Annotated in this window: 206 protein-coding genes, 2 tRNA genes, 2 pseudogenes and 1 riboswitch (1 of these 211 running past the window's edge); of the genes and pseudogenes, 111 read left to right on the top strand and 99 right to left on the bottom strand. The window is 63.5% G+C overall.

Features of this window, described 5'->3' with window-relative positions:
- The 4 genes from FJ954_RS21550 to FJ954_RS21535 form a co-directional block, all read right to left on the bottom strand.
- Positions 1 to 369: HTH domain-containing protein (locus FJ954_RS21550; protein WP_140509693.1), on the bottom strand; the 369-nt coding region annotated here is incomplete at its 3' end.
- A gap of 72 nt (positions 370 to 441) precedes the next feature.
- The gene (locus tag FJ954_RS21545; RefSeq protein WP_140663011.1) at positions 442 to 849 is read right to left on the bottom strand and encodes a hypothetical protein; all 408 of its coding nucleotides are present in this window, start codon (positions 847 to 849) and stop codon (positions 442 to 444) included.
- 64 nt (positions 850 to 913) lie between these two features.
- Positions 914 to 1,504 (bottom strand): DJ-1/PfpI family protein, encoded by a 591-nt coding sequence (locus FJ954_RS21540; protein ID WP_140663009.1) that lies wholly within the window; start codon positions 1,502 to 1,504, stop codon positions 914 to 916.
- 84 nt (positions 1,505 to 1,588) lie between these two features.
- Positions 1,589 to 1,756, bottom strand: a complete 168-nt coding sequence (locus FJ954_RS21535; RefSeq protein WP_015315361.1) for a hypothetical protein — start codon at positions 1,754 to 1,756, stop codon at positions 1,589 to 1,591.
- Positions 1,757 to 2,021: 265 nt separating this feature from the next.
- Here FJ954_RS21535 and FJ954_RS21530 point away from each other — a divergent pair, with 265 nt between their 5' ends.
- Both FJ954_RS21530 and FJ954_RS21525 read left to right on the top strand, forming a co-directional pair.
- Positions 2,022 to 2,975, top strand: a complete 954-nt coding sequence (locus FJ954_RS21530) for a ring-cleaving dioxygenase (RefSeq protein ID WP_140663007.1) — start codon at positions 2,022 to 2,024, stop codon at positions 2,973 to 2,975.
- 116 nt (positions 2,976 to 3,091) lie between these two features.
- A complete protein-coding gene (locus FJ954_RS21525; protein WP_015315363.1) occupies positions 3,092 to 3,253 on the top strand; it encodes a hypothetical protein in 162 nt (53 codons plus the stop codon).
- A 25-nt stretch (positions 3,254 to 3,278) separates the two neighbouring features.
- On the opposite strand, the gene FJ954_RS21520 is transcribed toward FJ954_RS21525, so the two are convergent.
- From FJ954_RS21520 to tkt, 7 genes are all read right to left on the bottom strand, one after another.
- Positions 3,279 to 3,995, bottom strand: a complete 717-nt coding sequence (locus FJ954_RS21520; protein WP_140663005.1) for an SGNH/GDSL hydrolase family protein — start codon at positions 3,993 to 3,995, stop codon at positions 3,279 to 3,281.
- A 97-nt stretch (positions 3,996 to 4,092) separates the two neighbouring features.
- Complete coding sequence (locus FJ954_RS21515) at positions 4,093 to 4,866, bottom strand: thioredoxin family protein (protein ID WP_140663003.1); 774 nt, start codon at positions 4,864 to 4,866, stop codon at positions 4,093 to 4,095.
- A gap of 173 nt (positions 4,867 to 5,039) precedes the next feature.
- On the bottom strand, positions 5,040 to 6,065 hold the full coding sequence (locus FJ954_RS21510; protein ID WP_140663001.1) for a class I fructose-bisphosphate aldolase: 1,026 nt from the start codon (positions 6,063 to 6,065) through the stop codon (positions 5,040 to 5,042).
- A 144-nt stretch (positions 6,066 to 6,209) separates the two neighbouring features.
- Entirely contained in the window at positions 6,210 to 7,406 is a 1,197-nt protein-coding gene (locus FJ954_RS21505; RefSeq protein WP_140662999.1) for a phosphoglycerate kinase, read from the bottom strand.
- 154 nt (positions 7,407 to 7,560) lie between these two features.
- Positions 7,561 to 9,441 (bottom strand): potassium/proton antiporter, encoded by a 1,881-nt coding sequence (locus tag FJ954_RS21500; RefSeq protein ID WP_140662997.1) that lies wholly within the window; start codon positions 9,439 to 9,441, stop codon positions 7,561 to 7,563.
- Between the two features lie 186 nt (positions 9,442 to 9,627).
- Complete coding sequence (gene gap, locus FJ954_RS21495) at positions 9,628 to 10,638, bottom strand: type I glyceraldehyde-3-phosphate dehydrogenase (protein WP_015315369.1); 1,011 nt, start codon at positions 10,636 to 10,638, stop codon at positions 9,628 to 9,630.
- 213 nt (positions 10,639 to 10,851) lie between these two features.
- Entirely contained in the window at positions 10,852 to 12,843 is a 1,992-nt protein-coding gene (gene tkt, locus FJ954_RS21490; RefSeq protein ID WP_140662995.1) for a transketolase, read from the bottom strand.
- Positions 12,844 to 13,104: 261 nt separating this feature from the next.
- Here tkt and FJ954_RS21485 point away from each other — a divergent pair, with 261 nt between their 5' ends.
- The 4 genes from FJ954_RS21485 to FJ954_RS21470 all read left to right on the top strand — a co-directional run bounded on the left by FJ954_RS21485 (position 13,105) and on the right by FJ954_RS21470 (position 15,640).
- Positions 13,105 to 13,377: a DUF4164 domain-containing protein gene (locus tag FJ954_RS21485; protein WP_015315371.1), complete on the top strand. Its 273-nt coding sequence runs from the start codon at positions 13,105 to 13,107 to the stop codon at positions 13,375 to 13,377.
- Between the two features lie 11 nt (positions 13,378 to 13,388).
- Positions 13,389 to 13,754, top strand: a complete 366-nt coding sequence (locus tag FJ954_RS21480) for a cell division protein ZapA (protein ID WP_015315372.1) — start codon at positions 13,389 to 13,391, stop codon at positions 13,752 to 13,754.
- Positions 13,755 to 13,962: 208 nt separating this feature from the next.
- On the top strand, positions 13,963 to 14,622 hold the full coding sequence (locus FJ954_RS21475; RefSeq protein WP_015315373.1) for a peroxiredoxin: 660 nt from the start codon (positions 13,963 to 13,965) through the stop codon (positions 14,620 to 14,622).
- Between the two features lie 145 nt (positions 14,623 to 14,767).
- Entirely contained in the window at positions 14,768 to 15,640 is an 873-nt protein-coding gene (locus FJ954_RS21470; RefSeq protein ID WP_140616705.1) for an MBL fold metallo-hydrolase, read from the top strand.
- 86 nt (positions 15,641 to 15,726) lie between these two features.
- Here FJ954_RS21470 and rpoH read toward each other — a convergent pair whose 3' ends face one another.
- Both rpoH and FJ954_RS21460 read right to left on the bottom strand, forming a co-directional pair.
- A complete protein-coding gene (rpoH, locus tag FJ954_RS21465; RefSeq protein ID WP_015315375.1) occupies positions 15,727 to 16,638 on the bottom strand; it encodes an RNA polymerase sigma factor RpoH in 912 nt (303 codons plus the stop codon).
- A gap of 190 nt (positions 16,639 to 16,828) precedes the next feature.
- A complete protein-coding gene (locus FJ954_RS21460) occupies positions 16,829 to 17,884 on the bottom strand; it encodes an RluA family pseudouridine synthase (protein WP_015315376.1) in 1,056 nt (351 codons plus the stop codon).
- 26 nt (positions 17,885 to 17,910) lie between these two features.
- On the opposite strand from FJ954_RS21460, the gene FJ954_RS21455 reads away from it, so the two are divergent.
- The 4 genes from FJ954_RS21455 (at position 17,911) to FJ954_RS21440 (ending at position 20,065) form a co-directional block, all read left to right on the top strand.
- A complete protein-coding gene (locus FJ954_RS21455; protein WP_140662994.1) occupies positions 17,911 to 18,294 on the top strand; it encodes a fimbrial protein in 384 nt (127 codons plus the stop codon).
- Positions 18,295 to 18,330: 36 nt separating this feature from the next.
- Positions 18,331 to 18,738, top strand: coding sequence for a VOC family protein (locus FJ954_RS21450; RefSeq protein WP_015315378.1), 408 nt, complete (start codon positions 18,331 to 18,333; stop codon positions 18,736 to 18,738).
- Between the two features lie 90 nt (positions 18,739 to 18,828).
- Positions 18,829 to 18,903, top strand: a tRNA-Glu gene (locus FJ954_RS21445).
- Positions 18,904 to 19,699: 796 nt separating this feature from the next.
- Complete coding sequence (locus tag FJ954_RS21440; protein WP_140662992.1) at positions 19,700 to 20,065, top strand: hypothetical protein; 366 nt, start codon at positions 19,700 to 19,702, stop codon at positions 20,063 to 20,065.
- A 103-nt stretch (positions 20,066 to 20,168) separates the two neighbouring features.
- Here the strand turns inward: FJ954_RS21440 and FJ954_RS21435 are convergent, their stop codons facing one another.
- Positions 20,169 to 20,384 (bottom strand): hypothetical protein, encoded by a 216-nt coding sequence (locus FJ954_RS21435; protein ID WP_140616727.1) that lies wholly within the window; start codon positions 20,382 to 20,384, stop codon positions 20,169 to 20,171.
- 274 nt (positions 20,385 to 20,658) lie between these two features.
- On the opposite strand from FJ954_RS21435, the gene FJ954_RS21430 reads away from it, so the two are divergent.
- From FJ954_RS21430 to phoB, 8 genes are all read left to right on the top strand, one after another.
- The gene (locus tag FJ954_RS21430) at positions 20,659 to 20,895 is read left to right on the top strand and encodes a hypothetical protein (protein ID WP_015315381.1); all 237 of its coding nucleotides are present in this window, start codon (positions 20,659 to 20,661) and stop codon (positions 20,893 to 20,895) included.
- 605 nt (positions 20,896 to 21,500) lie between these two features.
- Entirely contained in the window at positions 21,501 to 26,051 is a 4,551-nt protein-coding gene (locus FJ954_RS21420) for a PAS domain-containing protein (protein ID WP_181177884.1), read from the top strand.
- Between the two features lie 531 nt (positions 26,052 to 26,582).
- Positions 26,583 to 27,638 (top strand): phosphate ABC transporter substrate-binding protein PstS, encoded by a 1,056-nt coding sequence (gene pstS / locus FJ954_RS21415; RefSeq protein WP_140662988.1) that lies wholly within the window; start codon positions 26,583 to 26,585, stop codon positions 27,636 to 27,638.
- A gap of 66 nt (positions 27,639 to 27,704) precedes the next feature.
- Positions 27,705 to 28,688, top strand: a complete 984-nt coding sequence (gene pstC, locus FJ954_RS21410; RefSeq protein ID WP_140662986.1) for a phosphate ABC transporter permease subunit PstC — start codon at positions 27,705 to 27,707, stop codon at positions 28,686 to 28,688.
- 3 nt (positions 28,689 to 28,691) lie between these two features.
- Positions 28,692 to 29,543, top strand: a complete 852-nt coding sequence (gene pstA, locus FJ954_RS21405) for a phosphate ABC transporter permease PstA (protein ID WP_140662985.1) — start codon at positions 28,692 to 28,694, stop codon at positions 29,541 to 29,543.
- Positions 29,540 to 30,343 (top strand): phosphate ABC transporter ATP-binding protein PstB, encoded by an 804-nt coding sequence (gene pstB, locus FJ954_RS21400; RefSeq protein ID WP_140509733.1) that lies wholly within the window; start codon positions 29,540 to 29,542, stop codon positions 30,341 to 30,343. Before pstA ends, pstB begins: the two co-directional genes overlap by 4 nt.
- 25 nt (positions 30,344 to 30,368) lie before the next feature.
- Positions 30,369 to 31,076, top strand: a complete 708-nt coding sequence (gene phoU / locus FJ954_RS21395; protein ID WP_140662983.1) for a phosphate signaling complex protein PhoU — start codon at positions 30,369 to 30,371, stop codon at positions 31,074 to 31,076.
- Between the two features lie 19 nt (positions 31,077 to 31,095).
- Positions 31,096 to 31,785 (top strand): phosphate regulon transcriptional regulator PhoB, encoded by a 690-nt coding sequence (phoB, locus tag FJ954_RS21390; RefSeq protein ID WP_010911896.1) that lies wholly within the window; start codon positions 31,096 to 31,098, stop codon positions 31,783 to 31,785.
- A gap of 2 nt (positions 31,786 to 31,787) precedes the next feature.
- Here phoB and FJ954_RS21385 read toward each other — a convergent pair whose 3' ends face one another.
- Entirely contained in the window at positions 31,788 to 33,023 is a 1,236-nt protein-coding gene (locus FJ954_RS21385; RefSeq protein ID WP_140662981.1) for an ROK family protein, read from the bottom strand.
- A gap of 266 nt (positions 33,024 to 33,289) precedes the next feature.
- Here FJ954_RS21385 and xylF point away from each other — a divergent pair, with 266 nt between their 5' ends.
- The 4 genes from xylF (at position 33,290) to FJ954_RS21365 (ending at position 38,519) form a co-directional block, all read left to right on the top strand.
- On the top strand, positions 33,290 to 34,330 hold the full coding sequence (gene xylF / locus FJ954_RS21380; protein WP_140662979.1) for a D-xylose ABC transporter substrate-binding protein: 1,041 nt from the start codon (positions 33,290 to 33,292) through the stop codon (positions 34,328 to 34,330).
- A 238-nt stretch (positions 34,331 to 34,568) separates the two neighbouring features.
- The gene (locus FJ954_RS21375; RefSeq protein WP_140662977.1) at positions 34,569 to 35,921 is read left to right on the top strand and encodes a sugar ABC transporter permease; all 1,353 of its coding nucleotides are present in this window, start codon (positions 34,569 to 34,571) and stop codon (positions 35,919 to 35,921) included.
- 10 nt (positions 35,922 to 35,931) lie between these two features.
- The gene (locus tag FJ954_RS21370) at positions 35,932 to 36,756 is read left to right on the top strand and encodes an ATP-binding cassette domain-containing protein (RefSeq protein WP_015315391.1); all 825 of its coding nucleotides are present in this window, start codon (positions 35,932 to 35,934) and stop codon (positions 36,754 to 36,756) included.
- 140 nt (positions 36,757 to 36,896) lie between these two features.
- On the top strand, positions 36,897 to 38,519 hold the full coding sequence (locus FJ954_RS21365) for a CHASE domain-containing protein (protein ID WP_140662975.1): 1,623 nt from the start codon (positions 36,897 to 36,899) through the stop codon (positions 38,517 to 38,519).
- 91 nt (positions 38,520 to 38,610) lie between these two features.
- Here FJ954_RS21365 and FJ954_RS21360 read toward each other — a convergent pair whose 3' ends face one another.
- The 6 genes from FJ954_RS21360 to FJ954_RS21340 form a co-directional block, all read right to left on the bottom strand.
- Positions 38,611 to 38,856 carry a YMGG-like glycine zipper-containing protein gene (locus FJ954_RS21360; RefSeq protein WP_015315393.1) on the bottom strand — a complete coding sequence of 82 codons (246 nt, stop codon included), beginning with the start codon at positions 38,854 to 38,856 and terminating at the stop codon, positions 38,611 to 38,613.
- 82 nt (positions 38,857 to 38,938) lie between these two features.
- Positions 38,939 to 39,265 (bottom strand): hypothetical protein, encoded by a 327-nt coding sequence (locus tag FJ954_RS21355; RefSeq protein WP_015315394.1) that lies wholly within the window; start codon positions 39,263 to 39,265, stop codon positions 38,939 to 38,941.
- 164 nt (positions 39,266 to 39,429) lie between these two features.
- Entirely contained in the window at positions 39,430 to 39,606 is a 177-nt protein-coding gene (locus FJ954_RS31660) for a hypothetical protein (protein ID WP_181171156.1), read from the bottom strand.
- A 133-nt stretch (positions 39,607 to 39,739) separates the two neighbouring features.
- Positions 39,740 to 40,774 carry a sensor histidine kinase gene (locus tag FJ954_RS21350; RefSeq protein WP_140662973.1) on the bottom strand — a complete coding sequence of 345 codons (1,035 nt, stop codon included), beginning with the start codon at positions 40,772 to 40,774 and terminating at the stop codon, positions 39,740 to 39,742.
- A 187-nt stretch (positions 40,775 to 40,961) separates the two neighbouring features.
- The gene (locus tag FJ954_RS21345; protein ID WP_010911886.1) at positions 40,962 to 41,126 is read right to left on the bottom strand and encodes a DUF1328 domain-containing protein; all 165 of its coding nucleotides are present in this window, start codon (positions 41,124 to 41,126) and stop codon (positions 40,962 to 40,964) included.
- A 206-nt stretch (positions 41,127 to 41,332) separates the two neighbouring features.
- A complete protein-coding gene (locus FJ954_RS21340; RefSeq protein WP_015315397.1) occupies positions 41,333 to 42,127 on the bottom strand; it encodes a response regulator in 795 nt (264 codons plus the stop codon).
- A 217-nt stretch (positions 42,128 to 42,344) separates the two neighbouring features.
- Between FJ954_RS21340 and FJ954_RS21335 the strand changes: the two genes are divergently transcribed.
- Positions 42,345 to 42,548, top strand: a complete 204-nt coding sequence (locus FJ954_RS21335; RefSeq protein ID WP_140616734.1) for a NepR family anti-sigma factor — start codon at positions 42,345 to 42,347, stop codon at positions 42,546 to 42,548.
- Positions 42,549 to 42,552: 4 nt separating this feature from the next.
- Positions 42,553 to 43,104 (top strand): RNA polymerase sigma factor, encoded by a 552-nt coding sequence (locus FJ954_RS21330; protein WP_010911883.1) that lies wholly within the window; start codon positions 42,553 to 42,555, stop codon positions 43,102 to 43,104.
- Between the two features lie 45 nt (positions 43,105 to 43,149).
- Here FJ954_RS21330 and FJ954_RS21325 read toward each other — a convergent pair whose 3' ends face one another.
- The gene (locus FJ954_RS21325) at positions 43,150 to 43,530 is read right to left on the bottom strand and encodes a response regulator (RefSeq protein WP_167331110.1); all 381 of its coding nucleotides are present in this window, start codon (positions 43,528 to 43,530) and stop codon (positions 43,150 to 43,152) included.
- Positions 43,531 to 43,670: 140 nt separating this feature from the next.
- Here FJ954_RS21325 and FJ954_RS21320 point away from each other — a divergent pair, with 140 nt between their 5' ends.
- The 3 genes from FJ954_RS21320 to FJ954_RS21310 all read left to right on the top strand — a co-directional run bounded on the left by FJ954_RS21320 (position 43,671) and on the right by FJ954_RS21310 (position 45,367).
- Positions 43,671 to 44,432: a Crp/Fnr family transcriptional regulator gene (locus tag FJ954_RS21320; protein ID WP_140662971.1), complete on the top strand. Its 762-nt coding sequence runs from the start codon at positions 43,671 to 43,673 to the stop codon at positions 44,430 to 44,432.
- 121 nt (positions 44,433 to 44,553) lie between these two features.
- The gene (locus FJ954_RS21315) at positions 44,554 to 44,880 is read left to right on the top strand and encodes a DUF883 family protein (protein ID WP_015315401.1); all 327 of its coding nucleotides are present in this window, start codon (positions 44,554 to 44,556) and stop codon (positions 44,878 to 44,880) included.
- 10 nt (positions 44,881 to 44,890) lie between these two features.
- Positions 44,891 to 45,367, top strand: a complete 477-nt coding sequence (locus tag FJ954_RS21310) for a hypothetical protein (RefSeq protein ID WP_140662969.1) — start codon at positions 44,891 to 44,893, stop codon at positions 45,365 to 45,367.
- 23 nt (positions 45,368 to 45,390) lie between these two features.
- Here the strand turns inward: FJ954_RS21310 and FJ954_RS21305 are convergent.
- Positions 45,391 to 46,923, bottom strand: a pseudogene (locus FJ954_RS21305) (HWE histidine kinase domain-containing protein).
- 145 nt (positions 46,924 to 47,068) lie between these two features.
- On the opposite strand from FJ954_RS21305, the gene FJ954_RS21300 reads away from it, so the two are divergent.
- Positions 47,069 to 47,269 (top strand): hypothetical protein, encoded by a 201-nt coding sequence (locus FJ954_RS21300; protein WP_023774118.1) that lies wholly within the window; start codon positions 47,069 to 47,071, stop codon positions 47,267 to 47,269.
- A 29-nt stretch (positions 47,270 to 47,298) separates the two neighbouring features.
- Here FJ954_RS21300 and FJ954_RS21295 read toward each other — a convergent pair whose 3' ends face one another.
- A complete protein-coding gene (locus tag FJ954_RS21295) occupies positions 47,299 to 48,219 on the bottom strand; it encodes a diacylglycerol kinase family protein (protein WP_140662967.1) in 921 nt (306 codons plus the stop codon).
- 288 nt (positions 48,220 to 48,507) lie between these two features.
- Between FJ954_RS21295 and FJ954_RS21290 the strand changes: the two genes are divergently transcribed.
- Positions 48,508 to 49,812, top strand: a complete 1,305-nt coding sequence (locus FJ954_RS21290; protein WP_140662965.1) for a PRC-barrel domain-containing protein — start codon at positions 48,508 to 48,510, stop codon at positions 49,810 to 49,812.
- 60 nt (positions 49,813 to 49,872) lie between these two features.
- Here FJ954_RS21290 and FJ954_RS21285 read toward each other — a convergent pair whose 3' ends face one another.
- Entirely contained in the window at positions 49,873 to 51,432 is a 1,560-nt protein-coding gene (locus FJ954_RS21285; RefSeq protein WP_140662963.1) for an alkaline phosphatase family protein, read from the bottom strand.
- 226 nt (positions 51,433 to 51,658) lie between these two features.
- On the opposite strand from FJ954_RS21285, the gene FJ954_RS21280 reads away from it, so the two are divergent.
- From FJ954_RS21280 to FJ954_RS21265, 4 genes are all read left to right on the top strand, one after another.
- On the top strand, positions 51,659 to 52,591 hold the full coding sequence (locus tag FJ954_RS21280; RefSeq protein WP_140662961.1) for a VOC family protein: 933 nt from the start codon (positions 51,659 to 51,661) through the stop codon (positions 52,589 to 52,591).
- Between the two features lie 4 nt (positions 52,592 to 52,595).
- On the top strand, positions 52,596 to 53,216 hold the full coding sequence (locus tag FJ954_RS21275) for an alpha/beta hydrolase (protein WP_140662959.1): 621 nt from the start codon (positions 52,596 to 52,598) through the stop codon (positions 53,214 to 53,216).
- 2 nt (positions 53,217 to 53,218) lie between these two features.
- Entirely contained in the window at positions 53,219 to 53,518 is a 300-nt protein-coding gene (locus tag FJ954_RS21270) for a GNAT family N-acetyltransferase (RefSeq protein WP_015315410.1), read from the top strand.
- A gap of 147 nt (positions 53,519 to 53,665) precedes the next feature.
- Positions 53,666 to 54,724 (top strand): dipeptidase, encoded by a 1,059-nt coding sequence (locus tag FJ954_RS21265; RefSeq protein ID WP_140616741.1) that lies wholly within the window; start codon positions 53,666 to 53,668, stop codon positions 54,722 to 54,724.
- A gap of 6 nt (positions 54,725 to 54,730) precedes the next feature.
- Here FJ954_RS21265 and FJ954_RS21260 read toward each other — a convergent pair whose 3' ends face one another.
- Genes FJ954_RS21260 through FJ954_RS21245 form a run of 4 tightly spaced genes read right to left on the bottom strand, consistent with a single transcriptional unit; the run spans position 54,731 to position 59,441 of the window.
- On the bottom strand, positions 54,731 to 54,991 hold the full coding sequence (locus tag FJ954_RS21260) for a hypothetical protein (protein ID WP_140616742.1): 261 nt from the start codon (positions 54,989 to 54,991) through the stop codon (positions 54,731 to 54,733).
- A 2-nt stretch (positions 54,992 to 54,993) separates the two neighbouring features.
- Entirely contained in the window at positions 54,994 to 56,226 is a 1,233-nt protein-coding gene (locus FJ954_RS21255) for an aminomethyltransferase family protein (protein ID WP_140616894.1), read from the bottom strand.
- Between the two features lie 43 nt (positions 56,227 to 56,269).
- A complete protein-coding gene (locus FJ954_RS21250; protein ID WP_140662957.1) occupies positions 56,270 to 57,835 on the bottom strand; it encodes an NAD(P)/FAD-dependent oxidoreductase in 1,566 nt (521 codons plus the stop codon).
- Positions 57,822 to 59,441, bottom strand: coding sequence for an NAD(P)/FAD-dependent oxidoreductase (locus FJ954_RS21245; RefSeq protein WP_140662955.1), 1,620 nt, complete (start codon positions 59,439 to 59,441; stop codon positions 57,822 to 57,824). The genes FJ954_RS21250 and FJ954_RS21245 overlap by 14 nt, the downstream gene beginning before the upstream one ends.
- Before the next feature lie 342 nt (positions 59,442 to 59,783).
- On the opposite strand from FJ954_RS21245, the gene betI reads away from it, so the two are divergent.
- Genes betI through FJ954_RS21230 form a run of 3 tightly spaced genes read left to right on the top strand, consistent with a single transcriptional unit; the run spans position 59,784 to position 62,928 of the window.
- A complete protein-coding gene (betI, locus tag FJ954_RS21240) occupies positions 59,784 to 60,497 on the top strand; it encodes a transcriptional regulator BetI (protein ID WP_140662953.1) in 714 nt (237 codons plus the stop codon).
- Positions 60,498 to 60,538: 41 nt separating this feature from the next.
- Positions 60,539 to 61,621: an ABC transporter substrate-binding protein gene (locus FJ954_RS21235; protein WP_140616746.1), complete on the top strand. Its 1,083-nt coding sequence runs from the start codon at positions 60,539 to 60,541 to the stop codon at positions 61,619 to 61,621.
- Complete coding sequence (locus FJ954_RS21230) at positions 61,618 to 62,928, top strand: flavin monoamine oxidase family protein (RefSeq protein ID WP_140662951.1); 1,311 nt, start codon at positions 61,618 to 61,620, stop codon at positions 62,926 to 62,928. Before FJ954_RS21235 ends, FJ954_RS21230 begins: the two co-directional genes overlap by 4 nt.
- Here FJ954_RS21230 and FJ954_RS21225 read toward each other — a convergent pair.
- The 3 genes from FJ954_RS21225 to FJ954_RS21215 are packed head-to-tail and all read right to left on the bottom strand — an operon-like array spanning position 62,892 to position 65,753.
- On the bottom strand, positions 62,892 to 63,965 hold the full coding sequence (locus FJ954_RS21225) for an ABC transporter ATP-binding protein (RefSeq protein WP_041163306.1): 1,074 nt from the start codon (positions 63,963 to 63,965) through the stop codon (positions 62,892 to 62,894). The two genes, FJ954_RS21230 and FJ954_RS21225, sit on opposite strands and share 37 nt — an antisense overlap.
- Positions 63,966 to 64,017: 52 nt before the next feature.
- Positions 64,018 to 64,839, bottom strand: coding sequence for an ABC transporter permease (locus FJ954_RS21220; RefSeq protein WP_140662949.1), 822 nt, complete (start codon positions 64,837 to 64,839; stop codon positions 64,018 to 64,020).
- Positions 64,836 to 65,753, bottom strand: coding sequence for an ABC transporter permease (locus FJ954_RS21215; RefSeq protein ID WP_140662948.1), 918 nt, complete (start codon positions 65,751 to 65,753; stop codon positions 64,836 to 64,838). Before FJ954_RS21215 ends, FJ954_RS21220 begins: the two co-directional genes overlap by 4 nt.
- A gap of 268 nt (positions 65,754 to 66,021) precedes the next feature.
- On the opposite strand from FJ954_RS21215, the gene FJ954_RS21210 reads away from it, so the two are divergent.
- Positions 66,022 to 67,440 (top strand): aminotransferase, encoded by a 1,419-nt coding sequence (locus FJ954_RS21210; RefSeq protein ID WP_140663030.1) that lies wholly within the window; start codon positions 66,022 to 66,024, stop codon positions 67,438 to 67,440.
- A gap of 92 nt (positions 67,441 to 67,532) precedes the next feature.
- Here the strand turns inward: FJ954_RS21210 and FJ954_RS21205 are convergent, their stop codons facing one another.
- Positions 67,533 to 68,735 carry an aromatic ring-hydroxylating dioxygenase subunit alpha gene (locus FJ954_RS21205; protein ID WP_140662947.1) on the bottom strand — a complete coding sequence of 401 codons (1,203 nt, stop codon included), beginning with the start codon at positions 68,733 to 68,735 and terminating at the stop codon, positions 67,533 to 67,535.
- A 414-nt stretch (positions 68,736 to 69,149) separates the two neighbouring features.
- On the opposite strand from FJ954_RS21205, the gene FJ954_RS21200 reads away from it, so the two are divergent.
- Complete coding sequence (locus FJ954_RS21200; RefSeq protein WP_140616753.1) at positions 69,150 to 69,557, top strand: hypothetical protein; 408 nt, start codon at positions 69,150 to 69,152, stop codon at positions 69,555 to 69,557.
- A gap of 130 nt (positions 69,558 to 69,687) precedes the next feature.
- Here the strand turns inward: FJ954_RS21200 and FJ954_RS21195 are convergent, their stop codons facing one another.
- On the bottom strand, positions 69,688 to 71,775 hold the full coding sequence (locus tag FJ954_RS21195; RefSeq protein WP_181171236.1) for a PAS domain S-box protein: 2,088 nt from the start codon (positions 71,773 to 71,775) through the stop codon (positions 69,688 to 69,690).
- Positions 71,776 to 71,851: 76 nt separating this feature from the next.
- Positions 71,852 to 72,625: a response regulator transcription factor gene (locus FJ954_RS21190; RefSeq protein WP_181171238.1), complete on the bottom strand. Its 774-nt coding sequence runs from the start codon at positions 72,623 to 72,625 to the stop codon at positions 71,852 to 71,854.
- A gap of 45 nt (positions 72,626 to 72,670) precedes the next feature.
- On the opposite strand from FJ954_RS21190, the gene FJ954_RS21185 reads away from it, so the two are divergent.
- Positions 72,671 to 73,372 (top strand): response regulator transcription factor, encoded by a 702-nt coding sequence (locus FJ954_RS21185; RefSeq protein WP_140662945.1) that lies wholly within the window; start codon positions 72,671 to 72,673, stop codon positions 73,370 to 73,372.
- A gap of 73 nt (positions 73,373 to 73,445) precedes the next feature.
- Here the strand turns inward: FJ954_RS21185 and FJ954_RS21180 are convergent, their stop codons facing one another.
- A complete protein-coding gene (locus tag FJ954_RS21180) occupies positions 73,446 to 73,613 on the bottom strand; it encodes a hypothetical protein (RefSeq protein ID WP_015315429.1) in 168 nt (55 codons plus the stop codon).
- Between the two features lie 257 nt (positions 73,614 to 73,870).
- Entirely contained in the window at positions 73,871 to 74,011 is a 141-nt protein-coding gene (locus FJ954_RS32100) for a hypothetical protein (protein ID WP_246681117.1), read from the bottom strand.
- 314 nt (positions 74,012 to 74,325) lie between these two features.
- Here FJ954_RS32100 and FJ954_RS21170 point away from each other — a divergent pair, with 314 nt between their 5' ends.
- The gene (locus tag FJ954_RS21170; RefSeq protein WP_015315431.1) at positions 74,326 to 74,781 is read left to right on the top strand and encodes a L,D-transpeptidase; all 456 of its coding nucleotides are present in this window, start codon (positions 74,326 to 74,328) and stop codon (positions 74,779 to 74,781) included.
- Positions 74,782 to 74,884: 103 nt separating this feature from the next.
- On the opposite strand, the gene FJ954_RS21165 is transcribed toward FJ954_RS21170, so the two are convergent.
- Entirely contained in the window at positions 74,885 to 77,968 is a 3,084-nt protein-coding gene (locus FJ954_RS21165) for an efflux RND transporter permease subunit (protein WP_140662943.1), read from the bottom strand.
- Positions 77,965 to 79,344, bottom strand: coding sequence for an efflux RND transporter periplasmic adaptor subunit (locus FJ954_RS21160; RefSeq protein WP_140662941.1), 1,380 nt, complete (start codon positions 79,342 to 79,344; stop codon positions 77,965 to 77,967). Before FJ954_RS21160 ends, FJ954_RS21165 begins: the two co-directional genes overlap by 4 nt.
- A 147-nt stretch (positions 79,345 to 79,491) precedes the next feature.
- Between FJ954_RS21160 and FJ954_RS21155 the strand changes: the two genes are divergently transcribed.
- Positions 79,492 to 80,025 (top strand): TetR/AcrR family transcriptional regulator, encoded by a 534-nt coding sequence (locus tag FJ954_RS21155; RefSeq protein ID WP_015315434.1) that lies wholly within the window; start codon positions 79,492 to 79,494, stop codon positions 80,023 to 80,025.
- Between the two features lie 54 nt (positions 80,026 to 80,079).
- Here the strand turns inward: FJ954_RS21155 and ugpC are convergent, their stop codons facing one another.
- The 6 genes from ugpC to FJ954_RS21125 form a co-directional block, all read right to left on the bottom strand.
- Positions 80,080 to 81,156 carry a sn-glycerol-3-phosphate ABC transporter ATP-binding protein UgpC gene (gene ugpC, locus FJ954_RS21150; protein WP_140662940.1) on the bottom strand — a complete coding sequence of 359 codons (1,077 nt, stop codon included), beginning with the start codon at positions 81,154 to 81,156 and terminating at the stop codon, positions 80,080 to 80,082.
- On the bottom strand, positions 81,143 to 82,081 hold the full coding sequence (locus FJ954_RS21145; RefSeq protein WP_140662939.1) for a PfkB family carbohydrate kinase: 939 nt from the start codon (positions 82,079 to 82,081) through the stop codon (positions 81,143 to 81,145). The genes ugpC and FJ954_RS21145 overlap by 14 nt, the downstream gene beginning before the upstream one ends.
- Positions 82,081 to 83,103 (bottom strand): SIS domain-containing protein, encoded by a 1,023-nt coding sequence (locus FJ954_RS21140; RefSeq protein WP_140662937.1) that lies wholly within the window; start codon positions 83,101 to 83,103, stop codon positions 82,081 to 82,083. Before FJ954_RS21140 ends, FJ954_RS21145 begins: the two co-directional genes overlap by 1 nt.
- A complete protein-coding gene (locus FJ954_RS21135; protein ID WP_140662936.1) occupies positions 83,100 to 83,945 on the bottom strand; it encodes a carbohydrate ABC transporter permease in 846 nt (281 codons plus the stop codon). Before FJ954_RS21135 ends, FJ954_RS21140 begins: the two co-directional genes overlap by 4 nt.
- The gene (locus tag FJ954_RS21130; RefSeq protein WP_140662934.1) at positions 83,945 to 84,829 is read right to left on the bottom strand and encodes a sugar ABC transporter permease; all 885 of its coding nucleotides are present in this window, start codon (positions 84,827 to 84,829) and stop codon (positions 83,945 to 83,947) included. Before FJ954_RS21130 ends, FJ954_RS21135 begins: the two co-directional genes overlap by 1 nt.
- Positions 84,830 to 85,016: 187 nt before the next feature.
- Positions 85,017 to 86,255 carry an extracellular solute-binding protein gene (locus tag FJ954_RS21125; RefSeq protein WP_140662932.1) on the bottom strand — a complete coding sequence of 413 codons (1,239 nt, stop codon included), beginning with the start codon at positions 86,253 to 86,255 and terminating at the stop codon, positions 85,017 to 85,019.
- Positions 86,256 to 86,471: 216 nt separating this feature from the next.
- Here FJ954_RS21125 and FJ954_RS21120 point away from each other — a divergent pair, with 216 nt between their 5' ends.
- From FJ954_RS21120 to FJ954_RS21110, 3 genes are all read left to right on the top strand, one after another.
- Positions 86,472 to 87,686: an ROK family transcriptional regulator gene (locus FJ954_RS21120; RefSeq protein ID WP_140662930.1), complete on the top strand. Its 1,215-nt coding sequence runs from the start codon at positions 86,472 to 86,474 to the stop codon at positions 87,684 to 87,686.
- A 105-nt stretch (positions 87,687 to 87,791) separates the two neighbouring features.
- Positions 87,792 to 89,402 (top strand): inorganic phosphate transporter, encoded by a 1,611-nt coding sequence (locus FJ954_RS21115; RefSeq protein ID WP_140662928.1) that lies wholly within the window; start codon positions 87,792 to 87,794, stop codon positions 89,400 to 89,402.
- Positions 89,403 to 89,491: 89 nt separating this feature from the next.
- The gene (locus FJ954_RS21110) at positions 89,492 to 90,514 is read left to right on the top strand and encodes a transporter (RefSeq protein ID WP_181177883.1); all 1,023 of its coding nucleotides are present in this window, start codon (positions 89,492 to 89,494) and stop codon (positions 90,512 to 90,514) included.
- 59 nt (positions 90,515 to 90,573) lie between these two features.
- Here FJ954_RS21110 and FJ954_RS21105 read toward each other — a convergent pair whose 3' ends face one another.
- Together FJ954_RS21105 and FJ954_RS21100 are read right to left on the bottom strand one after the other, a co-directional pair.
- Positions 90,574 to 91,734 carry a patatin-like phospholipase family protein gene (locus FJ954_RS21105; protein WP_015315444.1) on the bottom strand — a complete coding sequence of 387 codons (1,161 nt, stop codon included), beginning with the start codon at positions 91,732 to 91,734 and terminating at the stop codon, positions 90,574 to 90,576.
- Entirely contained in the window at positions 91,727 to 92,515 is a 789-nt protein-coding gene (locus FJ954_RS21100) for an acetoacetate decarboxylase (RefSeq protein WP_140616765.1), read from the bottom strand. The genes FJ954_RS21105 and FJ954_RS21100 overlap by 8 nt, the downstream gene beginning before the upstream one ends.
- 244 nt (positions 92,516 to 92,759) lie before the next feature.
- On the opposite strand from FJ954_RS21100, the gene FJ954_RS21095 reads away from it, so the two are divergent.
- Together FJ954_RS21095 and FJ954_RS21090 are read left to right on the top strand one after the other, a co-directional pair.
- Positions 92,760 to 93,548 carry a 3-hydroxybutyrate dehydrogenase gene (locus FJ954_RS21095; RefSeq protein ID WP_140662924.1) on the top strand — a complete coding sequence of 263 codons (789 nt, stop codon included), beginning with the start codon at positions 92,760 to 92,762 and terminating at the stop codon, positions 93,546 to 93,548.
- 66 nt (positions 93,549 to 93,614) lie between these two features.
- On the top strand, positions 93,615 to 94,394 hold the full coding sequence (locus tag FJ954_RS21090; RefSeq protein WP_140662922.1) for a phosphodiesterase: 780 nt from the start codon (positions 93,615 to 93,617) through the stop codon (positions 94,392 to 94,394).
- Here the strand turns inward: FJ954_RS21090 and FJ954_RS21085 are convergent.
- The gene (locus tag FJ954_RS21085; RefSeq protein WP_246681116.1) at positions 94,381 to 95,400 is read right to left on the bottom strand and encodes a hypothetical protein; all 1,020 of its coding nucleotides are present in this window, start codon (positions 95,398 to 95,400) and stop codon (positions 94,381 to 94,383) included. The two genes, FJ954_RS21090 and FJ954_RS21085, sit on opposite strands and share 14 nt — an antisense overlap.
- Positions 95,401 to 95,488: 88 nt before the next feature.
- Here FJ954_RS21085 and FJ954_RS21080 point away from each other — a divergent pair, with 88 nt between their 5' ends.
- Together FJ954_RS21080 and FJ954_RS21075 are read left to right on the top strand one after the other, a co-directional pair.
- Positions 95,489 to 96,484: a hypothetical protein gene (locus tag FJ954_RS21080; protein ID WP_140662921.1), complete on the top strand. Its 996-nt coding sequence runs from the start codon at positions 95,489 to 95,491 to the stop codon at positions 96,482 to 96,484.
- A 20-nt stretch (positions 96,485 to 96,504) separates the two neighbouring features.
- Positions 96,505 to 98,478 carry a tripartite tricarboxylate transporter permease gene (locus FJ954_RS21075; protein ID WP_140662919.1) on the top strand — a complete coding sequence of 658 codons (1,974 nt, stop codon included), beginning with the start codon at positions 96,505 to 96,507 and terminating at the stop codon, positions 98,476 to 98,478.
- Here the strand turns inward: FJ954_RS21075 and FJ954_RS32285 are convergent.
- The 3 genes and pseudogenes from FJ954_RS32285 to FJ954_RS21065 form a co-directional block, all read right to left on the bottom strand.
- Positions 98,475 to 99,389, bottom strand: coding sequence for a fatty acid--CoA ligase family protein (locus FJ954_RS32285; RefSeq protein ID WP_281407732.1), 915 nt, complete (start codon positions 99,387 to 99,389; stop codon positions 98,475 to 98,477). The two genes, FJ954_RS21075 and FJ954_RS32285, sit on opposite strands and share 4 nt — an antisense overlap.
- Positions 99,390 to 99,495: 106 nt before the next feature.
- Positions 99,496 to 99,891: pseudogene (locus FJ954_RS32280) on the bottom strand (class I adenylate-forming enzyme family protein); the annotation flags it as partial.
- A gap of 53 nt (positions 99,892 to 99,944) precedes the next feature.
- Positions 99,945 to 101,000, bottom strand: a complete 1,056-nt coding sequence (locus tag FJ954_RS21065; RefSeq protein WP_140616771.1) for an acyl carrier protein — start codon at positions 100,998 to 101,000, stop codon at positions 99,945 to 99,947.
- A gap of 283 nt (positions 101,001 to 101,283) precedes the next feature.
- Here FJ954_RS21065 and FJ954_RS21060 point away from each other — a divergent pair, with 283 nt between their 5' ends.
- The 5 genes from FJ954_RS21060 to FJ954_RS21040 all read left to right on the top strand — a co-directional run bounded on the left by FJ954_RS21060 (position 101,284) and on the right by FJ954_RS21040 (position 106,527).
- Entirely contained in the window at positions 101,284 to 102,612 is a 1,329-nt protein-coding gene (locus tag FJ954_RS21060) for an NAD(P)H-dependent oxidoreductase (RefSeq protein ID WP_140662917.1), read from the top strand.
- Positions 102,613 to 102,614: 2 nt separating this feature from the next.
- Positions 102,615 to 103,643: a thiamine pyrophosphate-dependent dehydrogenase E1 component subunit alpha gene (locus FJ954_RS21055; RefSeq protein ID WP_140616772.1), complete on the top strand. Its 1,029-nt coding sequence runs from the start codon at positions 102,615 to 102,617 to the stop codon at positions 103,641 to 103,643.
- A complete protein-coding gene (locus tag FJ954_RS21050; RefSeq protein ID WP_015315455.1) occupies positions 103,643 to 104,641 on the top strand; it encodes an alpha-ketoacid dehydrogenase subunit beta in 999 nt (332 codons plus the stop codon). Before FJ954_RS21055 ends, FJ954_RS21050 begins: the two co-directional genes overlap by 1 nt.
- Before the next feature lie 3 nt (positions 104,642 to 104,644).
- Positions 104,645 to 106,048 (top strand): pyruvate dehydrogenase complex dihydrolipoamide acetyltransferase, encoded by a 1,404-nt coding sequence (locus FJ954_RS21045; protein WP_140662915.1) that lies wholly within the window; start codon positions 104,645 to 104,647, stop codon positions 106,046 to 106,048.
- 110 nt (positions 106,049 to 106,158) lie between these two features.
- Positions 106,159 to 106,527, top strand: coding sequence for a hypothetical protein (locus tag FJ954_RS21040; protein WP_015315457.1), 369 nt, complete (start codon positions 106,159 to 106,161; stop codon positions 106,525 to 106,527).
- Between the two features lie 11 nt (positions 106,528 to 106,538).
- On the opposite strand, the gene FJ954_RS21035 is transcribed toward FJ954_RS21040, so the two are convergent.
- On the bottom strand, positions 106,539 to 107,510 hold the full coding sequence (locus FJ954_RS21035; protein ID WP_140662913.1) for a sugar-binding domain-containing protein: 972 nt from the start codon (positions 107,508 to 107,510) through the stop codon (positions 106,539 to 106,541).
- 260 nt (positions 107,511 to 107,770) lie between these two features.
- On the opposite strand from FJ954_RS21035, the gene FJ954_RS21030 reads away from it, so the two are divergent.
- The 6 genes from FJ954_RS21030 (at position 107,771) to FJ954_RS21005 (ending at position 114,781) form a co-directional block, all read left to right on the top strand.
- Positions 107,771 to 108,757, top strand: coding sequence for an ABC transporter substrate-binding protein (locus tag FJ954_RS21030; RefSeq protein ID WP_015315459.1), 987 nt, complete (start codon positions 107,771 to 107,773; stop codon positions 108,755 to 108,757).
- A gap of 92 nt (positions 108,758 to 108,849) precedes the next feature.
- A complete protein-coding gene (locus FJ954_RS21025) occupies positions 108,850 to 110,553 on the top strand; it encodes an iron ABC transporter permease (RefSeq protein ID WP_140662911.1) in 1,704 nt (567 codons plus the stop codon).
- A complete protein-coding gene (locus tag FJ954_RS21020) occupies positions 110,541 to 111,620 on the top strand; it encodes an ABC transporter ATP-binding protein (protein WP_140662909.1) in 1,080 nt (359 codons plus the stop codon). The genes FJ954_RS21025 and FJ954_RS21020 overlap by 13 nt, the downstream gene beginning before the upstream one ends.
- Positions 111,620 to 112,786, top strand: coding sequence for an MBL fold metallo-hydrolase (locus tag FJ954_RS21015; RefSeq protein ID WP_140663022.1), 1,167 nt, complete (start codon positions 111,620 to 111,622; stop codon positions 112,784 to 112,786). Before FJ954_RS21020 ends, FJ954_RS21015 begins: the two co-directional genes overlap by 1 nt.
- Positions 112,783 to 113,538, top strand: coding sequence for a 5'/3'-nucleotidase SurE (locus FJ954_RS21010; protein WP_140662908.1), 756 nt, complete (start codon positions 112,783 to 112,785; stop codon positions 113,536 to 113,538). Before FJ954_RS21015 ends, FJ954_RS21010 begins: the two co-directional genes overlap by 4 nt.
- Positions 113,539 to 113,647: 109 nt before the next feature.
- The gene (locus FJ954_RS21005) at positions 113,648 to 114,781 is read left to right on the top strand and encodes a DUF930 domain-containing protein (RefSeq protein WP_140662906.1); all 1,134 of its coding nucleotides are present in this window, start codon (positions 113,648 to 113,650) and stop codon (positions 114,779 to 114,781) included.
- Between the two features lie 10 nt (positions 114,782 to 114,791).
- On the opposite strand, the gene FJ954_RS21000 is transcribed toward FJ954_RS21005, so the two are convergent.
- Positions 114,792 to 115,466 carry an HAD family phosphatase gene (locus FJ954_RS21000; RefSeq protein ID WP_140616779.1) on the bottom strand — a complete coding sequence of 225 codons (675 nt, stop codon included), beginning with the start codon at positions 115,464 to 115,466 and terminating at the stop codon, positions 114,792 to 114,794.
- 108 nt (positions 115,467 to 115,574) lie between these two features.
- Positions 115,575 to 116,216 carry a hypothetical protein gene (locus tag FJ954_RS20995; RefSeq protein WP_140616780.1) on the bottom strand — a complete coding sequence of 214 codons (642 nt, stop codon included), beginning with the start codon at positions 116,214 to 116,216 and terminating at the stop codon, positions 115,575 to 115,577.
- Between the two features lie 191 nt (positions 116,217 to 116,407).
- Here FJ954_RS20995 and FJ954_RS20990 point away from each other — a divergent pair, with 191 nt between their 5' ends.
- From FJ954_RS20990 to ptsP, 5 genes are read left to right on the top strand one after another with little or no spacing between them, the layout of a single operon-like run.
- Entirely contained in the window at positions 116,408 to 116,845 is a 438-nt protein-coding gene (locus FJ954_RS20990) for a transcriptional regulator GutM (RefSeq protein WP_140662905.1), read from the top strand.
- Between the two features lie 53 nt (positions 116,846 to 116,898).
- The gene (locus tag FJ954_RS20985) at positions 116,899 to 117,666 is read left to right on the top strand and encodes a PTS glucitol/sorbitol transporter subunit IIC (protein ID WP_140616781.1); all 768 of its coding nucleotides are present in this window, start codon (positions 116,899 to 116,901) and stop codon (positions 117,664 to 117,666) included.
- A 16-nt stretch (positions 117,667 to 117,682) separates the two neighbouring features.
- A complete protein-coding gene (locus FJ954_RS20980) occupies positions 117,683 to 118,681 on the top strand; it encodes a PTS glucitol/sorbitol transporter subunit IIB (RefSeq protein ID WP_015315469.1) in 999 nt (332 codons plus the stop codon).
- 26 nt (positions 118,682 to 118,707) lie between these two features.
- Entirely contained in the window at positions 118,708 to 119,088 is a 381-nt protein-coding gene (locus FJ954_RS20975) for a PTS glucitol/sorbitol transporter subunit IIA (RefSeq protein WP_140662903.1), read from the top strand.
- Between the two features lie 56 nt (positions 119,089 to 119,144).
- Positions 119,145 to 121,130: a phosphoenolpyruvate--protein phosphotransferase gene (gene ptsP, locus FJ954_RS20970; protein ID WP_140662901.1), complete on the top strand. Its 1,986-nt coding sequence runs from the start codon at positions 119,145 to 119,147 to the stop codon at positions 121,128 to 121,130.
- Between the two features lie 22 nt (positions 121,131 to 121,152).
- Here the strand turns inward: ptsP and FJ954_RS20965 are convergent, their stop codons facing one another.
- A complete protein-coding gene (locus FJ954_RS20965) occupies positions 121,153 to 121,953 on the bottom strand; it encodes a hypothetical protein (protein WP_140662899.1) in 801 nt (266 codons plus the stop codon).
- 172 nt (positions 121,954 to 122,125) lie between these two features.
- On the opposite strand from FJ954_RS20965, the gene FJ954_RS20960 reads away from it, so the two are divergent.
- Positions 122,126 to 123,145, top strand: coding sequence for a sugar-binding transcriptional regulator (locus FJ954_RS20960; protein ID WP_051041246.1), 1,020 nt, complete (start codon positions 122,126 to 122,128; stop codon positions 123,143 to 123,145).
- Here the strand turns inward: FJ954_RS20960 and FJ954_RS20955 are convergent.
- The 3 genes from FJ954_RS20955 to FJ954_RS20945 are packed head-to-tail and all read right to left on the bottom strand — an operon-like array spanning position 123,132 to position 126,310.
- The gene (locus FJ954_RS20955; RefSeq protein WP_015315474.1) at positions 123,132 to 123,983 is read right to left on the bottom strand and encodes a TIGR01459 family HAD-type hydrolase; all 852 of its coding nucleotides are present in this window, start codon (positions 123,981 to 123,983) and stop codon (positions 123,132 to 123,134) included. The genes FJ954_RS20960 and FJ954_RS20955 overlap by 14 nt on opposite strands.
- Positions 123,980 to 125,254 carry an FGGY-family carbohydrate kinase gene (locus FJ954_RS20950; protein ID WP_140662897.1) on the bottom strand — a complete coding sequence of 425 codons (1,275 nt, stop codon included), beginning with the start codon at positions 125,252 to 125,254 and terminating at the stop codon, positions 123,980 to 123,982. Before FJ954_RS20950 ends, FJ954_RS20955 begins: the two co-directional genes overlap by 4 nt.
- 15 nt (positions 125,255 to 125,269) lie before the next feature.
- The gene (locus tag FJ954_RS20945) at positions 125,270 to 126,310 is read right to left on the bottom strand and encodes a class II aldolase/adducin family protein (RefSeq protein ID WP_015315476.1); all 1,041 of its coding nucleotides are present in this window, start codon (positions 126,308 to 126,310) and stop codon (positions 125,270 to 125,272) included.
- Between the two features lie 179 nt (positions 126,311 to 126,489).
- Here FJ954_RS20945 and FJ954_RS20940 point away from each other — a divergent pair, with 179 nt between their 5' ends.
- From FJ954_RS20940 to FJ954_RS20900, 9 genes are all read left to right on the top strand, one after another.
- Positions 126,490 to 127,272 (top strand): DeoR/GlpR family DNA-binding transcription regulator, encoded by a 783-nt coding sequence (locus FJ954_RS20940; RefSeq protein ID WP_015315477.1) that lies wholly within the window; start codon positions 126,490 to 126,492, stop codon positions 127,270 to 127,272.
- On the top strand, positions 127,269 to 128,648 hold the full coding sequence (locus FJ954_RS20935; protein WP_140662895.1) for a carbohydrate kinase: 1,380 nt from the start codon (positions 127,269 to 127,271) through the stop codon (positions 128,646 to 128,648). The genes FJ954_RS20940 and FJ954_RS20935 overlap by 4 nt, the downstream gene beginning before the upstream one ends.
- The gene (locus FJ954_RS20930; RefSeq protein ID WP_140616788.1) at positions 128,645 to 130,189 is read left to right on the top strand and encodes a sugar ABC transporter ATP-binding protein; all 1,545 of its coding nucleotides are present in this window, start codon (positions 128,645 to 128,647) and stop codon (positions 130,187 to 130,189) included. Before FJ954_RS20935 ends, FJ954_RS20930 begins: the two co-directional genes overlap by 4 nt.
- Positions 130,186 to 131,184 carry a ribose ABC transporter permease gene (locus FJ954_RS20925; protein ID WP_140662893.1) on the top strand — a complete coding sequence of 333 codons (999 nt, stop codon included), beginning with the start codon at positions 130,186 to 130,188 and terminating at the stop codon, positions 131,182 to 131,184. The genes FJ954_RS20930 and FJ954_RS20925 overlap by 4 nt, the downstream gene beginning before the upstream one ends.
- Before the next feature lie 80 nt (positions 131,185 to 131,264).
- Positions 131,265 to 132,203 (top strand): ABC transporter substrate-binding protein, encoded by a 939-nt coding sequence (locus tag FJ954_RS20920; RefSeq protein WP_015315481.1) that lies wholly within the window; start codon positions 131,265 to 131,267, stop codon positions 132,201 to 132,203.
- Positions 132,204 to 132,336: 133 nt separating this feature from the next.
- Positions 132,337 to 133,230, top strand: coding sequence for a sugar phosphate isomerase/epimerase (locus tag FJ954_RS20915; protein ID WP_140662891.1), 894 nt, complete (start codon positions 132,337 to 132,339; stop codon positions 133,228 to 133,230).
- A 126-nt stretch (positions 133,231 to 133,356) separates the two neighbouring features.
- Entirely contained in the window at positions 133,357 to 133,710 is a 354-nt protein-coding gene (locus tag FJ954_RS20910; RefSeq protein WP_015315483.1) for a cupin domain-containing protein, read from the top strand.
- Positions 133,711 to 133,977: 267 nt separating this feature from the next.
- Positions 133,978 to 134,448 (top strand): DUF2231 domain-containing protein, encoded by a 471-nt coding sequence (locus tag FJ954_RS20905; protein ID WP_140662889.1) that lies wholly within the window; start codon positions 133,978 to 133,980, stop codon positions 134,446 to 134,448.
- 209 nt (positions 134,449 to 134,657) lie between these two features.
- Entirely contained in the window at positions 134,658 to 135,542 is an 885-nt protein-coding gene (locus FJ954_RS20900) for an MBL fold metallo-hydrolase (protein WP_140662888.1), read from the top strand.
- A gap of 59 nt (positions 135,543 to 135,601) precedes the next feature.
- Here the strand turns inward: FJ954_RS20900 and FJ954_RS20895 are convergent, their stop codons facing one another.
- Positions 135,602 to 136,471: an NmrA/HSCARG family protein gene (locus tag FJ954_RS20895; RefSeq protein WP_140663020.1), complete on the bottom strand. Its 870-nt coding sequence runs from the start codon at positions 136,469 to 136,471 to the stop codon at positions 135,602 to 135,604.
- Between the two features lie 103 nt (positions 136,472 to 136,574).
- Between FJ954_RS20895 and FJ954_RS20890 the strand changes: the two genes are divergently transcribed.
- Positions 136,575 to 137,465 carry a LysR family transcriptional regulator gene (locus FJ954_RS20890; RefSeq protein ID WP_140662886.1) on the top strand — a complete coding sequence of 297 codons (891 nt, stop codon included), beginning with the start codon at positions 136,575 to 136,577 and terminating at the stop codon, positions 137,463 to 137,465.
- Positions 137,466 to 137,529: 64 nt separating this feature from the next.
- Here the strand turns inward: FJ954_RS20890 and FJ954_RS20885 are convergent.
- Positions 137,530 to 137,606 (bottom strand) — tRNA-Arg (locus FJ954_RS20885).
- An 86-nt stretch (positions 137,607 to 137,692) separates the two neighbouring features.
- Positions 137,693 to 138,856: a M20 aminoacylase family protein gene (locus FJ954_RS20880; protein ID WP_015315488.1), complete on the bottom strand. Its 1,164-nt coding sequence runs from the start codon at positions 138,854 to 138,856 to the stop codon at positions 137,693 to 137,695.
- 237 nt (positions 138,857 to 139,093) lie between these two features.
- On the opposite strand from FJ954_RS20880, the gene FJ954_RS20875 reads away from it, so the two are divergent.
- On the top strand, positions 139,094 to 140,260 hold the full coding sequence (locus FJ954_RS20875) for a D-alanyl-D-alanine carboxypeptidase family protein (protein ID WP_015315489.1): 1,167 nt from the start codon (positions 139,094 to 139,096) through the stop codon (positions 140,258 to 140,260).
- A 67-nt stretch (positions 140,261 to 140,327) separates the two neighbouring features.
- Entirely contained in the window at positions 140,328 to 141,422 is a 1,095-nt protein-coding gene (locus tag FJ954_RS20870; protein ID WP_015315490.1) for a GTP-binding protein, read from the top strand.
- Between the two features lie 4 nt (positions 141,423 to 141,426).
- On the opposite strand, the gene FJ954_RS20865 is transcribed toward FJ954_RS20870, so the two are convergent.
- The 5 genes from FJ954_RS20865 to FJ954_RS20845 all read right to left on the bottom strand — a co-directional run bounded on the left by FJ954_RS20865 (position 141,427) and on the right by FJ954_RS20845 (position 145,410).
- Positions 141,427 to 141,669 carry a sulfurtransferase TusA family protein gene (locus FJ954_RS20865; protein ID WP_015315491.1) on the bottom strand — a complete coding sequence of 81 codons (243 nt, stop codon included), beginning with the start codon at positions 141,667 to 141,669 and terminating at the stop codon, positions 141,427 to 141,429.
- Between the two features lie 10 nt (positions 141,670 to 141,679).
- Positions 141,680 to 143,011 carry a murein L,D-transpeptidase family protein gene (locus FJ954_RS20860; protein WP_015315492.1) on the bottom strand — a complete coding sequence of 444 codons (1,332 nt, stop codon included), beginning with the start codon at positions 143,009 to 143,011 and terminating at the stop codon, positions 141,680 to 141,682.
- A 243-nt stretch (positions 143,012 to 143,254) separates the two neighbouring features.
- A complete protein-coding gene (locus FJ954_RS20855; protein WP_015315493.1) occupies positions 143,255 to 144,205 on the bottom strand; it encodes an acetyl-CoA carboxylase carboxyltransferase subunit alpha in 951 nt (316 codons plus the stop codon).
- Between the two features lie 98 nt (positions 144,206 to 144,303).
- The gene (locus tag FJ954_RS20850; RefSeq protein WP_140662884.1) at positions 144,304 to 145,221 is read right to left on the bottom strand and encodes a site-specific tyrosine recombinase XerD; all 918 of its coding nucleotides are present in this window, start codon (positions 145,219 to 145,221) and stop codon (positions 144,304 to 144,306) included.
- Positions 145,222 to 145,257: 36 nt separating this feature from the next.
- Positions 145,258 to 145,410, bottom strand: a complete 153-nt coding sequence (locus FJ954_RS20845; RefSeq protein WP_015315495.1) for a hypothetical protein — start codon at positions 145,408 to 145,410, stop codon at positions 145,258 to 145,260.
- 211 nt (positions 145,411 to 145,621) lie between these two features.
- Here FJ954_RS20845 and FJ954_RS20840 point away from each other — a divergent pair, with 211 nt between their 5' ends.
- The 4 genes from FJ954_RS20840 (at position 145,622) to FJ954_RS20825 (ending at position 149,223) form a co-directional block, all read left to right on the top strand.
- Complete coding sequence (locus FJ954_RS20840; RefSeq protein WP_140662882.1) at positions 145,622 to 146,233, top strand: shikimate kinase; 612 nt, start codon at positions 145,622 to 145,624, stop codon at positions 146,231 to 146,233.
- Positions 146,230 to 147,366, top strand: coding sequence for a 3-dehydroquinate synthase (gene aroB, locus FJ954_RS20835; RefSeq protein ID WP_140662880.1), 1,137 nt, complete (start codon positions 146,230 to 146,232; stop codon positions 147,364 to 147,366). The genes FJ954_RS20840 and aroB overlap by 4 nt, the downstream gene beginning before the upstream one ends.
- 1 nt (position 147,367) lies before the next feature.
- Complete coding sequence (locus FJ954_RS20830; protein WP_140662878.1) at positions 147,368 to 148,258, top strand: HlyC/CorC family transporter; 891 nt, start codon at positions 147,368 to 147,370, stop codon at positions 148,256 to 148,258.
- A 161-nt stretch (positions 148,259 to 148,419) separates the two neighbouring features.
- Positions 148,420 to 149,223: an alpha/beta hydrolase gene (locus FJ954_RS20825; RefSeq protein WP_140662876.1), complete on the top strand. Its 804-nt coding sequence runs from the start codon at positions 148,420 to 148,422 to the stop codon at positions 149,221 to 149,223.
- Between the two features lie 68 nt (positions 149,224 to 149,291).
- Here the strand turns inward: FJ954_RS20825 and FJ954_RS20820 are convergent, their stop codons facing one another.
- Genes FJ954_RS20820 through FJ954_RS20810 form a run of 3 tightly spaced genes read right to left on the bottom strand, consistent with a single transcriptional unit; the run spans position 149,292 to position 154,128 of the window.
- Positions 149,292 to 150,836, bottom strand: a complete 1,545-nt coding sequence (locus FJ954_RS20820) for a SpoVR family protein (protein ID WP_140662874.1) — start codon at positions 150,834 to 150,836, stop codon at positions 149,292 to 149,294.
- A 9-nt stretch (positions 150,837 to 150,845) separates the two neighbouring features.
- Complete coding sequence (locus FJ954_RS20815) at positions 150,846 to 152,159, bottom strand: YeaH/YhbH family protein (protein ID WP_140662872.1); 1,314 nt, start codon at positions 152,157 to 152,159, stop codon at positions 150,846 to 150,848.
- A 19-nt stretch (positions 152,160 to 152,178) separates the two neighbouring features.
- Positions 152,179 to 154,128, bottom strand: a complete 1,950-nt coding sequence (locus tag FJ954_RS20810; RefSeq protein WP_140616802.1) for a PrkA family serine protein kinase — start codon at positions 154,126 to 154,128, stop codon at positions 152,179 to 152,181.
- A gap of 288 nt (positions 154,129 to 154,416) precedes the next feature.
- On the opposite strand from FJ954_RS20810, the gene FJ954_RS20805 reads away from it, so the two are divergent.
- Positions 154,417 to 155,970 carry an acetolactate synthase large subunit gene (locus tag FJ954_RS20805; RefSeq protein ID WP_140662870.1) on the top strand — a complete coding sequence of 518 codons (1,554 nt, stop codon included), beginning with the start codon at positions 154,417 to 154,419 and terminating at the stop codon, positions 155,968 to 155,970.
- A gap of 41 nt (positions 155,971 to 156,011) precedes the next feature.
- Here FJ954_RS20805 and FJ954_RS20800 read toward each other — a convergent pair whose 3' ends face one another.
- Complete coding sequence (locus FJ954_RS20800; RefSeq protein WP_015315504.1) at positions 156,012 to 156,314, bottom strand: BolA family protein; 303 nt, start codon at positions 156,312 to 156,314, stop codon at positions 156,012 to 156,014.
- Between the two features lie 179 nt (positions 156,315 to 156,493).
- Between FJ954_RS20800 and FJ954_RS20795 the strand changes: the two genes are divergently transcribed.
- From FJ954_RS20795 to FJ954_RS20780, 4 genes are all read left to right on the top strand, one after another.
- A complete protein-coding gene (locus FJ954_RS20795; RefSeq protein ID WP_140662868.1) occupies positions 156,494 to 157,123 on the top strand; it encodes a J domain-containing protein in 630 nt (209 codons plus the stop codon).
- A gap of 123 nt (positions 157,124 to 157,246) precedes the next feature.
- Positions 157,247 to 158,233: a cobaltochelatase subunit CobS gene (cobS, locus tag FJ954_RS20790; RefSeq protein ID WP_140616804.1), complete on the top strand. Its 987-nt coding sequence runs from the start codon at positions 157,247 to 157,249 to the stop codon at positions 158,231 to 158,233.
- Positions 158,234 to 158,244: 11 nt separating this feature from the next.
- Positions 158,245 to 160,143, top strand: coding sequence for a cobaltochelatase subunit CobT (gene cobT / locus FJ954_RS20785; protein WP_140616805.1), 1,899 nt, complete (start codon positions 158,245 to 158,247; stop codon positions 160,141 to 160,143).
- A complete protein-coding gene (locus tag FJ954_RS20780) occupies positions 160,140 to 161,162 on the top strand; it encodes an esterase-like activity of phytase family protein (RefSeq protein ID WP_140662866.1) in 1,023 nt (340 codons plus the stop codon). The genes cobT and FJ954_RS20780 overlap by 4 nt, the downstream gene beginning before the upstream one ends.
- A 147-nt stretch (positions 161,163 to 161,309) precedes the next feature.
- On the opposite strand, the gene FJ954_RS20775 is transcribed toward FJ954_RS20780, so the two are convergent.
- The 3 genes from FJ954_RS20775 to rpmB form a co-directional block, all read right to left on the bottom strand.
- Complete coding sequence (locus tag FJ954_RS20775; protein WP_140662864.1) at positions 161,310 to 161,981, bottom strand: hypothetical protein; 672 nt, start codon at positions 161,979 to 161,981, stop codon at positions 161,310 to 161,312.
- Positions 161,982 to 161,984: 3 nt separating this feature from the next.
- Positions 161,985 to 162,668, bottom strand: a complete 684-nt coding sequence (locus tag FJ954_RS20770) for a queuosine precursor transporter (protein ID WP_140662862.1) — start codon at positions 162,666 to 162,668, stop codon at positions 161,985 to 161,987.
- 157 nt (positions 162,669 to 162,825) lie between these two features.
- Positions 162,826 to 163,122: a 50S ribosomal protein L28 gene (gene rpmB, locus FJ954_RS20765; protein WP_010911765.1), complete on the bottom strand. Its 297-nt coding sequence runs from the start codon at positions 163,120 to 163,122 to the stop codon at positions 162,826 to 162,828.
- A 257-nt stretch (positions 163,123 to 163,379) separates the two neighbouring features.
- Here rpmB and FJ954_RS20760 point away from each other — a divergent pair, with 257 nt between their 5' ends.
- From FJ954_RS20760 to FJ954_RS20750, 3 genes are read left to right on the top strand one after another with little or no spacing between them, the layout of a single operon-like run.
- Complete coding sequence (locus FJ954_RS20760; RefSeq protein WP_015315511.1) at positions 163,380 to 164,168, top strand: DUF3108 domain-containing protein; 789 nt, start codon at positions 163,380 to 163,382, stop codon at positions 164,166 to 164,168.
- Positions 164,169 to 164,211: 43 nt separating this feature from the next.
- Positions 164,212 to 165,144: an EamA family transporter gene (locus FJ954_RS20755; RefSeq protein WP_140662860.1), complete on the top strand. Its 933-nt coding sequence runs from the start codon at positions 164,212 to 164,214 to the stop codon at positions 165,142 to 165,144.
- Positions 165,141 to 165,815, top strand: a complete 675-nt coding sequence (locus FJ954_RS20750) for a lysoplasmalogenase family protein (RefSeq protein WP_140662859.1) — start codon at positions 165,141 to 165,143, stop codon at positions 165,813 to 165,815. The genes FJ954_RS20755 and FJ954_RS20750 overlap by 4 nt, the downstream gene beginning before the upstream one ends.
- Here the strand turns inward: FJ954_RS20750 and FJ954_RS20745 are convergent.
- On the bottom strand, positions 165,812 to 166,240 hold the full coding sequence (locus tag FJ954_RS20745; RefSeq protein WP_140662858.1) for a cupin domain-containing protein: 429 nt from the start codon (positions 166,238 to 166,240) through the stop codon (positions 165,812 to 165,814). The genes FJ954_RS20750 and FJ954_RS20745 overlap by 4 nt on opposite strands.
- A 21-nt stretch (positions 166,241 to 166,261) precedes the next feature.
- Complete coding sequence (gloB, locus tag FJ954_RS20740) at positions 166,262 to 167,029, bottom strand: hydroxyacylglutathione hydrolase (protein ID WP_140662856.1); 768 nt, start codon at positions 167,027 to 167,029, stop codon at positions 166,262 to 166,264.
- Between the two features lie 189 nt (positions 167,030 to 167,218).
- On the opposite strand from gloB, the gene FJ954_RS20735 reads away from it, so the two are divergent.
- Both FJ954_RS20735 and FJ954_RS20730 read left to right on the top strand, forming a co-directional pair.
- The gene (locus FJ954_RS20735; RefSeq protein ID WP_015315516.1) at positions 167,219 to 168,004 is read left to right on the top strand and encodes a methyltransferase domain-containing protein; all 786 of its coding nucleotides are present in this window, start codon (positions 167,219 to 167,221) and stop codon (positions 168,002 to 168,004) included.
- A 137-nt stretch (positions 168,005 to 168,141) separates the two neighbouring features.
- Positions 168,142 to 169,965, top strand: a complete 1,824-nt coding sequence (locus tag FJ954_RS20730; protein ID WP_140662855.1) for an ABC transporter ATP-binding protein/permease — start codon at positions 168,142 to 168,144, stop codon at positions 169,963 to 169,965.
- A gap of 123 nt (positions 169,966 to 170,088) precedes the next feature.
- Here FJ954_RS20730 and FJ954_RS20725 read toward each other — a convergent pair whose 3' ends face one another.
- From FJ954_RS20725 to FJ954_RS20715, 3 genes are all read right to left on the bottom strand, one after another.
- Positions 170,089 to 171,024 carry a glycosyltransferase family A protein gene (locus tag FJ954_RS20725; protein ID WP_140616813.1) on the bottom strand — a complete coding sequence of 312 codons (936 nt, stop codon included), beginning with the start codon at positions 171,022 to 171,024 and terminating at the stop codon, positions 170,089 to 170,091.
- A gap of 283 nt (positions 171,025 to 171,307) precedes the next feature.
- Positions 171,308 to 171,922, bottom strand: coding sequence for a methionine biosynthesis protein MetW (gene metW, locus FJ954_RS20720; protein WP_015315519.1), 615 nt, complete (start codon positions 171,920 to 171,922; stop codon positions 171,308 to 171,310).
- 121 nt (positions 171,923 to 172,043) lie between these two features.
- Entirely contained in the window at positions 172,044 to 173,213 is a 1,170-nt protein-coding gene (locus tag FJ954_RS20715) for a homoserine O-acetyltransferase (protein ID WP_015315520.1), read from the bottom strand.
- Between the two features lie 117 nt (positions 173,214 to 173,330).
- Positions 173,331 to 173,408: riboswitch (SAM riboswitch) on the bottom strand.
- Positions 173,409 to 173,546: 138 nt separating this feature from the next.
- Between FJ954_RS20715 and hisC the strand changes: the two genes are divergently transcribed.
- Complete coding sequence (gene hisC / locus FJ954_RS20710) at positions 173,547 to 174,656, top strand: histidinol-phosphate transaminase (protein ID WP_015315521.1); 1,110 nt, start codon at positions 173,547 to 173,549, stop codon at positions 174,654 to 174,656.
- Positions 174,657 to 174,679: 23 nt separating this feature from the next.
- Positions 174,680 to 175,615 carry a prephenate/arogenate dehydrogenase family protein gene (locus FJ954_RS20705; protein WP_015315522.1) on the top strand — a complete coding sequence of 312 codons (936 nt, stop codon included), beginning with the start codon at positions 174,680 to 174,682 and terminating at the stop codon, positions 175,613 to 175,615.
- On the opposite strand, the gene FJ954_RS20700 is transcribed toward FJ954_RS20705, so the two are convergent.
- Positions 175,612 to 176,544, bottom strand: coding sequence for a sugar kinase (locus FJ954_RS20700; protein WP_015315523.1), 933 nt, complete (start codon positions 176,542 to 176,544; stop codon positions 175,612 to 175,614). The two genes, FJ954_RS20705 and FJ954_RS20700, sit on opposite strands and share 4 nt — an antisense overlap.
- Before the next feature lie 3 nt (positions 176,545 to 176,547).
- Positions 176,548 to 177,546, bottom strand: a complete 999-nt coding sequence (locus FJ954_RS20695) for a DUF2125 domain-containing protein (RefSeq protein ID WP_140662853.1) — start codon at positions 177,544 to 177,546, stop codon at positions 176,548 to 176,550.
- Positions 177,547 to 177,681: 135 nt separating this feature from the next.
- Here FJ954_RS20695 and FJ954_RS20690 point away from each other — a divergent pair, with 135 nt between their 5' ends.
- Both FJ954_RS20690 and FJ954_RS20685 read left to right on the top strand, forming a co-directional pair.
- Positions 177,682 to 178,203 carry a gamma-glutamylcyclotransferase gene (locus tag FJ954_RS20690; protein WP_015315525.1) on the top strand — a complete coding sequence of 174 codons (522 nt, stop codon included), beginning with the start codon at positions 177,682 to 177,684 and terminating at the stop codon, positions 178,201 to 178,203.
- A gap of 123 nt (positions 178,204 to 178,326) precedes the next feature.
- Positions 178,327 to 179,274, top strand: coding sequence for an aldo/keto reductase (locus tag FJ954_RS20685; protein ID WP_140662851.1), 948 nt, complete (start codon positions 178,327 to 178,329; stop codon positions 179,272 to 179,274).
- A 66-nt stretch (positions 179,275 to 179,340) separates the two neighbouring features.
- Here the strand turns inward: FJ954_RS20685 and FJ954_RS20680 are convergent, their stop codons facing one another.
- Entirely contained in the window at positions 179,341 to 180,129 is a 789-nt protein-coding gene (locus tag FJ954_RS20680) for a 1-acyl-sn-glycerol-3-phosphate acyltransferase (RefSeq protein ID WP_015315527.1), read from the bottom strand.
- 77 nt (positions 180,130 to 180,206) lie between these two features.
- On the bottom strand, positions 180,207 to 181,112 hold the full coding sequence (locus FJ954_RS20675) for a LysR family transcriptional regulator (protein WP_015315528.1): 906 nt from the start codon (positions 181,110 to 181,112) through the stop codon (positions 180,207 to 180,209).
- 103 nt (positions 181,113 to 181,215) lie between these two features.
- Here FJ954_RS20675 and FJ954_RS20670 point away from each other — a divergent pair, with 103 nt between their 5' ends.
- Genes FJ954_RS20670 through FJ954_RS20660 form a run of 3 tightly spaced genes read left to right on the top strand, consistent with a single transcriptional unit; the run spans position 181,216 to position 182,953 of the window.
- The gene (locus FJ954_RS20670) at positions 181,216 to 181,767 is read left to right on the top strand and encodes a carboxymuconolactone decarboxylase family protein (RefSeq protein WP_140662849.1); all 552 of its coding nucleotides are present in this window, start codon (positions 181,216 to 181,218) and stop codon (positions 181,765 to 181,767) included.
- A gap of 58 nt (positions 181,768 to 181,825) precedes the next feature.
- Positions 181,826 to 182,296, top strand: coding sequence for a DUF1348 family protein (locus FJ954_RS20665; RefSeq protein ID WP_015315530.1), 471 nt, complete (start codon positions 181,826 to 181,828; stop codon positions 182,294 to 182,296).
- Positions 182,297 to 182,320: 24 nt separating this feature from the next.
- Positions 182,321 to 182,953, top strand: coding sequence for a pyridoxamine 5'-phosphate oxidase family protein (locus tag FJ954_RS20660; protein ID WP_015315531.1), 633 nt, complete (start codon positions 182,321 to 182,323; stop codon positions 182,951 to 182,953).
- Positions 182,954 to 182,959: 6 nt separating this feature from the next.
- Here FJ954_RS20660 and FJ954_RS20655 read toward each other — a convergent pair whose 3' ends face one another.
- The 3 genes from FJ954_RS20655 to ftsE all read right to left on the bottom strand — a co-directional run bounded on the left by FJ954_RS20655 (position 182,960) and on the right by ftsE (position 185,439).
- A complete protein-coding gene (locus tag FJ954_RS20655; RefSeq protein ID WP_140662847.1) occupies positions 182,960 to 183,685 on the bottom strand; it encodes a YdcF family protein in 726 nt (241 codons plus the stop codon).
- 109 nt (positions 183,686 to 183,794) lie between these two features.
- Positions 183,795 to 184,787 (bottom strand): ABC transporter permease, encoded by a 993-nt coding sequence (locus tag FJ954_RS20650; protein WP_140662845.1) that lies wholly within the window; start codon positions 184,785 to 184,787, stop codon positions 183,795 to 183,797.
- The gene (gene ftsE / locus FJ954_RS20645) at positions 184,780 to 185,439 is read right to left on the bottom strand and encodes a cell division ATP-binding protein FtsE (protein ID WP_010911739.1); all 660 of its coding nucleotides are present in this window, start codon (positions 185,437 to 185,439) and stop codon (positions 184,780 to 184,782) included. Before ftsE ends, FJ954_RS20650 begins: the two co-directional genes overlap by 8 nt.
- Positions 185,440 to 185,628: 189 nt before the next feature.
- Between ftsE and FJ954_RS20640 the strand changes: the two genes are divergently transcribed.
- The 3 genes from FJ954_RS20640 to FJ954_RS20630 all read left to right on the top strand — a co-directional run bounded on the left by FJ954_RS20640 (position 185,629) and on the right by FJ954_RS20630 (position 187,482).
- A complete protein-coding gene (locus tag FJ954_RS20640; protein ID WP_140616825.1) occupies positions 185,629 to 186,273 on the top strand; it encodes a cadherin-like beta sandwich domain-containing protein in 645 nt (214 codons plus the stop codon).
- A 175-nt stretch (positions 186,274 to 186,448) separates the two neighbouring features.
- A complete protein-coding gene (gene hpt / locus FJ954_RS20635; RefSeq protein ID WP_140662843.1) occupies positions 186,449 to 186,991 on the top strand; it encodes a hypoxanthine phosphoribosyltransferase in 543 nt (180 codons plus the stop codon).
- Positions 186,992 to 187,110: 119 nt separating this feature from the next.
- Positions 187,111 to 187,482, top strand: coding sequence for a response regulator (locus FJ954_RS20630; protein ID WP_181166417.1), 372 nt, complete (start codon positions 187,111 to 187,113; stop codon positions 187,480 to 187,482).
- Here FJ954_RS20630 and FJ954_RS20625 read toward each other — a convergent pair whose 3' ends face one another.
- Positions 187,483 to 188,430 carry a DMT family transporter gene (locus FJ954_RS20625; protein ID WP_140662840.1) on the bottom strand — a complete coding sequence of 316 codons (948 nt, stop codon included), beginning with the start codon at positions 188,428 to 188,430 and terminating at the stop codon, positions 187,483 to 187,485.
- A 219-nt stretch (positions 188,431 to 188,649) separates the two neighbouring features.
- On the opposite strand from FJ954_RS20625, the gene FJ954_RS20620 reads away from it, so the two are divergent.
- Positions 188,650 to 189,507: a LysR substrate-binding domain-containing protein gene (locus tag FJ954_RS20620; RefSeq protein WP_140662838.1), complete on the top strand. Its 858-nt coding sequence runs from the start codon at positions 188,650 to 188,652 to the stop codon at positions 189,505 to 189,507.
- A gap of 40 nt (positions 189,508 to 189,547) precedes the next feature.
- Here the strand turns inward: FJ954_RS20620 and FJ954_RS20615 are convergent, their stop codons facing one another.
- Positions 189,548 to 192,145 carry a TIGR02302 family protein gene (locus tag FJ954_RS20615; RefSeq protein ID WP_140662837.1) on the bottom strand — a complete coding sequence of 866 codons (2,598 nt, stop codon included), beginning with the start codon at positions 192,143 to 192,145 and terminating at the stop codon, positions 189,548 to 189,550.
- Positions 192,146 to 192,356: 211 nt separating this feature from the next.
- A complete protein-coding gene (locus FJ954_RS20610; RefSeq protein WP_140662836.1) occupies positions 192,357 to 193,298 on the bottom strand; it encodes a threonine/serine dehydratase in 942 nt (313 codons plus the stop codon).
- Positions 193,299 to 193,348: 50 nt separating this feature from the next.
- On the opposite strand from FJ954_RS20610, the gene FJ954_RS20605 reads away from it, so the two are divergent.
- On the top strand, positions 193,349 to 193,651 hold the full coding sequence (locus FJ954_RS20605; RefSeq protein ID WP_015315541.1) for a metalloregulator ArsR/SmtB family transcription factor: 303 nt from the start codon (positions 193,349 to 193,351) through the stop codon (positions 193,649 to 193,651).
- Positions 193,652 to 193,685: 34 nt separating this feature from the next.
- Here FJ954_RS20605 and lysA read toward each other — a convergent pair whose 3' ends face one another.
- The 3 genes from lysA to argH all read right to left on the bottom strand — a co-directional run bounded on the left by lysA (position 193,686) and on the right by argH (position 196,726).
- Complete coding sequence (gene lysA, locus FJ954_RS20600; protein WP_140662834.1) at positions 193,686 to 194,954, bottom strand: diaminopimelate decarboxylase; 1,269 nt, start codon at positions 194,952 to 194,954, stop codon at positions 193,686 to 193,688.
- Positions 194,955 to 195,024: 70 nt separating this feature from the next.
- Positions 195,025 to 195,231, bottom strand: a complete 207-nt coding sequence (locus FJ954_RS20595; protein WP_023770782.1) for a lipoprotein — start codon at positions 195,229 to 195,231, stop codon at positions 195,025 to 195,027.
- Positions 195,232 to 195,325: 94 nt separating this feature from the next.
- Entirely contained in the window at positions 195,326 to 196,726 is a 1,401-nt protein-coding gene (gene argH / locus FJ954_RS20590) for an argininosuccinate lyase (protein WP_140662832.1), read from the bottom strand.
- Positions 196,727 to 196,760: 34 nt separating this feature from the next.
- Here argH and FJ954_RS20585 point away from each other — a divergent pair, with 34 nt between their 5' ends.
- Positions 196,761 to 197,441 (top strand): TlpA disulfide reductase family protein, encoded by a 681-nt coding sequence (locus tag FJ954_RS20585; protein ID WP_140616834.1) that lies wholly within the window; start codon positions 196,761 to 196,763, stop codon positions 197,439 to 197,441.
- A gap of 66 nt (positions 197,442 to 197,507) precedes the next feature.
- On the opposite strand, the gene FJ954_RS20580 is transcribed toward FJ954_RS20585, so the two are convergent.
- Together FJ954_RS20580 and FJ954_RS20575 are read right to left on the bottom strand one after the other, a co-directional pair.
- Positions 197,508 to 199,961, bottom strand: coding sequence for an EAL domain-containing protein (locus FJ954_RS20580; protein ID WP_140662831.1), 2,454 nt, complete (start codon positions 199,959 to 199,961; stop codon positions 197,508 to 197,510).
- A 162-nt stretch (positions 199,962 to 200,123) separates the two neighbouring features.
- Positions 200,124 to 201,158 (bottom strand): endonuclease/exonuclease/phosphatase family protein, encoded by a 1,035-nt coding sequence (locus FJ954_RS20575; RefSeq protein ID WP_140662829.1) that lies wholly within the window; start codon positions 201,156 to 201,158, stop codon positions 200,124 to 200,126.
- A 236-nt stretch (positions 201,159 to 201,394) separates the two neighbouring features.
- Between FJ954_RS20575 and FJ954_RS20570 the strand changes: the two genes are divergently transcribed.
- The 5 genes from FJ954_RS20570 (at position 201,395) to FJ954_RS20550 (ending at position 206,666) form a co-directional block, all read left to right on the top strand.
- Positions 201,395 to 202,747 carry an extracellular solute-binding protein gene (locus tag FJ954_RS20570; RefSeq protein ID WP_140662828.1) on the top strand — a complete coding sequence of 451 codons (1,353 nt, stop codon included), beginning with the start codon at positions 201,395 to 201,397 and terminating at the stop codon, positions 202,745 to 202,747.
- A gap of 155 nt (positions 202,748 to 202,902) precedes the next feature.
- Positions 202,903 to 203,787 (top strand): sugar ABC transporter permease, encoded by an 885-nt coding sequence (locus FJ954_RS20565; RefSeq protein WP_015315549.1) that lies wholly within the window; start codon positions 202,903 to 202,905, stop codon positions 203,785 to 203,787.
- Positions 203,788 to 203,794: 7 nt separating this feature from the next.
- On the top strand, positions 203,795 to 204,709 hold the full coding sequence (locus FJ954_RS20560; RefSeq protein WP_140662826.1) for an ABC transporter permease subunit: 915 nt from the start codon (positions 203,795 to 203,797) through the stop codon (positions 204,707 to 204,709).
- Between the two features lie 14 nt (positions 204,710 to 204,723).
- Complete coding sequence (locus FJ954_RS20555; RefSeq protein WP_140662825.1) at positions 204,724 to 205,824, top strand: sn-glycerol-3-phosphate import ATP-binding protein UgpC; 1,101 nt, start codon at positions 204,724 to 204,726, stop codon at positions 205,822 to 205,824.
- 32 nt (positions 205,825 to 205,856) lie between these two features.
- Entirely contained in the window at positions 205,857 to 206,666 is an 810-nt protein-coding gene (locus FJ954_RS20550) for a phosphodiesterase (RefSeq protein WP_140662824.1), read from the top strand.
- Between the two features lie 43 nt (positions 206,667 to 206,709).
- Here FJ954_RS20550 and FJ954_RS20545 read toward each other — a convergent pair whose 3' ends face one another.
- The 6 genes from FJ954_RS20545 to FJ954_RS31655 form a co-directional block, all read right to left on the bottom strand.
- On the bottom strand, positions 206,710 to 207,792 hold the full coding sequence (locus tag FJ954_RS20545; RefSeq protein WP_140662822.1) for an ABC transporter ATP-binding protein: 1,083 nt from the start codon (positions 207,790 to 207,792) through the stop codon (positions 206,710 to 206,712).
- Positions 207,789 to 209,324, bottom strand: a complete 1,536-nt coding sequence (locus FJ954_RS20540) for an iron ABC transporter permease (RefSeq protein WP_246677747.1) — start codon at positions 209,322 to 209,324, stop codon at positions 207,789 to 207,791. Before FJ954_RS20540 ends, FJ954_RS20545 begins: the two co-directional genes overlap by 4 nt.
- A gap of 216 nt (positions 209,325 to 209,540) precedes the next feature.
- Positions 209,541 to 210,548: an iron ABC transporter substrate-binding protein gene (locus FJ954_RS20535; RefSeq protein ID WP_140662818.1), complete on the bottom strand. Its 1,008-nt coding sequence runs from the start codon at positions 210,546 to 210,548 to the stop codon at positions 209,541 to 209,543.
- Between the two features lie 121 nt (positions 210,549 to 210,669).
- Complete coding sequence (locus FJ954_RS20530) at positions 210,670 to 212,022, bottom strand: hypothetical protein (RefSeq protein WP_140662816.1); 1,353 nt, start codon at positions 212,020 to 212,022, stop codon at positions 210,670 to 210,672.
- A gap of 9 nt (positions 212,023 to 212,031) precedes the next feature.
- Positions 212,032 to 213,081 carry a hypothetical protein gene (locus FJ954_RS20525; protein WP_140662814.1) on the bottom strand — a complete coding sequence of 350 codons (1,050 nt, stop codon included), beginning with the start codon at positions 213,079 to 213,081 and terminating at the stop codon, positions 212,032 to 212,034.
- 75 nt (positions 213,082 to 213,156) lie between these two features.
- Positions 213,157 to 213,294, bottom strand: coding sequence for a hypothetical protein (locus FJ954_RS31655; protein ID WP_181166415.1), 138 nt, complete (start codon positions 213,292 to 213,294; stop codon positions 213,157 to 213,159).
- A 230-nt stretch (positions 213,295 to 213,524) separates the two neighbouring features.
- On the opposite strand from FJ954_RS31655, the gene FJ954_RS20520 reads away from it, so the two are divergent.
- Positions 213,525 to 214,076 (top strand): sigma-70 family RNA polymerase sigma factor, encoded by a 552-nt coding sequence (locus FJ954_RS20520; RefSeq protein ID WP_015315559.1) that lies wholly within the window; start codon positions 213,525 to 213,527, stop codon positions 214,074 to 214,076.
- Between the two features lies 1 nt (position 214,077).
- On the top strand, positions 214,078 to 214,471 hold the 5' portion of the coding sequence (locus FJ954_RS20515; RefSeq protein ID WP_140662812.1) for an NrsF family protein. Its footprint extends 245 nt past the window's final position; 394 of the gene's 639 nt are visible here — the first part of the coding sequence; the start codon lies at positions 214,078 to 214,080; the stop codon falls past the right edge of the window.

The raw sequence follows: 214,471 nt of genomic DNA, 5'->3' as shown, positions 1-214,471 counted from the left end.
GTGGATCTCGGTGCGGGCGATGCGGTCCTTCTCGGCATCGGGCAGCACGGCACCGATCTTGACCAGTGCCTCGTCGGCGGCCCGCGCCATGGCGGCGCCGCCAAAGGCGCGCACCATGCGGGCGCCGGCCACCAGCGCCACGATCTCGTCACGCGTGAACATCAGCGGCGGAAGGTCGAAACCCTCCCTCATCATGTAGCCAACGCCAGCCTCGCCGTCGATCGGGACCCCAGTCGACTGCAGGTCGGCTATGTCGCGGTAAATGGTTCGCTCGGAAACCTCGAGCCATGTGCCGAGCTTCTGAGCGGTGACAAGGCGGCCACCACGCAGATGCTGCACGATCTGAAAGAGCCTGTCGGCGCGGCGCATCGTTTGCTTCCCCAGTGTTTTTCCCATGCATGCCGTGGCTCCCTGACCGGATCCACTTCCACATGACATGCATTACGGCTTCAGCCCTTCGCGCTTGCGCTGCGCGGCGACGAATTCCGCGCCGAAGGACAGTTTCCTCGTTGTCGGCGTCTTCGCATCGAGAACGCGCCAGAAGGGAGCGACGTCGCTGAGCGTCATGCCGCGCTCGAGATCCTCCTTGGCAGCCTCGGCGACCGTACGCGGATGATAGCCCATGGTGACCGGGCATGTCACTTCGGCGCCATGCTCGATGGCAAGGGCCGTGCGCAGCGCGCGAACGTCCATATCGACGCCTTCGGGGATGGAGCGGATGAAATCGTCGACCTGGCGCGCGGTCGGCACCAGCATGGGCTGGCCTTCGATAACGTCCCCTACCGTGCGCGGCGTTGGCTTCACACCGTTGATGCCAGGCGCGTTCAGCCTGTCGTTCCAGTTTTGCATCGATCGTCCTCGGCCGGCCATACGCATTATTCCACCATCGCACGCACCTCCTGACAGCATGCTGTCAGGAGGCTTCAGCATACTCCTTGGCGAACAGCGTCCGCATCTGCGCGAGTTCGCTGCCTTTTTCCGGGTAGAGCGTCTGCAGGAAGGCAAGGGCGAAAGTGCCGGGCGCCGAACCTGGCGCGGACACGATTTTGCCGTCGGCCACGGCATGTGGCACATCCTGATAATTGCCGTCGCCGGCATAGCCGGACTCGTGACGGCTAATCCAGTCACGGCCATTGCTGGTATGTCTGGCGTTCTCGAACATGCCGGCTCGGGCCAGCGCCAGCGTTCCCGCACAGATGCCACCAACGATACCGCCGCGCGATGCGACAGCCATCAGCAGTTCGGCAGCATCCGGCGGCGCCGTGTCCGCCCAGTGGTCGGAACCGATGACCGCCACGGCATCGAGATCGGTATTCTCATTGATGCTGGCCGAGCGGTCTGGCGTCAGCTTAAAACCGCTGATTCCGGTCACCGGCTTGCCGTCGGGCGTCAGCGACACAGCGCGAGCGCCGAACCATTCGACCGCCGAGGCCGCCAGCAGCCCATATTCCCAGTCGGCAAAACCTTCGATGAACAGAAAGCCGATTGTCTTCTGATCGGGCATGAGCTCGCTCCATCCCTCGCGCGCCGGACTTGATATCTGGGTGCTGACGCGTGAGCATCCAACCGCTGCGTTGAAAATTTCGTCTCAATTGCCGTGATGGCGACGCTCGGCATACATGTCCGGCCAGCCGATATCCTTGCGAATGTCTGCGGGTAGCGCGTTCATGAACCGCTGGGTCCGGATCTCGTTGCGCATCGTGCGGATCTTGCCGACATAATGCTGCATGCCGCGCAGAATGGTAAAACCGTTCATGACCAATCTCCTCTCTCTAACTGGAGACACTATCGCACACCCCTCCTGACAGCAGTCTGTCAGGAGGATGGCAGGTCGTGTGGCGACTGTTCCGTTCTTGTCGTGACGGGTCACGCGAGCGCGGATTGTTCACTAAGGCAGGGCTAATCGAGGCAGTATTGTTCATAGCTTGGCGACGGACTGTCGGGATAGGCGGCCTTCAGCGAAGTGACCGGAGTTCTGATATGAAAGGAGAAAATTCTTCCCCAAAAACAGGGAGACCACCATGAGCTTGCAACTGACAGGAATTCACCACCTGACCGCCATCACCGCCAATGCGCCCGGCAATCTTCACTTCTACACGAAGGTGCTGGGGCTGCGGCTGGTCAAGAAAACAGTGAACCAGGACGATACCTCGGCCTACCACCTCTTTTATGCCGACGGCGAGGCAACGCCGGGTACCGACCTCACCTTCTTCGACTGGCCGATCGGCCGCGAACGGCGCGGCACACACAGCATCGCGCGGACCAGCCTCAGGGTCGGCAGCCAGGAGAGCCTTGGCTGGTGGAAGCAGCACCTTGCCAGCGAGGGCATCGTGACAGGAGAGATTGCCGATATCGGCGGCTACAAGTCACTGGATTTCGAGGACCCCGAAGGCCAGCGCCTGCGGCTCGTCAGCGATGGCGGCAAGGGCGGCAGCCATCCCTGGGCGCAAAGCCCGGTGCCGGCCGAGCATCAGATCCGCGGACTGGGGCCGATCGTTATCAGTGTTCCCGACATCACCAACACCGAGGCGGTGCTGGCCGGGGTGATGAACATGCGCAAGGTCCGCGACTATGCCTCGCCTGATGGCGAGGGCCAGGTCCACGTCTTCGAAATGGGCGCGGGCGGGCCGGCGGCGGAGCTTCATGTGGCCGTGCAGCCCGGGCTGGCACCCGCGAGGCAAGGCGCCGGTGCGGTTCACCATGTCGCCTTCAGGGCGCCGGACGAGGAGACGCTGCATCAGTGGACGGCGCGCCTGGCCGAATTCCGGCTGCCGTCAAGCGGCGAGGTCGAGCGCTACTACTTCCGCTCGCTCTATTTCCGTGAGCCGAACGGCATCCTGTTCGAGATTGCCACCGACGGGCCAGGGTTCACCGCCGACGAGCCGCTGGAGACGCTGGGCGAAAGCCTTGCCCTGCCCCCGTTCCTGGAGGCAAAACGCGCATCGATCGAGGCTGGCCTCAAGCCGCTGAAGTAGATTGCTGCGCGGTCAAGGCGTGCGTCGCGTTCCAGTTCGGGTTCGCGGCGCCTTTTCTTTCCCGGAGACCGAACGAACCGCTTTGACAGGCGCAAGCGTTGCTGGTCAAAGGCAGCATGACGAAGCTCCTCGCCCTTGTCATCGTCGGGTTCATGGTCATCCAGCTCATCAAGCCGCTCGGCTGGCCGGGGCTCAGGCGCCGCGGCGATTTCTGGAAATTGGCATTGCTCGCCATGGCGGCGATCTCACTGGCGGCCGTGCTCGGGCACTTGACATAGGCCTGGGGACAGCTGCGGTCGCTCTTCAGTCGGCAAGCACTGGGCCGACGAGATGTTCCGCCCAGGCCCGGTACCCGGCCTCCGAGGCATGAAACCCGTCGGAAGCAAAACCGGCCTCGGGGTTGGTGATCGGCAGGCGCGGCGCCGGCACCGCGCCGCGCTCCAGGCAGAGCCGTTCGCCCATCCGGTTCATCGCGGTAGCGCGGATCTCTAGGATCTTGCCGAGCAGCGATGGCATGGCCGGCGCACGTGTGAACTCCAGCACCGGCGACCATACCACGCGCGCCCCCGGCCATTTGGCGCGCAGCGCGTAGAGGAGGCCGCCGAACTCCTTCTTGAAGCGCGGCACGGAATGAAAATTCTTGGTGTCGTTGGTGCCGATGGCGAGCACGATATGCGTCCACGGATCAGCCGACAGATTGGGCAGGACATGGTCGCGGATCTGACCAGATGTCGCCGAATTGAAGCCGGCGGCACGCCAGCGCACAGCGCCGCCGGTGCGCTGCGCAATCATGACGGCAAGCTGCGCGGCAAGCCCGTTTTCGGAATTGCCGATGCCGACCGAAGCGGCGGAGGAATCGCCCAGCACCAACAGCGAGATCGCCGGAGCCTCGCCCGAGATCTCGTGCATGACCGGTCCTTGCGCCGGCAGCATGCGCGAGGTGCGGCGGCGGACACCCAATCCCTGCCAGACATAGATCGGGAAGGCGAGCCAGGTGAGGAAGGTCGGAAAGCGTCGCATCGCTGGTCCATTGAACTGGTTTGCGACCAGCATTTAACGCATGTCGCGAGAGAGGTGAACGAGCATTTCCGGCGAAAACAGGATCGCCTCGAACGCTCTACCCCTTTACGCAATTCCGAAGGGGCTCTGAGCCATCGTGGCAATCGCGCTCCGCTTGCGGCTCGCCTGCATATTCGTCATGCAGCCGCACCCAATCCATCAGGTTGCGGTAGAGGCCGGTCTCATCGCGGCCCTTCGGCGTCAGGTCCAGATAGTGGTAGGCGCCGATCAGTTGTTCGCCGCCGCGGGCACGCGAAACGAAGGTCAGGAAAATGTCGCCGTTCTCGTCCCTGTAGAAAACGCTGGCGCCCGGAAGCTCCTTCGATGTCCGGGCTCGGGTCTCGAAATTGTATGTGGTGTCGCCAGCCGCGATCTGCCTGTCGGTGAAGGAAACCTGCATATCGAAGTTGAAATCAGACGCATAGGACGACACCCAGTCGAACTTCCAGCCCATGCGCTGCTTGTAGGCTACAAGCTCGTCCAGCGGCGCGCGCGAGATCACTACCAGCGATACGTCGTGGTGCATGAGGTGCTGGTTGGCACCGTCGATATGATCGGCAAGAAAGGAGCAGCCTTCGCAATGATTGACGCAGCCCGGCCCGAACATGAAATGGTAGACGATCAGCTGGCTGTTGGCGCCAAACAGATCGGCAAGTTTCTTCGGCCCCCGTTCGGTCTCGAAGACGTAGTCCTTGCGAATTTTCAACCAGGGCAGTTCGCGCCGCTCGGCCGCGACGCGCTCGCGAAGCCGCGTCAGTTCCTTCTCGCGGGCCAGATGTGCCTTATGAGCCTCGAACCATTCTTCGCGCGAAACGACCTTGTTGCGATGCATGAACTTCTCCCTGTCTGCACCCCAAGGACGTACGGGATGGGCTCGCCCCGACATCGCCGCTGTCAGGGATGCCCAGAGAAAATAAGAATTCGAATGCCTTGACCCAAGGCCGGTGCGCCAAAACAAAACCCGGGCATGTCGGCCCGGGTTCGAAGGGAGGGATAGCAGGGGCTTCAGGCAGCCTGTTCCAGGCTCGCCTTCCATTTCCCAAGTGCCGCCAGGTGGTTCATGTGGGCGCGGTGGGTGAAGGCGGCCTGGCCGGCGGCGATGTTCGAGGCCTTGCCGCTCCATGCCTTCTGCGGGGCGGCCTGCAGCGCGCGGCCATAGGAGAAGGTCAGCTTCCACGGATGCGGGCCGATGGCGTTGATGGCATTGAGGTTGGCGGTCGCCTCCTCGTCCTCCTGACCGCCGGAGAGGAAGGCAATGCCCGGCACCGCGGCCGGCACCGTCTCGCGGAACAGCTTTATCGTTTTCTCCGCGACTTGCTCAGGACTGTCCACCGTGCCCGACTTCTTGCCAGAAAGCACCATGTTGGGCTTCAGGATCGTGCCTTCGAGGACAACACCGGCAGCGTGGAGCTCGTCATAGAGTTTTATCAGCGTCGCCTTGGAGACCTCAAAACAAGTGTCGATGTCGTGAGCGCCGTCCATCAGCACTTCGGGCTCGACGATCGGCACTATGCCGGCCTCCTGGCAAAGTGCGGCATAGCGGGCAAGCGCATGGGTGTTCGAGTTGATCGAATTGACCGAAGGCACGCCCTTGCCGGTGTCGATGTCGATCACCGCGCGCCATTTGGCAAAACGGGCGCCGAGCTTGTAATAGTCGGCAAGCCGCTCGCGCAGGCCGTCGAGGCCTTCGGTGATGGTGTCGCCGGGAAAGCCGGCCAGCGGCTTGGCGCCGGCATCGACCTTGATGCCTGGAATGGCGCCCGCCGCCTTGATGATGTCGACCAGCGGCGTGCCGTCGGCGGCCTTCTGGCGAATGGTCTCGTCATAGAGGATAACGCCGGAAATGTATTTGGCCATCGCGTCCTTGGCGCGGAACATCATCTCGCGGTAGTCGCGGCGGCTGTCGGGGGTAGATTCGACGCCGATGACGTCGAAGCGCTTCTTGATCGTGCCGGAGCTTTCATCGGCGGCCAGCAGGCCCTTGCCGTTGGCCACAATCGCGGCGGCAATGTCTTCGAGACGTTCGCTCATCATGCTTCTCCTAACCGGTTGGTATCGGCCAGCAGGACACTACCGCCAAAGGAATGACGCCGGAAAGCTCGAATCGAGCGAAAGTGGCCGGCGCTGCCGCCAGCTCCCTTCGAGTTGATCGAATTGCCGGTGAGCCGTGTGCCCTCAGCGCTTCAGCACGTCCACGCCGGGCAATGGCTTGCCTTCCATCCATTCCAGGAAGGCGCCGCCGGCGGTCGAGACATAGGTGAAGTCGTCGGCGACACCGGCGTGGTTCAATGCAGCCACGGTATCGCCGCCGCCGGCGACCGAAACCAGCTTACCCGCCTTTGTGCGCGCCGCCGCATGCTTGGCCGCCGCCACCGTGGCGTGATCGAACGGCTCGATCTCGAAGGCGCCGAGCGGCCCGTTCCAGACCAGCGTCGCGGCGCGGTCGATCCACTCGCCGATCGTCGTCACGGTCTTGGCGCCGACATCGAGGATCATGCCATCGGCCGGCACGTCGGCGATGGCGATGGTCTCGCAGGCCGCACCCGCCCTGAATTCCTTGGCCACGACGCCGTCGACCGGCAGGATGATGGCGCAGCCGGCCTCCGCCGCTTCGATCATGATCTGCTTGGCGGTCGGAGCCAGGTCGTGCTCGCACAGCGACTTGCCGACGTCGGTGCCGCGCGCGGCGAGGAAGGTGTTGGCCATGCCGCCGCCGATGACGAGAGCATCGACCTTCTTCACCAGGTTCATCAACAGGTCGATCTTCGTCGAGACCTTGGCGCCGCCGACGATGGCAACGACCGGACGGACCGGGTTGCCCAGGCCCTTCTCCAGCGCCTCGAGTTCGGCCTGCATGGTGCGGCCGGCGAAGGAGGGCAAGAGGTGCGCCAGCCCTTCAGTCGACGAATGGGCGCGGTGGGCGGCGGAAAAGGCATCGTTGACGAAGATGTCGCCATTGGCGGCGAGCCGTTCGGTAAAAGCGGGATCGTTCTTCTCTTCGGCCTTGTAGAAGCGGGTGTTTTCCAGGAGCAGCACGTCGCCCTTGTCCATTGCGGCGACAGCGCTGCCTGCCGTGTCGCCGATGCAGTCGGAGGCGAATCCAACGGGACGGCCGAGCACCTCAGCCGTCGCCCTGGCGATCGGCTCCAGCGAGAATTCAGGCGAGGGACCATCCTTGGGCCGACCGAAATGGGCGAGCAGGATGACCTTGGCGCCCTTGCCGGACAATTCGGCGATGGTCGGCGCGATGCGTTCAATGCGGGTGGCGTCGGTGACCTTGCCCTCAGCGACGGGAACGTTGAGGTCGACGCGCACCAGCACGCGCTTGCCGCTGATGTTGCCGATATCGTCCAGTGTCTTGAAGACAGCCATGCCGGTTCCCTTTCGTCTGAAATCGCCGGGACCATACCTCGCATCAATGACGATGCAAGGCTTGGCTGGGGCCGGGTGCGAAATTTTGAGGCGGACGGGGACATAGTCCGTGAAGACCGCCCGGCCTATGTCAGGGGGCGAACGGTCGCCCGCGTCAGCTTTCGGCCGACGCTTTCTCGACCGGGGGCTCAGGGGTGTCATCCGCCTGTGTGGCCCCCCGCGCCTCAGCCGGCTTGCGCCAGCTGCGGATAAAGGCGGCGAGACGGTCGCCGATCTCGCCGGCGCTCAGGAAGACAGGTACGCGCGCCACCGGCGCGGTCGGCTCGAAGGACAGGCCGAGCCCGGTGATTTTGCCCTTGTCGTCGACGTCGCGCACAATCAGCTCGATCGGACCAAGCAGCACGCGGTCCGCATATTCGGCATGGCCGCCGAGCCGCGCCGTGACCAAGGCACCGACGGTCTGTTTCTGCTCGGCCTCGCTGAGACCGGGCGCATAGGCGGCTTCCAGTTCGGCGGCGGATCGCGCCGGATCGACGGCGAATGCGCCGAAGAAATCGGCATCTTCCGGATCGACGACGGCGCGGCTGGCGAACAGCTTGTCGAGCAGGGGGGGATAGCGATCGGGCACGAAGATGTAGACTTGATCGCCGGCGGCGAGCCGGCCCATGTCCTGGAAACGCATCGAGCGGCCGTCACGCAGCACCAGCGAGGGCCGCGCCCAGCGCGGGATGCGTTCGCCGCGCGCCACCGGACTGCCCGGCGCCACACGATAGGCAAGGAGTTCGTGATGCGCGGAGCCGGGCAGTTCCAGTTCGACCTTGTCCAGCGGTCCGAGCCGGGCCGGCACGATCAGGCCGAGGCGCCGCGCCAGCGGGCCGACGGTCCAGCCCTGTATGACCAGGGACACCAGAACGATGATGAAGGCGGCGTTGAAGATGGTGCGGCCGTTTTCCAGCCCGCCGAGCAGCGGTGTGATGGCGAGCAGGATGGACACGGCGCCGCGCAGGCCGACCCAGGAGACGAAGGCGACTTCGGGACGCGGCAGGCGGAACGGGACCAGGCAGAGCCAGACCGCGACAGGACGGGCGACGAACATCAGGAACAGGCCAAGCGCTATCGCAGGCACCATGATCGCCGGGAACTGCGAGGGCGTCGCGAACAGGCCGAGGATGAGGAACATGATGATCTGCGCCAGCCACGACATGCCGTCCTGGAAGCGCTTGAGGATGGTGACAGCGCGGATGTCGGAATTGCCGGCGATGAGCCCGGCGATATAGACCGCCAGGAAGCCGGAGCCGCCGATGGCACCGGCGGCGGCAAAGACCATCAAGGACAGGGTCAGCACGAAGATCGGCAGCAGGCCATGGTCGAGGTTGAGCCGGTCGACAAGGCGCACGATGGCGAGGCCGCCGAGCACGCCGACGATCGCGCCAAGCCCCATGTTGATGAGGAAGCCGAGGATGAGATTGGTGACCAGGACATTGGCTTCGGGGTTGGCGTGGGCGGCGATGATCTCGACCAGCGTGATGGTCAGGAAGATGGCGATCGGATCATTGGTGCCCGATTCCACCTCGAGCGTGGAGCGCACGCGCTCGCGCAAATTGATCTCGCCGGCGCGCAGCAGGAAGAACACCGCCGCCGCGTCGGTCGAGGCGACAGCTGCGCCGAGCAGGAAGGATTCCAGCCAGCTGAGGTCGAGCAGGTAGTAGGCGGCGGCGCCGAACAGGCCAGTGGTGAGAAGGACGCCGAAGGTCGCCAGCGACAGGGCTGGTCCTGCCGCCTGCCGCAGGGCGTTGAGTGGCGTGCCGAAACCGGAATCGAACAGGATGACGGCGAGCGCCAGTGAGCCGGCAAAATAAGCGATGCGGGCATTGTCGAACTGGATGCCGAGCCCGTCGGTCCCGGTGGCGAGCCCGATGCACAGAAACAGGAGCAGGAGCGGGGCGCCGAAGCGAAAGGCGATCAGGCTCGAAAACGCCGCGGCGACAACAAGCGCCGTGCCGACCAGCGTAACGAGATAGATCGCATGCTCCATCCGTGATTTGCCCCTCGAATTCCTCTGCCTCCTGGCTTCACGGCAGAGTGGGGCGAAGGCGTGACCAGTGCAAGGCGGGAGGGTGGTTTTTTGCCCGGCGCCGCCGATTTTCGCGTTGCTGCTCCGGCAAATGAAAACGCCCGGAAGAGGCCGGGCGTTTCGAGTGTCGGGAAGATCGATCTTCGATCAGGCGATGGTCTTGCCGAAAGCGACCGCGGTGTCGCCCATGCGGTTGGAAAAGCCCCATTCATTGTCGTACCAGGACAGCACCGAAACGAAGTTGCCGTCCATCACCTTGGTCTGGTCGAGCGCCATGATCGAGGAACGCGGATCGTGGTTGAAGTCGATCGACACGTTCGGGTGATGGGTGACGCCGAGGATGCCCTTCAGCTTGCCGTTGGAGGCGGCGATGACCGCCTCGTTGATTTCCTGCACCGTCGTCGAGCGCTTGGCGATGAACTTGAAGTCGACGACCGAAACGTTCGGCGTCGGCACGCGGATCGAGATGCCGTCGAGCTTGCCCTTGAGGTCGGGCAGGACGAGGCCGATCGCCTTGGCGGCACCGGTCGAGGTCGGGATCTGCGACAGGGCGGCGGCGCGGGCGCGGTAGAGATCCTTGTGCATGGTGTCCAGCGTCGGCTGGTCGCCCGTGTAGGAATGGATCGTCGTCATCATGCCCTTTTCGATGCCGACCGTCTCATGCAGGACGGCCGCCAGCGGCGCTAGGCAGTTGGTGGTGCAGGACGCATTCGAGATGACGATGTGGTCCTTGGTCAGCTTGTCGTGGTTGATGCCGTAGACGACGGTCAAGTCAGCGCCGTCGGCGGGCGCCGAGACCAGCACGCGCTTGGCGCCGGCGGTCAGGTGCGCGGCGGCCTTGTCGCGGGCGGTGAAGATGCCGGTGCATTCGAGCGCGATGTCGATGCCGAGTTCCTTCCACGGCAGCTGCGTCGGATCCTTGATCGCGGTGACCTTGAACTTCTCCTTGCCGACGCTGATCTGGTCGCCGTCGACCGACACTTCATGCGGAAAGCGGCCGTGCACGCTGTCAAAGCGCAGCAGGTGGGCGTTGGTCTCGACCGGACCGAGATCGTTGACGGCGACGACATCGATATCCTTGCGGCCGGACTCATGGATGGCGCGCAGGATGTTGCGGCCGATGCGGCCAAATCCGTTGATGGCAACTCTGACAGTCATTTTTCTCTCCCGGGGAGCTGGAGGGCAGACGATTGATCCGCAGCTTCATAGCGGCGGACGGGCAAAGAATCCAGCCGCAGCGGGCTGGATTTAAATCGATTAGGTTGGGCCAGCCTGGCAAAACCGCTTTTCACGCGATCTCGCCGGGTATTTTGTTTCGTGCATGTCGTTATCTCAAGACCGCGACACACTTTTGGGCGACATGCCGGGGCCTCACCTGCCGTGCAGGCGGGCTTCCGCCGCCTTGGCGGCCGCCTCGGCGGTGATGCCGAAATGCGGATAAAGCTGTTCGATCGTACCGCTCGCACCGAAGCCGGTCATGCCGATGAAGATGCCGTCCGAGCCAATGAGATGATCCCAGCCCTGGCGGATGCCGGCCTCGATCGCCATCTTGATCGGTGCGTCGCCGATCGTCTTCTTGCGATAGGCGTCGGTCTGCTTGTCGAACAGTTCGAAGCAAGGCACCGAAACGACACGGGTCGGATGGCCATGTTTTTCCAGAAGGTCGCGTGCGCCAAGCGCGATCTCGACCTCGGAACCGGTGGCGAAGATCGTCACGGCGGCCTCGCCGCTGGCGGCGGCGAGCTCATAGGCCCCTTGGCTGCTCAGGTTCTTTTCGGTGAACTCGGTGCGCACCGTCGGCAGGTTCTGGCGGGTCAGCGCCAGGGTCGACGGCGTCTTTTCGGATTCGAGCGCGATCTGCCAGCATTCGGCGGTTTCCACCGCGTCGGCCGGACGGAACACATTGTGGTTGGGAATGGCGCGCAGGGCCGCCATGTGCTCGACCGGCTGGTGGGTCGGCCCGTCTTCGCCCAGACCGATGGAATCATGGGTCATGACGAAGATCGAGCGGATGCCCATCAGCGAGGCAAGCCGCATCGAGGGGCGGGCGTAGTCGGAGAAGCACAGGAAGGTGCCGCCATAGGCGATAAGGCCGCCATGCAGCGTCAGGCCGTTGATCGCGGCAGCCATGCCGTGTTCGCGGATGCCGTAATGGACATAGCGCTGGCCGTAATCGTCCGGCGTGATGTTCTTGGTCTGGCTGGTCTTGGTGTTGTTGGAGCCGGTCAGGTCGGCCGAGCCGCCGATGGTTTCCGGCACCGCGCCATTGATGACTTCCAGCGCCATTTCCGACGATTTGCGGGTCGCGACCTTCGGCTTGTCGGCTGAAAGCTTCTTCTTGTAGTCGGCGATGACGGCGTCGAAATTCGCCGGCAGCTTGCCACTGGTGCGGCGCTCGAACTCGGCCTTCAGCTTCGGATCGGCCTTGGCCAGACGGCCTTCCCAATCCGTGCGCGCCTTGACGCCGGCCTTGCCGGCGGTGCGCCAGGCATCGAGAATGTCAGCCGGGATCTCGAAGGGCGGCGAGTCCCAGTTGAAGAACTTGCGCGCGCCAGCGATCTCGTCTGGGCCGAGCGGCGAGCCGTGCGCCTTGTTGGTGCCGGCCTTGGTCGGAGCACCGAAGCCGATGGTCGTCTTGCAGGCGATCATCGTCGGCTTGTCGGAATGGCGGGCGGCCTCGATGGCATAGGCGATCGCTTCCGGATCGGTGCCGTCGATGTGGCTGGCGTTCCAGCCGGAGGCCTGGAAGCGTGCGACCTGGTCGGTGTTGTCGGCGAGCGACACCGGACCGTCGATCGAGATGTTGTTGTTGTCCCAGAAGACAATCAGCTTGTTGAGCTTGAGGTGACCGGCAAGGGCGATGGCTTCCTGGGAAACACCTTCCATCAGGCAGCCGTCGCCGGCCAGCACATAGGTGTAGTGGTCGACAAGGTCGTTGCCGAACGCGGCGTTCATGATGCGCTCGCCGAGCGCGAAGCCGACCGAATTGGCGAGGCCCTGGCCCAGCGGGCCGGTCGTGGTCTCGATGCCGGTGGCGTGGCCATATTCGGGGTGGCCGGCGGTTTTCGAGCCCAACTGGCGGAAGTGCTTGATCTGGTCGACGGTCATGTCTTCGTAGCCGGTCAGGTGCAGCAACGAATAGAGCAGCATCGAACCATGGCCCGCCGACAGGATGAAGCGGTCACGGTCGGCCCAATGCGGGGCCTTGGGATCGTATTTCAGGAAGCGGGTGAACAGCACCGTGGCAATGTCGGCGCAGCCCATGGGCAGGCCGGGATGGCCGGAATTCGCCTTCTCGACGGCATCCATGGAGAGAAAACGGATCGCATTGGCCATCCGGTCATGTTGTTCACGCGACGTCATGGTACCTCCAGGGTGGGGGTTTGGGGGCTTGGGAGAGCCCTTGAAAAGGGTGCGCGACACATAGCAGGCGCGGGCTTTTAGTCAACAAATCGGGTGCAGATTTGCCGGTCTTGTGATGTCGGCGGTGGACCTACTTTAGCGTTAGCGGGGGACAGTCGCGAGAGCTTTATTGACGTTGCCTTCACCCGGTGCCTAATGTTTCCGGGATAACCCGTTCTGAACGCGAACGATTCGGTGATGGGCAGGGCACAGGACGAAGCCATGACCGGGGAAACCACGCTCAAGGAAGTGATCGCCAGGCTGAGCAAGGCCATCGAAGGGCTGGAAAACGCCGTCGCGGCCAAGCTCGAGCATGAACGCGACTATTCGGAAGCCGAGGCCGAAGTACAGCGGATGAATGCCGACCGCTCGCGGTTGGCGCAGGAACTCGACAATTCCGAAGCGCGCGCCGAACGGCTGGAAGACGCCAACAAGGAAGTGTCGCGACGGCTGGTGACCGCGATGGAAACCATCCGCGCCGTGTTGGACAGATAGGAGCTGGCCCGATGGCACAGGTCACGGTTTCAATCGACGGCAAGCAGTACCGCATGGCCTGCGACGAGGGCCAGGAAGAGCATCTGATTGATCTCGCCGAGCGTTTCGACCGCTATGTCTCGCACCTGAAGGATTCCTTCGGCGAGATCGGCGACCAGCGGCTGACCGTCATGGCCGGCATCATGGTGATGGACGAGCTTTCCGAGCTGCAGAAGCGCGTCAAGGGCATGGAAAGCGAAGTGCTGACCTTGCGCAAGACGCGCGACGAGGCGCTGACCAAGGCCGACAAGAGCGACAGCGTGCTGACCAGCGCGCTCGGCGCCCTGGCGCAGCGTATGGAAGATTTGTCGGCGACGCTGGCAATCAACAAGGCCTGAGGCGTCTTCGCTGATCCCTGCCGCTTGTCTCATGCCCGATACCACGACGTATTTTTGGCCTGATCCCGCGTGTGGGGAAAAATTTTTGCCCATCGAGTGAATGGCCGTCATCTCCAGCGTTTAATCAGTCGCGCTGCGGTGCTACGATCAGGTGCCGGGCGCCGGGCGGCGAAGATCCGGCCACATTCACAAGGGGTAGGGATAGGTCATGAGTCTTCGTATCAACGATATCGCGCCGGACTTCACCGCCGAGACCACGCAGGGAGCCATCAAATTCCATGACTGGATCGGCGACGGCTGGGCGATCCTGTTCAGCCATCCGAAGAATTTCACGCCGGTCTGCACGACCGAGCTTGGCACGATGGCCGGGCTCGAGGGTGAGTTCAAGAAGCGCAACGTCAAGATCATCGGCATTTCGGTCGACCCTGTCGAAAGCCATGGCAAATGGCAGGACGACATCAAGACTGCGACCGGCCATTCGGTGCATTATCCGCTGATCGGCGACAAGGACCTCAAGGTCGCCAAGCTTTATGACATGCTGCCAGGCGGCGCCGGCGAAACTTCGGAAGGCCGCACACCCGCCGACAACGCCACCGTGCGCTCGGTCTACGTCATCGGGCCGGACAAGAAGATCAAGCTGGTGCTTACCTACCCGATGACCACGGGGCGCAACTTCGACGAGATCCTGCGGGCGGTCGATTCCATGCAGCTCACCGCCAAGCATCAAGTGGCGACGCCGGCGAACTGGAAACAAGGTGAGGACGTCATCATCACCGCCGCCGTTTCCAACGAGGATGCGATCAAGCGCTTCGGCGCCTACGAGACCATCCTGCCCTATCTCAGGAAGACCAAGCAGCCCTCCGCCTGAGCCAGCACGCCGGAATGGTTTCCGGCGTTTTCCGCTCCTGCGAACCAAGTCATGCTTGACTGGTTCGTCGGGGCGGACAACCATGCTCACGGTGGGTTCCGGCGGAGAAAATCGTTCCTGCCGGCTAGGTCTGGGGAAGCCGGACGTGCAGATAACTTTGGCGAAGCCGCTGGTCAGCGGCTTTTATGACAAGCCGACCGGGGCCATCCAGTATGTCGTCGCTGACCTGGCGACGAAGCGATGCGCCATTATCGATCCAATCCTCGACTTCGATGAAAAATCCGGCGCGACGAGTACGATGAGCGCGGATAGCTTGCTCGATTTCATTGGGGAAAACGGGCTGGAGCTCGAGTGGATCCTCGATACCCATCCCCACGCCGACCATTTCTCGGCGGCGCATTACCTGAAACAGAGGACCGGCGCGCCGATGGCCATCGGCGACAGGGTCGTCGACGTCCAGGCACTGTGGAAGGTGATCTATAACTGGCCGGACCTTCCGGCTGACGGCTCACAATGGGACAGGCTGTTCGCCGAGGGCGAGACCTTCCGGATCGGAACCCTTCCGGTCAAGGTGCTGTTCTCGCCTGGACATACATTGGCATCGATCACCTATGTGATCGGTGACGCCGGCTTCATCCACGACACCCTGTTCATGCCCGACAGCGGCACGGCAAGAACGGATTTTCCCGGTGGAAGCGCCGCGCGGTTGTGGCGCTCGATCCAGGGCATCCTGGCCTTGCCGGAGGAAACCCGGCTGTTCGTCGGCCATGATTACCAGGCCGGCGGGCGCGAACCGATGTGGGAAAGCACGGTCGCGGCGCAGAAGGCGACCAACATCCATCTTGTCGCCGCGCGTACAGAGGCCGAGTTCGTCGCGCTACGCGAGGCGCGCGATCGCACATTGCCGATGCCGCGGCTGATCCTGCATGCGCTGCAGGTCAACATCAATGGGGGGCGGCTGCCGGAGCCGGAAGCCAATGGCCGGCGCTACCTCAAATTTCCGCTGGATTCGCTTTGAGGCAACCGTCGTCCCGGCTGCGGCGTACAAAAAAGGCGGCGCCAGTTTCCTGACGCCGCCCTGCTACTTCCTGCGCGAAGCCGGCTTTAAGCCGCCGGCTGTGCCTCGATGGTGCGCAGCGCCTGCATCTGGCGCTTGGCGGCGGCCTTGACCGCATCCTGCACCTTCTCGAAGGCGCGCACCTCGATCTGCCGCACGCGCTCGCGGCTGATGTCGAACTCGGCCGACAGTTCCTCGAGCGTCAGCGGCTCCTCGGCGAGGCGGCGCGCCTCGAAGATGCGCCGCTCGCGATCGTTGAGCACGGCCAGAGCGCCCGACAGCATGCCGCGCCGGTTTTCCAGCTCGTCCTGCTCGATCAGCATCTCTTCCTGGCTTTCGTGGTCGTCGACCAGCCAGTCCTGCCATTCGCCGGACTCGCCTTCCGTCGCCCGGATCGGCGCGTTGAGTGACGCGTCGCCGGACAGACGGCGGTTCATCGACACCACTTCGGCCTCGGAAACGTTCAGCCGCGTGGCGATCTCGGCGATCTGGTCGGGCTTGAGGTCGCCATCGTCCAGCGCCTGGATCTTGCCCTTCACCTTGCGGAGATTGAAGAACAGACGCTTCTGGTTGGCGGTCGTGCCCATCTTGACCAGGCTCCACGAGCGCAGGATGTATTCCTGGATCGAGGCCTTGATCCACCACATGGCGTAGGTGGCGAGACGGAAACCGCGCTCGGGTTCGAATTTCTTGACGGCCTGCATGAGGCCGACATTGCCTTCCGAGATCACTTCGCCGATCGGCAGGCCATAGCCGCGATAGCCCATGGCGATCTTGGCGACGAGCCTCAAATGGCTGGTGACGAGCTTGTGCGCGGCCGTGGTGTCTTCATGCTCGGCGTAACGCTTGGCGAGCATGTACTCTTCCTGCGGCTGAAGCATGGGAAAGCGGCGGATTTCTTCCAGATAGCGGCTGAGGCCGCCTTCACCGGAAACGATACTGGGTAATGACTGGGCCATGATAGCGCCCCCTCTCTATTGGAGTGATGCCCCCGAAACGCGGCAGGCATGTGACGCGAACACCAAAAGGCTCGCTCGCGACAACAGATCTTATACAGGAACAAAACCAGAAAAGACAGGCATTTGTTCAACACGAAACAGTGTGTCACGCTGAAGTGAACAATGCCACTCAGGTTTTTTGATGGCAGGTTCAGAGCTTGCGAAAGCCGCCGACGAGTTCCTCCATGTCCCCCGGTAACGGCGCCTCGAACCTCATCGTTAGATGGGTAGTCGGGTGCCGAAATGCAAGGAGCCATGCATGCAAAGCTTGCCGGGAAAATGCCTCGACCTGGCGTTTCAGCGGTTCGGGCAGCCGATTGGCCTTGGTGCGGAAGGCTAGCCCGTAGTCCGGGTCGCCAATCACGGGATGGCCGATATGGGCCATGTGGACGCGGATCTGGTGGGTGCGACCGGTTTCCAGCCGGCATTCGACGAGGCTAGCGGCAGCGAATTCCCGCTGGCCCTCGCCGAAACGCTCCTGCACGGCAAAACGGGTGACCGCGTGGCGTGCGTCGTCGCGGCCTTCCGGCACCACGGCGCGGCGAACCCGGTCGGAGGCGCGGCCAAGCGGTGCATCGATCGTTCCGGTCGGCCTCTGCGGTATGCCCCAGACCAGCGCCAGGTAGGCGCGCTCGAGATCGCCGGTCAGGCCGTGGTCGGCGAACGCCTCCGACAGAGCCTTGTGGGCACGGTCGGTCTTGGCGACCACCATGACGCCGCTGGTCTCCTTGTCGAGGCGATGGACGATGCCCGGGCGGCGCACCCCGCCAATGCCTGACAGGCTGTCGCCGCAATGATGAATCAGCGCATTGACCAGCGTGCCGGTCCAGTTGCCGGCGCCGGGGTGCACGACGAGCCCCGCCGGCTTGTTGATGACGATCAACTCGTCGTCTTCGTAGAGCACGTCGAGCGCAATGTTCTCGCCCTGCGGCTGCGCCGGCTCCGGTTCCGGCATGGCTACGGACACATTTTCGCCCGCGCGCATCTTGCGCTTGGTTTCGGCGACCGGCTTGCCGTCGATGACGACGGCGCCTTGCCTGATCAGCATCTGCACGCGACTGCGTGACATGTCCGGGCCAAGGGCTGCCGCCAGCCACTGATCGAGCCGTTGGCCGGCCGCATCCGCGCCGGCGACCAGCAAGGTGGGCGCGGCCTCTATCAACAGGTCCTCTATCAATTCGGGGGCCTCTTCGCTATGAGCGCTCATCGAAAAACCATTCCGGAATGTTTGCCATGGCCCGGCCCGATGCCGATGAAGAGCAGGAAAAGCCGCTCGCCCCCGAAGTCGACAAGCTGCGCGGCAAGCTCATCCGCTTCATGGCCATCAATCTCGGCCTGCTCTTTCTGGCTCTTATGGTGGTGATCGCGGCGATTGTCTACAAATCACGCAAAGCAACGCCGGTGAACCCGCCGCTGGCCGGCGACGTCCAGGTGCCCGCCGGCGAACCGCTCAGCGGGGACATCGTGCTGCCGGTTGGCGCCAGGGTGGTCGGTCAGTCACTGTCGGGCAGCCGCCTTTCGATCGACGCCGAGCTTGCCGACGGCAGCCGTGCGATCTTCGTCTACGATATCGCCGAGCGCCGCCTGATTGGCCGTTTTGCGATCCGCAACAAATAGGCAGGCGCCAATGCGGCAAACACATTTGCCACGGACATGACCGGCTTCGCCGAACATCGTCGTGTCGCGACAGTGGCGCTGGTCGTCGCCAGCTATGACGAGGCGATCGCCTGGTATGTCGAGCGGCTGGGTTTTACGCTGACGGAGGATATCGATCTCGGCGGCGGCAAGCGGTGGGTCACGGTCGCGCCGTCAGACGGGCAGGGCGCCAGGCTGCTGCTGGCCGAGGCGTCCGACGAGACGCAGAGGAAAAGCATCGGCAACCAGACCGGCGGCCGGGTTTTTCTCTTCCTCGAAACCGACGATTTTGCCGGCGACCATGCAGCGATGCTGGACAAGGGCGTCGAATTCCGCGAGGCGCCGCGTCACGAAGCCTATGGCACGGTGGCGGTTTTCGCCGATCTGCATGGCAATCTGTGGGACCTGATCCAGCCGAAACGGTAACGCGGGGGCGGCTTTTCATTCGATGCGGCAAAGCCGCCGAACCCCAGTTGCTTTTTCCCGGCCGTCAGCCTATATCGCCCCTTCTTGAGCGCGCCCATCGTCTAGCGGTCAGGACACCGCCCTCTCACGGCGGGAACAGGGGTTCGATTCCCCTTGGGCGTACCAGGCAACGGTCCTGTCGTTGACCTCCAGACAATCCTGCAGTTTCGGACCCGTCCCGCATGGGCTCTGCATACATCGAAAGAGCACGCAAAGCCTGCGAGAGCCCGGGCTTCCCATACCCCGAATCCACCCAATTTAAGTCAAGCCGCGACGCTTGAAAGCACTGCGATCCCTGATACTTGCGGTGCGGGAATAGCTTTCGCGGCAACGCGGGTTTCGGGTCGGGTAGAGTTTGGAATGGCCTCTGTTGGGACGACATGCACGCACTGCCATGGCGGTGGAAAGGTTTTCGACTGCTCGAGATGGCGTACCTCAAAAGGGTATTGCTGCCCGCACGGGACACATCAAAGCGGTTGCCCGGGAAAGACCATGATATGCGCGCAGTGTGCCGGGCTTGGAACGATACCAGAAACCGAGTTCAGGGCCGTCGCGTAGGCCGTCATATCGCGACAATCATGGAGTTCGCGGCCATCTATTCCTAGCCTTGCGGGTGGGGACGGCAGGCAGGTTAAGGTTTGGTTTACCAATGGCCTGTCTACTGGGGACAATTCGCTTTCAGCCTGCGACCACGGATGTACTGGCGCAGTTGTCGAGGCGGAAAGGAAAGGTCGGCTCCGTGCCGGCCTTTTTGCTTTTTCGGGCTACATGGCTCGCATCGGCCAGGCGCCAGGGCGGCTTCGCAGTCGGCTTTCTTCGAACAACTTTTTGGCAAGGGATATTGTCATTGCCCATGTCGGCTCTACCATCGATCACAGCAGTCCGGCGGGTTGCCGGACCGTCGTGACGATGAGGGCTTGCGATGAAACGTGCTGCAAAACTGGCGATTGCGGGTGTGATGTCGGCAGGTGTCGTATGCGCATCTGCCGCAACGCTCAACACCATGGACGATGTCGGGACCGCGATCCAGTCCTGCTGGACACCGCCTGCCGGTGCCGGAGATTCGACTGTAACCCTGAGTTTCAGTTTCAAGCGCGACGGTACTCTGATAGGGCCGCCGCGACCAACCGCCGCCAACGTGGCTGGCGACGACAAGGCACGTAAGGCGTTCATCGATGCGGCAATAGCGGCGGTGAAGAATTGCACGCCGCTGAGTTTATCGCCGGAGCTGTCGCAAGGGATTGCCGGCAACGTGTTCACGCAGCAATTCGTTTCGCCCAAGCAATAGCGGTAACGCCCAAAGAACGCCTGCCATGGAGCGGGCATCGGCACGGGTGGTTCGTCGAACCGGAGAACCGGGTCGGGTGTCGTTTTCCCCCGATCGCCGCAGATCAATGGCTCAGGCGCCGTGCTTCGGCATGCCGTGCCAGATCCGGGGTCTCGAAGACGTAGTCGCTCCAGGCCGACTCCGGAATCTGCCCGGCCAGATAGCACTCCAGCAACAGGTTTTGCTCGGGGTTGAGCGGCCGTGGGGCACGCCCGTGATCCAGCCCGAGGGAGTGAAAAAGGCTTCTTGTCAGCTCCGATACGGTGAAATGCATCGACATCCCGCGTTCTCCTTTGCGCCTCAACGCAGCAGCACGGGCAAAGGTTTCAGCGCCGGACACCGGTAACGCCTGATTGATCGCAGGCTCGACGCATCGGCCCGCCGACGGCCGCAACCAGCTCGAGTCGATCGAGGCCGGCCACCGGACCGTGCGTGTGGTCGGCCCCGCCTTTTTCCCGGCTGAATGACCCACGAGTGTTTCGCCGGAACGGCCGTCTTCGGAACAGGGGCTCGCTTCCCGGCGTTTTGGTCGATATCAGGCAGGGAGAAGCGCCATGGCCACGTTCAGGGAAATGCGGGTACTGGAGATCGTCGAAGACGGCTCCCTGACTACCGACCAGAAGATCGCCGAATTGCGCAAGATCGAGTCCGAGGCGCGCGGGCTGCAACGGGCGGCGTCGGAGAGCCCGATGGGCGACGATGACGGCTGGCAGGACGATCTGCGCCAGGTTCGGCTTGCGCTCGACAAGCTCGGCGCCAAGGAACCGAGGAAGGGCGCGGCAACGCTATAGAACCGAACTGTTCCAAAGCACGTCGCGTCAAAGCGGATTCAGGCGCCGCGCTTTAGATCTTTGTTTTATTAGTCGCAGACCATGCGAACTCTTTGGCCGGGAGCGCTTACGTTCCTGCATGCCAATTGTTTTTCTGGCCCCGATGACGGAGGAGAGGGCGGTGACGCCCTGGTCTGAGACCGTCTGTGAGGCGCAGGTTTAACGACTCTGCGCTCGTAAAACCGCCCGGGAGGCTGGGGTGGCCCCGGAAAGGCGCCGTTGTCGACCTGCGGCTGGTAGTCGACATTGGGCGGCGGCCGGTCCCAGATCCGCCTGGCGTCGAGCGGCCGCGGAATAACCACCGTGCCGTCATAGCTGCGAGAGCAGCCGCCGCCGAAAAGCAGCGCCACGCCCAGCAAGAAAGGCCCTATCCGTCCGTACATTAGCAACACCCCTGCGCATGCTTATAGCGCGGCCTTGCTCCGCGCCACAACCGGACGGAATAACGCAGCAGGAACAGGCCGGTTGCGCCGTTAAGGTTAGCGGATCGTTAATGCTTCTGCGGCACATTCCGCCGACGGACCGCGGAGGGAGGGTTCGGCCTTGATTTTCGGGGTGGGGACAGCATGGCGGAATCGGACGAAGCAATCGGCGTGCGCGGCAAGCGCAAGCCCGGCAAGGCAGCCGCGCATGGCGGCGATGGGCCATCCGGCGCCGACATGGATTGCGCCGACGCGCTGCGCCAACTCGTCGAAGCGGGCTCGGACTGGATTTGGGAAACCGACGCGGAATTGCGCTTTTCCTGGCTTTCCCAAGATTACCAGGCGGCGACCGGTATCGATCCGGCAATGGTGCTTGGCCGGTTCCGCTTCGATTTTCTCAACCAGGTCCTGAAGGGCAACCGCGGTGCGGCGGCGCATCTGGAGGATTTGCAGGCGCACCGGCCGTTCCGCGACTTCGTCTACGAACTGAAGGGAGGCCGCCCCGACTGCCGCTGGGTGCTAACGTCAGGCTTCCCGCGTTTCGACAGCGAAGGAAAATTCGTCGGCTATCGCGGCCTGGGCCGCAACGTCACCGCGCTGGCCAGCGCCTTCGAGGCCATGCAGCCGGCGGCTGGCGGCGATGCCGTCCAGCATCTCGCCGATCTCGAGCGGACGATGGATGCCATGCATATGGGCGTCGTGCTTCTGGACGCCAGGCTCGATACGCTCATCGTCAACAAGGCCTACCGCGATCTCTCCAGGATTCCGGACGGGGCCGTGACGGTAGGCGCGCCGTTCAGCCTGCTGATGGAACTCAATCGCCGCAACGGCATCTATGGCGACATCGACGAAGAGCAATGGCAGCGCTACCTCGCCACGCGCATCGAAGAGATCAAGGCCGGCACCGTCGCACCTCGGGAGTTTGCCCACACCGACGGGCGCACCATGATGTTCTCCGTCACGGCTCTGTCGGGAGGCAAACGCCTGCTGACCTACTATGAGGTCACTGAGGTCAAGCGGCGGGACGCCGAAATCGAGAATGCCAACGCCAAGATAGCCGAGACTTTCGCCAATCTCCGCACCATGGTCGATCAGATGCCGATCGGTGTTCTTGTCCTCGATGCCGACATGCGTGCCGAGGTCATCAACCGCGCCTTTTACGATTTCTGGCAGATCGACGCCCGGCGCGCCGAGACCGGCTGCAGCTTCCGCGATCTGATGGAAGCCAGCCGCGACATCGACCCGTATGGTTCGGACGACGCGACATGGCACCGGCATGTCGCCGAACGCGAGGCTGAAATCAGAGCCGGCACAGCTGGAGCGAGGCAGTTCCCGCGCAATGACGGCAGGACGCTGATCTCGTCGATGGCGCCGCTGGCCGGCGGCAAGCGGTTCATTTCCTATGTCGATGTCACCGACATGAAGGATCGCGAGGCCGAACTTGCCGAAGCGCTGGAAAAGGCGCGGCTGGCGGAAGCAGTAATCAACGGGGTCAAGGATCCGATCTTCGTCAAGGACGACAATCTGCGCTTCGTCTTCGTCAACGAGGCCTTCGCGGCGCTGTTCAAGCAGGCGCCGCAAGCCATGCTTGGCAGGCCGGGAAGCGATTTCCTCGGGCCGGACGAGGTCGCGCTGTTCGAAAGCAGCGAACGCGAGGTGCTGGCCGGCGGACAGCAATACGAAGTGGAAGAAAGCTTCGAGGCCGGCGGCGGCACCCGTTCGCGTATCGTCAGGAAGAACCGCGTCCGCATGGCAAGCGGCCGCGACTATGTCGCCGGCTTTCTGTTCGACATCTCCGACATGAAGCGGCGCGAGACCGAAGCCGAAGATGCGCGCAAGCATCTCGCCAGCGTGCTGGAATCGCTGCCGGCGGGGGTCATCATCTACGACCGCGACGACAAGTTCGTCTTCGCCAACCACAGGCTGCAGGATACGTTGCCGGCGCTGAAGCCTTTGTGGCAGCCCGGCCGCACCTTCCGCGAAGCGCTGGAGTTCGGCCATTCGGTGGGTTATTTCCGTTCGAGTGGCGATCCTGGGATCGACAGCCTGTACGAAGGCGATTCCGAACGCTGGCTTGACGGCATCCTGGCGCGTTACCGTCTGCCGAATTCCTCCTATGAGCGCCTCAATGCGGATGGCCGCTGGTACCAGGTCTACGATATGCGCACAGGCGACGGCACGTTCATCGGGGTGCGCGTCGACATCACCGACCTCAAGAGCCGCGAGGCGGCGCTTCATGACTCGATGCGCCAGATCGATCTCTTCCGCCATGTCATGGACGAGTTGCCGGTAGCCGCCTTCATCAAGGCGCAGGACCTGAGCATCGAATTCGTCAACAAGGCCTGGTGCGCGCTGACCGGTCTCGCCAAGGACGACGTCATCGGCCGGACCGACCGTCAGCTGTTCAACGGCGAGGAAGCGGAGGGCTTCAGCCAGGACGACACCGATGTCGTGACGAACGGCAATGTGCGCGAGGTCGAGGAGCCCGTCACTCATCGTGACGGAACGGTGCGGCAGTTGATGACGCGCAAGAGCCGCCTGGTGGCCACGGACGGATCGGTGCATCTGGTCGGATCCAGCACCGACATCACCGATGTCAAGGCGCGCGAGCAAGCTCTGGAAGAGAGCATGCGCGAGAACGAGGTGTTCCGCAGCCTGATCGACAACGTGCCGGTGTCGATCTACGCCAAGCGCTCTGACCTCAGGCAATTCTATGTCAACAAGGGCTGGTGCGATCTCACCGGCTTCAGCAAGCAGGAGGCGACCGGCAAGACCGACGTCGAGATCTTCGGGCCGGATGGCGAGGCCTTTGTGGCCAGCGATCTCGCCGTGCTGCGTACCGGCGAGACCCAGGAGATCGAGGAGACGGTGCGCCTTCCAGACGGCAGCGTCAGGCATCAGTTCGCCCGCAAGGGCGCAATGATCGCCTCCGACGGTTCGCTCTACCTGATCGGTTCGACCACCGATATCACGGAACTCAAGCAGCGCGAGGCGGAGCTCAGCGAGGCGCGCCGGCGCGCCGTGCTCGCCGACCGCGCCAAGTCGGAGTTCCTCGCCAATATGAGCCACGAGATCCGCACGCCGATGAACGGCGTACTGGGCATGGCTGAACTCCTGGCCAAATCCAATCTCGATCCCAAGCAGAAGACATTCACCGACATCATCGTCAAATCGGGCAACGCGCTCTTGACCATCATCAACGACATCCTGGATTTCTCCAAGATCGATGCCGGCCAGCTGGTGCTCGACCCGGCGCCCTTCAATCTCGCCGAGGCGATCGAGGACGTGGCGACGCTGGTATCGACACGGGCCAAGGAAAAGGATCTCGAGCTCATCGTGCGCATCGAGCCACGGCTCGAAAGCCTGTTCATCGGCGATGTCGGCCGCATCCGGCAAATCGTCACCAACCTGCTCGGCAATGCGGTGAAGTTCACCGATGAAGGCCACGTGCTGGTCGACGTGACCGGCGAACGGGTTCCGACGGGAACCAGGCTGACGATCTCGGTCACCGACACCGGCATAGGCATCCCCGAGGAAAAACTGAAACTGGTGTTCGAGAAATTCAGCCAGGTCGATACGTCCTCGACAAGGCGCCACGAGGGCACCGGGCTTGGCCTTGCCATCACCTCGCGGCTGGTCGACCTGATGGGCGGCGACATTGGCGTCGAGAGCGCCGAAGGCAAGGGGTCGACCTTCTGGTTCACCGTAACGTTGCCAGGGGCCGGGCAGCAGAGCGGGCAGCGCATCACGCCGGTGGACGTGACGGGCGCACGCGTGCTGATCGTCGATGACAACGCCGTCAACCGCGCCATCCTGACCGAGCAGATGACCTCGTGGACGTTCGATTCCTGCGCGGCCGAAAGCGGCGCCGAAGGTCTCAAGGTGCTGATCGCCGCGGCAGCTTATGGCGTGGCGGTCGACTGCGTCGTGCTCGACTACCAGATGCCTGAAATGAGCGGCGCCGAAATGGCGCGTATCGTGCGCAACACCGAGGGCCTCGCGGACACGCCGATCATCATGCTGACATCGGTCGACCAGTCGCTTGCCAACACCAGCTACCGCGATCTTGGCATCGACGCCCAGCTGATCAAGCCGGCGCGCTCCTCGGTGCTCCTGGAAACACTGGTCGCGACCATCCAGCGCCATCGCCACGCCACCAGCGGCCACGCCGTTCAACCGCTCGCGGGCGAGGCGTCCGAGGCTTCCCGGCCGCCGCCCCTTGCGCCATCCGAGCAGCGCGCGCAATTGCAGCTGCCACAGGTTCGCCCCAGGTTGCCTGCGACGGCCGGCGGGCACAGGCTGGATATACTGGTGGCCGAGGACAATGAGGTGAACCAGATGGTGTTCACGCAAATCCTCGGCGAGACCGGCTATGGTTTCGAGATCGTCGGCAATGGCCGCAAGGCGCTCGACGCCTTCGGCACGCTCAATCCGTGCATGATCCTGATGGATGTCTCGATGCCGGAGATGAGCGGTCTCGAAGCGACGGCCGCGATCCGCCTGCTGGAGCAGGAGACCGGCACGCATGTGCCGATCGTCGGCGTCACCGCGCATGCGCTCAAGGGCGACCGCGAGCGCTGCCTGGAGGCAGGCATGGACGACTATCTGCCCAAGCCGATCAGCCCCAGGGCCCTGCTCGAGAAGGTCGAGCGCTGGGTCGGCGCCGGCCGTCAGGTCCACCGCAACGCGGGATAGAGCCCGCGTCGCCTGGATTGCGGGTCCGGCGAGGCAATCAAGGAATCAGCAGGAGATTCGCTGCTACCGCTGCGTGCAATGACTATGGTGCGATCGCGCCATATCAAAGCCGGTGTCCAGCCGGAACAATAGCGAAATCGAATTCCGCTCTTCTCAGTTACGGGCGGGAGCAGCGACCGCCTGCAAGAAACAGTGTCACTCTACCCCAACGGACCTGTTTTTGGCGATGGCCCGGCCATGACACGCTCTGGCTGCGAGCAACGCGCTCCCGTCCGGATTTTCTTCATTTGGGAAAGCCTGGTCGAGTCCGGGGTGATCTCAGCCGGTCGGAGGGCTCAAGCCCCTGATTCCGGCGGTAAACTCGGACCGCGCCGCGAGCGCCCGAGACCGGCGTCTTTCGCGTTACCGGCAACGCGTTACCGGGCTGACATGAAACTGTCATGCGACTGTTATAATCGAAGGCTATTGGCCTCAGCGGGCGCCGGCAAGAAGTGGCGCCGAGAGACCATCTTCCGAACAGGAGCAGGCCACATGAGACATTTCATCCGCTCGGCGGCCGTTGCGATTGCAATGGCTGCGGCGTCCACCCTCACCCTTTCCGCAGCAATGGCAGCTGACCTTTCCGGCGCCGGCTCGACCTTCATCTATCCGGTGTTCGCCAAATGGGCCGACACCTACAAGAAGGACACCGGCATCGGCCTCAACTATCAGTCGATCGGCTCGGGCGGCGGCATCAAGCAGGTCATCGCCAAGACCGTGACCTTCGGCGCCACCGACAAGCCGATGTCCGACGCCGATCTCGAAAAGAACGGCCTCGTGCAGTTCCCGATGGTGATGGGCGGCATCGTGCCGATCGTCAACCTCACGGGCATCAAGCCGGGCGAACTCGTCCTCGACGGCAAGACGCTGGCCCAGATCTATCTCGGCGCGATCACCACCTGGGACGATGCCGCGATCAAGGCCCTGAACCCCTCGCTCACCCTGCCGTCGACCGCTATCGCCGTCGTTCATCGTTCGGACGGCTCGGGCACGACCTTCAACTTCACTGACTACCTCGTGAAGCTCTCGCCCGACTGGAAGGACAAGGTCGGCTCGGATACGGCCGTCGAATGGCCGACCGGCGTCGGCGCCAAGGGCAGCGAAGGCGTTGCCAACACCGTCAAGCAGACCGACGGCGGCATCGGCTATGTCGAATATGCCTATGCCAAGCAGAACAATCTCTCCTACTCCAAGATGCTGAACGCCGCCGGCAAGGTCGTCGAGCCGTCGCTCGAATCCTTCGGCGCGGCTGCTTCGAACGCCGACTTCAAGGGCGCCAAGAACTTCAACGTCATCATCACCAACGAGCCGGGCGACGCCACTTGGCCGATCGCTGCCTCGACCTGGGTGCTGATCCACAAGACCCCGGACGATGCCGCGGCCACCGGCGAAGCGCTCAAGTTCTTTGCCTGGGCCTACAAGGACGGCAAGGAAACCGCCAAGGCGCTCGACTATGTGTCGATCCCCGATAGCGTCGTCGACCTGATCAAGGCTTCGTGGAAGGCCGACATCAAGGCCGACGGCAAGCCCGTCTACGCCGGCGAGTAATATCTTTCTGGAGGAGCGCCGCCCCGCGGCGCTCCTTTTCAATCAACACAAAGAGCCGAGCTTGACATGAGCGCTGCCCACGAAGCCTTGCCAGCCATTCGAGGTTCACGCGACGCCACCGTCAGACGGTTCGCGTTGACCGATTCGATCTTCCATGGGCTGACCCGCGCCGCCGCCATTCTCGTGCTGGTGCTGCTCGGCGGCGTCGCTATCTCGCTGTTCGCCGGTTCCTGGCAGGCACTGTCGACCTTCGGCTTCTCCTTTCTGACCACCGAGAGCTGGAATCCCGTCACCGAGAAATTCGGCGCCCTGGCGCCGATCTATGGCACCATCATCACTTCGGCCATCGCCATTCTGATCGCTGTGCCGCTCGGTATCGGCATCGCCATTTTTCTCACCGAGCTTTGCCCGCGTCCGCTCCGGCGCCCGATCGGCATGGCCGTGGAACTGCTGGCCGGCATCCCCTCGATCATCTACGGCATCTGGGGCCTGTTCGTGCTGGCACCGTTCCTGCAGACGACAGTGCAACCTTTCATCATCAACGTGTTCCACGGCATTCCCGGCCTTAACAGCCTGTTTGCCGGGCCTCCTTATGGGATCGGCCTGCTGACCTCGGCGATGATCCTGGCCATCATGATCCTGCCTTTCATCACCTCGATCACCAAGGATGTGTTCGATACGGTGCCGCCGGTGCTGAAGGAGTCCGCCTACGGCATTGGCTGCACGACCTGGGAGGTAACACGCCGGGTCGTCGTCCCCTACACCCGCATCGGCATCATGGGCGGCGTCATGCTCGGCCTCGGCCGTGCACTCGGTGAAACCATGGCGGTCACCTTCGTCATCGGCAACGCCCACCGGATCAGCGCCTCGCTGTTCGCGCCGGCAACGACGATCTCGGCAACCATCGCCAACGAATTCACCGAAGCCGTCGGCGATCTCTACACTTCCTCGTTGGTGGCGCTCGGCCTGATCCTGTTCGTCATCACCTTCCTCATCCTTGCCATCGCCCGCTACATGCTGATGCGCATCGATGCCCGTACCGGAGTCTGACCGATGTCGACAGCCGCATCGCTTCACCAGAGCCGCAAGCGCAAGAACGGCGTGATGATGACGCTCTGCGTCGTCGCCGCCGGCATCGGCCTTGCCTGGCTGGCGCTGATCCTCGGCGCGCTGCTCTATAAGGGCCTGTCGGGCGTTTCGCTCTCAGTGTTCACGGAAATGACCCCGCCGCCCGGTGATGCCGGTGGCCTGCTCAACGCCATCTACGGCAGCATCGTGATGACTATTATCGGCATCGTCGTCGGCACGCCGATCGGCGTGCTGGCCGGCACCTACATGGCCGAATATGGCCGCTTTTCGAAGCTCACCACCGTGGTGCGCTTTATCAACGACATCCTGCTGTCGGCGCCCTCAATCATCATCGGCCTGTTCGTCTACGAATTGATGGTGCGGCCGATGGGACATTTCTCGGCCATCGCCGGTGCCGTGGCACTGGCCATCCTGGTCATTCCCGTCGTGGTGCGTACCACCGAGGACATGCTCAACCTTGTGCCGAACGCTTTGCGCGAGGCCGGCACGGCGATTGGCGCGCCGCGCTGGGTGGTGATTCGTTCGGTGGCCTACCGCGCGGCGATGTCCGGCATCGTCACCGGCATATTGCTGGCCATTGCCCGCATTTCCGGCGAGACGGCGCCACTTCTTTTCACGGCGCTCAACAACCAGTTCTGGTCGAGCAATCTCAATGCGCCGATGGCCAGCCTGCCGGTGACCATCTTCCAGTTCGCTCTCAGCCCTTACGAGGAATGGCAGCAACTGGCGTGGACCGGCGCACTCATAATCACATTGACGGTTCTCGCGCTCAGCATCTTTGCGCGCAGCCTGACCGGACGCAGAGAGGACAAATGAGCCAGATGTTGTCTCCAGACATGACGATTGCGACAGAGGCAGCCGCCAAGGCGAAGATCGAGGTCAAGAACCTCAATTTCTACTACGGCCAGTCGAAGGCGCTGAAGGACATCACCTTGTCGCTGCCCGAGCGCAGCGTGACGGCCTTCATCGGACCGTCGGGTTGCGGAAAGTCGACGCTGCTGCGCGTCTTCAACCGCATCTACGAGCTCTACCCCAAGCAGACCGCCGAGGGTCAGGTGCTGCTCGACGGCCAGAACGTTCTCGACCGCTCGCAGGACCTCAACCTGTTGCGCACCAAGATCGGCATGGTGTTCCAGAAGCCGACGCCGTTCCCGATGTCGATCTATGAGAATATCGCCTTCGGCGTCAGGCTCTATGAGAAGATCGGCAAGGCCGAGATGGACGGCCGTGTCGAGCAGGCGTTGAAACGCGCCGCGCTGTGGAACGAGGTCAAGGACAAGCTCAATGCCAGCGGCCTCAGCCTGTCGGGCGGCCAGCAGCAGCGGCTTTGCATCGCCCGCACCGTGGCGGTCAAGCCGGAGGTCATCCTGCTCGACGAACCGGCCTCGGCGCTCGACCCATTGTCGACCGCCAAGATCGAGGAATTGATCGACGAGTTGCAGGCCGACTACACGATCGTCATCGTCACCCACAACATGCAGCAGGCCGCGCGCGTCTCGAAGCAGACGGCTTTCATGTATCTGGGCGAGTTGGTCGAATTCGACAAGACCGAGAAGATCTTCACGTCGCCTCGCGAGAAGCGCACGCAGGACTACATCACCGGCCGCTTCGGCTGATCTCACGCATACGAGGACCAGGATCATGGCCGAACACACAGTCGCAGCCTTCGACGAGGATCTCGGACAGATCAGCAAGCTGATCAGCGACATGGGCGATCTCGCCGGCACGATGGTCGGCGGCGCCACCAAGGCGCTGCTGAATTCCGACAACGCGCTGGCACAGCGCGTCGTCTCCGACGACGCCATCATGGACGCGCGCCAGCGCGAACTCGATGATCGCGCCATCACCCTGATCGCCAAGCGCCAGCCGATGGCCGACGATCTGCGTCATGTCGTCGGCTCGATCCGCATGGCGGGCGATCTCGAACGCATCGGCGACCTTGCCAAGAACATCGCCAAGCGCGTCGGCTCGGTCGGCCTCACCGCCACGCCGCGCGACTTGTCGCATTCCATCGACTCCATGGCGCAGCTGGTGCTGATCCAGGTGCAGGGCGTCGTCGAGGAATATGCGGCCGGCGATGCCGCCGCCCTCGCCAAGCTCAGGAATGACGACGAACGCATCGACGTCAAATACACTTCGGTGTTCCGCGAACTCCTGACTTACATGATGGAGGATCCCCGCAACATCACGGCTTGCACGCATCTTTTGTTCTGCGCCAAGAATCTCGAACGCATCGGCGACCATGTGACCAACATCGCCGAGAATGCGTATTATGTGCTGACCGGCACGCAACTGCCCGCCAATCGTCCGAAGCAGGACGAGACGGCGATGTCGGTGCCGGCGGCTTGACGGCAGGGATGATCGATCGATGATCGCGCCACGCATCATGGTGGTGGAGGACGAGGAGCCGCTGGGCGTGCTCCTCCGCTACAACCTGGAGTCCGAGGGTTACCAGGTCGAGGTGGTGACACGCGGCGACGAAGCCGAGATACGCCTCCAGGAAAACGTGCCCGACCTGCTGGTGCTCGACTGGATGGTGCCGGCGGTTTCCGGCATCGAACTCTGTCGGCGCCTGCGCATGCGGCCCGAGACGGAGCGATTGCCGATCATCATGCTGACGGCGCGCGGCGAGGAGAGCGATCGCGTGCGCGGCCTCTCGACCGGCGCCGACGACTATCTGGTCAAGCCGTTCTCGACGCCGGAATTCATGGCCCGGGTCAAGGCGCTGCTGCGCCGCGCCAAACCGGAAGTGCTGTCCAGCGTGCTCAAGGTCGGCGACATCGTGCTCGACCGCGAATCGCACCGGGTCTATCGCAAGAAGAGCGAGATCCGGCTCGGACCGACCGAGTTCAGGCTGCTCGAATTCATGATGCGCCATCCCGGCCGCGTGTTCTCGCGCAGCCAGTTGCTCGACAATGTCTGGGGCGAGACGATCTACATCGACGAGCGCACCGTGGATGTGCATGTCGGCCGCCTGCGCAAGGCGGTCAACAATGGCCGCATGCCCGATGTGATACGCACCATCCGTGGCGCGGGCTACGCAATCCGCGAGGATTGAGATCAGGCCACGTTCTTGCCGGATCTCACCTGCACGCCCGGCGCGAAGATCTCCTGGTCGACGAAGGTGAGCGCGCGCATGGCGCAGCCCTCGCGGATCAGCGGCAATTCGTTCGGCTCTGTATCGAAGGAAATCGACGTCGAATGCTGGCCGCCGGCGGTCTGGGCGATGGCCTCACGCAAGGCCGGCTCGATCAGATCGAAGGCGGCGGCGCTGACGCCGACCATCGCAACCGGCGCCGGATCGATCAGCGCGAACAAGCTGCCAAGGCCATAGCCCAGCGCCTCGCCGGCCTTGCGATAGGCCTCGCGCTCCGGTCCGTCTCTTTCGCGCGCCGTGGCCGCCAATGCGCGCATGTCGGCGTCGCTGACGTCGACCGGTTTGGCGTCCTCACCCATCTGTCCTGCATTACGCCAGATGGCATAGTTGCCGGCATAGGCCTCGACGCAGCCGCGCCGCCCGCAGCGGCAGAGCGCGCCGCCGGGGCGATGGATCATGTGGCCGAACTCGCCGCCTGAGGAATGGGTGCCGGTGAACAGCTCGCCCTTCAGCACCAGGCCCATGCCGATGCCGTGCGAGAGCAGGATGGCGATGAAGTCGTCGCGGTAGCGCTCGGGGTCGCGCCAGCGCAGCGCCACAGCCATCATGTTGCAGTCGTTCTCCATGGTGGCGGGGATGCCGAATTCGGCTTCGAGTATATCGGCGAAGGCAATGTCCGTCTGCGGCGTGATCGGCGACCACAGCATGGCGCGCGCCTCGGTGTCGGTGATGCCCTGGATCGCCAGCGCGATGCGGGCAATGCTGGCGACATCGAGGTCGGGATCCTCGAGGCGGCGCCGGACGATGGCCACGCATTCGCCGATCAGCGCCTCGCGCGACATGGTCAGCGTGTCCAGCCGGCGCTGCTCCTCCGATATCACCTGGCCGGCGTAGTCGATGACGGCGACGGAGAGGAAATTCAGCGACAGCACCACGGTCATGACCGCCGCGGCCTCGGGGTTGAGACAAAGGCCCACCTGCGGCCGGCCGCGTTTCAGTGAGCCGGCCTCGTTCGGCTTGCCTTCGCTCAGGATACCTTCGCCGATCAGGTCGGCTGATATCGCCGATATGGTCGAGTGGCTCAGGGCGGTGGTGGCGGCGATCTCAGTGCGCGAGGGCTGGCCACCCCGGCGCACGGCTCCAATCACCATTGCGCGGTTGCGCCGGCGCAGATCGTCGTGGCGGATTCCGACCGACATGATTTCCCTCCCCGTCGCCGCGGTTCTTGACGCCCCCTCGAACACCTCCGGCAACGGGTCGAATACTGGCAGAAGCGGCTGGGGCTGTCATTTATTTATTGCGGGGCTCGAAAAAAGGATTCCGGCACCTCAAAATCCGTCAGAATCGATGTTGACAGTGTTCCGGCGATGGACCAGTGTTTTTTCGAGGCTCGAAAAAATTAGGGCCTTTGTGCCGGCCTTAGGGCCAGTTTGGTCGCGCCACACGCGGGCGCAGGGAGGATATCATGAAGAGATTCACAGTCGCCGTTCTGGCGGGTGTCGCCATGTCGCTGACGCTGGCGTCGGTCGCGCAGGCGAAGGGCAAGGTTATCGGCGTGTCGTGGTCCAACTTCCAGGAGGAGCGCTGGAAGACCGACGAGGCCGCCATGAAGAAGGCGATCGAGGCCGCGGGCGACAAGTACATTTCCGCCGATGCGCAGTCCAATCCTGGCAAGCAGCTGACCGATGTCGAGAGCCTGATTTCGCAGGGTGCCAATTCGCTGATCATCCTGGCGCAGGACGCGTCGGCCATCGGCCCGGCGGTACAGAAGGCGCTCGACGAGGGCATTCCGGTCGTCGGCTATGACCGCCTGATCGAGAACAAGGACGTCTTCTACCTGACCTTCGACAACAAGGAAGTCGGCCGCATGCAGGCCCGCGAAGTGTTCAAGGTGAAGCCTGAGGGCAATTACGTCTTCATCAAGGGCTCGGGCGCCGATCCGAATGCCGACTTCCTGTTCTCGGGCTCTATGGAAGTGCTGAAAGCGGCAATAGACAGCGGCAAGATCAAGAATGTCGGCGAAGCCTATACGGACGGCTGGCTGCCCGCCAACGCCCAGAAGAACATGGAACAGTTCCTCACCGCCAACGACAACAAGGTCGACGCCGTGGTCGCCGCCAATGACGGCACCGCCGGCGGTGTGGTCGCGGCGCTGACGGCGCAGGGGCTCGCCGGCACCGTGCCGGTCTCCGGCCAGGACGGCGACCACGCCGCGCTCAACCGCATCGCGCTCGGCACCCAGACCGTGTCGGTGTGGAAGGACGCGCGCGAACTCGGCAAGAACGCCGCCGAGATCGCCTCGCAACTCGCCGACGGTAAGAAGATGACCGACATCGCCGGCGTGAAGGACTTCACGACGCCTGGCGGCAACACCGTAAAGTCGCTGTTCCTGACCCCGGTGGCCATCACCAAGGACAATCTCAACCTCGTCATCGACGCCGGCTGGATCAAGAAGGACGAAGTCTGCACGGGCGTTGCCGCAGGCAGCGTCGCGGCCTGCAACTGAGCTTGATCGCCTGAACAGTCGGAAGCGCCGCGGCGTGGAACGGTCAGTGTTCTGAACACTGGCCGTTCCAATTTCCTTGTTTTCGCAATTCCGGACGAAAAACCGCTACGCACTTTTCCTGGAATTGCTTCCAAGCCGCGGCGTGTTCCCGACAAGATTTGTGTTTCCGCCGCTGGCGGCTAACTTCTGGGCTCTGGTCCGGCATCCGCGTCAGGCGGCAAGCCGCTGGGAGGACATCATGACCGACACCACCGCAACCTCGCAGGCCGATACGGCGCGTGCGTCGGAACTCGGCGCGGTCGCGCGTTTCCTGAAGGCGACCGAGATTGACACCCGCATGCTCGGCATGATCGGCGCGCTGCTGCTGATCTGGGTCGCGCTGCATGTGATTTCGAGCCTGCGTCTTGGCGTCAATCCGCTCGATTTCGACAGCCGCACGTTCCTCACGCCACGCAATCTGTGGAACCTGTCGGTGCAGACGTCCGCGGTCGCCATCATGGCCTGCGGCATGGTGCTGGTCATCGTCATGCGCAACATCGACCTGTCCGTCGGTTCCGCCGAGGGCTTGATCGGCATGGTCATGGGCTTTGCGCAGGTACATTTCCTGGTTCGGTTCGTAGGACTTGAACTCGGCAACCCATGGATCTGGGTCCTGGCACTGGTCATCGGTCTGGCGCTCGGGCTTTTGATCGGCGCCTTCCAGGGCTTCGTCATCGCCTATCTCGAAGTGCCGGCCTTCATCGTCACGCTGGGTGGCCTGCTGGTCTGGCGCGGCGCCGCCTGGTGGGTCACGTCAGGCCAGACGGTGGCACCGCTCGACGCCACGTTCCAGCTGATGGGCGGCGGACCGGCCGGATCGATCGGCGCCACCTGGAGCTGGGTCGTCGGCATCGTCGCCTGCCTGGCCGTCGTGTTCGCGCTGTTCAACGGGCGGGTTCAGCGCAAGCGCTTCCGCTTCCCCCTGCGGCCGATCTGGGCCGAGACGCTGCTCAGCGTCGTCACCTGCGCCGTCATCATGGGCGCGGTCTGGCTAGCCAACTCCTATCCATGGCCGATCGGGATCGTGAACCGGTACGCGGCCGCCAACAACATCACCGTGCCGGAGGGCGGGCTGTTCATCGCCCACGGCATCGCCATACCGGTGCTGATGGCGGTCGCCGTCGGTCTGGTCATGACCTTCATCACCAACCGCACCCGTTTCGGCCGTTATGTCTTTGCTATCGGCGGCAATCCGGAAGCGGCCAATCTCGCCGGCATCAACACGCGCTGGATCACCATGAAGGTGTTCATGATCATGGGCGTGCTGGCCACGATCGCCGCCGCCATTTCGTCGGCCCGGCAGAACTCGTCCACCAATGTGCTGGGAACATTGGATGAGCTGCTGGTCATTGCCGCGGCCGTCATCGGCGGCACCTCGCTTGCCGGCGGCTCGGGAACCATCATCGGCGCCATGCTCGGTGCATTGCTGATGCAGTCGCTGCAGTCGGGCATGGTGCTGCTCGGTGTCGATTCGCCGTTGCAGAGCATCGTCGTCGGCGCCGTGCTGGTCATCGCCGTCTGGCTCGACACCGTCTATCGCAAGCGGGTTTAGGGATACGACCATGGCTGACAAAACCGCTCCCGTAAGGGCCCTCACAACTGCGCCCACTGGCACGCCGCTGGTCGACATGCGCAACATCTCGATCGCCTTCGGCGGCATCCGCGCCGTCGACGACGCCTCGATCGATCTTTTCCCCGGCGAGGTCGTGGCACTGCTCGGCCACAACGGCGCCGGCAAGTCGACGCTGATCAAGATCCTGTCCGGCGCCTACAAGCGCGATGCGGGCCAGATCTTCGTCAACGGCGAGGAGGCAGCAATTTCCAACCCGCGCGACGCCAAGAAATACGGTATCGAGACGATCTACCAGACGCTGGCGCTGGCCGACAATGTCGATGCCGCCGCCAACCTGTTCCTCGGCCGCGAACTGATGACCGCCTGGGGCACGCTCGACGACGTCGCCATGGAGGCCGAGGCGCGCAAGGTGATGGGGCGGCTCAATCCCCGCTTCCAGCGCTTCAAGGAACCGGTGATCAAGCTGTCGGGCGGTCAGCGGCAATCGGTGGCCATCGCACGCGCGATCCTGTTCAATGCCCGCATCCTGATCATGGACGAGCCGACGGCGGCACTTGGGCCCCAGGAAACCGCCCAGGTCGGCGAGTTGGTCAGGCAGCTCAAATCCGATGGCATCGGCATCTTCCTGATCAGCCACGACATCCACGACGTGTTCGAGCTGGCCGACCGTGTCTGCGTGATGAAAAACGGCCAGGTGGTCGGCACCGCCCGCACGACTGACGTCACGCAGGACGAGGTGCTTGGGATGATCATCCTGGGCAAATGTCCTCCAGGTGCCATACCGGGGCCGGGCGCGCTGAAGATCGCCGCCTGAGGCCGGTCAGGCCGCTTCGGGCACGCCCCGTTGCCGGTCACGTGATATGCCAGTGATCACGATGGTGTGGCCTGACCATTGTGTTGGCCCGGCGACTTGCCCATAAAAGGTCCTGTTTTGCTCATGGACCGCATCATCCGTTGAAGAAGCTTTTTCCAATCGTCGCGTTCATTGCCGTTGCACTGATCAGCATGACCATGGCGGGGTTCGCTTATTTCGCGACGCAGGAAGCCGCCCGCATCAAGTTCGAAGGGGCGGCCGATGACGCCCTCAACCGGATCGAGAGCCGCATCGACCTGCACCTGTCGCTGCTGCGCTCGACACAGGCCCTGTTCGACGCACGCAACGGCGATATTTCCCAGAACGAGTTCAAGGCATTCTTCAAGGCGCTGGATGTCGACAACAATTTCGCCGGCCTGCGAGGCATCGGCTTCCTGCGGCTGGTCAGGACGGGCGACGAGGCAGCGGTGGAACGCGATACCCTCCACGATTTCGGCGCCAGTCATCCGGTCTATCCGGATACGACGCAGGCCTGGCGCACGCCGATCGCGCTTTTCGAGCCGCTCGATCCGTCCAACCAGACCATCATCGGCTACGACATGTTCAGCGAGCCGGTGCGGCGTGCGGCGATCGAAAAAGCCATGGCCGACGACCAGCAGCATGCGAGCGGGCTGGTGCAACTCGGCCAGGGCACGGGCGTGGCGCAGACTTTCACGGGCTTCCTGGTCTATGTGCGGCTCAATGTGGAAACCGCACCGGAGGTCATCAACGCATCGCGGTCCTCGACCGCCGGCTTTCTCTATGCGGCCTTTCGGGCCCGGGACCTGTTCCAGATCGCGCTCAGCCGTGCGCCGCTGCTGCCGGTCAACACCGAGATCTATGATGGAGCGGTGAACGGCGACAACCTGTTGTTCCGCTCGGAGACGCCACCGGCCTCATCCCTGGGAGACCGGCTGCTGGTCACCCGCAAGATGACCGTGGCGGGACGCCCTTGGACCGTGTTGTTCAGGCCAACCAGCGCCTTCTCGCAACCCTCTTCGCGCGCCATCCCCGTGATGCTGGGGCTGTTCGGCCTGCTCCTGGCAGGCGCCATCGCGCTGGTGGCGCGCTATCAGGAGCGAGCCTATGACGCGGTGTCGGCCTTGCACGAGACGACGGAAAAAAGCCTGCTCGAAAAGGACCTGATGCTGCAGGAGATGAAGCATCGCATCAAGAACTCCATCACCAGGGTGCTGGCGATCGCGCGGCAGACGGCTTCGCGGGCAACCGACGTCAATGAGTTTTCCGCTTCCTTCTCGGCTAGGCTGCAGGCGATGGCCGCCTCGCAGGACATGTTGACGCGCTCGCGCTGGCAGAAAGCTGACCTTGCTGATCTGCTGCGCATCGAGCTTGGCCAGGTGTTCGGCAAGGAACTGCCGGACGGGCTCCTGTCAGGCCCGGAGGTGCTGCTCGATGAAACAACGACGCAGGCGCTTGGGCTGACCTTTCATGAACTCGCCACCAACGCGCTGAAATACGGCGAAGCCGGCAATTTCGTTGGCGCTCTCAAGGTGAACTGGTCGCTGGAAGGGCGGGGGCGCGAGCGGACGCTGGCGCTGAACTGGCGGGAGGCGGGGAAGAAGAGGGTAGAGGCGCCATCGCGGACGGGATTCGGCACCAAGCTGATCGATCTCAATGTCACGCGCGAGTTGCGCGGCACGATCAGACGCGATTTTCAGGCCGATGGCCTCAAGGTGGAAATCAAAATTCCACTGGCCGGCTGAAACCCACCCGTCAGCGGCCCTAGCGGCCGACTCCCAGCCACGAAAATCCGGAGGCCCCTGGGCCTCCGGATTTTGACTTGTTATCGCTGAATCAGTTGCAGCGGGCCGTGTAGATCCGGCCGCGATGGTCGCGATACTGGCAGTAGCCGTTGCGCAGGTTGCGAACCAGCAGGCCGGAGCCGGCACCGACGGCCGCGCCGATCAGGGCACCCTTGCCGCCGCCGACCAACCCACCCACGCCCGCGCCGATCAAGCCGCCGCCGACGACGTCCTGCTCGGTCGAGGTACAGCCGCTGACGGCAACCACCGCAACCATGGCAATAAGTATTTTCCGCATAGAGTCACTCCTCACTTGTGTCCACACTTTGGTAAGCTCCAACCGCCATTTAGCACGAAACGACGGCCTTTGCTGCTGCAATTTATTGTTGGCTAAGGTCGTCTTTTTCTGGGCGGTTCGTGTTAGATGCCATGACGACGTTGGATACGGCCAACGAAGCGTCAAGACTACCATCTGGCCGCACCTTCCAGACAATCTGATCGTAGTCGTCCTCCAAGGCGGGATCGACCGCGAGGCATTTGGCGACGACATGCTGCGCCTGCCCCTGCACGTCGCCCATCGCGAAGGGGCGCTCAGCGGTGCATTCGTCAGCAGTCGCAAAAACACTGACAGGGACCTGCAATTCCCGACATTCGGCCATCGTGTTCGAGCAACCGATCACCAGTAACAACGCGGCTATGTGTTCCATGACAGATGTTCCTCTGGCCGCATTAACGGCCAGCATCGTCAAAAAGTTCCTGTCATTCCAACAGCGTTACGCGAATAGTTCGGAGAAAACCGCGGCTCCTCACGCTGCGGCGTTAGCCTGCCCGGCGACTTCAATTGGCGCGACGGAGAGGAGAGCAGATTTAGTCAGGTCAACTGCCAGAAAATGGCCAGCACCATGATCGCGGCCGCGGCAAGAACGATCCCCTTCATCAACCCCCTACCTGCTTCAGGGAGTGCCTCCATGGAGGGTTCGGATTCCAGAAATTCGCCCATCGAAACACGGGCGGCTTGTTCCAATCTGTTCATGTCGGCAATCGTCAAGACATTCCTCCCGTACCGTGCTTCGAGCCTGCCAACAATCTCCGAAGGCGGGGCAGGTTCCGACGGTATCTGGGAAAAACAGCATCCGCGCTTATGGTGAACAGCCGGTTAAGGATTGTTGTTTGCCAGGCTCTCACTGCGTCTCGAAATTGCTGTGCGGCACGACAAGGCGATATTCGAGGTGGCCCTCGCCGATATCCAGGTTCGCGGTTCCGTTCAGGGATGCCGGCACCACCCGCTCCAACGCAACGCTTCCGAAGCGCCGTTGACCGCCGCCACCGCGATTGGCTTCTATCGTTTCGGCCCATGTCAGCGACAGCGCAACCTCCCCCGTGGCAGCAGCGTCGAGTTCGGCGGTGACCTCGACGAAGCCATCCGGCCGGGACAGGGCGCCGTAGCTCAACGAGTTGACGGCAAGTTCATGCATCGCCAGCCCGATATGCAGCGCGGCGTTGGGATTGAGGTAAGGATTGGCGCCACGAAAACGGAGGCTGTGCGACGGGTTCGCGCCATAGCGGCCGACCTGGCCCGCCACCAGTTCATGAAGGGCTGCCCCTCGCCAATTGGAGGATGTCACCAGATCCTGGGAGGAGGCCAGCGACTGCAGCCGGCCGCGGAAGCGCGTCAGGAAATCGCCGATGCCGTCGGAATAGCGACCGGTCTGGGTCGCGATGCTCTGGATGATCGCCAGGAGGTTCTTCGAGCGATGGCTGACTTCCCGCAGCAGCGTCGTCAACGTCTGTTCACGCCGCTTTTGCTCGGTCGTCTCGACCATGGTGGTGACGACGCCCTGTACATCGCCATCGTCGCCTCGGTCGGCATCGACCCAAATCTGAAACCAGCGAACGCCATTCTCGACCGGGACACTGATTTCAAGGCGCTGGGGATTGCCGGTCGCGATCACATCGCGCTTGGCGGCGCCGATGCGGTCGGTCTGCGCCGTCGGCAAAATGCCGTTGCCATCGACATCGTCGGAGGCCCACGGGGCGCGCATGTTGCGGGCCCATACGGTCTTCATCTCGCGATCCTGATAGAGGACGGAAATGCCGGCATTGTGGAGCGCGTGGAGAAGAGCCCGGCCAAGCTGCATGCCGCTCTCCGCGGGATGCAAGGCGATCACTTCATCGCCCCGTGCGCCTTCCTCTCTATCTGAAGTCCTCGAGCGCATCGGTCAACCTGTCCACCCCAACTCAGACTGAACCGCTCACCTGCCACATCGGTTCCAAATGAATCGGGATAACCACCCTTCCTAAAGCGGTCCGCCGGACGGCGTCCAGTAAAGGACACCGCCCGGCGGTGGCTGGAAACCGTTTGAGGGGTGCGGCTTCCAGTGTTCCTCTATTCAGTCGCCAGGCTCACGCCCGTCTGAAAAGGCCGGCCAAAAGCGAAATGACCAGGAATGCGAGGAAGATGAAGAACAATATCTGCGCGATACCGGCGGATGTGCCGGCGATGCCGCCGAAACCAAGCGCGCCGGCAATAATCGCCACGACGAGAAATACGAGCGCCCAGTAAAGCATGGTTCATCTCCTTCCAATGATACGGTGAAAACGTGGGTAAATGCGGTTTGTTCCACCATTCGCCGAAAAAGCCGATGCTTGCAAACCGTTCCAGGCAGCGCGGGCTGGAAATTCGCTGGCGGCCGATCCGGCTTGTCAAGAAGGCCACCGAATGCATCGCACCCAGTGGCCTTTTATGTCCTTGTCCGGCTCGCGGGGGCCGCGATTTATGCAGCGGCCTTGGCCTGCCGGTCGAAGAAGAGCGCCTGGCTGATCAGCGCCTTCACCATGTCGGGATTGAACGGCTTGGTCACGAGGAAAGCAGGCTCCGGACGCTCTCCGGTCAGCAGACGCTCGGGAAAAGCGGTGATGAAGATTACCGGCACCGATGTCGACGAGAGGATTTCGTTCACCGCCTCGATGCCCGAGCTGCCGTCGGCGAGCTGGATGTCGGCCAGCACCATCTTCGGTCGGGTCTTGCCGAACATCGTCACCGCTTCGGCATGGGTGCGCGCCGTGCCCACCACCCGATGGCCGAGGCTCTCGACCATCTCCTCTATATCCATGGCAATGAGCGGCTCATCCTCGATGATCAGCACGTCGGTCGCCACCTGACGGGAAATCTCGTTGCTTGCCTGGGCAAGCAGCTCGGAGAACTGCTGGTCGCCGACATCGAGGATCTCGGCCGCCTCGTCCTCGCTGAAACCTTCGACGGCAACCAGCAGGAAGGCCTGGCGGGGAAGCGGCGCGATCGCATTGAGATTGGCGGCCGCGCGCTGTTCCCAGCCCGCCTGTGTCTGCTCTTGCGGAACGCGGATGGCAACCGATGTGAAGAGCTTGGCGAAAACCTTGTATAGTGCGATCCGGTCACTCGACGCCTCGGGGAAGATGTCGACATCGGCAATGATCGCCTCAAGCATCGCGGCGACCAGCGCGTCGCCGCTCTCCTGCGATCCCGAGACGGCACGCGAAAAGCGCCGCAGGAACGGCAGATGCGGAGCGATGGTGGCGGACAAGCTCATAATAGACGTCTCCCTCAGATGACGCGTTGAACGGATTCCAGGCTATGCCGATTGCAAGCCCCGTGGGAAACAACGCCGCTTTTCTGAAAAAGTTCCGCCGATATGGAACGAATCACCGGCAATGGCGTTTTAGTGCCGGGATGGGCAACCAGACGAGGGTGCCGCTTGCCTTGTGTTGTGTTGTGAGCGGCTTGAGTTCTGGGAAATAAAGGGCGAAATGAAGGACATGACCAAAGATATTCTGGCTGGCGTCACGGGCAGGCGCCGGAACGGCGACGGCGATCCGTTAGGGCCGAATTCCGAAATCGGACGCAAACTCAAACAATATTACGACGAGCTGGTCTCCGACAATGTGCCGGATCGCTTCGCCCAGTTGCTCAGCCAACTGGAACAGGCCGAACCCGCACAGAAGAAGGACTAGGGACATGGCAGCGGTCTCCCAAGGCTTCAAGACCGATCTGCTTGGGGCGATCCCGAGCTTGCGGGCCTTTGCCGTGTCGCTGACGCAGAATGCCGACAAGGCCGATGACCTCGTTCAGGAAACGTTGGTCAAGGCCTGGGACAAGCATGAAAGCTTCCAGCCCGGCACCAACCTCAAGGCATGGCTTTTCACGATACTGCGCAATGAATTCTATTCGCAAATGCGCAAGCGCGGTCGCGAGGTGCAGGACAGCGACGGCATCATGACGGCCCGGCTTGCAGTGCACCCGGCCCAGCACGGCCAGCTCGACCTCAAGGATTTTCGCGGGGCACTCGAGCAATTGCCGGAGGACCAGCGCGAAGCCATCATCCTGATCGGCGCATCGGGTTTTTCTTATGAGGAGGCCGCCGAAATCTGCGGGTGCGCGGTCGGAACGATCAAAAGCCGCGTCAGCAGGGCCCGCACGCGCCTGCAGGAAATCCTGAAAATCTCAGGTGAGGACGAGTATGGCCCCGACGCGATTTCGGCTCAGGTCACGGGAACGGCCGCGCATTGAAATGCGGGGCCGCATAACGGCGATTCGGACGTTGTCGCGTCAGTCTCAGCCAGGGGAGCCGCGACCATAGGCCAGCGCCACGGCCTCGACGAGGTCTTCGCCCGAATAGGGCTTGGTGACCAGCCTTACCCCCGGGAAAGACGCCTTGATCTCATCCGCATCCGAATAACCGGACGCAAACACGAACGGGACGCCGGTCTCACGAAGGCCCGCGGCAAATTCGAGCGTCGAGGCGCCACCCAGCATCAGGTCGACAATGGCCGCGTCGAAATCCTTCGCGACCTTCCGGCCATCGACCTCGGCCAAATCGCGGGCAACCACCACCTCGCCTGCACCGTGGTCACGGCAGAGTTGCTCGACATCCATGGCGATGAGGAATTCATCCTCCAGGACAAGAATGCGCAATCCATCAAGTAATTGGGGCACAGGCAATTGCTCCTTGAAACGCCGGGAGTCATGATCGTAATTTGGTGTGTTGTCATTTAAAAAAGACATCCGCCGACAGGCCGATCTCGGCAACGCGCTAAAACAGACCTGCTCACGGCAGGCATTCGCAAGGGGCCGAAATGCCGAGCCAGACCGGGCGCTCTTCCTCAAGCCGTCAATACCCCTGCGAGCAATGCCCGTTGCGGGCCCTGCCGGTGTTCCGGGAGTTCGAGAAGCCGGAGCTTGCCTTCATCAGCAAGTTCAAGAAGGGAGAACTCGCGGTCGACAAGGGTGCCACGGTCCTCGTGGAAGGAAGCCACAGCGCGCATCTCTACACGGTGCTGTCCGGCTGGGCGTTCCGCTACAAGCTGCTGCAGGACGGCCGCCGGCAGATCCTCAATTACCTCATGCCCGGCGATCTCATCGGTCTGCAAGGCAGCGTCATGGGGGAAATGCAGCATTCCGTCGAGGCGCTGTCGCCAATGCTGCTTTGCGTGTTCGAACGCGACAATCTGCTCGAGATCTACCGCAACCATCCGGGCCTCGCCTACGACATCACCTGGATCGCTTCGCGTGAAGAGCGGATGCTGGACGAGAACCTGCTCAGTGTCGGCCGCCGCAGCGCAATCGAACGCGCCGCCTATCTTGTCGCCTTCATCGCCAGCCGCGCCAAGGTCGTGGGCCTGAACGGCACGCAGTCCATCCAGATACCGATCACGCAGCAGCACATCGCCGACACGCTTGGCTTGTCGTTGGTTCACACCAACAAGACGATCCGCAAGCTGATGGACCGTCAGCTGATCGTCTGGCGCGACGGCGGTTGCGGCGTCGTCGATATTGAAGGTCTGAAACGGCTCGCCGGCTGGGAGGGGCTGGCCGAGGGCCGCCGGCCGCTGATCTGACCGACACCTTGCCGGGGCGGATCGGGTGCGCGTGACGGGGGTTTTCGGGTAGTTTGTCCCGACATCGGAACCTTGAGACGCAAGGCGCGTTTGAAATCGAGCAATCACAAGGAGTTAAGCAATGGCCACCGTCGCAGGGAAGACAGCCAACGAAGCGCGGACGAATCCGGATCTGGAAGCCGACATCAGGCAGCTGAAGGCCGATATCGACAAGCTCACCAAACAATTGGCCAAGACCGGTGAACACGGCTACGGCACTGCGCGGCGCGCGGCGGCCGAAGGCGTCGAACAGTTGCGCGCCCAAGGGGAGGCCGCCTTCGACAGCTTGCGCGGTAATGCCAGGGATATCGAGGCGCAGATGGTGGCAAGCGTACGCGAAAAGCCGGTGACGTCGCTGGCTATCGCCGCGGGCGTCGGCTTCCTGTTCGCGCTGCTCACGCGTCGCTAGTTCCGCCGAGATGGGACTGCTGGCATCGTTGCTCTCGGGTTTCGCCTCGGGCGAAACCGTGGCCGCCATACGTCGAGCACGGACGGCGGCCATCGTCTATATGCTTGCCGCGCTGGCGGTGTTTTGCGGTATCGGCTTCCTGGTCGGCGCGGCCTATATCTGGGCATCGGCCCGCTATGGATCGCTGGCGGCGGCGATTGGTTTCGGTGTCGGCTTTCTGGTCATCGCAGGCCTTGTTCTTTTGACCCATCGGCTGATGTCGGGCACGCTGATGCGCCGCGAGGCTAGGCGGCGCAAGACCGACATGAAAGCGATCGGCATTACGGCCGCGCTCGCTGTGCTTCCGGCATTGCTCAAAGGTGGGCTCAAGGGAAAAGGTGGGCTCGGGGTTATTCTTGGTCCGGCCGTGGCACTCGCGGCCTATGCCATCTACCGCGAGAATGTGAAGTCCGACACCGACCACCACCCGGATGCCGGCGAGGGGTAGTCGCGCCGGCGGCCATGCTCACGTCATCTCGACAGATCTTCCAGCGGCATCGATATTTCGGCGAAGACCCCATCTCGCCGGAATTCATGGGTTACTTCGCTCGAAATGACCTTGGCCAGGCTGCGCCGGATGAGGATCGAGCCGAAGCCTTGCCGCTCGGGCGGCGCGACTTCAGGACCGCCGCTTTCGTGCCAGGTGAACACCAGGCGCCTGTCACCATTCTTGCCTTGCGCTTTCCAGTCGAGATCAACCTTGCCTGACGCAACCGACAGTGACCCATATTGCCACGCGTTGCTGGCCAATTCGTGCAAGATCAGCCCGAGGCCGACGGCCTGATCGGGCGACAGCAGCAGATCGGCGCCCGAGATTGCCAGCCGCGGCTGGGCGGCGTTGTCGAAAGGCCGGATCTCGATCTGGACGAGTTCGCGGATGCCGATACCGCGCCACTCGCGGTCGGACAGCAGGCCATGGGCGATACCCAGGGCTTGAAGCCGCGCGCTGAAGGCTTTGAGGAATTCGCTCGGCTGGCGGGCATGGCGCACGGTCTGCGTCGCCAGCGCCTGGACCGTCGCCAGCGTGTTCTTGACCCGGTGGTTGAGTTCACGCAGCAGGAGCCGTTGCCGTTCGTCACCGAGCTTGCGTTCCGAAATGTCGTAGTTGACGCCGAAAATCAGCGTCGGCTTGCCTTCGCCATCGCGCTCGATGACACGGCCGCGCGTGGCCACCCATCGCGGTGGATGGAAGCCATTCACCCGGTATTCGCCAAAATAGTCGTCACTGCCGGTCAAGGCATCACGAAAGCTGGTTTCGGTCTGGTGGACGTCGCGTGGATCGATGGCTGTCAGAACATCGCGGGCCCGCAACCTTGTCGAGCGCGGCAGGTTGAACAATTCCGGCAATCGGACGTCGCAGTCGATGACGTCGGTGCGGACGTCTCAGGCCCAACTTGCCAGCGAAGCAGCATCGAGGGCGACGGCGCGCCGCTTTTCCTCGCGCGCGAGCGCGGCTTCGGCGACAGCGCCGGTGCGGGTCGCGTGCTTCAGGGTGAACAGGCTGCCGGCGAGGCCGGCGAGCGTTTTCAACTGGTCGAGCCTGGAGCGGGACGGGTGGGCACCCGGCTTGCGGTGCATGACGCACAGGGTTCCGATCCGCGCTCCCGCGACAATGATCGGGACGCCGGCATAGAAGCGCACATGATGCTTGCCGGTCACCAGCGGATTGGCGTCAAAACGCTGGTCGGCTGCTGCATCCGTCACCACCATCGGCTCATCGCCAGCGGCGATGGCGTGCGCACAGAAGGAGATGGCTGTCGTAATCTGTGTTTCTTCCATGCCAGAACGGGATTTGAACCATTGCCGATCGAGGTCGACAAGTGTGACCAGGGCGATCGGCGCGCGCATCACGGCGGCGGCAAAGCCGCCGATGCGGTCGAAATCCGGGTCGGGCGCCGTATCAAGCATCTCAAGCCAGTGCAACACGGCCAGCCGGTGCTCGTCCTGCACGGCGCGCGCAACCTCGGCCGGCAGATCGGCTGCTGTTTCCACCCTGCTATTCAAACCAAGTTCCCGTGGCTTGCCTTGATGTCCTCGCCGTCGCCGGCCCGGGACAGCCCTGCAGCCGGAACCATCCTTGCGAGGGACCGTTACCCGAGCGTGATTTGCCGATCGCGTCAGCCGACGCGAAACCAGACGAGGACCCGCCATGGCCAGGAACATTCCCGAAAACAAAGCGCGTCAGGGGCGGTGGGGCTGGCATGGGTTTCGAATCCTGATCGCCGGACTGCTCCTGGTGCTCGTCGCCTGGGGCGTCGCCGAGATCTACGGCGTGTTGATCAAGGCGCCGAACAGCGACGAGCAACATGTCCCCACGCCGCCGAGCACCAGTCCGGCGCCCTCCGGCTGAAGTCAGTCCCTTGATGACTTCACACGGCATCAGGCGGCCTTCACCTGGGCGACGCTGGCCGGCACCAGCACATTGAGCGCTCCAGGTTTGATTTCGATCGTCGTCTCACGATCGAGCCTGACCAGTTCGCCGTCCATGACGGCGCGGAATTTCCTGCCGCCGGAATGGATTTTGAGGGTCACCCTGTCGGCCTGGTGGATTTCGACATGTTCGTTGTCACGCCACTTGCCGCGCGCCACGTTGAACAAAAACTTGACCAGTTCGGCGCGCTGCTGCGCTACCGTGACGTAAATGCCGAGCACGCCACCGGCCGGATTGTCGGCATAGGGCAGGTGACCTTCGCCGAAGAGATTGTTGGTCACGCCGAGGCCGGATATGCGGGCAGTCATCTCCGCTTCACCGATGCCGAGCGTGACCTTCATTGCCGGCGGGTTCTTGATCGTTGCCCAGGCTGCCTTGGCTGAAGCGCCGATCTTGCCCAGGCGTGAGCCGAATTCCATGCCCTGGCGCAGTTGCACCATCTTGGCATGCATGCCGATCGAGAACTGATGAACGAAAGGCTGGCCATTGGCCGTTGCCATGTCGACTGCGATGATTTCGCCGTCGGCAAAGGATTTCAGCGCCGCATCGAGCGACTGCGGAATACCAAGGCCGCGCGCGAACAGGTTCATGGTGCCGGCCGGCAATATGGCGAGCGCCTTTTTCCTGCCCATCAGCCTGGCGGCCGCGGCCGAGATGGTGCCGTCACCGCCTCCGGCGAGCACGACGTCGACGGTGTGGCGCGACGCAGCGCTGTCGAGAGTGTCCACGACGTCCTTGCCGGCAACGATGTCGATGCTGAGAGAGTGGCCCGCCGATTCCAGCGTCTGACGCATCCGGTCCGAAAAGGCGGCGAGATCGGTGGTGCGCAAGGTGCCGCCGTCCCGGTTCAGCACCGCCGCGAATTTCATGCCCCGCTCCGCTGATCACCTCAAACCCGACCGGGGTATCCCAGCCAGCGGCTGAAACGCGTCAGACCAGGAATAGTTCCGGCAGGGCGGAAACTCCGGCCAGACCCAGGTTTTCGGCAATGGGCAGTCAGATCCGCTTCTTGGGTTTTGGCTTCGGCCATCGCGGTTTTTGTCGGAACAACGGCATGGTCACGACGTTGTGAACCTGCAGAGATGTCGCGTCCGATCCCCAGCGAGGGGTTCAACCGGGCGCGGCATGTACGAAATCAGGCACGAGGAGAGACCATCATGATCCGCACCCTTTTAGCGACGACCGCCCTTGCGACAATGGTTGCAACCGGCGCCTTCGCGCAGAGCGCTGCAACCCCAGCCCCCGCGAACCAGCCCGCCGCCCAGGAGCCGGCCGCGACGGCGCCGGTACCGCGCGCTGAAGGCAGCATCGTCACCAACATCATCGGCGAAACCGTCTACAATGGCACTGGCGACAATGCCGAGAATATCGGCAAGGTCACTGACGTGGTCTTCGACAAGGACGGCATGGCGAAATCCGTCGTCATCGGCGTCGGCGGTTTCCTTGGCGTGGGAACCAAGAATGTCGCCTTCGACTACGACAAGCTGCAATGGGCCGAGAAGAACGGCAATCGCTGGCTGGTGGCGCAGACCACCAAGGACGAACTGAAGGCGCATCCGGAGTTCGACAGCAAGGCTTACGCGCCGGCCCCGGCCGCAGCGACGACCGCACAGGCGCCGGCCACATCGACCGATACCGCGCAGCAGTCCACGAACGCCGAGCCGGTCAAACCGGCTGATGGCAACCTCGCCACAAACATCATCGGTGAAAATGTCTACAACGGCACCGGCGATGACGCCCAGAAGATCGGCGATGTGAACGACATCGTGCTGACCAAGGAAGGCAAGGCGCAGTCGCTGATTATCGGCGTCGGCGGGTTCCTGGGCATGGGCGAAAAGAACGTGGCTTATGATTTCGCCAAGGCGCAGTGGGCACAGAAGAACGGCGACCGCTGGCTGGTGGCGCAGACCACCAAGGAAGAGCTGCAGGCGCAGCCGGATTTCAACCGCAAGGCCTATGATCCGGCGCCGGCAACGACGGCATCCAATGAACCGGCGCCAACCGCGCCCGCGGCGGCGCCGTCCGCCGCGACAGCTCCCGCCGCCGCTCCGGCGGACAAGACCGCGGCGGCGCCGGCTGACGCCACGGCTCCTGACCAGACACAGACCGCGGCCATCGACAAGTCCAAGCTTACCGAGATGCCGGTTGGAGAGATCAGGGGCGACGACCTGAAGGGCACGACGGTCTATGGCGCCAACGACGCCAAGGTCGGTGAGATCGGCGATGTGGTGCTCACGCCCGACAAGAAACCCGACGCCGTGATCGTCGATGTCGGCGGCTTCCTCGGCATTGGCGAGAAGGAGGTCGCGGTCGGCATGGATAATTTGAAGTTCATGACCGACAAGAACGGCAAGAAGTACCTTTATACGACCTTCACCAAGGAGCAACTCGAGAAGCAAGCGGCTTACGACAAGGGCTCCTACGCCCAGAAGCGCGACGAGCAGCGTCTGATCGTCCGGTAGAATACTTCGACAGACAAGGATACTTCGATAGGCAAGGATACAGGGCGGTAGGGTAATCCCCTACCGCCCTGCTTGCGACGTGGAATATCCAGCCACTCCGTTTTCCGTCAGTTCCAAAAGGGCAAGCGACTGGTCGAGATGTTCGGCCCGCCAGGCGAGCAGCCTTTCGGCGAATTCCAGCCGGGTCGAACGATGTGCCGGGCTGCCGGCGAGGTTCTTCAATTCGCCAGGGTCGTCCTCCATGTCGAAAAGCAGCGGCGGCAGGCCGCCGCCAAAATGCACGTACTTGAATTTCTTCGTGCGGATGACAGCGAGGTTGCACTGGCGCGAGGTGATGCCGAAATGCCGTTCCGCTTCACCGCCGGCGATCGAGCGAAAGTCGAACTCCCAGTGCGCGGCGTCGCGCCAAATGGCGGGCGTTCCACCGCTCAGGAAGGGTTTCAGCGAGCATCCGTCAAGGTGCGGTTCGGGAGCCACGCCGAGCAGGTCGATGAGCGTAGGCAAAATGTCCACCGCTTCGGTGAAGCGATCGACAGCGCTGCCGGCAGCCTTGCGGTGGCGTGGATCGCGGATGATCAGCGGGATATGGTAGCTGCCGTCGAAATAGCCGCCCTTACCCAGCATGAAGTGGTCGCCCATCATTTCAGCATGGTCGGAGGTGAGCACGATGATGGTGTTGTCCCACGCGGCTTCGGTCTTCAGCGCTTGCCACAGGCGGCCGAGCTGCGCGTCCACCTCCGAGATCATGCCGTAATAGATCGCCCTGATGCGGCGGAAATCATCCTCGCTCCAGTCGTGCACTTTGCCCGCGGCGCCGGGGCGGAACTTCGCTCGTTTTTGGCGATCGAGATCATAGGCGACGTAGGGGTGGCCCTGAGATTCGGCGCGCCAACTTTCCGCGCGGTGAAAAGCGGGGCCGTCCGCGGGATCGTATTGAGTGTTGTACGGTTCCGGTACGATGAAGGGCGGATGCGGGCTGATAAAGGAAAGATGCGCAAACCACGGCGTGGCCTCGTCCTGCTCGCCCAGCCAGCGGATGAACTCGCCGGCAAGGAAGGCCGTCGGCGTCTGGTCCCTGGAGTAGACGGGTGGCGCTTCGGTCACCGCACCGTCGACCTCGCCCACCGGACGATGAATGTCAGGACTTCCAGCGCCGGCATCGATGCCTTGCTGCTTCAGCCAGGACAGCCACTGCTTCTGATGTTCGGGCAGCAATTGGCGCGCCGTGAAGCCGGGCAGAACACCCTCATAGCTGTGCAACCGCGGATCGGCCGGTGCAAGCTGGCGCGGATCGAGCGACACATCGGTATAGCCGAACAAGGTCGGATCGTAACCGACGCTGCGCGCGGCGAGCGCAATATTGCCATGGCGGGCGTCGAGCGGCGTGCCGTTGCGGCAGACACGATTGTTCATCTGATAGAGGCCGGTGTAGAGGCAGGCACGGGCCGGTGAGCAAGGCGCCGCGCCGCCGTAATGGCGCTTGAACAGCACGCCGTCGGCGGCCAGCGCATCGGCATTCGGCGTCTTCACCTGGGGATGGCCGACAGCCGACAGGCAATCGCCGCGCCACTGGTCGCAAGTGATGAGAAGGACATTTGGCCGCCTGCCTTTTCCAGTCATTTGCGCTTACCCCTCTCCAGCACGTCGAATGCGCACATGGAACCGATTCCATCCACCGCGCAAGACCAGGGCTGTTTGCCAAACGGTGAACAAGGATCTTGGGATTGTTCACTTTTAAGGCACAGTCCATCCTGTGTTTGCAGCCTTTGCCATACTTGCTCGTATCCTCATATTGGCCAGGAGAGCGGCGAGGGCCGCACAAACACCAACGGAAGGAGCAGAGACCATGCTCGACCAGATCAAGGGCCTGCATCACGTCACCTCGATGGCCAGGGATGCACGGCAGAATAATGATTTCTTCACCCACAAGCTCGGCCTGCGCCGGGTCAAGAAGACGGTCAATTTCGACGCGCCCGACGTCTACCATCTCTATTATGGCGACGAGGCCGGCACACCCGGTTCGGTGATGACCTATTTCCCGTTTCCCAACATAGGCAAGGGCCGTCCTGGCGTCGGCGAAGTCGGCACCACGGTCTATTCCGTGCCGGAAGGCACGCTCGCCTCTTGGGAAAAACGCTTCACCGACGAAGGCGTAACCAATGTCGCCCGCGAGGAAAGCTTTGGCGAGAAGCGGCTCGCATTTGCCGGCCCGGACGGCGATGGCTTTGCACTGGTCGAGGACAAGGCCGACGGCAGAGCGCCCTGGGTGAAGGGCGGCGTTGCCGCGGACGAGGCGATCCGCGGCTTTCACTCGGTTTCGCTGAGGCTGAAGGATGGCGGCGCCACCGAGGAGCTGTTGAAGTTCATGGGTTACGAGGAGGTCGACAAGTCAGGCAATGTCAGGCGGCTCGCCGTCAAGAACGGCAATGGCGCCGATTTCGTCGATATCGAAACGCTGCCGACCGCACCCTTCGCCGATCTCGGCGCCGGCTCCGTTCATCATGTCGCCTTCGCCGTCGAGAATCGCGCCAAGCAGCTCGAAGTGCGCAAGGCGCTGATGGATACGGGCTATGGGGTGACGCCGGTGATCGACCGCGATTATTTCTGGGCGATCTATTTCCGCACGCCGGGCGGCGTGCTGTTCGAAGTCGCCACCAATGAGCCGGGTTTCGACAAGGACGAGGACACCGCCCATCTCGGCGAGGCGCTGAAGCTGCCGACGCAGCATCAGCATCTGCGGCCGTATCTCGAACAGCATCTGCAGAAGCTGGAGGGTTGAGACGATGAGCAAGGACGCTTACGCCCACAAGGTGCTGCCTGGTTCGCCGGGTGGTCCGCTGCTTTTCGTTTTCCATGGCACTGGCGGCGACGAGAGCCAGCTTGTCTCGCTGGGGCGCGATCTCGCGCCCCAGGCCACCATTGTCTCGCCGCGGGGCGATGTGTCGGAGCAAGGTGCCGCGCGCTTCTTCCGCCGCACCGGCGAGGGCGTCTATGACATGGACGACCTGGCGCGGGCCACGGCCAAGATGGCGGGCTTCGTCCAGGCCCATGTCGAGGCGGCGAAGCCATCGGCCGTGCTCGGCCTCGGCTATTCCAATGGCGCCAACGTCCTGGCTTCGCTGGTGTTCGAAACCCCTGACCTGTTCGACGCCACGGTGCTGATGCATCCGCTGATCCCGTTCGAGCCGCAGGTGAAGGGCAGTCTTGCCGGTCGTCACATCCTGGTGACCGCCGGCAGGCGCGATCCGATCTGCCCGCCGAACCTGACGGCGCGGCTCGAAGCCTATTTGCGCGCCGACGGAGCCGATGTCACAGTGGAGTGGCACGAAGGCGGGCACGAGGTGCGGCCAAACGAAATCGAAGCGGCGCGGCGGCTTTTCGCCACCATCGCCCAAGGAGTGTAGAGATGCCCGATCAATTGCCAGAGATCGAGCTTGAAGATCGCGGCTCCAAGGGTCGCTACGTCCTGCGCGGCGCCGGCGGTGCCGAGGCGGAGATGACCTTCACCAAGATCGGCGAGCACCAGCTGATCATCGATCACACCGAAGTGCCGGACGCCTTTCGCGGCCAGGGCGCCGGGCTTCGGCTCGTCACCCGTGCCGTCGAGGACGCGCGGGCAGCAGGCAAGAAGATCATTCCGCTCTGCCCGTTCGCCAACGCCCAGTTCCGCCGTCACCCGGAATGGGCGGATGTGCTGAAGCAGTAGGGTCCGCAAGCACAAAGCGGATGTGCAGGAACAGAGCTAAACGGGCGGTCATTGCCGTCCCGTTGGCTTTGTAATTTGCCCCGGCGGCACATCTTGCCTAGATATGATATATCGCCCTGCCGACAAACAGACCGAATGATCCCCCATATGACCGAAACAGACCTCGTCCCCGTCTTTGACGGCCACAACGACACGCTGCTGCGTTTGCACCAGGCGAAAGACGCGGACGTCGAGAAGCTGTTCATCGAAGGGAAATCGGGCGGCCATATCGACTTGCCGCGCGCCAGGGCCGGCGGATTCGCCGGCGGCATGTTCGCCATCTTCCCGCCGCCGGTCGAGAAAGCGCGGCGCAGCGCCGTGCCTTCGGCGCCGAGCGACAGCGAACCGCTGCCGCCCGAGGTGCCGCGCGCCGATGCGCTCAACTCGACGATCGCGATGGCGTCCATCCTCTTCCGGCTGGAGCGCGCCGGTGCATTGGCGATCTGCCGCAGCGCCGGCGATGTGCGCAATGCCATGGCGCAAGGCACGATCGCCGCGGTGTTCCATATCGAAGGCGTCGAGGCGATCGATCCCGAACTCACCATGCTCGACGTGCTGCATGCCGCGGGCTTGCGCTCGCTCGGCATCGTCTGGAGCCGGCCCAATGCGTTCGGTCACGGCGTGCCGTTTCGCTTTCCGTCCTCGCCGGACACCGGTCCGGGCCTGACCGATGCCGGCAAGGCGCTGGTCAAGGCCTGCAATGAACTGAGGATCATGATCGATCTCTCGCATCTCAACGAGAAGGGTTTTCGCGACGTCGCAGCGCTTAGCGATGCGCCGCTGGTCGCCACCCATTCCAACGTGCATGCGATCTGCGGCCATTCTCGCAACCTCACCGACTGGCAGCTCGGCGCGATCCGCGACTCCGGCGGCATGGTCGGGTTGAACTTCGCCACCGGCTTCCTGCGCGAGGACGGCCGCATGAATGCCGACACCAGCCTCGACATCATGGTGCGCCATATCGATTCCCTGCTGCAGGCTTTGGGCGAGGATGGCGTCGGTCTCGGTTCGGATTTCGACGGCGCCATGATCCCGGCGGTCATCGGCGACGTTGCCGGTCTGCCGAAACTCATCGATGCGCTGGCGGCGCGCGGTTTTGGCCGCGCGCTGATCGAAAAGATTGCCTACCGCAACTGGCTAAGCATGCTGGAAAGAACGATAGGTTAGGACGCCTTATTCGAAGCCCATGCGCTTCAGCCAGTCCTTGCCGACGCCGCGATCGCGAATGATCGGCAGCGGGTTTTCCGCATCGAGCCGAGCGCAAATGCGATAGACCTCCAGCGTCTCGGCGCTCATCTCGCCGCGCTTGTAGAAGAACATGGCGGCGGCATAGCGCGTGCGGCCAGACCATTTCTCGCCGAGCGGCGTGTTGACCAGCTCCCACTGTTCGGCGGCTTCACCTTCTTCCTGTTGCTTGCCCGCTCCCTCGGTCATGGTCAGAAATCCGCCGGCGGATTGGCGGTACGGCGGTCGAGCTTGATGAAGGGTCGCGCCACCACCTTGGCCCGTTTCATCAGCTTCTGGTACTGCAGCTCGCGCATGGCGTAGATCTCGACCCAGAGGTCTTCCACGACGGTATCGCCATAGGGCCGCGCCAGCGAGGCGATGGCGATGTTGCGCTTGGCCATCGGCGACCACATGGCGGCGCTGACCAGGCCGACCTCCTGGCTCTTCCTGTGATAGACGATCGCGTGTTCGGCCGGGATGTTGCCTTCAATCTCCAGTCCGACGAGGACATGCCGAAGCTTGCGTTTGGCGCGGGCCTCGAGGATGGCGCGGCGGCCATTGAAATGGCCCTTGTCCAGATCGACCATGAAGCCGAGCCCGATCTCGTCGGGCATGCGCAACCGGTCGGCGCGGATGGCATGTTCGGCGGTGGTGAAATCGGCGTTGGCGACTATCAGCCCAGCCTCGATACGGGCACGGTTGAGGGCGGTGTAGCCGATTGCCCTGATGCCGCGCAGTTCCCCAGCTGTCATCAGCCGATCCCACAGGCTCAGCGCCTTTTCGGCCGGAACGAACAGTTCGTAACCGAGATCGCCGGTAAAGCCGGTGCGTGAAATTATGGCCGTGCCGCCGTCGTGCGGGAATTCGGCAAGGTCGAATATTTTCAGCCTCTCGACACCGGCAAAACCGGCGTCGCGCAGCACAGCGAAGGATGTGGGCCCCTGCAAGGCGAGCCCGGCGACGGCCTCGGTCTCTTCCTCGACGATGACGTCGAAACCAAGGGCGCTGTCCAGCAGCCACGGCAGATGCCGCTCCTGCGAACACAGCCGGAAGCGGGTCGGCGAAAGTCGGAACAGCGTCCCGTCGTCCAGCACAAAACCCTCGTCGTCACACCAAGCGGTGTAATGAACGCGGCCGGTCCTGAGCTTGGTGACATCGCGCAAGGTGACGCGGTCGAGGAAGGCCTGGGCATCCGGTCCTTCGATCCGGTATTTGGTCATCGGCGAGATGTCGAAGAGTGCTGCCTGACTGCGGATGGCGAAATATTCGAGCTCCTCGTCCCAAAGCGAATGCGGCGCGCGGTAGCCGGCCCAATTGTACCAGTCCTGGGTCTTGGCCAGCGCGTCGAGGCGCGGCTGGAACGGCGTGCCGAGGCGCAGCGTGCGGAAGTGGGATTGGGCTGCGATGCGGGCTGTCAACGGAATGGAGGCTTGATGGGTCATGATGGCGCCATGGAGTGCAGCGTCGGCCAGTTGAGACATCAAGTCACCCCTTCATCGCAATGACGCGCCGCGCGGCATTCAATCCTGGCGCACCGGAAACTCCACCACCAGGATGCGAACCCGCGCCGGCCAGGAACAGCCCGTCGAGCGGCGTGTCGTAGCCCGACCAGCCGGACACGGGACGCGAGATCAGCATCTGATCGGCCTGCAACTCACCGTGATGCCAGTGGCCACCCGGCATGCGGTAGCGCTTCTCGATGTCCGCAGGGGTGAGCAGTTCGGCATGAATCACCGTCTTGCCGATGCCAGGCGCATAGGCTTCCAACTGGGCCATGATTGCCTCGAGGAATTTCGGCTTGCCGGCATCCCAGCTCTCTTTCAACCGATAGGGCGCGTATTGCACCACGGCGGACAGCACGCAGGCGCCGTCGGGCGCGAGCGACGGATCGGCGAGACTGGGCAGCGTGATTTCCATCACCGGCTCGGGCGAGAACTCGCCATATTTGGATGGATTGAAGGCACGTTCGACGTGGTCGGGAGAGGACGCGATCACCAGTCGGCCCTTATGGCCGGCGGCGTCGACACCGGCAAACCGCGGCGGCCGGTCGAGCGCCAGATGGAGCTTGGCGGCATCGCCCCTCATGCGGATGTTTTTCACTTTGCGCACGAAGCCGGTGTCGATCTCGCGCGGTCCGACGAGATCGAGGAAGGTGGTCGTCGGATTGATGGCCGAGACGATCGTTCGGGCGCGAAGCTCCTCGCCATTGTCGAGGGCAACGCCGACGGCGCGGCCTTTCTCGACAATGATCCTGGCGACGGGCATCGATGCGCGGATCATGACGCCAGCCTTTTCGGCAGCCGTGCGAATGGCGGCGACCACCGCGCCCATGCCGCCCTTTGGCAGCAATTGCGCTCCGGCCGCACCGCCGCTCTCTCCGCTCAGACGATAATAGAGGCCGAGCAGCGAGGTCGGCGAGCGCGGGCCGAGATGGCTGCCGAGCGTGGCGTCGAAGGCGAGCAGCCCCTTCAGCCTGTCGTCGGCGAGTTGTTCGTCAAGCAAGTCGGCAACGTTCATCAAAAGCACGCGCAGGAAGTCGCGCATGTCTTCCTTGCCAAGTTTCTTCAGCGCCACGGCGGTGCGGCCGAGCGAAGCGGCCTCCAGCAGCGACATGCCGCCGAGATCGGGCGGCCGGCGCGACAGGAAGGGTTTCAGGATGCCGGCATAGCGCAGCAGTTGCGCGCGTAGTTCCTTCCAGGCGGACTGTTCCGACGAACTGGCGCCGGTCAGCACCTCGCCATAAGCGCCATGCAGGACAAGCGGCGGTCCATCTTTCGACAACGCGACCGACGGCAGGAAGTCGGCGCGAGCGATCTGCAGCCCGTGCTTTTCCAGCTCCAGCGTTTTCACCACATCGGGATGCAGCCGGTTCAACACATGCGCGATGGACGAAGCGCGAAAACCGGGCGCAAATTCCTCGGTCCGCGCGGCGCCGCCGGGTTCGGCTCCTGCTTCCAGCACCAGCGCCTTGCGGCCGGCCTTCGCCAGCGTGGCGGCAGCGACAAGCCCGTTGTGGCCGCCGCCGATGACGATGGCATCAAATGACGTCATGGGCCGGGCTCATATGCGAGGTGGATTTTGCGAGATCGCGCAGGATTTCGGCGGCTGCGTTGCGGCCGGGCGCACCCATGACGCCGCCGCCGGGGTGGGTCGAGGAGCCGCACATATAGAGGCCGCCGACCGGCGACCGATATTGCGCGTAACCGGGCACCGGACGGTTGAACAGCAACTGGTCGAAGGTCAGCTCGCCCTGAAAGATGTTGCCTTCCGTGAGGCCGACCTCGGCCTCGATCTCGCGTGGCGTGCGCACCTCCATATGGACGATGCGGTCACGGAACCCAGGTGAATAATCCGATATCTGCGCAATCACGCTTTCAGCAAAACCGTCACGATCGGCGTCCGTCCACTCGCGACCAGCGATCTTGGGCGGAGCGTACTGAACGAAGCAGCTCATGAAATGTTTTCCTGGCGGCGCCATGGTCGGGTCTAGCGTCGTCGGGATGACCATGTCGAGGAACGGATCGGCGGACCAGCGGCCGGCCTTCCAGTCGTCATAGGCGCGCTCCATGCGCTCCATCGAATCGGTGAAATGCATGTCGCCGCGATAGACCGGCGAATCCTTCGGCAGCGCCGGGAATTCCGGCAGCGAATCAAGTGCTATGTTGACCTTTCCCGAGGATCCGCGAATCTTGAAGTTCTTCACCCGGCGCAGGAAGATGTCGGGCAGTTCCTTCTCCTCGACCAGCTTCAGGAAAGTGCGCTTCACGTCGGCATTGGAGACGACCAGCTTGCCGTAAATCTCCTCGCCGCCGGCCAGCACGACGCCCCTGGCCTTGCCACGGCTCACCAGCACATGGTCGACCTCGGCGCCGGTGCGTATAGTTCCACCCGAGGCCTTGAACGAGGCGGCCAGCGCCTTGGTCACGGCGCCCATGCCGCCGCGCGCATAGCCCCAGGCGCCAACCGATCCATCGACCTCGCCCATATAGTGGTGCAGCAGCACGTAAGCGGTGCCGGGCGACATCGGCCCGAGTGCCGTGCCGATGATGCCAGACAGGGCGAAGTTCGCCTTGATGACGTCGGTCTCGAAATATTCGTCGAGGAACTCAGAGATAGACATGGTCCAGAAGCGCAGCGTCAGTGCCATTTCCTCGGCGGAGAGACCCGCGAATTTCTTGCCGAGATAGAGCAGTTCGCCGAGGTCGCGCGGGCACAGGCTGGTTGGGTCCGGCGCGGTGCGCATCAACAGCGGCTGGATGAAGCGGCACTGCCGCGTCACGTCGCGGGCGTAGCGGTCATAGGCCTCGGCATCCCTTTTGGAGAAACGAGCGAATTCCCGCCGGTGCGCGTCGTGGTCGCGATAATTGGCGAGATAGTCGCCATCCCGGGTGAACACCGCGCCGCCCTCATAGGAGATGACTTGCAGGCCGAAGCGGGGGAGCTCCAGATCGCGCATGATCTCGGGTCGGAACAGCGAGCAGACGTAGGAGCAGTTGGAGTAGAGGAAGCCCGGCGTCAGTTCCCTGCTTGTGGCGGCGCCTCCGACCCAGTCGTTCTTCTCCGCAACCAGCACGTCGAGGCCGGCGCGCTGCAGGTAACAGGCGTTGACCAGGCCGTTGTGTCCGCCGCCGATGATGATCGCATCCCAAGCTTTCATTGTGGCCCAGTGCTCATCTGCTCCCGCTCTTCATTTCTGCGTGATCTGTCCCCTAATGCGTGGATTTTGGCACGGCACCAGCCATTGTGTCCAGCCATACTGAATGAATGTTCAACAAATGATATTGCGTTTTTCCGGACATGAGTTACGCTTTGCCGACGTTCGAACCCAGTAATCCGTCCATTGGGAACCGAGGCTGATGATTTGAATGGCAGACGCCACCCCGGAATATGACGAGGCCGCCATCATGAGCTGGGAGGCCATGCAGAAGGTGCTTGACAGTGCGAGCACCGTCCCACTCATCTTCGCGGGTGGAAGCCGGATGCAAAGGGATAGCCGGCGATGCTGGAGACCATCACACGCATGAAAACGGCAGACGCCAGGGACGCGCTTCTTGAACCGGCGCGGAAAGCCGAATCCGAGAAGCGCGGGCGCAAGGCCTCGAAGGAGGTCAGGCAGCTTCAGCTCATCGAGGCGACGATCGATTCGCTCGCCAAGCGCGGCTATTCGGAAACGACGATGGCCGATGTCGCCGACGGCGCCGGCCTGTCGCGCGGCATCGTCAATTTCCATTTCGAGAGCAAGGAAAAGCTGCTCGTCGCGACGCTGCAATATATGTACGACGAGTATTCCGCGCACTGGCGCAATGCCTTGCAAAAGGCAGGAGACGATCCCGCGCGTCAACTCCAGGTTCTCGTCGCGGCCGATTTCGACCGCTCCATCTGCAACAAGCGCAAGCTTGCCGCATGGTGCGCCTTCTGGGGAGAGGCCAAGTCGCGGCCGACCTACCAGGCGCTGAGCAGCGCGCGGGATGCCGTTTACCAGAATATATTCATCGACCTGTGCGCGGCTCTGAAACAGAGCGGCGGCTACGCCTATGAGCCGCAGGTCATGGCGCTGGCGCTCAGCGCCATGCTGGAAGGCTTGTGGCTGCGGTTGATGATGGGAACCGAGGACACCACGCGGGAGACCTCCTTGCAGGCGGCCAATGAATTCCTGTCGGCGGCTTTTCCGAAACACTACCCGCTGAAGGCCGCTAGCCCAACGAGATCATAAGAAGAGACGAACCATAAGAAACCGCAGAGGATGGAACAGCAATGAAGACACTGACAAGGCGCCTGACGCTGACGCTCGCGCTGGCGGGAACACTGGCGGCTTCGGCCGCGGCGCTGGCGATCGCGGCCGACAAGGATCTGATCGTGTTCGACTGGTCAGGCTATGAGGATCCGAGCTTCCACCCGAAATATGTCGAGAAAAACGGCGATTCGCCGACCTTTGCCTTCTTCGGCGATGAGGACGAAGCGTTCGAAAAGGTCCGTTCCGGCTTCAAGGCCGACCTTGGCCATCCCTGCTCGCAGAGCGTGACGAAGTGGCGCGAGGCGGGCCTGCTGCAACCGCTCGATACCTCGAAGATCACGGGCTGGAAGGATCTCAACCCCGGCATCATGGCGATGAAAAATCTCGCCACGACGGAGGACGGGAAAGCCTGGTTCATGCCCTGGGACTGGGGCAACACGCAGCTTACCTACAACTCCTCCAAGATCGACGAAAAGGACGTGCAGTCGCTGAAGGCGTTCGCCGATCCGAAGTTCAAGGGCCGCGTTTCGATCGGCGACAATGTCGACGATGCCTATGCGCTGGCGAGCCTCGCCATCGGCCTGAAGGACTGGACCAAGATGACCGACGACCAGTTCAAGCAGGCCTCCGACTTCCTGCGCCAGGTGCACAAGAACGTGCGCTCCTACTGGACTGATACCACCGACGTCGTCCAGCTTCTGAGCGGTGGCGAAGTCGATCTCGCCTGGGCCTGGAACGATGCGACCGTACAGTCGGTCGCTGCCGGCGTGCCGATCAAGTCTAAGAAGGACACGGCGGAAGGCATCTCGACCTGGGTGTGCGGCTACGTGCTGTTCAAGGATGCGCCCGGCAATACCGACAAGGCTTATGACTATCTCAACGCGGTCAACGATCCGGAGACCGCCAAGGTGCTGGTCAAGGACTGGGGCTACGGCCAGGCCAACGCCAAGGGCATGGCCGGCGTCGATCAGGCCATCCTGAAGGAAAAGGGCTATGACGACGTGCAGAAATTCGTCGACAAGACGCTGTTCCAGCAGCCGCTCCCGTCAGATCTCAAGCTCAAGATGATCGCCGAGTTCGAGAAGATCAAGGCTGGCTATTGAACGACAAGACAGAAAGAACCGACGTCGTCATCGTCGGCGCCGGCTTCACCGGGCTGTCGGCGGCGCTCGAGCTGAAGAGGGCCGGCGTCGGCTTCCTGCTGCTCGAGGCACGCGACCGCGTCGGTGGGCGGGTCGAGGCTATGTGGAACGGGCTTGGCGAGCGCATCGACAGCGGCGGCCAGTTCCTGTGCGAGGACATGCCGCAGCTGATGGAACTGGCCCAGGCTCGCGGCAAGACCTTCGTCGAGACTTATGTCGAGGGCGATTTCATCACTTGCCCGTCAATGTCGGTCGGCCGGGCCGAACGGACCTATCACGCCTCGATGGCGATCCGCGAACGCATGAACAGCATCGAGCCCAACGATCCCGCCATTGCGGGATTGACCGTTGCCGAGTGGCTGGAGCGGCAGGATGACGTGGGCGAGGTCAAGGCGGCCTTCCGGTCGATGATCGAGGGCCTGTGGTGCCTGGCATTGGAGAGGGTGCCGCTCTGGTATCTGATCGACAATGACCGGCGTATCACCAATGAGGTGCCGGAGCTGCAATATTCCCTGCGCGAGACCATGCAGTCGTTGGCCGATGATCTGGCGGAGGACCTCGGCGGCCGGGTGAGGCTCGGTGAACCTGTCACCCGCATCGAATACGGTCCGCCAGGGGTTCGTGTCGTCTCGAGCAATAGCGTGATCGAAGCGCGAGAAGTTCTGGTCGCCGTGCCGCCGGCGACAGCCGCGAAGCTCGATTTTACGCCCGCCTTGCCGGCAGCCCTGGAAGCGGCGCTCGGCGCCTGGGAAAGCGGCGCGGTGATCAAGGTCCTGGTGCGCTATCCCAAGCCGTTCTGGCGCGAGCGGGATTTGAGCGGGATGGTGATGTGGCGCGATCTGCCGGGGCTGTTTGCCTGCGACGCCAGCAGGGATCCCGATCATGCGGCGCTTGTCGTCTTCGTTGGCGGACCGCTGGCGCTGCGCTGGCACGAACTCGGCGAGTCGGATCTGCGGACGCAGGTGACGACGGAGCTTGTGGAGGCGCTCGGTCCGGAGGCGGCGGATGTTCTCGATTTCAACCGCCGTGACTGGACGCATGATCGCTGGAGCGGCGGTGCCTATAGCGACCTGATCGTCGATGTGTCGGCGAGGGGTGCCGAGGCCACCATTCTTGCCGGCGCACCGCCGGTGCATTTCGCGTCGTCGGAATTGGCGCCGTCATTCCCGGGCTATGTCGAGGGCGCGATCGTGGCCGGGCGTATCGCGGCGCGCAGGATCATCGCCGGAGTTCAGTCGGCCATCGCGACCAACGCTTCCGGATCATAGGCGAGGCGGATCGAGGTGCCGACTGGAATGTCATCGGCGCCGAAATCGTTGGTCTCGGTCACCGAGAGCGGCTTCTCCAGGCCAGGGATTTCGACGATCAGATGGGTGATCTCGCCGAAATAGTGGCGTTCCACCACCTTGCCGGCGACCTCGAACTTGGCTGTCGCGTTGTCCCACAGCACGCGCAGGCGCTCCGGTCGGATGCCGAGCGTCGCGCCGCCGCCATTGCGCACGAAAGCCTTCGGCTTGTCGGTCTTGATACGGCCGAAACCCAGCGTGTCGACGATCAGCGAGGCGCCGTTCTCCTCGACGATCTCGGCCTTGACGAAATTCATGCCGCCAAGGAAGTCGGCGACCTGGCGGTTTACCGGGCGCTGGTAGATTTCCTTCGGGGAGGCGACCTGCGCGATCTTGCCGCCGAACATCACGGCGATGCGATCGGACATTGCGAGCGCTTCATACTGATCGTGGGTGACCAGGACGAAGGTAATGCCGACGGCCTGCTGCAGGCGGCGCAGTTCGACCTGCATCTGCTCGCGCAGCTTCTTGTCGAGCGCCGACAGCGGCTCGTCGAGCAAAAGCACCTTAGGTCGCATCACCAGGGCGCGGGCGAGCGCGACGCGCTGCCGCTGGCCGCCGGAAAGCTCCGTGGCAAGCCGCTTGCCGAGGCCGGTGAGCGAGACCTGCGCCAGCGCCTCCTCGACCCGGCGCTTCTCTTCGTCACCCTGCAGCTTCAACCGCTTCAGCCCGTAGGCGACGTTCTGCTCGACATTGAGGTGCGGGAAGATCGCGTAGCTCTGGAACACCATGTTGGTCGGCCGGCGGTTAGCCGGTATGCCTTCCATGGGCTGGCCGCCAACCGCGATCGAACCGCTGGTCGGATTGTCGAAGCCGGCGATCATGCGCAAAAGCGTGGTCTTGCCGCAGCCCGACGGGCCGAGCAGCGAGAAGAACTCGCCTTCCCTGATGGTCAGGGAGGCGTCGTCCAGCGCCTTGAACGCCCCATAGCTGCGGGTGACATTGCGGATCTCGATCATCGATCTTTCGGATTGGATCCTGTCCGCGTGAGGGCGCTCGATCCGCGGCTGCTCAGGCATAGAGGCCTCCCTCGTTCTGGGTGCGTCTGGCCGCGCGGCGACGCAGGACTTCAGCAATTGTCATCAACAGGAAAGAGGCAACCAAAAGCAGCGTGCCCAGCGCCAGCACGCCGGGCAGTTTCGAGGCGAAACGCAACTGGCCCCAGATGTAGATCGGCAGCGTCGCCTCGGTGCCGGTGAGGAAGAAGGCGATGATGAATTCGTCCAGCGAGATGGTGAAGCAGACCAGAAGGCTGGAAATGATCGCCGGCGCCACCATCGGCAGCGTTACACGCCGGAAAGTGCCGAAGGCGCTTTCGCCGAGATCGGCGGAGGCTTCCTCGAGGCTGCGGTCGAAACCCTCGAAGCCGGAAGTCAGCACCGTCATCGAATAGGGAATGCAGACCAGGACGTGGCCGAGCACGACAGTGAACAGCGAAAGACCGAGGCCCAACTGCAGCATCACCAGCAGCATCGAGATGGCGACGATCACTTCGGGCAGCACAAGCGGGGCCATGATCAGACCGTTGATGGCGCGGCGGCCGGGATAGCGGTAGCGGGTGATCGAGCGGGCGGCGAGGATGCCGAGTACGGTGGAGAGGATGGCTGCCGAGACGCCGACGATCAGGCTGTTCCAGGCGGCATCGAGCAGCGCCGGCGTGCGCGGCAGGTCTTCGTACCATTGCAGGGTGAAGCCGGTCAGCGGGAATTTCGGCGTCGCCGCCGTGTTGACCGAGAAGATCGGCAGGAAGATGACGGGCAGATAGAGGAAGACGATATAGAGGAACGCATAGGCCGACAGCCAGCAGCCCGGCAGGAAGCGCCGCGCCTTCATCGCGCCATCCTTTGCAAGCCGCGGATGATCAGCACCGTGGCGCCGGCCATCAGAGAGACGATCAGCATGGTGGTGACGGAAAGTGCGGCACCGAGCGGCCAGTTGGCGGCTTTGCCGAACTGCGCTTGGATGGCATTGGCGATCATGACGCCATCCTTGCCGCCGACGAGCTTTGGCGTGACATAGTCGCCGACAGTCGGGATCATGACGATCAGCGCCGCGGAAATGATGCCTGGCGCCGACAGCGGCAAGGTCACGCGCAGGAACGACCGGAAGGGTCCATCGCCAAGGTCGGTGGCCGCTTCGACCAGCGTGCGGTCGACCTTCTCCAGGGACACGAAAATCGGCAGGATGGCGAAGGCCGCCCAGGCATGGGTGAGCGTGATGATGACGGCGCTCGAATTGTAGAGCAGGGCGGTCGACGGTTCGTCGATGATGCCCAGACCCATCAGGCCGGAATTCAAGACGCCGTTATAGCCCAGGATGACCTTCCACGACATCACGCGCAAGAGATAGCTGGTCCAGAACGGGATGGTTATGAGGAACAGCCACAGGCTCTTGTGACGGCCGCCATGGAAGGAAATGAAATAGGCGATCGGGTAGGCGAGGACGACGGTGAACAGGCTGACCGTCAGCGAGATGTAGAGCGAGCGCCACAACAGATCGCGGTAGATCGGCTCGGTCAGTGCGACGCGATAGTTTTCCAGCGTGAAGGTGCGGTCGATGGTCAGGTAGTGCTGCGTCCAGAAGGAATGGGCGATGACGACCAGGATCGGCAGGACCAGAAGGATGAGAGCGTAGAGAAAGGTCGGGCTGATCAGGGCAAAGCCTTGTACAGGCTCGGATTGCAGAAGGGCATTTCGTCTGGCCCGCGTCATGCCCAACGAGGGCGCCCCTTCCGCAGCCGCCGTCATTGCCGGACTCCGGGGCTCCGGGCTCCGCGTGTGATCTCGATTGCTGGCCTGGATTGTCCCGCCATACGGCATCCCATTGGGCTGGCGCCGGCTATTGTTCCCCTTCCCGGCTTTCTTTCATCATGCGCGCATCCGCGGATTGAAATCAAGCGCTAATTCTGCAATATTGATTGAACGGACATTCAAAATCGTGTGAGCAGGGCGGCGATTTCGGCCATGGCGAACCGGATTAATGCCCGGAAAATTCGGGGATGATGTGGAGGCGATGATGGCGGCGGTGAGGGATCTGAAGGCACGCGAAACGGCTGGCCCTGGTGGCGACGATGCGGTCGAACTGGCCAAGCGTCATCTCATCCAGCCCTGGCCCTACGCCGGTTCCGTCGGTTCGGAGGCGCGCGCGCTGATCGGCGAAGGCGATGGCATCTACATTACCGACAGCACCGGCAAGCGGCTGATAGACGGCCCGGCCGGCATGTGGTGCGTCAATGTCGGGCATCGTCGCGAGGAACTCGCCAGGGTGATGTACGACCAGGCGATGGCGCTGTCCTACAACACGCCCTGGTACACGATGAACGCGCCGTCGGCGGAGCTTGCCAAACGCATCGCCGGCCATGCCCCAGGCGACCTCAGCCACGTCTTCTACACCACGGGCGGTTCCTCGGCGGTCGAGACGGCGCTGCGCTTCATGCAGTTTTACAACAATGTGCGCGGCCGGCCGGAAAAGAAGCTGATCCTGAGCCGTGGCGGCGCCTATCATGGCTCAACCTATCTCTCGGCCTCGCTCAATGGCCGCCCGCGCGACCGCGACTGGATGGATGGCGCCGACGAACTGGTGGTCAAGCTCGCCTCCCCCGACCCGTTCCGCCGGCCGAAAGGCATGAGCATCGCCGCTTTCACCGATTTCCTTGTCGACCAGTTCCGCGATACGGTCGCGCGTGTCGGCGCCGACAGAATAGGCGCGTTCGTCGGCGAACCCATACAGGCGTCCGGCGGCGTCATCATTCCGCCGGACGGCTACCTCAGGCGCATCCGCGAGATCTGCCGCGACAAGGATATTCTTTATATCTCCGACGAGGTGGTGACGGGCTTCGGACGTCTGGGCCATGTCTTTGCCTCGGGCGACGTGTTCGGCATCGACCCCGACATGATCACTTTCGCGAAGGGCGTCACCTCGGGTTATTTCCCGCTTGGCGGCGTCATCATCTCGGAGCGGCTGCTGGAGGAATTACGCCGTTCCAACCATCCCGACGCGATGTTCGGCCATGGCCTGACCTACACCAGCCATCCGGTCGGCTGTGCCGTGGCGTTGAAGAATCTCGACCTGCTGGAAGAGAGCGTGCTTGCTCACACGCAGGCGGTCGCGCCCTATTTCCAGGCGCAATTGAAGACGCTGGAAGAGCTGCCGCTGGTCGGCGAAGTGCGCGGCGTCGGGCTGATGGGCTGTGTCGAATGCGTCGCCGATCGCGAAAGCAAGGATCCGCTGCAGCTCGACAAGGATGTCGGCAAACGCATCGACGCCCACTGCCACGAGCTTGGCCTGCTGGTGCGGCCGCTGATCAACATGTGCGTGATGTCGCCGCCGCTCGTCATTACGCGCGAGCAGATCGACGACATGGTCGGCATCCTGCGCGAGGGTATTTCACGCACGATGGAAGATCTCAGGAAAGAGGGTGTGTGGCAGGGGTGAGTTTCTCCTTCTCCCCGTTTTCACGGGGAGAAGGTGCCCGAAGGGCGGATGATGGGCAGCGCTGACGGGGACTTCACCAATCAGCAGGGTTGTCATGCCCGCGACCTCAGCGCGTCGTTCAAATCCCACATGTCCTTCTCCTCCGGCGCCGTTTCCAGGCCGAGCACCGGAACCTGCTTGCGCAGGTGGTCGTGGTGGGTGCGGACGCCATATTCGAGGTCGGAGAGATAAAAGCCCTCGAAAGCCTCGGACAGCATGGATTCGTTCGACCAGACCGAGAGCTGCACATCTTCCGACATGGTGTCGCGATCGATGCGGAAGGAGAGGTAGCGGGCGGCGGCCTGCTCTCGGCTCTCGTCGCGGTAACGATAGATGGCGCCGCGCAGCAGCGTCTCACCCGTCGACAGTGGGAACTCCTGATAAAACTGCACTGATTCCGGCATCACCGACAGAACGGCGTTGGGAAAGATACCGTAATAGACCCAGGCCTTCCTGAGATGGTCAGGCAGATGCGTCGGCTCCGGCGCGATCTTGACGTAGTTCTTCACGCTCCAGCGGCGGCCGGCATGCGGGTTGTAGGTGGCGAAGGAGCGCGAGACGCCATTGACGAAGGGCTCGTCGAAATAGGTGGCGCCATAGAGATCCTGCAAGGCCGGATGCGCCATGGCGACATGATAGCCTTCATTGTCGACGTCGCGCACCGACTTCCAGTTGACCGGCGTCTTCTGGGTCCAGATGCCCCAGGAAGGCACCATGTCGGCGGCCTTGTAATGCGCGAATTCGGGTTCGATCGGCCTCAGCAGCTCGGCGACGGAGGGCTGTGGCCCGCCATTGCGGAAGCGGATGAAGATGAAGCCCATCCAGATTTCGAGGTCGAGCGGCATCAGGCCAAACTCGGTCTTGTCGAGGTCGGGGAAGGAGCGCGGGCGGGCGGCGCCGCGCAGCGTGCCGTCGAGATTGTAGACCCAGCCGTGAAACGGACAGACCAGCGCGTTCTTGCAATTGCCCTGGCTGTCGGCGACGACGCGGCTGCCGCGATGGCGGCACATGTTGTTGAAACCGCGTACCACGCCGTCCTTGCCGCGCACGATCAGGGCGCGTTCGCCAATGACATCCATGGTGAGGTAATCGCCGGCGTCCGGTATGTCGCAGACATGCCCGACGATCTGCCAATGATTGCGGAACACATGCTCCTTCTCCAGTTCGAGAAGGGCGTCGGAATGGTAGCTCCAGCCCGGCAGTCCCCGCCGGTCCCAATCGTTCGGGATTGCCACGTCACGGAGGTGCGGGTTCATAAAACGTCTCTTCTTTTATTGAATATGCATTCAATATAATCATATTTTGCATTGAAATGCAATGGCTTGTGGAGATGTGACTGTTCCGCAGCGAAAATGTCGGCGCTGGTTCCATGGGAATCCCGCGCCGTTGCGGGCTTCGAAAACCCCGGAAAATCCGGATCTTAGCCAGAGTTCCGTAACTGCCCCCGATCGCTGGCTCGCGCCGCCAATCGTTCACGCGGCTACCGGTCGTGCACGTCTTGCAACCCGCCACCCCTCGGGCCAAAACAGCCAATGACCGACCCTGCCCGGTTTTGCCCGTATCGATGTTTCAATCCGGTTACATTGCCAAGCTCTCGTCACCTTTGCACCGTTACAAGGCGCGATTAAATTCGTTTAATCGCAAAAAGAAAATCAACGAAGGGGATGATGATGCATGCGAAAGTCCAGATCACCAGCGGCAACCGCTTTCAAGCTCCAGAGCGCGCTGACCGCCGCCCGAAGCTGGCCCTTCGCCAGCGCGCCAGCGACCACCCGATGGGAATGTTCATGGCGCTGGCTGCTTGCGCCTTCGCCGGCATGGCGTTCACGCCGACGGTCGGCCCAGCCTTCGCTTCGTTGAACCCGCCCGCCAACGTCATCGAAGGCGCGCCGACCACGACCACGACCGCCCGCCTGCCTATGCCGGCAATCGATTTCGCCTGCAGGGGGCAGGCCTGGGGCGCCGAGAGCGTGGATTGCCTGCGCGCCATTGCCGAGCAGTCCGGAACGCACAAGACCCGCGCGATCCGCATGATCGCCAACGCCGCGCCGCTGACCAGCACGCCCAACATCTTCTGATTTCTGCCTCTGCGTTTCTGCCGGGGCATGATCCCGAAACCGGTTCCCGTTTGGGGATCATGCCCTACCTCCCCGAGCGCTTCTCGGCGCTCGCTTCGGCTCCCGCCGCGATGTCGGCCGGGAGCCTTTTTTATGCTTTCAACGCGGCCTGCTCGGCGATGGTCGAAAGCACACTGCGTACATCCAGCGTGCTGAACGGTTTTTCGAGGATCTGTGGCCGCTGCTGCGACGGCAAGGCTTCGACTTCCGCCTTCGCGCCGATCAGGTCGCCGGTGACGAGCACGAAACGCCGCGCCAGGTCGGGCCGTTCGGCGAGCAGTTCGCGGTAGATCGAAATGCCTGATATGCCGGGCATGCGCAGATCCGAAAAGACGATATCGGGGGGCATGTGGCCACCCAAGGTGGCGGCGCCCGATTCCCAGAGCGGCGCGATCCGCGACTTGATGCCCATCAGTTCGAGAATATCGGACAGGGAACCGGCGACGTCAGGCTCGTCATCGATGATCAGCGCATGGCGCAGGCCGCTCGATCGTGGCTGGCTTTCGCCGGCGGCGGCGATGCCCGCAGAGATCGCCGGCAACTGGACGACGAAACGCGCGCCTCTCGGCAACACCTCCTCGAACCAGACATTGCCGTTGTGCCGTTCGATGATCGATTTCGAGATCGACAGGCCAATGCCGGTGCCGACGCCGACCGGCTTGGTGGTGAAATAGGATTCGAAAATGCGCGAACGGATGGCTTCGGGAATGCCGGGCCCGTTGTCCTCGACCGAGAAGCCGGGATTGCCCCGATCGCTGCGGAAGCTCCGCACCTTGATCAGGCGGTCGCCGGCGACGCCGGCCAGGGCATGCTGGCTGTTGATGAGGAAATTGGCCGCCACCTGTGTCACGTGGTCGGCATCGGCCATGGCGAGCAGCGGACCTGGCGCGAAATCGGTATCGATGACGATGCCGCTCGAGCGCGCGCCGTAGGCGGTCACTTCGAGAGCGGCGCGGATCACCTGGTTGAGATCGGTCTCGGCCTGTGCCGCCGGATGGAGGCGGACCATCGACAGGAAGCTTTTGACGATGCGCCCGCAGCGCTCGGCGGCGGCACGAACCTTTTCGGCCCGGACCTTGGTCTGCGGATCCGAGGAGAATTCATGCAGCAGCGTCGACTGGGCCACGACGACGGCCAGCGGATTGTTGAGTTCGTGCGAGACGCCGGCAAGCAGCGAGCCCATCGCCGCCATCTTCTCGTTCTGGTGCAGCTTCTCGCGCTGCCGGTTGATCTCTTCCTCGGCGCGCAGCCTGTCGCGCAGGTCGCGGATCGAGCCAAAGATCAGGCGGCGGTCGGCGACCCGCATCTCGGTCGCCGTCAGTTCGATCGGAAACACCTCGCCGGCGGCATTCTGCGTCACGGTCTCGAGCCGCTGGCCGACCATCGGGGCGCCACGGCCGGACATGTAGTCGGCGCCCGAGGCATAGCCCTTGCGGTAGTATTCAGGAACGACCGTGTCGAGCAGGTCCTTGCCGAGGATATCGCTGCGCAGGAAGCCGAACATCTTCTCGGCGGCCGGATTGAATTCGATGATCGACCCGGCCTCGTCGATGACGATAATGGCGTCGAGCGAGGCCTGCAGCATGGTGCGGCGGATCACTTCGCTGGCATGGGCGTCCGAGGGGGAGTGTTCGATGGCGTCGCCTATGGCGAGGGCGATGATGTGCAGCGTCGCCTCCTCCTCGTCGGTCCATTCCCGCTCTTCGACGCAGTCATTGACGGCCAGCGTCCCCCACAAATGGCCGTGCGCGAAGACCGACACCGACAGGAACGACTTGATGTTCTGCTTCTCGAAATCGGCCCTCAGGAATCCTTCGAGGTCGCGCGTATGGCCGGCGAAAATCTTGCCCTGCCGCTCATCCTCGGCCAGCCGCTCAAGCAGCGGATCCGAATTGACGATCGACTGCATGATGACGGTCGGTGAGGCCAGTTCGCCGCCGAAGTCAGGATCGATCCAGTAGGCAGCGACCGACTGGGCGAAACCCTGGCCGGGCAATTCGCGCAGGCGGAACAGGATGCCGCGCTGGCACTCCATGGCGTGGCATAGCGTCTCCAGTATGCCGTCCATTTCGCGCTGCCAGTCGCCGGCCTCGCGCAGCCGGCGCACGACACGCACGGCGGCCATCGCCGCGCCCTGCCTGAAACCCTGCATGTCCGTGCTTGCCGTGTCGCCCATCATTGTCAGCCATTAGTCCAGAGTCACGCCAATCGATCGGCTGGCAACGGCTGCGGAGCGGACTTCCTCGGTCTGACGCTCAGCTGCCGTCGCCGGCCGGCAGCGAGAAAATATAGCCTTCGCCACGCACCGTGCGCAGGAATTTCGGGTTGGCCGGGTCCGTCTCGATCTTCTTGCGCAGGCGCATGATGCGGATATCGACGGCGCGCGACGATTCCGGATCCTCGGTGAAGCCGATCGCCTCGGAGATCGCGGCCCTGGTCAGCAGCCGGTTGGCGCGGGTCAGGAAAACCTCCAGCACGTCGAATTCGCTCTTGGCCATGTCGATCACTGTGCCGTTGGCGCCGGTGACCATCCTGCCGTCGAGATCGGCCTGGAAGGGGCCGAAAGCGACGGAGCGCCGATCCGTGCTGGCCTTCCTGTCCTGCGGCTCCGTCGGCTGGGGAACACGGCGCAGCACGCTGCGCACCCTGGCCAGCACCTCGCGCAGTTCATACGGCTTGACGATATAGTCATCGGCGCCGAGTTCCAGTCCGACGATGCGGTCGAGCGCGGTGCCGGCGGCGGTCGCATAGATGATGCCGATCGGCATTTTCGAGCGCAGCCAGCGGCCAAGCGACAAGCCATCCTCGCCCGGCATGGCGATGTCGAGGATAGCCAGATGGAAGGACTGCGTCTCGATCAGGCGGCGCGCGGCGGCCGCGGTTTCAGCGGTCGAAACATCATAGCCGGCGGCGCCGAGATATTCGGCGACCGCGTCCCTCAGGTCGGGCTCATCCTCGACGATAACAATTCTTGCCCGCACGATGCTCTCGCTCCCACTTTCAGTGGAAAGTAGATTGGGTATAAACATGATGTCCAGCACTCATATCCGGTTGCCAGGGAACGGTTGGAAAACATGGCCGCACGAGCCATCATTGCGCTTGTTTCCGTCGCCGAGGTCGTCGCGAGCGAGCTTGCCGACCATCTCGAGCGGCGCGGCCACGACGTGCGCCGGGCGCGGCAGCCCTGGGAGGCGGAATCGCTGCTGTCGGGCGGCGGCATCGACGTTGTCGTTGTCGGGGACAGCCTCAGCCAGGCGGAAGGGCGGGATCTGCTCAGGCGTTTTGGCGGCCAAGCTGGGGGTGGGGAGCATGGACCGGATTTCATCCTGATATGCCGGCCGGCCGATCTCCTCGACAAGGTGTTGGCGCTCGAGCTCGGCGCCGCCGACGTCGTCGAAAGTCCGCTCAATGTCAGGGAACTCGCCGCGCGTGTCGGTGGCCTGCTTTCGCGGCGCGGCAGGGGTACCCAGGAGCTGATCGTGCTGGAGAACGCAACCGTCGACCTGAGATCGGCGATGGTCATGCATCGCTCCGGTACGCAGGAGCAGCTCTCGCCCGGCCAGGTGGCGCTCCTCAGGCTGTTCCTGGCGAGCCCGCGCAAGGTACTGACGCGGGACGACATTATCGCAGCCGCGCCGGCCGAGAATGCCGACGCCTTCGATCGCTCGATCGACTCGCGCATCGTGCGACTGCGCCGCAAGCTCGACACCGAGACCATCACCACCATACGCGGCGCCGGCTACAGGTTCGATCCGCCACGGCAATTCGCCGACTGACGGCTGTGTTTTCCTGCTGGTTCGTCGGATGAGCATCGGACTTTCCATTTTCCCGCGCCGATGCCCGCGAGGTTCAGCGCACCACCAGCAATGACGGGCCCGAGGCCATTTCGCCGCCGACGGCGAACTCGCTTGCGTGAGCGCGTTCCTTGAGCAGCACGCTGGCGAGTGCGGCAAAGCCGAGCAGGCCCTGCGCATAGAGCAGTGCGGAAAGCACGGAAGCCGCGAATTTTGTCTTCATGATCTGAATTCCCCAAAAAGATGACTGTGTAGCGGGTCGCTTCAGGAACTCCCGAAGTGCCCGCGCCGCCCACGGAGCCCCCCGTCGCGGCGCGGGCCTTCGGTCCTCTCGGCAGCAAGTTGCCGGAGGGGCCGCGCAATGCCAGCAGCCGAAGGCCAACCCGCCAGAGGGCCTTCAACTGGGCGATGCGCAGGCTGGAAACGATCCAGACCGTGGCGCAGACAGGGCGACGTGCAGGGTCGAAATGTCGCTCGAACTCATCGCCGCCAGCCGCGCACGGGGCCGCCGGCAATGGTGCCGCCGCCGACAGCCGCCGCCGTGATGCTGATCCTGGAGAGCCAGGAGCGTATGTTCGTTTTCGTTCCCTTGGTCGTTGCCGTCTGCTTTCGTTGCGTCAACTTTTTGCATCCGGTCGGTATCCGGATCATGCCGCCCAAAACCGCACTTTGTTGCAGATTGGTTTCGGATTGAGACAAACTCTTTCATGTAGGAGACAACTCGAACTTTCGTTTCGGGGTGAATGCCTGTGTCCTTCATCCTTGGCCCCGTGTCCGGAATGGAGCGCCATCAAACAGGGTGATTGTCCTGTTAATCAGCGGAAACAGATTCGAAACACAAACGAGCATTTCGCGAAATCTTTCCGAAACATGCCGCTGGGATAAGCCGCGTCATCAAATTGGAGCCGGCCGGACCGGCAGAGAGAGGGGACATCATGCACACCGCCATTTCCGCGAAGTTCATCAACATCACCGCCGCCGCGCTCATGGGCAGTGCGCTTCTGTTCGGCGCCAACGCCGCCCATGCCGCCAACAGCATCGTTGCCCGCGTTTCGCTGTCGCAGCAGGTCATGGAAGTCTCGGTCGACGGCCGGCCGACTTTCGCCTGGAAGGTTTCCACTGGCGACAGGGCGCACGTGACGCCGACCGGCTCGTTCAAGCCGACGCGCATGCATGAGATGTGGTATTCGAAGAAATACGACAACGCGCCGATGCCACATTCGGTGTTTTTCAGCGGCGGCTACGCGGTCCACGCCACCTATGCCATCAAGCGCCTCGGCCAGCCCGCCTCGCATGGCTGCGTACGGCTGCACCCGGACAACGCCGCCGATTTCTACCAGCTCGTCGAGACGTTCGGAGCGGCCAACACCAGCATCGTCATCGTCAAGTAGCAGGCAGGTTGCCGCATTCGGCCATGTGCCGGAGTTGCTGGAGCGATCGCCAAAAAAAGGCCGGAGAAATCCCGGCCTCTTTTTGTGTCTTGCGCCCCGTGCCTCAGCTCGGCAGCGCCGGCATCAGCTTGGGATCCGGCTTTTCCGCCAGATGCGGCAGGTCCTTGCTGGCGATGAAAGTATAGAACATCGGCACGACGAACAGTGTGAACATGGTGCCGACCAGGATGCCGGTGAAGATGACCAGGCCCATCGAATAGCGGGCCGCGGCACCGGCGCCGCTGGAAACGATCAGCGGCACCACACCCAGCGCCATCGCCGCCGTCGTCATCAGGATCGGCCGCAGGCGCACCTTGGCCGAGGCGATGATGGCGTCACGCCGCCGCATGCCATGCAGTTCTCGCTGCTGGTTGGCGAATTCGACCAGCAGGATGCCGTGCTTGGTGATCAGGCCGATCAGCGTGATCAGTCCGACCTGGGTATAGATGTTGAGCGTGCCGAGGCCCAGATTGAGCGGCACGATCGCGCCGAAGATCGACAGTGGCACCGCCATCATGATGATCAGCGGATCGCGGAAGCTTTCGAACTGCGCCGCCAGCACCAGGTAGATGACGATGACGGCCGCGCCGAAAGCGATCAGGATCGTGTTGCCCTGTTCCTTCTCCTGCCGGGACTGGCCGGAATAATCGATGAAGAAAGTGTCGGGCAGGCTCTCCCAGGCGATGTCCTCGAGCACTTTCAAACCGTCGCCCGTGGTGACACCGGGCAGCGGCAGCGCCGAGATCGTCGACGAATTCAGCTGGTTGAACTGCTCGATCGCCGCCGGCGACGCATTGTTCGAAATCGTCACCACGGCCGACAGCGGCACCATCTCGCCCGTCACGCTGCGCACGAAGTATTCGCCGAGCTTTTCAGGGTTGTCGCGGAATTCCTGCGGCACCTGCGGGATGATGTCGTAGCTGTTGGAGTCGCGGTCGAATTGCGCCACTTCGGCACCGCCGACCAGCAGCGTCAGCGTCCGGCCGATATCGGCGATCGGCAGGTTGAGCGCGGCGGCGCGGTCGCGATCGATGGTCACCGTCACCTGCGGTGCGTCATAGGCCATCGAATTCTGCACGACGATGAAGCGGCCCGAGGCCTGCGCCTTGTTCTTGATCTTCTCGGCTTCCTCGTAGACCTGAGCGGAATCGCCGGTCGAGCGCACCACCATGGAAATCGGCAAGCCGCCGCCAGAGCCCGGCAGAGTCGGCGGCGCGAAGACGAAGGCCTGGACACCCGCCACCTTGGCGATACGAGCCGTAATGTCGGCCTGCAGCTCCTTCGAATTGCGCTTCCGCTCCGCCCAATCCTTGAAGGCAAAACCGACGAAGGCGCTGTTGGTCGTGCCGCCGAAGGCGACGGCCGAGAACTGCGCCCGGGTCTCGGGAATGTCCTTCACCAGGCCCAGGATCTGATTGACGTAAGTCTCGGTGTAATCGGAGGTCGCATAGCGCGGCCCCGTCACCAGCGAGAGCAGGAAGCCCTGATCCTCTTCCGGCGCCAGTTCCGTCGAGGTCTTGGTGAACATGAAGCCGGTCACACCGACAAGCGCCAGCACGATGAGCAGCGTCAGCGGGCGATAGTTCAGAGATCCGGTGACGGCGCGCTCATAGACATGCTCGACGCGCGCGAAAGTGCCGTCGACGATGCGCTGGAAACGGCCGGCATTGCCGGGCTTCAGGAGGCGCGCCGACATCATCGGCGTGATGGTGATGGCAATGATGCCAGACAGCACCACCGATCCGGCGAGCGTCACCGCGAATTCGCGGAACAGGGCGCCGGTCAGGCCGCCGGTGAAGGCCAGCGGCGCGAACACGGCGGCCAGCGTCATGGTCATGGCGACGATGGCCGACGCGATCTCGCGCATGCCGCTGAAGGCCGCCTGCATGGGTGGCATGTGATCCTCTTCCATGTGACGGTGGATATTTTCCACCACCACGATGGCGTCGTCGACCACAAGGCCGATCGCCAGCACCATGGCCAGCAGCGACAGAAGGTTGATCGAATAGCCTACCGCGAACAAAAGGAAGCAGACGCCGATCAGCGACAGCGGGATGGTGATGATCGGCATCAGCACCGAGCGGAACGAACCGAGGAAGAGGAGGATGACGACGACGACGATGGCGACCGCCTCGCCGATGGTCTTGAACACCTCGTCGATCGAGGCGCTGATCTGTCCGGTCGCGTCGTAGACGACTTCGATCGTCATGCCCTTCGGCAGCGTCTCCTGAATCTGCGGGACCAGCTTGGTGAGTGCCGCCGCCGTTGTCAGCGGATTGGCTGCCGGGGTCGGGAAGATGGCGAGGAAGGTGCCGGGCTTGCCGTTGAAGGAAACCCTGGTGTCGGTGTTCGCGGCGGCCAGTTCGACGCGGGCGACGTCGCGCAGGCGCACGACATTGCCGTCGGTCGAGCGCAATGGCAGTGCGGCGAAGGCTTCCGGTGTCTGCAGCGTCGAGCGCACGGTGATCGACGAGACGACATATTCGTTCTGGGTGTTGCCGGGCGCCGACAGGAAGTTGGAATTGTTGATCGCCGCCAGCACTTCGGCCGCCGTCACGCCGCGCGCGGCAAGCCTGACCGGGTCGATCCAGACGCGCATCGAGTATTCCTGGGCGCCGAAGATCTGCACGTCGGCGACGCCTTCGACCGTCGACATGCGGGGCCTGATGACGCGCTCGATATACTCGGTCAGCTGCTCCTTGGTCATGTTCGGATTCTGCATCGAGATGTACATCATCGCGAACTGCTGACCCGTACCCTTGACGATGACCGGGTCCTTGGAGGCGTCCGGCAAGGTGCCGCGTACGCCCTGAACCTTGGACAGCACTTCGGTCAACGCGACGTCTGGGTTGGAACCGAGCTTCATCTGCACCGTCACGGTGCTGGAGGACGGACGGCTGGACGAGGTTACGTAGTCGATGTTCTCGGTCGAGGCGACGGCGCGCGCGATCGGGGCGGAAATGAAGCCCTGGATCAGGTCGGCGCTGGCGCCCGGATAGGCTGTCGTGATTGTGATCGCGGTCTCGTCGACCTTCGGATACTGCCGGATCGACAGGTTGAAGATGCCCTGGAAACCGAGCAGCAGGATCATGCAGGCAAGAACCGTCGAAAGGACGGGCCGGCGGATGAAGAGATCGGAAAAGCTCATTGCTGGTCGGCCTGCTTGTTCGCCGATTTGGTCGGGTCGATCGTGTTGTCGACGTTGACGGTCATGCCGTTGAAGAGGCGGTTCTGGCCCGCGGTGACGACCTCGTCGCCGGCCTTCAGCCCTTCGACGATCTCGACCATGCCTTGATTGCGGCGGCCCGGCTTGACGAAGACCTGTGACAGCACAAACGCCGGTTTGTCGCCTTCCGCCGCCGGCTTGGCCGGATCGGCCGCTGCTGGCTTGGCGGCATCGGCAGCGGCCTTGTCCGCTGGCTTGGCTGCGTCAGCGGCCGGCTTCATGGCATCGGCGGCGGGCTTCATTGCGTCGGCCGGCTTGGCGTCTGCCGCCTTGGCATCCGCAGGCTTGGCATCCGCGGGCTTGTCGGTGGCCGCCGCCGGCTTTTCGTCCGGCTTGGCTGGCTGCGCCGGGGCTGCCCCGGCGGGCTTCGCCGGCTGCACCACGAATATGTAGTCGCCATAGAGGCTGGTGGTCAGTGCCGTCTGCGGCAGTGACAGCACGTTCTGCTCCTCGGGCAGTTCGACACGCACCTGCACGAACTGACCTGGGGTCAATTTGCCTTCGGGATTGGCAACTTCCGCCCGGATGTTCACCAGCCGGCTGGAGGGGTCGATCTTGGGGTCGATGCCGCGAATGGCGCCGGCAAAGGGCATGTCGTCGCTGCCGCCAAGGCCCAGGCGGACCGTCTGGCCAATCTTGAGCAGCGGCAGCTGCTGTTCGGGAACCGAGAAGTCGACCCGCATCGTGTCGAGGTCCTGCAGCGTCACCACCGCGGTGCCGGGTGCCAGATACTGGCCGAGGTCGATCCTCGGAATGCCGACCGTGCCGGCGAAAGGTGCGGTAAGCTGCTTCTGGTCGAGCACGGCCTGCAGCCTGGTCACCTGGGACGCCGAAGCGGAGGCCGCCGCACGCGCCGTGTCCAGCGTCGAGTCGGAGCCAACACCACGCCTTGTCAGTTCGACGGCGCGGGTCAGCGTGGTCTGATCGAGTGCCGCCTGCGCCTTCTGCGCATCGAGATCAGCGCGCTCGACGGCGTCGTCGAGTTGCAGCAGCACTGCGTTGGCCGCCACCTTCTGGTTGGCATGGAAGGCGATTTCCTTGACGATGCCGGCGGTCTCGACCGTCAGGTCGACACCGCGCACGGCCCGCACCGTACCGATCGCCTCGACGCCCGGTGTCCAGTTCGACGGCTTGGCGATGGTTGTCGACACGGTCGCCGCCGGCGGCTTCATGGTGGCGAAATACTGCTTGATGCCGTTGTCGCGCAGGAAGTTGAAACCGACTATCCCGCCGACCACGATGACGAGCACGGCAAGGACCACAATAACGATAAAGACACGGAGTATGCGCTTGAACAAGGAAGTCCCCTCAGTCGAAAATCCGGCGCGAAGCGCGGACATCGGGACACATATCGACTGCGGGTCCCGATTTCAAATAGTGGCGGTCTTACTGTACCGTCTGGACGGTCTTGTCAATTGGGCCTAAGCTTGCGATGGGAGGCGCCCATGAGAGCCCAACGACCGAACTCGCGCGAGAAGATTCTCGCCGCGGCGGCTGATGTTGCCCGGGAATCCGGGCCCGGTAGCCTGTCGCTCGATGCCGTCGCCAACCGCGCCGGCGTGTCGAAGGGCGGGCTGCTCTACAACTTCCCCACCAAGGCGAAATTGATGCAAGGCCTGGTCGAAGGCTATCTGCGCGATTTCGAGCAAGCGCTGGAATCCGCCAACAGCAACGACAAGGGCAAAAATCCCCTCGCCGTCTATATCAGGCTGTCAGCCGAGGATTGCGAGGAGAAGCAGCCATCGGCATCTTGGATATTCTCGGCGATCGCCGAGGATCCCGATTTCATGATGCCGATCAAGACATTCAAGCGGCAGCTTTTCGAGCGGTTGAAGGGCGAGGCGCCGGACCTCAAATCGCTTCTGGTCTGCTATCTCGCCATTGAAGGACTGCGCAGCATGAACCTGTTCGATTCCGACGTGCTGTCAAAGGACGAACGGGACCTGCTGGTGTCGTCACTTCTCGATATCGCCAAATAGGCTTGCTTGCGCGCGAGGAGGACGACGCTGCCGCGATCGTTCAATCGACGGCGCTTACAGGGCCTTGCCCGTCGAAGGATCGAACAAGCGAAGCGCGGCCTCGTCGAAGGCGAGGTTGCGCTGTTCGCCCTTGGCGAATTGGGCCCGCGGCGGCAGGCTAGCCGTCAGCCGTTGCGTGCCGATCCGCACCGTGGTGACCAGCTCGGGGCCGGTCAGTTCGACGACCTCGATCTCCACGGGCAGTGACGGCTCCGCGGCGGCTCCGGTCGCCACACGCAGCGCTTCCGGCCTGATGCCGACGACCATTTGTGCGCCCTCACGCGCCGCATTCGCATAGCGTGCCGGCACTGGGATCCGTACATCGGATCCGGCAATGGCCAGCTTGCCGTCGGTGACGGTGGCCTGCAGCATGTTCATCGATGGCGCGCCGACAAAGCCGGCGACGTAGAGTGTCGCCGGGTCGTTGTAGATCTCCTCGGGGGTGCCGAGCTGCTCGATCCTGCCGTCGCGCATGACGGCGATGCGGCTGGCCAGCGTCATCGCCTCGATCTGGTCATGGGTGACGTAGACGACGGTCGTCCGCAGCATTTGGTGCAGGCGCTTCAATTCGGTGCGCATTTCCAGGCGCAGTTTGGCGTCGAGATTGGACAGCGGCTCGTCGAACAGGAAGACCTGCGGCTTGCGCACCAGGGCCCTGCCGATGGCGACGCGCTGGCGCTGGCCGCCGGAAAGCTGACTCGGCTTGCGATCGAGCAGAGCCTCGATCTGCAGCAGCCTTGCCGCTTCGTTCACCGCCCTGCCGCGCTCGTCGGCCGCGACGCCGCGCATCTCCAGTCCAAAGCCGATGTTGCGGCGCACGGTCAGGTTCGGATAGAGCGCGTAGGACTGGAAGACCATGGCGATATCGCGGTTCTTGGGGTGCACGCCGAGGATCGAGCGGCCACCGATCAGGACGTCGCCGCTGGTCGCTTCGGCAAGGCCGGCGATGATGTTGAGCAGCGTCGATTTTCCGCAGCCCGACGAGCCGAGCAGCACCAGGAATTCACCGCTCTGCAGCGCGATGTCGATGCCTTTCAGCGTCTCGACGCTGCCGTAGCTCTTGCGGATGCCATGGATTTCAAGCGCGCTCATGCATGGGACCCTCAAACTGCATCGGCCCGCTATAGTTGCGGGGCAAGGTGGAAATGGCGCGCGAGGCGACGTGCGTAGCGGCGCGGAGGCAAGCGGACAGCGGCCGTTCCTGTGCCAATGCGGCCAGGAAGGCGGCATTGAAGACGTCGCCGGCACCGATCGTGTCGACCACCCTGACGTCGGGCGCGGCGGCTTCGACGAGAGTGCCGTCCGGGCCGATGGCGATGGCGCCTCGTGGCCCGCGCTTGACGACGAAGGTCGCGCCTTGCCTCATGCTGGATCGGATTTCACGCGCCGCTTCCGCCGGACTTGGCAACCCCGCCAGGGTCACCGTCTCAACCTCGTTGAACAGCGCCAGCGCGCAGCGCGACAGCCATGTCCTCGTCGCGGCGCAATTGGCCGCGGTCCAGCCATCGATCGGCCAGCCTGTATCGAGTGCCACGGCAACGCCGTGGCTGTCGGCCCAGGCGAAAAAAGCATTGTAGTCGCGCGTGAGGTCTTCGGTCAGGAAGGAGCCGCAGAGCAGGGCGTAGCCACCGGAGAGTGCGGGGCCGTCGAGAACCGACAAGACATCGGCGAGGCCGAAGCGTGGCAAGTGCCCGCGTGTGGTGAAGAAGGTCCGTTCGCCATCGGGGTGGGTCATCCCGACCGACAATGTCGTGCCTTCGGGACGGATAGCCCATTTCTCGGCGCGGACGCCAAAAGCCTCACCAAGCCAGCGGCCGAACTGGTCGTCACCGACATTGGCGGCAATCGCAAAGTCGACGCCCAGCGCTTGCCAGGCGAGCCCGGTGTTGCCAGCCTGGCCGCCGACGCGCAATTCGTCATGGTCGACGACGGTCTCGGTTCCCGCCTTCGGCCATGGCGCGACCGGGCCGACGATCAGGTCGACATTGACGTTGCCGATCACCGCCAGCGGGCGCATCACTCGCTCCTGGTGATCTTGGTGGTGCGCACCGGTGTGCCCGCATTGTCGACGCGACCGTCCGCGAAGGCGATCATCAGGCGCTGCGCCACCGGCAGCGTTGCGAGGATAGCGGCCATCCCCGAGGCTGGTTTGAACGAGAGGGTGACGGCCCCGGCGACCGGCGCTTGTCCGGACGCGTCGAAGATGACCAGCGGCGCGCCGGTTTCGACCACCGAAAGTGCCATCGCGGTCACCAGCTCCGAAGTCGGGTCGGCGCCGCGAAACAGGACAACACCGATCTGCGGGCCAAGCATCTCCATCGGCCCGTGCCGCAACTGGCCGCCTTCGAGCGAAAAGCAGGGCAGCCGCGACAGTTCGGTCAAGCCAAGCGCCAGGGCTTCGGCCACGCCCTGCAGGCGGCGGCCGGAGGTGACGATCGTGGCCACCTTGCCAATCGCGGCGAGTGCTTGGGCGATATCGCAATCCTGCGGAGCTTCGAGCATGGCAAGGGCAGGAGCCGGATCCTCGCCCAGAGCCGCGAGGATGGCCAGGTGCAGGGCCAGGGTCACGGTCAGGCTGCGGGTCGCGGCGAAGGCCAGCTCCGTGCCGCCGGCGCCGACAAGGCAAGGCGCGGTGCGGGCAAGAAAAGAACCGCCTTCGAGCGTCAGGCCGAAAACGTCCGAGCTGCCGCCGGCCTGCGCAAACCATCTGACGACTTCGGCGCTCTCGCCGGATTGCGAAGTCACAAGCACCGTCCGGTCCGCCAGCGGCAATGGCTGGCCGAGCTGCTCGGACAGTGGCAGCGCCAGCGCATCGATGCCGAGTGCACGATAGAGCGGCTCGACGGCACGGCCGACCGCGTGCGAGCCGCCCATGCCAAGCAGAAGCAGGCGGCCGCTCTTCCTGATCGAAGCGGCGACGTCTGCCGCCATGGCAGCGTTGTTCTCGAACGAAGCACGCGCATCGGCGTGCTGGCGCGCCATTTCGCGGTCGATGGCGGTCAGTCCGGCCGGCCGTTCTTTATCTGCAGTCATGTTCATCCTTTCACACCGCCGCTGGTCAGGCCCGAGATCAGCGCCCGCTGCATGACGAGGCCGATCAGCACCGGCGGCAAGGCGGCCAGCACGCCAGCCGTGGCAATCAATCCGTAGTCGGAAACACGGCCGCCGGCCAAATCGGCGATGGCGACGGTGAGCGTCTTGGCGCGCTGGTCGGAGGTAAACAGCAGCGCGTAGAAGAATTCGTCCCAGGCCAGCAGCACGGCGAACAACGCCGATGTCGCCATCACGGGCGCGGCCAGCGGCAAGGTGATGATGCGCAATGTCTGGAACAGGCCGGCGCCGTCGATCATCGCCGCGGCCTCGATCTCGCGCGGGATGGAATCGAAGCCGGATTTCATCAGCCAGGTGGTGAAGGGCGCCAGTATGGTGAGATACACCAGCGTCAGGCCGAAGACATTGTTGAGCAGGCCAAGATGCGACAGGCCCATATAGAGCGGCACGGCGAGCGCCACCGGCGGCAGCATGTAGGTGGCGATGACCATCGACAGCGACCAGCCGATCGACGGTGTGCGCGAAACCGCCCAGCCGGCGGGGATGGCCAAGGCGAGTGCCGCCAGCGTCGCCATGGCGGCGATCTCAAGACTGTTGCGCAGCGACGAGGTGAAGGCGGCGCCGGCGCTGTTTTCGGCCGTCGACAGCAATTGCTGGTAGCGGGAGAAGTCGGCTGCCTGCGGCCACCAGCGCAGCGGCTTGGCGGCGAGATCGGCGGCCGGCGAAATGCTCATGATGAACAGCCAGGCGATAGGCGCCAGGATGATCGCGGCAAGCAGCAGCGCGCAGGCATAAATGAAGACGGTGAAGGCGAGGCTCTTGCGCTCCATCAGGCGGCGCTCCCGGCGGTCTTTCGCACCAGGGCGGCGTAGGCGACGGCGAGCAGTGTGACGAGCAAGGTGACGATCAGCGCCAGCGACGCGCCCGAACCGGCGCGCTGGAAGGAGAACGCTTCCTGGTAGACGAGGATCGAGAGTGTTCGCGTGGTGTTTGCCGGACCGCCGCGTGTCATCACCCAAATGATATCGAAGACCTTGAAGGCCTCGATGGTGCGCAGCACCAGCGCCACCATCAGCGGGCCGGCAAGATAGGGCAGGATGACGAAGCGAAAACGGTTGAACGGTCCCGCTCCATCGACGAGCGAGGCGGCGGTGATGTCACGCGGCACCGCTTGGAGGGCGGCGAGCGCGATCAGCGCCACCAGCGGAAAGTTCTTCCAGCAGTCCGCAACGATGAGGGCAGCCAGCGCCGTTCCCGGCTCACCGAGCCAGGACCGATAGGCGTCGATGAGGTGCAACTGCGTCAAGGCGGCATTCAGCGCGCCATATTCGGGATTGTAGATCAGCCGCCACAGCGTGGCGTTGACCACTGTCGGCAATGCCCAGGGCAGGATCATCAGGGCGCGCAGGAGCGCGCGCCCACGAAACTCCTGATTGAGCAGCAGGGCGGCGAGGACGCCGATCACCATTTCGGCGGCAACCGAAATAATCGCGAACAGGGTCGTGGTGATCAGTGTGCGCGAGAAGTTGGTGCTCGACAGCATGCTGGAGTAATTGTCGAAGCCGACAAAATCGCCAGCCGTGCCGACCAGCTTGGCATCGGTGAAGGAGAGCCCGACCGTATCGACCAGCGGCCAGCCGATGACGGCGACCATGACCACGAGCAACGGCAGCATCAAAAACCATGCGCGGGTCGTCATCCAGGTGCTCGACATCAGAGCAGCCTCTCTTCTCTCATCTGTGATCTGGACATAGCACAGGCGGCACTCGTGCATGACCCCGGAAATCGGAGGCCGATTTCCGGAAAGGATCATGCGCAAGATAGAAAGTGCTACAGCGTCTTTTGCGCGTCATAAGGGACGCAACGCTGTAGTGCCGCCCGTATCGAACGACTGGCTTGTCTCAGAGGCCGCTGTTCTGCGCGGCGGTCTTCAGGGCGTCTTCCGGCGAAGACGTACCGAGCAGCGATTCCTGGATTGCCTGCTGCAGCGCGGTCGACAGCTCCTGGTATTTCGGCGTGGTCGGACGCGGATACATGGCGGCCAGGCCGAGCTTGGCGGCGGCGATCAGTTCTTCCTGGCCCTTGGTGACCGCCGGGTCGTCATAGGACGAGGCCCAGATCGGCAGCGAGAGCTTGGCGTACTGGTTCTGCGTCGCCTGCGAGGTCATGAAGGTGATGTACTTCCAGGCTTCGTCGGGATGCTTCGAGACCGCGGTGACGCCGAGACCCATCGAACCGTTGACGGCCGACACCTCGCTGGTGCCGGCAACGCCTGGCGCCGGCACGACGCCGACCTTGCCGGCCACCTTCGAGTCCTTCGGGTCGTTGGCCATGTTGTACATGTAGGTCCAGTTCAGCGCGAAGGCGGCATCGCCGTTTTCGAAAACCTTGCGCACGTCCTCTTCGAGGAATTCCTTGGAATTGGGATTGGTGAGACCCGACTTGTAGCTGTCGACCATGTATTTCAGGGCCAGCAGGCCGCCGCCATTCTGGAAGTCCGGCTTGCCGTCCTTGAGGAAGTCGCCGCCATAGGCGCTGACCAGCGTGGTGTAGTCGCAGATGGCTGCTTCCGCCTGCGACCAGCTCCACGCGATCGGCGTCTTCAGCAGGCCCTTGTCCTGGATGATCTTGGCTTGTGCGCCGAGTTCTTCCCAGGTCTTCGGCGGGGCCTTGATGCCGGCCTTTTCCAGGATATCCTTGTTGTAAAACAGGTATTTGGTGTCGAGAATCCACGGCATGCCATAGGACTTGCCCTCATACTGCACCGTGGTCCAGGCGCCGGGCAACACGCCCTTTTTCATGTCGTCGGTGATCTTGGAAGACACATCGACCAGCACCTTGTTGGTGGCGTATTCGGCCGGCCAGATGACGTCGAAGAGGACGACGTCATAGCCTCCGCCCGACCCTTGGGCGAGCACGGTCTTGTCGTGCAGGCCCTCATAGGGGACGAATTCGAGATTGACCTTGACGTCCGGATTGGCCTTGGTGAAGGCGTCCGTCATCGCACGCACGTCGGCCTCGCTGTAGGCGGCCTGCGCCATGAAAAGCGCGTTGAGCGTCGTCTCGGCGAAAGCGTGGGGGACGAACAGTCCTCCGGCAAAAACAGCGCCGACCAGTGTCTTGGTGATCGTCTTAAGCATTTTCTTCTCCCATTGCAGCGTTGACGGGCCGGCGCTGCCAGACGTTTGGCATCGTCTTCCCGGGTCCATGTCGCGTGACCTGATGGTGCCGGCTGACCAGTGGCGGCAGCAGAAGCCTTGGCCATCTTGTTTTGCGGTGCTCGGTTCACATTAAGTCAACTCGCTTGACTTAATTAGTCGATCAATATTCTAATGGTGTCAAGTGGGGAAACGCCGGTGGACGACATCAGCCCGATTCGTGCCAAGAGCGGCACCAACCAGGAAGGCACGAGCGCGCATAACCGCCGTGTCATGGTCGAGGCGTTGCGTCTCAATGGCGCGCTGTCGCGGGCCGATTTGGCGCGGGCGACGCAGCTTACCAAGCAGGCGGTTTCCAACATCATCGAGGACCTGGAACGCGACGGCCTGGTCGTTGCGCTCGATGCGGTGCGCAAGGGCAGGGGGCAACCGTCGACCCCCTACAGGCTGGTGCCGGAAGGCGCTTTCGCCATCGGCCTTCAGATCGACCGTCACCTGACGCGTGCGGTCGCGGTCGACCTGATGGGCAGCGTGCTGGCGCGGGCCGAGGCGAACCTGCCTTTCGATGAGCCGTCCAGAGGCGTCGAGGTGATCCTCGGCCTGATCGATGGCGTCCGGCGCGAACTGGCCGGTATCTCGTTGCAGTCGGAAAAACGCCTCGTCGGCCTGGGTGTCGCCATGCCCGGACCGTTTGGCCTGAAAAATTCGGATGACAAATGGATGATGCCGGCCTGGCAGAAGTTTCCGCTGCTGGACATGCTGGCCAAGGGCACGGGACTGAATGTCGGCCTGCAGAACGATGCCGCCGCCTGCGCGACGGCCGAGCGCATCGTCGGCGCCGCGCACGGCGTCGACCACGCAGTGTGTCTTTATGTCGGCTATGGCATTGGCGCCGGACTGATCCTCAACGGCGAACTGTACAGCGGCGGCCATGGCAATGCCGGCGAAATCGGCATGGCCTTGCTGTCGCCGGCCGGTCCCGGCTCGACACCGCTCGAACATCGCGCGTCGCTCGCCTCGCTCTACCAGCATCTTGGCCTCGATCCCGCCGACGAGGACCTCTACGGAAAGATCGGCGCGCTGGCCGCGGCGGGTGATGTGAAGATCATGCGCTGGATCGAGGGCGCGGCCCATGACCTGCGCTGGAGCGTGCATCTCATCGAAACCATCTTCGACCCGCAGACAGTCATCCTGACCAGCGGCGCGCCGGAAGCGCTGGCGCGCCGGCTCGTCGAGGCCATGCATCCGCTGCTTTCGTCGATCGCCGACCGGCCAGGCCGGACCTTGCCGCGCCTGCAGCTCGGCACCACCGATCCCTGGTCGATTGCATTGGGAGCCGCGGCGGCGCCGATCAGCCGCGCCTTCGATCCGCTGTTCTCGGCGATCCTGAAGACACGCTCCGGTCCCGCCTGAAGGCGACCGCGCGTAAGGCCAAGCCTCTCCCGGCGTCACACAGGGTTCATCGTCCGGACATAGCGTCTTTTCCAGTTCTTTGCTGCAATGCAATAGGAGTGGGACATGGTGGACATAGTTTCTAGTGAGGCGGGCATTCCAAGGCCGGATCATCCGCTGGATAGTTCGGGTGGCGCGAAGTGGTTCCTGCCGGTCTTCGGTGTGCTGGTGCTGGTCGGCGTGGTCTATGTCGGCTACGCGCTTAGCCAGGACCTGGCGGTGGCCAAGACGGTGCCGTGGATCCTGCTCGGCATCGCCTTGCTGATCGCGCTCGGCTTCGAATTCGTCAACGGGTTCCATGACACCGCCAATGCGGTGGCGACCGTCATCTACACACGCTCGCTGCCGGCGGAGTTCGCCGTCATGTGGTCGGGCGCCTTCAATTTCCTCGGGGTTCTCACTTCCAGCGGCGCGGTCGCCTTCGGCATCCTGTCGCTGCTGCCGGTCGAGCTGATCCTGCAGGTCGGTTCTTCCTCCGGCTTTGCCATGGTGTTCGCACTGCTCGTAGCCGCCATCCTGTGGAACCTCGGCACCTGGTTCCTCGGCCTGCCGGCGTCGAGCTCGCACACCATGGTCGGTTCGATCATCGGTGTCGGCCTCGCCAACCAGTTCATGGCACCTGCCGGCAGCGCTACCAGCGGCGTCGACTGGTCGCAGGCGACCAATGTCGGCGTGACCTTGCTGGTGTCGCCGATCATCGGCTTCTTCGCCGCGGCGATCCTGCTCTACGCGATGAAGCTTCTCGTCCGCAATCCGGCGCTCTACGAGGCGCCGAAAGGCAATGCGCCGCCGCCCTGGTGGATCCGCGCGCTGCTGATCTTCACCTGCACCGGCGTCAGCTTTGCGCATGGCTCCAATGACGGCCAGAAGGGCATGGGCCTGATCATGCTGATCCTGATCGGCGTGGTGCCGACGGCCTACGCGCTCAACCGCACGCCCGACATCAACTATCTCGAAGCCTACAAGTCGGCCTCGGTCAGCGTGGAGACCGCGCTGGGCAAATATGTGAAGCCCGGTGTCACCGTCGCCGATGCGAAGGATGCCAAGGCTGCCGTGCAGGATGCCGTGCGCACCCGGAGCTGGAGCGACAAGACGACCGTCGCTCTGCAGAGCTACATCCACAACACGACGGCCGAGCTGCAGCCTTACGCTTCGGTCGACACCGTGCCGACCGATCTGGTCAGCAACGCCCGCAACGACATCTATCTGATCGGCGAGGCGCTGAAACTGATCGACAAGAAGCAGTTGCTGCCGATGGAGGCCGCCGATCTCAAGGCGGTCACCGACTATCACAAGGCCGTCGACAACGCGACGAAGTTCATCCCGATCTGGGTGAAGGTCGCGGTGGCCCTGGCGCTTGGCCTGGGCACCATGGTCGGCTGGAAACGCATCGTCGTCACGGTCGGCGAGAAGATCGGCAAGAGCCACCTGACCTATGGCCAGGGCGCTGCCGCCGAACTCGTGGCGATGGTCACCATCGGCATGGCCGACCGTCTGGGTCTGCCGGTGTCGACGACCCATGTGCTGTCGTCCGGCGTCGCCGGAACCATGGCTGCCAACGGCTCGGGCCTGCAATGGTCGACGGTGCGCAACCTGCTGCTCGCCTGGGTGCTGACCCTGCCCTGCTCTATCACCCTGGCCTTCGTGCTGTTCATCCTCTTCCGCCAGGTGTTCTGAGCGTCAGAAGCGACAACACTACCGACGGCGCCACATTGGCGCCGTCTCGTTTTCCGGCGACAGGTTCGCGACGATTTCGGGCGGCAGTCATGAACGACGCATCGCATCTGGCCTTGCTTGCGGTCGACGACCAGCATCCGGCGCCTGGCCTGGTCTGGGCTTATCACCGCTTGCCAGGCAAAACCCCGGTGGCGCTTGCTCCCCGCGATATCGGCGCGGCACTGGCGATGCCTGGCTGGGTCTGGCTGCATGTCGATCTCGTCGATCAGCGCGCCCATTCCTGGGTCAGCCACGCCTGCGCCTTGCCGGCCTCTGCCCATGCAATCCTCGAAGGCCATGAGGACAGCCCTGCGCTGGCGCATGAGGATGGTGTCGTCCATGGCATTTCCGCCGACCTGCACAGCGAAATCGCGCGTCAGTCGACGACCATAGGCAGGTTGCGCTTCGCGGTCTCGGAGCGGCTGCTGGTGACCGGCCGCCGCCATTCGCTGGCAGCGGTCGAGGAGGTGCACGAGGCGCTGGCCGCGGGGCTGCGGCCCGCCACCGCCTTCGAACTTTTCGAGGCGATCGTGCTGGCGTTCTGCAGCAGCACCAGCCTGCGGCTCGCAGCCGCCACCAAGCGGCTCGACGAAGTGGAAGATCACCTAGTGACCGAGCGGCTTGCCGACGAAAGGCGGCGGCTGAAAGATGTTCGCCGTCTGGCGGTCTCCCTGCACCGCCCGATCTCGGCGCTGGCGGCGCTCTTCCAGGACGAGGACCGCTCGGACTGGAAGCTGTCGGCGGGGGCGCACGAGATCCTGCGCCGGCTTACCACGCGGCTGGAAAGGCTCGATCGCGAAGTCGTCATGGTCAACGACCGTGCACGGCTGTTGCAGGAGGAGGTCGCCGCCGAGCTCGCGGACGAATCCAACCGCAGCCTTAAGGCGCTGGCTGTGATGAGCGCGCTGCTTCTGCCTGGCTCGCTGATCGTCGGCATGTTCGGCATGAACACCGCCGGGCTGCCGCTTACGCAAACGCCGGGCGGATTCGAACTGGCGCTGTTGATCGCGGCGGGCGCGACCGGCCTGTTCTACTGGCTCCTGCTGAGAGCCGGCGCCAATCTTAGGTTCTGAGCCAAAATAGACAGAGCGGCTCTGCGTTCCGAGGAAGCGGAAAACCGCTCTTGGGTCGCTCAGGTCGGATCTTCGCGATGCAGATCGTGGATGGTGACGCCGTCGGCATTGGTCGGCAGCATCAGCCACTTCTTGTGACGCAGCGTGCGCTCGGTGTCCTCGAGGCCCATTTCCCAATGCTCGCGCATCGAGGTGCCCGAAAACTCATAGTCCTTGGCGTGGCCCTCATAGCCTTTGTGCTGGTAGATCAGGTGGACGATGTTGACGACGCCGGCGTTGGAATAGTCGGCGATCAACTCCTGCTCGCCTTCCCTGAGCTGCTCCGACGGCACGCGCTTCAGCGCATCGAGCAGCTTCATCTTCAGCGCATGGATTCGCTCGAAATTGTCGGTGTTCTGCCGCGTGCGGCTCGAATACATGATGTCCTTGTGGCGCGACAGCACGTCGGCCATGCCGCGCGGCAGCACGCCGCGGGCGCTGAACAGATCGACCTGGAAGACCAGCGAGGAACGGTCCTCTTCCTGGTCGAGCAGGTATTGCAGCGGCGTGTTGGAGACGATGCCACCATCCCAATAGTACTCGCCCTCGATACGGATCGAAGGAAAGGCCGGCGGCAGCGCGCCGCTGGCCATGATGTGCTCCGGCTCGATACGCACCTTCTCGGTGTCGAAATAGACGAAGTTACCGGTCCTGACATTGACCGCGCCGACGCTCAGCCGCTTCTTGCCGTCGTTCAGCACGTCGAAGTCGATCAGACTCTCCAGCGTGTCCTTCAATTCGGCGGTGTCGTAGAAGCTGGTGGCGCCTTCTGCGCCCGACAGCTGGAACCAGGGATTGGGATTGCGCGGCTTGAAGAAGCCGGGCTGGCCCATCGTCATCGTCATCAACGACGAGGTCTGGTTGCGGATATCGCGGTAGATGTCGCCTTCGGGCGTGTAGGACCAGATCTTGCGGCCGGAAATCGTCTGCCAGAACTGTTCCAGCCGCTGCAGCCGGCGGCTCGGCTCGTTGCCTGCGATGATCGCGGCATTGATGGCGCCGATGGAGACGCCGGACAGCCAGGTCGGCTCGCAGCCGGCATCGGCCAGCGCCTGATAGACCCCGGCCTGATAGGCGCCGAGCGCGCCGCCGCCCTGAAAGACCAGCGCGATACGGTCATACTGCGCCGTGATTTCCTCGATGGTGGCGACGGCTGCCTTGTTGCGGTTACGATCAAGCACTGACTTTCTCCAGCTGGGTTGCGCTGGCAGCGGATCGGCTGTGGTCAGCGAGGTAATCATGCACGACTTCGCCCAGGCCGAGCGTCAGATCGGCCTTGAAGTGAACCGCTGACACGATGTCGAGCACGGGCAGCTTCGCCACGTCGGCCATGACATGGGGCCGCAGATCGAGCGCCGCGGGCGCCGTCCAGGCTTCCTTCAGCGTGATATCGGTGAGGTAGTAGCGGACCAGCTCGCAGATGCGCGGCGTGCCGTCGACATGGGGGATGATCTTGATGAGGAAATTGGGGGCGGCGAGCGAGGCGAGTACCTGGTCATGATCAGCCTCACGATGCTTGTAGCCCATCGTGCCGGTGGCGCACAGAACGCTGCCATAGTGCAGCGTGCCGACGATTACCTCGCCTTCATGGACGATCTTGGGATTGGCGAGCTTCTTTGGAAACCCCCACAACTCGCGGCCGCCGGCGATCGGCGCGTCATCGTCGAGATACATCGAATGGACGTAGCCGCCATGCTGGCCCTTGTAGCGCACCGGGATGACCTGGCCGGTCTCGGTGTAGTCGCCGAAGCCGGTGGAGTCCGGCATGCGGATGAATTCGTACTTGACCAGCGGCTCGTCGATTTCCAGCGGCGCCGGCACGACGGCCTCGAGCGCCTCGCGTGTCGTGCGATAGGTGATGATGATGTATTCGCGGTCGAAGAAGCGATAGGGCCCTGGCGGGAACGAGGGATTGGTGAGCGGCATCGCATAGGCGCGCTTCACGACATCGGCGATTTCCATGCTGTTGCCCCAAGGTTCTGTCGGACGAATTCGTTCAGGAAGGATCGCGCGAATGCGCAACGATTATGTTGCACGGCACCATGACAGTGCCGTGTCAGCCTAACGACCATGGTTTCCGAACCGGGCGAGGACAAGCAGGCGTTGTCGTCTGGCTGTAATCGCATCGACATATGGCTCTGCCATTGTCATGCTGCGACGCACAATTATATCGTCATGTTCCCTCCCACCTCGCGCGAGATTTTCCATGGGTTCCCTGTCTTCGAAGAATGCCCTCGTCACCGGCTCGACCAGCGGTATCGGCCTGGCAATCGCCCGCGCCTTTGCCGCCGAGGGCGCCAACGTCACCATCAACGGTCTTGGCGATGCTGCCGCCATCGAGCGGGAGCGCGCCGGCATCGAGAAGGATTTCGGCGTCAAGTGCCGCTATTCCGATGCCAACATGATGGATGGCGCCGCGGTCACAGCCATGATCCATGACGCGGAAGAGGCGCTCGGCAGCCTCGACATACTGGTCAACAATGCCGGCATCCAGCATGTGGCGCCGATCGAGGAGTTTCCCGACGACAAATGGGAAGCCATCATCCGCATCAACCTTTTGGCCGCCTTCTACGCCATCAAGGCGGTGGTGCCCGGCATGAAGGCACGCAAATGGGGCCGCATCATCAACACGGCTTCCGCGCACGCGCTGGTCGCCTCGCCGTTCAAGTCGGCCTATGTCTCGGCCAAGCACGGCATATCAGGCCTGACCAAGACGGTGGCGCTGGAAGTCGCGCAGGACGGCATCACCGTGAACGCGATCGCGCCCGGCTATGTCTGGACGCCGCTGGTCGAAAAGCAGATCCCCGACACGATGAAGGCGCGCGGCATGACCGAGGAACAGGTCAAGCACGACGTGCTGCTGGCCGCGCAGCCGACCAAGGAATTCGTTACTGTCGAAGAGCTTGCGGCACTGGCATTGTTCCTGTGCTCGGATGCGGCCAGGCAGATCACCGGCACGACGTTACCGATGGATGGCGGCTGGACGGCACAGTAAAATTGGTCGAAACATGCCGCCTTTAGGCCAACGCCAGGGCGCCGGCAGGAAGGCAGTGCGCGGCCAATGAAAATCATCCAGCTCTCCGATCCGCATCTGATGGCGCCGGGTGGCCTTCTCTACGGTTCCGATCCGGTCGCGCGGCTGGAAGCCTGCCTGGCGGATATCGGCAGGAACCATGCCGATGCCGACCTGGTGGTGATATCAGGCGACCTGAGCAATGATGGCGAGCGGGCGGCCTATGCGGCGTTGCGAGGGGCGCTGGCGGGGTTCGTGCCGCCTTGCCGGCTGATGCTCGGCAACCATGACGACAGGGCGCTTTTTCTCGAAATGTTTCCGGAAGCGCCGGCCGAGCGCGGGTTTGTCCAGAGCGTTTTCGATGGCGGCGATGGCCGCCTGATCCTGCTCGACACGCTGGACAGCGGACATGTCGAGGGCAGGCTGTGCGCGGCCCGTCTCGACTGGCTGGACGAGAAGCTGCACGAAGCGCGCGACAGGCCGGTCTTCCTCTTCATGCACCACCCGCCGTTCCGCATTCACATGCCGGTGCTCGACGAGGTCAGGCTCGCCGACGCCGATGCCTTCCATGACATTCTCCGGCGCCACGGCAATGTCGGCCACATCTTTGCCGGCCATGTCCACAGGCTGATCGCCGGCAGCTGGCGCGGCATACCGGTCAGCACGCTGCGCAGCACCAATCATCAGAGCGCCCTCGATTTTTCGGACAGCTGGCGGCTGGGCCACGAGCCGCCCGCCTATGCCGTCATCTTCATCGATGCGGATGGAGTGGTCGTCCATTTTCAGGATTTTGAGGCTGGCCGCCGCGAGCCGGTCAAGGGTCCTTGACGAGGCGGCTTTCGCCGCCGCCAAGATGGGTCTCCCACACATGATCGGAGATCAGCCGCCGATACTGTGGGGTCATGACCAATTTTCTGTGCGAGGCGCCGCCGACGTGGAAAAAGGCGCCGCCCAGCATCCGATGGTCCGCTTCCATCCCATCAACATCGAGATCGGCTGCCGTCTTTTGCGCATCGGAAACATCGTTCTCGCCAAGTCCGCGATACAGCAGGCTCCAGTTTCCGCCGCCGGTGTCCATTCCGCTGGCAAAACGCGGTGTGAAGTCCAGGTCCAGTCCTTGCACGGCGCTGAAGCGGAAGAAGCAGAACCCAGCCCACATGAACCAGGCCTCGGGATCCGCTTGCGCTGGGCGCTTTGAGCCGTGGACGATTTTTCCCTCCATCGTCGCGGCGATGTCCACGGGGACGGTCGGAAAGCAGTCGTGATCCAGAAATCCGAAAAGCTCCGGCCGCAAAGGCCGAACGATGTTGTGGAAGATCCAGTTCATGGATATCCCGTGCGATCGGTTGGGATGGCTCTCCCGGTTCCGGGGCAGACCGAAATAAGCGATTTTTCGCGCCCGGCAGATGTCCGCGATACGCACCCTTGCCGATCGATCGGATGAATTGTCGATGACCACCAGCGTCATCCCAGAGGAATACAATTGCCAGGCTCGGGTGAGCGCATCGATGACCCAGGGCGTGTTGAAGGCTATGACAAAGCAGAAGCGCCGGGAACCGGTTTGCAGCAGCTCCTCGGTGAATTTCAGGCCTTCGGGAACGCCGCGCCCGCGAAAATCACGCTCAATCAAGGCGTTGCGAAAAGCCTTGGCCTTTCTGACAGGCCAGTTGTGGTTCAGCAGATCAACAAGGCCCTTGGCCGGCTTCCAGCTCATTACAAACTTCGCCATTGCTCCAAATCGGATGCATGCTCCCATAAGGCGAAGCTCATCTTCCCACAACCCCGGCCTGGAGCCGCGAGAATTTTTGCGACCACCGGCTTGTCGTACACGCATGCTGTATTTCAACCTGATCTGGTCGCGGGCGCTATCAATCGCGACATCGTAGCGCTAAAACGCCATCCGGGTTCTGCACGGGGTTGATATGTTGGTTGCGATCTTCCGCGCATTGCGCGCCATTCCCTTCGTTGCCGCCAGCATTGTCTTTGCCACGGGCGCCCGGGCGCAAGCGGTCGAATTCAAGACAATCACGATCAAGGTCGGCTATGGCCCCGGCGGGGGCTATGACCAGACATCGCGGCTGATCGCCCGCCACTTCGGCCGGTTCCTTCCCGGCAATCCGGATATAGTCGTCCAGAATGTGCCCGGGGGCGGCAGCCTGAAGCTCACCAAGATGGTGTTGGGCAGCGAGCCGGCCGACGGCAGCGTCATCGCTTCCGTCAGCGAAGCCATGTCATATGCGCCGGTGCTCGATCCCCAGAACGCCAATTTCGATCCGCTTGCCCTGCAATGGATTGGCTCGCTCGTCAACGAGCCGGCCTATTGCCTGACGGCCAAGAGTTCCGGCATCGACACGATGGACAAGTTCCTGCAGTCCGATTTCCTGATTGGGGCGACCGGCAAGAGCAGCGTGACCTATATTTTCGCGGCGCTGGTCAAGAACGGCTTGAAGGCAAAGTTCAAGGTCGTCACCGGCTTTGAAGGCACAGCCGATATCGAACTGGCGATGCAGCGAGGCGAGATCGCCGGAATGTGCGGAGTCTCCAGTTACAACATCTCCGAAAACCGCGATGCGCTCAACCTCATTGGTACCTTCGGCCAGGGCATCGTTGCAGGCCAGGAGAAGTTCACTGCTAGGATCGACGACCCGAAGGTCCGGGAAGCGGCCGCGCTGATCGAGACGGCTTTGCAGTTCCATCATCCGTTGGTTGTCCCGCCGGGCACGCCCAAGGAGACGGTCGAAACGCTGCGCAAGGGATATATGGAGATGGTCAGGGATAAGGCGTTCCTGGCCGACATCGGCAAGCTTAGCGAAATGACCGTCAACGCCACCAGCGGCGAAGACATAAGCCGGCTTGTCTCGGAGCAGTTGAAGGTGGATCCGGATGTGTTCGAGACCGCCAGAAATCTGGTGAAGTAGATTCCCGGCGAGGCTCAACGGTGGATCTGATCCTCACCGCCGTCGTCGAGATGGCCCAGCCGTTTCGCATGCTGATGCTGGTGACCGGCGTTTTCGTCGGCCTCGTCGTCGGCGTTGTCCCGGGCATTGGCGGGCTGTTCGCGATGGCCCTGCTCATCCCGATGACCTACAACATGGACGCCTATGCCGCCTTCGCGCTCCTGCTCGGTATGGGATCGGTCAATACCACCTCCGATACGATCCCGGCCATCCTGTTTGGGGTTCCGGGCTCGGTCGGAGCGGCGGCGACGGTGCTCGACGGCCATGCCTTGGCCAAGAAAGGCGAAGCCGCGCGCGCCTTCGGCGCCTCCTATTCGGCGTCGATGATTGGCGGCGTGTTCGGCGCTCTGGTGCTTGCCGCGGCTATTCCCATCATGCGACCGCTTGTCCTCTATCTAAAGACGCCGGACTTCTTCGCCATCTGCGCCTTCGGGCTCTCCATCGTCGCGATGCTGGCCGGGAGCCAGCCGCTGAAGGGGCTGGCCGCGGCCATGTTCGGCATGCTCGCCTCGTTTGTCGGTATCGATAAGATCGCCGGCATCGACCGGTGGACCTTTGGTGAAATCTATCTCTGGGACGGTCTGCCGGTGGCCCTGGTGTTTCTCGGCCTGTTCGGCCTCCCGGAGCTGGCTTCGCTCCTGTTGCGAGGTTCCATCCAGGGCAATGCGGAGCGACCGACTTATGCGGGCATGTGGCAAGGCATCAGGGACACGCTGCGGGAGTGGCCGCTGGTGCTGCGATGCAGCAGCATCGGTTCGCTGCTGGGCGCAGTTCCCGGTGTCGGCATCGCGGTGCTGGACTGGATCGCCTATGGCCATGCGTCACGGCGGCCTGGCTCGGGACCGAAATTCGGCGAAGGCAATGTCAGGGGCGTCATCGCGCCCGAGAGCGCCAACAATGCCAAGGAAGGCGGCTCGCTCATCCCGACCATCGCCTTCGGCGTGCCGGGTTCGGCCTCGATGAGCATCCTGCTCGGCGCCTTTGTCGTCCATGGGCTCGTTCCCGGCCCCGACATGCTGGGCAAGAATGCCGCGCTCACCATGTCGATGGTGTTCAGCATCGCCGTGGCAAATATCGTAGGCGCGGTGACCTGCCTTGTGCTGACCCGGCCTCTGGCGCGCGTCGCGCAGGTTCCGGCCGCCATACTGGTGCCGCTGGTGGTCACCTTCATCGTGGTTGGTGCATACCAGACCAATATGAGCGCCTTCGATTTCGCGCTGGTCATCGGCGTCGGCGCCGTCGGCATGGCGATGAAGGAACTCAACTGGCCGCGCTCGGCCTTTTCATTGGGATTCGTGCTCGGCCCGAGCCTCGAGAACTATTTCTTTCTCGCCTATCAGATTTCCGGCTGGTCGTGGCTTGCCCAGCCGCTGGTGCTCATCCTGCTTGGACTGGCCGTGGTCGGTCTCGTCAGGCAGACGCTGTCGTGGATCAGGGCCAGAAATCCCGGCGGGCCGCTGCCCCCCGCGCTGCCCGACATTGTCGCAGGTGCCACCATGACATTGCTGGCGTTCGCGGCGTTGGTGACGGCTGTGACCGGCTTTCCCTTCGAGGCCGCCATTTTCCCGGTCATCACGGCTGGATTCCTGATGGTGTTTTCGCTGGTGACCACAGTGCAGGCGTCGCTGCGATGGCGCAGGCGGGCCACGCCTGTCCTATCCGCGCCTGCCGCGATACCAGGCGAATGGTCTCCGGTTTCGGAACCCACCATGAAAGGCAATCTCGCGATCATCGGCCTTTGCCTGGCCCTCGCCTTTCTCATCCTGTTGGTCGGTCACCTGGCAGCGACCTTCATCTTCGTTGCCGGCAGCATCACGGTGCTTGGGACGAAGTCGAGGCGGTCATCCCTGGTGATCGCTGCCGCCGCGACGGCCTTCGTCTATTCGGTCTTCGACATGCTGGCATCCCAGCCCTGGCCGACTCCGTGGCTCACAGGCATTAGCGGAATTTTCTAAGAACCCTTATGCGGCGCCAGCGTTTCGACCAGTTGGCGGCGTAGCAGCTTGCCGTTGCCGCTGTAAGGCAACGAGGCGACCAGCCTGATCTCGCGCGGCCGCCGGTCGGGCGCGATGTTGGTGCGCATGAAAGCCTGGAATTCCTCGACGGTTCCGCGGTCGGAGACGATGAAGGCGGCGATTTCCTGCCCCATGGTCTCATCTGGAAAGCCGGCCACGGCGACGTCCTGCACCTTGGCATGGGTGCGGATCAGTTTTTCAAGCTCCTGCGGCGCGACACTGACGCCGCCGCGAACGATCATATCGGCCTCCCGATCGACGATCGTGATAAATCCGTCGGCGTCCAGAAATCCGATATCACCGGGGATGCCCCAGTCGGAGCTCATGATCTGCGGATCGACGAACAGGCGGTTGCCGGGCATCAGGACCGCGGATGCCATGGTCGGCGTCCATGCCTTGATCAGCCCGCGCTCACCTTGCGGCAACACGCGGCCATCGGCACCGAGGATTTCGACCTGTGCGCCGGCGACCGGACGGCCGGCGCTTTCGGGCTTTGCCAGAATATCCTCACCCCATAGCGAGGATATGATGCCGGTAAGGCTCGATGAGTAGCTTATCCGGTATCCAGATGAGAGATAGCGGTAGGCAGCGATCTTGTCTTCGCCTCTGGCCGGTCCGCCTACGCTGTAGAGAACGGAAAGTTGGGGAAGCAGGTGGGTTGCGCGTTCGCCCACCTCCTTGACCATCCGGGCAATGACTGATGGCGCCAGCGCCGTGCCGCTTGCCTGGAACGAGAGCAGCGCCTCGATGAGCTCCGAGGGGGTGAACAAGGGAGGAAAGAACCGAACGATTCCCCCGTAAAGCAGATAGCCGAAGACCTGGTGACGCATTGCCGAGTATGACAGGGCCATCGGCGTCAGGGAATCGTTTGGCGGTTCCCTCCACCACGCCGCGGCGCGCCGCGATGCGCCTGGCGAGTGCCTCATGCGACTGGGTGTAGGCCTTTGGATCGCCCGTCGTGCCGGACGAAAAGATCAAAAAGGCCGGGGCGGCATCGCTCGCCGGGGGGCGGATGTCGGATCCCGGCGCCGAAGCCGATTTCCAGCCAGCCTCGAAAAGGGCGTTCGGATAGACCTCATCGCCCGGCATGGCGCGGCTTTCAAAAACCATTCTCAGATCGAAGTCGCGGGCCTGCCTGGCTCGCTGACTCCTGGGCGTTCGAAAGTCGACGACAACAGGGGTCGCGCCGATTTTCCAGCAGGCGAGGATCGAAAGGATCACGTCGATGTTGTCGAGCATGGCGAGGCCGACGCGGTCGCCCGGTCGGATGCCCGATGCGCCGAAATTGGCTGCAAGATGTCCGCTCTGCGTCAGGGCCTGGGAATAGGTGATATCAGACCGGCCGCTGACCATCGCGACCTTGTCGCCATGGGCAGCGAAGGCCTCCAGTATCTGCCAACCAAAACTCATTGACGATGCGGGTTTTCGCGTGGGGCCTCGCTTCGGGCGGAGAGGAACGTCAAGATCTCCGCGTCGATCGCGTCCATGTTGGCCTTGCGGAATTTGTTGTGCGTACCCGGCATGACGACCGTTTTCACGCTGGCCTCGTTAGACGCCCAGCCCTTGTAGTCCTTCACGGTGGTGGCTCCCCATTCGGAACTGGCGAGGATGAGGATGTCGCAGGGGTAGGACGAGGGCACAAAACCGGCTGCGGCCTGCAGCAGCGCGCTCTTGTATGCCTTCTTGCGCAGATGGCGCCCCAGGCGTGTCTGTCCGAGACCGACCGCCTTCAGCGTGTCTCGCAACAGGCGCCAGTAGACCACCTTGCGCACGATATCGCGCCGCCTCCTCTCGGTGAGGCGATCGTCGGGCATCGGCTTCAGCCAGGCCGAACCTGGCGATGGCGGATCAATGAGCACGATTGCCGGCCGCTTGCCCGTTGCCTCATGGCTCAGCCGGCCGACCTCGATCGCGAGCAGGCCACCCACGCATATGCCGCCGATGACTTCGGGGTGCCTGCCTGTTACCGAGGTGAAGGCTTCAAAATAGTTGGTGCCAATTTCGGCCATGGTGGAATAGGGCGTCTCGCCGAGTTCCGTGCCCATGCCGCGCACCGCCATGATCGCGTATTTCTCTTTCAGACGCCTGCTGAAGCGATTGGCGAACAAGGCCGAGCCGGTGATGCCGTGGATCATCGCGATCGGCTCCTGGCCGACGCTGCCGGACACCGGCACGATCAGCTCACGGGCCGGATGCTCCGGCACCAGCGATGCGATCAACCGGCCGAATTCCCGCGGTGTCTGCGCTTCGAGCAGGACGGAAGTCTGCAATCTCACGCCGAACCGCTTCTGCACGGCAAGCACTAGAGTCTCCGCCATCAGCGAATCGCCGCCGAGATCGAAGAAATTGTCGTCGAAGCCGACGGCCGGCACCTTCAATTCCGCGGCGAAGATGCCGGCAATCGCATGGGCCGGTCCATCGCCCGGCGGTGGCACAGGTCTAACCCGTTGTTGGACGTTCATCGGAAAAGCCCCTAACCGACGGATGTTCACTGCTAACGCTTTTACGCAGGGTGAGAGCCCCTAACAAGTGTCCTGTGCGCCGCGCGTCGAGCCGCCGCTGGCGTGCTTGTCTCGCCACGGCAACGCGGAAAGTCGCGATTTGCCGGCTCCGCAACGGCCTTTTGTCCAGTTGTGTAAGTGTTGCAAAAGCACGCAGATTTGGACATTAGTCTTGACAGAAATACAGATGTTCAATACCCGTCAGGCAATTGAACAAGCCTGCATTATGGGAGGAATGAGCGGTATGGCGTCCAATGTTTCGTTGACGGGCCTTGCCCGCGATCTCGAGGAACGCGGCAAATCGGGCAAGCCGATCCGGATCGGGCTGATCGGCTCGGGCGAAATGGGAACCGACATCGTCACCCGCGTCGCCCATATGTCGGGCATAGAGATCGGCGCGATCTCCGAGCTGAACCTGCCCGCCGCCAGCAAGGCGGTGGATATCGCCTTCCAGGAAACCGGCCATGCGCGCGAGGTATCGAACGCCTCGGCAATGACGGCCGCCATGGAAGCCGGCAAGGTGGCGGTGACAAACGACGCCAGCCTGGTCATCAACAACGATCTTATCGACGTCGTCATCGATGCCACCGGCGTTCCCGCCGTCGGCGCCGAAATCGGCTTGCGCGCCATGGAGCACGGCAAGCATCTGGTGATGATGAATGTCGAGGCCGACGTCACCATCGGCGCCTATCTCAAGAGCGAGGCCGACCGGCTCGGCGTCACCTATTCGCTCGGCGCCGGCGACGAGCCGTCCTCCTGCATGGAACTGATCGAATTCGTCTCGGCGATGGGCCACCCGATCGTCGCCGCCGGCAAGGGCAAGAACAATCCGCTCAACATCGATGCCACGCCGCCCGCCTATGAGGAGGAGGCCATGCGCCGGCACATGAATGTCCGCATGCTGGTGGAGTTCGTCGACGGCTCCAAGACCATGGTCGAGATGGCGGCGATCGCCAACGCCACCGGGCTGGTGCCCGACAAGGCCGGCATGCATGGCCCGGCCGCGACGCTCGGCGAATTGAACAAGGTGCTGGTGCCGCAGAAGGATGGCGGCGTGCTGTCGAGGGTCGGCGTCGTCGACTATTCGATCGGCAAGGGTGTCGCGCCCGGTGTCTTCGTCGTCGCCGACATGTCGCATCCGCGCATTTCGGAGCGCATGGAAGATTTGAAGATGGGCAAGGGCCCGTACTTCACGTTCCATCGTCCCTATCACCTGACCTCGCTCGAAGTGCCGCTGACCTGCGCCCGCGTCGTGCTCTACGGCAAGGCCGACATGGTGCCGCTGGCCAAGCCGGTAGCCGAAGTGGCCGCCGTCGCCAAGAAGGACATGCAGCCCGGCGAGAAGCTCGATGCGATCGGCGAATATTGCTACCGCGCCTGGATCATGACTGCACCGGAAGCGCATGCCGCGAGGGCCATTCCCTGCGGCCTGCTGCAGGGCGGGTCGGTTACGGCGCCGATCAAGAAGGGTGAGCTCATCACCTACGCCAATGCCGCCCCGGCAGCGGGCTCCAAGATCGCCGAACTGCGCGCCCGTCAGGACAAGCTCGTCTACGGAACCGTGGAGGCGTAACCATGGCCGGAGCCAGCAAAGCCGTCGCGGACAGCCGCGCCAACCTGCCCTTCGTCTATCGCCAGTACAGCGCCGAGCAGCTGAAGCAGGTGCTCTACAAGATGTACCTGATCCGCCGCTTCGAGGAGGGCGCGGAAGAAAGCTACACGCGCGGCCTCATCCACGGCACCATGCATCTGTCGATCGGCCAGGAGGCGAGCGCCATGGGCATCTGCATGCCGCTTGGCGAGGACGACCAGATCACCTCGACCCATCGCGGCCACGGCCACTGCATCGCCAAGGGCGCCGAGGTGAAGCGCATGTTCGCGGAATTCTTCGGCAAGACCACCGGCTATTGCAAGGGCCGCGGCGGTTCGATGCACATCGCCGATGTCGCCAAGGGAAATCTCGGCGCCAATGGCATTGTCGGCGGCGGCATTCCGATCGCCGTCGGCGCCGCGCTCTCCGCCAAGATGATGAAGACCGGCAAGGTTGTCGTCTCCTTCTTCGGCGACGGAGCCAACAATGAAGGCGCCTTCCACGAGGCGCTCAACATGGCGGCGGTCTGGAAACTGCCCGTTATTTTCGTCTGCGAGAACAATGGCTACGGCATGTCGACGTCGACTGCCCGGTCCACCGCGGTCAAGAACATCGCCGACCGCGCCGCCGCCTATTCGATGCCGGGCGTCATCGTCAACGGCAACATCTTCTCCGAGGTCGCCGAGGCTTCGTACAAGGCGGTCGAGCGGGCACGGGCGGGTGAGGGGCCGACGCTGATCGAGTCCAAGACCTATCGCCATCGCGGCCATTCCAAGAGCGACCGCAACCGCTACCGGACCAAGGAAGAAATAGAGGACTGGATGTCGAACCGCGATCCGATCACGCTGTTCGAGAACGAATTGCGGGAATTCGGATTCATCGACGACAAGGGCATCGAAGCCATCCGCGAGGTGGTGGCGCGGGAGATCGCCGACGGCATCGAGTTCGCCAAGGCGAGCCCGTCGCCTGACGTCAGCGAGACCGGCAATTACGTGTATACGGAGCAGGCGTGATGGACGCGATGGTGCGTGAACTGAGCTACGCCCAGGCGATCCAGGAAGCCATGGCGATCGCCATGGACATGGACGAGCGCGTCTTCCTGATGGGCGAGGACATCGGCGTCTATGGCGGCGCCTTCCAGGTGACCGGCGACCTCGTCGATCGTTACGGCGCGGACCGGGTGCTGGACACGCCGATTTCCGAACTGGGCGGTGCGGGGGTCGCTGTCGGCGCCGCGCTGACCGGCATGCGGCCGATCTTCGAATTCCAGTTCTCCGATTTCGCCACGCTGGCGATGGAGCAGATCGTCAACCAGGCTGCCAAGATGCGCTTCATGCTGGGCGGCGAGGTTTCGGTGCCCGTCGTGATGCGCTTTCCCGCCGGCTCCGGTACCGGTGCCGCCGCGCAGCACAGCCAGAGCCTGGAAGCTTGGCTTGGCCACGTGCCGGGCCTGAAGGTTATCCAGCCGGCGACGCCCCATGATGCCAAGGGCATGCTTCTGGCTGCGGTCGCCGATCCCGATCCGGTGATGATCTTCGAGCACAAGCTACTCTACAAGATGAAGGGCCCGGTGCCCGAAGGCTATTACACCGTGCCGATCGGCAAGGCAGATATCCGCCGCGAGGGCCGTGATCTCACCATCGTCGCCACCTCGATCATGGTGCAGAAGGCGCTCGACGCCGCTGCCGCGCTGGAGGCCGAAGGCATCGACGTCGAAGTCGTGGACCTCCGGACCATCCGGCCGATGGACAAGCAGACCGTTATCGACAGCGTCAAGAAGACCTCGCGGCTGATATGCGTCTATGAAGCGGTCAAGACGCTGGGCATCGGCGCCGAGGTCAGCGCCATGATCGCCGAAAGCGAGGCGTTCGACTATCTCGATGCGCCGATCGTGCGGCTGGGCGGTGCGGAAACGCCGATCCCCTACAATCCGGAGCTGGAAAAAGCGACGGTGCCGCAGGTTCCAGACATCGTCACCGCCGCGCGCGACCTCGTCAAAGGGGTTCGCTGATCCATGCCGACCGAAGTCATTCTTCCCAAGGTCGACATGGATATGGCGACCGGACAGATTTCGCGCTGGTTCGCCGAGGAAGGCGCCACGGTCAAGAAGGGCGACGTGCTGTTCGAGATCGAGACCGACAAGGCCGCGATGGAGATCGACGCTCCGGCCAGCGGTGTGTTGCGCGACGTGACCGGCAAGGAAGGAGTCGATATCGCGGTCGGATCGGCGGTGGCTTGGATTTATGCTGACGGCGAGGCTTATAAGGACAAGGCGCCAATCTCACCCCTTGAGGGGGAGATGTCGACGAAGTCGACAGAGGGGGTTGCCTCAGAAGGCACCGCCCTCGCGCTGAGTCCGGTCGAACCGACCCCACCCGACCGGCCCTTGGCCGGCCACCCTCCCCTCGAGGGGGAGGGGAAAACCCGCGCTACACCCTTGGCGCGTCGATTGGCTCGTGAAGCAGGACTGAATCTCTCCGGCATATCAGGGACAGGCCCACATGGCCGCGTCGTAAAGGCGGATATCGATGCGGTACTCTCCTCCCTCCCCGAGAGGGGGGTGTCCGCGAAGCGGACGGAGGGGGTCGCCTCAGGAGGCACCGCTTTTGCGCCGAGCCCCGTCGAAGCGACCCCACCCGACCGGCCTTCGGCCGGCCACCCTCCCCTCAAGGGAGAAGGGGACGTGCTGAAACTGTTCGAGGAAGGCTCCTACGAACTCGTCCCGCACGACAATATGCGCAAGACCATCGCGCGGCGCCTGGTCGAAGCAAAAACCACCATCCCGCATTTCTATCTGACGCTCGACTGCGAACTCGACGCGCTGCTGGCTTTACGCACTCAGCTCAATGCCGCGGCACCGGTGAAAAAGACCGACAAGGGTGAGGCGCCCGTCTACAAGCTGTCGGTCAACGACATGGTCATCAAGGCGATGGCGATGGCCTTGAAGGCGGTGCCGGATGCCAATGCCTCATGGACCGAGAGCGCCATGGTCAAGCACAGGCATGCCGATGTCGGCGTCGCCGTTTCGATCCCCGGTGGCCTGATCACGCCGATCATCCGGCATGCCGATGAAAAGACGCTGTCGGTCATCTCTAACGAGATGAAGGACCTGGCCAGCCGCGCCCGCAGCCGCAAGCTGAAGCCGGAAGAATATCAAGGCGGCACGACCGCCGTCTCCAATCTCGGCATGTTCGGCATCAAGGACTTTGCCGCCGTCATCAACCCGCCGCATGCGACGATCCTGGCGGTCGGCGCGGGCGAGGAGCGGGCGGTGGTCAAGAATGATGAGATCAGAATAGCGACCGTGATGTCGGTGACGCTGTCGACCGACCATCGTGCGGTTGACGGCGCGCTGGGGGCCGAACTGCTGGTCGCCTTCAAGAAGCTGATCGAGAATCCGATGGGCATGCTGGTCTAGGCTCCTGCAGTAAGCCGGCGCCAATGATGCGCCGGCTTATGATGAAACGACTTGTCAGGCTCCGAACCTTGACCCATGTTCTCTGGTGATCGCGACCAAGGGAGGCCAACATGCCTGCATTCGACCCGTCTGACGTCAAAACCTTGTTCGGCAGGGTCATGGGCGCGTCGCCTTCCGACATCAAGCTGGTGGCGCAGCGCCTGCACGATCATGCTTTCGAGCCACGCATGTCGGCGGAAGAGACAAGGCAGCTTGTCGTCAGCCTCGGTTATGACAGCCTCGATGCGTTCTGCAGTGATATCGGCCTGCCCGCGCATATCGCCGAGCGCTGGAGCCGTTTTGGCGTTTCGGGCGAGATGAAGCAGGTGTTCACCCTGCTGGCGGGGCAGCGCAGACGCGTGGCCGAAGCGATCGCCGAATTCGAATCCATGACCCATGTCGGCGTCGAGGATTTTTTGCGCGAGCGCGGGTTGATTTAAACCCAGGCATCTCAGCCGGCCTTGGCTAGCAGCGCCATAGCGGTGTCGCTGTCGGTGATCAGCACATTGGTGTTGACAGCCTTGAGCGCGGCGAGGATTGCCGCCACCTTGCGCTTTCCGCCGGCGGCCAGCACGACATTCGGCACATGGGCGACAACATCGAGGTCGATCGCCATGACGCGCCGGTTGACTTCGTGATCGACGAGCCTGCCGGCGGCATCGACGAAATAGCATAGCATGTTGGCGACCGCGCCTTTTGCCTTCAAGGGTGTAATCAGCGATGACGGCACGATGCCATGCCGGAAGATGGTGGCATCGGGCGACATGTCGCCGACGGTGAGCAATGCGATGTCGGCCGCCGCGGCGCGCCGGCGCACATCCTGCAGCGTCGGCTGCGCCCACAGGAGATCGCGCAGCGAGGGGTCGTCCACCATCACCGGCGCCGTGATCTGATAGCTGTCCACCTCGAACACATCGGCGACCTTGGCGGCCACGATCGACGGGTTGATCCATTGCGAATGCGGCAGGCTGCCGACAAGCGCCACCACCGAGGCGCGCTTCAAGTGCCGGCGGGCGAGGAAACCCAGGCTGGCGTGCAGCGTGGCGCCACCGCCGATCGCCAGCGTCATGCTATCCTGCATCTGCTCGCCGAGATAGGCCGCCACGGCGTGGCCGATGGCCTTCTCCAGATGGTCGTGAACCGAAGGTGTCGGGATGACGACGGCGGCGTTGAGGCCCCAGCGTTTTTCCAGTTCCCGCTCAAGCGCCACCTGTTCGGCTGTCGGCGCGTTGATCATGGTAACGACGATGCCCTCGGCGGTACAGGCGGCCAGCGTACGCATGACCTTCACCCTGGAGACATCGAGCTTTTCGGCGATCTGCTCCTGCGTGAAGCCCTCGACATAATAGAGCCATGCCGTCTTGACGCTGAGGTCCGACGAGACCATCGGCAGGCGAGCCGGTGCGGGCTTTTGCGTGGGCATGGATGTCGTCCCTCATGTGTCATGGCCGACGGTTGTCCTCATCCGGGCAAGGCCGCTCTTACGTCAATCGGATGCCGGGTTCGCGGCAGGCCGATTATCGCACAGCTGTGATCATTTGTAATTGACATCGTACATATGAACATATTTTGTTGGTTTCACGCGCTGTGTCATCCACCAGTCATATGCGCCGTGCAGGGAGGAAGAGACGGGGTGCTGGCCAGGGGCCAGACCGGTCATGCACAGACAAGACAGGAGGTCTCATGAAGACGCTATTCATCCAGCTGCTGGCCAGCCAGCTGGCGCTCGCGGCAACTTTGTTTGCCGGCGTGGCAAATGCCGAAACACTGACGCTCTACACATCCCAGCCCGAGGCAGACGCAGCCAAGACCGTGGATGCCTTCAAGAAGGCACAGCCCGGCATCGACGTCACCATCTATCGCTCCGGAACCAGCGACATCCTGACCAAGATGGCGGCCGAGTTCGCCGCAGGCAGCCCGCAGCCCGACGTGCTGCTGATCGCCGACGCGGTGTCGATGGAACTGCTGAAGAAGGACGACCGGCTGCTGGCCTATCCCGAGGCCAAGCTCGACGGCATCGAGGCGGATGCCTATGACGCCGACAAGACTTATTTCGGCAGCAAGCTGATCACTACCGGCATCGTCTACAACACCGCTGCCGCCGAAAAGCCGCAGCATTGGGCGGACCTCGCCAAGCCGGCCTATGCCGATGGCCTGGTCATGCCGAGCCCGCTCTATTCCGGTGCCGCCGCCTACCTGCTTTCGGGCTTCGCCGGCGACAGCAATTATGGCTGGGATTTCTTCCAGAAGCTGAAGACCAACAACACCGTCAGCGTCCGCGGCAATGGCGCGGTGCTGAAGTCGGTGGCGTCGGGCGAGAAGCCCTATGGCATCCTCGTCGATTTCATGGCGATGAACGCCAAGAAGAAGGGTTCGCCTGTCGAATTCGTGTTCCCCTCGGAGGGCGTGCCCGCCGTGACCGAACCGGTGGCCATCATGAAGACCGCCAAGAACGTCGACGGTGCGAAAAAATTCGTCGACTTCATTCTGTCCGATGAAGGCCAGAAGCTGGCGCTGTCGATGGGTTACCTGCCGGCACGCGCCTCGGTCGGTCGTCCCGACTGGCTGCCGGAAGGCGTCAAGGTCAAGGTGATGCCGTTCGACACCAAGGCGATCGTCGCCGAGACCGACGCCGACAAGGCGAAGTTCCAGGACCTGTTCGGCGGCTGAGCCGTCGATCCCCGCGAGATGCCGTCTCGACGGCATCTCGTCAGTTCCGGTGAGCCCGGCCGCCCCGCTGACCGATCCCAGGAAACGCAATCATGCCGACACGTATCAGGGAGAGCCGGGGCCAGGAAATGGTCCTGACGGCGGTGGTGGCCGTCGTCATCGTCCTGCTTTCGCTGCTGCCCATGCTGCGCCTCGTCAAGGAGATCGTGGCACCCGGCGGTGTCTTGTCGACGGTGGCCGTGGAGGCCGGGCTGAGAAGCCCGGCAACCTGGATCGCGACATGGCATACACTGGTCGTCGGCATCGGCGGCACTCTTCTGGCGGTGCTGTCGGGAACGCTGGTGGCCGTGCTTGTCTCGCTGACCGACATACGCGGCCGAAGCGCCCTGGTGCTCTGCTACGTCATGCCGCTGATGATCGCGCCGCAGGTGACGGCGCTGGCCTGGCTGCAACTGTTCGGCCCTGCCAGCCCATTCCTCAAGCTTTTCGGAGCGGCGCCGCCGCTCGGCACGAAAAACCCGCTCTACTCGACCTCGGGCATCATCCTGCTGCTTGGCGTCCAATACGGGCCGCTGGTCTTCCTGCTGGTGCGTGCAGGCCTGCGCAAGCTGCCGCGCGAACTGGTCGAGGCGGCGCGCGCCGGCGGTGCGAATTGGTTCACCGTGCTGATCACCATCGTGCTGCCCTTGATGACGCCGTCGATCATGGCGGCGGCCGCGCTTGCCTTCGTCTCCTGCGTCGGCAATTTCGGCATTCCGGCCTTTCTCGGCATCCCCGCCAACTACCTGGTGCTGCCGACGCTCATCTATCAGAAGCTGGCCGGCGGGGGCCCGGCGGTACTCGGCGAGACCGCGTTCCTGTCGGTGCTGATCGGCATCATCGCCATGGCCGGCATCCTTGCCCAGGAGGTGATGAGCCGCCGCCGCGACTACCGCATCTCCTCGACATCGCTGCCGGCCCAACCTTATGAACTGGGCCGCTGGCGGCCGGTCGTCCAGGCCGGCATGTGGCTGCTCATCGTGCTGGTGCTGGTCCTGCCGCTGTTCGGGCTGGTGCTGACGTCGCTGGTGCCGGGCTACGGCATCGCGCTCACCGCCAAGACGGCGACGCTCGACAATTACCGTTTCGTGCTGTTCGAGCATGATGCCGCCAGCCGCGCCTTCTTCAACAGTTTCTGGCTGTCGATCGCTGCCGCTTTCTTCGCGGTCCTCGTCGCCGTGCCGATCGGCTATCTCATCGCTTGGGGCAAGCAGCGCTGGGTGCGGCTGCTCAATCTTTCAGTCGAACTGCCGTATGCCTTGCCCGGCGTGGTGCTGGCGATCGCCTCGCTGCTCTTGTTCCTGCGCCCCATCCCGCTGACCGGCGTCCAGCTCTACAACACCGTCTGGATCATCCTCTATGCCTATCTCGCCCGCTTCCTAGTGCTGGCCTTGCGGCCGACCATCAGCGGCTATCACCAGATCGATCGGGCACTCGAAGAAGCCGCACAAGTTGCGGGCGCCGGCCTGTTCACGCGCATGCGCACCATCGTCTTTCCGCTGGTCGCGCCGGCGGCGATCGCCGGCGGCCTGCTGATCTTCATGACGGCCCTCAGCGAACTCACCGTCTCGGCGCTGCTGTGGTCGTCGGGCTCGGAGACCATCGGCGTTGTCATGTTTTCCTTCGAGCAGGGCGGCGATTCCAACTACGCGGCGGCGATGTCGGTCATCACGGTCGCGGTCACCTTCGTGCTGATGCTGGTGACCAACCTGCTTGCCCCTCATCTTCCGAGCGGAGTTCTGCCATGGCGCGATTGACCCTGGACCATGTGACCAAGAGCTTCGCCGAGTTCGATGCGGTCAAGGACGTTTCGATCGATGTCGCTGACGGCGAATTTCTGGCGGTGCTCGGCCCCTCCGGCTGTGGCAAGACGACATTGCTGCGGCTGGTCGCCGGTTTCGAAAAGGTGACCTCGGGCGAAATCCGCATCGGCAGCGATGTCGTGTCGAACAGCGGCGGCAGCGTCGCGCCGGAAAAGCGGCGCGTCGGCATCGTCTTCCAGAATTACGCGCTGTGGCCGCATATGAGCGTCGCCGAGAATATCGGCTATGCGCTGAAGGTGGCCAAGCTCGACAAGGCGGTTGCGCGCCAAAAAGTGGAAGACGCGCTTGCCCTTGTCAATCTTCAGGGTCTGGGCGAGCGCCGGCCCGCCAATCTTTCCGGCGGCCAGCGCCAGCGGGTGGCCTTGGCGCGGTGCCTGGTGGCGACACCTTCGCTGGTGCTGTTCGACGAGCCACTCGCCAATCTCGACGTCCATCTCAGGGCCTCGATGGAGGACGAGTTCGCCGCCTTCCACAAGCGCACCGGCACGACCATCGTCTACATAACCCATGACCAGGCCGAGGCGATGGCGCTGGCCGACCGCATCGCGGTGATGGACCATGGACGCTTGGCGCAGCTCGCCACTCCGCGTGAACTCTATCATAAGCCGGCAAATGAAATGGTGGCCTCCTTCATTTCGCAAGGCATTCTGCTTCCGGCGGACGTGTTGGCCAGCGAGGACAACGGCCATTGCAAGGTCCGGGTTCTCGGAACCGAGCTGGTGGTCCGTTGCCGGCCTGGCGAGCGGCCGCGCGCCGGCGCCAAGATCTGCTGCCGCTCCGCCGATATCGAGCTTTCGGCCGATGCCTCGGGCTTCGATGGTCTCGTCAAGCGGGCGATCTACCAGGGCGGAGCGGCGCGGATTGAATTCGCGCCGACCGCTGGTCCCGACCTCACCTTGCATTTCGAGCAACCCGATCCGGTTGTGCTGGAGAACGGGGCGCAAGCGCGCCTGCGCATAAAATCCGGCTGGCTGATCCCGGCGGCGGGGACAGCCTCGTGATGATACTGGACCTTGCCGGCGGCTTCGGAGAAAAGGGCCGCACCAGCCTCGCCGTCAACAGCGGCGACGATCGCATCCTGCTCGATGTCGGCATCAAGGTCGGCGCTTCCGGGGCGGAATACTATCCAGCGCTCAACGGGTCGAGCGACGACATCGATGCTGTTTTTGTTTCGCATGCCCATGAGGATCATGTCGGCGCGCTGAGCTGGCTGTTGTCGCGGGGCTATAGCGGCCCGATCTTCATGACGGCCGAGACCCGTGCCGAGGCGCCGGCCACGCTTGCCGCCTATGCCGAGCCGGAGGATTTCAGGCGATTTCCCTTGCCTGAAAACCGCATCGAACTCTTCGAACCAGGCGACACACTGACAAGCGGCAATTTCGTAGTCAGCACGGGACGTTCAGGTCATGTCGTCGGCGGGGTCTGGTTCGCCGTCGACGACGGGACAAGCCGCATCGCCTATTCGGCCGATGTGGTGCCTGACAGCAATGTGTTCGTCATGGACACGATCCCGCATTGCGATCTCCTGGTCCTCGATGCCTCCTACGGGGCGGATCCCATGCCGGGGGCTGCCCGGGCGCAGGAAATTTCCGAATGGGTGGCGCGGCATCCGCAGGGATGCCTCTTGCCGACGCCGCTGTCTGGCCGATCGCTGGAACTGATCGCGGCCTTGCCGGGGCCGTTCGCCGTCCATGCCGGCATGCGTTCGTCGCTGGAAGCGCAGATCGGCGCGACCGCGTCCCTGTTGCCGGGCATTTCCGAGCTTTTGCTTGCCCGCCTGCGGAACGCGGCCGACTGGAGCGATGCCGACCCGCTGCCATTACTGCCATTGCTGGCCGATGACGGCATGGGCGAGGCTGGCCCGTCGTCGCGCCTTTTGCCTCGCGCCGACGATGCCGGGTTTCCGGTGTTGCTCACCGGGCATCTGCCTTTGGGCTCTCCGGCCGATCTCATGCACAAGGCCGGCCGGGCGGACTGGATACGCATGCCCACCCACCCGACACTGTCGGGCAATGTCGGCATCTGGGAGAAGGCGGGACGCCCCAGGGCGCTGGGCCATTCCTGCGCGCCCGATCTTCTTGGCGAGTTGAAAAGCCATATTCCGTCCTTGCTCACGCAATGCCGTACGGGGCAACGCATCACGGTGGGGCAAGGAAGCGCATCATGAGAATCCTGATCTGCAACGATGACGGCATCGAAGCGCCGGGTCTTGCCCGTCTGGTCAATGCCGCCCTCGGGTTGAGCGACGATGTCTGGGTGGTCGCGCCGGACGGCAAGCGCACCGCCGCCGGCTCGTCGCTGACCATCGCCAGGCCGCTGACGATGCGGCGCGTCAAGCCGAACTGGTATTCGTGCTCGGGCACGCCAGCCGATTGCGTGGTGAGCGCCATGACGTGGCTATTCGCTGATGAACCGAAGCCTGACCTCGTATTGTCGGGCATCAATGACGGCCGCAACGTCGCCGAGGATATCGCCTATTCCGGCACGCTGGGTATTGCCCGCGAAGCGAGTTTCTGGGGCGTACCGGCGATCGGCTTTTCGCGCGTGAAAAATCCTGACTTCGGCGTTGCCGACGACGAATGGCTTGGCAAGCTGCTCGCCTCGCTCTGGCAATCGCGCGCCGAGTGGGCGACAGAGGGCCATTGGCTGAGCGTCAACCTGCCGACCGCGCTGCCGGCCGAAATTCGCCAGCCGCGCATCGGCCGCGACAAGATTGGCCGCACGGCCGAGGTGGTGGAAAGCGCCGGGGATCGTACGATCATCACGGTGCCGCGTGGCCGAGCCCATGCAAGCGAACTGGGGGATGAAAACGCTGCTATCGATGCGGGTTTCGTCAGCATCAACCGGCTGAACTGGTTTGGGGAAACGCGGCTGGACGACGGATTTCTGGACGGAATCCCACGCTGGCGGCAAAGCTAGCCGATCTCCTGCGCGGCATCCTCCAGATCACCAAGCTGTCAGCGGCTAAATGGCGTCAATCCGGTGCTTATGCTTAAAGCCGCCGCTATTTCATTCCACATCGGAAGAGATGAAGGATGAGACACGCGAATGGCGCCGGAATCTGCTGTGGGCCTTGGCCGCATCGCTGGTCCTGCATGCGCTTGTCGCATCGTTCTTCATCTACGGCCTGTCAAAAGCCTCACAAGAGCCCCAGCAGGAGCAACCGATAAGCGTCGCGCTCTTGCCTCCGCCCGACAAGCCAAAACCGCAGCCGCTCAAAGCCGAGAAACCGCCGGAACCGAAGGCTGAGAAGCCCCCAGAGCAGAAGGTTGAAAAGCCACCCGAACAGCCGCGCAAACAACCTGATGACACCGCTTTGAAGCGCGTTTTTCAGTATGGCGACAAAGATACCGGACCGAAGAAATCCCTGGATGGGGGGGCGGCCAAGGACAATGCGCCGTCGCCTGCAAAGGATGAGGCCTCGAAGCCTCCGGTCGTGCCCAAGTCCGCCGAGAACAAGCCTGCAGCGACGGCAAACGCGGAGCAGCGGCCGGATGCGAGCAAAGCCGATGAGAATCCGCCAACCGAGCCGACCGTCGCCAAGCCCACGCCGAGCGAGGAAAAGCAGGTCACGGAAGACGCTGATAAACAGCAGGCTGCGCCAAAAGCTTCCGATCAGCAAGCAGCCGTAGAGCCAAAGCCGTCGCCAGCCGAGAGCGACGCCAAGACCGGGGCCGCGACCGAAAAGCCCAAGGCCAAAGTCGTCAAGACGATGAAGTTCAAGTCTGAAAAAGCCCTGAAGTCCCGGGCCGGAAAAGCCACCGCCTCAAATTCCACGAACGACGCAGGTGCTGGATCACCAATGTATTCCGGTCTTCCGGGGGTTCGGAAACTCTACTCGCAGGGCGCTACCGGCGACGCGTTGGCCACGAGTTCCATGAGCGGCGTACCTCGCAGTCAGCGCGTTGCGACCCTTTGCGCCAACGTGCTGGACCAGGAGCTGCAGGGTGCCGACTATTCTCCCAAATGGCTGCCGACGATTCCGCTGAAAGCCGGCAATGTTCTCGACCGCCCCGAAGCGGCCTTCAGCACGACAACCACATGGTACCAACTGAGCTTCCGATGCGAGGTGGATACCGATGCGACCAGGGTCCTGTCGTTCGGCTTCCGTGTCGGCTCCGAGATTCCACGCAGCGAATGGCCGCCAAACCATCCTCTTTAGTCTCTGCCACTTAGGCTGGCACACCAAGTCCAGCCAATTGCCGGCTAACTTCATGCCAGTCGGCGCAGACGAGATCGGCACCGGCCGCCGTCAGCCGTGCGGCATGCTCGGCATAAGTATGACCGCCGCCGGTATAGCCGATCGCCGTCATGCCGGCGGCGACCGCGCCCTGGATGCCGAAAGGCGAATCCTCGATGACGATGCAGTCGGCTGGTTTGGCGCCCATCCTGGCAGCCGCGAAAAGGAAGATGTCCGGCGCCGGCTTGCCGTTCTTGACCATCGAGGAACTGTAGATCGCATCGCCGAAGAAGCGTGCCAATCCGGTCACCGCCAGGCTGTGGTTTATACGCTCGATGGAGGACGAGGAGGCAACGCAGCGGTCGCCGGCAAGCGTTTCCAGAAACGAGCCTATTCCAGGCGTTGGCTTCAACTCTTCGGTGAAAAGCACCTTGGTCTCGGCCCAGATATCGCCGTCGGCCGACGCGGGAAACTGATGGCCGGTCAACTCCTTGATCCTGACGATGATGTCGGCCTGTTTCATGCCGACGCACTGGGCGATGATGCCGCCGTGAACGCCCGGCATGCCATGCTTATCGTAGACACGTTCATAGGCCTTGGCGGCCAGTGGCTCGCTGTCGACGAGAACGCCGTCGCAATCGAAAATGATCAGTCTTGACGGCGCCACGCGTTTCTCCCGGCCTCTGTCAGAATTCGCACATCGCTATCGACAAAAAGTCAAATGTTCAATAGCGGGCGCGCTCGGCCTCGTGGATAGGGGGTAATAGAGGCCAATTCAAAGCTGGCGCAAGACGTCGCTGGCGCGGGAGGACCCCAGCGCCCGCTGCATGGCCTGCCGCGACTGTGCGCGATCGGGCGTGATCCAGTTCGGTTCCGCCCCCAGGAAGCGGTCGAGGAAAGCCACGGCATAGGCCGGCATTTCGGTGACGTTCTCGCGATAGGACCACCAGGTGCGCAGGTCGTCGGCGCATTTGTCGATACTGGGCGCCGAGCCAAACTCCTGCTCGTAGATCGCCGAAATCACCGAGACACAGTAGTTGGTGTAGAGAAAGCCTTCCGGCCAGAAACGGATGATGTCCAGCGTGCCGGCATTCTGATCCGTTTCGATGAGCTGGGTGAGGCCGGAGATTTCCCTTGCCGGCGCCTGTTTTATCAGTTCGCGCAGCACGAGGCCGGCGGCAAAGACGATGAAATCGGCGCGGTCGATCGCGGCAAAGCGCTTCTGCGCTTCCATGACCTCGACCCAGTCGAGAAAAGCCCGGGTCAGCTTCGCCTCGTCGATTTCGAAGCGTACGCCGAATGTGTCCGAGACCACCTTGGCGCTGCCGCGGAAGGTGGCGCGGAACCAGCGCAACTGCCGCAGCCGGTGGCGCAGGTCGGGCATGAGGGCCAGTTCATCCCTGAAGGGCAGTTCCATTTCCTGTATCCCGTTTCCCCCAGGTTAGCACAATCGTGCCCCCGCCGTAATCGCGCGGCGGCCCTGTGGATGACCGTGGTTGAGGTCAATATCATACATATTGACATTCGCGGAAACAAATGTTCTCACTTTGCTGTTGTCGCGCGCCGGTCCAAGGTGCGCCTCGACTGAGGCTTCGGGAGGAGAACCGAATGGCGATTTGGCAGTGGGGACTGCTTCTGCTGGTTATTGTGTGGGCGTTGCAGTCGCTCGGCGTCTGGCTGCAGATGCGGCACTATTCGGATGTCTTCCGGGGCGTCACCAACCAGTACAAGGACGGCTTCGTCGGAGCCGGCAATTTTCGCGGCCGATTTGCCAAGGGAACGATCGCGCTGGTCGTGGTTACGCCCGACTTGATCGTGCGCCGAATGATGGTGATGAGCGGCCGTTCCGTGTTCACCAAATTCAAGCGACATGAAGAATTCGAGGGCGTTCCCCTCGATCGACTCCGGTCCAACCCTGCGATCATGGGGGAGGGGGAACCCGGTGTGGCCGAGGCCGTGAAGCGGGCGATCGAACAGATCGACAAAGCACGGTCGGAGCCGGGGAAGAAGCCGGGTTTGGCCGGCTTGAATGTAGCAAGGGCATAGAGGAGGCCGTGCGCCGACTGGGATCAACCGGCGGGCCGGCATAAGGAGGAGAAATGTCTGTATTTTCGTTGTTGGCGCAGCATGCCGACATGGCCGTGCACAATTTGCATGTCGCGGGTGCCATGGTCTCGGATGCTGCATTGCATGGCAAGCTCGCCGTCGAGCATGCTTCCGATCATCTCGTGGTCCTGGCGCAGGCGCAGACCGACAGCGGGCCGGTCACCGCCGATCAGCTGAAGGAGCAGCTGAAAAACGTGCAGCAGGAAGAGCAGCTTGGCTGGCTGACTGCCATCGGCAAGTACTTCATCGGCATTTTCCAGAAGGGCGGCGAGGTTTTCGCCGGCTTTGTCACCGGCATCATCCCGACGCTTGTGGTGCTGATGACCGCCTTTTACGCCGTCACCGAACTGGTCGGCGAAGAGCGGGTCCACGGTCTGGCGCGTGGCGCTGGCCGCATCGCGCTGACCCGCTACACCGTGCTGCCGCTGCTGGCGGTGTTCTTCCTCACCAACCCGATGGCTTACACCTTCGGCTCGTTCCTGGAAGAAAAGCACAAGCCGGCCTTCTATGACGCGGCCGTGTCCTACGTGCATCCGCCGCTCGGCCTCTTTCCGCACATCAACCCTGGCGAATATTTCGTCTGGGGAGGCATGCTCGTGGCCTTGCTCGATCTCGAGAAGCGCGGCGTCATCGCCGCCGGCTACCATGTCAAGGTTGCCATCTGGTACGCCATCGTCGGCCTCGTCGTCATCCTGCTCAAGGGCATGCTGACCGAGCGCATCACCGCCATCATGGCACGCCGCCAGGGCGTCGAGCTGTAAGGGCGGGGAGGACATCATGGCCAAGACATACAAAGCCGTACGGATCACCCGGGGCAAAACAGGGTGGGGCGGTCCGCTTGTGATCGAGCCGACCGAACAGCGCAGCAAGGTTGTTTCCGTCACCGGTGGTGGCATTCATCCGGTGGCGCAGCTCATCGCCGATATGACCGGCGCTGAAGCCGTCGACGGCTTCAAGGCGCCGCCGATCGAAAGCGAAATGGCGGTTGTCGTCGTCGACTGCGGCGGCACCGCACGATGCGGCGTCTATCCGCGCAAGCGTATCCCGACCGTCAACCTGACGCCGGTCGGACAGTCCGGGCCGCTCGCCCAGTTTATCACCGAGGATATCTATGTTTCGGGCGTCAAGCCGGCCGACGTCACAATGGCGGACGGGTCCGAGGCGGTCACGACTGCAGGGGGAGCAGCATCGATGGGTTCGACCAACAACACAGCGACGCCGACGGCGCTGCCCAGCGAGGGTGGCCTGATCGGTTTCATCAGCACGATCGGCCGCGTCATGGGTCGTGTCGTCGGCATCTTCTTCAATGCCGGCCGCCGCACCATCGACCAGGTCATCCGCAACGTGCTGCCGTTCATGGCCTTCGTGACCATGCTCATCGGTCTGATCCTGTATACCGGCGTCGGTGACGTGCTGGCGCAGCCGATGGGTCCGCTGGCCAACAATATCGTCGGCCTGCTGATCATCTCGGCCATTTGCGGCCTGCCGTTCCTGTCGCCCATCCTGGGCCCAGGCGCTGTCATCGCGCAGGTTATCGGCGTCGCCATCATCGGCCCGCAGATTGCCAACGGCACGATCTCTCCGGCGATGGCGCTGCCGGCTCTGTTTGCCTACAACACCCAGGTGGGCTGCGACTTCGTTCCCGTCGGCCTCGCACTGGGTGAAGCCAAGCCGAAAACCATCGAAATCGGCGTGCCGGCGGTGCTCATCAGCCGCCAGATCATGGGTCCGGTCTCGGTGCTGATCGCCTGGGTCGTCTCCCTGATCGTGTTCTAAACACCAGAAATAACGAGGTTCGCCATATGTCGGTTCTTCTCAAGACACGGGTCACGGCAATAGGACCCGAAGTGGCGGACCTCGCCGAGGGCGGCGTGGTCATCCTGTTCGCGGATGGCTCGCCACCGGAGCTTGCCGAGGTCTCGGTGCTCCACAAGGCCGAGATCGGACCTAGCGACGGCGCGCCTGAAAAGGGCGCGTCGATCACCCTTGGCCCGGTTTCGGCTGTCATAACCGCCGTCGGCTCCAGCGCCTGGAGCAAGGTGCTCGAGATGGGCCACGTCGTCATCTCGTTCAACGGCGCCAGCGAGGCCGAAAGGCCGGGCGAGATCTGCGCATCGCAGGTCGATACGCAAGCCCTCGTGGCTGCGCTGAAGACAGGCGCGATCATCACCATCGCCGCCTGAAAGCATTCGCGCCCAGCCAGTCTGGCTTTGGCGCCCAAAAAAGCAGAGTATTTGCCATGGAACGCTCGACCATCGTCAGAGTGCATGAAGGTTTGCACGCCCGTCCCGCCACGCGCTTCGTCAAGCTCGCCAAGGCTTTCGAATCCGACGTCGAACTGGTCAAGGACGGCAAGGCGGTCAGTGCCAAGAGCTCGGTCAAGCTGATGCTGCTGGCGGTCAAGGAAAACCAGGAAGTCACTGTGCGGGCGAACGGCGCCGACGCCATCGAGGCGATCGAGGCTCTGATCGGCTATCTCGAGAACCCAAAGGCGGGTCTCGACGATGAAGACTCCCACGCTCCAGCCAATGACCAGGGCAAGGAAGCGGCGCCTGCGGCAGCGCCCCGGTCCGCGCCGGCCGCATCAGGCGAAGCAAGCAGTGGTTTGCGCGGTGTCGCCGCAAGCGAGGGCGTCGCCATCGGGCCGGCTTTTGCACATTTCCCGCCCGACATCGCCGGGCAGGGCCGCATGCTGCAGGCCGATGAGATCGCCGGCGAGATCGACAGGTTTCGCGCCGCCGTCGCCGCCGTCCAGGCCCGCATGGACCGGGCTTTGGCACAGGATGGTCTGTCGGCCGGTGACCGCGGCATCGTCGCGGCACTGAGAGATATCGCCGCCGACGACAGCCTGACCGGCGAGGCCGAGAAGGCAATCAAGGGCGGCAACGACGCGGTCTCGGCCACGATCACCGCCGCCTCCACCATCGCCGCCGATTTCAGCGCCGTCGACGATCATTATCTCAATGCGCGGGCGGACGATGTCCATGCGGTCGGACGGCAGATCAGCCTGGTGCTGCTTGGCCAGGACGACGTCAGTCTCGAAAACATCCCGCAAGGTGCGATCCTGATCGCCGACGATATCGGCGCCTGGGATCTGGCGCGGGCGCCGCTGAAACGCATCGGCGGCGTGGTGTGCGGCCATGGCGGCGCCACCTCGCACATCGCCATCATCGCCCGCTCGCATGGCATTCCGGCGGTGCTCGGCCTTGGCGACCGGATCCACCTCTTGCGCACGGCGCAAGAGGTGGCGCTCGACGGCAACAGCGGCCAGGTGATCATCGACCCCGACGCGGCGACGCGCGCCGATTTCGCCGGTCGTGTCCAAGCGGCGGCGAAGGAGCGTGCCGGCCTGGCGGCTTTCAAGACGGTGACGCCGAAGCTGGCGGACGGCAGGGTCATCGAGGTCGCGGCCAATATCGGCTCGCTGGAAGAGATCGAGGCAGCGCAAGAGGCCGGCGCCATGGGTGTCGGCCTGTTCCGCACCGAGCTCCTGTTCATGCGCCATATGCACCTTCCGTCGGAGGACATGCAGGCCGAGACCTATGCGGCGCTGGCCAAGGCCTTCGCACCCTATCCGGTCATCGTGCGCACGCTCGACATCGGCGGCGACAAGCCGATTGCCGGCATCGAGTTCCCCGACGAGGAGAACCCCTTCCTCGGGTGGCGCGGCATCCGCATGTGCCTCGACCGGCCCGATATCTTCAAGCGCCAGCTCAGGGCGCTGCTGAGGGCCGCCGTGCACGGCAACATCAAGGTGATGCTGCCGATGGTCTCCGATGTTGGCGAGGTGCGGCAGACGCGCGTTCTTGTCGCCGAATGCGCCGCCGAACTCAAGGCCGAAGGCGTGCCGCATGCGACGTTCGATCTCGGCGTGATGATCGAAACCCCGGCCGCCGTGCTGATCGCCCCGGCACTGGCCAAGGAAGTGGCTTTCTTCTCGATCGGCACCAACGACCTGACCCAGTACATCATGGCGGCCGATCGGCTCAACCCGACCGTTGCGAAGCTCAACGACGTCACCAATCCGGCGGTCATGTCGGCGATCGAGCTGACGGCCAAGGCCGGCGTCGCCGCCGGCATCATGGTAGGCATGTGCGGCGAAGCGGCGGGCCGGCCGGATCTCATTCCGGCCTTCCTGGAGATGGGCCTGACCGAGCTGTCGATGAGCCCGGCCTCGATCCAGCGCGTCAAGAAGACGATCACGGCGATGGCAGCCGGGGAGTAGTTCCCGCAATCGCCGCTGGAGCTTACGGCAGATGCGCAAGCAAGGTGGCGAACACAGGTGCCAATTCATCGACCGGGCTCGCCTTGGCGCAGGCTTGGGCAATGCGCTCATGACGTATGTCGGCCGCCAGAATCGCGATTTCCAGCATGTCGGGCTCCGGCGCGCCGTCACGACCGGTGGTCGCCAGGCCGCAGGCCAGGACGACCGGCGCCAGGCAGCTTATGTCGAGCGCCTGGCCGCCAGCAGCGCTCGCTTCCGGCGCGGCTTCGCCAAAGCGGACCGGACGCTGGTTGAGCAACTCGACCAGCAGTGCCGCGCAGATGGCCGCGATGGCCTGCAGTCCGGCACCCGGCGCGGCCAGCGCAGCCAACAATTCGCCATGGCGCTTGCGCATGGCCGCGTGGACGGCGGCGAACCCGGCTTCATGGATACGGACGTGGTCGATCTTCAGCCCGGCAAGCACTGCCTTGGTCAGATAGTACATGTCGCGCCGGAACAGGCGCTCGGCGCTCAATTGCTGGTCTTCGTCACCGGCCGGGAAATAGGTGGCGAGGCCTTTTACGGTCGTTCCGTCCACTCTTATCGGGCGCTCGTGCGGGACGAAGGATTCGGCGATCGACAGCGCTTCGTCGACGGCACTCGCGGCGTGGCTGAGCAGGCCTTCGATGCCTTTGCCCGGAAATGGCGGCAGATGGCTGGTTGCTTCGCGCAGCAGGCTGGCCTCGCTGGCGCCGTCATGGCGGCTCTGGCGGATGATGTCGCGGACTTCCCGCAGCCGGTCCTTGAGGTTGACGCGGACATCTTCGGAGATTTGTCGGAGCATCGCGGTTAGCCTCGAATGTGCCGTGCGGCGCCACCTGCGACGGGCACCACCGACTCTACATTGTTCCTATCGATTGGTAGATCAATAGGCGATACTAGACCAGCATGCAGAATCGGCGACGGCGCACTCGTCCGCCGCGGGGGAGGGATGATTGGCCAGGGGACGACAAATCGTGGAAAGACGGCCCGAGGAAAGGCGGACCGACGAAAGGCGGGCAGGAGCGGAAGCGACCGAGCAGATCGTCAGCGAGAGCCGCACGGACCGCCTCAGGATCCGCGCCGCCTGGATGTATTTCGTCGAGCAGATGACGCAGAACGAGATCGCCGATGTGCTCGGCGTCGGCCGCGTCACCATCGTGCGCATGCTGGCGGAGGCGCGGTCGCGCAACGAGGTCAAGATCACCATCGAGAGCGAGCTTCTAGAGATCGTGCGGCTGGAGCGCGCGCTGGAAAAGACCTTCGGCCTCCAGCAGGCGCTGGTGGCGCCGCTGACAGCGGCCAGTGCCGATCCGATCCCGGCAATAGCCGCCAAGACCGGCATGTTCCTGTCCGACGCTATGAAATCCGGCATGCAGGTCGGTGTCGGCTGGGGCAATACGCTGTTCCACACCTTGCCGTTCATCAGCGCCAAATCGCTGACCGATTTCAAGGTGATTTCGCTGCTTGGCGGCGTCGGCGTCGCGCGCCGGGTCAACCCGGCCGAGTTCGCCTGGCGCTTCGCCCAGATCTTCCAGGGCGACGGCTATCTGATGCCGACGCCAGCCGTCGTCGACAGCGTCGAGACCAAGATCGCGCTGATCGAACGCTGCGGCCTGCAGGAGGTTTTTGAAATGGCCGACGCGCTCGACGCCGTTCTGCTGAGTGTCGGCGGGATCGCTTCGGCCACCACCTTCTCGCGCGGCGGCTTCCTCAGGGAAGCGGACCGGGAGGCGCTGCTGGCGCGCGGCGCCGTCGGGGACCTCCTGTTCCACTTCTACGACCGCAATGGCGATCTGGTCGATCATCCCGTCAACAACCATGTGATGTCGGTGGATGTCGACCGGCTGCGCAAGGCGCCAATCCGCATTCTGACCTCCGGCGGCGCGGAGAAGACCGACGCCCTGCTCGGCGCAATGAACCTGATTGCGCCCACAATCCTGATCACCGACGAGGAGAGTGCAAGGCGGATTCTGGCGGCGGTCAGCGAAAGCTGAAGGACCCCATCGTATAGTCCGGCCAGGCCTTATGCTCATCGAAGACAGCGGCGAGGTCAGGCGTGTCGGCCAATATCCCACCCATCACCAGTGCCGTCGCGATGCCGACGCCATTGCCGCCTGCAATATCGTGTTCGACGCTGTCGCCGACGCAGACCACGCTGCCGCGCTTTGGTTCGCCGGCGAGCGCGAGCGCCGCTTCGAAGATCGCCGGGCCGGGCTTGCCGATGCGGGTGACGCTGCCGCCCAGGCTCTCGTAAAGATCGGCGATCTCGCCGGCGCCGAAGCGGGGCCCGACCGCCGTCAGCATGATCTTGTCGGGATTGGTGCAGAAGCATGGCACTTTTCGCGCCGCCGCCGGGGCCAGCAAGCGGCGATAATGCTCGAGGTCGTAGCGGTCGCCCTCGCTGGCCGCGATCAGTACCAGGTTGGCGGTATCGCCGGTTCCGGTCAATACAAAAGGCAGGCCCTCGATCGCTGTGCGGTCATTATCGCGGCTGATCAACAGGCAGTTCGTGCCGGGGCGCAACGCTCCGGTCGCCGCCATTTCGTGGAAGGATCGCCACGCCACCTCGCCGGAGGAAACGAAATGATCCCAGCTTCCGGGCTCGAAGCCGAGCCTCAGCAAACGGTCTTCGTTGGGCTTGGCGCGCCTGCCGGAGTTGGAGACCAGCACCACGGTCTTTCCGGCGCGCTTCAGTGCCGCCAAGGCCACCACCGCACCGGGATAGGGGGCCGAGCCGTCATGCAGCACGCCGAACTGGTCGACCAGGAAGACCTGGTAGCGCTCCTCCAGCGGTCCGATGCCGTCGAGGCGTTCAGCCAGTTTCCCGCTCATAGCAGCCCCGCCTCGTTCGCACCCTTCAACGCCAGGCGCGCCGCTCCGGCAGCGGCCTCGTCCGACAAAGCCGGCAAGAACGCAACGCCGAGCTTACGCTGCCGGATCGCGCTCCACGCCGGATTTGCCGCGCCGCCGCCGACGCTGCGCACCGAAGTCAGCGCCGGCGCGCCGAGCTCGCCAAGCCGGCGATAGCCGAGCGCTTCGATCGCGGCCATGCCTTCGAACATCGCCTTGAGATAGTCGGCATCATCCGCCGGGCGCGGGACGAGGCGCGGGGGGAGCGCCGGATCGGCGATCGGGAAGCGTTCGCCCGATGTGGCGAGCGGATAATAGTCGAGGCCGGTCTCGGTCGCGGGGTCGATCATGGTGCTGAGCTCGATGATCCGCGCGAGCGGAAAATGCCGCGCCAGCACCTTGCCACCGGAATTCGATGCGCCGCCGGCCAGCCAGGTGTCGCCAAGACGATGGCTGTAGATGCCGAAGCGCGGCGCCGAGATCGGCCGGTCGGACAGGATCTTGATGGTCAGCGAGGAACCCAATGCGGTGACGCCGTCGCCGGCTGCCGTAGCGCCCGTCGCCAGGAATGAGGCGCAGCCGTCCGTGGTGCCGGCAACCACAACCACATCGCGCGGCAAGCCGAAAAGCGCGGCGGCGGCCGTGGTAAGCGTGCCGCTGACCTCGCCCGGCTCGACGACATCAGGCAGTAAATTCATGCGCATGCCGGTGGCCGCGATCCAATCCGGCCAGCGGCGAGCCTCGACGTCATAGCCGGTCTTGAGCGCATTGTTCTCGTCGCTGACGTCGAAGCGTCCGGACAGGTTGCCGGCGATCCAGTCGGCCTGGTGGAGCACGGCCGCCATGCCGGGCAGACGCTGGAATCGGAGCGCCTTGGCGAGGCCTGAAGTCGGCCCGTGGGCGGCGCTCGTTTCCGGCGCCTCGCGGGCGACGATGGCCAGGATGTCTCCGTCATCGACCTTGTCGTTGTACATCAGCGGCTCGGCCAGGGGCCGCCCATCAGTGTCGACCGGCAGCAGCGTGCCCGATGTGCCGTCGACGGCGATGGCGCGGACCGTGGCACGGTCTATGCTTGAAAGCAGCCCGGCCAGCGCCGCCTGGACCGCTTGCCACCATGTGCGGGGATCGCGGGGGTTCGGGCCGAACCTGTCGAGAGGCACGGCGGATTGGGCGGCAATGGAAAAATCCTGGCGCATGGCGACCGCGCGGGCGCCGGAGGTGCCGATGTCGATGCCGACGACAAGTGGCGTCATGTCGTCCGTTCCTTGTCAGGCCGTGCCGGCGGCGTTGAGCTTCTGGCGATACTGCTCGGCGTCCCAGTTGACCAGTTCGTCATTCTCGGCGGCCGTGAGATAGTTCAGCCGCGCCTTGCCATCGACGCGCGCGGTCACGTCGGCCAGGCAACGCTGCATGGCGTCGGCACCGGCGCTGGCGTCGCCGCGCATCAGCACGCCGGCGCCGGGAAACAGGATCGCCGGTGGCGCCGCGCCGAGCCGCGCGACGACGCCGGCCACGTCCTCGCCCGGCCTCGCCAGGACCGAGCCCTGGCCAAGGAATATGACATGGTCCGGATAGAGGCTGCCGGCCTCGGCCATGTGCAGGCTTTCCGCATCGATCGCGACAGCATGCGCTTCGATATCCGCCGGTAACCGGTAGTCGCCGGCTAGCGTCGTCAGGGCGGCGATGTCGGGTGCGGCGGTCGCGCGCGCCGGCCGCGCCAGCAGCGACCGGACGCGGTGCAGCAAGGCCTGTGCGTCGGGGACGGTTTCCGCGGCGACCACCAGTCCGTGATTGCCAAGGATCAGTACGTCGACGCCGGGTCGCAATCTCTCGGCAATGCCACGGGCGAGCGGCAAGCCCGGCCGGAAATAGGGCACCCAGGCCCATTCGATGCCGCCCAGCCGCTTGGCGACCTCGGCCTCGCCATCGGCTTGCACGGCCAGCGAAATCGTGTCGACGCAGTGGACGTGCAGAACCACGCGTTGCGGCATCAAGGCATGCACCGTGGTCTCGATCGACGGACGCAGGCCACGCGGATTGAGGTCTTCGATGGCGAAAGCCTGTGGCTTGTCGGCGGCCGGGTCGCGCCGGTCGACGGCCTCCAGCAGCGGCGCCATCGCCACCGGCACCATAATGTCGTCGCTGAGCGCGTCCTTCAGCCAGGTGCCCGAGGCCTTGATCCACAGCGTGTCGCCGGCCTTCAGCGAGGTGTTGCCGCCCGCCGCCTGCGTCATGTGCGGGTTCAGCCCGATGCTGGCCGAAAGCGCCCGCAAGGCGGCCAGTTCCTGTGCATCAGCTTGGGTTGCCATGGCCCTTTTCTCCAACGCTTGCACAAAATCCCGTCGTCGGGACCGGTGTTGGCGTTGGTATCGCAGATGTGAGTGATCTGCGTCAATAGTGATCTACTATCGTCAAAAGCGGCTTGCAATCCAACTAATGTTGAGTAAGTTGCACCAATTGCCATAGAAATGGCGTCAGGGAGGAAAGGTTGAGCGACCTCGGCCGCCAGCGTCAGATCGTCGAATTGCTGCGGGATCGCCCGTTTGCCTCCGTGCGCGAGTTGCAGGAGCGGCTCGGCGTTTCGGCGGCGACGGTCAGGCGCGATATCGACCGGATCGACGAGGCCGGTGAGGCCCGCAAGGTCTATGGCGGCATTTCGGCGCTCGATGGCGCCTCGCATGCGGGCGTCGCCTATGCCCGGCCCTATGACGAGAACCGCGACCTTGCCGTCGAGGCCAAACGGCAGATCGCGGCGGTCGCCGCGACCATGGTGCGCGATGGCGACGCGGTCATCGTCCATGGCGGCTCGACCTGCTTCCATCTCGGCGTCAAGCTCGCCGACCGCAACATCCGGCTCTACACCAATTCGATGCCGCTCGCGGCCTATCTCAGCGACCATGGCCATTGCAGCCTGACGGTTGCCGGCGGCGACCTGCACCGTGAACCCGGCATCATCCATTCGCCGACCCAGGCGACGTCCTTCTATGCCTCGAAATTCTTTCTCGGCACACAGGGGCTCAACCAGGAAGGGCTGCTGGAATCGCATCCGCTGCTGGTGCGGTCCATCGTCGAGCTCAGCCTGTGCGCCGACCAGATCGTGGTGCTGGCCGACAGCCGCAAGCTGTCGATCCACGCGCGCAACGTCGCGCTGCCGCTGTCGCGCATCGGCACGCTGGTCACCGATGACGGGCTCTCCGATGCCGATGCGCGCATGCTGGAGGATGCCGGCGTCATGGTGCGGATCGCTTCAACCTCGGGAGCCCTCGCGTGAACGTGGCAGTTCTCGACTTCGGCAAGACCAATTCGAAGCTGTTCGTCTTCGGCCAGGACGGACGCATTCTCGACGAGCGCCGGACGCAACCGAAATGGGCGCGCCAAGGCGGCTTCAGCGTGCTCGACGAGGCCGCCCTCCATGGCTGGGCGTTCGGTGCCGTCGCCGACGCGGTCGAAAACCATGGTGTCGAAGGGGTGATGGTGTCGGGCCATGGCTGTACCTTCGCTCTTGTCGACGACAAGGCGCTGACCCATCCGATCCTCGACTACGAACAGGAGCCACCGGCCGAAATCGCGGCGCGGATCGACCGCCGCATCCCGGATTTCGGCGAGACGTTCTCTCCCCGCCTGCCGCTCGGCTTCAACTATGGCCGTCACATGCTATGGCTGCAGGAAGTCGATCCCGATGCGTTCGCGGCGGCGAAATGGATCCTCGGCTATCCCCAATACTGGAGCTGGCGCCTTGGCGGCCGGCCGGTCTGCGAGGTCTCCTATCTCGGCTGCCATTCGCATTTGTGGGCCCCGCGCAAACGTGATTTCTCCTCGCTGGTCGACGCCGAGGGCTGGCGTGGCCAGATGCCGGCTTTCGAACGTGCCGGCGCCGTCATCGGCGAGCAGCGCTTCGGTGGTGCCGGGCGCCCGGTCGCCATCCACAACGGCGTTCACGACTCCAATGCGGCGCTGCATGCCTATCGTCGCCAGGAGCTCGGCCCGCTGACTGTCGTGTCGACCGGCACCTGGGTCGTCGTGCTCAACCCCGACTGTCCGCTCGAAGCGCTCGACCGTGAGCGCGACATGCTGGTCAATGTCGATGTCGACGGTGGTCCAGTGCCGACCATCCGCTTCATGGGCGGGCGCGAATTCGCCGTCATAAGCTGCGACTGGCAAGGCGCGATCCCGCATCGCTCGATCCAACAGGCGATCGATGCCGGCCTCATGGCGCTGCCGAGCTTCGCGGCGGGCGGGCCGATGCCGGATCGCCCCGGCCGGTTGGCCGGGCGCATGCCCGATGCTGGTGAACGCGCTGCCGTGGCGCTGCTCTATGTGGCGCTAATGATCGATCTCTGCCTCGACCTCATCCATTCCGACAATACCGTCATCGTCGATGGCGGGCTGAACACTGGCGGCTTGCTCGCCGGGTTGCTGGCGCAGCTGCGTCCCGGCCAGGGTTTCCTGCAAGGTGCTTCGCTCGAAGGCAGCGCCACGGGTGCCGCCGCGCTCGCCTTCGAGAGCGTGGGGCGCGACTTCGCCGCCGAGCCGCCGGAGCCGGTGCGGGCGACACGATTCGGCGGGCTTGCCGGCTATCGCGACGCTTGGCGCGATCTCATTGCCCGGCATGGTGCCGCCGCCAAGGCGGCGGGTGGTGCACGATGAGCGCGGCGGTGCGGACGCTAGCGGCGCGCCAGCCGGTGCTGGAGATGCGCCACATCTCGAAGACCTTCGGCGCGATCCGTGCCCTGCAGGACGTCTCGCTCAGCGTCCACGCCGGCGAACTGCATGCGCTGATGGGCGAGAACGGCGCCGGCAAGTCAACGCTGATGAAGGTGCTGTCCGGCGCCTATCGGCCGGATCCCGGCGGCGAGATCCTGATCGATGGTGCGCCCGCCGCGACGGGCGATCCGATCAAGGCGCGTGCTGCCGGCATCGCGGTGATCTATCAGGAACTGTCGTTGGCGCCCAATCTGACCGTGGCGCAGAACATCTTCCTCGGCAACGAGCCGCGCCGTTTCGGCATCGTCGACCGCGACCAGTGCAACCGGCGCGCCGCAGAGATCGTCGATCGGCTCGGTGTCTCCTTCTCGGCGCGTGCACTGGTCTCAGGCCTGTCGCTCGGCGAGCGCCAACTGGTCGAGATCGCACGGGCGCTGTCGACCAATGCGCGCATCATCGTCATGGACGAGCCGACCACATCGCTCACCTCGCGCGAGACCGACCGTCTGTTCGAGGTGATCGCGACGCTGAAGGCGCAAGGCATCGCCATCATCTACATCAGCCACCGCATGGAGGAAGTCTACCAACTTGCCGACCGCGTCAGCGTGCTGCGCGACAGCGGCTATGTCGGTACGCTCGAGCGCGCCGACCTCAACGCCTCGCGCCTGGTGTCGATGATGGTCGGCCGCGATCTCTCCGCCTTCTACAAGAAGGATCATCGCCCTCCAGACGGAAAACGCGCCATCGCGCTCTCGGTGCGCGGCATGTCCGACGCGCACCTGCTGAAGAACTGTTCGTTCGATCTCCATCACGGCGAGGTGCTGGCATTGGCGGGCCTCGTCGGCTCGGGCCGCACGGAGCTTGCCCGGCTGATCTTCGGCGCCGACAAACGCAGCGCTGGCACGATGGAGCTCGACGGCAAGCCCATAACCATCGGCTCGCCGCGCGAGGCGCTCGATGCCGGCATCGCCTACCTCACCGAGGACCGCAAGGAACTCGGCCTGTTCCTCGATATGTCCATTTCGGACAACATCAGCATGGGCGTACTTGTCAGGGACGCGCGGGCCGGCGGCCTTCGCGATTTCACGGCCGCCGACAGGCGTGCGGCAAAGGCCATTGCCGACCTGTCGATCCGCACCAACTCGGCGCAGGCCAATGCCGGCTCGCTGTCGGGCGGCAACCAGCAGAAAGTGCTGCTCGCGCGCCTTCTGGAGACCGAGCCGAAGGTCGTCATCCTCGACGAGCCGACCCGCGGCGTCGATGTCGGGGCCAAATCGGAAATCTATCGGCTGATCGACAATCTCGCCAACCGGGGCATCGCCATCCTGATGATATCAAGCGAATTGCCCGAGGTGATCGGCGTCGCCGACCGCGTGCTGGTGATGCGCGACGGCGCCATATCAGGCGAGGTGACGGCATCCGAAGGCGAGCCGCTTCGTCAGGAAGCGATCATGGAACTTGCGACGGGAGCGTCTCAGCGATGACAGACAGGACGACCGCGACGAAGAGTGTGGATCAGGCGGCGGTCGGGAGCCGGCGGCTGCGCACCACATTTGCCGCCCTTGGCATGCTGCCCGTGCTGGTGCTGCTGGCGGCCGGCTTCCAGTTCATCAACCCGCGCTTCCTCACCGGCACCAACCTGCTCATCGTCACGCAGCAATCGTCGATCAACATCGTGCTTGCCGCCGGCATGACATTCGTCATCCTGACCGGCGGCATCGACCTGTCGGTCGGCTCTATCCTCGCGGCGGCCGCGATGGTGGCGGTGCTGGTGTCGCTGGTGCCGGACTGGGGCCTGCTCGGCGTGCCGGCGGCCATCCTGGCGGGGCTCGGCTTCGGGCTCATCAACGGGCTGCTCATCGCCTATATCAGGCTTCCGCCGTTTATCGTCACGCTGGGTTCGCTGACAGCCGTGCGCGGCATTGCCCGCCTGCTCGGGCAGGACACGACGGTGTTCAACTCCGACCTGCCGTTCGACTTCATCGGCAACGGCTCGGTACTCGGCATTCCCTGGCTCGTCGTCATTGCCCTGTCGGTGGTGGTGCTGTCCTGGCTGGTGCTGAAGCGGACGGTGCTCGGCACCTGGATTTATGCCGTCGGCGGCAACGCCGAGGCAGCTCGACTGACCGGCATCAAGGTGCCGCTGGTGCTGCTCTTCGTCTATGGCGTTTCCGGCCTGCTGGCCGGCCTTGGCGGCGCCATGTCGGCGGCAAGGCTCTACGCCGCCAACGGCCTGCAGCTCGGGCAAAGCTACGAACTCGACGCCATCGCCGCCGTCATTCTCGGCGGCACCAGTTTCGTCGGCGGCGTCGGCTCGATCTGGGGCACGCTGATCGGCGGCCTGATCATCGCGGTGCTCTCCAACGGCCTCATCTTGGCCGGTGTCTCTGACATCTGGCAGTACATCATCAAGGGATTGGTCATCATCGTGGCGGTCGCCCTCGACCGCTACCGGCTCCAGGCAGGGGCAAGAACGTGAGTGACCTAGTCGCCGGCATCAACGACCGGCTTGTGTAACGCACCGTGAGAGGCGCGGGGCATCAGGAGGAAGTAAGTGTAATGAAGACCATCGCCAAACTGCTCTGCGGCGCCGCCCTTGCGGCCGTCGCCATCGCGCCGGCATCGGCCAAGGACCTCAACAAGGTCGGCATCTCGGTCGGCCTGCTCGGCAACCCCTTCTTTGTCGCCACCATCAAGGGCATCGAGGACGCGGCCAGGAAGATCAATCCGAAGGTCGAGGTGACGTCGGTATCGGCCGACTACGACCTCAACAAGCAGGTCTCGCAGGTCGATTCCTTCATCGCCGCCGGCGTCGACGTGATCATGCTGAACGCGGTCGATGCCAAGGCGATCGCTCCGGCGGTGAAGAAGGCGCAGGCCGCCGGCATCATCGTCGCGGCTTTCGACGTTTCGGCGCCCGGTGCCGACGTCACGGTGATGACCAACAACGTCAAGGCCGGCGAGGAAGCCTGCCAATACCTGGTCGACCACACCGGCGGCAAGGGCGACTACGTCATCCTCAACGGGCCGGCGTCGTCGTCGATCCTGGAACGGGTGAAAGGCTGCAAGAACGTGCTTGCCCAGCATCCCGACATCAAGATCCTGTCCGACGACCAGAACGCCGAAGGCTCCCGCGATGGCGGCTTGAAAGTGTTCCAGTCGCTGCTCACCCGTTTCGACAAGATCGACGCGGTGTTCGCAATCAACGATCCGACGGCGATCGGCGCGGAGCTCGCCGCCAAGCAGCTCAACCGTTCGGAGTTCATCTTCACCGCGGTCGACGGCGCGCCGGATATCGAGAAGGAACTTTCTTCCGGCAAATCGATGATCAAGGCCTCGGCCTCGCAGGATCCCTATGTGATGGCCGGCCAGTCGCTCACCATGGCGGCCGACCTGCTCGCCGGCAAGAAGCCGGCCGAGGCCACCGTACTGCTCGACCCGAAGCTGATCACGGCCGAGAACCTGAAGGACTACAAGGGCTGGACCGCGGCCCGCTAAGCCTCCCAAGGCCGGTGCGGCCGGCGCGATCCGGCCGCACCATTCTCCTCGCCGCTTAACTCTTTGTTTTACGCAATTCCGGACGGAAAACCGCCACACGCTTTTCGTGGAATTGCTTTAACCGGAGACGATCATGTCGCGCATCGGAATCCATTCCTTCGTCTGGTCGGCAAGCTCGGCGCAGAACGAGCTCGAACGCACGCTGGCCAATACCAGGGAGGCCGGTTTCGACCTGATCGAATTCTCCTATCTCGACCCCGCCAATGTCGATATTGACGGGCTTGCCAAACGCATCGCCGATCTTGGTCTCGGCGTCGCGATCAGCATCGGATTGCCTGGTGACGGCGATATTTCGAGCGCCGACAAGGCGATCGCCGCGCGCGGCGTCGAGATCCTCAGCGACACCGTCGCGCTGACGCGCGACCTTGGCGGCAGCAAGGTCGCCGGCATTCTTTCGACCAGCCATGGCCTGCAGATCGAGGCACCGACACGCGATCAATGGAACCGCAGCGCGGCAACGCTGGCAAAGGTCGCCGAGACGGCGAAGGCAGCCGGCGTCACGCTCAACCTCGAAATCGTCAACCGCTTCGAAAGCAACCTGCTCAACACCGCCGCGCAAGGGTTGGCCTTCATCGAGGACACGGGGTCGGACAACATCTTCCTGCATCTCGACACGTTCCACATGAACATCGAGGAAGCCGATGTCGGGCTCGCCATCCGCCACGCCGCGGCCAAGATCGGCTATGTCCATATCGGCGAAAGCCATCGCGGCTTCCTCGGCACCGGCAACATCGATTTCGCGGGGATTTTCGATGCGCTGACCGCAATCGGCTATGCCGACGATCTCAGCTTCGAATCCTTCTCCTCGGAGATCGTCGACGAGAACCTGTCGAAGAAGACGGCGATCTGGCGCAATCTGTGGACCGACAACATGGCGCTCGCCAAGCACGCGCGCGCTTTCATCGGCCTCGGGCTGGAGACGGCGCAACGCAAGGCAGAGCTGGTCTCGGCACGGCACAAGCCATAACCACTCCAGCTCCGCGCCGGTCAGCCCGAATGCGCGGCCGCGCCTGTTTCGCACGGCACGGCATTGCTCCCGTCATGTGCATCGGCTATCCGACCCGCAGCACACATGAAGCAAACGGAGCCCGGCATGACGAACAAGACCATCCTGAAATTCGGCGCGGTCGAGCACGCGGAAGCCGGCGATCTGCCTGGCTGGATCGCGGTCGAGGGCCAACCGACCATGCAGACCGCCGTCCAGCACACGACTTCGGATGGCAAGGTGATATCGGGAACCTGGCGGGCGTCGCCAGGCACCTATCATGCGACCTACACCGATTATGAGTTCGTGCACATGATTGCCGGCCGCATCATCATCACGCCCGACGGCGGCACGCCGGTCGAGGTCGGCCCCGGCGACGCCTTCGTGGTGGAAGCCGATTTCAAGGGCACCTGGAAGATCATCGAGCCGGTGACCAAGCATTTTGTCGTGCGGGTCGGCTGAGCCGGCCCGATCACAGCCGAAGCAAGCCCGCCATGATTCGCCATGGCGGGTAAGCCCGGATTGCTTTGCGCCTATTGCGGCAAGCTATCCGCCCACGACTTCACTCAACCAGCTCCGCCACCTGACCGGTTTGTTCCCGCGCGCCTTTCCGCTTCGGAGCTCTGCCGCTTTGGGTTGTGGAACATTCAGCTGCAGCCGGCGTTTTACGTCACACTGTCTTTCAGAGATGCACCGCAGTCGCGCGCGACTGCCTTTGGAGGCATTACCATGGCCCGCAACCCGCAAAGCACGGCAAGCATTGGCGGCCACCCGATCCATCCCATGCTGATCCCCTTCCCGATCGCTTTCTTCGTCGCCACCTTCGTTTGCGACCTGATCTTCTGGCGAACAGGCAATCCGGGATGGATGACCGCCAGTCTCTGGCTGCTTGGGGCGGGCCTGATAATGGCCGCCTTGGCAGCTCTTGCCGGGCTGACCGATGTCCTTGGCGATGTTCAAATCCGCAATTTGCGTGACGCGTGGCTCCACGCCGGCGGCAATGTGCTCGTCGTCCTGATCGAACTCTACAACTGGTACTCTCGCTATGCCCATGGCGAGACGGCGGTGGTACCCACCGGCCTGGTCCTCTCGCTGATCGTGGTTCTCATTCTTCTGTTCACGGGCTGGAAGGGCTGGGAAATGGTCTACCGTCATCGCGTGGGCGTCGCCGATGGTCCAGGCGAAGTGAGCCGACACTGAGCGCGGACGAATAGGGCCCTCTGGGCTATGCGCCATGCCCAGCCTGCCGAGCCGTCCCAGGAAGGGGCTATCGGCGACGGGTCGCCATTGCCGGACCGTGCCCGAGACCTATATCCCTAGCGAATTTGTGATCGGCCAACCCCGGAATTGTCCGCCGCACCAGCTGTCTTCCCGGTACGGTCGCGCCTCCGCGGCCAGAGGATACCCGCATGACAAGGTTCAATTCCACCAGGCTGTTGGCCACAACGACCTTGATGCTGCTCGATCACGGGCTGGCAATGGCGCAGATGCCGGCGCAGCAGCCGGATGCCAAGTCATTCAAACTTGGCACACTCGACATCGTCGCCCTGCACGACGCCCAGTTCGTCAAGCCCAACGACGGCAAGACCTTCGGCCTCGATCACAGCCCCGCGGAAGTCGGCGAGCTGCTCAAGGCGGCGGGAGCGCCGACCGATACCATCACGCTGAGCGTCGACGCCCTACTGGTCAAATCGAAGACCAGTGTCGTGTTGATCGACACGGGTGTCGGCGGCGCGCTGCAGGACAGCCTGGCCAAGGCCGGCATCAAACCCGCTGACGTCAGCGAGATATTGATCACCCATTCTCATCCCGACCACATTGGAGGGCTGGTCAAGGACGACAAACTGGCTTTTCCCAACGCCACGATAAGGATGTCTGACGTGGAGTGGGATTTTGCCAAGTCCAACAAGGATGCGGCCGATATCATCAAGGTCATTGCCGACCATGTGAAACCGTTCAAGGCCGGCGCCGAGGTCGCGCCTGGCATCACCTCGGTGGCGCTCAAGGGACACACACCCGGCCATGTCGGCTATCAGATAAAGTCCGGAAAAGAACGGCTGTTCGATATTGGCGACACGGTGCACAGCTCAATCATCTCGCTCGCCAAGCCGGACTGGGCCGTGGCCTTCGACGGCGACAAACCGGAAGGTGAGCAGAACAGGGCCAGGACCTTGGCCACGCTGGCCAAGGACCACGAGATGATCTTCGCACCGCACTTTCCGTTCCCCGGTATTGGGCAGATCGAGAAAGACGGCGACCACTTCAAATGGACGCCGAGCGACAAGCCCAAGTAGGATTGATTCCAGCCATAGAACTACCAGCTGCTTGAAGCTGAGCGCGAATGCGGTTGGCCTCAGACCGATGCTGCAAGCTCATTCGCGAAGTTGCGATAGGAGTGCAGCGGGCGGCCCAGGATCCCTGTCAAACGCTCGACGTCGCCAGCCCCAGGAAGCATGCCGTCGGCGACATAGCGCTCGGCCATCAGGCGCATTTCATAGGCCATCCACTTGGGCATGATGTTCGCTAGATTCTGCTCGAACCCGGTAGGATCATCGCCGCCATAGGCAATCGGGCGGCCCAGGACATCCGACCAGATCGCCGCTACATCCGAGCCAGTCAGCGTATCGGGGCCGACCAGATTGATGATTTCGATCGGCAGCTTACCCGGGGCCTGGTCACGACGGACCAGCTCGACGGCTGCGACCTCGGCAATGTCGCGGGCGTCGACCATGGCGATGCCCTTGGCTCCGATCGGCATCGGATAGACGCCATGGTTGAAGATGACATCCTTGATCATGAGTTCATTGTCGATGAAGTAGGCCGGGCGCAGGATAGTGGCGCTGAAGCCCATCTGTTCGATCATCCGCTCCGCGCCGGACTTCACGGCGAAATGCGGCACGTTGACGAAACGATCGCTGTGGATCACCGACAGATAGACAACCCGCTCGACGCCCGACTCGCGGGCAATGTTCAGGGTGATGAGCGCCTGGGTGAATTCGTCCCCCGACACCGCGTTGAGCAGGAACAGTGTGTTGACGCCGGCAAACGCTTTGCGCAGCGAGTCGATATCGAGCAGTTCGCCTTGCACGACCTCTACAATGGCCGGAAAGTCAGCCTTCGAGATGTCGCGAACGAGGACGCGCACATCGGCGCCGCGCTTGACGAGCTGCTGGACGACTTGGCGGCCGACACGGCCAGTGGCGCCGGTAACGAGGATAGTCATGATTGTTTCTCCGAGTTGGGTTGCTTGACGATCCCAATATGAGTGGTTCACACATGGGCCAATAGGTGTGATATTTGAACGCAGCGTATCACTGGTGGAACACATGGATCTGGTTGCTCTCGCTGATTTCGTCATCGTGGCGCGCCACGGCGGCTTCGGGCGTGCCGCCCGCGCTGCCGCTCGCCCTAAGGCGACGCTGTCGCGTCGGGTCGCGGAGCTTGAGGCCAGCCTTGGTCTGCGCCTGTTCGAACGCGGCGCACGCATGCTCAAGCTGACGGAGGAAGGACGCGCGCTGTACGAACGTGCGGGCTGGCTGCTTACCGAACTCGACGAGACAGCCGCAGCGATCTCCTCGGGAGGTGAAAGGCCGCGAGGCAGGTTGCGGATCAGCGCGCCACTGGTTTTTTCGCAGACCGCGATGGGAAAGATCGCCGCCGGGTTCGCGCTGAAGTATCCGGAAGTGAGGCTCGATGTGTCGACGGAAGACCGCTCCGTCGACATGATCGAGGAGGGATTTGATCTGGTGATCAGGGTCAATCCCGATCCGGATGACAGCCTCGTCGGACGAGTCTTCCTGCGCGATCGGCTGGTGGTCGTGGCAAGCCCTGACCTCGCGCGGCCGCCCGGACACCACCCCGCTCCCGCGGTCGTGCGCACGGCCGGCGATCGACCGATCTGGGCCGTGAAGACGCCCACTGGCCGGGCAACTATCGCGATCCAGCCAGTTCTGACCCTGTCATCGCTGATCATGGTCCGGGGTGCGGTGCGAGCGGGGGTCGGTGCGGGCCGCCTCCCCGTGTCGCTTGTCAGTCACGACATAGCCGACGGCTCGCTGATCCATTGGGGTGATGTCGAGGGAGGCGACATCACCTTGTGGGCGCTCTACCCGTCCAGGCGGCTGCTAAGCGCTAGGGTGTCCGCGTTCCTCGATTACCTCAAGCAGGCATTCCCGATGGGGACGCCCGATGAATTGGCCGCCTATGTCGGCAAGTGACGTGTAGAAAGCGGGTCGCCAACCGGGCAGCTTACTGCACGTAGCCATCGTAAAATTGAAAGCATGGTGATCCCGACAGGAATCGAACCTGTGACCTACAGATTAGGAATCTGCCGCTCTATCCTACTGAGCTACGGGACCACGCGGCCCGACACATAGCCGCTTCGGATCGTTTCGCCAAGAGGGCCGGCCGAACGCAATTCGGCCGGCGCTCTATATGACCGGCCTCAGGCGGCTAGCGCCGTCTCCGCCAGTTTCACCCAATAGCTCATGCCGTGCGGGATGGCTTCGTCGTTGAAGTCGTAGGCCGGATTGTGGAGACCGGCGGTCTCGCCATTGCCGATGAAGATGAAGGCTCCAGGCCGGGCTTCCAGCATGTAGGAGAAATCCTCGCCGCCCATCACCGGCTGGATTTCGCGGTGCACCTGGGCATCGCCCGCCACGTCGGCGGCCACATCGCTGGCGAAGACCGTCTCATCCGCATGATTGAACGTCACCGGGTAGTTCGCGTCGTAGTCGACCTCGATCGTCGCGCCATAGGCGGTGGCAAGTCCCGCGCAGATGGCGCGGATCCGCTCTTCCGACTTCCTGGCCACTTCCTTCTTCAGCGTGCGCACGGTGCCGGCGATCTCGGCCGATTCCGGGATGATGTTGTAGGCGTCGCCGGCGTGGAACTTGGTCACCGAGACCACCACCGCCTCGACCGGATCGGTGCTGCGCGAGGCGATCGTCTGCAAGGCGCCGACCAACTGGCTGGTGATGACGATCGGATCGATCGTGCCGTGCGGCATCGCCGCATGGCCGCCCCGGCCTTTCACGGTGATGGTGAATTCGGCCGTCGCCGCCATGATCGGGCCCGGACGGATGGCGAACTGGCCGACCGGCAGGCCGGGCATGTTGTGCATGCCGAACACTTTAGCGATGTCGAAACGCTCCATCATGCCGTCCTTGACCATCTCGTTTCCGCCGCCGCCGCCTTCTTCCGCCGGCTGGAAAATCACCGCCACGGAGCCCGTGAAGTTGCGCGTCTCGGCGAGATATTTCGCCGCGCCGAGCAGCATCGCGGTGTGGCCGTCATGGCCGCAGGCATGCATCTTGCCCGGAACGGTCGAGGCGTAGGGCTTGCCGGTGATCTCCTTGAGCGGCAGTGCATCCATGTCGGCGCGCAACCCGATTGTGGGGCCTTCCCCCTGACGGCCGCGAATGATGCCGACGACGCCCGTCTTGCCGAGGCCGGTCACCACATCGTCGCAGCCGAACTCTTTCAGCTTTTCGGTGACGAAGGCCGCCGTCTTGAAGACATCGAAGTTCAGTTCTGGCGTCTGGTGCAAATGCCGTCGCCAGCCGGCGACTTCGTCCTGCATTTCGGCGGCGCGGTTGAGGATCGGCATGATGGTTCCATTTCGTTGTTGGTGCAGCCGGCTTCAGCCTGGTGGTTTGCAATTGGGCGCGGGGTGCCTTGCAATTGTGATTGTCAGGCGCTTTGCCATGTTGGCGTCACATAGGGTAAATAGCACCGCAATAATGCGGTCCGGTTTTTGAGGGTCGGATCCTTATGCTGGCGGTCACGTAATGAAATCTTACGGAGCCAGGGGCAATCAGGGCAAGAGGCGATTTCGGATTCGATCATGCGGTACAGGCATTTCCTCAAACTATTCCCGGCTGGCGCAATCATGCTGTCCGTCCTGGCTGGGCCAGCGCTGGCCAATCCGGTGGTGGTCTTCGACCTGAAGAGCGGCCAGATCCTGCAGCACCAGGATGCCTTCAAGCGCTGGTATCCGGCCTCGCTCAGCAAGCTGATGACCGCCTATGTGACCTTCCGGGCGATCGCGGCCGGAGAAGTCCAGCTCGATTCGCCGATCAAGGTGACCAAACATTCCGCCGGCGAACCGCCAAGCAAGATGGGTTTCAAGCCCGGCTCGGTGATGCGGCTCGACAATGCGCTGAAGATGATGCTGGTCAAGTCGGCCAACGACATCGCCATGGCGGTCGGCGAGAATGTCGGCGGCTCGCAGGCCGCCTTCGCTGAAAGGATGAATGCCGAGGCGGCCAGGCTCGGCATGAACGGCACCCATTTCGTCAACCCGAACGGCCTTTACTCGCCCGACCAGTACACGACGGCACGCGACCTTTCGATCCTGGTGATGGCGATCCGCCGCGAGTTCCCGCAATATGCGCCGTGGTTCTCGATCGAGGGGCTCGCGGTCGGCAATAGGGCCATTCCGAACTACAATCTCCTGATCGGCCGGTATCCCGGCGCCGACGGCATGAAGACCGGCTTTGTCTGCCCGTCGGGCTTCAACATGATCGGGTCGGCGACCCGCAACGGACGTACGCTGGTGGCGGTCGTGCTTGGCGAGAAGTCGGCGGTCAGCCGCGCCGAAGCCGCGGCCAAATTGCTCGATCAGGGCTTTGACGCACCTGCCGCCGGGTCCACCACCGTCACCACGCTCGCTCCCTACGGTGATCTGATCTCGCCCAACGACATGCATGACGAAGTCTGCAAGAAGAAGAGGAAGGCGGAGCAGTCCGAGGCGCCGCCGCCGGCCGCCGCCAAGGACCAGCCTAAATCGCCCTATCGGGAGAAGCTCGACCATGTGCCGACACTGGTTGCCGTCGGCCTTGGCGGCGCCACGGGTCCGGCGCCGAAGGCGATCCTTGACGAGGGCGCGCAGGAATATGCCGACGTGCCAATCCCGACCTGGCGGCCCGACAAGCCGGTACCCGCCGGCACGGGCCCGAAAGTCGTGGGTGCCGCCGCGCAAGGCGACCAGCCGGCCAAGGTCGCGAATTAGAGCACGATCCAAAAAGTGAAATCCGGCTTTCGCGAGAGATCATGCTCAAATTAGAAGGCAGAACCAGATGAGCGGTTTCCCGATCCCAGTCTCGGTGCTGACCGGTTTTCTCGGCGCCGGCAAGACGACATTGCTCAACCGGCTGCTGAAGGATCCGGCGCTCGTCGACACCGCGGTCATCATCAACGAGTTCGGTGAGGTGGCGATCGACCATCTGCTGGTCGAGCAGGCCTCCGACGGCATCATCCAGCTTTCCGACGGCTGTCTGTGCTGCACGGTGCGCGGCGAACTTGTCGACACGCTGGCCGACCTGGTCGACCGGCTGCAGACCGGCCGTATCGCCCGGCTTGGCCGCGTCATCGTCGAGACCACGGGATTGGCCGACCCGGCGCCGGTGCTGCAGTCGATCATGGCCCATCCGGCGCTGGTCCAGGCCTTTCGGCTCGACGGCGTCATCACCCTGGTGGATGCGGTCAACGGCAATGCTACGCTCGATGCGCATGTCGAGGCGGTCAAGCAGGTCGCCGTGGCCGACCGCATCGTGCTCTCCAAGGCCGATCTGGCCACCGATCACGGCGACCTCGACACGCTGCGCGCGCGCTTGCGGCAGATCAATCCCGGGGCACGACTGCTCGATGCCGGGGAGGCGAAAACCGGGGTGGCCGCATTGTTCGACTGCGGTCTCTACAATCCTGCGACCAAGTCCGCCGACGTGCGGCGCTGGCTCGGCGAAGAGGCCACGCATGATCATCACCACCATGACCATCATGACCATGACCATGCCCATCGCCACGATCAGCGCGTAAAAACCCGTTCGCTGGTGCATGACGGGCCGGTGCCGTTTTCAGCCATCGAGATGTTCCTCGATCTCCTGCGTTCCACACATGGCGAGCACCTGCTGCGGATGAAGGGCGTCATCGAATTGCAGGAGGATCCGTCGCGGCCCTTGGTCGTGCATGGCGTCCAGAAGATCCTGCATCCGCCGGTGCGATTGCCGTTCTGGCCGGACAGCCAGCGCGGCACGCGGCTGGTGCTGATTACGCTCGACATGCCGGAAGACTATGTGCGCCGGCTGTTCGCCGCCTTCATCAACCGGCCGTCGGTCGACACGCCCGACCGCGCGGCGCTGGAAAACAATCCGCTGGCGATCGCCGGACGTTAGCCTCCTACGATTGGTATTCGCCGCGTTCGACCAGAAAGCGATGGCCACCGGACATCGCCGCCGTCTCGATCAATTGATGTCCGCTGTCGGCGCAGAAGGCAGGAATATCGATAACAGCCAGAGGGTCGGTGGTTTCGAGCCAGAGCCTGCTGCCGGGCTGCATCCCGGCCAGGCGCTTTTTCGCCTTGAGGACCGGCAAAGGGCAGTTCAGCCCCTTGAGGTCGTAGATAGCTATCAGTTCGGCCAAGGTGAAAACCTCAGCCGCCGAACATGCCGAGCAGCTTGTTCTTCAGCTTCGTAACCCGGCTTTCGTCGGCGCTCGCAGCCTGCGTCTCGGCTGCCGGCGCGGCCTCCGCCGGAGCCGCGATGGTCGCGGTGGCAACCGGAGCTTCCTTGGCGGCCTTGGCCGCTTCCTTCGCAGCCACGGCTTGCGCCTTGGCAGCTTCCTTTTCGGCCAACGCTTGCGCCTTGGCGGCTTCCTTCGCCGCTTTTGCCGCTTCTATGGCCGCCACCCGCTCTCGCTCGGCCTTCTCCTTGGCAGCCTTTTCGGCGTCGAGCGCGGCCATCTTGCGACCGGCGGGCGAATCGATGCGGCCCATGCGCGCCGTCTCGGTGACCGAACCGTCGGTGTTGAGCGACGGCGGATCGATCGGCACGCGCTCGCCACGCGCCCGGCGCTTGGACCAGTCGGAGACGATGCTGGCTTCCTTGATGCCGGCAATCGTCGGCTTGGGTGGCGGCACGCTGGCCTTGAGCGCGCTGTTGAAGGCCGCGTCATAGGTGCTTTGATAGGCGTTATAGGCGCTCTTCAGCGAATCCGGCTGCGTGGTCGCCGGGCAGGGGCCGGTCGGATTGAAGGTCTGCCCATCGGGAGCGACCTGGTTGAAGACGTAGCGCTTCTCGCAGACGTCGACTTTCGGTGGCACCTTGGTAACCTCGAAATTGTCGTAGCCGACCTTGAGCATCTTCCAGAATTCGTAATTAGGGTCGTTGCGGTAGCGCGCCATGTTGGCGGCGGTCATGCGGAACGGAAAAGCCTGGATCTGGAACTCGGTCTGGCCACCCTGGAAGGCGTCGCGGCCGAAGGCGTAGATCTGCTCGATCTGGGCGTCGGTCATCGAATAGCAGCCCGATGAAGAGCAGGCGCCATGGACCATCAGGTTCTGGCCGGTGCGGCCATTGGCGCGATCATAGGCGTTGGGAAAGCCGATGTTGAACGACAGATGGTAATTCGAGCGCGGATTCATCTGCGACGGGCGAACCGTGTAAAAACCTTCCGGCGCCTGGCGGTCGCCTTCGGTATATTTCGGCCCGAGCTTGCCCGACCATTTGCAGATGTCGTAGCTCGCCACCATGTCGTAGCGACCGTTGGTCTTGGCCTTCCAGATCTCGAGCTTGCCTTCTTCCTTGAAGATGCGCGCCATTACCGAAGAGGTGCGGACCATGCCCTTGGCTCTCATATCGGCAAGGATCTTGTCGGGCAGCGGCTTGTTGGCTTCCGGGGCAAAGTCCTTCATCGACGAATCATTACAGCCCGCGACGGCAATCGAGGCGGCAAGAACTCCAGTACGAGCAAGCTTGGCAAACATGGATAAGGCTATGTCTTTTCTTTCGGGCCAATGGCTTCGAAACAGCCACACCCGCATGCTGAACACTGACGGACCGTAAGCCCGTTAACCTTGAAAATTCCTTACCGCAAGGCTCGGCCAATCTCCCGCGGTGATTTCATTGAACCGAATGGGGCGGCATTTTTGTGGCGAAACTGCTCATCGCCGCCACATTTGGGGTGGACAGACAGTTTCCGTCAGCCCTGTTCCGCCGCCCAAGCGGCGTCAGAGGCTGCGGCCTATCGCCAGGTATTTCTCGCGGCGCTGTTCGCGGAAATCGATGTTGGCGCCGGCGAATTCCTTCATCGTCTTGGCGATGAGATCGCCGGTCGCGGCAATCACCGTTTCGGGCGCGCGCTGGGCGCCGCCCATCGGCTCGGGGATGATGGCGTCGATGACCTTCAGTTCCAAAAGATCCTGCGCGGTGATCTTCATGTTGGTCGCCGCGTCCTTGGAGCGCGTCGTGTCGCGCCACAGGATGGAGGCGGCACCCTCGGGCGAAATCACCGAATAGATGGCGTGTTCGAGCATGTAGACGCGGTTGGCGGTGGCAATCGCGATGGCGCCGCCCGAACCGCCTTCGCCGATGACCACCGAGATGGACGGTACTTTCAGGCCAAGGCAGGCCGAGGTCGATCGGGCAATGGCTTCGGCCTGGCCGCGCTCCTCGGCGCCAACGCCGGGATAGGCGCCGGCCGTGTCGACCAGTGTCAAAAGCGGGATCTTGAAACGGTCGGCCAGTTCCATCAGCCGCACCGCCTTGCGATAGCCTTCGGGGCGCACCGAACCGAAATTGTGCTTCAGGCGGCTCGCCGTGTCCGAACCCTTTTCCTGGCCGAGAATCGCGATGGGCTCGCCGCGGAAACGGGCAAAGCCGCCGACGATCGCCTGGTCCTCGCCGAAATTGCGGTCGCCGGCGAGTGGCGTGAAGTCGCTGAACAGGCCCTTGATGTAGTCGATGCAGTGCGGCCGGTCGGAGTGGCGCGCCACCTGCACCTTCTGCCACGGCGTCAGCGCCTTGTAGAGTTCGCGCAGCGCGTCGCGCGAGCGCTTCTCGAGCCTGGTGATCTCATCGGCGACATCGACCGCCTCGCCGTTCTCAGCAAGCTTCTTGAGCTCGAGGATCTTGAGCTCAAGATCCTGCACCGGCTTTTCGAAATCGAGGTAATTGTACATGCTTGGGCGGACCGATACGTCGGAAGGCAATGACCGCGGAACCGTTGAAACCAAGGCTCCGGGCGGTGAAATGTCGTCCTCACATAGCGATATGAGGCCTAGTCGGCAAGCGGATGATGATCGTTGACCAGCCGCACCAGCCGCTCTTCCAGCACATGGGTGTAAATCTGTGTCGTCGATATGTCGGCATGGCCAAGCAGTTGCTGAACGGCTCTCAGGTCGGCGCCGTTCTGCAGGAGATGGCTGGCGAAAGCATGGCGCAGCACGTGCGGCGAGATCTTGGCCGAGGCGATGCCGGCGCGCGCGGCCAATCCTTTCAGGTCACGGGCAAAGACCTGGCGCGAGAGATAGCCGCTGTCGGATGCCGCCGGAAACAGGAACGGGCTGTTGGCGAAAGCGGGCAGCTTGGCCCGGGCGTCAAGCCAGCTCCGCATCGCCGCACGCGCCTTGGCCGACAGCGGCACCATGCGTTCCTTGTCGCCCTTGCCGCGTACCATGAAGAAACGGTCATCGCGCTGCGCCACCGTCACCGGCAGGCCGACCAGCTCGGAAACGCGCAGTCCGGTGGCGTAGAGCACTTCGACCAGCGCATGCAGGCGCAAGGCCGCCAGCCTGTCGGCGTGACCGAGCCCGGCATCGCCGGCTTCCTGCGCGGCGCGATCGATCAGCCGGCCGGTTTCGGCCTCGCTCATCGTCTTGGGCAGCGGACGGCCTTTTTTCGGGCTGTCCAGCGTGCCGGTGGGGTCATCCGCGCGCAGGCCCTCGGCGTAGAGGAACTTGAAGAACTGGCGGAGCGCCGACAGTTTGCGCGCCTGCGAGGTCGGCGCGAAGCCGCGCGCGGCGATATCGTCGAGATAGGCCCTGATGTCGGCGGCGCCGGCGCGGGCAAGTCCGCCATCGATCCCGCCGGAAGCATCCTCGAGATCGCGGCGATAGGAGGAAAGCGTGTTCTCCGCCGCTCCCCGCTCGGCGCTCATCATTTCCAGGAAGGCCTCGATGCGAGCGGCGCTGTTCATGTCCTTGAGGCGGTTCCGAGTCGGTCTTCTTGGGGTTCAGTTTTTCTTCGGATTGAGCTTTTCCGGCGGAATACGCACGCTCATCTCGGCCTTTTTCGGCTCGACGAACATCACCAGCGCGAACATCGTACCATAGGCAATGCCGGCCAGAATCGCGAGGGTCACGACAAAGCGAAACAGTGTCGGCATTCAGTTCTCGCCCGTCTTCTTGTTCTGCGTTTCCAAACCCTGTGCCCTTATGGGACGCCAATCCGGCCAATTCAAGGAAGAAGCGGACCCCCTGTTAGCAACTTCTGATGCAAGCGTCGCTCTGTCCATATCGGCCCATGGCACTGGCACGCTTGACGCAAACCGGCTTTTCATGTCGATACGCCGGCAAAGAGGGCCGAAGAAACAGCCGATGAACGCGCTACAGGCAAATCCCCCAGGCGAGACCCACGCCGCGCTGCTTGGCCGGCTGGGCAGCCGGTCCATCGTCTTTGTCGGGCTGATGGGCGCTGGCAAGACGGCGATCGGCCGCAAGGTGGCGACCATGCTTTCGCTGCCCTTCATCGACAGCGACCAGGAGATCGAAAGGGTATCGCGGATGACGGTTCCGGAGCTGTTCGAGCGCTATGGCGAAACCGAGTTCAGGGCCCTGGAACAGCGTGTCATCCTGCGCGTGCTGGAAAACGGCCCGCAGGTTCTGTCGACCGGCGGCGGTGCCTTCATGAACGCGCAGACGCGCGAGGCCATCGCCGCCCATGGCGTCTCGGTTTGGCTGAAGGCCGAGCTCGACCTTCTGATGGACCGCGTTTCCAAGAAGCAGAACCGGCCGCTCTTGAAAAGCGCCGATCCCCGCGCCGTGCTGGAGCGGCTGATGGCGGAACGCTATCCGGTCTATGCCACCTCTGACGTCACCGTGCCGACCCGCGACGATCGCAAGGAGGTCATCGCGGCCGAGGTGATCGAGGCGCTCTGCCGGCATTTCGGCATCGATGCGATAGCCGCGACGGGCGAGGTCGAATCATGAGCGCGGATCAGCCAGTCACAGTCACAGTCGGTCTGGGCGACCGCGCCTACGACATATTGATCGGCTCCGGCCTGCTGTCGCGCGCCGGCGTTGAGATTTCGCGCCGGCTGCCGGGCACGCGCGCCGCTGTGGTGACCGACGAGAACGTCGCCGCCGCGCATCTCGATACGCTGAGGGCGGGGCTCGAGAAGAGTGGCATCCAGCCCGCGATCATCACGATGCCGCCCGGCGAAAAAACCAAGAGCTTTGCCCATCTCGAGGCGGTTGTCGACGGCGTCCTGGCCGCCAGGCTGGAGCGCGGCGACGTCGTCATCGCGCTTGGCGGCGGCGTCATCGGCGATCTCACCGGTTTTGCCGCCGGGATCGTGCGGCGTGGCATGAATTTCGTGCAGGTTCCGACATCGCTTCTGGCGCAGGTCGATTCCTCGGTCGGCGGCAAGACCGGCATCAACAGCCCGCGCGGCAAGAACCTCGTCGGCGTCTTCCTCCAGCCCAAGCTGGTGCTGGCCGATACCGAAGTGCTCGACACGCTGCCGATCCGCGAATTTCGCGCCGGCTATGCCGAGCTTGCCAAATACGGGCTGATCGACCGGCCGGATTTCTTCGCCTGGCTGGAAACGAATTGGGAAAAGGTGTTCGCCGGCGGACCGGAGCGGGTCGAGGCCATTGCCGAAGCCTGCCGTGCCAAGGCCGATGTCGTTGCCCGCGACGAGTTCGAGACCGGCGACCGCGCTCTGCTCAACCTCGGCCATACGTTCGGGCACGCGCTCGAAGCCGCCACGCAGTATGACGGGACGCGCCTCGTCCACGGCGAGGGGGTCGCCATCGGCATGGCGCTGGCGTACCGGTTCTCCTCTCGGCTCAATCTCGCCAGCCCCGACGACGCGGCCCGCGTCGAGGCGCATCTGCGTGCCGTCGGGCTGCCGTGGCGGATGGCCGACATTCCGGGCGACTTGCCCGATGCGGATGCGCTGCTTTCATTCATCACGCAGGACAAGAAAGTGTCGCGCGGCGCGCTGACCTTCATTCTGACGCGCGGCATCGGCGAGGCCTTCATCGCCAAGGATGTGCCGGCCTCGGAAGTGCTGGCGTTCCTCAGGGAAAACCATCCAGGCAACGGGAAAGCCGGCTGAGATGGACACTGGCTGGGTCGTCTTCGCCGTTCTTGCCATCCTCGTCGTCCTGGTCGTTGCCGTGCGCACCCGCCTGCTTGCCATGTTCGGCTATGAACTGTCGCGCATCGAGCCGCAGCGGTCGAGCCAGGACGAGTTGCGCGGCGCGGTCGACGATTTTCGCCGCGACGGCCAGGTGGTGCGTGAGGATCGCGACCGCGTCGGCGGCCTGTTCGACCTCGAAGAGCTCGAAGTTTCCGACGTCATGGTCCACCGCACGAATATGCGCTCGGTCAATGCCGACAATGCGCCGGAAGCGGTGGTGCGCGAGATCCTGCAGAGCCCGCACACCCGCATGCCGCTTTGGAAAGGTTCACTCGACAACATCGTCGGCGTGCTGCACGCCAAGGATCTGCTGCGCGCGCTGAACGAAGTCGGCAATGATTTCTCGCGGATCGACGTGATGAAGATCGCGTCAAAACCGTGGTTCGTGCCCGACACCACGACTTTGCAGGAACAGCTCAACGCCTTCCTGCGCCGCAAGACGCATTTTGCCGTCGTCGTCGATGAATATGGTGAGGTCGAAGGGCTGGTGACGCTGGAGGACATTATCGAGGAGATTGTCGGCGAGATCGCCGACGAGCACGATGTCGACATCCAGGGCGTCAAGCAGGAGGCGGACGGCTCCGTCGTCGTCGAAGGCACGGTGCCGATCCGCGACCTCAACCGGGCGCTCGACTGGAACCTGCCGGACGAAGAGGCGACGACCATCGCCGGCCTCGTCATCCACGAGGCGCAATCGATCCCCGAGGAGAAGCAGGCTTTTACCTTCCACGGCAAGCGCTTCGTCGTCATGAAACGCGACAAGAACCGGATTGCCAGGGTCAGGATCCGGCCGGCCGGCGATAGTTAAAGCGTTTCAGTGTTGGTAGGATCTCCGAGCCGCTCTAACTCTTTGTTCTTACGCAATTCCAGACGGGAAACCGCTGCGCACTTTTCCTGGAATTGCCATCGAGCCGTCGCCTTGCCAATCCTTCGTTGGAACTCCCGCCCGCCGGGATGCATTCTTCGCCGATGACGATCGATCGGCGAACCTTGCTCCTGGCCTCGGTGGCTGCCTTGTTGCCAACCGGCACGAGAGCGGCGCGAGATACGCCATCCGCCGAAACTGTCGACTACGGTCCGGCCAAGCTCGATATCTATGCGCCCGATGGCGCGAAAGACCTGCCGGTGGTCTTCTTCGTCCATGGCGGCGCCTGGCGGACCGGCAAACGCAGCCAGGTGAACGCCAAGCCGGCCTTCCTGCTTGCCAACGGCTTCTGCTTCGTCTCCATCGACTACCGCATGCTGCCGCAGGCTGATGTCGCCATCCAGGCGGGCGACGTGGAGAGGGCCTATGCCTATGTCAGGACCAACATCGCCCAACATGGCGGCGATCCCGACCGCATCGTCGGCATGGGGCATTCGGCCGGCTGCCATCTGGTTGCCCTGACCGGCATGCGCGGCAGATTGCCCGGCGTCGCTGGCCTGCTTCTCGACGATACAAGGGCCTACGATCTCGCCGCCCTTGCCGGAAGTGGCGGCATGGTAAGGGCCTATTCGCGTGTCTTTTCCGATCCTTCGCAGTGGGCGGCACTGTCACCGGCGAGCTATGTCGACGGCCGCAAGCATCCGCCGACCTTCATCGCGTATTCCCGCGCCGACGGTCGCGGCGAGCAGTCCACGGCCTTTGCCCAGCGCCTGCGCGCCAGCGGAACCGAGGTGACGCTGTTCGACGGCAGTGCCTATACGCACATGTCGATCAACCGCGATTTCGGCGAGGACGGCGACGCGCTGACCGCTGCCGCGCTGGCGTTCCTGAAATCGACGGTCGGTTGAGCGCACCGGCTGTCCGTGGCGTGTTCCACTCGTTGTGCCTGGCACCGCCGATGCGGCCGGGCGGAAATTCAACAGTCATTGCTTGACCGTTCGCTGAGCGTCGCACCGGTTTCGGCGTCGACCGAAGTGAGGCTGACCTCATAGCCCCAGAGGCTTCGGACATGGCGCAGGGTCGCGTCGCGGCTGCCACTGTCGAGCAGTACGCCCTCCTTCACCTTGTGCTGCAGCCGCAAATGCCGGTTACCGAGCAGGTCGACATCCACCACCTGGATATCCGGCCGGCTCGCGCCGATGTCGTAGCTCTGGGCCAGCGCGGCACGTATCTTTTGGTAGCCGCGCTCATTGTGGATCGAGGCCACCTCGTAATGGGCGTCGTCGGCCTGATCGGCGAGGACAAACATTCGCCATTTCCGTATCAGGGCTGGGCTGAGGTGCTGGCGGATGAAGGATTCGTCGCGGTGGTTGGCCCAGGCGTCCAGGAGCACATCGCGCCAGTCACCGCGGCCCGCGATGTCGGGAAACCAGTCGCGGTCCTCCGCCGTCGGCGCGGTCGAAATGCGCTGTATGTCCTGCATCATGTCGAGGCCGAGCGCGTATGGGTTGATACCGGAGAACCGGGGGTCGTCGAAGGCCGGCTGGAAGATCACATTGGAATGGTTGCGCAGGACCTCGAGCATGGCGCCCTCGCTGATCTGGCCGCGGTCAAACAATGCGTTCATGAGGGTGTAGTGCACGAAGGTGGCGCAGCCTTCATTCATCACCTGCGTTTGCCGCTGCGGATAGAAATACTGCGCGACGATACGCACGATGCGGATGATCTCGCGCTGCCAGGGCTCCAGGACAAGGCTGTTCTTCTCGAGGAAATAGAGCAGATTTTCCTCGGGCAGGTTGAGCGATTTCTTCCGCTCCGCCAAGCCTTCATCCTTCTTCTCGTTCTTGCTGCTGTCCTGCGAGGGAGGCAGCGTGCGCCACAAGTCGTTGTAGGAACGTTCTTCATATTCCAGGCGCTCGCGCAGCCCTTCACGCTGCCGCTCCGACGACAGCTTTGGCGGCCTGTGGTATCGGAACACGCCTTGTTCCATCAGCGCGTGGGCGCAGTCGAGAATGCTTTCCACGGCCGACAGTCCGTGCCGCTCCTCGCATCGGGCAATGTAGCCCTTGGCGAACTCCAGATAGCTCAGAATCCCCCCGGCGTCGGTCCACTGCCGGAACAGATGATTGTTCTTGAAGAAATGATTGTGTCCGAGCGCGGCATGCGCCGTCACAAGGGCCTGCAAGGCCATGGTGTTTTCCTCCATCAGGTAGATGATGCAGGGATTGGAGTTGATGACCAGTTCGTAAGCCAGGCCCCGTCCACCCTTGCGGTAGAGAAAATCCTGGTACAGGAAATGCTTGCCGAACGACCAATGACGGTACATCAGCGGCATGCCGACCGATGAATAGGCGTCGAGCATCTGTTGCGAGGAAATGATTTCCATCTGCACCGGATAGGTGTCCAGCTTGAGTTCCTCGATGGCGATTGCCGCGATCGCGTCGTAGGCGTGCGACAATTTCTGGAAGTCCCAGTCGGATCCGGAAAAGAGCAAACCCGGTTTGCTGGCTGTCCTGGCCATGGTTTCCCCTCAGGCGCTCTTCCTGAGCGCGGGCTGTTTGGCGAAGAGCTGACGAAAGACAGGATAGATATCGGCGGCCGTGGCTATGCGGCTCATCTGGAAGTTCGGCCAGTTCGATTCGATGGCGCTGTAGGCTCGCCAGAGCGACGTCCCGTTTTCAGTCGCGCCGAAGATGTGACTCTCGCGTTCGTCGATGATCTCGACATAGGCGAAATACTGGCACAGGCGCATGAGCTTGCCGTTCAGCAGGGCGATGCAGCGCTCGGAATCGGTGGCGAAATTGTCGCCGTCCGAGGCCTGGGCGGCGTAGATGTTCCACTCGCTCGCGGGGTAACGCTGCTCGATGACGCGATGCATCTCCTCGAGCGCGGTGGAAACGACGGTGCCACCGCTTTGCGTGCAGTAGAAGAAGGTTTCCTCATCCACCTCCTGCGCCTCGTGCGTGTGGCGGATGAAGACGATTTCGGTGCGTTCATAACGTCGCTTCAGGAATAGGTGCAGCAGCACGAAGAAGCGCTTGGCCAGGTCCTTCTCGCGCTCGCCCATCGAGCCCGACACATCCATCAGGCAGAACATGACCGCTTTCGCATTCGGCACCGGGCGCTGATCGAAGCGGTTGAACCGGATGTCGACCGGGTCGACGAAGGCAATCCGCCGGCGCCGGCGCTCCAGCCGCTCGATCTCTTCTTTGAGCGCCACGACGCGCTCGTGCGTTTGAGCATCAGGCGGTGCGGCCTCCAGCAAGGCGAGTTCCTGCATGATCGCGTCGACCGCCGCTTGCTTGGGACGCCTGAGCGCAATGCGGCGGCCGTGGCTGTTGCGCATCGTGCGGCCGACGTTGATGTTGGTTGGCGAACCGGTGGCGGCGAAACCCGCCCGGCGCGGCTTGAAGGCAAGGATCTCCTTGAGGTTGAGCTTGACCAGGTCGGGCAGTTCGAGATCCTCGAAAAAGAGATCCAGCACCTCCTCGCGCGAAAGCACGAAACGAAAGTCGTCCTCGGATGCGGTTTTTCCCGGTGACGAACCGCCCATGCCTCCGCCCTGGCCGGGCTTGGGGATCAGGTCGCCTTGGGAGAATTGCCTGTTGCCCGGCAGGATGTGCCGGCGCCGGCCGGTGTCCCTGGCGTCGTTGAAGGTCGGCTCGCCAGTGCCTCTTTCGGGCATCGGCACGACGTGCTCCGCGTCCACGTCGGCGATCCGCCCAGCGCGGATCTGATCGCGAATGCTGCGCTTGAGCTCCTCGCGGGCACGCCTGAGAAAGCGCTGGCGGTTGCCAAGGCTTTTGTCCTTCGGATTCAGGCGGCGGTCGATAAAGATCGGCATGCAACCATTCGGACTGCTCTCAGCCCGCCTTGTTCACCCGCATGTACCAATCGACCAGCCGGCGCACCTGCCGTTCCGTATAGCCGCGCTCCACCATCCGCTGGACGAATTCATTGTGCCGCTTTTCGGTGACGCTATCCTGCTTGGAGCCGAAGCTGATCACCGGCAGGAGATCCTCGACCTGGCCGAACATGCGCTTTTCGATGACCTCGCGCAGCTTCTCGTAGCTCGTCCATGAAGGGTTGCGGCCATGGTTGCGCGCCCGGGCACGCAGCGTGAACTTCACCACTTCGTTGCGGAAGTCCTTCGGATTGGCGATGCCTGCCGGCTTTTCGACCTGCGACAGTTCGTTGTCCAACACCTCGCGGTTGAGGATCTGGCCGGTGTCGGGGTCCTTGTAGTCCTGGTCCTCGATCCAGGCATCGGCATAGGCGATGTAGCGGTCGAACAGGTTCTGGCCATATTCGCTATAGGATTCCAGATAGGCCTTCTGGATCTCGTGGCCGATGAACTCGGCGTAACGGGCGGCCAGTTCCGACTTGATGAATTCGAGATAGGCGGCTTCCGTCTCCTTCGGAAACTGCTCCCGTTTGATCGCTTCTTCCAGGATGTACATAAGATGCACGGGGTCCGCCGCGACCTCGTTGGTATCGTAGTTGAACGTCTGCGACAGGATCTTGAAGGCGAAGCGCGTGCTGACGCCGGTCATGCCTTCGTCGACGCCGGCGGCGTCGCGATATTCCTGGACTGACTTCGCCCTCGGGTCGACTTCCTTGAGGTTCTCACCATCATAGGCGCGCATTTTGGTGTGCAGCGGCGAATTGTCGTGCTCGGCAAGGCGGGTCGAGACGCTGAACCGGCTGAGGATGTCCAACACCTCGGGCGCGCAAGGGCTGGCGGCCAATTCACTCTCGCGCAGCAGCTTCTCGTAGATCTGCCTCTCTTCGGTGATGCGCAGGCAATACGGCACCTTGACCACGAGGATGCGATCGAGAAACGCCTCATTGTTCTTGTTGTTCTTGAACTGTTGCCACTCGGATTCGTTGGAATGGGCAACGATGATGCCCTGGTAGGGAAAGGCACCAAAATTCTCGGTGCCGTTGTAACTGCCTTCCTGGGTCGCCGTCAGCAATGGATGCAGCACCTTGATGGGCGCCTTGAACATCTCGACGAATTCGAGCAGGCCTTGCGTCGTTCGGTTCAGTCCGCCGCTGTAGGAATAGGCGTCGGGGTCGGACTGGCTGAAATTTTCCAATTGCCTGATGTCGACCTTGCCAACCAGGGCCGAGACGTCCTGGTTGTTCTCGTCGCCAGGCTCGGTCTTGGCGATGCCGATCTGGCGCAGCCGCGACGGCATCAGTTTGACCACGCTGAATTTGGAAATGTCGCCGGACAGTTCGTCGAGGCGCTTGGCCGCCCATGGCGAGATAAGTCCGTTCAGGCGGCGCCGGGCTATCCCGTATTTGTCCTCCAGGAGATCGCTCATGCGATCGGGGTGGAACAGGCCAAGCGGCGATTCGAAAACCGGACTGATCTGGTTGCCGACCTTCAGCGTGTAGATCGGGCGCTCCTCCATCAATTTCTTCAACCGTTCGGCCAAGGAGGATTTGCCGCCGCCGACCGGACCCAGGAGGTAGAGGATCTGCTTGCGCTCCTCGAGGCCCTGGGAGGCATAGCGGAAATATCCGGCGATGCGCTCGATCGTATCCTCCATCCCGTAAAAGTCGGAGAAGGAGGGATATATCTTGACGGTCCGGTTCGAGAAGATACGGCCTAGCCGCTCGTCCTTGCTGGTGTCGACCAGGTTTGGCTCGCCGATCGCCTCGACCATTCGTTCCGGCGCCGAGGCATACATCGATTTGTCCTCGCGGCAGGCGAGCAGATATTGCTGGAGACTTATCTCTTCCTGGGCGGCGTTCGCATAAATTTCCGAAAAGAGATGGAAGACGTCGGATTGGTTCTCACGCATGATCGTTGCCTTCGGAGCCATTCTGATGGGGCTCGCATATTCAACTGCGGGAAGGCATTGTTTGTTCCGTCGCTCCGGCCCGAATGGCCGTCCATCAACCGCGATTTCGGCGGAGATGGCAATGCGCCGAACGCCGCCGCGCCAGCGTTCCTGAAATCGACGGTCGCCTGATCCTGCCGACCGTCGCTCGCCCATTCCGTGGCTGGATCATGCCAAAAACGGCGGCGGGATATTGCCGTGCCGATATCCGCGGGTGCAATTGCTCTTCGTGAATGGGAGAAAATTCGCATGAATGGCGCCGATGTTCTGTGCGACGTGCTGTTGGCCAATGACGTGAATGTCTGCTTCGCCAATCCCGGCACATCCGAAATGCATTTCGTCGCGGCCCTCGACCGCAAGCCGGCGATGCGCTGCGTGCTCGGCCTGTTCGAGGGGGTGGTGACGGGTGCGGCCGACGGCTATGCGCGCATGACCGATCGTCCCGCCGCGACGCTGCTGCACACCGGCCCGGGCCTCGCCAATGGGCTGGCCAACATGCACAATGCAAGGCGCGCCTTCAGCCCGATGATCAATATCGTCGGGGACCATGCCTCCTACCATCTGCCGCTCGACGCGCCGCTCACCAGCGATATCGAGGGGCTGGCGGCGCCGATGTCGAAGTGGGTGCGCCGCATCGGAGGGCCCGCCGATGTCCAACCGGCCACGGAGGCGGCCTTTCGCGCCTCGCTGACACCGCCGGGTGTCACCACGCTGATCCTGCCGGCGGACGCGGCCTGGGGCGACGCCGACCCGGTTTCGCCCGGCAAGGTGGAACTCGCATCGCCGCCAGCCGTCGACATCGACGCCGTGCGAGCGGTGGCTACCGCGATCCGTGCCGCTCCCGGGCGCGCCGGCATGATCGTTCGGGGACGGGCGGCGCGGGCCGATGCCCTCGAGATCGCCGGCCAGATTTCAGCGGCCTGCGATGTCAGGCTGTTCAGCGAGGTTTTGATCGCGCGTATGCAGCGCGGGCGCGGGCGCGTCGCGCCGACGCGCATTCCCTATCCGGTCGACGCGGCGACGGCAGCGCTCAGGGATATCGATGTCCTTGTGCTGGTCGGCGGCAAGGAGCCGGTCGCCTTCTTCGCCTATCCGGGAAAACCGGGAAGGCTTGTTCGTGACGATTGCCAGGTGCTGACGCTCGCCGCCCATGGTCAGGATCTGCATGCGGCGCTGGAGGCGCTTCGCGACGAGCTGGGCGTCAAGCAATCGCAACCGGCGTTGGTTGCAAGCGCCTTTCCCGAGGAAGCAACGCCAACCGGCAGTTTGACGGAAGATGCCATTGCACTCTCCGTCGCCAAAAAGCTGCCGGGCGACGCGATCGTCTGCGACGAGGCCGTCACTTCGGCGCGACGTTTCTTCGCGCTGTCGGCCTTTGCCGCGCCGCACGACTACATGATGGGCACGGGCGGGTCGATCGGCGGCGGCATTCCGCTGGCGACAGGCGCGGCGATCGCCTGTCCCGGCCGCAAGGTGATCAATCTGGAGGCCGACGGTAGCGGCATGTACACGGTGCAGGGCCTGTGGACGCAGGCGCGGGAAAAGCTCGACGTGGTGACGATCGTCTTTTCCAACCGCACCTATGCGATCCTGCATGGCGAGATGCGCAATGTCGGGGTGAACGCGATCGGCGAAAATGCGAGGCGCATGCTCGACCTCGACCATCCGGCGCTGGACTGGGTGTCGCTGGCCAAAGGCATGGGCGTGGAGGCGGCGCGTGCCGACACCTGCGAGCGGTTCGACGCGCTGCTCGATGCTGCCTTGTCGCGGCGCGGGCCATTCCTGATCGAAGCGATAATCTGAGCAGCGCGAGACGAGCTACAGAGCCAGCTCGGAGACTTGGCTTACCAGCGGGTCTGTTCGCCAGGCGCCGCGGGCTCGATAGCCAGCGCGTGAACGCCCGCCTTCAACTCGTCGGCCAGCAGTTCGTTGACGGCGCGGTGGCGCTCAACGCGGCTCATGCCAACGAAATTCGCCGAGACGATGCGGACACGGAAATGTGTCTCGCCGGTACCATCGAACTCAGCGTGGTGACCGGATTCCACATGATGATGGCCGGCGTGAAGATGGCTTTCGTTGAGGATGACCAGCCGCTCGGGCGAAAATGCCTTGTTGAGCTTGTCTTCCATGGTCGCCTGTATGGACATCGTCTTCTCCCTTCACCACATATGGTTGGCGCGCCGCCGTGAAAACCCGAAATAGGTTTCGCCGGGCCGTTGGCGCGCAACAAAATCGGTCATCCGCCTGCTTTAAGCCGCGATTCAGCGGTTAGGGCGATCATCGCGAAAATGTCAATTCTTGTTTCGCATCTGCGAACGCCCCATAAATGGGTGAGATGAAGCCGTATCCCAAATATTTCGAGAAGATTCGCGTCCGCCCCGACAAGGACGCGGAGGTGAAGGCGCACGCGCCGATCTGCCAGTGGGATGGCTGCAAGGAGGCTGGGACGCATCGCGCGCCGGTCGGGCGCATGAAGGAGGGCGAGTATTTCCGCTTCTGCTTCGACCATGTGCGTGAGTACAACAAGGGCTTCAACTACTTCTCCGGCGTGCCGGACACCGAGGTGGCGCGCTTCCAGAAGGAAGCGATGACCGGCCACCGGCCGACCTGGAAAATGGGCGTCAACGGCGCCTCGACGCGTTCCTCGCCCGACATGGCGCAGATGCGCTCCGGCCGCGCAGGCTATTACAACCGCATGCGCGACCCATTCGACCTGTTCAAGGGACCGAAGGATCCGCGCGAGGCGCGCGAGCGCAAGGCCAAGCCGCTTGAGGCCAAGGCGCTGGAAACGCTTGGCCTTGATACAAAGGCGACTGGCAAGGACATCAAGGCGCGCTATAAGGAACTGGTGAGGCGTCACCATCCGGATGCGAATGGCGGCGACAGAGGTTCGGAAGACCGGTTCCGCGATGTGCTTCAGGCCTATCGCGTGCTCAAACAGGCGGGCCTGTGCTGAGCGACCCTATGGTTCGTGTCGTTTTCCAACTTTCATAAGGTTGGAAAAGGCTCTAAGACCGCCCCCGAACAAAATGGATTGCCGGCGAAACGCGACGTTTCGCCCGTGGAGACGTTGAGAGATATGAACAAGGTCGATCGCGACATCGCCAACCTGCCCGACGCGACGGTGTCGGTGAAGGAGAAATTCGGCTTCGAGTCCAAGATGGTGGTGCCAGCGTACTCGGTCACCAGCGAGCATGTGCCCGATGTCGATCCCGACTATCTGTTCGACAAGGCGACGACCTTGGCGATCCTCGCCGGCTTTGCCTACAACCGCCGCGTCATGGTGTCGGGCTATCACGGCACCGGCAAGTCGACCCATATCGAACAGGTCGCCGCCCGCCTCAACTGGCCTTGCGTGCGTGTCAATCTCGACAGCCATGTCAGCCGTATCGATCTCGTCGGCAAGGACGCGATCGTGGTCAAGGACGGCCTACAGATCACCGAATTTCGCGACGGCATCCTGCCCTGGGCCTACCAGCACAATGTCGCGCTTTGCTTCGACGAGTATGACGCCGGCCGTCCGGACGTGATGTTCGTCATCCAGCGCGTGCTGGAATCGTCCGGCCGCCTGACGCTGCTCGACCAGAGCCGGGTCATCCGCCCGCATCCGGCGTTCCGGCTGTTTTCGACCGCAAATACGGTTGGTCTGGGCGACACCACCGGCCTTTATCACGGCACCCAGCAGATCAACCAGGCGCAGATGGACCGCTGGTCGATCGTTACCACGTTGAACTATCTGCCGCACGACAATGAAGTGAACATCGTGCTTGCCAAGGCCAAGCATTATCGCGACACCAAGGGCAAGGACATCGTCAACAAGATGGTGCGCGTCGCCGACATGACGCGCTCGGCCTTCATCAATGGCGACCTGTCGACGGTGATGAGCCCGCGTACCGTCATCACCTGGGCCGAGAATGCCGAGATCTTCGGCGATGTCGGCATGGCGTTCCGGCTGACCTTCCTCAACAAGTGCGATGAGCTGGAGCGTTCGGTGGTTGCCGAGTTCTACCAGCGCGCCTTCGGCCAGGATCTGCCCGAGAGCGCGGCCAATGTGGTGCTGGGCTAAGCAGAGCCTCGATGGCGGGTCCGGGCGACAATACGCGCAACAAGTCCAAGACGGGGTCTGAAGCCGACAGCTTCAAGCGCGCCGTCACCGTCTGCATGCGCGCCATTGCCGGCGACAAGGAAATGGAAGTCGGCTTCGCCAAGGACAGGCCGGCGCTGGCGGGCAGCCGTGCGCGGCTGCCCGAATTGCCCAAGAAGGCATCGAAGTCCGACATCGCGATTACCCGCGGGCTCGGCGATTCCATGGCGTTGAAGCGCGCCTGCCATGATGTGCGCATCCACAGCAGACTGGCGCCGGAAGGCAAGGCCGCCCGTGCCATCTACGACGCGGTCGAACAGGCCCGCGTCGAGGCGATCGGCAGCCGCGCCATGCAGGGCGTGGCCGATAATATCGGCTCGATGCTGGAGGACAAATACACCAAGGCCAACCTCGTCGACGTCAAGGACAAGGCCGACGCGCCCATCGAGGAGGCGCTGGCGCTGATGGTGCGCGAAAAGCTGACTGGCCGGCCGGTGCCGAAGAGCGGCGAGCGGTTGGTCGAACTCTGGCGGCCCTGGGTCGAGGAGAAGGCCAAAGCCGACCTCGACGGCCTGTCGGAAAAGCTCGAGGACCAGCAGGCCTTCGCCCGCGTCGTGCGCGAGATGCTTGCCTCCATGGAAATGGCCGAGGAACTCGGCGACGACCAGGAGACCGAAGACTCCGAGGACAATGACGACAACCAGCCGCAAGGCGAGGAACAGAGCGAGGAGGGCGGCGAAGACGATTCCGGCTCCGAGCAGTCCCAGTCCGAGGACGCCGAGGCATCGGCCGACGACGAGCAGGCGGCCGAGACCGAAGCCTCCGATGCCACCGCCGACGATCTGTCCGATGATGACGATGCCGATGCCGAGACGCCCGGCGAGGCTAGGCGCAACGACAATCCCTTTACCAATCTGCCGAAGGAAATCGACTACAAGGTTTACACGTCAGCTTTCGACGAGACGGTCGGCGCGGAGGAGCTCTGCGAAGAGGAAGAACTCGACCGGCTGCGCGCTTTCCTCGACAAGCAACTTGCCAATCTGTCGGGCGTGGTCGGACGGCTCGCCAACCGGCTGCAGCGCCGGCTGATGGCGCAGCAGAACCGGTCCTGGGATTTCGACCTGGAAGAGGGCTATCTCGACCCGGCGCGGCTGGTGCGCGTCGTCATCGATCCGATGCAGCCGTTGTCGTTCAAGCAGGAGCGCGACACCAAGTTCCGCGACACGGTGGTGACGCTGGTGCTCGACAATTCCGGCTCGATGCGTGGCCGGCCGATCACGGTCGCCGCCACCTGTGCCGACATTCTGGCGCGCACGCTGGAGCGCTGCGGCGTCTCGGTCGAGATCCTCGGCTTCACCACGCGGGCCTGGAAGGGCGGACAAGCGCGCGAGAAGTGGCTGAAGGACGGCAAGCCGCCGAACCCCGGCCGCCTCAACGATCTGCGTCATATCATCTACAAATCCGCCGATCATCCATGGCGGCGGGCACGCCGCAACCTTGGCCTGATGATGCGTGAAGGCCTGCTCAAGGAGAATATCGACGGCGAGGCGCTGCTGTGGGCCCACAACCGGCTGATTGCCCGGCCCGAACAGCGCAAGATCCTGATGATGATCTCGGACGGCGCGCCGGTCGACGATTCCACGCTGTCGGTCAATCCGGGCAATTATCTCGAGCGGCATCTGCGCGCCGTCATCGAATTGATCGAGACGCGCTCACCGGTCGAGCTGCTGGCCATCGGCATAGGCCATGACGTCACGCGCTACTACAGGCGCGCCGTCACCATCGTCGATGCCGAGGAACTGGCCGGCGCCATGACCGAGCAACTGGCTTCGCTGTTTGCCGAGGAAAGCGCGAAGGATACGCGTCGCGGCGGCATGCGGCGCGCCGGATGATCTTTTCGCGAGGCGGGTTTAGGCAAACGCTTTTCGCCGCCATCGTCCTGCTCGCCGGTGTGGCTCCGGCAGGTTCGGCCGGCTCGGCTCCAGTCGAACCTGTCGCCGTCTCGGCACGCCCGATCACCGAATTCCACATTGGCCGCGCCGACAAGCAATTCGGTCCGCTCGAATTCGTCGGTGGGCTGGAAATGACCTCGCCATCGCGCGATTTCGGCGCGTTGTCGGCCTTTCGGTTTCTGAAAGCCGGCAGCGATTTCATCGGTGTTGCCGATACCGGTTACTGGTTCTTCGGCACTGTGACCCGCGATGCCGACAGGCGCCCCGTGGGCATCCAGAATTTTCGCATGCAGCAGATGGCCGACCAGGGCGGGCAGCCGATCGACGAAAAATGGGAAGTCGACGCCGAAGGCCTCGCGGTCAAGGACGGCATTGCCACCGTCGGTTTCGAGCGCAACCACCGTGTCTCCCAGTTCAGGATCGACCCGGACAACATGAAGGCGCCATTCAGGCAGCTGGATTTCCTGGTGCCGGCGTGGGAGCTGCGGCAGAACCGCGGCTTCGAGACAGTCACCCATTCAAATGCCAATGGTCAGCATGAAGGCGGCCTGGTCGTGGTCTCGGAGAAGAGCCTCGACAAATCAGGCAACATCTACGCCGCCATTATCGAAGGCCCGCATAGGGGCGTCTTCACTGTCAAGCGCAACGACGATTTCGACATCACCGACGGCGCCTTCCTACCGGATGGCGACCTCTTGCTGCTGGAGCGCAGTTTCACCATGGCGGGCGGCCTCAAGATGCGGCTGCGGCGCATTTATGGAGAGAGCGTCGAGAAGGGCGCCGTCGCCGACGGGCCGGTGCTGCTGCAAGCCGACATGGGCTACCAGATCGACAATATGGAAGGGCTCGATGTCTGGAGCCGGGATGACGGCGCGTTGATGGTGTCGCTGATCTCCGACGACAACCACTCGATCCTGCAGCGCAATCTCTATCTGGAATTCATTCTGCACCAGGATTGAGGGGCAGCCCCTTCGCGACGCTCATTGGCGATTTTTTTATGCGTCGGCCATTTCCGAGAATCCTGCCCTGACAAGCCAGGGGTTGCGCGGAGCTCGACAAGTCCAGACAGGTCCAAACACTGCTGCTGACGGCTCTGGTCTGGACCGCTAGCTGTTGGTGGCGATCCAGATGACATGGCGCGCGCCGCGCTTGCCGTTGGCGCGCGTGTTGACTTCCTCGACAGCGAAACCTGCCTGTTTCAACCGCCGCGTGAAGCCGGCATCCGGCCCTTGCGACCATACGGCCAGGACTCCGCCCGGTCTTAGGGCGGTGCGTGCGGCGGCGAGGCCAGCCACGCTGTAGAGCGCGTCATTGCCCTTGTGGACGATGCCTTCGGGGCCATTGTCGACGTCGAGCAGGATCGCGTCCCAGGCAATGGGTGCGGACCGTACGAGCTGACCGACATCGGTTTCGTGGATGGTGACGCGGGGATCATCGAGCGAGCCGGCAAAAATCTCGGCCATCGGGCCGCGCGCCCAGGCGACGACGGCCGGCACCAGTTCCGCGACGACGATCTCGGCATTGTCGCCCAATTCGGCGAGGGCAGCGCGCAGCGTAAAACCCATGCCGAGCCCCCCGATCAGGATTCTCGGCCGACGATGACCCGCAATCCTCTGGCAGCACAGTTTTGCCAGCGCTTCCTCGGAGCCGCTCAGCCGGCTGTTCATCAGCTCGTTGGTACCGAGCATGATCGAGAATTCAGAACCGCGCTGTTTCAGCCGCAGTTCCTGCTGGCCATCAGGCGTTTTCGCGGAGTCCAGCTGGATCCAGGGAATCACGACTTAGGCCGCGGCAACGGCCGGCTGGCTCCAGCGGGCGGCGAGAAGCCGGTAAGGGATCAGAGCCACGACAGCGATGATCAGTTTCACGCTGAGGTCGCCGAGCGCCCATGACACCCAGCGCATGGCGTCGACATGAAACACGCCCATCAATGGGGCGCTCTCCAGCGCAAACCCGTCGCTTGGGCCGACGAAGGCAAAGGCGGCTGAAAAGGCGACGCTGAAGAACACGAGGGTGTCGAACACCGATCCGACCAGCGTGCCGACGATCGGCGCCCGCCACCAGCTCTGCCGGCGCAAACGGTTGAACACGGTCACATCGAGCAATTGCGCGGACAGGAACGCCGCTCCGGAAGCCGCCGCGATGCGCACCAGCCGGTCGGCTGATGTCTCGAATTCGATCAGGCCATGGCGGAACAGGAAGGGCGGGACGAGGATCGAGCAGACCACGGCCGTCATGAAGCCGACAAAGACGATCCGGCGCGCCACGGCAGGCCCGTAACGGCGGTTGGCGAGGTCCGTGACCAGGAAAGAGAAGGGATAGGTGAAAGCGCCCCAGGTCAAAACGTCGGCGAGCGACAGGCCGCCGACGTTTCCCTGCATGGGAAACTGCACGAGGATGTTCGATGCCACGACGACAAGCGCCATGGCAGCTACGAAAGGCAGGTACCGCGAGAAAGAAGACATTTTTTTATCCTGGGTAATGGAACCAGCGGAGCATCATGCCGAGGCAGCGCTCGCTTCGTAATTGAGCGTCGGAATGTCGAACCTTGCGGATCTATCCGATGCTCAGCGGCCAGCAAAGAGGTTGGCCAGGCGGTCGTCCCCCGCCTTTATCTGGATGTTACGCAGCGACCTGCTCGGCAAGCTTCTTGGCGATCTGCTTCTTCAAGAGACGCGCGCGCTGCGACAGTTCCTTGACGTCGGCCTTGGCCAGGAAGGCATCGAGGCCGCCGCGATGTTCGACCGAACGCAGTGCGTTGGCCGAGATGCGCAGGCGTACATTCTGGTTCAGCGCTTCCGAAATGAGCGTCACATTGACGAGGTTCGGCAGGAAGCGACGCTTGGTCTTGTTGTTGGCGTGGCTCACATTGTTGCCGGTCTGGACTGCCTTGGCAGTGAGTTCGCAGGTGCGGGACATGGTTCTAACCTTCAGTTCTCTCGGGGCCTGCCAAACCTTTGTACCCGCGCCGGGTGGCGCGCGGTTCTAGTCAGGCGGCCTTATGGAAAAGTTGGCGTTCCATAGTTGCATTTCACCGGGTCGTCAAGCTCCGGCTTCCGCACGGAAGCGCCCGGCTTTTCATATTAAGGCCGGATTTCACCGTATAAGCGTTCTCATAGGGACACGCCAGACCGGAGTCGCCCGCCTCCGGCCGAAACCAAGGATCCGATCCCGCCATGCCTCGTTCGTCTCACGCGCTTGTTGCCGCGCTTGTCATCGCCTTGCCGACCGCTGCGTCCGCTGCCTCGCCGCAGTCGTTCAAGGGCGAATACACGGTGTCGTTCCTTGGTCTCTCGATCGCCAGATCGACCTTTTCCAGCCATTATGAGAACGGTGCCTACGCGATCGAAGGCAGTGTCTCGGCGGCGGGTCTGGCCAAGCTGTTCGACGACACGCGGGGCACGATCTCGTCAAAAGGCACGATTTCGGGCCAGAAAATGGTGCCGCAGGCGTTTCGGGCCGACTACACTTCCGGCAAGAAGGCGTCTTCGATCGACATTCGCTTTAGCAATGGCAACGTGACCTCGACGCGGGTGATCCCCGCTCCGGGCAAGCGCGATCCCAAGGCCTGGGTGCCGCTCGGCGCCGGCGACCTGGCATCGGTGCTCGATCCGATGGCGGCGACCGTCATCCATGCCGACAGCCTCGACCAGGTCTGTGGCCGCAAGGTCAAGTTCTACGATGGTGAGATGCGCGCCGACCTGACGCTGACCTACGCCTCGAAAGGAACGATCTCGGTGCCGGGCTACAAGGGCGACACCGTCACCTGCCAGATGGGTTTCGAGCCGGTGGCGGGTTATCGCAAGGGCCGCAAGGCGCTCAATTATCTCAAGAACAAAAGCCGCATGATGGTGACGTTTGCACCGCTCGGCCAAACCGGCGTATATGCGCCGATCCACGCCACGGTCGGAACGCAGATCGGCACCTTGACCATCAGCGCCAGACGGTTCGAAGCGGTACAATAAGGCACGCCACCGGGGACAGAACGGGCGCGCCACTGGAGACAAAATGGGGCGCGCGACACTGATCGGCTTTTCGGCGGTCGCCATGTGGGCATTGCTGGCGTTGCTGACGGATGCGTCCGGCAAGGTGCCGCCATTCCTGTTGTCGGCCATCACCTTCTCGATCGGCACAGGCGTAGGGTTTGTCGCGCGACTGTTCATGCCGGCCACCGACAGGAGCCAAAAGATCCCTCCTCAGGTCTGGGTGATCGGCATTGCCGGCCTCTTCGGCTACCACTTGTTCTACTTCACCGCGCTGCGCAACGCGCCGGCGGTCGAGGCGAGCCTGATTGCCTATCTCTGGCCGTTGCTGATCGTGCTGGGCTCGGCGCTGATGCCGGGCGAGAAGCTGGCCTGGAACCATGTCGTCGGCGCGCTGCTCGGCCTTGCCGGCACCGTGCTGATCGTCACCAAGGGCGGCGGCCTGGCTTTCGATGCGCGCTACGCCTTCGGTTACGCCATGGCCGCCGTCTGCGCCCTGCTATGGTCGTCCTATTCCTTGCTGTCTCGACGTTTCCCGTCGGTGCCGACCAGCATCGTCACCTGGTTCTGCGCGGCAACCGCCGTGCTGTCGCTCGTCTGCCACCTGGCGCTGGAACAAACGGTTCTGCCTGACGGCGCCGGCCAGTGGCTGGCCGTGCTCGGGCTCGGCCTGATGCCGGTGGGCGCGGCCTTCTATGCCTGGGACATCGGTGTCAAGCGCGGCAACATCCAGGTGCTGGGTGCCGCGAGTTACGCGGCGCCGCTGCTGTCGACGCTGGTGCTGATCGCGGCCGGCGTCGCCGAACCGTCGCTGCGCATTCTGGCCGCCTGTGTGCTCATCACCGGCGGCGCGGCGCTAGCGGCAAAATCGCTGTTCCTGCGCAAGCCGGCCACGGAGAGCGGAGCCGGGGCATCCGAAGACGGAGCCAGGGCATCCGAAGGCGAAGCCAGGGCATGACGATGCCGTTTGCTGGGGGCATCGACGCCAACGCCAATGCGACGCTGATCTTTTCGCTGGTGGCGGCGGTGATCTATGCCTTCACGCTTGGCATGCCGCCGACGCTGGCCCGCTCGGCGGCAAAGACAATTGCCGTTGCGATGCTCGCCGTACTCGCCGCAATACAAAGCGGGCCGCTGCTGCTGGTCGCCGCCCTTGCGCTGAGCGCCATTGGCGATGCCTTCTTGTCGCGCGACGGCGAAAAAGCCTTTCTGGGTGGACTGGCCAGTTTTCTCGTCGCCCACATCGTCTATGTCGCGTTGTTGCTGCGCAGCGGTGCCGGATTGGAGTTGCTTGGCGCCGAGCCCTGGCGCGGCGCGATCGCGCTGGCCACGGCGGTGTTCGCGATCGTCATGCTGGCGGCGCTTTGGCGTCGCGTTGGTCCCCGCTTGCATATACCGATTGCCGTCTATGTCGTGGCGATCCTAACGATGGGCATGTCGGCGCTAACGACAAGCAATGCCTGGGTGATCGGTGGCGCCGTGCTGTTCATGGCATCGGACGGGCTGCTCGCCATGGAGAAATTTTTAGTGGCGGCCGTCTCGCCGCATCGCGCTTGGATGCGTTTCACCGTGTGGGTCCTGTACTATGCCGCCCAACTGGCGATCACGCTGGGATTCCTGCTGGGCTAAATCGGCTTCGGCTGCCAGTCCGGCTCGGCCAGTTCGAAGGCGGCGAAATCAAAACCCGGCGCCACCGTGCAGCCGACCAGCGTCCATTCGCCCAGTGTGCGCGCCGATTGCCACCAGCCCGCCGGCACGATGATCTGCGGCCGTTCACCCGCCGCGAGCTCGACGCCGAGAACCTGCTCGATAATGGCGCCGCCTTCTTCCCACATCGACAGCGCCAGAGGCGCGCCGGCATAAAAGTGCCAAAGCTCGGCGGCGTCCCTGACCCGATGCCAGGCCGAAACCTGATGCTGTTCCAGCAGGAAATAGATGGCGGTCGAATGGCCGCGCGCACCACCGGCTTCGTCGCGAAAGGTTTCCGCGTACCAGCCGCCTTCCGGATGCGGCTTCAGGGCGAGCGTTGCTATGATTTCCGCGGAACTGGTCATCGGCAGAAGCTGGCATGGTGGTCAGAAATTGTCCTTGCGCTTGCGGATTTCGGCGAAGACCTCGGCATCCCCGGCCTTTTCCATGCCGAGATGCTTGCGGATTGCCGGATCGTGCCAGCGCAGGAAGGGATTGGTCGACAGTTCCTCGCCGATCGTCGTCGGCAGCGTCGGCTTGTTGTCGACCCGCAGCGCCTCGATCCGCGCGACGCGCTCCTTCAACGCCGAATTGGTGGGGTCGACGCTCAGTGCGAAACGGGCATTGCCGAGCGTGTATTCGTGGCCGCAATAGATTGTCGTCTCGGCGGGAAGAGCCGCGAGCTTCTTCAGCGATTCGTACATCACCGGCGGCTTGCATTCGAACAGCCGCCCACAACCCAGCGCAAACAGCGTATCCGCGGTGAACGCCACTTTCGATAACGGCAGATGGTAGGAGACATGGCCAGCGGTATGCCCGGGCGTGGCGATCACTTCGATGCGCTCATGGCCGAGATGCAGGACGGAGCCTTCTTCGACGGTTTCATCGATGCCGGGAATCTTGGCCTTTTCCGCCTCCGGGCCGACGATGCGCAGCTTGAAGCGCTCCTTGAGCGCCAGATTGGCCTCGACGTGATCCATATGATGATGCGTGGTCAGGATCATCGTCGGCGTCCAGCCGGTGCGCTTGATCGCGGCCAGGATCGGCGCTTCCTCGGGCGCGTCGATAATCGCGGTCTGGCCGCTTTCGGGGTCATGCACCAGCACGCCGAAATTGTCGGTACGGCACATGAATTGTTCGATTTCGACCGGCATCGCATTTCTCCATTTTCCGCCGCAGACATAGGGCGCCGCTGCGTGAATGTCATCCCGGATGAGAAAGCGAATGTCATCCCGGATGGCGAGCAAAGCGAATGTTATCGTGGGATGTCAAATTGACATCCGCCGTGACCGCCGCTTCGGCCTTTTGTTGAATCCGGCTGACATCACGGCTACATCCCTGACATGCATTCCGACATCGTCGACCTTCGTTCCTTCTATTCGACAACGCTCGGCCGGTTCGCCGAGCGCTCGATCACCATGGCGCTGTCGTCGATATGGGCCGCGGTGCCCAATGAGCGGCTGGTCGGTCTGGGCTATACCTTGCCCTGGCTGGAACGCTTCGGCACCGACGCGGAGCGGGTCTTCGCCTTCATGCCGGCGACCCAGGGCGCCGTGGTCTGGCCGGCGGCCGGGCCAACGGCGACGGCCCTGGTGTTCGACGAGGAACTGCCACTGGTCGATTCCTGCATCGACCGCATGCTGCTCGTCCATTCGCTCGAACACGTCGAAAACCCGCGTGAAACGCTGAACGAGATCTGGCGGGTGCTGTCGCCGGCCGGGCGCGTCGTCATCGTCGTGCCAAACCGGCGCGGTGTCTGGGCGCGCTTCGAACATACGCCGTTCGGCAATGGGCGGCCCTTCTCACGCGGGCAGCTCACCGAATTGCTGCGTGAGGCGAATTTCACGCCCGCCGCCTGGTCGGATGCGCTGTTCTTCCCGCCATCGCGGCGGCGTTTCATGATGCGCTTCCACAATGTGCTGGAGCGCGCCGGCCGGAGGCTGTGGCCGATCTTTTCCGGCGTCATTGTCGTCGAAGCGCAGAAACGGCTCTATCAAGGCGTGCCGGTGGCCCAGCGTGCGTCCCGCCGCGTCTTCGTGCCGGTGCTGTCGCCGCATGGCGCGACACGGCTCGGCCGGCGGGCCGAGGCAAGGGGTGTGGCATCGCCCCGGCAAGTGACACCTTCGTGATCGCGATGGAAACTTGCATCGCGCCGCGTCTTTCCGACCTATCTGTCGTGCTGGGCTCGCGGAGTGGTTGAGGGGCTGCCGCCGTCGGCTCCCTTCATCCGGTTTCAGCTTCGCTACTGAACGCAAGGACCTCGGCCATGGCTGATCAATTGGACAATCAGGCCACCATTCAGTCGGTCGCCGTCGCCAGCAGCCTGCGCGATCAGGTGGTGACGATCAAGCGGGCGCTGATCGGATCACCGGTTCGCAAGTGGTTGCTGTGGACGTTGCTCGGCATCATGGGCGTCATTATCGCGACGTCGATCGGCCAGGTCTTGCTCAACCGCTGGAACCAGCCGTTCTACGATGCCCTCGCGCGCCGCGACATGGCGGCCTTCCTGCATCAGCTGATGGTCTTTGCCATGATCGCCGGCGGACTGCTGGTGCTCAATATCGGCCAGACCTGGCTCAACCAGATGATCCGGCTGAAGTTGCGCGAGGCGCTGACGCTGGACCTGATCGACCAATGGATGCGGCCGGCGCGCGCCTTCCGGCTGGCCAATGCCGGCGCCATCGGCGTCAATCCCGACCAGCGCATGCAACAGGATGCCGCGCATCTCTCGGACCTGTCGACCGATCTTGGTGTCGGCCTGCTGCAGTCGTTCATCCTGCTCGTGTCCTTTGTCGGTGTGCTGTGGGAACTGTCTTCGGGCTTCGTCTTCCACGTCAACGGCTGGTCGCTGGCGATACCGGGCTACATGGTTTGGGCCGCGTTCCTCTATGCCGGTACCGCCTCGTGGCTGAGCTGGCTGGTCGGGCGGCCGCTCATCAGCCTCAACAGCGACCGCTATACGCGCGAAGCGGAACTGCGCTCCTCGATGGTGCGCGTCAACGAGAATGTCGATGCCATCGCGCTGTACCGTGGGGAGGATGACGCCAAGCGACGGCTGCAACTCGACCTCGGCACGGTGCTGGGCGCCATGCGGCGCATCTACACCGCCCAGATCAATCTGTCCTGGGTAACCGATACCTATGGCTGGATCACGGTCGTGGCGCCGATCCTGGTCGCCTCGCCGGTCTATTTCTCGGGGGATATCAGCTTTGGCGGGCTGATGATGGCGGTCGGGGCCTTCAACCAGGTCCACTCCTCCCTGCGTTGGTTCATCAACAACATCGGCAGCATTGCCGACTGGCGCGCCACGCTGATGCGTGTCGCCGACTTCCGCATCGCGCTCGATGAAACCGATGTGCTGCACGACAAGGAGAAGCGCATCGAATTCGCCGACAACGCCAATGGCAACCTGACGTTCGAGAAGCTTCAGGTGGCATCGCCGGACGGATGCACCAAGCTCGCCGACCAGCATGTCGAAATCCATGCCGGCGAGCGCGTCATGATCACCGGTGAACCGGGCGCCGGCAAGACGCTGTTCTTCCGCGCCATTGCCGGGCTGTGGCCGTGGGGCAGCGGGCGGATCGGCCTGCCGGCGGGGGAAACCATCATCTTCGTGCCGCGTGTGCCCTATTTGCCAGCCGGCACGCTGCGCGAGGTCCTCAATCACCCGAACGGGCATGCGCCGGCGAACGACGCCGACATTTCAGCGGTGCTTGCCGAGGTCGGTCTTGGACGGCTGTCGTCGTCGCTCGACCGCGTCGGACGCTGGGACCATGAGTTGGGCGATGACGAACAGCGATTGCTTGGCGTGGCCAGGCTCGCCTTGCGACAGCCAAAATGGGTGATCATCGACGAAGCCATGGATGCGTTCGACGGACCCTCGCTGCGGCGCGTGCTGTCGCTGCTGGAGAAGCGCCTGCCCGGCGCCGCGATCATCAACATCGGGCGCGGCCAGCACAACAATCAGTTCTTCCCGCGTTCCCTGACGATCGTTAAGGATTCCGACGCGCCCGCGCTGAAACCTGCCCACGTCAGGGCGGGTGCCATCGAGCCGCCGCCAGCCGCGGCAAGCCTCCACCACAGGAAGTAGCAGTTTTTCCCCCGTTGCGGCCCGTTGCCTGGCCGCCAAGGCCCTGGCGGTCGGCATCTCGCTGCCGGACGAGAAGGAATGCGCCCTGCAACGCGCCGTGCTCGATCGCTGAGCTGTCGCCGGTCAGGCCGGTGGAATTCCAAACTTGCCACGAACTTCGTCGTAGAGGTCGCGCCGCCAGCGGCGGCCGTGGAGATAACCGTTGATCAGTTCCGGCAATGAATAACCAAGCGCATCAGACGAGCGGTTGGCCATGTATCCTGCAAATGCCTGTGGTATTCGCCCCCGGAGAATATCGGCGATGATCTGCCGCGTGATCATAAAGGGAGGGACATGGGGGTAGGAGCGAGCGATGTGCGGATGCTTACTCATCAGGATCGCGTAGGCTTCGACATAGCCGTCCCTGCGGCCTGAAATCGAATTCTGCGAATTGTGCTTCGTCCAGTCGATATCTTCCGATAATTGCGCGCCGAAGCGCTGTGCGAAGCGCAGCAGAAGCTCGCGGTCCTGCATCCGGGGAATGTCGCTGTCATAGCCGCCGATGGCCAGCAAAGCCTCGCGTCTGGCTGTTATAGCCGATCCGGCTATGAAGGCCGTCTGCGCGACCACCGCCCGCTCCAGCATTGGCGGGTTCAGAAAAGCGCCGCGGTTAACGCAGGCGGTGCCGCGGCCACCCTTCACCGAGACATATGAGGAGAGCAGGACTTCGAGCGCTGGATTGTCGTCGAACCATGCCAGCGTCCGTTCGAGCCGGTGCGGCAGGAAGAGATCGTCCGAATCAAGAAAAGTCACCACGGGCGCCCGGGCTAGCTCGATGCCGGCATTCCTGGCGGCATTGGCGCCGCGCCACTTCGCGCCGACATAGATCAGCCGGGGGTCATGGATGCGGGCGAGCGCCGCCTCGGTCCCGTCCGTCGAACCATCGTCGACGACGATATGTTCAAATCGCGGCATGCTCTGGGAAAGCACGCTTTCGACGGCGCGGAGCACCGTTTCGCGCCGGTTGTGAGTCGGCGTGATCACCGTGACGAGGGGCGCCTGTTCGGTCTTCCCGATCATATCACGTAGGCCGCCTCCAGCGCGTAAACACCCTTCGCGCGAGGTCCTTTGATCATCGGGATGGCTAAATGGATCGGACTTCCCCCTGGATGGGCCTCATCGGATTCGGTGCGACGCTACAAAAAACAACCTGCCATGTCACCCCGTCGTGCCGTCGTTCGACCGACCAGGCATGATGAATTCCAGCTCATGGCGCTTCAACTGCAACACTTTCGCACCCGCTGAAAGACGCGCGGCCACCCTCAAGGATTGGCAGTCGCGCCTGCGGGCGTCGCCCATTTCATTATCGCTTCAGCAGGAACACTGCTTGTTGGCCAAAGAAATTCCAGAACCACCATGGCATCGACAGGCCGATCTTCTGGCCGTTGGCGTCGAGCGCGGTCGCCTTCTCCACTGTCGCGCCAAGCTCTTCGCACAAATTGACGAAGTCTCGGATCGTGCAGAAGTGGATGTTGGGCGTGTCGTACCAGGAATAGGGCAGGTCGCTGGTCACAGGCATGCGGCCCTTGACGAACAGCGACAGGCGCACCCGCCAGTGACCGAAATTGGGGAAAGACACGATTGCCCGGTTGCCGATCCTGAGCAGCTCGTCGAGCACCAGCTTCGGGTTGCGGGTGGCCTGCAGGGTCTGCGACAGGACAACGAAGTCAAAGCCCTTGTCGGGATAGAATTCGAGATCGGTGTCGGCGTCGCCCTGGATGACACTGAGACCGCGCGCCACGCATTCGTTGACGCCACGCTGCGACAGCTCGAGTCCGCGACCGTCGACCTGCTTGGTGTCCTGCAGCAATTCGAGCAATGAGCCGTCGCCCGAGCCGACGTCGAGCACACGCGATTGCGGCGGGATGAGGTTGGCGACGACCTCGAGGTCGACGCGTTGGCTGCCGTTGACGCTCATGGCTTCGCCTCGTGGACGGCGCATGGCCTTGGTCCGAAACGTCTGCAACTTTTCGGGGTCATGGCTTCGCCGTTCTGTTTGGCGCACGAGCTTGATCCGAAACGTCTGCAACTTTTCGGGGTCATGCGCTGAGCCCCCTGGCGCGCGCGGCCGAGCCGATGAAGCCGTTGATGGCGGCAAACAGTTCCGGCTCGTCGAGCAGGAAGGCGTCGTGGCCGCGATCGGTCTCGATCTCGACGAAGGATACCGAGGCGCCGGCGGCGTTGAGTGCGTGGACGATGGAGCGGCTCTCTTCGGTCGGGAACAGCCAGTCCGATGTGAAGGACACCAGGCAAAAGCGGGTTTTCGTGCCGGCGAAGGCGTCGGCCAGCCGGCCGCCATGGTCGGCGGCGAGGTCGAAATAATCCATCGACCGCGTCATGTAGAGATAGGAGTTGGCATCGAAGCGGTCGACGAAGGTCATGCCCTGGTGGCGCAGATAGCTCTCGATCTGGAAGTCGGCATCGAAGCCGAAGGTCAGCGCTTCGCGGTCCTGCAAATTGCGGCCGAATTTGCGGTGCAGGGCGGCTTCCGACAGATAGGTGATGTGGGCGGCCATGCGCGCCACCGCCAGCCCTTTCTCCGGGCGCTTGCCGTGTTCGAAATATTTGCCGCCATGCCAGTCCGGATCGGCCATCACAGCCTGCCGCCCGACTTCGTGGAAGGCGATGTTCTGTGACGAATGGCGCGCCCCCGTGGCGATCGGCAGCGCCGAGAACACGCGCTCGGGATAGCTCGACGCCCATTCCAGAACCTGCATGCCGCCCATCGAGCCGCCGAGCACGCAGAACAGTTTCTCGATGCCGAAATGGTCGATCAGCATCTGCTGCGCGCGCACCATGTCGCGGATGGTGATGACCGGCAGGTCGAGGCCATAGGGTTTACCGGTGGCCGGGTTGGTCGAGGCCGGGCCGGTGGAACCCAGGCAGCCGCCGATGACATTGGAGCAGATGACGAAGAAGCGGCTGGTATCGATGATCCTGCCCGGTCCGATCAGCACTTCCCACCAACCGGGCTTGCCGGTTACCGGATTGGTGCTGGCGACATGCTGGTCGCCCGTCAGCGCGTGGCAGACGAGGATGGCATTGGAGCGGGCATCGTTCAGCGTGCCATAGGTCTGGTAGGCGATCTGGAACGGCGACAGCAGCGTGCCGGCGTCGAGCTTGAGCGGCTTGTCGGGTCCGAAACGTAACACCGGGCTCGACGGTTGGTCGGCCTCGTTGTTGGTCTTTCCTGCACGCAGAGCGGCCATCACGTCTCTCTTGCTGCACCGTGCGCTCGTGGAAATCGCTGCCGATCTCCGCCGCCGATGCGTCCGTCCGGCCGGTCGCGGACAACAAAAAACCGGCATTGCCTTCGCAAAGCCGGTTACGTCACGCAAACGGCCCTTTAGCGAATTGTTTAACGTGGCTGCAAGCCGACCGGCCAAATCACCACGGAACTGTCAATCGTCTTTCTAGAACCCGCCTGCCTCGCCGTCAATGGCGGCGGCTGGCACCACTGCCACCTCTCGACATTGCGTGCCATGGCTTGTATTTCCGCAGCGGCCTCCGGATGGAGGCGTTTTCGACGGATTTTGCAAGATATGAACCAGACACCGGATCAGGCACGTCCAACTCCGCGCGCGGGCATCATGGACATAGAGGCCTATGTGCCCGGCAAAAGCTCGGCGGCCGCCGGTGTGGCCAAGGTCTACAAGCTGTCGTCGAACGAGAATCCGCTTGGGCCTTCGCCGAAGGCGATCGAGGCCGCGCGCGAGGTCGCCGGCAAACTCGACATCTATCCCGACGGCAGCGCCAAGCGGTTGCGCGAGGCTATCGCCGAGGTGCATGGCCTCAACGCGCAAAACATCATCTGCTCCAACGGGTCGGACGAGATCCTCGGCCTGTTGGCGCAGACCTATCTCGCGCCCGGCGACGAGGCTATGTTCACCGAACACGCCTTCATGGTCTACAAGATCTACATCCAGTCGGCAGGTGCCACCCCGGTCGTGGTCAAGGAGACCGACGAGCGCGCCGACATCGACGCGATGCTGGCGGCCGTCACGCCGCGCACGAAAATCGTGTTCCTGGCCAATCCCAACAACCCGACCGGCACCTATGTGCCGTTCCAGGAGGTGCGCCGCCTTCATGCCGGACTGCCGGGAAACGTGCTGCTGGTGCTCGACGCGGCCTACGCCGAATATGTCCGCCGCAACGATTACGAAGCCGGCATCGAGCTGGCCGGCAGCGCCGAGAACGTGGTGATGACCCGCACCTTCTCCAAGATCGGGCTCGGCGGCGCGCGCATCGGCTGGATGTATGGTCCCCTGCATATCGTCGACGCCATCAATCGTGTACGCGGCCCCTTCAACGTCAATGCGACAGCGATCGAGGCCGGCATCGCCGCGATCCGCGACCGTGCCCATGTCGAGCGTAGCGTGGCGCATAACGAGACCTGGCTCACCTGGCTGAGCGGCGAAATGACCGGGCTCGGGCTGCGCGTGACGCCGAGCGTTGGCAATTTCCTGCTCATTCATTTTCCCGACGATCAGAAGCATTCCGCGGCGGCGGCTGACGATTATCTGAGCGCGCGCGGCTATATTCTGCGGCGCGTTTCAGGTTACGGCTTTCCCAACGCGCTTCGCATGACCGTCGGCACTGAAGAGGCCAATCGCGGCGTTGTCGCCGCGCTCACGACATTCCTGAAAAGCTAGAACGTCTAAAGAGCTGGAACACCATGGCATCACCGATGTTCGAAAAGATCGCGCTGGTCGGTATCGGCCTGATCGGCTCGTCTCTGGCCCGCGTCATCCGACGCGAGGGCTTGGCTCGCCATGTCGCCATCTCGACGCGCAGTGCGGCAACGCTCAAGCGAGCCGAGGAACTGGGCCTTGGCGATTCCTACACCATCGATGCCGGGGACGCGGTGCGTGATGCCGATCTGGTCGTTGTCTCGGTGCCGGTCGGCTCATCCGGCGCTGTAGCGGAGGAAATCGCGCCGGCGCTGAAAAAGGGGGCGATCCTCACCGATGTCGGCTCGACCAAGGCCTCGGTCATCGCGCAGATGCAGCCGCATGTGCCTGAAGGCGTCCATTTCATTCCTGGCCATCCGCTGGCGGGCACCGAAAAATCCGGCCCGGATGCCGGGTTTGCCGACCTGTTCGACAACCGCTGGTGCATCTTCACGCCGGTGCCGGGCACCGATCCGGAAGCGCTGGAACGGCTGTCGGAATTCTGGCGCCGCTGCGGCGCCAACATCGACACGATGGACCCGCAGCATCACGACATGACGCTGGCCATCGTCTCGCATCTGCCGCACATCATCGCCTACAACATCGTCGGCACCGCCGACGATCTGGAATCGGTGACCAAGACGGAAGTGATCAAATATTCCGCCTCCGGTTTTCGCGATTTCACGCGTCTGGCTGCCTCCGATCCGACCATGTGGCGGGACGTGTGCCTGCACAACAAGGATGCCATCCTGGAAATGTTGGCGCGGTTCTCGGAAGACCTGGCGTTCCTGCAGCGCGCCATCCGCTGGGGCGACGGCGACAAGCTCTTCGACCTGTTCACCCGCACCCGCGCCGTGCGCCGCTCGATCATCGAGGCGGGCCAGGATATCGACGCGCCCGATTTTGGCCGCCAGGCGGTCGAGCATCCGGCAAAGAGCTAGGTGATTTCAACCGGCCAGGCGGTTGCCATCATGGCGAGCGTCTCCGCCCGATCCGGCGCGCCCAGCCGGCCGCCGAAGCGCAGGCACTTGAGCGCGGCGGCCGCGCTGGCAAAGCGCAGTGCGTGCTCGACCGCCATGGCTTCCGCCAGCCCGACGGCAAAGGCGCCATGAAAGACATCGCCGGCGGCCAGCGTGTCGACCGCCTTGACCCTCGGTGCCTCGACATGGCGGGATGATCCGGCGCTTCGGTCGAACCACCAGGTACCCGCCGCGCCGCCGGTGACCGCGACGAACGCATCGGTGCGGGACGCCAAATCGGTGCAGGCGGTCTCCAGATCCAGCGCGTGGCCGCATATGATGCGGACCGCCGGCTCCGAGGCGACGATGTGCGAGGCGAGCGGCAATAATCGCTCCAGTACCGCCAGGGGCGCGGTATCGGCATCGAGTATGGCTGGGCGGCCGGCGGCGCGCGCCGCCTTAAGGGCAAGCGCCGCGGCGCCCGGCCAGCGCACGTCGGCCAGTACGGCGTCGAATGCCGTTATGTCGGTGAACGGCAAAACCTCGGGATCGGCCTGCGCGCGCGCGTCGTAGAAAGGCACGATGATCCGCTCGCCATGCGCATCGACCAGGATCGAGGCCAGTGCCGAGCGGGCGCCGCTGACGCGGCGTACATGGCTGCAATCGACGCCCTCGGCCTCTATCCCGGCAATCAGCAGATCGCCGACCGGATCGTCGCCGGCGCTAGCCCATAGCGACACCTCGGCACCCAGGCGATGCGCGGCGCAGGCCGCGCTCGTCGCCATGCCCGAGGCGATCTGGATGCCGTCCGAGGCGATGAATTTTCCCTGATGCGTGGGCAGTGATTCGACACGAAGAATGGTGTCAAGCGTCAGTGCGCCGACGCTCAGCAGCTTTGCCGGCCCCGCCATCCGTTAGTTGACCGGCTTGATCTTGCCCAGCGGAATGAAGCCGAGGGAAGCCTTGCCCTTGACCACTTTCAGCGGCATGGACGGTTCGCTGCCAAGCAGCGCCAGGGCGCCAAAACCCTGCTCGATCGCATTCTTCTGCTCGGGTATGGCGCCGGCAAGAATAGATGCCACCGCCTTGGGATCCTTGATCCTGATCATCAGGTCGGCGTCGACGAGACCCTCGGCATCGACTGACAGCGGCCCGGAAACGGTGACGCGCGCCGTGCCGGACGACAGATCGAGGTTGCGGATTTCGATCCGCTGGCCGCGCAGGCTTTTCACCTGCGTGCCGATCAGCGCCACGCCGTTCTTCAGTGTCACGTCGCCGCTGGCATCGAGCGCCGGCAACACCCGCCCGCCGATCGCGTCGGCATCGATCTCGAGATCGCCAAAGCTGCCGACATAATCGAGATCGCCGTTGTTGGGCTGCAATTGGCCTGACGCCTTGCCGGCACTGAACAGTTCCACCGGATCGGTGTCGTCGGCCGGGTCGGTCTGGCCCGACAGGCCCTCGGCCTGCAGCGCTACACGCCGGGGCAGCGGGTACCACAATTTGACGTTGGCCTGCAGATTGTCCCAGTCGATCCAGAGCGGCATCATGCCGGGGACGGAGGTCCGGAGTGGACCGCGTAGATTGGCAACAGGCGACAAGGGCTGGACGATCTGGGCGACGGCGTTGAAGGAGCCGGCCGAGGCAGCAATGCTCTTGGCGTCGTCCTCGTAGGCGAGGTTGTCGCAAGAGACGGCAAAGCTCAGTGGATAGCCACCGACCTGGAGGTTGGCGCAACCGGCCTCGATGCCGCTCTTGTTGAGCGTGGCAACCGCCTTGTCGGCCTCGGACCGGACCCTGTTGGCCAGATAGAACCAGCCGGCGCTGTAAATGGCGAACAGCACGAGGATGAACGCGGCAAGCCACCACAGACGGCGACGGTTACCCGGTTGGCGTTCGTCACTTGACGTCATGCTTTGGCTCTCATTAACGCATGGATGGTGTGGACGGATTCTCAGGTTCCGAACACTAGGTAGACAGAGACGGATGGAAAAAACACCGGTTACCGGTGCGGTGCTGCCATTCTTTTTGCAATCAGGCGCGGTGATATGGGCGATTTTTGGGTGTTCGGCTACGGTTCGCTGATCTGGCGGCCGGGTTTCGCTCATGTCGAGACACGACGCGCCCGCCTGCATGGCTATCGCCGCTCGCTCTGCGTCTATTCCTTCGTGCATCGCGGCACGCGCCAGCGGCCCGGACTGGTGCTTGGCCTCGACCATGGCGGCTCCTGCGTCGGCCTTGCGTACCGCGTCCCTGGCGAATTGCGCGACGAGGTCATTGCCTATCTGCGCGAGCGCGAACTCGTCACCAGCGTCTATCTCGAGCGGACGCTCAAGGTTCGCCTCGACGGCGGTGGCACGGTGGAAGCCGTGGCCTACGTCGTCGACCGCAAGCATGAGCAATATGCGGGCGCGCTGGACGCGGCGGAGGCGGCGGCCGTGGTGCGCGGCGCGGTCGGCCGATCCGGTGACAACGAGGATTATGTGCTGAGCACGCTGAAGCATCTGGAAGCGCTCGAGATTCGCGACCACTGGCTGGAGGATGTGGCGCACCGGATAGCGACTTTGTGAAGCGCTGGCTCCGCGGAAAAGGGTAGCCAGGCCTTTGACCTCGATGCGGCAAGACCTAGGTTAGGCTCCGAACCCAGCCAGCGGGCGGCATCCGCCCGGTCCCAATCACCACGGAGATCCGTCTTGCAGAAACGCCGTCTCGGTCGCACCGACCTTTCCATCGCGCCGCTGGTTCTGGGTGGCAATGTCTTCGGCTGGACCGCCGACGAGAAGACTTCTTTCGATCTGCTCGATCGCTTTGTCGGAGCCGGCCTCAATGCCATCGACACGGCCGACGCCTATTCGCGCTGGGTTCCCGGCAACAAGGGCGGTGAATCGGAAACCATCATCGGCAAATGGATGAAGGATCGTGGCAATCGCGACAAGGTCGTGGTGGTCACCAAGGTCGGCTCAGACATGGGGCAGGGCCACAAGGACCTGTCGGCCGCCTATATCGAAAAGGCTGTCGATGCATCGCTGAAGCGGCTGCAGACCGAATTCATCGACCTTTACCTGTCGCACTGGCCGGATCCGACCACGCCCTATGAGGAAACCCTCGGCGCCTATGAGAAACTGCTCGCCAAGGGCAAGATCCGCTATGCCGGCTGTTCCAACCTCGACGCCGGCCAGTTGCGCGCGGCACTTGACGTGGCAAGCCTGCGCGGCCTGCCGCGCTACGAGGTGCTGCAGCCGGAATACAATCTCTATGACCGCTCCTCCTTCGATGGCCCGCTGCGCGATCTCTGCGTGGCGGAGGATATCGGCGTCATCACCTATTTCAGCTTGGCCAAGGGCTTTCTCAGCGGCAAGTACCGCAGCGAGGCCGATCTCGGCCAAAGCGAGCGCGGCGGCGGGGTGAAAGACTACCTCAATGCGCGTGGCATGCGCATCCTGGCGGCGTTGGACGCGGTGTCGGCCAGGCATTCGGCCAAACAGGCGGAAGTGGCGCTTGCTTGGGTTATCGCGCGGCCCGGCGTCACCGCGCCGATCGCCAGTGCGACCAAGCCTGAGCAGATGGACAGCCTGATCCGCGCGGCGTCGCTGAAGCTGTCCGCGGACGATATGGCCGAACTCGACAAGGCCAGCGCCTGAGGCCGCGACGCTGGTGCTGACCAAGGTGCTGGCGGTATACGGCTGACGGCCGGTGGTCAGGACGCTTCAGGCCTTCGCGCCGAGCTCCCGAAGCCGCTTCACCGCCGTTGGCGGCAGGGCCGGCGGGTTTGATGCGCGGGATGCCTCGAGGAGAAGCTGGTCGCAGGCAGCTTCGGTCTCACCGATCAGCCGCGCCATGAACTCGTCCTTGCCCAGGCCAGGCGGTATAGGCGGCAGGAAGCGCGCCTTGACGGTGCCGGGATAGCGCAGGAACTTGCGGCGCGGCCAATAGAGGCCAGCGACATGGGCGACCGGCACGACCGGAACGCCAAGCTGCGAATAGATTTCGACGATGCCGTATTTGTAGGCCGGCTCGTCGCCCGGCGCCCGACGGGTGCCCTCGGGATAGATGATCAGCTGGCGCGGGTTGCGCGCCATTTCTTCCTTGGTCGCCGCAACCACCGCCTTCAAGGCCTTGGAGCGGCTGCCGCGATGCACCGGGATCATCCGCATCTTCAAGATGTACCAGCCGAAGAAGGGGATCCAGGTCAGCTCGCGCTTGAGGATGTAGAGCGGGTCCTGGAGGAAGGGGAAGAAGGCGATGGCGTCCCAGAACGACTGGTGCTTGGGCGCCAGGATGAAGGAGCCCTCGGGCAGGTTTTCCTGCCCGGTGATGTCGTTTTTGGTGCCGGCGATCTTGTCATAGAGCCACATCGAGGTGCGCGACCAGAATTTCGGCACGAACCAGGCGCGGTGGCGGGGCGACAGGAAATAGTACGGGGTCCAGAGGATCATCTGGACGATCAGATTGACGTAGAAGACGAAATTGAACGCCAGCGATCTGACATAGAGCATGGGGGAGGTCCGGTGAGGAAGTGTGCGTTGGTTACACCAAGCGCGGAGAAAAAGGAAACGGTGCGATACTGCCCGTCCTACCAGGTCGCCTGCGCCAGGCGTTCCCTCAGGCGGGGGGCGGCGAAGTCGAGGAAGGCGCGCAGTTTCACCGGCAGCCGGCCCTGGCCCGCATGCACCAGGTTTACCGGCCAAGGCTCGGGTTCGAAATCCCTGAGCACGGGGCGCAGTGTTCCCGAGCGTGCGGCGGCGACAATCTGGTAGGAAAGCACCCGTGTCACTCCGACACCGGCGATCGCCGCATCAATCGCCGCCTCGGCGGTGTTGACCCGGAGCCTTGATCGGACCGGCACGACAAAATCAGCCTTGTCCACGGTGAAGGTCCAGGTGGCGAGCGAGCCAAGGCCCTCGAAGGTAATGCAGCTGTGCGCCTCGAGATCTCCTGGAATTTCTGGAATGCCGCGTCCGGCCAGATAGGCAGGGCTCGCGCAGACAACATGACCGATCGAACCGACCCTGATGGCGACCATGCGCGAATCCGGCAGCCTGCCGATACGGACGGCGAGGTCGATATGATCCTCGGCCAACTGGCTTATCCTGTCGCCGAGCGTCAGGCGGATATCCACCAGGGGATAGGCGGCGAGGAAGTCGGTGACGACCGGTAGCACGTGAAGGCGGCCGAAGACGATCGGCGCGGTGACGATCAATTCCCCTGTCGGGGCGCTGTATTCGCCGCCGGCGGTGCGTTCGGCGTCGCCGACCTCGTCGAGGATGCGGCGGCAGGCAGTGAGATAGGCATGGCCGGCGTCGGTCAGTGTCAGCCGCCGCGTCGAGCGGTTCAACAGGCGTGTCTTCAGGTACCGCTCCAGTTCGGAGACCTTGCGGCTGACTGTTGCCAACGGAACGTCCGAATGGCGCGCGGCGGCGGAAAGGCTGCCGCCCTCCGCCGCCGCGACGAAAAGGGACATGGCTTCGAGACGATCCATCATTTCTTCCAGAAAATGGAAGGGTTGGTTGCAAATATGGCATCTACATCCGCAACATGGAAGGCTGCATATAACGGGGGCACACCTCAACCAGGAAATCTCTATGCCCCGCATCGCTACGCCTTCGTCCATCGCTCCCGCTCCCGCCGCCGCGCAGCCCATGCTGCAAGTGGTGGAAAAACAGCTTGGTGTCGTGCCGAACCTGTTTCGGATGGTCGCCAACAGTCCGGCGGCGCTGGAAGGCTATCTCGGCATGATGGGCGCGCTGGCCAGGGGCCGGCTTCCGGCGCCGACGCGCGAGCGCATCGCGCTGGCGATCGCCGAGATCAATGGCTGCAACTACTGCCTGTGCGCGCACACCTATCTCGGCAAGACGCTCGCAAGCCTCGACGATGCCGAGATGATGGCCAATCGCCATGGCGGCTCCATGGACCCCAAGGCAGCCGCGGCGGTGGGTTTTGCCGCCCGGGTTGCGCAAAGCCGCGGACATGTCGCCCAGGAGGATATCGCCGCTGTCAGGCTCGCGGGCTATGACGACGGAGAGATCATCGAGATTGTCCAGCATGTCGCCCTGAACGTCTGGACCAACTATATCAATGAGGTTGCCCAGACCGAGATCGATTTTCCGGTTGTTTCCGCCCGCAATGCTGCCTGAATCCGGATAGGAGCGGCGATGCCCGCCGGTCCCCACCTCATGCCGCAGAGGAAATCCCATGTCTGAGAGCCGCCCGCCGCTTCCGCCCTTCACCGCCGAGACGTCAGCCCAGAAAGCGCGCATGGCCGAGGATGCCTGGAACTCGCGCGATCCGGCGCGGGTGGCGCTCGCCTATACGGCGGACAGCCGTTGGCGCAACCGCGCCGAGTTCCTGCAAGGCCGCGATGCCATCCAGGCGTTCCTGACGCGCAAATGGAGCCGCGAACTCGACTACCGGCTGATCAAGGAGGTCTGGGCCTTCCACGGCAACCGCATCGCCGTGCGCTTCGCCTATGAATGGCGCGACGACAGCGGCTCATGGTTCCGCAGCTACGGTAACGAGAACTGGGAATTCGACGACCACGGGCTGATGCGGCTGCGCATCGCCAGCATCAACGACCTGCCGATCGCCGAGGCCGAGCGCAAATATCACTGGCCGCTCGGCCGGCGGCCGGACGACCATCCGACGCTGTCGGAGCTCGGTCTTTAGAAGCATTCAGGCAAGGAGGTTTCGATGAACGCACACGCTTTTACCAGCGATGTCGCCTTCACGCCGACGGTCAAGGCGATCCAGGCGCGCAAGGGCTCGCGCCAGTCCTACGCCCGCGTCGAGGAGCGCGGCGGCTGGCAGTCGGCGATCACACCGGACCTCGCCGCATTCATCGAAATGCAGACCAGCATCTTCCTGTCGACGGCCAATGGCGATGGCCAGCCCTACATCCAGCACCGCGGCGGCCCTGCCGGCTTTCTCAAGGTGCTCGACGAGAAGACAATCGGCTTCGCGGATTTTTCCGGCAACAGACAATTCATCACGCAGGGCAATCTGGCCGACAATCCGAGGGCCTTCCTGTTCCTGATCGACTACATGATGCGCCAGCGCATCAAGATCTGGGGTACGGCGCGCGTTGTCGAGGACGATGCCGAGTTGACGACGAGGCTGATGCCGCCGGACTACAAGGCGCGTCCCGAGCAGATCATCCTGTTCACCGTCTCGGCATGGGATGCCAATTGCCCGCAACATATACCGCAGCGCTTCGAGGCGGCTGATGTGGCAGCCGCGCTTGGCGAGCGCGACCGGCGCATCCAAGACCTTGAACAAGAGATCGCGCGCCTCAAGGGCGTTTCAGGGGCTGTCGCCAAGCAATGACGCGGCTCAGCCGCCGGCGGCGGTCTCGGCCAGGGCGATTCCCTCAGGCGTCGGCTTCACCGGGATAAACCCGCGAGCCAGCGCCAGCAGGTACTTGGTGTATTCGGTGAACAGCACGCGCACCGCGCGCGGCTTGGTCAGCCAACTGCCATTATCCAGGTTGGAATTGACCACCGGGTAGGGTTCGAGCTTGGCGCCATGCAGCAGCCGGCCCATCTCCAAAAGGCTGCGCGGCATGTGATAATTGTTGGTGACCAGGATCACCGTGCCATAGGCATGGTTTTCCACCCATTTGGCGCTTTCCTCGGCATTGCCGATCGTGTCGAGCGCGGCGCGATCGATGTCGACACAGCAGGAAAACAGTTTCTTGTCGCCGCCGGTGGCCGCCTGAAGCTGGCGCCGGCTGGCCGAGGGGTGCACGCCGCTGATCAAGAGCCGCTCGCCCTTGCCGGATGCGAGCAGCTCCATCGCGGCGTCGAGGCGCGACTGGCCGCCGGTCAGCACAATGATGGCGTCGGCCTTGGCCGGGTTGGCGGGCGTGGTCAGATGACTGACCTTGCTGGCGAACCAGCCAAAGCCGCCAGCGAACACTGTTGCAAGCACAAGCAGGGAGAGAGCGGAGAGGCGCAGGGCGGTCCTTAGATGGCTAACCTTGCCATGGCCGCGCCAACGGTCAACCACCACTGGCAACTGTCCAGCCGTCCCGGTCGAATCCCGCACGTCCATGGTCATATAGTTAATCCTCAAATGCGGCCTTTGATAGGTAAAAGACGCACTTTGCGTTACGCGAATTCTTTCTCCGTGATCGCCCTGTTTCCGTCCAAGCCAAGACGAGGTCCTTTCATGCATCGGGTTGGCGAACGTCGATGTCGCTGAGATAGGCAACGACGGTGACGTGCGAGGTTGCCGCCGTCAGCGCGCCAATCACCAGCACCATCAGGACGACACCTGCGTAACCCGCCGAGCCGATGGCGAAGTTGCCGAACAAAGCGGTCGCCTGATCGGCCTGCGGCGTTGCCATGTTGCGTGACGACCACCAGGAGAACACGATGAAGACGAGCACCGCCGCCGCTCCGCCGGCGGCCGCGCCCTTCATGCCGGTGACCAGAAAATGCCGGCGGAATTCGCGTGCGATGAAGCGCGCCTCGGCGCCGACGAAATGCAGCACCTCGATGATGTGGCCGTTGCCGTCCATGGCCCCACGGGTCGCGAACACCACGGTCAGCACCGTCGCCGACAGCATCAGGGCCAGAACGGCGACGCCTATGGTCACCGTGGTGCGGGCCATGGCCACCAGCCGGTCGACCCAGGTGCGGTGGTCGTCGAGCGATGCACTCGGCAGTTTCGGCGTGATCGCGGCGCGCATGGCGGCGAAGTCAGGCGGGCTGCTCTCGTCGATGGTGACGATGATCAGGCGCGGCACGGGCAGGTCGTCGATGTTGAGGCCCGAACCCAGCCAGGGCTCCAGCAGCCTTGCGGTCGCTTCGCGGTCGATGATCCGGGTCGACTTCACGCCAGGGAATTCGCCGGCGATCCGCGAGGCCTGGGTAAGCGCCGCCTCCATGTCGAGGCCGTCGGCCGGCTTGATCTGAATCGTCGCCTCGCGCGAGATCTGGTTTTCCCAAACCGAGGCTGTGTCGCGCACCAGTGTCACCGCGCCGAAGGTCAGGCAGGACAGGAAAGTCATGATGGCGATGACCAGCACCAGAGCGCGGCCGGCAATGTTCTGCGCCGGCACGATCGGCGCCATCTTGCGTTGTGCGCGCGGCCTCGCCTCCACCGCCTCGGCATCCTGCTCCTCGAAATGGTCGGCCGATAGCTCGGTCTCAGTCATAGATATCAAGCCTTCCGCCGGCCAGGATCATGCGGCGCGCGTCAACCTGCTCCATCAGGCCAAGGTCATGCGTGGCGATCACAACGGCGGTGCCAAGCCGGTTGAGCTCGATGAACAGCCGCAGCAGCCGCCGCGCCAGCGGCGGATCGACATTGCCGGTCGGCTCGTCGGCGAGCAGGATCTCCGGCTGCTCGATCAGGGCGCGCGCGATCGCGGCGCGCTGCTTCTCGCCTCCGGACAGGACCGGCGGCAGCACATGCATGCGCTCGCCCAGCCCCACCCATTTCAACAACTCGGTGACGTCGGTGCGGTAGCTCGCTTCCTCGCGCCCGCGCACGCGCAGCGGCAGCGCCACATTCTCATAGGTGGTCATGTGGTCGAGCAGGCGAAAGTCCTGAAACACCACGCCGATGCGGCGGCGCAGATGCGGCAGTTCGGTGCGCGAGATGCGCGAGCGGTCCTTGCCGAAGATGGTGATCAGTCCACGCGTCGGTTTCAGCGACATGAACAAAAGGCGCAGCAATGTCGTCTTGCCGGCACCCGAAGGCCCGCTCAGGAACTGGAAGGAGCGCTCCGGTATGTGCAGGGAGATGTCGCGGAGGATTTCCGGACCCATGCCATAGCGGAGGCCGACATTTTCGAAGCGAATCAATTTCGACGACCTGAATTTCCTGGCCGCGGCGAACCGGCCTGTTTTGTGAAAAGACCATCGGCCGGCATGGTTAACCGGCGGTTAATTCCTGGCTCGTTTAGGCTCTTCAAGAGGGCTCCGGTGGGGAAGCGTTAACCATTTGTGTTTACGCAAAAGAAACGAAAAGCGAACACGCGCAATACTGGGGCCATGATGGCTGACGAACGAACCGCGCGCCCGGTTTCCGGCGAAATCATGACCGATCCCGCGGCAATTGCCGCAGCGGACCGGATCTTGCGCGCCCCGGCGGCTGATATCATCGATGCGGATTATATGGTGTTGCCGCGGCCGGCCCCACCAGTCGGAAATGTGACGCCGCTGCCGCGTGCGATTGTCCCCCCGGCCATCGAAGGCATGGACATGCTGCGCAAGCCGGAAATGCCAGCGGAACGGCCGCCGGCCTCGCGCGGCGGTCCGATCTTCTGGATCGCCGGCATCGGCGCCGCCCTTGCCGCCTTCTGGGTCTCGGGCGGCCATGCGCTGGTGCGCCAGGCACCGTTCCTGCCCGGCGCGCAAGCGTCGGCGCTGACCATTTCAGGCGTGACGTCACGCATCGATGCCTCCGGCGCCAATCCGGTGCTGTTCGTCGACGGCGAGGCCGCCAATGACGGGACGAGGCCCGCGACAATGCCGCCACTCGAAATCCGGGTGACGGGCAATGACGGCCGGACAACCCGCTATACGCTGGGGACATCTGGCCATTCGCTGGCATCGGGCGAAAGATTCGGCTTTGCCAGCCGGCTCGACGTGCCTAAGAACGGGGTAAGGACCGTTTTGGTCACCTTCGCCGAATAGCGTGTGTCGATATTCAGGTGAAGCCGGCCTGCAAACGGTGGTTCCCTGCGCTTCCGGTGCTCACGTACGCTCCGCTCCGGTTCTCGGAAACCACTGCTTTCGGCTCGGTCTGACCTGACTCTCAACACACGCTCGGTGTGAAGGCGTTTCGGAAAAAAACTGGAGGGGGCGAGAAATGCCAAACGTGCGCGGCAAGGACATCGAAGTCCTGTTTTCGGCATCGGCGATCGCGCGGCGCAATCTCGAACTCGCCAAGGAGATCGCCGGGCACGATTATCACGATCTCCTGGTGATTTCGGTGCTGAAAGGCTCGTTCATCTTCGCCGCCGACCTGATCCGCGCCATGCATGATGTCGGCCTGTCGCCGGAAGTCGAGTTCATCTTCATCTCCAGTTATGGCGCCGGCACAACCAGCGGCGAGGTGAGGGTGCTGCGCGACATCGACAACGAGGTTGCAGGCCGTGACGTGCTGTTGATCGACGACATTCTGGAATCGGGCAAGACGCTGAGCTTCACGCGCGACCTGATGCTGTCGCGTGGCGCGAAAAGCTGTTCCATCGCCGTGCTGCTCGACAAGCGCATGCGCCGCCAGACCGCGCTCAATGCCGATTACGTCGGCTTCGACTGTCCCGATTATTTCGTCGTCGGCTATGGCATGGATGTGGCGCATGCTTTCCGTGAATTGCCGTTCGTGGGTATGGTGAAAGGCGATGTGTAAGGCGAGTGCCTCGCACCGGTGAATTCTGAAAAAGGCCTTAACGGTGTCAGGAAAATTAGTCTGGGCGAGCGCCGGGGTTTTCAGGAAAAGTCAACGTTTCGCCGCCAAACATGCCGGCCATGGCAAAGCTTTTGATCGTCGAGGACGATGAGTCCGTCCGCACCCTCGCAGCCCGCGCGCTCGAACGCGCCGGCCACGCAATCGATATCGCCGCCGATGGCGCGCAGGGGCTTTCGCTGATCCGCGCCGCAAAAGGCGGGTACGATCTCGTCGTCTCCGACATACGCATGCCCGAGATGGACGGCATCGAGATGGCGGTTGCGGCAGCCGCGCTTTTTCCCGCGATGAAGATCATGCTGATGACCGGCTATGCCGACCAGCGCGAGCGCGCCGAGGAATTGAACGGCATCATCCTCGATGTCGTGCAAAAACCCTTCACGCTCGCCGAGATCCGCTCTCGCGTCGAACGGGCGCTGATCTGCTTCGCCTGATCAGGCTGGATCCCTGGCCACAAGCGCCGGTGCCGGGCTGGCGCGGCGCTCGGTGTTGAGCGCCAGCAGGCCGGCGCCGATGATGAGCGCCGCGCCGATCACCGTCGCTGACCTGGGCACCTCGGCGAAGAACAGGAAACCCCACAGCGGCGACCACAGGATGCCGGTATATTCGAAGGTGGCGACGCGGTTGGCCGGCGCCAGCCGGTAGCCTTGCGAGAGCAGGATCATACCGGCCGAGGCGACGAAACCGCAGGCGGCCATCTTGAGGAAATCCGGCAGCGTCGGCGCGATCCATGGTCGCACCAGGAATTCGAGGCTCGGGTGGACGGCGTGGGTTATGCCCGCAATGTGGAACGTGCCGGCGACGACGGCCGCGCCGACGAGATAGGCGCCGTTCTGGTAGAAGGCCATGACAGTGGACGATTCGGTATCGCCGATCTTGCGAGCCATCAGCTGCGAGAAGGCGTAGAGCACGGCCGAGCCCAGCGACAGCAAGGCCGCCCAGTCGAACAGCCCGGCGCCGGGGCGCAGCATCACCAGCACGCCAAGCATCCCGATCAGCACGGTCGACAGCGTCTGCCAGGAAACGCGCTCGCCGAGATAGGGGCCGGCCATCGCCATGATGCAGAGCGGCGCCATGAAATAGAGCGCCACGGCGTCGGCCAGCGGGAGGGCGGCGATGGCCAGGTAATAGACCGTGTAGGAGGTGAACTGGATGAAGGCGCGTATCGTCAGCAGGCCGAACCGTTTCGACAGGATTGCCCGCACCCCGACATCGGCGTGAACCAGAACGATCAGGATCGGCAAGGCTACGATCGAGCGGATCGCCATCACCTCGGTCACCGGGTAACCGCTCGACACGGCTTTGACGAGCGGATCTTGCAGCGAGAAGACCAGCACGCCCAGGCACAGGCTCAGGATGCCACGCACCATCCTATTCTGCATCCGTTCAGGCTCCCGCGCATCCGATCCGGCGACCCTCACCAGATCAAAAAGAACCCGCCACCGTGTTCGGGTAGCGGGCACGAGTGAGGACTCTTGATTGGTCCGCAGCCGATTTCGCGACTGCATATCCAATGGGTGAGGCGATTATCGTTCGGCGTTTGACATGTTGCAAACGAATTGGAATGATGCCAGTGATCAAATCCGCTTATGATGGATGCCATGCGGCCAACCCTTGATAGTGATCTCCTGCGTACCTTTGTCGCCATAGCCGAGGCCGGCAATTTCACCAGGGCGGCCGAGCAGGCCGGCCGCACGCAATCGGCCGTGTCGATGCAGATGAAGAAGCTCGAAGAGCTGGTCGGCGACAGCCTGTTCGAGCGAGGTTCACGCGGCGTCGCGCTGACGCGGCGTGGCGGCGAACTCATCGTCAATGCCCGCCGTATCGTTTCGCTGCTCGATGAAACGGCGGCGTCGATGGCGGCGGCGCCGCTCGGTGGGCCGGTGCGCATTGGCATTCCTGAGGAATATGGCCACGCCATCCTGTCGCGCGCGCTCGGCGCATTTTCGAAGCGTCACACCAAGGTCGAGGTCACCGTACGCTACGCGCATTCGGAGGCGCAGATCGCGGCGCTCGCCGCCGGCGAGCTGGATTTATGCGTGGTGTTCGAATGGCAGGATCCTTCCGGCGGCGAAGTGCTGATGCATGATCCGACGGTCTGGGTGACGTCGAACCTGCATCACATGCATGAGGAGCGCCCGGTGCCGATCGCGCTCTACAACCGCGCCGGCTGGTGTAAGGACTTCGCCATCAAATTGCTGGAGCAGCGCGGCCTTGCCTATCGCGTCGCCTATACAAGCGATACCAATGGCGGCCTGAAGCTTGCCGTCACCTCGGGGTTGGCGATCGCGCCGATCTCACGCAGCAACATTCCGGCGGACTGCCGAGAGCTGACGTCCGCGGACGGGTTCGGCGACATCGATTCCTCCAATGTGGTGATGCATCGCAACCCGAATGCGTCAGGCGAAGCAATCGACGGCATGCAGGAGGCAATCCGCGAGGCGTTCGTCAACAGGTAGACGGCTCCATGGAAATGAAGCTGGTCCCTCTCGCCGCTTCCTATTTCAGCTCCAGCAGCCGTTCCAGATAGCTGCGCTCGATGTCGGGGCTGAGCGCATTGCCGAGCCGCTTGCGGATCGCTTCCAGGATCTGGCGCGCGCGCTGGACGTCGATCTCGTCGGGCACTTTCACCGAATCGCCAAAATCGGGACCCTGGCTGGCGCGCGGCCGGCCGAGCGGGTCACGGTCGGCATCCTGCTGGCGGCCGCCTTCCTGGCTGCCGCCCTGGTCGCCCTGCATAGCCTGCATCTGTTTCATCATGTCCTTGGCGCCCTTGCGCAGCGCCTCAAGCGCCCGGCCCTGGTGGCCGACGGCCTCGTCGCCCTGGCCCTCGCCAAGCGCCTGCTCGGCGCTGCCCATGGACTTGCCGGCCTCGCCAAATCCTTCATTGGGCTCCATGCCCATGCCCTCGAGGCCTTTCTTCAGCTGCTCCAGATCGCTCTTCAGCTGGCCCTGGCCCTCCTGCAGCTGCTTCAGCGCATCGGCGAATTCCTGCGGCGTCATAGGCTTTGGCTCGCCATTCTCGCCGGGCTTGCCGTTTTCGCCAGATTGACCTTGCTCATCGTTCTGGCCAAGCTGCTCGTCGCGGTTGCGGCCGCGCTGGCGCTCGCCGCGCTGCATCTGATCCATGCGGAAGGTGTCGTTCATCATCTCCTGCTGCCGCCGCAGGATCTCGCCAAGCTTGTCCATCTGCTGACGCATCTGGCTGTCCTGCTCGCCCCCCTGCTGCTGGCGGCCGGCCTGGAGGTTGTTCATCATGTCCTGCAACTGAGACAGCAATTGCTGGGCCTTGTCGCGATCGCCGGACTTCGCCAGATTTTCGATCTGGTCCATCATGCGGTCGATGTCGCTCTGGCGCAGCTCCTGGCCGTTCTGCTGCATCTGCGGCGCGTTCGGGTTCTGCTTGGCGCGTTCGGCGAACTCCTGCAGGAACTGGTTCATCGCCTCGCGCAGTTCCTTCATCGCCTTCTCGATCTCGGCATCGCTGGCGCCATTCTTGATGGCGTCCTGCAGTGCCTGCTGGGCCTGGCGCAGCCGCTTTTCGGCCGCCGAGAGGTTGCCCTCCTCGATACCAAGCGCGATCTCCCAGAGGTAGGCAACCTCGCTGCGCAATTGATCGTCGTTCACCGCCAGCTTCAGCCGGCTCATTGCGCTCATGATGGCGAGGTAGTGGGACATGGTATCGAACGTGTCTTCAGGCCGCAGCGTGATGGCCTCCATCAGGTCGAGCACGCGCGGCTTGGCATTGGCGTCGAGCGCAAGCAGGCGGCGCTGTTCGATCACCGCGCGTGCCAGCGGGTTGGTGAACGGCCGCTCGGGCATCGCGAGCGTCTTGGTTTCGCTTGAGGCGGTGTGGCCGGCGTCGTCGGTGGCGACCAGCGTCAGCTTGATGCTGCTGCCGGCCCAGACATGCTCGGTCAGGTCTTTCGTGGTCTTGGCGGCATTCAACTTGCCGCCGCGGCGCGGCAGTGTCAGCGGCATTTCGGGCGGACCATAGAGCGGATGCGCACCCGGCGGCTGCGGGTCGGCCAGCGCGAAGACCGCCTTGGCGGTGGCGGCGCCGTAATCGTCATCGATCTGATAGTTGAGCTCGAAGGCGCCGTTGGCGGCGCGCTTGGGCTCGCCGACGAAGCGGATCCGCGGCGGCTTGTCCGGGATGACGGCGAAAGCCCAGCGGCCAAGCTGATCCTCCCCCGATTTCAGCGTCAGCGTCCCGTCGCCGGTCAGCTTGCTGGCGAACTGGCGCACCTTCGAAGGCGAGGCGGACGACACCGCCGGGCTTGCTGCCGGCTTGGCGGCGGCTTGCGGGCTTGCGGGGTCGATGGCGCGCGCATTGCCGTCCTTGTCGGCATAGGCAAGCGTTTCCTCGCCCGAGCCTCCGGTAACGCGCAGGGAGACGTCGCTTCCCTCGGGGACATGAAAAGTCGGGGTCGCCTGGTTGGCGTCGGCAGTCAGGAAGATCGGCGGCTTGCCGGTATAGGCCGGCGGCGTCACCCATGCGTCGATGCGCGGCGGTACGGCGTCGAGCGTGCCATGTGCGCTGAACCCATCTGTCAGCCGGCCGCCGGTCGGCCCGAAGGAGAAGGCAAAGGCAGTGACCAGCAGGAGCGCCGCCACGGCGCGCAATCCCCACGGGTCGCGCTCCGGCACGCGCGTGCGCGGCAGATCGGCGCCGAGATTGTCGAGCTTTCCAGCCATTCGCTTCTGGTGCTCGCGCCAGAGCGCCTGCGAGAAACTGCTTTCCTGGCCGCTGGGCCGGTCGCTCTGCACCTGCACCGGGCTGTGCAGCAGTCTGTTGGCGGCTTCGATGCGGCGATCGATCTCGGCCGCGCCAGGTATGCGGAAAAAGCGCAGCGGATAAAGCGCCGCCAGACCTGCCAGGCAAAACATGGCGATAAGGCCGATGCGCACCACGTCCGGCAGCCGGGGAAAAATACCGAACCAGGAGACGCTGAGAAACAGGCCGACGACGACAATGAGCGGAAGCAGCAGCGGCCAGCCACGCTCGATCGCCATCGAGACCCGCGTCGCCAGCCGGCTCAAGGCCAGGCGTCCGGCCAGGCCGCGATTGCTGCTGAAGGTGGGTCGTTCGGTCATCGGCCCTTCCTGGAGCCCTGTTCCGTCCTGAAGGACCGCAATGGGCTCTATCTCTTTGGGCATGATCTGTTCCGAAACTTGGATTCTATTTTTCGGGATCATGCGGCGAGGCGGACGGGATAGCCCAAGCCTCACGACTCGAAGAATACCAGTAAACACGGCAAAGGCGAGGCAGTTTGAGAAAACGTGAAGCCTGCCGAAATGGTTGCAATCAGAAATTGGCGGGGTTTGCGTTGGCCCCACAGACCAGCACGGCGACCCGTTCGCCCGGTGTCGGCGCGTAGCGGCCGGACAGGATCGCGGCAAAGGCGGCGGCACCACCCGGCTCCGAGATGATGCGCACGCGGTTCCAGAGCGCCTTCTGGGCGGCGATGATGTCGTCGTCGCTGACCAGGATGGAGCGTTCGACGAAGGCTTCGGCGATCGGGAACATCATCTCGCCGACCCGCTTGGGCGCTAGCGAATCGGCGGCGATGCCTTCCGCCGGCGCGTCCACCGGATGGCCGGCTTCGAAGGCGCGATGAAGCGTCGGCGCACCCTCGGGCTCTACGGCGACGATGCGGATGCGGCCGGCATACCAGGCGGCGATGCCGCCGATCAGGCCGCCACCACCGACGGCGACCAGCAGCGTGTCGATCTCAGGCAGATCGCTTTCGATTTCGAGCCCGAGAGTGCCTTGGCCGACCAGCGTCTCCTCCTGGTTGAAGGCGTGGATCTGCAAGGCGCCGGTTTCCTCGGCGAACCGTTCGCTGGCGGCCAGCGCTTCGGCATAGCGGGCGCCGCCGACAACGAGGTCGGCGCCATAGGCCCGGATGCGGTCCAGCTTGGCCTGCGGGCTCACTTCGGGAACGAAGATGGTTGCTCTGTGGCCAAGCCGCATGGCGGCGTAGGCGACGGCAGCGCCATGATTGCCGCCCGATGCGGCGACGACGCCGGCCTCGGGAACCGGCCGCTCCAGGAGGTTGGTGAAGGCGCCGCGGGCTTTGAACGAGCCGGAATGCTGCAGGCATTCGAGCTTGAGGTCGATCGCCAATGGCCCCCGATCGAAGTCGGCCATGTCGACGCGCAGAACCGGTGTGTGCCTGATATAGGGGCGGATGCGCGGTTCCATCGCGGCGATGCGTCCGCGTGTGACGACGTTGCCCTGCGACATCAAAATCTCCTTGGGATTGACAGCAATTAGTAACTTGGCAAAATGGCTAAATGCAAGAGGTTGATGTCTTCAAGGCGATCGCCAACGAGCGCAGACTGCAGATTCTCGACTGGCTCAAGAATCCACGTGCGCATTTCCGGGCACAGGCGGATGGCGATCTGGTCGAGGACGGCGTCTGCGCGCTGCTGATCGCCGAGAAGCTCGGCATCACTCAGGCGACGCTTTCCGAGCATATGCGCGTGCTCGTCCAGGCCGGCCTGCTCAGAACCAAGCGCATCAGGCAATGGACCTTCTACCGCCGCGACGAGGACAGGATCGCCGACGCAAGGGCACTCATCCAGAACCGGTTATAGCGCAGAACCGGTTATAGCGTCGCGGCAGGGCGGCTTACGCAAGCCAGTCCGGCACCGAATCCAGCCCGATCAGCTCGTCATAGGTCGGGCGCGGACGCACGACATGGAAACGGTCGCCGTCGACCAGCACCTCCGGCACCAGCAGGCGAGTGTTGTAGGTGCCGGCCTGGACCGCGCCATAGGCGCCGGCGGTGGAAACGGCGACGAGATCGCCCGCCATCAGCCGGGGCAGGTCGCGGTCGAGGCCGAGATAATCGCCGGTCTCGCAGACTTGGCCGACTACGTCGACCATCATGCGCGGCGCGTCGGCCGGCGGCTGCACGACCGGCCTGATCTCGTGGAAGGCATCATAGAGCGTCGGCCGGATCAGGTCATTCATGGCAGCGTCGACAACGAGGAAATTCTTGGCGTCGCCTTCCTTCACGAAAATCACTTCCGAGACCAGGATGCCGGCATTGCCAACGATCAGCCGGCCCGGCTCGAACATCACCTTGAGACCCAATTTGGTGACATGCTTGCGGACGATCTGGGCATAGGCGTCGGGCAAGGGGGGCGGGTTGTTGTCGACGCGGTAGGGAATGCCGAGACCGCCGCCGAGATCGACATGCTCGATGGCGTGGCCGTCGCCGCGCAGCGCTCCGACCAGGTCGACCAGCAGGGCGAAGGCGTCGTCGAAGGGCTGCAACTCGGTGATCTGGCTGCCGATATGGGTATCGATGCCGGTGACCTTAATGCCCGGAAGCGTTGCCGCGCGGGCATAGACCTGGCGCGCCCGCTGCCAGGGAATGCCGAACTTGTTTTCAGCCTTGCCGGTTGAGATTTTCTTGTGGGTCTTGGCGTCGACATCGGGATTGATGCGCAGCGAGATAGGCGCCACCTTGCCGAGCGCCACGGCACGTGCCGACAACAGCTCGAGTTCCGGCTCGGATTCGACGTTGAAGCAGAGAATGCCGGCTTGGAGCGCAAAGTCCATTTCGCGGGCGGTCTTGCCGACGCCCGAGAACAGGATCTTGCCGGCCGGGACTCCTGCGGCGAGAGCCCGGCGCAATTCGCCTTCCGAGACGACGTCGGCGCCGGCGCCGAGCTTGGCCAAGGTCCGCAGCACCGCCTGGTTGGAATTGGCCTTCATGGCGTAGCAGACCAGCGTATCGAGCCCGGCAAAGGCCTGGACGAAGACACGGTAGTGCCTAGTCAGGGTCGCCGTCGAATAGCAATAGAACGGCGTGCCGACCTGTGCGGCGATATCAGGGATCGCCACGTCCTCGGCATGCAGCACGCCATCGCGGTAGTCGAAATGGTTCACGAGTGTGGTTCCGGAAGTTGAGGCACGATGCGATCGGGTTTGGACAAGACCAATCCCGCCTTCATCGGCGCTAGATCAGCGGGTCGAGAATGAACTTCTTGTCCACGACCGGTTTTTCCGGTTCCGGCGGCACGGGCTGGTGGGCCTTCTCGGCATCCTTGCGTGCCTGGACAGCCGCCTCATAGGGCGTGTCCAGGCCCGCCTTGCGGCCGCAGGCGGTCACGAAGGCAAGCGCCGCAAGCAGCGTCAGCGTCACCAAAATCCTGCTTCCGGTCATCGATCCATCCGTCCGAAACTCTCTGTCCGCCGCTGCTTTTAGCCGAGTTCTCGGTGCATTGCACCCCGGATATTGCTGATCGCGATATCCGGCATTACGCCTTGGCGAGACGCTTTTTCCAATAGCGGATCTGCTTTCTCACTTCCGATGGCGCGGTGCCGCCGAAGCTGGTGCGACTCTTGACCGAGTTCTGCACCGCCAGCACCGAGAATATGTCGGAAGTGATGCCTGGGTTGATCGATTGCAGATCCTCCAGCGAAAGCTTTTCCAGGCTGACCTTCCTGTGTTCGGCCAGCGCCACCGCGCGGCCGGTGACATGATGGGCCTCGCGGAACGGCAGGCCCAAGGTACGCACCAGCCAGTCGGCGAGGTCGGTGGCGGTGGCGTGGCCGGAGCCGGCGGCCTTCTTCATCGCGGCGGCATTGACCGTCATGTCCGCAACCATGCCGGTCATCGCGGCCAGCATCAGGTCGAGCGTCTCGGCCGCGTCGAACACCGATTCCTTGTCCTCCTGCATGTCCTTGCCGTAGGTCAAAGGCATGCCCTTCATCACCGTCAGCAGGCCGACCAGATGGCCGTTGACGCGGCCTGTCTTGCCGCGAACCAGTTCGGCCGCGTCGGGGTTCTTCTTCTGCGGCATGATCGAGGAGCCGGTGGAAAAACTATCCGACAGCCTGATGAAGCCGAATTGTGGCGTCGACCAGATGATGATCTCCTCGGCCAGCCGCGACAGGTGAGTGGCGCAGATCGCCGCCATGGCAAGGAATTCCAGCGCGAAATCGCGGTCGGAGACGCTGTCCAGCGAATTGCGCATCGGCTCGCGGAAACCGAGCGCCCTGGCGGTCTGGTGGCGGTCGATGGGAAAGCTGGTGCCGGCAAGGGCGGCGGCGCCGAGGGGGCTCTCGTCCATGCGCTCAATGGCGTCGCGCACGCGCGACAGGTCGCGAGCGAACATCTCGACATAGGCCATGCAGTGATGGCCGAAGGTCACCGGCTGCGCCGCCTGCATGTGGGTAAAGCCCGGCATGATGGTCGCCGCATGTTCCTCGGCTCGCGCCAGGAGGGCCATGATCAAGCCTTTCAACGCCTCGGCGACACGAAAGCATTCGTCCTTGACCCAGAGCCTCAGATCGACGGCCACCTGGTCGTTGCGCGAACGGGCGGTGTGCAGCCGGCCGGCCGCCGGACCGATGAGATCGGCAAGGCGGGCCTCTATGTTCATGTGGATGTCTTCCAGCCGCGTCGAAAACTCGAAGCTGCCGCCCTCGATCTCTTTCAGGATCGTGTTCAGACCGTGAGCGATTTTTTCTTGATCGGCCGCCGAAATAATGCCCGTTTGCGCCAGCATCTCGCTATGAGCGATCGAGCCTCTTATGTCCTGCGCGTAGAGTTTGCGGTCGAACGAGATCGACGCGTTGATCGCTTCCATGATCGCGGCCGGACCCGAGGCAAATCGTCCGCCCCACATCTGGTTGCTGGTCTTCTTGTCGCTCATGGCTATAACCCGTGCTTCGGAGCAGTTTGAGAATATGGCAGACGGAAACAGATTTTTCCCGGCCCGGCGCCTGATCCTCGCCGCCCTGGTGGCGGGAGCGCTGGCCGGCGCGGTCGCGGTATATGTCAGCGAGAGCCGGTCTGGCAACAACGCTGCGCCCCAAGCAGCCGCCGGCGACAGCAAGGACGATGTCGCCTGCGCCGCCAAGAGCGATCGCGCCAAGAAGGTCGCGGCCGCGGCCACCGGCGAGGTCGCGGCACTTTTGCCGGCCGATCCGCCGCAGTCGATGAGGAGCCTCGCCTTCCACGGTCCGGACGGCAAGCCGATGACGATCGCCGATCATGCCGGCAAGACCGTGCTGCTCAATCTCTGGGCCACATGGTGCGCGCCCTGCCGTGCCGAAATGCCGGCGCTCGATGCGCTGCAAAAGGAGAAAGGCAGCGACGCCTTTCAGGTCGTCGCCGTCAACGTCGATGCCGGCGACGACGTGAAACCGAAGAAGTTTCTCGCCGATACCGGTGTGCACACGCTCGGCTACTACCGCGATTCGACGATGACACTGTTCAACGACCTCAAGACGCGCGGTCTGGCGCTCGGCCTGCCCGTCACCATGCTGATCGACGGCGAAGGCTGCCTGATCGCCCACATGAACGGTCCAGCCGAATGGGCGGGCCCCGATGCAAAGCGGCTGGTCGAGACGGCGCTCGGGTCGTGAGCCAGAGCACCTCCAGGAAAAGTGTGTAACGGTTCTCCGTCCGGAATTGCGTAAAAACAAAGAGCTCTAGGCCGAGCGTACGCTCGGCTTGAGCAATACGAGGCTGCCATCCTGGCGGTCGGCGCCTCGCGCCCGAACACGCTTGCCGTGGCCGGTCAGGTTTCCGAACGCCTCGATCGGCGCCGGCTTGCCGAGATAATAGCCCTGGCCGATCTCGCAGGCCTCGGCGTCGAGGAACTTCAACTCGCCGAGCGTCTCGACGCCCTCCGCCAGCACCGGCAGACCCAGGCCGCGCCCCAGCCCGAGCACGGCGCGCACGATCGCCGCAACCTGGCCGTTGGTGTCGACGGACTTGATGAAGGAACCGTCGATCTTGATCTTGTCGAAAGGGAAGGCGCGAAGGTTGGAGAGGGAGGAATAGCCGGTTCCGAAATCATCCATGGCCACGCGCACGCCAAGCGCCTTGACCTGTCGCAAGCTCGCCAGCGCGCGCGGCATGTCCTTCACCAGCGCCGTCTCGGTGATTTCGAGTTCCAGCCTGGCTGCCGCGAGACCGGACTTGAGCAAGGTCTCGTGCACCTTTCGGCTGAAGTTCGGATTGTGCAACTGCACCGCGGAGACGTTGACGGCTACCGTCAGTGGATTTTCCCAACTGGCGGCCTCCTGGCACGCTGCCGTCAGCACCCAATCTCCGATCTGGCCTATGGCGCCGCTGTCCTCCGCCAGCGGTATGAATATGGACGGGGGAACATCGCCGCGTTCGGGATGCCGCCAACGGATCAAGGCTTCGAAGCCGACCATTTTGCCGCTGCTGATCTCCTTCTGCGGCTGGTAGACGAGATAGAATTCGTCGCGCGCGACTGCCTGGCGCAGTTCGTGCTCCATGACGCGCTTGTCGCGAGCCTCGGCGCCCATCGACGCCTCGAAATAGCGATAGGTGTCCCTGCCTTCGGTCTTGGCGCGATAGAGCGCGGTATCCGCATGGCTGATGAGGCTGGCCTGGTCTTCCGCGTCCAGCGGATAGAGCGCGATGCCGATGCTCCCCGATACCAGCCCGCCACCCGCCGCGAGCCGGTTCTCCTCGCGCATCGCGGCGAGCACCGCGTCGGCTATCCGGCTCGCCGCCTGCGGGTCGGGCAGGTTGGGGGAGATGATGGCGAATTCGTCGCCGCCCAGGCGCGCCAGCATCTGTCCGTGGCGAAGAACGCCGGAGACACAGTTCGCCACCTTCTGAAGCATCGCGTCGCCGGCGCCATGCCCATAAAGATCGTTCACCTCCTTGAACCGGTCGAGGTCGAGCAGAAGAAGCGCAAGATGCCCGCCCCTCGCGCCCTTGCCGGCTTTTGCGTCTCGGCTCGTGGCGGCGATTTCGGTATCAAGCCGGCTGGAAAAGCTACGGCGGTTGGCGAGCCCCGTCAGCGGATCGAAATGAGCGAGGCGAAGGATTTCCTGTTCCGCCTTCTTGCGTTCGCGAATGTCGCGGACGGCGACGACATTGTGAGGCTTGCCGCAATAGTCGATGCTTCTGGCGATCAGTTCGACGGGAATTCTCATCCCGTCGCGATTGCTCAGTTCCGCCTCCCACGGCTGTCCCTGGAAGTTGATCAGGTCGGATGCGGTGCGCTCATCGAAGAGGTCGCCAAGTTCCCTTCCGTTCAGTGTCGTGGCGACCATGCCGGTCAGCCTGGCCATGCTGTCGTTGACACTGACGATGCGATTGCCATCGCAGACGATCAGGCCTTCCACCGCGGCGTTGGCTAAGCCGTGCATGCGGTCGACCTCAAGCTTTTGGCGGCGGAAGCGAAGGTCGATCCACAGCGCGGTGGCCGAAAGCACTAGGATCACCAGAGTGGCCGCAGCGGCGGCGAAGGCCTGCGAGGTCGGTGCGACGGTGTGTTGGGATATGGCGATCGAGGAATCCGGGAAGATCGAGACGGCAGCCATGGCGATGAAGTGCAGGCCGCAGATCGCCAGCGTCAGCAAGACCGCACCGGCAAGCGTCGCAGGCAGCGACGAGCCGCGCAGGACGACGCGCAAAGCCAGCGCCGCGAGCGTCACGCCGGCCAGCAAGGAGACGGCGACGAGGAGCAGGTTCCATTCGATCCGGCCCTCGACCTCGAATGCCGCCATGCCGATGTAGTGCATGGCGGCAATACCGCCGCCCAGAACGGCGCCGCCGACCAGATGGTAATCAAGCTCGTCGCGCAAGGTGGCGACCCACATGCCGGCCGCCGTAACCGCCACCGCGCCAGCGAGCGAGAGTACTGAAAGTCCGGGATCATAGGCGTTGGGGATTCCCGGCGTGAAGGCAAGCATGGCGATGAAGTGCGTTGCCCAGATGCCGAAACCGGTCGAGGTGGAGGCGATCGTCAGCCAGGCAAGCCGATTTCGATCCGTCGAGCGACCTATGTGATGAAGAAGATTGACGGCTGAAAAACAGGAAATTCCACAAATCAGCGCTGCCAGTGCAACCAGCCTCAGATCGTGCTGGTTCACGATGCAGTTATAGACCGTCAGCATCTTATTCCCCCTGGCCCGCAGGAAATAAAGAAAGAAATATGACTGATTAATGCTTGGCTGTTGAAGGATCGATAAAGCCGCCTGCAACCATGGCGTGCTTTTGCGGCGCAAGCTGACCGCAAGAGCACAAGCCAGGTCAGCCGCATCGATTGAAGACGACGGTTATTTCAGGCGGACGGTCACTGTCAGGGCGTCATGATCCGAGCTTGGGCTGCCATCCGGCAACACCGCCGGAAGAACCGCCGGCGCGCTGGCCGCGAGGCCGCGCGTGAAGAACCAGTCGATTCGGCCAACCGGGGTGCCGGCGGGCCGACGCTGGGTGGGCAGGTCCAAATTGTTGGCGGCCTGCCAATCATAGCCGCGCTCGGCAAGGGCCGCGAACAGCGGCTCGTGACGCTCGGCATGGATCAGCCGGTCCGGTTCGGCCATGACCCGAGCCATCCACGCCCGTGGGTCGTCATGGCGCTCCTCGTGGCTTGCCGTCAGCGTGTTGAAATCGCCGCCGAGCAGTACTGGCGCTTGCGCATCATAGTTGTCGATTGCATCGAGGAGTTTGCGTGTCTGAGCGGCCCTGCGAGCCGGATCGGTTCGGTTTTCAAGGTGCACCGAGACGACCGTCATCCTACGGTCGCCGATGCGCACCTGGCCGCCGATCGCCATGCGTCCGCCGATGCGCGGTTGGCCGCGCTCCGGCCGAAACCAGCCGCCGGCGGCGTCCAGGCGCACCAGGAAGGGTCGCAGCAGCGGCATGCCACTGGTCACGGCATTGCCGTGAAAGCCTTCCGCGTTGGCGGCTTCACCGGTTGCCATGCGCTCGGCCTCGTTGCCGCCAGCGAGTTCGACGAACTCGACACCATAGGCGAAGGCATGGCCGAGCCGGTCGGCAAGCACGCTGAGCGGATGGCCGTTGCCGGAGCGTGCCATGCCCTTGTCCACCTCGGACAACAGCACGATTTCGGGGGCCTGCCCGGCAAGCGTTCGTGCAATGGCATCGACATGACGGAGCCGCTCGACGTTCCAGGCCACCACCTTCAAGGCCTCGCCGACGTTCGCGTGCGACGCCTTGCCGCCGATTTCGATCTGGCCAAGAGCCGGAATGGCGGCTGCATGCCGCAAATGGGTGGCGCTATCGCGCGGGCCTTCGCGCATCGCCTGCCTGTCGGTGATGGGCACGTGCGCCAGCTGCTTCACCAGCATTTCATCATCCCTTTTAGCCGGATAACAATGACGGCCTTTACGTCCTTGGAAGTCGCCCTAGCTACCTAAGGCGCCGGTGTGACGTTTTCATGCCGCTGTAGCCGCCGGAGGGGAGGAAAGACCAGCTGTGCACAGGCCCGGGAGGCCACAACAGAACTGTCACATACCTTCTCTAAGAGAGCGGGCAAGGACTTGCGCAAGACCCTTGTCAACAGTCATTCAAGAGGGAAGAAATCATGACGATCATCAAGCGGGGCTTTGCTGCCCTTGCCGCTGGCGTGCTCAGCTCCGCGCTGGCGATGCCTGCCTTTGCGGAACCGGCAAAATTCGATTTCTGGTTCGGTCTTTCGGGCGATCTCGCCCGGGTCGTGGACACGCTGTGCAAGAATTTCAACGCCTCGCAGAAGGACTATGAAGTCGTCTGCACCAGCCAGGGCAATTACGACGCCACCTTGCAGAACACCATTGCCGCCTTCCGCGCCGGCAAGCAGCCCACCGTCGTTCAGGTCTATGACGTCGGCACCGCCACCATGATGCTGTCAGGCGCCTACAAGCCCGCCGACAAGCTCATGGAAGAAAACGGCTACAAGATCGACTACGCCGATTATTTCCCAGGCATCGCCCGCTATTACGCCACCTCGAAAGGCGAGATGCTGTCCTTCCCGTTCAACTCGTCTACGGCGTTGATGTACTGGAACAAGGACGCCTTCGCCAAGATCGGCAAGACCGAAGCCCCGAAGACCTGGGAAGACGTCGGCGCCGACCTCAAGGCAATGAAGGACGCCGGCTATGAATGCCCGATGGCGATCAACATCTCGGCCAACGAAAGCTGGCAGTTGATGGAGCAGTTCTCCGCCATTCACAACCAGCCGATCGCCACCAAGAACAATGGCTATGACGGCCTCGACGCCCGCCTCGAAGTCAACAAGACCAAGTTCGTGCAGTACGTCACCGACCTCAAGAAGTGGTATGATGCCGGCCTGATCAAGATCAAGTCGAAGGATCTCGGCCAGGATATGGTCCAGGCCTTTGCCACCGGCACCTGCCAGGTCATCCTGACCTCGGTCGGCGATCACGGCACGGTTGGCCGTACGCAGAAGGAAGGCATGAACTGGGACGTCGCCGAACTGCCCGTCTATGCCGGCACGGAGCGCAAGAACTCGCTCGTCGGCGGCGCATCGCTGTGGGTTCTCTCGGGCAAGTCGGATGCTGAATACAAGGGCGCGGCCGCGTTCCTCAACTTCATCCATGATCCGAAGACCGCCCTGTTCTGGTCGACCAACACCGGTTACATCCCGGTGACCAAGTCGGGCTTCGACTACATGAAGGGCCAGGGCTTTTACGACAAGGCGCCTTACAAGGGCCGCGAAGTCGCGATCGCCAGCCTGACCGCCTCCGAGCCAACCGAAATCACCCGCGGCATCCGCCTGGGCAATTTCACCCAGATCCGCGCCGAGTTCGGCACCCAGATGCAGGCGATCTTCGCCAACAAGCTCACCGTGCAGGAAGGTCTCGACACGCTGGTCAAGAACGGCGACGCCATCCTCGACCGCTTCCAGCAGACATATCCAGGCAAGACCCTGCCCTGATCCAGGGATTTCCCAGACCGCCCGCCGACCCATTTGAGCATGATCCCGAAGACCGGTTTCCAGTTTTCGGGATCATGCCTGGGTCGACGGGCGGGCATTTCGTTATTAATCTCTCGCTTGCTTTAAGCTGACCACCCTGCGGCAACGGCGGACCGATGGAAAAACGCGTCACTTTCGGCAGTTGGACAATCGGCATTCTTTTCGCGGTGCCGCAGCTCCTGCTGATCTTCACCTTCTTCTACTGGCCTGCCGGCCAGGCCGTATACTGGTCGCTGACGCTGCAGCAGCCCTGGGGCGGCGGCAACATCTGGGTCGGTCTCGACAATTTCCGCTCGATCCTGGCCAACGCCGATTACTGGAACTCGATCACCGCCAGCCTTGTCTTTGCCGGCATCAGCACCGGGCTTGCGATGTTCGTCGCGCTCGTGCTCGCCGCGCTCACCGACCGCCAGCTAGCCGGCTCATGGCTGTATCGCGTGGTGCTGATCTGGCCCTATGGCATCGCCGCGCCCGCCCTGGCGCTGGCATTCCGCTTCATCCTGGCGCCGGAAGCCGGCTTCATGGCCGTCGTCAACCAGGTCTGGCCCGGCTTCTGGGATCCCGGCCTGGACGGCGCCGACGCCATGGCTTCGATCATCATCGCCTTTTCCTGGAAGTATGTCGGCTACAACTTCATCTTCTTCCTCGCCGCGTTCCAGGCGATCCCGCGTTCCCTGATCGAAGCCGCCGCGATGGACGGCTCTGGTGTCATGAGGCGCTTCTGGGACATCCAGTTTCCGCTGATCACCCCGACCATCTTCTTCCTGCTTGTCATCAACATCACGGAAAGCTTCCAGGATTCCTTCGGCATCGTCGACATCATGACGTCCGGTGGGCCGGCGAATGCCACCAATCTGATGGTCTACAAGATCTACTCCGACGGCTTCAAAGGCCTCGATTACTCCGGTGCCGCCGCGCAGAGCATCATCCTGATGCTGCTCATCATCGTGCTGACCATTTTCCAGTTCCGCTTCATCGAGCGGCGCGTCCATTACAGGTGAGACTGATATGGTCGAGCGCACCCCGTTCCTCAATTTTTTCACGCACCTGATCTTGTTCGTCGGCTTCGTTTTCTGTGTGGCGCCGTTCGCCATCGTGGCAATCGCAGCCTCGCATAATCTCAGGGATGTCAACGACGTGCCGATGTCGCTGCTGCCGGGTAGCGATTTCTGGATCAACATCAAGACCGCCTGGGTGACAGCCGACCTTGGTCCCAAGCTGCTGAACAGCTTCATCGTTGCGACCGGCGTTGCCGCCGGCAAAGTGATCGTCTCGGCGCTGACCGCCTTCGCGATCGTCTATTTCCGATTTCCCGGCCGCACGCTGATCTTCTGGCTGATCTTCATCACTCTGATGCTGCCGCTTGAAGTGCGCATCGTGCCGACCTACGCGGTGGTCGCCAACGTGCTCGAGCCGTATCAGGCTATCCTGGACGCGACCGGCCTGAGCTGGCTGATCGAAACGGTTTCGGGCGTGCAGGTCCAGCTCAGCGTTGGGCTGCTCAACTCCTATCCCGGCCTGATTCTGCCGCTGGTCGCCACGGCGACCGGGACGTTCCTTTATCGCCAATTCTTCCTGACCGTGCCGGACGAATTGACGGAAGCCGCACGCATGGATGGCGCCGGGCCACTGCGCTTCTTCATCGATATCCTGTTGCCGCTGTCGCGCAACAACATGGCGGCGCTCGGAACCATCATGTTCCTATGGGCATGGAACCAGTATCTATGGCCGCTGCTCATCACCACCGACCAGTCGCATGCGATGGCGGTGACCGAGCTCAAGCAGCTCATCCCCAATGTCGGCGGCACTCCGGAGTGGCATATCGCCATGGCCGGTACTCTCATCATTATGCTGCCGCCGATGATCGTCGTGGTGCTGATGCAGCGCTGGTTCGTGCGCGGCCTGATCGCCACCGAGAAGTAACAAGGAGACAAAAAATGGCCTCCATCGCAATACGCGGCGTCAAGAAGAACTATGCCAAGACGCAGGTCGTGCACGGCGTGGATCTCGACTTTGCCTCGGGCGAATTCGTCATCATTCTCGGGCCGTCCGGCTGCGGCAAGTCCACGCTGCTCAGGATGATCGCGGGGCTGGAAGAAATTTCCGACGGCACGATCGCCATCGACGGCACGGTGGTCAACAAACTCGAGCCGCGCGAGCGCGGCTGCGCCATGGTGTTCCAGAATTACGCGCTTTATCCGCATATGAGCGTGGCCCAGAACATCGGCTATTCGCTGAAAGTCGCCGGTGTTCCCTCGGCCGAGCGCAACCAGCGCATCCAGGCGGTGGCCCGCACACTGGAACTCGAGCAACTGCTCGACCGCAAGCCGATGGCGCTTTCGGGTGGCCAGAGGCAACGCGTCGCCATGGGCCGCGCCATGATCCGCGAGCCGAAGGTGTTCCTGTTCGACGAGCCTCTGTCCAATCTCGACGCCAAGCTGCGCGTGCAGATGCGTTCGGAGATCCGCAAGCTGCATCGCCGGCTGAATGCCACCTCCGTCTTCGTCACCCACGACCAGGTCGAAGCCATGACATTGGCCGACCGGCTGGTGGTGATGAATGGGGGACGGGTCGAACAGGTCGGCACGCCAGGTGAAATCTACACCCGCCCGGCCAGCCGCTTCGTCGCCACCTTCGTCGGCGCGCCGGCCATGAACATCCTCGAAGGCACCGCCGAACTCGACGGATTGTCGCTGCTCGGCGGCAGCCGGCGCCTGGCGATGGCTCGCGCCGGCCTGCCGGTCGGCACGAAAGTGGCGATGGGCATCCGGCCGGAGGCGGTGCGGCTGGTGGCGCCGGAAACGCCGGGCGCGCTCGATGCGACTGTCGACCTGGTCGAGGAATTGGGCGCGGGGCGGGTGATCTATGTCGACCTCGACGGCGCGCCGTTTTCGGTGATGACCTCGGAGCCCGTTCACCCCGAGCCCGGCAGCACCGTCGGGCTGAAGATCTCGCGTGACGACATGCACTTCTTCTCGTCGGAGACAGGGACCCGTCTCGATGTCTTCAAGGCTTCGGTGCCAGAGCCAGCGCTTTGATTTCCAGCACGCGCGCCGCCAAAGAGACGTACATGAAAGTCATCCAGGTCACCGACGTGCATCTCGGTCGGCAAGGTGAGCGCCGCTATGGAGCCGACCTGCACCAGCGGCTGGATCAGTGCATCGCGCACATCAATGCGCATCACGCCGACGCCGCGCTTTGCGTCTTCACCGGCGACCTGACGGAGACCGGTGCGCCGCGGAGCTATGCCGATCTGCGCGCTGCCCTGACCACGCTGTCGGTGCCGTACAGGCTGCTGCCGGGCAACCATGACCGGCGGGCAAATCTCATCGCCGCGTTTCCCGACGTTCCGGTCGACGAAAACGGCTTCGTGCAGTCGGTCCACGATACCGGCAACGAAGTGCTGTTGTTTCTCGACTGCCTGGCGGAAGGGCGCGTCGAGGGCGAACTGTGCGAGAGGCGGCTTGCCTGGCTCGAAGCCCGGCTGGAACGGTCGGGCGGCCGGCCCGCTTACGTGTTCCTGCATCATCCGCCGGTCGCGCTCGGCCTGCCTCAACTCGATCCGCTGGCGCTTCAGCAGCCCGAGCGGTTGCTCGACTTGTTGCGGGGCCATGGCAACGTCCGCCATATCTTCTTCGGCCATGTGCATCGCGACATTGCCGGCACCGTTGCCGGCATCCCGTTCTCGGCGCAGCGCGGCCTGCATGCCCGCTTCGAGCTCGCCCTCGAGCGATCGAGCGAGATCGTCGAACAAGCGCCGCCGTCCTACGCCGTCATCCTCATCGACAGCGCCAACGCGTGCGTGGTGGTGCACGGTTGCGATTTTATCGAGCAATGGCCGATCTATTCAGCCGAAACCGGCGAACGCATCACGGCGTGAGCTTGCCACTTCGCTTTGGTTCAAGGGCTTAAAATCGTCGGGCTCAGGCGAAGACGTGCGCCTTGCCCGATACGGTCAGCCGCACGATCTCGCCGACCGCCGGCGCGTCCATGCCGGATTTGCGCAGGATCAGCGGCGTGCCGCCGATGGCCGCGGCGTCGGGCGGATCGGAATTGTTCAGGAGCCGCACCGCGATCGTGCATGTCGAGCCGGCGAATTCCGATTCCGTCACCTCGCCGAACGGCATGTCCGATGTGCCCGACATGCCCTCGCGCGAGGTGCGTTTCAGGCCGATCTGTTCCGGCCGCAGCATGATACGGGCGACATCGCGGCTGTCCGGCGCGTCGACGGCGATGCGGCCCAGCGGCGAACTGGCGAAGCCGCCCGAAATGCTCGCCGGCAGGATGATGGCATCGCCGAGGAACTCGGCGATCATCCTGTCCTTCGGCTTGAGATAGAGCTCGCGCGGCGTGCCGACCTGGGAAAATTTCCCATCGCGCATTACCGCCACCTGGCTGGCGAAGGACAGCGCCTCGGCCTGGTCGTGCGTCACCAGGATGGTGGTGATGCCGGCCGCCTCCAGAAGTTCGGCCACCGCCTTGCGCATCGAGGCGCGCAGGCCGGTGTCGAGTGCCGAGAACGGCTCGTCGAGCAGCATCAGCCGCGGCTTCATCGCCATGGCGCGGGCCAGCGCCACGCGCTGCTGCTGGCCGCCGGAGAGCTCGTGCGGGCGGCGTTTGAGGATCGCCTTGTCGAGTCCCACGATGTAGGCAAGTTCGACGATGCGCTCGGCGCGCCTGTCGTCGTCCCGTGCCATGCCGAAGCCGATATTGTCCGAGATGGTCAGATGCGGGAACAGGGCGCCGTCCTGCGCCACCACGCCGATGCCGCGGCGATGCGCCGGGACAGCGGCGCCGCCATTGGCCAGCTCCTGGCCGTCGAGTACGATGCGGCCTTGGTCAGGCGCCTCGAAGCCGGCGATCAGCCGCAGCAAGGTCGTCTTGCCGCAGCCGGAAGGTCCCACGATCGCCGTGCGGCTGCCGCTGGCGACGTTCAGGTTGACGCCGGCTAGTGCGGCGACCGGGCCGTAGTGCTTGTGCAGATTACCGAGTTCGAGAAAGCTCATCGTCCTGCCATCCGCTTCGACTGGACGTAGAGCAGCCAGGTCAGGGGCAGCGACATCGCCACCATGATGAAGGCGTAAGGAGCCGCCGAGGCGTAATCGATCTCGCTGCTGTAGGACCAGAACGCCATGGCCAGTGTGCGGGTGCCGTTCGGCGCCAGCATCTGGGTCGCGGTCAGTTCGTTCATGATGCCGAGCGCCACCAGGGCCATGCCGGCCGCCGCACCGGGCGCCGACAGGCGGATCGTCGTCGACCACAGCGCATTGAGCGGCCGCCGGCCGAGGCTGGACGCGGCGCGTTCGAGCTCGACCGGCGCTTGCGCGATCGATGCACGCAGGCTGACCAGCGCGCGCGGCAGGAACATCAGTGCATAGGCGACCAGGATAGTGAACAAGGTCTGGTAGAGCGGCAGTGCGATGCGCACCGTGATGGTGACCAGCGCCAGCGCGATCACGACCCCGGGCAGCGAGCCGACGATGTAATTGCATCCCTCGAGCAAGCGCTGCAACGGACCCGGCGCGCGGATAGAGATCCAGGCCATCGGCATGGCCGCGACAGTGGCAAGCAGGGCGCCAGCGAGGGACAGGAACAGCGTCTGGCCGAGTGCCAGGCCGATCTCGTCGAAGCGCCAGACATCGGCGCCGCCGGCGGCGAGCCAGCGCCCGATGGTCACGAACGGAACGCCAAGCGCCAGCAGTGTGGTGACGGCGAGCAGCAGCAAGCTGGGCAGGGTGGCGCGGCCGAGGCTCATTCGTTGCTGGTATCGCGCGGCACCGGAGCCGACACGGGCATAACGCTCCTCGCCGCGGACCAGCACTTCGAGGCCGAGCAGCACGAAGCAGCAGGTCACCAGCACGCCGGCCAGCATGTTGGCGGCCGGGCCGTTGAAGGTCGACTGGAACTGATCGACGATCGCGGTCGTGAAGGTGTCGAAGCGAATGAAGACATAGAGGCCATATTCGGCCAGCAGATGCAGGCCGACCAACAGCGAGCCGCCGCATATTGCGAGCCTGAGCTGCGGCAGCACGACGCGCCAGAACACGCGCCAGGGTCCATGGCCAAGTGCCGCGGCCGCGTCCTCGAGAGCGGGATCGAGACGGCGCAGGGCCGCCGACACCGGCAGATAGAGGAAAGGGAAATAGGCGATGACGGACACCAGCACGCCAGCCCACAGGCCGTGCAGCCCGGGCACCAGGGTGATCCAGGCATAGGAGTGCACGAAAGCGGGGATGGCGAGCGGCGCCACGCAGAGCCAGGACCAGAGCCGGGCACCGGGCAGGTCGCTGCGTTCCGTCAGCCAGGCAAGCGTAACCGACAAGGTGATGGCGATCGGCACCGCCAGCAGGACGAGCAGGCCGGTGTTGACCAGCAGTTCGCCGACACGCGGCCGAAAGACCAGTGCCGAGACCGTCTCCCAGCCGGTCTGCACCGCGACCCAGATGATGAAAGCGAGCGGCAGCAGCGCCAGCAAGGAGACAAATATGGCGGCGGCGACAAGCCAAGGCGCCGCCCGCCGCTGCGCCCGTCGACGCATTTTGGACGGCAGGCCGGGACGCGCGAGATCGACCGCGGACTGCATCAGTTCAGGCGCCATACCGTTGCGACGCGGCAGAGGCAATCATGGGACCACGGTCGCGGTCAGGAACGAAGCGTGTCGTCATGGACGAATGCATCTCGAAACAAAACGCTCCCGCGAAAGGTGAATTCCCGCGAGAGCACGATCTGACGTCCTTATTAGGAAGAACGGCAACTAAAGCAAGCCGGCTGCCGTCATCAGGTCGGTGACCTTCTTGGAGTTCAGCGTCGTGGCATCGACCTTCGGCGCCTGCAGGTCGGCCAGTGGCACCAGCTTCGGATTGGACTGCGCGCCCTTGCCGACCGCGTATTCGAAGGAGGTTCCGTTCTTCAGAACGTCCTGGCCGCCCTTGCCGGTCACCCATTTCAGGAAGGCCTGGGCTTCCTTGGGATGCTTGCTCGAGGCCAGCACGCCGCCGCCGGAAACCGATACGAAAGCGCCCGGATCCTGGTTCTTGAAATAGTGCAGCGCGACGTTCTTGGAGTTTTCGCCGGTCTTGGCCTGATCGCCAAAGTAGTAGTAGTGGTAGATCACGCCGCCTTCGATCTCACCGGCATTGACCGCCTTCATCACGGTGCTGTTGCCCTTGTAGGCGGTGAAGTTCTCCTTCATCGCCTTCAGCCAGTCGGCCGTGGCGGGCTCGCCCTTGAGCTGCAGCAAAGCGCTCACGATGGCCTGGAAATCGGCGCCGGAAGGCGAAGCCGCCCAGCGGCCCTTCCAGCTCGGGTCGGCGAGATCGAGCATCGACTTGGGCAGCTGGTCTGCCTTGAGCTTGGTGGTGTTATAGGCAAACACGGTGCTGCGCGCGGCCACGCCCACCCATTTGCCGCTGGTGGCCTGATAGTCTTGCGGGACTTGAGCCAGCGTATCGGCGTCGACCGGCGCGAACAGGCCGGCATTCTCGACCAGCACCATGGCCGGCGAATTTTCCGTCAGGAACACGTCGGCGGGCGAGGCAGCACCTTCGGCGACGATCTGGTTGGAGAAGTCGCTGTCACCGCCGTTGCGCAAGGTGACCTTTATCCCCGTTTCCTTGGTGAACCCTTCCGCCCATTCCTTCGCCAGGCTTTCATGCTGGGCATTATAGACGACGATGCCGGCATCTTCGGCCGTCGCCGGACCAGCGGCGAGGCTGATTGCAAGCGCGGCTACGCTGGCAAGGGCAAGAAGGGGGGATTTCATAAGGGTACTCCTCGGGTTGTCCCGCACTGGGGTGCGTCCGAGTACCAATTCATGAATGCACTAGTCAAGATTGAAAGACGACGGGCATCATCACGGTTTCGCGTGTCGGACGCCGATGGCATCACCCGATATGCGGGGCTGGTGGCTGCTCCTGCGGGATGCAGCCATCGACCATCGGATGAATGGTCCACCGCTGGTCCAGCCCCTGCTGTGTTCGTTTGGTCTCGGGATCGAACGCTTCGTTCAGCATGGCGCACCAGGTCCTGCGCAGATTGTCGCAGCGCGTCCGGAACGCCGCGCTGCCAAGCCCGTCACGGATATCCTGCGCGGTCAGGTCGGTGGTCTCGCCCGGCGGTTTGGGCGGAACCGTGCCCGTGTCGGCAAAGTCCGGATCCCACTGCAGATAGTGTTTCGCGTCGACACTGGCGGCCGCATCGAATTTGACCACCGCCATCAGCGGATGAAACTCGTGCCAGCCCTTGTGGTAGCCGTCATAGACATGTTCGCCGAGGACGGCGACATGATCGCCCATCCTGATGGGGCCGAGCGCCTTGTCGCCGACATTGGCGTCCTCGACATTGCCGGGGTTCCAGTTGAACAATCCCTGCAGGACCGGCTTGACCCCGCCGAAATAGGATGCCGCTCCGCCGATGGCGCCGCCAATGGCCGCTCCGAGCAATCCTCCCAGGAACGAGCCGATGGCGCAGCCCAGCGCACCCAGGAAGAACGATCCTATGGCGCAGCCGACAGCCGCTCCGGCACTGGCGCCGGCGGCCGCCGCGGCCACCGTGACGACCAGGGCCGCCGTCAGCAGGATAACGATGGCCGGCGCCCATTGGCGCATCTTGATCCAGAAGTCGCCCTCGGCCTCGCAGTGCAGGCCCCAGCGGGCATGATCGTCGGCGGGTGCGTAGCCCAGATCCGTCTTCAGGTCGTCGCGTGGCAACAGCAGCTCATGACCCTGAAAGCCGTCATTGAGAATATCGTTGGCCGGATGGGCCGCGACGCTGGCGGCGAATTCCGCCACGACGGTGCCGTCGGCATTGTAGCGATTGGCCGCCGCCAAGGCCGCCTCGTTTGTCTCGGCGTTGAGGATTTCGGTCGTCGGATGCGGCATCAGTATGACGTCGAAATACTGGTCGTTGTCGAAGGCGCCGAGATCGCTGCGGAACGGATTGTAGGAGACGATGCCGACGGCGCATTTCGGATTGTCCTTGTCGAGGCAGACCAGGCGATGGTTGAGCCATTCCCCGGCGGCCTTGTCGATCGTCGCGGTAGCGGACGCCAGAAACGCGATTGCCGCGGCAAGTGCCGCACCGACCGGCCCCAGCAGCAGGCCGAAGGCGGCCGCCAGCCCGGTGATCACGATGATCTGCAGCGCCTGGCCGGCGAGGAAAGCCAGCCGATCGTCCTCGTTGTAGGGCTTGCCACCGGCCGGATAGAGAAAGCAGCTCGTATAGTGCTTGTAAGCCATCGGAGCGCCTCAGCCTTTCGTGGCGGTGAGCGTCACGCCGCCGGTCATGGTGCGCGATCCGCTCTCGCCGATCGTGAAGACGTGGACGTTGAAGGTCTTTGAGCCGCGAAAGGCGGAGTCCTTCGGTTCAATCTCGACAGCGATCTCGGTCAGCTGGCGCGGCTGCAGCAAAAGCGTTCTTGGGACGATCCTGACCGACCAGTCGTCCGGCACGGGAAACCGGCCATACGCCTGTTCCTCGAGGGCCTCGGCCCAGCGCGCCTTGCTCTCGGCGAGCCGCGGCTGTGGGGTGTCCGTGCGCTCGTCTCGACCTTGGCCGCGTGGCGGGATACATGACCGCAGCTTCGGCAGACCGTAACAGTCCGCCTCGATCTGGAAACGCCGGACGACCGAGGCCTCGTTGCGCACGCTGAAGACGAACTTCGCCGGTGAGCGCATCTCGGCAATGTTGACGTTCTTCTGGCCAAGGTTGTTGCCGGGGTTGGCGTCGTCGCCCCAGGAAAGCTGTGCCTGCAGGCAGTAGTGGCCGCCGGTGGCGGGCGTGGTCCAACTGAACTCGGCATAGGCAGGGCAATCGATCGTGCCCTTAGCTCCGAGATTTATGGCGACGTTGGCGATCGGACGGGAAATGGTCTGGGCGCCGAATGACAGGTAGGACAGTGCCACCCCGACGCCCACCGCTGGGGCGTCATAGGACCCGTTCCAGACGCGCACGCGAACGCGATATGCATGTGCTGGCTGAAGCGCGCCGCTGACCGGCAAGGTGCCGTCGAAAATGTCGATGTCGGGATTGTCCCAGGTGACCGCGAGCCCCTGCGCCATCAGATAGTACTGGGCATAGAGAAGAGGATCGGCGCGCTTGTAGATGTCGGGCGGTAGCTGGATGCAGCAATCGTTCTGCGCCGGGCTGGGCAGCCGCTGGCCCTTGGCCAGCCGGCACAGCAGCCTGCATATCGTGGCAAACAGCACCTTCAGCCCGGCGGCCAGACGCTTCCAGAATTCGGCGGCGAACAACAGCAAGGCCGCGGTTCTGATGTGGTTGACCAGAGATCCTGCCATGTCGTGTTTCCCACGCTGAGAGGACGCAACGGTAATGTTTTCCTGGCGGACCTGTCTCCGCCGGTTGTCCAGAGGCTATTTCTTCAGTGATCCCTGTCTTCTGTAGAAGTAGACGGCGGCGACAAGGACCATGGCCGCAATGACAAGGCTGCTCTCGAAAGTTCCCGAGCCATTGTCGGGAGAAAATCCAAAAATGCGTTCAATGAAATCCATTTCGGCCGCCCTCCGATCCCTTGACGCTACAGAAGGGTTTACCTTACGTCAATCAAAGGTTGGTCCCGCGCCGCTCCTCACGCATGAGCTGGGAACCAGAGAACCCGTCCGGGAATTTAGCGAGCCATCCCGCAAACTTTCGTGATTTGCCCGTAGTTTGGCTTGGACATTATTTCGCCGGCCACGTAACAAATCAGTGCCGAGGCGCGAAGATCGGGGAGTGAACTCTTGTGAGCGGCAAGGACGAGGCCGAGCTTTCCCGGCTGATGCGGGCCGCGATCGCGGGGGATGAAAAGGCCTATGCCGACTTTCTGCACCGGATTGCCGCGCTGGTGCGCGGTTTCGTCAGGCGCAAGATCGTGCAGGGCGGGGTCGATCCCGAGGATGTCGTGCAGGAAACCTTGCTGGCCATTCATGTGAAACGGCACACCTGGCGCCAGGACGCGCCGGTGCTGCCCTGGGTCTATGCGATTGCCCGTTTCAAGCTGATCGATGCGTTCCGGCGGCGCGGACGGCGCATCGAGATCGATGTCGACGACATCGCCGAGACGTTCGCCGAGCCCGAAACGGAAACCGTCAGCGAGCGGGACATCAACCGGGCGCTCGACGGGCTGCCGCCGGCACAGCGTTCGGTGGTTTCAGCAGTATCCGTGGAGGGCCGCTCGATCGGCGAGACGGCGGCTAAGTTCGGCATCAGCGAGACGGCGGTGCGGGTGTCGCTGCACCGGGGACTTACCGCCATAGCCAGGCGATTCGGGCAGGGGCGGTTCGGGCGGGAATGACATGAAGACCGACGATCTCATCAAGGCGCTCGACGCCGATGCCCGCAGCAAGGCGATGCCATTGCGCTCGGCCTGGTGGCTGGCGGCTGGCGCGGCCGCCTTGGTCGCGGCCGCTGTCTTCATGATGACGATCGGGCCGCGCCCCGATTTCATGGTGGCCGCGCACACGGTGCGTTTCCTGTCCAAATTCGTTTTCACCATCGTGCTCGCCATCAGCGCCTTTGCCCTGATCCGTGCCCTGTCGACGCCGGGCGCGGCGACAGGCCGGGCTATGGCGGCGATGATCGCGGCGCCGCTGCTGGTCGCGGTGGCCGTGGTGCTGGAGCTCTTCGTGGTGCCGCAGGCCCTGTGGAGCACGCGCATGATCGGCTCGAACATGATGATCTGCATGGGCT

Origin of the sequence: Mesorhizobium sp. B2-3-15, assembly GCF_006442875.1 — a bacterium.
Lineage (GTDB): Bacteria > Pseudomonadota > Alphaproteobacteria > Rhizobiales > Rhizobiaceae > Mesorhizobium > Mesorhizobium australicum.
Note: the sequence above shows the minus strand (reverse complement) of the source record. Positions and strands in the feature narration are given on the sequence as shown.

Bases quoted from the DNA above. Each gene is read 5' to 3' on its own strand.
- FJ954_RS21545 (WP_140663011.1), bottom strand. From the start codon at position 849: ATGCAAAACTGGAACGACAGGCTGAACGCGCCTGGCATCAACGGTGTG.
- FJ954_RS21540 (WP_140663009.1), bottom strand. From the start codon at position 1,504: ATGCCCGATCAGAAGACAATCGGCTTTCTGTTCATCGAAGGTTTTGCC.
- FJ954_RS21535 (WP_015315361.1), bottom strand. From the start codon at position 1,756: ATGAACGGTTTTACCATTCTGCGCGGCATGCAGCATTATGTCGGCAAG.
- FJ954_RS21530 (WP_140663007.1), top strand. From the start codon at position 2,022: ATGAGCTTGCAACTGACAGGAATTCACCACCTGACCGCCATCACCGCC.
- FJ954_RS21525 (WP_015315363.1), top strand. From the start codon at position 3,092: ATGACGAAGCTCCTCGCCCTTGTCATCGTCGGGTTCATGGTCATCCAG.
- FJ954_RS21520 (WP_140663005.1), bottom strand. From the start codon at position 3,995: ATGCGACGCTTTCCGACCTTCCTCACCTGGCTCGCCTTCCCGATCTAT.
- FJ954_RS21515 (WP_140663003.1), bottom strand. From the start codon at position 4,866: ATGCATCGCAACAAGGTCGTTTCGCGCGAAGAATGGTTCGAGGCTCAT.
- FJ954_RS21510 (WP_140663001.1), bottom strand. From the start codon at position 6,065: ATGAGCGAACGTCTCGAAGACATTGCCGCCGCGATTGTGGCCAACGGC.
- FJ954_RS21505 (WP_140662999.1), bottom strand. From the start codon at position 7,406: ATGGCTGTCTTCAAGACACTGGACGATATCGGCAACATCAGCGGCAAG.
- FJ954_RS21500 (WP_140662997.1), bottom strand. From the start codon at position 9,441: ATGGAGCATGCGATCTATCTCGTTACGCTGGTCGGCACGGCGCTTGTT.
- gap (WP_015315369.1), bottom strand. From the start codon at position 10,638: ATGACTGTCAGAGTTGCCATCAACGGATTTGGCCGCATCGGCCGCAAC.
- tkt (WP_140662995.1), bottom strand. From the start codon at position 12,843: ATGACGTCGCGTGAACAACATGACCGGATGGCCAATGCGATCCGTTTT.
- FJ954_RS21485 (WP_015315371.1), top strand. From the start codon at position 13,105: ATGACCGGGGAAACCACGCTCAAGGAAGTGATCGCCAGGCTGAGCAAG.
- FJ954_RS21480 (WP_015315372.1), top strand. From the start codon at position 13,389: ATGGCACAGGTCACGGTTTCAATCGACGGCAAGCAGTACCGCATGGCC.
- FJ954_RS21475 (WP_015315373.1), top strand. From the start codon at position 13,963: ATGAGTCTTCGTATCAACGATATCGCGCCGGACTTCACCGCCGAGACC.
- rpoH (WP_015315375.1), bottom strand. From the start codon at position 16,638: ATGGCCCAGTCATTACCCAGTATCGTTTCCGGTGAAGGCGGCCTCAGC.
- FJ954_RS21460 (WP_015315376.1), bottom strand. From the start codon at position 17,884: ATGAGCGCTCATAGCGAAGAGGCCCCCGAATTGATAGAGGACCTGTTG.
- FJ954_RS21455 (WP_140662994.1), top strand. From the start codon at position 17,911: ATGGCCCGGCCCGATGCCGATGAAGAGCAGGAAAAGCCGCTCGCCCCC.
- FJ954_RS21450 (WP_015315378.1), top strand. From the start codon at position 18,331: ATGACCGGCTTCGCCGAACATCGTCGTGTCGCGACAGTGGCGCTGGTC.
- FJ954_RS21440 (WP_140662992.1), top strand. From the start codon at position 19,700: ATGAAACGTGCTGCAAAACTGGCGATTGCGGGTGTGATGTCGGCAGGT.
- FJ954_RS21435 (WP_140616727.1), bottom strand. From the start codon at position 20,384: ATGTCGATGCATTTCACCGTATCGGAGCTGACAAGAAGCCTTTTTCAC.
- FJ954_RS21430 (WP_015315381.1), top strand. From the start codon at position 20,659: ATGGCCACGTTCAGGGAAATGCGGGTACTGGAGATCGTCGAAGACGGC.
- FJ954_RS21420 (WP_181177884.1), top strand. From the start codon at position 21,501: ATGGCGGAATCGGACGAAGCAATCGGCGTGCGCGGCAAGCGCAAGCCC.
- pstS (WP_140662988.1), top strand. From the start codon at position 26,583: ATGAGACATTTCATCCGCTCGGCGGCCGTTGCGATTGCAATGGCTGCG.
- pstC (WP_140662986.1), top strand. From the start codon at position 27,705: ATGAGCGCTGCCCACGAAGCCTTGCCAGCCATTCGAGGTTCACGCGAC.
- pstA (WP_140662985.1), top strand. From the start codon at position 28,692: ATGTCGACAGCCGCATCGCTTCACCAGAGCCGCAAGCGCAAGAACGGC.
- pstB (WP_140509733.1), top strand. From the start codon at position 29,540: ATGAGCCAGATGTTGTCTCCAGACATGACGATTGCGACAGAGGCAGCC.
- phoU (WP_140662983.1), top strand. From the start codon at position 30,369: ATGGCCGAACACACAGTCGCAGCCTTCGACGAGGATCTCGGACAGATC.
- phoB (WP_010911896.1), top strand. From the start codon at position 31,096: ATGATCGCGCCACGCATCATGGTGGTGGAGGACGAGGAGCCGCTGGGC.
- FJ954_RS21385 (WP_140662981.1), bottom strand. From the start codon at position 33,023: ATGTCGGTCGGAATCCGCCACGACGATCTGCGCCGGCGCAACCGCGCA.
- xylF (WP_140662979.1), top strand. From the start codon at position 33,290: ATGAAGAGATTCACAGTCGCCGTTCTGGCGGGTGTCGCCATGTCGCTG.
- FJ954_RS21375 (WP_140662977.1), top strand. From the start codon at position 34,569: ATGACCGACACCACCGCAACCTCGCAGGCCGATACGGCGCGTGCGTCG.
- FJ954_RS21370 (WP_015315391.1), top strand. From the start codon at position 35,932: ATGGCTGACAAAACCGCTCCCGTAAGGGCCCTCACAACTGCGCCCACT.
- FJ954_RS21360 (WP_015315393.1), bottom strand. From the start codon at position 38,856: ATGCGGAAAATACTTATTGCCATGGTTGCGGTGGTTGCCGTCAGCGGC.
- FJ954_RS21355 (WP_015315394.1), bottom strand. From the start codon at position 39,265: ATGGAACACATAGCCGCGTTGTTACTGGTGATCGGTTGCTCGAACACG.
- FJ954_RS21350 (WP_140662973.1), bottom strand. From the start codon at position 40,774: ATGCGCTCGAGGACTTCAGATAGAGAGGAAGGCGCACGGGGCGATGAA.
- FJ954_RS21345 (WP_010911886.1), bottom strand. From the start codon at position 41,126: ATGCTTTACTGGGCGCTCGTATTTCTCGTCGTGGCGATTATTGCCGGC.
- FJ954_RS21340 (WP_015315397.1), bottom strand. From the start codon at position 42,127: ATGAGCTTGTCCGCCACCATCGCTCCGCATCTGCCGTTCCTGCGGCGC.
- FJ954_RS21335 (WP_140616734.1), top strand. From the start codon at position 42,345: ATGAAGGACATGACCAAAGATATTCTGGCTGGCGTCACGGGCAGGCGC.
- FJ954_RS21330 (WP_010911883.1), top strand. From the start codon at position 42,553: ATGGCAGCGGTCTCCCAAGGCTTCAAGACCGATCTGCTTGGGGCGATC.
- FJ954_RS21320 (WP_140662971.1), top strand. From the start codon at position 43,671: ATGCCGAGCCAGACCGGGCGCTCTTCCTCAAGCCGTCAATACCCCTGC.
- FJ954_RS21315 (WP_015315401.1), top strand. From the start codon at position 44,554: ATGGCCACCGTCGCAGGGAAGACAGCCAACGAAGCGCGGACGAATCCG.
- FJ954_RS21310 (WP_140662969.1), top strand. From the start codon at position 44,891: ATGGGACTGCTGGCATCGTTGCTCTCGGGTTTCGCCTCGGGCGAAACC.
- FJ954_RS21300 (WP_023774118.1), top strand. From the start codon at position 47,069: ATGGCCAGGAACATTCCCGAAAACAAAGCGCGTCAGGGGCGGTGGGGC.
- FJ954_RS21295 (WP_140662967.1), bottom strand. From the start codon at position 48,219: ATGAAATTCGCGGCGGTGCTGAACCGGGACGGCGGCACCTTGCGCACC.
- FJ954_RS21290 (WP_140662965.1), top strand. From the start codon at position 48,508: ATGATCCGCACCCTTTTAGCGACGACCGCCCTTGCGACAATGGTTGCA.
- FJ954_RS21285 (WP_140662963.1), bottom strand. From the start codon at position 51,432: ATGACTGGAAAAGGCAGGCGGCCAAATGTCCTTCTCATCACTTGCGAC.
- FJ954_RS21280 (WP_140662961.1), top strand. From the start codon at position 51,659: ATGCTCGACCAGATCAAGGGCCTGCATCACGTCACCTCGATGGCCAGG.
- FJ954_RS21275 (WP_140662959.1), top strand. From the start codon at position 52,596: ATGAGCAAGGACGCTTACGCCCACAAGGTGCTGCCTGGTTCGCCGGGT.
- FJ954_RS21270 (WP_015315410.1), top strand. From the start codon at position 53,219: ATGCCCGATCAATTGCCAGAGATCGAGCTTGAAGATCGCGGCTCCAAG.
- FJ954_RS21265 (WP_140616741.1), top strand. From the start codon at position 53,666: ATGACCGAAACAGACCTCGTCCCCGTCTTTGACGGCCACAACGACACG.
- FJ954_RS21260 (WP_140616742.1), bottom strand. From the start codon at position 54,991: ATGACCGAGGGAGCGGGCAAGCAACAGGAAGAAGGTGAAGCCGCCGAA.
- FJ954_RS21255 (WP_140616894.1), bottom strand. From the start codon at position 56,226: ATGACCCATCAAGCCTCCATTCCGTTGACAGCCCGCATCGCAGCCCAA.
- FJ954_RS21250 (WP_140662957.1), bottom strand. From the start codon at position 57,835: ATGACGTCATTTGATGCCATCGTCATCGGCGGCGGCCACAACGGGCTT.
- FJ954_RS21245 (WP_140662955.1), bottom strand. From the start codon at position 59,441: ATGAAAGCTTGGGATGCGATCATCATCGGCGGCGGACACAACGGCCTG.
- betI (WP_140662953.1), top strand. From the start codon at position 59,784: ATGCTGGAGACCATCACACGCATGAAAACGGCAGACGCCAGGGACGCG.
- FJ954_RS21235 (WP_140616746.1), top strand. From the start codon at position 60,539: ATGAAGACACTGACAAGGCGCCTGACGCTGACGCTCGCGCTGGCGGGA.
- FJ954_RS21225 (WP_041163306.1), bottom strand. From the start codon at position 63,965: ATGATCGAGATCCGCAATGTCACCCGCAGCTATGGGGCGTTCAAGGCG.
- FJ954_RS21220 (WP_140662949.1), bottom strand. From the start codon at position 64,839: ATGAAGGCGCGGCGCTTCCTGCCGGGCTGCTGGCTGTCGGCCTATGCG.
- FJ954_RS21215 (WP_140662948.1), bottom strand. From the start codon at position 65,753: ATGACGGCGGCTGCGGAAGGGGCGCCCTCGTTGGGCATGACGCGGGCC.
- FJ954_RS21210 (WP_140663030.1), top strand. From the start codon at position 66,022: ATGGCGGCGGTGAGGGATCTGAAGGCACGCGAAACGGCTGGCCCTGGT.
- FJ954_RS21205 (WP_140662947.1), bottom strand. From the start codon at position 68,735: ATGAACCCGCACCTCCGTGACGTGGCAATCCCGAACGATTGGGACCGG.
- FJ954_RS21200 (WP_140616753.1), top strand. From the start codon at position 69,150: ATGCATGCGAAAGTCCAGATCACCAGCGGCAACCGCTTTCAAGCTCCA.
- FJ954_RS21195 (WP_181171236.1), bottom strand. From the start codon at position 71,775: ATGATGGGCGACACGGCAAGCACGGACATGCAGGGTTTCAGGCAGGGC.
- FJ954_RS21190 (WP_181171238.1), bottom strand. From the start codon at position 72,625: ATGTTTATACCCAATCTACTTTCCACTGAAAGTGGGAGCGAGAGCATC.
- FJ954_RS21185 (WP_140662945.1), top strand. From the start codon at position 72,671: ATGGCCGCACGAGCCATCATTGCGCTTGTTTCCGTCGCCGAGGTCGTC.
- FJ954_RS21180 (WP_015315429.1), bottom strand. From the start codon at position 73,613: ATGAAGACAAAATTCGCGGCTTCCGTGCTTTCCGCACTGCTCTATGCG.
- FJ954_RS21170 (WP_015315431.1), top strand. From the start codon at position 74,326: ATGCACACCGCCATTTCCGCGAAGTTCATCAACATCACCGCCGCCGCG.
- FJ954_RS21165 (WP_140662943.1), bottom strand. From the start codon at position 77,968: ATGAGCTTTTCCGATCTCTTCATCCGCCGGCCCGTCCTTTCGACGGTT.
- FJ954_RS21155 (WP_015315434.1), top strand. From the start codon at position 79,492: ATGAGAGCCCAACGACCGAACTCGCGCGAGAAGATTCTCGCCGCGGCG.
- ugpC (WP_140662940.1), bottom strand. From the start codon at position 81,156: ATGAGCGCGCTTGAAATCCATGGCATCCGCAAGAGCTACGGCAGCGTC.
- FJ954_RS21145 (WP_140662939.1), bottom strand. From the start codon at position 82,081: ATGCGCCCGCTGGCGGTGATCGGCAACGTCAATGTCGACCTGATCGTC.
- FJ954_RS21140 (WP_140662937.1), bottom strand. From the start codon at position 83,103: ATGAACATGACTGCAGATAAAGAACGGCCGGCCGGACTGACCGCCATC.
- FJ954_RS21135 (WP_140662936.1), bottom strand. From the start codon at position 83,945: ATGGAGCGCAAGAGCCTCGCCTTCACCGTCTTCATTTATGCCTGCGCG.
- FJ954_RS21130 (WP_140662934.1), bottom strand. From the start codon at position 84,829: ATGTCGAGCACCTGGATGACGACCCGCGCATGGTTTTTGATGCTGCCG.
- FJ954_RS21125 (WP_140662932.1), bottom strand. From the start codon at position 86,255: ATGCTTAAGACGATCACCAAGACACTGGTCGGCGCTGTTTTTGCCGGA.
- FJ954_RS21115 (WP_140662928.1), top strand. From the start codon at position 87,792: ATGGTGGACATAGTTTCTAGTGAGGCGGGCATTCCAAGGCCGGATCAT.
- FJ954_RS21110 (WP_181177883.1), top strand. From the start codon at position 89,492: ATGAACGACGCATCGCATCTGGCCTTGCTTGCGGTCGACGACCAGCAT.
- FJ954_RS21100 (WP_140616765.1), bottom strand. From the start codon at position 92,515: ATGGAAATCGCCGATGTCGTGAAGCGCGCCTATGCGATGCCGCTCACC.
- FJ954_RS21095 (WP_140662924.1), top strand. From the start codon at position 92,760: ATGGGTTCCCTGTCTTCGAAGAATGCCCTCGTCACCGGCTCGACCAGC.
- FJ954_RS21090 (WP_140662922.1), top strand. From the start codon at position 93,615: ATGAAAATCATCCAGCTCTCCGATCCGCATCTGATGGCGCCGGGTGGC.
- FJ954_RS21085 (WP_246681116.1), bottom strand. From the start codon at position 95,400: ATGCGTGTACGACAAGCCGGTGGTCGCAAAAATTCTCGCGGCTCCAGG.
- FJ954_RS21080 (WP_140662921.1), top strand. From the start codon at position 95,489: ATGTTGGTTGCGATCTTCCGCGCATTGCGCGCCATTCCCTTCGTTGCC.
- FJ954_RS32285 (WP_281407732.1), bottom strand. From the start codon at position 99,389: ATGGCCCTGTCATACTCGGCAATGCGTCACCAGGTCTTCGGCTATCTG.
- FJ954_RS21065 (WP_140616771.1), bottom strand. From the start codon at position 101,000: ATGAACGTCCAACAACGGGTTAGACCTGTGCCACCGCCGGGCGATGGA.
- FJ954_RS21060 (WP_140662917.1), top strand. From the start codon at position 101,284: ATGGCGTCCAATGTTTCGTTGACGGGCCTTGCCCGCGATCTCGAGGAA.
- FJ954_RS21055 (WP_140616772.1), top strand. From the start codon at position 102,615: ATGGCCGGAGCCAGCAAAGCCGTCGCGGACAGCCGCGCCAACCTGCCC.
- FJ954_RS21050 (WP_015315455.1), top strand. From the start codon at position 103,643: ATGGACGCGATGGTGCGTGAACTGAGCTACGCCCAGGCGATCCAGGAA.
- FJ954_RS21045 (WP_140662915.1), top strand. From the start codon at position 104,645: ATGCCGACCGAAGTCATTCTTCCCAAGGTCGACATGGATATGGCGACC.
- FJ954_RS21040 (WP_015315457.1), top strand. From the start codon at position 106,159: ATGCCTGCATTCGACCCGTCTGACGTCAAAACCTTGTTCGGCAGGGTC.
- FJ954_RS21035 (WP_140662913.1), bottom strand. From the start codon at position 107,510: ATGCCCACGCAAAAGCCCGCACCGGCTCGCCTGCCGATGGTCTCGTCG.
- FJ954_RS21030 (WP_015315459.1), top strand. From the start codon at position 107,771: ATGAAGACGCTATTCATCCAGCTGCTGGCCAGCCAGCTGGCGCTCGCG.
- FJ954_RS21025 (WP_140662911.1), top strand. From the start codon at position 108,850: ATGCCGACACGTATCAGGGAGAGCCGGGGCCAGGAAATGGTCCTGACG.
- FJ954_RS21020 (WP_140662909.1), top strand. From the start codon at position 110,541: ATGGCGCGATTGACCCTGGACCATGTGACCAAGAGCTTCGCCGAGTTC.
- FJ954_RS21015 (WP_140663022.1), top strand. From the start codon at position 111,620: ATGATACTGGACCTTGCCGGCGGCTTCGGAGAAAAGGGCCGCACCAGC.
- FJ954_RS21010 (WP_140662908.1), top strand. From the start codon at position 112,783: ATGAGAATCCTGATCTGCAACGATGACGGCATCGAAGCGCCGGGTCTT.
- FJ954_RS21005 (WP_140662906.1), top strand. From the start codon at position 113,648: ATGAAGGATGAGACACGCGAATGGCGCCGGAATCTGCTGTGGGCCTTG.
- FJ954_RS20995 (WP_140616780.1), bottom strand. From the start codon at position 116,216: ATGGAACTGCCCTTCAGGGATGAACTGGCCCTCATGCCCGACCTGCGC.
- FJ954_RS20990 (WP_140662905.1), top strand. From the start codon at position 116,408: ATGGCGATTTGGCAGTGGGGACTGCTTCTGCTGGTTATTGTGTGGGCG.
- FJ954_RS20985 (WP_140616781.1), top strand. From the start codon at position 116,899: ATGTCTGTATTTTCGTTGTTGGCGCAGCATGCCGACATGGCCGTGCAC.
- FJ954_RS20980 (WP_015315469.1), top strand. From the start codon at position 117,683: ATGGCCAAGACATACAAAGCCGTACGGATCACCCGGGGCAAAACAGGG.
- FJ954_RS20975 (WP_140662903.1), top strand. From the start codon at position 118,708: ATGTCGGTTCTTCTCAAGACACGGGTCACGGCAATAGGACCCGAAGTG.
- ptsP (WP_140662901.1), top strand. From the start codon at position 119,145: ATGGAACGCTCGACCATCGTCAGAGTGCATGAAGGTTTGCACGCCCGT.
- FJ954_RS20965 (WP_140662899.1), bottom strand. From the start codon at position 121,953: ATGCTCCGACAAATCTCCGAAGATGTCCGCGTCAACCTCAAGGACCGG.
- FJ954_RS20955 (WP_015315474.1), bottom strand. From the start codon at position 123,983: ATGAGCGGGAAACTGGCTGAACGCCTCGACGGCATCGGACCGCTGGAG.
- FJ954_RS20950 (WP_140662897.1), bottom strand. From the start codon at position 125,254: ATGACGCCACTTGTCGTCGGCATCGACATCGGCACCTCCGGCGCCCGC.
- FJ954_RS20945 (WP_015315476.1), bottom strand. From the start codon at position 126,310: ATGGCAACCCAAGCTGATGCACAGGAACTGGCCGCCTTGCGGGCGCTT.
- FJ954_RS20930 (WP_140616788.1), top strand. From the start codon at position 128,645: ATGAGCGCGGCGGTGCGGACGCTAGCGGCGCGCCAGCCGGTGCTGGAG.
- FJ954_RS20925 (WP_140662893.1), top strand. From the start codon at position 130,186: ATGACAGACAGGACGACCGCGACGAAGAGTGTGGATCAGGCGGCGGTC.
- FJ954_RS20920 (WP_015315481.1), top strand. From the start codon at position 131,265: ATGAAGACCATCGCCAAACTGCTCTGCGGCGCCGCCCTTGCGGCCGTC.
- FJ954_RS20915 (WP_140662891.1), top strand. From the start codon at position 132,337: ATGTCGCGCATCGGAATCCATTCCTTCGTCTGGTCGGCAAGCTCGGCG.
- FJ954_RS20910 (WP_015315483.1), top strand. From the start codon at position 133,357: ATGACGAACAAGACCATCCTGAAATTCGGCGCGGTCGAGCACGCGGAA.
- FJ954_RS20905 (WP_140662889.1), top strand. From the start codon at position 133,978: ATGGCCCGCAACCCGCAAAGCACGGCAAGCATTGGCGGCCACCCGATC.
- FJ954_RS20900 (WP_140662888.1), top strand. From the start codon at position 134,658: ATGACAAGGTTCAATTCCACCAGGCTGTTGGCCACAACGACCTTGATG.
- FJ954_RS20895 (WP_140663020.1), bottom strand. From the start codon at position 136,471: ATGACTATCCTCGTTACCGGCGCCACTGGCCGTGTCGGCCGCCAAGTC.
- FJ954_RS20890 (WP_140662886.1), top strand. From the start codon at position 136,575: ATGGATCTGGTTGCTCTCGCTGATTTCGTCATCGTGGCGCGCCACGGC.
- FJ954_RS20880 (WP_015315488.1), bottom strand. From the start codon at position 138,856: ATGCCGATCCTCAACCGCGCCGCCGAAATGCAGGACGAAGTCGCCGGC.
- FJ954_RS20875 (WP_015315489.1), top strand. From the start codon at position 139,094: ATGCGGTACAGGCATTTCCTCAAACTATTCCCGGCTGGCGCAATCATG.
- FJ954_RS20870 (WP_015315490.1), top strand. From the start codon at position 140,328: ATGAGCGGTTTCCCGATCCCAGTCTCGGTGCTGACCGGTTTTCTCGGC.
- FJ954_RS20860 (WP_015315492.1), bottom strand. From the start codon at position 143,011: ATGTTTGCCAAGCTTGCTCGTACTGGAGTTCTTGCCGCCTCGATTGCC.
- FJ954_RS20855 (WP_015315493.1), bottom strand. From the start codon at position 144,205: ATGTACAATTACCTCGATTTCGAAAAGCCGGTGCAGGATCTTGAGCTC.
- FJ954_RS20850 (WP_140662884.1), bottom strand. From the start codon at position 145,221: ATGAACAGCGCCGCTCGCATCGAGGCCTTCCTGGAAATGATGAGCGCC.
- FJ954_RS20845 (WP_015315495.1), bottom strand. From the start codon at position 145,410: ATGCCGACACTGTTTCGCTTTGTCGTGACCCTCGCGATTCTGGCCGGC.
- FJ954_RS20840 (WP_140662882.1), top strand. From the start codon at position 145,622: ATGAACGCGCTACAGGCAAATCCCCCAGGCGAGACCCACGCCGCGCTG.
- aroB (WP_140662880.1), top strand. From the start codon at position 146,230: ATGAGCGCGGATCAGCCAGTCACAGTCACAGTCGGTCTGGGCGACCGC.
- FJ954_RS20830 (WP_140662878.1), top strand. From the start codon at position 147,368: ATGGACACTGGCTGGGTCGTCTTCGCCGTTCTTGCCATCCTCGTCGTC.
- FJ954_RS20825 (WP_140662876.1), top strand. From the start codon at position 148,420: ATGACGATCGATCGGCGAACCTTGCTCCTGGCCTCGGTGGCTGCCTTG.
- FJ954_RS20820 (WP_140662874.1), bottom strand. From the start codon at position 150,836: ATGGCCAGGACAGCCAGCAAACCGGGTTTGCTCTTTTCCGGATCCGAC.
- FJ954_RS20815 (WP_140662872.1), bottom strand. From the start codon at position 152,159: ATGCCGATCTTTATCGACCGCCGCCTGAATCCGAAGGACAAAAGCCTT.
- FJ954_RS20810 (WP_140616802.1), bottom strand. From the start codon at position 154,128: ATGCGTGAGAACCAATCCGACGTCTTCCATCTCTTTTCGGAAATTTAT.
- FJ954_RS20805 (WP_140662870.1), top strand. From the start codon at position 154,417: ATGAATGGCGCCGATGTTCTGTGCGACGTGCTGTTGGCCAATGACGTG.
- FJ954_RS20800 (WP_015315504.1), bottom strand. From the start codon at position 156,314: ATGTCCATACAGGCGACCATGGAAGACAAGCTCAACAAGGCATTTTCG.
- FJ954_RS20795 (WP_140662868.1), top strand. From the start codon at position 156,494: ATGGGTGAGATGAAGCCGTATCCCAAATATTTCGAGAAGATTCGCGTC.
- cobS (WP_140616804.1), top strand. From the start codon at position 157,247: ATGAACAAGGTCGATCGCGACATCGCCAACCTGCCCGACGCGACGGTG.
- cobT (WP_140616805.1), top strand. From the start codon at position 158,245: ATGGCGGGTCCGGGCGACAATACGCGCAACAAGTCCAAGACGGGGTCT.
- FJ954_RS20780 (WP_140662866.1), top strand. From the start codon at position 160,140: ATGATCTTTTCGCGAGGCGGGTTTAGGCAAACGCTTTTCGCCGCCATC.
- FJ954_RS20770 (WP_140662862.1), bottom strand. From the start codon at position 162,668: ATGTCTTCTTTCTCGCGGTACCTGCCTTTCGTAGCTGCCATGGCGCTT.
- rpmB (WP_010911765.1), bottom strand. From the start codon at position 163,122: ATGTCCCGCACCTGCGAACTCACTGCCAAGGCAGTCCAGACCGGCAAC.
- FJ954_RS20760 (WP_015315511.1), top strand. From the start codon at position 163,380: ATGCCTCGTTCGTCTCACGCGCTTGTTGCCGCGCTTGTCATCGCCTTG.
- FJ954_RS20755 (WP_140662860.1), top strand. From the start codon at position 164,212: ATGGGGCGCGCGACACTGATCGGCTTTTCGGCGGTCGCCATGTGGGCA.
- FJ954_RS20750 (WP_140662859.1), top strand. From the start codon at position 165,141: ATGACGATGCCGTTTGCTGGGGGCATCGACGCCAACGCCAATGCGACG.
- FJ954_RS20745 (WP_140662858.1), bottom strand. From the start codon at position 166,240: ATGACCAGTTCCGCGGAAATCATAGCAACGCTCGCCCTGAAGCCGCAT.
- gloB (WP_140662856.1), bottom strand. From the start codon at position 167,029: ATGCCGGTCGAAATCGAACAATTCATGTGCCGTACCGACAATTTCGGC.
- FJ954_RS20735 (WP_015315516.1), top strand. From the start codon at position 167,219: ATGCATTCCGACATCGTCGACCTTCGTTCCTTCTATTCGACAACGCTC.
- FJ954_RS20730 (WP_140662855.1), top strand. From the start codon at position 168,142: ATGGCTGATCAATTGGACAATCAGGCCACCATTCAGTCGGTCGCCGTC.
- FJ954_RS20725 (WP_140616813.1), bottom strand. From the start codon at position 171,024: ATGATCGGGAAGACCGAACAGGCGCCCCTCGTCACGGTGATCACGCCG.
- metW (WP_015315519.1), bottom strand. From the start codon at position 171,922: ATGAGCGTCAACGGCAGCCAACGCGTCGACCTCGAGGTCGTCGCCAAC.
- FJ954_RS20715 (WP_015315520.1), bottom strand. From the start codon at position 173,213: ATGGCCGCTCTGCGTGCAGGAAAGACCAACAACGAGGCCGACCAACCG.
- hisC (WP_015315521.1), top strand. From the start codon at position 173,547: ATGAACCAGACACCGGATCAGGCACGTCCAACTCCGCGCGCGGGCATC.
- FJ954_RS20705 (WP_015315522.1), top strand. From the start codon at position 174,680: ATGGCATCACCGATGTTCGAAAAGATCGCGCTGGTCGGTATCGGCCTG.
- FJ954_RS20700 (WP_015315523.1), bottom strand. From the start codon at position 176,544: ATGGCGGGGCCGGCAAAGCTGCTGAGCGTCGGCGCACTGACGCTTGAC.
- FJ954_RS20695 (WP_140662853.1), bottom strand. From the start codon at position 177,546: ATGACGTCAAGTGACGAACGCCAACCGGGTAACCGTCGCCGTCTGTGG.
- FJ954_RS20690 (WP_015315525.1), top strand. From the start codon at position 177,682: ATGGGCGATTTTTGGGTGTTCGGCTACGGTTCGCTGATCTGGCGGCCG.
- FJ954_RS20680 (WP_015315527.1), bottom strand. From the start codon at position 180,129: ATGCTCTATGTCAGATCGCTGGCGTTCAATTTCGTCTTCTACGTCAAT.
- FJ954_RS20675 (WP_015315528.1), bottom strand. From the start codon at position 181,112: ATGGATCGTCTCGAAGCCATGTCCCTTTTCGTCGCGGCGGCGGAGGGC.
- FJ954_RS20670 (WP_140662849.1), top strand. From the start codon at position 181,216: ATGCCCCGCATCGCTACGCCTTCGTCCATCGCTCCCGCTCCCGCCGCC.
- FJ954_RS20665 (WP_015315530.1), top strand. From the start codon at position 181,826: ATGTCTGAGAGCCGCCCGCCGCTTCCGCCCTTCACCGCCGAGACGTCA.
- FJ954_RS20660 (WP_015315531.1), top strand. From the start codon at position 182,321: ATGAACGCACACGCTTTTACCAGCGATGTCGCCTTCACGCCGACGGTC.
- FJ954_RS20655 (WP_140662847.1), bottom strand. From the start codon at position 183,685: ATGACCATGGACGTGCGGGATTCGACCGGGACGGCTGGACAGTTGCCA.
- FJ954_RS20650 (WP_140662845.1), bottom strand. From the start codon at position 184,787: ATGACTGAGACCGAGCTATCGGCCGACCATTTCGAGGAGCAGGATGCC.
- FJ954_RS20640 (WP_140616825.1), top strand. From the start codon at position 185,629: ATGATGGCTGACGAACGAACCGCGCGCCCGGTTTCCGGCGAAATCATG.
- hpt (WP_140662843.1), top strand. From the start codon at position 186,449: ATGCCAAACGTGCGCGGCAAGGACATCGAAGTCCTGTTTTCGGCATCG.
- FJ954_RS20630 (WP_181166417.1), top strand. From the start codon at position 187,111: ATGGCAAAGCTTTTGATCGTCGAGGACGATGAGTCCGTCCGCACCCTC.
- FJ954_RS20625 (WP_140662840.1), bottom strand. From the start codon at position 188,430: ATGCAGAATAGGATGGTGCGTGGCATCCTGAGCCTGTGCCTGGGCGTG.
- FJ954_RS20620 (WP_140662838.1), top strand. From the start codon at position 188,650: ATGCGGCCAACCCTTGATAGTGATCTCCTGCGTACCTTTGTCGCCATA.
- FJ954_RS20615 (WP_140662837.1), bottom strand. From the start codon at position 192,145: ATGACCGAACGACCCACCTTCAGCAGCAATCGCGGCCTGGCCGGACGC.
- FJ954_RS20610 (WP_140662836.1), bottom strand. From the start codon at position 193,298: ATGTCGCAGGGCAACGTCGTCACACGCGGACGCATCGCCGCGATGGAA.
- FJ954_RS20605 (WP_015315541.1), top strand. From the start codon at position 193,349: ATGCAAGAGGTTGATGTCTTCAAGGCGATCGCCAACGAGCGCAGACTG.
- FJ954_RS20595 (WP_023770782.1), bottom strand. From the start codon at position 195,231: ATGACCGGAAGCAGGATTTTGGTGACGCTGACGCTGCTTGCGGCGCTT.
- argH (WP_140662832.1), bottom strand. From the start codon at position 196,726: ATGAGCGACAAGAAGACCAGCAACCAGATGTGGGGCGGACGATTTGCC.
- FJ954_RS20585 (WP_140616834.1), top strand. From the start codon at position 196,761: ATGGCAGACGGAAACAGATTTTTCCCGGCCCGGCGCCTGATCCTCGCC.
- FJ954_RS20580 (WP_140662831.1), bottom strand. From the start codon at position 199,961: ATGCTGACGGTCTATAACTGCATCGTGAACCAGCACGATCTGAGGCTG.
- FJ954_RS20575 (WP_140662829.1), bottom strand. From the start codon at position 201,158: ATGCTGGTGAAGCAGCTGGCGCACGTGCCCATCACCGACAGGCAGGCG.
- FJ954_RS20570 (WP_140662828.1), top strand. From the start codon at position 201,395: ATGACGATCATCAAGCGGGGCTTTGCTGCCCTTGCCGCTGGCGTGCTC.
- FJ954_RS20565 (WP_015315549.1), top strand. From the start codon at position 202,903: ATGGAAAAACGCGTCACTTTCGGCAGTTGGACAATCGGCATTCTTTTC.
- FJ954_RS20560 (WP_140662826.1), top strand. From the start codon at position 203,795: ATGGTCGAGCGCACCCCGTTCCTCAATTTTTTCACGCACCTGATCTTG.
- FJ954_RS20555 (WP_140662825.1), top strand. From the start codon at position 204,724: ATGGCCTCCATCGCAATACGCGGCGTCAAGAAGAACTATGCCAAGACG.
- FJ954_RS20550 (WP_140662824.1), top strand. From the start codon at position 205,857: ATGAAAGTCATCCAGGTCACCGACGTGCATCTCGGTCGGCAAGGTGAG.
- FJ954_RS20545 (WP_140662822.1), bottom strand. From the start codon at position 207,792: ATGAGCTTTCTCGAACTCGGTAATCTGCACAAGCACTACGGCCCGGTC.
- FJ954_RS20540 (WP_246677747.1), bottom strand. From the start codon at position 209,324: ATGCGTCGACGGGCGCAGCGGCGGGCGGCGCCTTGGCTTGTCGCCGCC.
- FJ954_RS20535 (WP_140662818.1), bottom strand. From the start codon at position 210,548: ATGAAATCCCCCCTTCTTGCCCTTGCCAGCGTAGCCGCGCTTGCAATC.
- FJ954_RS20530 (WP_140662816.1), bottom strand. From the start codon at position 212,022: ATGGCTTACAAGCACTATACGAGCTGCTTTCTCTATCCGGCCGGTGGC.
- FJ954_RS20525 (WP_140662814.1), bottom strand. From the start codon at position 213,081: ATGGCAGGATCTCTGGTCAACCACATCAGAACCGCGGCCTTGCTGTTG.
- FJ954_RS31655 (WP_181166415.1), bottom strand. From the start codon at position 213,294: ATGGATTTCATTGAACGCATTTTTGGATTTTCTCCCGACAATGGCTCG.